Source organism: Nocardiopsis sp. FIRDI 009, from assembly GCF_003386285.1.
In the GTDB taxonomy this organism is placed as follows: Bacteria; Actinomycetota; Actinomycetes; order Streptosporangiales; family Streptosporangiaceae; genus Nocardiopsis.
Genome location: NZ_QPNC01000008.1, coordinates 171,198 through 377,471 on the forward strand (window position 1 = coordinate 171,198; position 206,274 = coordinate 377,471).

Genomic DNA, 206,274 nt, shown 5'->3' on the forward strand with positions numbered 1-206,274 from the left:
GGGACACGGGCGCGACCCGATTATTCGCCCGCGGCGGCGCCGTCGGCGTCCGCCCCGGCTCCGTCGGCGGGCTCGGCGTCGGATCGGATGTCGATGCGCCACCCGGTGAGTCGGGCCGCCAACCGGGCGTTCTGCCCCTCCTTGCCGATCGCCAGGGACTGCTGGTAGTCGGGCACCACGACACGCGCGACCCGGGCCGCCATGTCGAGGATCTCCACCGAGTTCACCCGGGCGGGCGACAGGGCGTTGGCCACGAAGACGGCCGGATCGTCGGAGTAGTCGACGATGTCGATCTTCTCTCCGTGCAGCTCGGCCATGACGTTGCGGACGCGGCTGCCGAGCGGGCCGATGCAGGCGCCCTTGGCGTTGACGCCGCCGCGGTTGGAGCGCACGGCCATCTTGGTCCGGTGTCCGGCCTCACGGGCGATCGAGGCGATCTCCACGGTGCCGTCGGCGATCTCGGGCACCTCCAGCTCGAAGAGCTTGCGGACCAGGTTCGGGTGGGTCCGCGAGAGGGTGACCGAGGGACCGCGGTGGCCCTTGCGGACCTGCACCACATAGGCGCGCAGGCGCTCGCCGTGGGTGTAGGTCTCCGTCGGCACCTGCTCCTGCGGAGGCAGGATGGCCTCGATCTTGCCGAGGTCCACCAGCACGTTCCTGGGGTCCTTGCCCTGCTGGATGATGCCGGAGACGATGTCGTGCTCGCGCCCGGCGAACTCGCCCAGGGTGAGCTCGTCCTCGGCGTCGCGCAGGCGCTGGAGGATGACCTGCTTGGCGGTGGAGGTCGCGATCCGACCGAACCCGGTGGGGGTGCCGTCGTACTCGCCGACGACCTCGCCCTCCTCGTCGAGCTCGGCCACCCACACGGTCACGTGACCGGTGGAGCGGTTCAGCTCGACCCGGGCGCGCTTGTCGGCGCCCTCCTCGCGGTGGTAGGCGATCAGCAGGGCGTCCTCGATGGCCTTGGCGACCAGCTCGACCGCGATGTCCTTCTCGCGCTCCAGGCTGCGCAGGACACTCATGTCAATATCCACGGGGCTCCCCCTCTAGTCCGCCGCGTCGGCGTCGGCGTCGCGACGGAATTCCACCTGCACCTTGCCCTTGGCCAGTTCGGCGTGGGCGAAGGTCCGGGGCTGACCCTTGACGTCCAGGGTGACCCCCCGGTCGTCGGCGTCGGTGACACGGCCGGTGACCTGGCCGCCCTCGGCGAGGGTGGCCTTCACCAGCCGGCCGCGGGAGCGGCGCCAGTGGCGGGGCTGTGTCAGGGGCCGGTCCACGCCGGGAGAGGTGACCTCCAGGACGTAGGGAAGCTCACCCATGACGTCGGAGGCGTCCAGGGCGTCGTTGACGTCCTGCGAGACCTCGCCCACCGTGTCCAGGTCGACCCCGTCGTCGGAGTCCACGACCACGCGCAGCACCCGGCGCTTTCCCGCCGGTGTCAGATCGACGGCCTCCAGGTCCAGTCCGGCCTTGGCCAGTACCGGCTCCAGCAGCTCGGCGATGCGCTCCAGACGCGCCTGCGCTCCCATGTGGTGTCTGCCCCTCCAACAACGGCGAAATCCCGCCCGCTCGGCCCGTGGCCGTTGTACCGGGGCGGTCCAGCTCTGTACGTAGTCTGCGACATATCCCGCGCGTCGCGACGCGACGGCGGTCGTGCTGCAAGGGTATCCACTCCCGGGCACGTTCCAGGTCGCCGATGGTGGACGGGGCGCGTCGAAACGCGCGTGGACCGTGGAAAGATGGGGCGCGATGAGAGGAGGGCGCGTGGGCCCGAGCAGCGTCAGCCGCCGTACGGCGCTGGGTGTGGCGTTGGCCGTGGGGGTGGCCGGATGCGGCCGTACCGAGTGGTACCCGTCCGACGTGACCCCGGAGGAGTACGTGCTGCGCGCGATGATCCGGGAGAAGGAACGGACGGTGGCGCGCTACGAGGCGGCGCTGGCCGACGGCGCCGGCCCGGAGGAGCTGCTCACACGCATCCTGGAGCACCACCTGTCCCACATCGACGCGCTCACCGAGGCCCTGCCGGAGAGCCCAGCGGCCGGGGACCCGCAGACCCCCCTCGCGGAGATCCCCGCCCCGGACGCGGTGCTGGACACGGCCGAGCTGAGCGCCCTGGAGTCGGCGGCGGCCAGCGCGCGCGTCGACCGGGCCCTGGCCGTCGCCGATCCGGGGCTGGCGCAGCTGATCAGCGGGATCGGCGCGTGCGAGGCCGGGCACGCGCACCTTCTGGACCGGGCGGACGGAGAGGACGGGCGCGGGTGAGCGAGACGACGGACGTCGCCGGGGCGCTGGCCGAGGCGCTCGGCGCCGAGCACGCCGCCGTGTACGGGTACGAGTACCTGCGCGGGGTCGCCGGGGACCAGGGGCGTCGCGACGCCGCCGGAGAGTACTCCCACCTGCACAAGGCGCTGCGCGACACACTGCACGAGGCCGCCGTGGAGCGGGGCGTGGGGCCCGAGCCCGCCCGGGCGTCGTACCCCCTGCCGGCCGGGCGGGACGCCGCGGACCTCGACGCGTACGCGGTGGGGTTGGAGGAGACCACGGCCCGGGCGTACGTCTGGCTGACCGCCGCCGAGGACCCCGCGCTGCGCTCGACCGCGGCCCGCGCGCTCCAGGAGGCCACCGTGCGCGCCCTGGTGTGGGGCGGCGGACTCGACCCCCTGCCGGGCTTCGAGGAGGCCTGACGCCGCGGGGCGTCAGGCCCCGCAGGTCGGCGTCGCGCGGTCGAGGGCGCCCCGGGCGTCGGAACGTCCGGGGCGCCCTCGGGGTCGCTCGGATGCGGGCTCAGGCCCCGCAGGCCGCCGTCGCGCGGTCGACGATCTCGGCCAGGGCGACCTCCTCGCGGTCACCGGTCGCGCGGTCGCGCAGCTCGACCAGCCCGTCCTTGAGGCCGCGGCCGACGATGACGGCGGTCGGGACGCCCAGCAGCTCGGCGTCGGTGAACTTCACGCCCGGCGAGACACCCCTGCGGTCGTCGACCAGGACGCGCAGGCCCCGGGCCTGGAGCTCCGCGCCGATCCGCAGCGCCTCCTCGATCTGCTCGCCCTTGCCGGTGCCGACCACGTGCACGTCGGCCGGGGCGACCTCGCGCGGCCACACGATGCCCTTGTCGTCGTGGGACTGCTCCACGATCGAGGCGACCGCGCGGGAGACGCCGATGCCGTAGGAGCCCATGGTGACCCGCTTGGGCTTGCCGTCCGCGCCCAGCGCGTCCACGCCGAAGGCGTCGGTGTACTTGCGGCCGAGCTGGAAGATGTGGCCGATCTCGATGCCGCGCGCCGTGTAGAGCGTGCCCTGACCGTCGGGCGAGGGGTCGCCGTCGCGCACCTCGGCGACGTCGATCGTGCCGTCCGGGGTGAAGTCGCGTCCGGCGACCAGGTCCACCACGTGGTGGTCGGCCTTGTCCGCTCCGGTCACCCAGGAGGTGCCGGTCACCACGCGCGGGTCGACCAGGTAGCGGATCTTGTTGTCGAGCAGCGCGCGCGGACCGATGTAGCCCTTGACGAGGAACGGGTTGGCGGCGAAGTCGGCCTCGTCGAGGAGGGCGACCTCGGCGGGCTCCAGGGCCGCCTCCAGGCGCTTGAGGTCGACCTCGCGGTCGCCGGGCAGGCCGATGCCGAGCAGCTCCCACTCGTCGGCGCCGGGGGCGCGCGTCTTGACCAGGACGTTCTTCAGGGTGTCGGCCTCGGTGAAGTCCCGCCCCAGGTCGGCGGCGTTGAGGAAGTCCACCAGCGTCTGGATCGTCGCGGTGTCCGGGGTGTGGTGGACGCGGGCCTCGGGCAGCCCCTCGACCGGCCGCGCGGGCGGCGCGGGGGTGGTGACGGCCTCGACGTTGGCGGCGTAGGAGGAGTCCGTGCTGCGCACGAAGGTGTCCTCACCGGTCGGTGCGACGGCCAGGAACTCCTCGGAGGCCGAGCCGCCCATCGCGCCGGAGGTGGCCGAGACGATCACGTAGTCGAGGCCGAGGCGGTCGAAGATCCGGATGTAGGCGGCGCGGTGGGCGTCGTAGGAGGTCTGGAGCCCCTCGTCGTCGATGTCGAAGGAGTAGGAGTCCTTCATGTGGAACTCGCGGCCGCGCAGGACGCCCGCGCGGGGCCGGGCCTCGTCGCGGAACTTCTCCTGGATCTGGTACAGGATGACCGGGAAGTCCTTGTAGGAGGAGTACTCGCCCTTCACCAGGAGCGTGAACAGCTCCTCGTGGGTGGGGCCGAGCAGGTAGTCGGCGCCCTTGCGGTCCCGGAGGCGGAAGAGGGTGTCGCCGTACTCGGTCCAGCGTCCGGTCGCCTCGTAGTACTCCTTGGGGAGCAGGGCCGGGAGGAGGACCTCCTGGGCGCCGATGGCGTCCATCTCCTCCCGCACGATCCGGGACACGTTCTCCAGGACCATCTTGCCCAGGGGCAGCCACGAGTAGACGCCGGGCGCGGCGCGGCGCACGAAACCGCCGCGCACGAGCAGCTTGTGGCTCGGCACCTCGGCGTCCGCCGGGTCCTCACGCAGGGTGCGCAGGAACAGGTTCGACATCCGCAGTAGCACGGCCACTCCTCGTTGCTGGCGCCCGACGGCGCACGGTGGGGATTCCTGGAAACCCAGGCTAACGCCAGTGCCGACACGTTCGTGCGCCCTCACCGGGGGTAGGGCATCCGGCGCGGGAACGCGGCGGGCGGCCCGCGGCGGGAGAGCGAGGAGAGGCCCATGCGCACCAGGACGATCGGCGACCGGACCGTGAGCGCGGTCGGGCTCGGCGCGATGCCGCTGTCCCTGGGCGACCGTCCGGCCAGGAAGCAGGCGGTCGCGACCGTCCACGCGGCGCTGGACGCGGGGATCACGCTGATCGACACCGCCGACGCCTACCACCGCGACGCCACCGACCCCGGCCACAACGAACTGCTCGTCGCCGAGGCGCTGCGCGCCTACGGCCGGGACACCTCCGACGTCCTGGTGGCCACCAAGGGCGGCCACACCCGCGACGCGGAGGGCGGCTGGGGGCTCGACGGCCGCCCGGAGCACCTGCGGCGCGCCTGCGAGGAGTCGCTGCGGCGGCTCGGGGTGGAGCGCGTCGGCCTGTACCAGTTCCACCGGCCGGACCCGGCCGTCCCCTACGCCGAGTCCGTCGGCGCCCTGGCCGAACTCCTCGACGAGGGCAAGGTCGAGATGGTGGGGATCTCCAACGCCGACTCGGAGCAGATCCGCCTCGCGCAGGAGGTCCTGGGCGGACGGCTGGCGGCCGTGCGGAACGAGTTCTCCCTCGACTTCCGCTCCAGCGAGCCCGAACTGGAGCTGTGCGCCAAGTTGGGGATCGCCTTCCTGCCCTGGAGTCCCTTCGGCGGCGGTCCCCGGTACGGCGGGCTGGCGGACCGGCACCCGGTCCTGGAGGAGATCGGGGCGGTCCGGGGCGCCACCCCCTTCCAGGTGTGCCTGGCCTGGATGCTGGCGAAGTCGCCCGCGGTGATCCCGATCCCCGGCGCCTCCCGCCCGGAGAGCATCCGCAGGAGCGCGTTCGCCGCCGACCTGGAGCTGACCCCCGAGGAGTTCACGCGGATCGACGCCTCCTGACGCCTCCGGCGATGGCCTAGCCTTGGGGCATCGGCGAACGGGGGCGGGGCGACATGGGCAGACGGAGCGCGCGCGAGGCGGACACGGCGCCGGAGGCGCCCGAGGCGTCCGGCGTCGAACTGCTCGCCGACGCCGACCGCCCCGACTCCTGGTTCCTGGTGGTCGAGGGCACCCCGCAGTCCCACGTGGACCTGACCGACCCCACCCACCTCGACTTCTCCTACGTCCGGCGGATCGCGCACGCCGTCGACCTGGTGGCGCCCGAGGGGGAGCCGATCGACGCGCTGCACCTGGGGGCCGGCGCGCTCACGCTGGCCCGCTACGTCGCGCACACCCGGCCGGGGTCGCGCCAGCGTGCGGTCGACGTGGACGCCCCGCTGGTGGAGATGGTGCGCCGACGGCTGCCGTGGGACCGGCGCGCCCAGCTGCGCGTGGGCATCGGCGACGCGCGCGAGTGGATCGCCGCCCGGCACGACGCCAGCGCGGACCTGATCGTCAGCGACGTCTTCGCGGGCGCGCGGACCCCGGCCCGGCTGACGTCGGTGGAGTTCTACACCGAGGCGGCGCGGGTGCTGCGGCCCGGCGGCCTGCTCGTGGTGAACATCGGCGACGGCCACCGGCTCGACCACGCGCGCGCCCAGGTCGCCACGGCCCGCGCGGTCCTGCCGCACGTGGTGCTGACCGCCGAGCCGGGCGTCCTGCGCGGGCGCAGGTTCGGCAACCTCGTCCTGGTGGCGGGGCACCGGCCGCCGCCCGCCGACGACCTGGGCCGCCGCGCGCACCGCGACCCCGAGATGGCGCGTCTGCTGGCGGGCGGGGACCTCGACCGGTTCGCGTCGGGTCGGGCGCCGGTGCGCGACGCCGACGCGGTGGACTCCCCCGCTCCCCCCGACGGGGTCTTCTGACCGGCGGCGTACTCCCCCGGGAGTAGGCGCGGCGCGCGGGAGCCCTCCCCGGGACGACGCGCGCCCCCGAGGAACGTCCCGTACCGTCGGTGACGTGGCAGCACTACTCCCGCGCCCCACGCGCGCCGACGCCTGGATCGCCCTGGCCCTGCTGTTCCTGTCGCTCGGCAGCACCCTCGTGCTGGAACGGGACGCACCGGTGGCGACCGAGGCCTCGCGCGACGCCTGGCCGTGGGGGTACGCGCTCATCGTGGCCGGGTGCGCGCCCGTGTTCTGGCGGACCTCCCGCACCTGCGTCGGAACGGTCGTGTCGATCGTCGCCGCGAGCCTGTACTACCCGTTGGGCTTCCCCGACGGGATGGTGATGTTCGCCGCGGCGGTGATGCTGTACTCCGCGGTCCGGCTCGGGTACCGGATCTTCGGGTGGACTCTCGGGATCGGCCAGTTCGCCTCGATGAGCCTGTACGAGACGGCGGTGACCGGGACGGTGCGGCCGGAGGCGATCGGCCTGGTGGCGTGGGTCCTGGTCGTGCTGTGCTCGGCCGAGGTGACGCGTTGGCGGGCGGAGTACCAGCGCGCCGACGCCGAGCGCGCCGCCGAGGCCACGCGCACCCGGGAGGAGGAGCTGCTGCGGCGGGCCGCCGACGAACGGCTGCGGCTGGCGCGTGACGTCCACGACACCGTCGCCCACAACATCTCCCTGATCAACGTGCAGGCCGGAACGGCGCTGTACCTCATGGAGAGCGAACCGGAGCGGGCCGCCGAGGCCCTGGCCACGATCAAGGCGACCAGCAAGGACACGCTCACCGAGCTGCGCGCCATGCTCGGCGTGCTGCGGTCGGCCGACGAGGCCGCGCCCCGCTCCCCCGTCCGGGGGCTGGACCGCCTCGGGGAGCTGGTGGAGGGAGCCCGGCGGGCGGGGGTGAAGGTGCGGGTGGAGACGACGGGGCGACCCCGGCGCCTGCCCGTGGGGACCGACACCGCCGCCTACCGCACCGTCCAGGAGGCCCTGACCAACGTGGTCCGCCACTCGGGCGCCGCCACCGCGACGGTGCGGATCGCCCACCGCGGCACGGCCCTGGACATCGAGGTCGCCGACGACGGGCACGGCACCGTCGGTCCCCCCGTCCCGGGCAACGGCATCACCGGTATGGCGGAGCGGGCCGCCCTGCTCGGCGGCACGGTGGACGCGCGCCCCCTGGAGGGGGGAGGATTCCGGGTACGGGCGCACCTGCCGCTGGACGGCGGTGAGCGCCCCTCCGCCCCGGCCCCGGAGGAGGCCGCGACCGCCGACGGAACGGAGCGACCGTGATCCGGGTGCTGCTCGCCGACGACCAGGCGTTGGTGCGTGCGGGGTTCCGCGCGCTCCTGGACAGCACGCCGGACATCCGGGTGGTCGCCGAGGCGGGCGACGGCGCGGAGGCGGTGCGGCTGACCCGTGCGGAACGTCCCGACGTCGTCCTGATGGACATCCGCATGCCGGGCGTCGACGGGTTGGAGGCGGCTGGACGCATCCTGTCGGACCGGGCCCTGGACCGCACCCGGGTCGTCATCCTCACCACGTTCGACCTGGACGAGTACGTCTTCGAGGCGCTGCGGGCGGGGGCGAGCGGGTTCCTGGTCAAGGACACCGAACCGGCGGATCTGCTCCAGGCGGTGCGGGTCGTGCACGGGGGCGAGGCCCTGCTGTCGCCGGGGGTCACGCGGCGGCTCATCGCCGACTACGCCCGCCGCCCCAGGAGCGCGCCCCAGTCGTCGGCGCGGCTGAACGGGCTCACCGAGCGGGAGCGCGAGGTGGTCGCGCTGGTGGGTGCGGGTCTGTCCAACGAGGAGATCGCCGCCCGCCTGGTGGTCAGCCCCGCCACGGCCAAGACCCACGTGAGCAGAGCGATGGTGAAGCTGGGCGCACGCGACCGGGCGCAGTTGGTCGTCATCGCCTACGAGACCGCCCTGGTCACCCCCGGGTGGAGCCGGGAGGGCTGACGGGCGCCCGCGGTCCGGGGCGCGCGGCGGTCGAAAGGCCCCGGGTTCCCCGAGCCTCCCCGGGGGATCCCCCGTACACGCCTCGGAGTAGCCGGGGCGGCGCGTGTACGTCGAGGAGCGGTGGCCGGGTGACGCCGAGGGGACGACGCGCGGCGCCGGGGCGGCGGCGGATGCTGGGACCCGTCCACGGCACCCGACCCCGAGGCCCACGATGTTCGACGATCCGCTCCTGCTCGCGCGGCTCCAGTTCGCGCTGACGGCCGCCACGCACTACATGTTCGTGGCCCTGACCCTGGGGCTGGCCCCCTACATCCTGGTCACCCAGGCGGTCGCCGCCGTCCGGCGTGACCGCGCGCGGATGACGGCGGTCCGGTTCTGGGGCGGCCCGTACCTGGTCAACTACGGCATGGGGGTGTTGTCGGGCCTGGTCATGGAGCTTCAGCTCGGGCTGAACTGGAGCGGTCTGCAGGAGGTGTTCGGCTACTCCTTCGCCGCGCCGCTCGCCCTGGAGACGATGACCGCGTTCTTCGTCGAGTCCACCTTCCTCGGACTGTGGATCTTCGGCTGGGACCGGATGGGGCGGTGGGCGCACCTGGCCTGCTTCGCCGTGGTCACCGCGACCGCCTACCTGTCCGCGTGGTGGGTCCTGGTCTCCAACGGGTTCCTGCGCCACCCGGTCGGGTTCGAGATGGTCGACGGGACGGCGCACCTGACCGACCCGGTCGCGTTGATGACCAACCCCGCGGCGACGCTGGCCTTCGGACACGTCGTGACCGGGTCCCTGCTGGTCGGCGCGTTGGTGGTCGCGGCGGTGAGCGCCCACCACCTGATGCGGCGCGGGGATTCGCACCGGATCTTCCGCCGGGGGATGCGCTACGCCGCGATCACGGTGACGGTCCTGGCCCTGCCCGTGGCGGCCTTCGGCGGAACGCAGTTCGAGATCTTCGGCGAGAGCCCGCCGACCAGCGGTCTCACCTACACCGCCGGGGAGATCCAGGCGATCGAGGCCGCCCACGAGGGCGGTGCGGCCTCGGCGATCGGGACGGCCGGGGGACTGACGATGTTCATCGCGTGGTCGCTCATGTCCCTCATCGGCCCGGCCATGCTGCTCGGGTGGCTGGTCAGCCGCTTCGTCGAGGTGTCGCGCCGCTGGACCCGGGTTCTGGTCCCGCTGCTGTTCACCCCCCTGCTGCCGTACGCGGCGAGCGTCGGCGGCTGGGTGTTCCGGGAGACCAACCGCCAGCCGTGGGTCGTCGTCCACCACCTGACCACGGCGGACGCGGTGACACCCCTGTCCCCGGGGAGGGCCGTGCTCTCCTTCTCGCTGTTCACTGCGGCGTTCGCGATCCTGGCCGCGGTCACCGCCTGGCTCCTGGTGCGCTACGCCCGGCGCGGCCCCGAGGGCGGCCCCCTCGCCGAGCGCCCGGGGGCCGACCCCGAGGAGCCCGCCGCCCCCGTCCACTCGTTCTGACCCCTGGGAGCAACCATGGACGTCCTGTCCTGCGCACTCCTCGCCCTCCTGTTCACGGGCTACCTCGTCCTGGCGGGTTCCGACGTCGGTCTGGGGATGCTCATGCCCGCCGTGGCGCGCACGCCCGACCAGCGCCGCCGGGTGGTCGCCGCGATCGCCCCCTACTTCCTCGCCTCGGAGGTGTGGCTGGTCGCCACCGTGGGCGTGCTGGCCGGGCTGTTCCCCGTCACGGAACACCACGTGGTCGCGGAGCTGTGGCCGGTGCTCGTCGCCCTCCTGGCCGGATGGCTGGTCCGTGACGCCGGACTGTGGCTCCGCGCGCGGATCGACCGTCCGGGGTGGCGGACGGCCTGCGACGGCGCGATCGTGGCGGGCTGCTGGGCGGTCGCGGTCGCGTGGGGCCTGACGGTGTCGGGGCTGCTCACCGGCGGCCTGGTCGCGGGCCTGTTCACCGCGGCGTGCGCGGCCGCGGTGGTCTGCCTGTTCGCGCTCCGGGGCGCGGCCTTCGGGGCCGAGCGCCTGGTCGGCGCGGACGATGGCGACAGCGCGGACGCCGCCGCCCGCGCGACGCGCCCGCTGGCCCGGGTCGGGCTGGTCCTCGGTGTGCTCGCGGTGGCCACGGCGTTCCTCCCCGCGGGGCCGGTGGGCGGTGCGCCGGTCGTGGCGGCGGCCCTGGCGGTGGTGCTGCTCGGCGCGCTGGTGCTGACGAGCGGGCTGCGGGGGCCGATGCTGTCGCGGCACACGTCGGCGGCGGCGATCGCGGTCCCGGGCGCGCTGGTGGCGTTGACGGCCGACCTCCCGACGGCTCCGGTTCCGGACACGACCGCCGTGTTCGTGTGGGTCTGGCTGGCGCCCGCGGTTCCGGTCATGGTCTTGGGGCAGGTTTGGCTGTACCGAATGACGCGTCGGCCGGCGGCGGAGCCGACCTTCTTCGCCTGACCGACTCTCCGGTGAAGAGCCAGGTCAAACCGGGTTCGCTCGGGAAACGCAGGGAGACACCGCCGGTCGGGTACGGCCCGTCGGGGGCGTTCGGCGGGTTGGCTGGACCGGACAGGGGGCACCTCTGTCGTCGGGATACGTGCCCGTGGCGTCCCCGCGAATCGGGGGCTTGCGAACGTGACCGGCCACGGGCGCCGTCGAGCCCGGAGGAGGGACCGTGACTCACCCCCTGACCACACCCCCGACACTGAGCGGATGCAACTGCGGTTCCGGTTGCGGCTGCGGCTGTCAGAGCGGTGGCTCCTGCAACTGCGGCGGAAGCTGCGGGTAGGGCGCGCCGACACGGCGACACGCGGTGTCGGAGCACCGTGGGCGGGCCGTCCCTTCCCCCGGAGGGCGGCCCGTGCCTCGAACCCCTCCGCGTGTCGCGACATTCCGCAATGATAGTTATACTCTGTGTGACATCGTGAGGCCGCGCAGCCACCCGGCGGGGGGAGATCAGCGATGTCACCGTTCACCACGCCAGCGCCGCGTGGAGGGATCACCTCCGAACACGCGCGACTGCTCCGCTGCGTCCAGGGCATCCGGGAGCGCTCGGCCCGAGCCGTCCCGTGGGAGCCCGACACGGTCGGCCTTCCGCCCGCGGACGACTCCGACAGCGCCCTGGCCCGGATCAACGACGTCGCCTTCTACGCGAACGCGCGGGACGAGGTGACCGCGCTGGCCGGGGTCTGCGTGGACCTGCTGTTCCTGCACAGACCCGACGAGGGGACCGAGGACGGGGGCCACCGGTGCCTGGGCTGCGACATGCCGTGGCCGTGCCTGACCTTCGGCGAACTCACCCGGCTGCTGCGCTGACCGCGCGGCCGGAACGCGGCCCGCGACACCCCGGCGACAGGGCGCCGCCCGGTGAGGTCGGGGCGCGATCCGACCGCACCGGGCGGCGTTCCTTGCACTCGCCGTCCGTTGGCGCCCGATGACCGAACAACCGGGCGCCCCCACCGGGCGAGGTATGCTCAGAGGCTAAACTGAAACTCGTTCTACCGCAAGGCCCCGGCACCACTGGACATGACGAAGGCCCGGTGAACCAGGTCCACCGGGCCCGTGGAACGTGATCTACCCGCCGCTCTCGACCGGGAACTGGATCGCCGCGCGGTCCGCCAGCATCGGGCGGATGACGGCCAGGGCCGCCTGGTGCGCGGGGTGGTCCCGGTAGGCGAGGAAACCCGCCTCGTCGTCGACGTCGGCGACCACGGCGAAGTCGTAGGCCCCCTCACTGATCCCCGCGTCCGGCCCGAAGGCGTAGGAGCGCAGCTCGGGGATGGCGCCGGGCAGTTCACCGAGGAGCTTCCCGACCTGGGCGACCCCGGCCGGTGTGACGTCGTCCCGCCAGCGGAACAGTGCGATGTGTCGGATACCCATACGGGAGAACCTACTCCCCCGCCTCGGCACGGGGGCGGTCAGGCCCAGGGGCGGGGGACAGCCCCTGGGACCGACCGGGGGCGCGGAGCGCAGCGACCCGTGGACTCTCCGAGAGCAGGACCCCCCAAACGCGACGGGGCGCGCCTCGCACCACTGACGTTAACGAGACGGCGGTAACGCGAACACCCTCCAACAGGTAACCGGAATGTCTCGATTCACTCGGCGGACATCTCAGGCGCACCCTGCTGACCTGCGACGACACAACGTCACGCGGGTGTCACGGCCCAACTCCTCCGCCCGCCGCACACGCAACCCGGTACCCGTGGGCCCCGGGAACACCGGGAGCGAACCCGCCGGAGCGTCGCCGCGCAATCCCGGAATCGACAAAGGTTGCACCGGGTTGCAATTCCCATCGGAAGGGGGACAGAAAACGCCCCGGGTTTCCCCGGGGCGTCTGGTCAACTGATCCTCGTCGCCAGGAGATAGGCGGAGGGTGAATCCGCGTCGACGATATCCGTGACCCTCCAAGCCTGCCCGCCGACGGTGAAGACGTCACCGACGCGGACGTCGATCATCGGCGTGGGGCGCCACTCCTTCGGGCCGCCGATCTTCGCCACCGGCTGGCCGTCCTCCGCGATCCAGAACTGACCGCCGCCGACCGGGCCGCCGGCGAAACGATCGTTCCGTCCGTAACTGATCTTCTCCTGCGCACCGACCTCGTGGACCACCGTGGATTCAGTCCCAACCGTCTCGGATTCCATGGAAAAACAGCATGCCGACCCGGTCGAGCCAAAGGCACAGGGCACTTTCCCGCCGGTCCGGTAATTCAGCAGACTAGTGCACGAAAATAATGCGCGGGCGGGACCTTGGTCCCGACCCGCGCACGGAAATACGGTGTGTGACGCGGTTCTCAGCCGCGCCCCGCGGCGCCCCTTCCGCCCTTCAGGCGGCCCACCAGGGTCTCCAGCGCCGAGCTGAAGGGGTGGTCGTGCACCATGTACGTCCAGGTCATCGACGGGCGCTTGACACCGACCTCGCTGACGTCGAGCTCGCCGTCGCGCACCTCCAGCTCCTCGAAGCTCTTCGCGGCACGCGCGCGCGCCTCGTCGAGGAAGCCCTTGAAGACCGGCACGGCCTCCCGGTTGAACTCGTCGAGGGGGTCGCGGCGGCCGAGGAAGCGCAGATGGATGCCCTCCCGCAGCTCCGCCAGGAAGGCGTTGTGGTCGGTCCAGCCCCGGTCCAGGTGGTAGAGCGTGATCAGCCGCGCCGCCCGCGCCACCGTCTCCTCGTCGAGCTCTTCGACCAGCTCCTCGTACCGTTCCGGGCTGTCCGCCGCCACGTGCCGGACGCCCTCGTCACCGGTCAGCACCTTCTCGCGGTGCTCCAGCACCACGTCGCGCTGGACGTCGATGAGCTGGTTGTACCGCCACGTGTTGCGGTGCACCTCCAGCAGCTGGCCCTCGGCCACCCGCTGGGCGTGGTCGACCATGGCCAGCCACCCCTCGTCGGTGATCTCACCGTCGCCGGTGGTCTGGTAGCCGGTGGTCTCCGACGCGTGGTTGACCAGCAGGTCGTCGTCCATGCTGACGAAGAAGATGGAGTCGCCGGGGTCGCCCTGACGGCCCGCGCGGCCCCGGAGCTGTCCGTCCAGGCGGCTGGAGGGGTAGCGGCCGAAGCCCATGACGTACAGACCGCCCGCCTCCACCACGCGGTCGCGGTCGGACATGTCGCTGCCGCCCAGGCGGATGTCGGTGCCCCGACCGGCCATCTGGGTCGACACCGTGATCGCGCCGTGGGTACCGGCCTCGGCGATGATCGCCGCCTCGTCGGCGTCGTTCTTGGCGTTGAGGACCACGCACTCCAGCCCGGCCCCGCGCAGCCGCCCGGCCAGCAGTTCGGACTCGGCCACGTCCTGCGTACCGATGAGGATCGGGCGGCCCGACGCGTGGACCTCCTCGACCTTGGCGACGAGCGCGTCCTCCTTCTCCTCGCGCGTGGCGTACAGGCGCGTGCCGTGGTCCCGGCGCACGCACGGCTTGTTGTCGGGGATGACCGCGACCTCGAGCTCGTAGAACTCGCGCAGCTGCTCGGCCACGGACATGGCGGTACCGGTCATCCCCGCGCGCACGGGGTAGCGCAGGACCAGGGACTGGACGGTGATCGAGTCGAGGACCTCGCCGGTCTCGCTCAGCGCGACCTTCTCCTTGGCCTCGACGGCGGCCTGGAGCCCGTCCGGCCAGCGCTGGAGCAGGGCGATCCGGCCGCGCGACTCGTTGATCAGGCGCACCTCGCCGTCGCGCACGACGTAGTGGACGTCGCGCTGGAGCAGGACGTGGGCGTGCAGGGCCAGGTTGACCTGCGGCAGGACGGAGGTGTCGTCCTCGGAGTACAGGTCGACGCCGCCCAGGGCCTTCTCCACCGCGTCGATGCCCGCGTCGGTGAGCTGGACGTTGCGTCCCTCGCCGTCGACCTCGTAGTGCAGGCGCGGGGTGAGGGTGCGCACGACGTCGGCCATCTCCACGTCGGCGGAGAGGCTCTCGGCGGCGCCGGCCAGGACGAGGGGCACGCGCGCCTCGTCGACGAGGACGGAGTCGGCCTCGTCGATGATGGCGACGCTGGGCTCGGGCACGACGCGGTCGTCGACGTCGGTGACCATGCGGTCGCGCAGGACGTCGAAGCCCAGCTCGCTGACGGCCACGTAGGTGACGTCGCAGGCGTAGGCGGCCCGGCGTTCCCGCGGGGTCGACTCCTCGTTGATCCAGCCGACGGTCACGCCGAGCAGGTCGTAGAGGGGACGCATCCACTCGGCGTCACGCCTGGCGAGGTAGTCGTTGACGCTCAGGACGTGCACCCGCTTGCCGCGCAGCGAGAAGCCGGCCGCGGCGAGGGCCCCGGCGAGGGTCTTGCCCTCACCGGTGGCCATCTCGGCGACGTGTCCGTCGAGCAGGGCCATGACGCCCAGCAGCTGCGAGTCGAAGGGCCGTTCGTCCAGCGCGCGCCTGGCCGCCTCACGGCCGACGGCGCACAACGACACCAGGTCGCCGCGTTCGTAGGGGAGCTCGGCGTTGCCGAGGTCGATGGCGCGGTCCGTCAGCTCGGTGTCGCTGAGCTCACGCAGACCGTCCTCCTCGGCCTCGATCGCCGGCAGGAGCTTGGTATAGGGCCGCAGATCCACCGCGCCTGGCTTGCCCAGGAGGCGGCGGACGCTTTCCGCCATTCGTCCGAACACCACGCCAGGGTAACGCTGGACACAACCCCCCGGTTCCCGCCGAGGCCCCCTCAGGCGAGTTGGCGGCGCGGTCGCTGCCGGGCCTCCAGGGCCATCGCGTGCTTGACGAGGGTGACCAGGACGCCCACGACGGACTGCCGGTCGCGCGCGTCGCAGTGGACGATCGGCACGTCCGGCGTCAGGTCCAGCGCGTCGCGCAGCTCCTCGACGGTGTAGGCGGCCTCGGGGTCGAAGTCGTTGACGGCCACGACGAAGGGGAGCCGGTACTGGCGCTCGAAGTAGTCCAGCGCCTGGAAGGTGTCGGCCAGGCGACGGGTGTCGGCCAGGACCACGGCGCCCAGGGCGCCCCGGACCAGGTCGTCCCACATGAACCAGAACCGCTGCTGCCCGGGTGTGCCGAACAGGAACAGGGTCAGCTCGGTCTCCAGGGAGATCCGCCCGAAGTCCATCGCGACCGTGGTGCTGGTCTTGTCCGGCGTGTGGGAGAGGTCGTCGACCCCGGCGCTGGCCTCGGTCACGGCGGCCTCGGTGCGCACGGGAGGGATCTCCGAGACCGCTCCCACGAACGTGGTCTTGCCGACGCCGAAGCCACCGGCCACGATGATCTTCGTGGAGAGCCCGGTCGCCGCCTGCGCGTGCTGGGAACTGTTGGTTTGATGGATCACAGTAAGTCCTAGCGGAGAGTGCCGGACGCGCGCACGGACGGTGGGTTGGCGCGTCCCGGGCTTGAGGGGCGCGGTCTCCCCCCGGGTCCGAACCACCGCGAGGGTCGCCGCCCCTGGAACCTAACACCGGAACGCCGTCGGTGAAGGCGATTTGGCGCAGTGTGACGCGGCTCCCGCCCACCGCGCTCCCGGTCCCCGGGCACGGCGGTGCGCCACGGGGCCGACCGAGGAACCTCGTGGCGGGCGGTCCGCGGATGCGGACACACGGTAACCAGCAAAGCACGGAACCGTACCCCGGGGAACCGACTTTACGACTTTGTGAGCGGCCGTTTCCGGCCGCTTTCGGCCGCATCGATCCCTGTCCGGGACCGGCGGCGGAGTCTACGGTGGAGGACGGGGCACTCGCCAAGGATCGGTCGCCGGGACTCCTGGCACGAGCGGGCGACCGAGGGGGGCGCCTCGGCGGCGCACCCGGGGCGACGCGCCCGCGAACCGACGCCTCGCTCTTCGGTGTCGGGGGCGGGTGGCGACCCGAGTCCGACGCCCACGGAGCCCGTCGGCCCACATCCGTCCACGTGGGTCGGCGGGCCCGTTCCGCGCAAGGCGCCCGCCCGTCACCCGCAGCCTGTGGACGACCCGGACGGCGGCGCCGGTTGCCCGTAGGATGGACGCAGCCCCTTCCCACGTCGGAGCCGCACGTCGGCGGGCGCGGGAGCCGGGGGCGCGCCCGAGCACCGATTCTCCCGAGGGAGCCGAGAACCCCACATGTCCGAGCAGCGCGTCGTCCGCCCCACTCCCATCAGCGGTTTCCCCGAGTGGACCCCACAGGTCCGGGCCGTGGAGCAGCGTTGGCTGGACCATATCCGCGCCGGGTTCGAGTCCTACGGCTTCGCGTCCGTGGAGACGCCCTCGGTGGAGAACCTGGACGTGCTGATGGCCAAGGGCGAGACCTCCCAGGAGGTCTACACCCTGCACCGGCTCCAGGCGGACGCCAAGGACGACTCCGACGCCAGGCTCGGGCTGCACTTCGACCTCACCGTGCCCTTCGCGCGGTACGTCGCCCAGCACTTCAACGAGCTGACCTTCCCGTTCAAGCGCTACCAGATGCAGCGCGTCTGGCGCGGGGAGCGCCCCCAGGAGGGCCGGTACCGCGAGTTCACCCAGTGCGACATCGACGTCATCAACGTCGACTCCGTCCCGCTGCACTTCGACGCCGAGCTGCCGCGGATCGTCCACCAGGTGCTCAGCGGCCTGGACCTGCCCTCCTGGACGCTCAACGTCAACAACCGCAAGGTCCTCCAGGGCTTCTACGAGGGCCTGGAGGTCAAGGACCCGATCGCGGTCATCCGCGCCGTGGACAAGCTGCACAAGATCGGCGACGACGGCGTGCGCGACATCCTCCTCGGCGAGGGCCTGAGCGACGAACAGGCCGACGCGTGCCTGGCCCTGGCCCGGGTGCGCGGCACCGGCGAGGACGTCGCCGGGAAGGTCGAGGCGCTGGGGGTCGCCTCGGACCTCCTCTCCGAGGGGCTGGAGGAACTCACCTTCGTCCTGGACGAGCTGGCCGACCTGCCCGAGGGGAGCGTGGTCGCGGACCTGTCCATCGCGCGCGGGCTGGACTACTACACCGGCACCGTCTACGAGGCCTCCTTCGACGACGACCCCGCCTACGGCAGCATCTGCGCGGGCGGCCGCTACGAGGACCTGGCGGGCCAGTTCATCCGCCGCCGCCTGCCCGGGGTGGGCATCTCCATCGGCCTGACCCGCATCTTCGCCAAGCTCGTGGCGGAGGGTCGGATCCAGGAGGGACGCGTGTGCCCCACCGACGTCATGGTGGTGGTGCCGAACGCCGAGCGCCGCAAGGAGGCCCTGCGCACCGGGGCGCTCCTGCGCGAGCGCGGTTTCAACACCGAGGTGTTCCACTCCACCGCCAAGGTCGGCAAGCAGATCCAGTACGCGTCGAAGAAGGGCATCCCCTTCGTCTGGTTCCCGCCCTTCGGCGAGGACGGCGACCACGAGGTCAAGGACATGGCCTCCGGCGAGCAGGGTCCGGCCGACCCGGCGACCTGGCGTCCCGCCGACGACGGCGCCACCGGTTAGCACCAACGGTCCCGGCATGGGCGGTTTCTGGCCGCTCATGCCGGAACCGGCCATTCACGAGACAGCTCCGGCCGGTCGGTGGGAGACTGGAGGCAGGCTGTTCCCGTGCCGTGGCGCCACCCGGGTGCGCGCCGCGGGCCGATTCGGTGTCCAAGTAATCGAGGCCATGTCTCATCCCCGCCACAACCTGCCCCTGTCCGCTGGCGAGTTCATCCGGTTCGTCGGTCGTGAGCGCGACATCGTCGACCTGGGCCGCCTTCTCGGAACCGCCAGGATGGTCACGCTCACCGGGACCGGCGGCATCGGGAAGACGCGGCTCGCCCTCCACCTCGCCGAACGCGTGCTCCGCCGGTTCCCCGACGGCGTGCGCTTCATCGACCTGAGCGAGGCCTCCACCCACGACCAGGCCCTGCGCACGGTCGCCAACGGCCTCCAGGCGGTGGAGGACGACGCCCGTACGGTGATGGAGGCGATCATCACCGCGCTGCGCACCCAGAACCTGCTGCTCCTGCTGGACACCTGCGAACACGCCGTCGGTCCGATGGCCGAACTGTGCCAGGCGGTCCTGCGCGACTGCCCCCGGGTGCGCATCCTCGCCACCAGCCGCCAGCCCCTGCACGTGCCCCAGGAGAACATCTGGCGCGTGCCCCCGCTCTCCCTCCCCGCCCGGCCGACCCCCACCGACCCCTACGCCGCCGACCCGGCGCCCATCCCCCGCCGCGACACCCAGCGCTACGAGTCGGTGCGCCTGTTCGTCACCCGGGCCCACGCGGCCCGCTCCGGGTTCGAGATGACCCGCGAGAACTCCGGCTACATCGCCGAGATCTGCCGGATGCTCGACGGCATGCCGCTGGCCATCGAACTGGCCGCCGCCCGGGTGCGCGTGCTCTCCGTCCAGCAGATCCTGCGCCGCCTGGACGACCGCTTCCGGCTGCTCACCAGTGACGGCTCCGACGACCTGCCCGCCCGCCAGCGCACCCTGCGCGCGGTCCTGGAGTGGAGCCACGACCTGCTGTCGGAGTCCGAACGCCGGCTGCTGCACCGGTTGTCGGTGTTCACCACGTGGTACCTGGAGGTCGCCGAGGAGGTGTGCTCCGGCGACGGCGTCGACCCCGCCGACATCCTCCCGCTGCACTTCTCCCTCGTCGACAAGTCGCTCGTGGTGATGGACGCCGAGGTCGACGGCACCACGCACTACCGGCTCACCGAGACCGTCCGCGCCTACGCCGCCGAGCACCTGGCCGAAAGCGGCGACGAGGACGAGCGCTGGGAACGCTACCTGGACTTCAGCGTCCGTCGGCTGGAGGAGATGGCCGCGAACGTCGGCAAGCCGATGGCCTGGGAGGACCGGCTGGGCCAGCTCCGCTTCCTCGACCACCACCGCGACAACCACGCCCGGGTGACGCAGTGGGCGGTCTCCCACGGCCGGGTGGACGAGGCCCTGCGCGTGTGCGTGGCGCTGCGGCCGTACTGGATGATCCGCGACCTGGCCGCCGAGGGGAGCCGCGCCCTGGAGACCGTCCTGGCCACCGACCCCGACCACCAGTCCCCCACCCTGCGCACGCGTGCCCTGGCGCTCCACGCCGAACTCCGGCTCGACCTGGACCCCGCCCCGCGCGTCACCGCCCTGGCCCAGTGCGCTCTGGAGGCCGCACGGGCCTGCCGGGAAGCCGGGGCGGCCGCCTCCGCGCTGACCACCCTGGCGGCGCTGGCCCTGCGCACGGGTTCGCTGGAGGAGGGGCAGCGGTGCGCCGAGCGGGCCCGGTCGTGGGCACGGGACGCCGGGGACCCCATCACCGAGGGGAGCCTGCTCGGTGTGCTCGCCCAGCTGGCCCGCCGCCGGAACGAGACCGACGAGGCGGTCCGCCACCTGGAGTACAGCATGGAGGTGGCCGAGGGGCTGGGCGACCGGTGGAGTGTCGCCCGCAGCCTGCACGGCCTGGGCACCATCGCCGCCGAGGAGCGCGACCACGAGCGCGCCCGGGGGTTGCTCTCGGAGGCGCTGGAGGTCTTCCGCGAGTTGGAGGCGGCCCCGGCCGCGGCCCGCTGCGCCCGCGCCCTGGGGCGGCTGTTGTTGAACGAGGGCGAGGTTCTGGAGGCCCGAGAGCCGCTGTCGACCTGTCTGCGGGTGAGTTTCACCTCCGGGCAGCGGATCGCCGTGGCCCGTGCCCTGGAGGCGCTGGCCGAGCTCGCGTTGGCGGAGCGGGAGGCCGAACGGGCGGCGGCCCTGGCCGGTGTGGCCTCGGACCTGAGGACGTCGCTGGGCCGCCCCTCGGCCGAGACCGTCCGCCTGCGCTCGGCGGTGGAGCGGTGCGTGGGAGCGGCCCGGGCCACCGAGGCGTGGAACGCCTGGCGCGCCCTTCCCCTGGAGCAGGTCCGGGACCGTGCCCTGGCCTTTCCCCGGGCCAGCGGCCGCGCCACCGGCCCCGAGTCGCTGACCCCCCGGGAACGGGAGATCGCCGAACTCGTGGAGGAGGGCCTGTCGAATCGTGAAATAGCAGAACGATTGACCATCAGTCAGGCGACCGCCGCGCGACACGTCGCGAACATCTTCAGAAAACTCTCGATTTCGTCGAGAACGCAGTTGACCGGCTGGACCTCCGCCACGGATTCCGGATGAGAGGCGGCGTGTTGTCCGGAAGCACTTGCACAGTGCGCGTGCACACGCTAAACCAGAAACTCGAAGTACCACGTCCCACCTCCCTACGTGTTCGTCCCTGCCCCCTTTCCTCCGCACTGGTGAAGACCTTCCCCGACCGCCCCTACATGTGAAGGCCATGGCACCTCTGACCGCGCCCGCGCGGCACAACCTCCCTCGGCCGGGTACCGGCTTCGTGGGCCGCGAACGGGATCTGAGCGACCTGCTCCGGCTCCTCGGTTCCAGCCGTTCCGTCACCCTGTGCGGGCCCGACGGCCTCGGAAAGACCCGGTTGGCGCTGCGGGTCGCGGAGCAGTCCACCGTCTCCTTCCCCGACGGGGTGTGGATCGCCGACCTCACCGACGCGAGCACGACGCTGGAGGTCTACGCCCGTGTGGCGAACGCGGTCGGCGTGGTCGAGGAGCCCGGCCAGCCGTTGTCGGTGACGGTGACCGAGGCGCTGCGCTCGCGTCGCCTCCTGCTCGTCCTCGATCCGTGCGACCACCTCACCGACGCGGTGACGGAGGTGGGCGAGACCCTGCTGACCTCGTGCCCCGCCGTGACGGTGCTGCTCACCAGCCGGGACCCGATCCGCCTGTGCGGCGGGACCGTGTGGCGGGTCCCTCCGATGGCCCTGCCGGTGGCCGCGCGCAACGCGCCGCCGCCGGACCCCGCCAACGCCGAGGCGGTCCGGCTGTTCCTGGACCGGGCCCGTGCCCGCGACCCCCGCTTCACGGTCTCGGGCCGGGAGCTGGAGTCGGTGGCGGTGCTGTGCGACCTGGCCGGCGGGGTGCCGCTGGGCATCGAGGTGCTCGGCGCGAGCGCCCCGGGGACGGGTGCGGAGGCCCTCGCCGAGGCGCTGCGCTCGCACCTGTCCTCACCGGACGTGCGCCCCGGCCCGGGGCAGGCCGTGGCACGCAACGAGGTGCTGCCGCTGGTGCTGGACTTCGTCTACGGGAACCTCACCGAACAGCAGCGGCTGCTGCTGTGCCGGCTGTCGGTGTTCCGCGGGTGGGACCTGGAGCTGGCCGAGCAGGTGTGCGCCGATGAGGACCTGCCGGAGACGGACATCCTCGACCTGCTCACCTCCCTGCTCAACCGGTCGCTGATCACGGTGACCGGTGAGTTCGAGGGCCGGGTGCGCTACCGGCTCCCCGGAGCCGTACGCGACTTCGCCCGGGAGCGGCTGGCCGAACGGGGCGAGGCCGAGCGGTTCCAGGAACGGCTCCTGGCGCGGATGCTGCGGTTGGTGGAGGACCTGGGGCGACGGCTGGAGTCGAGTCAGTCGATGCCCTGGACGGAGCGGGACTCCGGCCGCCAGCGGGTCATCGCCGAGTTCTCCACGCTGCGCGCGGTCCTGCGGTGGGCCTACGAGCACGGCGCCGCCGAACCGGGGCTGCGGCTGTGCGTGAGCCTGGTCGCCCACTGGGTCAGCCACCAGTCCTACGCCGAGGGCGCGCACTGGATGGACCTGCTGCTCGGGCTGGAGGGCGCGGCCAAGGCCCCGTCGCGCGCCCGTGCCCTGGTCGGCCGGGCCCAGCTCGCCCGGGTGCGGCGCGACCACGAACGCGCCCTGGCCCTGGGCGAGGAGGGGCTGCGGCTGTGCCGGGAGGCGGGGGACGACGCGTTCGTCCGCACCTGCCTCAACCTGCTCGCGCTCGTGGAGGTGCGCACCCGCCACCTGGACCGGGCGGCGGTACGGGTCGAGGAGGCCCTGCGGCTGTGCCGCGAGGCCGGGGACCTGTGGGGTGAGGCGATCGCCCTCGGGACGCGGGCCGCGCTGGTCGCGCGGCAGGGCGACTACCCCAGCGCCGACCACCACTACAACGCGGCGCTGACCCTGCTGCGCGGGATCGACCACCGCTGGGGCGTCGGCGTCATCCTCATCGGGCAGGCCGGGGCGGCGGAGGCCAGCGGCGACCTGATGACCGCAGACCGCTGCTACCGCGAGGCCCTGGACACCCAGCGGCTGATCGGGGCGGCCGCGGAGGAGGCCCGCTGCCTGTCGGGCATCGGGCGGGTCGCCCACGCCCAGGGGCACACCGAGCAGGCCCTCGACTACCTGAGCGAGGGGCTCGTCCTCAGCCACACGACCGGGCAGCGTGCGGAGGCGGCGCGTACCCTGACCGCGGTCGCGCGGGTGGCGTTCGACCTGGGTCGGCGCGAGTCCGCGTGCCGCCTGGCCGGCGCGGCCGCACGGGTCCGGGACCGTCTGGGGCTGCCCACGCACCCCGCGCCCTGGCCGTTCACGGACCGGGAGCGGGTCCGGCGGCGCAGGCGGCAGTTGGTCGGCTGGTGGAAACAGGGCCGCGCGCTGGAGCTCACCGAGGCGGTCAGGGAGGCCGAGCGGCTGTCCGAGGAGGGGCGACGGCCGCCGTCACGGCGGTCGTCGGGCGGACGGCGCAACGGGACGCGGCCGGGGCGCGCGGAGGCGTCCGCCGCTCCCCCGCCGGAGTCGACCAGTCCGCAGCAGCGGCTGACCCGGCGGGAGCTGGAGATCGCGCGCCTGGTGAGCACCGGTAAGAGCAACCCGGAGATCGCTCGGGCGCTGTTCATCACGCCGTCGACGGCGGCCCGGCACGTCGCCAACATCAACCGGAAGATGGGGTTCCACTCGCGCACCCAGATCACGGCCTGGATCGAGCGGCACAGCGCCTCCGGGTGAACTGACACAGACCACCGGGTGGTCGCCCGGTATCCGCGCGGCATGAATCTACATATGCATCTGCACCGCAACATGCATGTGCATCTGGCCGTGAAGGCGTTAGGCTTCCAGCTATGGGACTTCGGGCCCGCGGCACCCCGCGGTGACGCGCCCACCGGGGTCCCTGAAGCGGCCGTCGGCCCCGGACCGAACACGGGGAGTCGGCGGACCGTCAACCCCGGGCCCGCCCCGGGGTCGGTGGAGAACCGTGCCGGGCCCTGGCGCCCCCAGGGGAGGGGACAGGCGTCGAACGCCCGGCACGGCGCGCCGGGCTCGCCACGTGGAGGGGGCGTGACGAGCCCGGATAGCCGAACCGCCGCCTGGGAGAGCTGGGGGTACGCATGGGGGTAGGACTGACTTCGGGAACCGGACGGCCGGGACACCATCTGCCGCGCAGGGACGACCCGATCGGCTCCCTGACCGGGGGCCTGTGCGAGCGCCTGCGGCTGCGCCCCGCGCGGGGCGGCACCATCCGGGGGCGCAGCGGCCGGGTGGACGCGCTGACCTTCGCCGCGACCGTGGAGCAGGCGGCCGCGGGGCTGAGCCGCCGGGGGATGTGCTTCGGCGACGTGGTAGGCGTGCTGGCCCCCGTGTGCCCCGAGCGTTTCCTGGCCACGTACACGGTGATGTCCGTCGGCGGACGCGCCCTCCCCCTGTCGACCGCCTCCGACCCGGACACCCAGAGCGCCATCCTCGCCGAGACCGACACGCGGCTGCTGCTGGTCACCGAGGACCTGGCCCAGACCGCGCTGGAGCTGGCGGAGCGCTCCCGGGTGCGCCAGGTGATCGCCTTCGGGGACGCCCTGGGGACGACCTCGTTCGACGAACTGCTCCAGCCCAGCCCGGACGGGAGCGGGTACAGCCCCACCCGCGGGCTCTTCGACAACGGCATCCTCGGCTACGAGAGCACCGGCGACGGCGTGCTGGCGACCCTCTACCCGCACAGCGACCTCATGTCGCGCTTCTGCGACCTGCGGGAACGCCTGGAGCTGACGTCAGACGACGTGGTCGCGGTGGACGAGCGCGGCGACGAGCCCACGAGGGTGGCCCTGGTGGCACTCGCGCTGTGGACGGGGGCCTGCGTGGTGGCCGGGGACGACTCCCCGGTGCCCGAGGGTCGGAGGGTGACGGTGCGCTGCGCCCCGGCCCCGGTCCGGGTGTCCCACCCGCACGCCGACTCGATGTTCTGAGGACTTCATCCACCCCCGGGGGGGGTGTGGCGTTCGGGCGCTGCCGGGGTTCCTCAGGCGGGTACCGCGCCGCGGACGTCGGTTGAGGGGCGGTGGCGGGCGCCCGAACACACTGTCAGTCGACCGCGGGCGCGGTGTCCGGGTCGTCGATCTCGAACCAGGCCACGTGGGTGGAGCCGCTCCAGTACTCGCCGCTGCGGGTGGCGCAGCTGTCGACGATGAGCCGCCCGCGCCCGTAGTCCTCGCCGTCCTCACGCGAGTGTCCACCGGATCCGTCGCGTTCACCCTGGTCGGCGATGGCGACCCGCAGCCGCCCCGGCCCCGAGCGCAGGAAGAGCGTCATCACTCCGCCGGTCTGCCCCGACCGCGAGTGCAGGAGCGCGTTGGTGGCGAGTTCGCTGACGGCGAGTTCGGCGTCGTCCAGGGCCGCGTCACCGTGCCCCCTCCCGGAGAGGAATCCGCGCACGCGCGCCCGGATGGAGCGGACGGCGGTCAGGTTGCCCGCGCAGCTCCAGACGGTGTTGTCGGTGGCGTCGCCCGGGAGGTCCGTGACCTCGATCGTCGGCGTGACCGGCGGCGTCGGCGCGGTGTCCTCCGGGACCTCCGCGGGCACGTGTTCCCGGAGTTGCCTCGCCTCAGCCATCCGGTCACTCCAATCACCCGCGACGGGCGCGCGGGTCGCGCAGCCTGCACTCACCTTAGACAAGGGTGGGCTGGGTCCAGAACAGCACACCCGGCGTCCCGCCGTCGCGGATTGGCCACAAAACGCCGTCATGTGTCCTCCCCCGTGAGGACAAAGGAAACAGTTCTGACCCCAGAACCACCCATGTGACGTGTAACACGTTGGCAATACCACGCCGGAATCGGCCGTTCGCCTGACACGCGACCATGATTGGAACGATAATCGTTCTCATTCCCGAGGGTCGCCGTGCGGCCCTGAGACCGTGCGGGCGGGGCCGTCTGCCGACCCGCACCCGAGACGGAGGACCACATGAAGATCGCGTTCGCGGGCAAGGGCGGCAGCGGCAAGACCACCCTCGCCGCGCTCTTCACCCGCTATCTCGCCGCCCAGCGGGCGCCCGTGGTGGCCATCGACGCCGACATCAACCAGCACCTGGGCGCCGCGCTCGGCGTGGCCGAGTCCCGCCTGGCGCGGCTCCCGGCGCTGGGCGCGCACCTGACCGAGATCAAGGAGATCCTGCGCGGCGACAACCCGCGGATCCCGTCGGCGGAGGCGATGGTCAAGACCACGCCGCCGGGCCGGGGGTCGCGCCTGTTGACCGTGACCGGACAGAACCCGGTGCACGCGCGGTTCGGCGCCGACGCCCGCGGGGCGACGCTCATGGTCACCGGCCCCTACTCCGAGGAGGACCTCGGCGTGTCCTGCTACCACTCCAAGGTGGGGGCGGCCGAGATGTACCTCAACCACCTGGTCGACGGGCCGGGCGAGTACGTGGTGACGGACATGACGGCGGGCGCCGACTCCTTCTCCTCCGGGCTGTTCACCCGTTTCGACGTCACCTTCCTGGTCGCCGAACCGACCCTGCGCGGCGTGGGCGTGTACCGGCAGTACGCCGACTACGCGCGCGACCACGACGTCGAGATCCGCGTGATCGGCAACAAGGTGCGCGACGGCCAGGACGTCGACTTCCTGCGCGAACACGTCGGCGACGCCCTGGCCGCGTGGCTGACGCACTCGGGGTTCGTGCGGTCGATGGAGAAGGGCCGCCACCCGGAGTTGGCCGAGCTGGAGGAGGACAACGTCAAGACGCTCGGCCGGATGCGGGACATGGTCGACGCCCACCCCAAGGACTGGGCGAAGTTCACCCGCCAGTCAGCCGAGTTCCACCTACGCTACGCCCGCGCCCGGGCGGGCGCCGCGGACCTGGCGGCGCAACTCGACCCGGACTTCCTCATGGGGCCGGCGGCCCTGGGAGGTGAGTCGGCCTAACCAGAAACCGACAAAACAGACAAAAAGGACATCAAACACCACGGTTTCACTTCCCCCCGACATCGATTCGGGCACAACCCTGGAGTGGGCCACACCACAAACACCCCGTGGGCGTCATGCGCGCACGACCGCGTGCGTCGCCCGCGGGGACTCCCCCAAACGGCAGGCCACAACGGCTTTGCGCCCGTATCACAACTACACCGCCGGTATACCCGTCGGAGTGCGATCCGTGCCTTGGACACCGTCTCGACCTGGTTTGACGCTTCCCAGGGGTCACACAAGTATCGACAGGTGGACTGATACCCGCCAGTAAGCCCAGGCCCGGCCCCTGTCCGGGACCTCCCGGGCCGCGGTGTCGTCCCGCCGAAGATCCCGTACCCCACATGAGGTGTCCCGTGTCGTCCCTGCCCGAAGAGCCCATGACCGCTCATCCGCGCACCCCCAGCCGCCGCTCCCTCCTCAAGGCCTCCGCGGCCGGCGCGGCCATCGCCCCGGTCCTGGCCGCCTGCGGCGGGGAGTCGGACACCGGCGGCTCCGCCTCCGGCGAGCCCCAGCGGGGCGGCCGTCTGCGGGTCGGTATCGCCGGCGGGGGCGCCAGCGACACCCTGGACGCCCACGACCCGACCGACAACGTCGACATCGCGCGCAACCACGCGCTCTACGCCACCCTGGTGTCCTACACCAAGGACGGCGCCATCGAGATGGACCTGGCCGAGTCCCTGGAGCCCAACGACGACGCCACCGAGTGGACCGTCGTGCTCAAGGAGGGGCTGACCTTCCACGACGGCTCCCCGGTCACCGCCGACGACGTGCTCTTCTCCCTCCGCCGCATCATGGACGAGGAGAACCCCATGCGCGGCGCGGGCGACCTGGCCAGCGTCGACATCGACGCGGTGGAGGCCACCGACGAGCGCACCGTCGTCATCCCCTGCACCGAGCCGTTCGTGACCCTGCCCGAGGCGCTCGCCGAGTACTACAACTGCGTCGTCCCCCAGGGCTACGACCCTGAGAACCCGGTCGGCTGCGGCCCGTTCAAGTACTCCGAGTTCACCGCCGGCCAGTACAGCCTCTTCGAGCGGCACGAGGGCTACCACGTCGAGGGCCTGCCCTACGTCGACGAGCTGGAGATCATCGACTTCCCCGAGGACGACGCCCGGGTCAACGCCCTCACCAGCCTCAGCGTCGACGTCATCAGCCAGGTCCCGCACGCCCAGGTCGCCATCATCGAGGGCAACATCGACGTGGAGGTCATGGAGTCCGAGACCGGCATGTGGCTGCCGTTCACCATGCGCGTGGACCGGGCGCCCTTCGACGACGTGCGGGTCCGCCAGGCGTTCCGCCTCATCGTCGACCGCCAGCAGATGGTCGACCAGGCCCTGGCCGGGTACGGGCAGATCGGCAACGACATGTACGCCCGGATGGACCCGTCCTACCCCGAGGACTTCCCGCAGCGCGAGCAGGACCTGGAGGAGGCCCGCCGCCTGCTCGCCGAGGCCGGCTACGAGGACGGCCTGGAGGTCGAGCTGGTCACCGGTGACATCAACGCCGGCATCGTCGCCGCCGCCGAGGTGTTCCAGGAGCAGGCGCGCGAGGCCGGGGTCACCGTCAACCTGCGCCGGGTCAACGCCAGTGACTACTGGAACGAGGAGGAGGGCTTCCCCTACACCTTCGGCCAGGACTACTGGAGCGCGCGCAACTACCTCACGCAGACCTCGCAGGGCTCGATCGTGGGCGCCCCCTACAACGAGACCATGTGGGGCGAGGACGAGGAGTGGGTCGAACTCGTCGACCAGGCCCGCCGCACCCCCGACGACGACGAGCGGGGCGAACTCATCCGGCAGGCCCAGAAGATCGAGTACGAGGAGGGCGGCTACATCGTGTGGGGCTTCGTGAACCTGCTCGACGCCCACTCCCGGAGGATCCATGGTCTGGAGCCGTCCGTCTCCGGCCACCCGCTCGGTTCGTACTCGTTCCACACGATGTGGAAGGAGCAGTAGCGGCTCCGCGGGAACGCACGACAGGAATCGCTACCGAAAGCTCACCATGACTCGACTCATCGCCGTCCGCCTCCTGTTCGGCGTGCTGACGCTCTGGGCGGTGTCCGTCGTGGTCTTCGCGGCCACACAGGCACTGCCGGGCGACGCCGCCCAGCTGATCCTGGGCCGGGACGCCACTCCGGAGCGCATGGAGGCACTGCGCGACCAGCTCAACCTGCACCAGCCCGTGGCCGTGCAGTACGCGCAGTGGCTCCAGGACCTCCTCCGGGGGGACCTGGGCACGTCCTTCTCCAACCGCCAGCCCGTCACCGAGTACCTGGAGTCCCCGTTGGGGAACTCGCTGGTCCTCATGGGTCTGGCGGCCCTGGTCGCGACACCGGTCTCGCTGCTCGTCGGCGCGTTCAGCGCACTGCGCCGCGACCGGGGGTTCGACCACACCGCGTCCCTGGGGACGCTGGTTCTGGCCTCCGTCCCCGAGTTCGTGGTCGGCATCCTGCTGATCCTCCTCCTGGGGCCGGGCGGGCTCGACCTGTTCCCGTCGGTGTACTCACGGGAGGGCGGACCCGACCAGTGGGTCCTGCCCAGCCTCACCCTGGCGCTGGCGGTGGCGCCGCCGATCGTCCGGATGATGCGGGCGACGATGATCGAGGTCCTGGAGAGCGAGTACGTGCAGCAGGCGCGGCTCAAGGGTCTGGACGAGCGGGTCGTGCTGTGGCGGCACGCGGCCCCCAACGCGATCGGGCCGGTGGCCCAGGTGATCGCGCTCCAGCTGGCGTGGCTGGCCGGCGGCGTCGTGGCCGTGGAGTTCCTGTTCAACATCCCGGGCATCGGCAAGGTCCTCATGGACGGCATCGCCAACCGCGACGTTCCGCTGATCCAGGCCGTGGTCCTGCTCATCGCCGGCATCTACATCCTGGTCAACCTGCTCGCCGACGTGATCGGCCTGGCGGCCAACCCCAAGGTGCGGGTCTCGGGCAACCGGCCCTCCGCACCGAGGACCGCCGCGGCGAAGGAACAGGACGAGGACGGCGCCGCCGGAACCCCGGCGGGCGACCCGAAGGCGAAGGGCGTGCGGCGATGAGCGGACCGACGACGGAACCCGAGGTCGGGAAGGCCGCCAAGGCGTCCAGGCGCAGGCCCGGACTGCTGCGGACCGCGTGGGGCTTCGGGCGGACCAAGGTGGGGGTGGCCCTGGCCGGGATCATCGTCCTGATCGCGGTGGCCGGCCCGTTCGTGGCGCCCTACGAGCCCACCGAGTTCGTGGCCATGCCCTACGAGACGGGCGTCGAGGGCGTCGTGTTCGGCGGTGACAACCTCGGACGCGACGTGCTGACCCGGTTCCTGTGGGGCGGGTGGACGCTGCTGCTGCTCGCCGTCTCGGCGGCGGGGCTCGGTGTGGCCGTGGGCACGGTGGTCGGCATCGTGGCCGGGTACCGGCGCGGATGGCTGGACGACGTGCTCATGCGCTTCAACGACGTCCTGCTGGCCTTCCCGCAGCTGATCGCCGCTCTGCTGGTGATGTCGATCATCGGTCCGAAGGTGTGGCTGATCGTCGCGGTCATCGCGGTGTCCCACGTGCCCCGGGTGGCGCGCGTGATCCGCGAGGCGACCCGCAAGGTGATCGAGCAGGACTTCGTCAAGGCCGCCGAGGCGATCGGGCTGCCGCGCTGGCGGATCATGGCGGTGGAGATCCTGCCCAACGTCACCAGCCCCCTGCTGGTGGAGCTGGGGCTGCGGCTGACCTACTCGATCGGCGTGGTCGCGGTCCTGGGCTTCCTGGGCATGGGCCTCCAACCGCCGACGGCCGACTGGGGTCTGATGATCAACGAGACGCGACAGGGCATGGCCGTGCAGCCGTGGCCCGTGGTCCTGCCGGTGACGGCGATCGCGGTCCTGACCATCGGCGCCAACCTCATCACCGACGGGCTGTCGCGCGCGGCCATCGGTATCGACCGGGGGGTCGAGAAGTGACGCGAAACGAGCACACCGTTCTGCGGGTCGACGACCTGACGGTGATCGGCCGCCCGTCGGACGTGGAGATCATCTCCGACGTGTCGATCACCGTCCGGCGGGGCGAGATCCTCGGCCTGGTCGGCGAGTCCGGGTCCGGCAAGACCACACTCGGACTGTCCCTGCTGGCGCACTGCAAGCGGGCCACACAGATCGCCCGCGGCCGCGTGGAGGTGGGAGGCGAGGACCTGGCCCGCCTGTCGGAGCGGCAGGTCCGGAACCTGCGCGGGCGGGCGGTCGCCTACATCCCGCAGTCCCCCGCCTCGGCGCTCAACCCGGCGCTGCGGCTGCGGACGCAGCTGAGCGAGGCCCTGCACGACGCCGCGCTGTCCCGGGCCGCGGTCGCCGAGCGGGTCCGCGAGGTGCTGCGCGAGGTGGCGCTGCCCGACGACGACCGGTTCCTCGACCGGTACCCGCACCAGCTCTCCGGAGGGCAGCAGCAGCGGGTGGCCATCGCGATGGCGTTCGTCGGCCGTCCGGAGCTGATCGTCCTCGACGAGCCCACCACGGGGCTGGACGTCACGACGCAGGCGCACGTGCTGGCGACCATCCGGCGGATGACCCGCGAGTACGGGACCGCCGGGGTCTACATCAGCCACGACATGGCCGTGGTCGCCGACCTGGCCGACGAGATCGCGGTGATGTACCGGGGCGACCTGGTCGAACGCGGCCGCACCGACGAGGTCCTGGCCGGTCCCGAGCACGAGTACACGCGCCGGCTGCTGTCCGCGGTCCCGCTGCTGCGCACCGATGGGCACGGGGAGGCCGAGGAGCCGGAGGAGGAACCGCTGCTGCGGGTCTCCGGGCTGGCGGCCGGGTACGGGCGCACCCGGGTGCTGGAGGGGATCGACGTGTCGGTCTCCCGCGGTGAGTGCGTGGCGCTGCTGGGCGAGTCCGGTTCCGGCAAGACCACGCTGTCTCGGTCGGTGGCCGGACTGCACCACCAGTTCACCGGCGAGGTGCTCTTCGACGGTGAGCCGCTGGCGCGCAGCAGCTACCGGCGCACCGCCGAGCAGCGGCGCCGCGTGCAGTACGTGTTCCAGAACCCGTACGAGGCGCTGAACCCGCGCAAGCGGGTGCGGGACCAGATCCTGGGCCCCTACCGGCACCTGGTGGGCCGGCCGGCGGACCCGGACGCGGTGGTGGCCGAGGCGCTGGAGCGCGCGGCCCTGCCCGCCTCCTACGCCGACCGCTTCCCAGAGCAGCTCAGCGGCGGTGAGCGCCAGCGCGTGTGCATCGCGCGCGCCGTGGCGACCAAGCCGGACCTGATGGTGTGCGACGAGATCACCTCGGCGCTGGACGTATCGGTGCAGGCGGAGATCGTGACGCTGCTGCGCAACCTCCAGGACGAGGGGATGGCGCTGCTGTTCGTCACGCACAACATCGCGCTGGTGTCCAACATCGCCCAGCGGGTGGCCGTGCTGAACAAGGGGCGGATCGTCGAGTACGGTCCGGTGGGCCGGGTGATGTCCGAGCCCGGGCACGAGTACACGCGCGCGCTCATCGCCGACACCCCGGACTTCCGGCCGTCCTTCGCGGCGGCGGAGTAGGGCCCACATCACTGGGGGCGCGGGCGTTCGGGCGTCCGCGCCCCTCCCCTCAGAACAGCACCGACATGACCTCGCCCACCTGGCGGAAGCCGACCCGGCGGTAGGCGGCGCGGGCCGGGGTGTTGAAGTCGTTGACGTACAGGGTCACGCGGGGCGCGATCTCCGCCAGCGCGTACTGGACCACCGCCGCCATGCCCGCCGTGGAGTGTCCCCGCCCGCGCAGGTCGGGGTGGACCCACACGCCCTGGACCTGGCAGGCGTGCGGTGTGACCGCGCCGATCTCGGCCTTGAAGACGACGCGGCCGTCCTCGATCCGGGCGAACGCGCGCCCGGTGCGCACGAGTTCCTCGATCCGCGCCCGGTACAGGGCCCCGCCGTCGCCGGAGTCCGGCGGGACGCCGACCTCCTCGGTGAACATCGCCACGCAGGCCGGGACCAGCGTGTTGAGCTCGGAGAGCCGGACCCGGCGCACCTTGGGGTCGGCGGGCACGGCGGGCGGCGTGTCGATCTCCAGGACCGGTTGGCTGGCGCGGATGACGCGGGCCGGTCCCCAGGCGGGCGTGACCTGTTCCCAGAAGTCCCGGACGGCCTCGACCGGGCCGACGATCGAGGAGCAGCGGCGGCCGCGCCAGCGGGCGTGGTCCGCGAAGCTGCGGATCGCCGCCGGTCCCGCGTTGACCGGGACCAGGTTGGCGCCGGAGTAGCACAGGGCCGTCAGACGCCCGTCCTCGACGAACCCCCACACCTCCGTGCCGCTGAAGCGCGCGGAGATCCCCGTCGTCATCAGACGCGAGGCCACGAAGACGTTGCCCACGGGGTCGGCGTCCAGGAGCGCGCGCACCGCCGCCCGGTCACGCTCTCCGAGGATCCGCACCGGCGAGGTCCGAAGCATCGCGTTCTCCCCCATCGTCCAGTCCGTCCCCCGGGGGGAGCCCCGGAGGCGACGACCCGATCCAGTTCGCGCCGGTTCCAGACTATTCGACGGGTTACCCCGGCTCACCGGGAAGCTCCGGAATGACCGCTCCGGCGCCCTCCGTCACGGCCCTCAGGTCCTCGCGCGGGGTGCCCGGACGCGGTTCGGGGCGGGCCCCGCAGACGAGGTCCGGTCCGGCCGTCCGGCGGTCGGGCAGGGCGCCGCGGAGCAGGTAGTCGGTGACGACCTCGTCGACGCACTCGTTGCCGGTGAAGGCGACGCCGTGGGTGTACCCGCCGTCCTCGATGACCAGGACCGCCCCGGGCAGGCGGTCGCGCAGGGCGTGGGCGCCCTCGACCGGGGTGGCGCCGTCCTCGGTCGCGTGCACGATCAGGGCCGGACCGGCGTAGGGGCGGTGTTCGTGGGGCGCGTCACCGACCTGGAACCAGTCCCCGGACCCCGCGGCCCAGTCCAGGCAAGGAGCGTTGTACCAAGCGTTGTGCCAGCCGATGAAAGGTGCCTCCTCGTACGCCAGGAGGGCGTCGGAGCGCCAGGAGGACCAGTCGGTCGGCCAGTGCGCGTCGGTGCACTGGACGGCGAGGTAGCCGCCGTAGCCCTGGTCGCTGTCGGCGTGGTCGCCGTAGGCCCGGTGCAGGCTGAGCACCCCGGTGGAGTCGCCGTCGTTGATCCGGGCGGACAGCGCGCGGGCGACGCCGGGCCAGGTGGCGCTGGAGTAGGCGACCACGATGACGGCGGTCTCCAGTTCGGTGGGGCCGACGGTGTCCTCGATCGGGGTCCGCCGCACCGCGGAGCGCAGGTCGTAGTAGGCACCGGCGACCTCGTCCCCGGTCCGGCCGAGGCGGTAGGTGTCGTGGTGGCGGGCCACCCAGTCGAAGAAGTTCTGCGCCGCGCGCTGGATGGAGCGGCTCTGGACGTGGTTGCTCTCGTACCAGGGGTTGTCCGGGTTGACGACGCTGTCGAGGACGAGCCCGCGGACGTGGTCGGGGTAGAGGGAGGAGTAGACCGTGCCGAGGTAGCTGCCGTAGGAGTAGCCGAGGTAGTCGATGCGGTCCTCGCCCAGAGCGCGGCGGACGGCGTCCATGTCGTGGGCGGTGTCCTCGGTCCGGGTGTGCTCCAGGAGGGCTCCGGTGTTCTCTGCGCAGGCCCGGGCGTAGGCCCGCGCGTCGGCCCGCAGGACGGCCTCCTCGGCCCCGTCCGCGGGCACGGTGTCCGGGCGGACCGGGGTGAAGTAGTGGGGGTCGCAGGTGATGGCGGGGGTGGAGGCGCCGACGCCGCGCGGGTCGAAGGCGACGACGTCGTAGATCTCGCGCAGCTCCTCGGGCATGCGCTGGTGGGTGATGGAGGCCCAGCGGCGGGCCCCGCTGCCGGGTCCGCCGGGGTTGACGAGCATGGTGCGTCGGGTGGTGCCGGTGGCGCGGACCCGGGAGAGGGCGAGTTCGACAGTCTCGTCGGCGCCGGGGACCCGGTCGCCTCCGGCGGTGCGGACGAGGGGGACGGTCAGGGTGGCGCACTCCAGGATCTCGTCGCCCCGGGGTTCGAGGTCCTTGCAGGGGGCCCAGTCGAGCCCGGTGCGGTCGATCCGGGTGGCCGGTTGGGCGGTCTCGGCCAGGGTGGGGACGGGGATGAGCGCGAGCGAGGCCAGAAGGACCCCGGCGGTGGCGGTGGCCCGGATTCGTCGTCGCACTCGTGCTCTCCCCCTGCGCGTCGTGATGTCCATACGCATTGTCTCAATTACCTACTGTGACATGCGGAAGCGACACGAACCCCAGGAGGTACCGCCCCGGTAGCATGTGCCCTGGTGAGGTCAGACAGGGACATAAGGGGCACAATGCGTCTGGATCGTGTCGACGAGCGGATCATCGCGATACTCGGCGCGGACGCGCGGATGAGCTTCGCCGAGATCGGCGGCGAGGTCGGACTCAGCCCCTCGGCGGTCAAACGCCGCGTCGACCGGTTGGTCGAGTCCGGCGCCGTACGCGGGTTCACCGTGGTCGTGGAGCCCCAGGCGGTCGGCTGGACCACCGAGGCCTACATCGAGCTGTACTGCCGCGCGCGCACCTCGCCCAGCGAGATCCGCAGCGGGCTGGCGGGGTACGCGGAGGTCACCTCGGCGTGCACGGTGACCGGCGAGGCCGACGCCTTCGTCCAGGTCCGCGCCCGCGACACCCACCACCTGGAGGAGGTCATCGAGCGCATCGGCGCCGAGCCCTTCGTGGTGCGCACCAAGAGCACCCTGGTGCTGTCGCGGCTGGTCGACCAGCCGATCCTGGCGGGGACCGCCGGACTGCCGTAGCCGTGTTCCTGTGGGCCTCCGCTTCGCTTCGGCCCGTGTTCGGTCGCCCCGAAGGCAGGGATTCTTCATCCTCGCCTTCGCCCGCCCGTCGCCCTCCACCACCCCCGACCGACGCCTGCGGCGCAGCCCGATTCATGCTCGTTCCTCGCTCGCGGCCCAGCCCGTCTTGCGGAACCCTGCCGGCGCCCGAACGGAAACCCCCATGGTGACCGTTCCGGAGGACGAACAGGGACGGCCCCCGGCCGCGCGCGGTTCGGTGGACGCGCGGCCGGGGGCCGTCGAGGCGAGGCCGGTCGGACCTCAGTCCTCGGGAAGGCGCACGGGCGCCAGGTCGTCGAAGAGGTCGCCCGGACCCGGGTTGGTCGGGTCCGTCTGACCTCCGAAGTGGTGCACCACGCCCCACACGGCGTTGAGCGCGGTCTGCACGGCGCCCTCGGCCCAGCCCGCCGTCCAGGACACGTCGTCCCCGGCCAGGAACAGGCCGCGGTGGCGCTCCTCCAGCTCGTCCTGCTTGAAGTGGGTGAACAGGCGGCGCTGGTAGCGGTAGTGCCCCGGCAGGTTCGCCTTGAACGCGCCCATGAAGTAGGGCTCGTCCTCCCAGGAGATCGTCACCGGGTCACCCGTGATGTGCGCGCGGATGTCCACGTTCGGGTAGATCTTGCCGAGCGAGTTCAGCATGACCTCCATCCGCTCGTTGGCGGACAGCGGCAGCCACTTGAGCGAGTCGTCGCACCAGGTGTACGACATGCAGATCGCGGCGGGGCCGTCCGGGTCCTCACCCTCCAGCAGGTAGGTGCCCCGGGTCATGCGGTCGGTGAGCGTCATGCTCATGACGTCGCGGCCCGTCTCGGGGTCCTTGTCCCGCCAGAACGCGCGGTCCACCGGAACGAACAGCTTCGAGGACTCCATGTAGTGGGTCCGCTCGATCGCCGTCCAGTGGTCGATCGGCAGCAGGCTCTCGTCGCAGTCGATCTTGGAGAGCATCATCCAGCTCTGCGCGGTGAACACCGCCGCCGCGTAGGTGCGGGTGGAGCCGGAGGCGTCGGTGACCGTGATGTTCCCGGACGGGGAGCCCTTGGCCGCCGTGCGGCGCAGCGCCGTGACCGCCGGGCGCGGTCCGTCGCCGTGCAGGGAGGCCAGGGACGTGCCCTGCGCCCAGTACGTGATCTTGTCCGGGGCGTGCTCCCACATGCGCAGCGGCAGCTGCTGGACGCCGCCGACGATCCCCATGTGGTCGTCGTCCGCACCCGTGTAGGTGACGCGCAGGATCTCCAGGATGGAGTTGGGGAAGTCGGTGTCCCAACCGCCCGTTCCGAAGCCCACCTGGCCGAAGATCTCACGGTGGCGGAAGGAGGCGAAGGCGGGCGACTCGCACAGGAAGCCGTAGAAGGTCTGGTTGTCGAGCCTGTCGACCAGCTCGTTCCAGATCTCCTTCTGGGTGGCGACGTCGCGCTCGCGGATCGCCTTCTGCATGCGGGTGTGCTGGGCGCCCTCCTCCAGGGTGCGGTCCCAGGCGCGCGCCACCTCGCGGTAGACCTCGGGCAGGTCGTCGAGGGTGGTCGCGTAGTGCGACTCGCCCTTGAGGTCGACGACGGTGCTCGGGGTGACCGGCGCGAGCGGGTTCGGGAAGGGGACCGTCTCCAGGCCCATCTTCTCGACGTAGTGCAGGAACGCGGTCGACGACGGCGGGAAGCGCATGGCGCCCATCTCCGCGACGACGTCGTCGGGGCAGTTCGGCAGCTTCTCCGTGCGCAGGCGTCCGCCGATCTGGTCGGCCTCGTAGACGACCGGCTTCAGGCCCATCTTCATGAGCTCGTAGGCGGTGACGATGCCCGACAGGCCACCGCCGATCACGGCGACCTCGGTCCCGTGGCTCTCGGCCGGGACCTGTCCGAGCCCGGCGGGGCTCTCCAGGTAGGCGTCGTAGGCGAACGGGAAGTCCGGTCCGCACATGTTCAACGGTGTGTCCTGCGCGGGCGCGGAACCTGCGGCCGTGGGCACGGCGGACGTCATGGGCCCCTCCTTACACAAGGGTCTCGTCGAGCGGGGTGTACCGCGTGGCTGGTGTGACTGGTATCGGGTGGTGGTTCAGGGGACGAGCGACCCGTACAGATCGGGTCGGCGGTCGTCCAGGTAGGACTGCTCGGCCAGCAGCTCGGCGGTCACGGCCGGGTCCACGTCGGCGACCAGCAGCTCCTCGTCGGGCCCGGCGCGCAGCAGTTCGGCGCCGTCGGGGCCGACCAGGGTGCTCAGCCCCATGTAGTCGAGGTCGCCCTCGACGTCGCAGCGGTTGACGTAGGCCAGGTGGAGCTGGTTCTCCAGGGCCCGGGCCGGGACCAGCAGGGTGGGCACCCGGACGTTGGGGTGCATGAGCGCGGTGGGTACGACGAGCAGTTCGGTCCCGGCCAGGGCGTGCGCGCGCACGGTCTCGGGGAACTCGACGTCGTAGCAGATGAGGAGGCCGAGCCGGACGCCGTTCAGGTCGGCCTGCACGACCGGGGTGTCCCCGGGGGCGTACATGTCCCGGTCCAGGTCGCCGAAGAGGTGGCTCTTGCGGTACAGGGCCAGGGGCGCTCCGTCGCCGCCCACCAGGCGCACCGCGTTGTACACGCGCCCGTCCGCGCGCTCGGGGAAACCGTAGACGATCGCGACACCGGTGTCGGCGGCCACCCGCGCGACGGCCTCGGCGAGGGGGCCGTCGGCGGGCTCGGCCAGGCGGGCGACCTCGGCGCCCAGGGCGTAGCCGGTCATCGACATCTCGGGGCCGACCAGCAGATCGGCGCCCTCGTCGGCGGCGGCCCGGGCCCGGTCGGCGAGCCTGGCGAGGGAGGACGCGGTGTCCCCGCTGCGCCCGGCGCCCTGGTCCAGGGCGACGCGCAGGCGTCGGCGTGTCATCGCTCCCCCTCCCGGTCGGTCGTCGTGTGCGGCCGCGTCCACTCTAGGTGGACGATCGCGCCACAAACGTGCCTCAAAGCATCCACTTCGTTGCGTATTTCGCGTGGTCGCCGGTGGTTCGTTGCACCGCCTGCGGAACTCTCACCCAGCCGTTCCACGCGGGCACCCCCAGCAACGCGGGGGCGGGGCCGGAAGATTCCCGGCCCCGCCCCCGTGCCGAGCCCGGTCAGACCCCGGCCTCGACGGTGCCCTCCGCCTCCAGCGCGGAGCGGCGCATGCTGTAGGCGAAGTAGACGGCCAGGCCGACGACGAGCCAGGCGACGAAGGCCGTCCACACGCTCAGGTCCATGCTGACCATCAGGTAGGCGCAGGCGAGCACGCCCAGGACCGGCGTGACCGGGGCGCCCGGCATCCGGAAGGCGCGCTCCAGGTCCGGGCGGCGCCTGCGCAGCACCAGGACGGCCACGTTGACCAGGGCGAAGGCGAAGAGGGTGCCGATGGCGGTGGCGTCGGCGAGCGGCCCCAGCGGGATGAGCGCGGCCAGGACGGCGATGAGCACGGAGGTGATGACCGTGTTGGCGCGCGGGGTGCCCTTGGCGTCGACCTTGGAGAACGCCTTGGGGATGAGGCCGTCGCGGGACATCGCGAAGAGGATGCGGGTCTGGCTGTACAGGACGACCAGGACGACGCTGGCCAGCGCGAGCACGGCGCCCGCGGCGAAGATGACCGCCCAGACCGTGGTGCCGGTGACGCTGGTCAGGATCCCGGCCAGGGAGGTCTCGCCGTCGGCGAAGTCGGTCCAGTTGAGCGCTCCGACGGCGGTGAAGGCGACCAGGCAGTACAGGGCCGTCACCAGGATCATCGAGAACATGATGGCGCGGGGCAGGTCGCGCTGCGGGTCCTTGGCCTCCTCACTGGCGGTGGAGGCGGAGTCGAACCCGATGTAGGAGAAGAACAGCGTGGCGCCCGCGGCGCTGACACCGGCCATGCCCATCGGCATGAAGGGGGCGAAGTTGCCGTCCTGGACGGCGGTGACGGCGATGACCACGAACATGACCAGGATCGCGATCTTGATGGCGACCATGACCGCGTTGACGCGGCTGCTCTCGCGCACCCCGGCGAGCAGGGCGAACATCGACAGCAGGACGACGATGGCGGCGGGCAGGTTGATCAGACCGCCCTCCATCGGCCCGGCGAGCAGCTCGGCGGGCATCGACATTCCGGTGGTCAGGTGCAGGAGCTCGTCGATGTACTGGCCCCAGCCCACTCCGACGGCCGCGACGGACACGCCGTAGGTGAGCATCAGGCACCAGCCGCAGATCCAGGCCATGAACTCGCCCATGGTGGCGTAGGCGTAGGAGTACGCGGAGCCGGAGGCGGGGATCATCCCGGCCATCTCGGCGTAGGCGAGGGCGGAGAACAGCGCGGTGACCCCGGCCAGCACGAACGCGATGATGACGGCGGGCCCGGCGACCGGCACGGCCTCACCGAGAACGACGAAGATGCCGGTGCCCAGGGTGGCGCCGATGCCGATCATGGACAGCTGCCAGAAGCCCATGTGGCGGCGCAGCCCCGCGCCTTCGGCGGCCTGGGTCTCGGCCACGAGCTTCTCGACAGGCTTGCGGCGGGTGAGGCGGTCCCTCAGCGAGGGCACACCGCCCCGGCCGACGGGCACGCGGGTGCCCGCCGTGGTCTTCTGGTCCACCACGTGAATAACTCCTCGACGCTTTCGTGCATGGGCGCACCACACCCCTGGGAGGGCGTGTGATGAGGGGGTGGCCACCGCTCGCCGGAGGACGCACGGCGAGGGGGTGGCTGGCCGTTCCCGCCGCTCACGGCTGGGATGTGCCTCCAGCAACGTTATCCGCGTTACCTAGGTAACATGACCCACGAACGTTGCGTATGTCCGGGTTTCACACCATGATCAATGCGTAATGACGCAATAAAACGCACACAAAAGTGATTCATGTCATATGTTGTCACCCACAGTAGCGGTAAACCTTTGACCTGCGAGGGGGTCGGCGGACACCGGTCGTTTGCCCGAGGTTCACCCTCGTCCGCCCCTCCCGCCGGAACGACGGGAGCCCGGTCCACACGCGTGGACCGGGCTCGTGTTCGTTCGGGCCTCCGCGCCGGGGGAGGCTCCCAGGGGGCGGGGTCAGCCCGCGACGGCCACCGTGGGCTCGCCCGGCTCGACGGACTCGCCCATCTCCTCGGCGATCCGCATGGCCTCCTCGATGAGGGTCTCCACGATCTGCGACTCCGGCACGGTCTTGATGACCTCGCCCTTGACGAAGATCTGGCCCTTGCCGTTGCCCGAGGCCACCCCCAGGTCGGCGTCGCGCGCCTCGCCGGGGCCGTTGACGACGCAGCCCATGACGGCCACGCGCAGCGGCACCTCCATGCCCTCCAGGCCCGCGGTGACCTCCTCCGCGAGCCTGTAGACGTCGACCTGGGCGCGGCCGCAGCTCGGGCAGGAGACGATCTCCAGGCCGCGCTCACGCAGGCCCAGCGACTCCAGGATCTGGGTGCCGACCTTGACCTCCTCGGCGGGCGGGGCGGACAGCGAGACGCGGATGGTGTCGCCGATCCCCTCCGACAGCAGGGCGCCGAAGGCCACCGCAGACTTGATGGTGCCCTGGAAGGCCGGACCGGCCTCGGTCACGCCGAGGTGCAGCGGGTAGTCGCAGGACTCCGCCAGCTGCCGGTAGGCGTTGACCATCACGACGGGGTCGTTGTGCTTGACCGAGATCTTGATGTCGCGGAAGCCGTGCTCCTCGAACAGGGAGCACTCCCACAGCGCCGACTCCACGAGCGCCTCGGGCGTGGCCTTGCCGTACTTGGCGAGCAGCCGCTTGTCGAGGGAACCGGCGTTGACGCCGATCCGGATCGGCACGCCCGCGTCACCGGCGGCCTTGGCGATCTCGGCGACCTTGTCGTCGAACTTCTTGATGTTGCCCGGGTTCACGCGCACGGCCGCGCATCCGGCGTCGATCGCGGCGAACACGTACTTGGGCTGGAAGTGGATGTCGGCGATCACCGGGATCTGCGACTTCTTCGCGATGATCGGGAGCGCCTCGGCGTCGTCGTTGGTCGGGACGGCCACCCGGACGATCTGGCAGCCGGTCGCGGTGAGCTCCGCGATCTGCTGGAGGGTCGCGTTGATGTCGGAGGTGCGGGTGGTCGTCATGGACTGGACGGACACCGGTGCGTCCCCGCCCACGGGAACGTTTCCGACCATGATCTGCCGCGACTTGCGCCGGGTCGCCAGCGGGCGCGGCGGAGTGGCGGGGATACCGAGATCGACGGTCACGCTTGATTCACCTCGTCTGCCACCGGAGGGGGTGGCACTTGATTCGTCCGGATGCGGAAAAGAAGGAGCGCCCTGAGCGGCGCGCGGTGCCGCGACCGGGGAGTCGATTCACCTGCGGCGCCAGTCTGCGCCGTCGTTCCCGGATCGCGCTGCCCAGGTTACCGTTGCTTTGAGTCTCAGCGACTCTCAACATCCCGAACGTTTCCGCCCGGAAGGTCCGTCACAGGGTCACCAGAGTCTGAGCTGTTCGGTGCCTTGAGGACGGTGTCCCGCACATCGGCCACCGGGGTGATTCCTAGTGAGGGAACAGACGTGTTTGACGGATCACAGAACAGTTGACAACCCCTACCGGTAGGGACGGGGAGGCGGATGTGGCCCACCCGTCACCCTCCACCGTCCGAGGGCCGCTTCGCGAGGAGGCGGACACCCTCAGCCGAACAGCCGCACCGGGTTGAACAGGTCGGCCACGAGCAGGACCACGCTGAACACCAGGAAGCACGCGACCACCACGTAGGCCACCGGGGTCAGCATCGCCACGTCCACGGGGCCCGGGTCGGGCCGCCGGGTCAGCCTGGCCCACCCGCGCTTGACCCACTCCCACAGCGCGCCCGCCATGTGACCGCCGTCCAGCGGCAGGATCGGCAGCATGTTGAAGGCGAACAGGAAGAGGTTCACCCCGGCCAGGATCTGGATCATGAGCGCGGCGGTGTCGGCCAGGGGCAGACCCTGGGACATGATCTCGCCGCCGATGCGGGAGATCCCGACGATGCCCACCGGGGAGTCCTGGGTGCGCTGCTCGCCGAGGAAGGCCGCGGCGAACACGTCGGGCACCTTGCCGGGCAGGGCGACGAGCGCCTCGCCGACGCCGACGAGCATGGTCCCCATCTCGGCGGCGGACTCGCCCAGGGTCAGGGTGGAGCGTTCGGAGGCGAACACGATGCCGAGGAAGCCCACGGTCTCGGTCTGGTAGACGCGGTACCCCCGGTCGTCGTAGACGTAGTCGCCGTCGGCGTCGGTCTCGTAGCGGATCTCGCCGTCGGCGTCGCGCGCGGGCAGCTCGTTCTCGATGATGTCGACGTCGAACGGGACCCGCTCGCCGTCGCGCTCCACGACGATCTCGGTGCTGCCCAGGGAGCCGCGGATCGCCTGGTTGGCGGCGTTCCAGTCGGGAGTGGGCGTCCCGTCCACCTCCACGATGACGTCACCGGCCTCCAGACCGGCCGCCGCGGCGGGGGTGGGCGGTTCGTCGGTGCACTCGGTGACCGACTTCCCGGCGGGCACGACGCACTCGGTGACCATGCCGATCGTGGTGGTGCTCTGCGGGACGCCGATACCCATGAACAGCACGCCGAGCAGGATCGCGGCCAGCACCACGTTCATGCCGGGACCGGCGAACATGACGATCAGCCGCTTCCACGGCGCGCGCTGGTAGAACTGCCGGTCCTGGTCCTCGGGCCCGATCTCGACGTAGGAGGCCTCGCGCGCGTCCTCGGCCATCGCGCGCCAGCGGGAGAGCTTGCGCGAGCCCTCGTCGGCGGTCCTGCGCGCGGGCGGCAGCATGCCGACCATCCGCACGAAGCCGCCCAGCGGCACGGCCTTGATCCCGTACTCGGTCTCGCCCCTGCGCACCGACCACAGGGTCCTGCCGAAGCCGACCATGTACTCGGTGCACTTGATCCCGAACATCTTGGCCGTGGAGAGATGGCCGAGCTCATGCCATGCGATCGAGAACAGCAGCCCGAAGACGAACAGGACGATCCCGATCACGGTCATCAACGCGACCATGCACTCTCCTCAAGCCGGTGTCAGGCCCGGCCCGTCAGCAGTTCACGCGCGCGCGCACGGGCCCAGGCGTCAGCGGCGTACACGTCGTCAAGGGTCAGGTCAGCCGAGGAGGCGCCGAGGGGGCGCTCCGACCGCTGATGCTCCGAGACTACCCGGGACACGGTGTCCATGATGGCCGGGAAAGCGAGGTTTCCCCGCAGGAAGGCGTCGACCGCCTCCTCGTTGGCCGCGTTGTAGACCGCGGGCGCCGTGCCGCCCGCCGCGCCGACCTCGGCGGCCAACCGCACCGCGGGGAAGGCCGCGTGGTCGAGCGGCTCGAAGGTCCACTCCTGGGGTCGGGTGAAGTCCAGACCGGGCGCGGCGTCGGGAACCCGGTCGGGGGAACCGATCCCGTGGGCGATCGGGATCATCATGCTCGGCGGGCTGGCCTTGGCGATGGTCGACCCGTCCACGTACTCGACCATCGAGTGGACGACGGACTGCGGGTGCACCACGACGTCGATGCGGTCGAAGGGGACGTCGAACAGCAGGTTGGCCTCGATCACCTCCAGCCCCTTGTTGACCAGGGTGGCGGAGTTGACGGTGATGACCGGGCCCATGCTCCACGTGGGGTGGTCGAGCGCGTCCCCGGGGGTGACGTCCTCCAGCTCGTGGCGGTCGCGACCGCGGAAGGGGCCGCCGCTGGCGGTGACCACGAGGCGGCGCACCTCGTCGCGGCGGGCGTGGACGTGCCCCTGCGCGAGGCTGGTCAGCTCCCCCTCGGGCACGCGGGGGAAGCACTGTGCGATGGCGTAGTGCTCGGAGTCGACCGGGATGATCTGGCCGGGCGCGGCCGCCTCGCGGACCAGCGGACCGCCGATGATGAGGGACTCCTTGTTGGCCAGGGCCAGGGTGCGACCGGCGCGCAGGGCGGCCAGCGTCGATTCCAGGCCGAGCGCGCCGGTGATGCCGTTGAGGACGACGTCGCACTCGGCGCCCGCCAGTTCGGCAACCCCCTCGGGTCCGGCCAGGACGGTGGCGGCGCTGCCGTGCTCGGCGAGGGCGCGCGCGAGTTCGGCGGCCCGGTCGGGGTCGGCGACGGCCACCATCCGGGCGCCGAGGTCGGCGGCCTGCTTCGCGAGCAGGTCGGTCCGGCCGCCGCCCGCGGCCAGGCCCACCACCCGGAAGCGGTCGGGGTTGCGCTGGACGATGTCGACGGCCTGGGTGCCGATCGAGCCGGTCGAGCCGAGGACCACTACGGTTCGCTGCTGTTGTTGTCGCACGTCCTCATTGTTCCGCACCGCGCGTACCGGCACGTGCTTCGGCGGGGTTTCGGGGGCTTTACAAGGACGTGTCGGTGGCTTACCTTACTCGTTAGTAAGTTACCTCACAGTACCCCATGCCCCCCGTCACACCCGGCCGGACCGGACGGCCGCGTCCCCCGATGGCGAAGGCGCGACCCATCGGGAACCTCCCGCTCCCCCGACGACCCCCGAGGTTCCCCCTCATGCGTCACACAGACACACCCGCACCCGCTCGCCGCGGCGGGCGCGCGACCCCCGGCGTCCCGCGCGCACTCGCCCGGCTGTTGTCCTGCGTCCTGGCGGCGGTGCTCGCCGCCGCGCTCCTGCCCGCCGCCCCCGCCGCCGCCTCGGTCGGGGCCACCGTCAGCTACGAGACCATCGTCAGCCACGACGGCACCGAACTCGGCGCCAAGGTGATCACCCCGACCGGGGTCGAGGGACCGCACCCGCTGCTGGTCATGCCCTCGGCCTGGGGGACGAACAACCTCCTCTACGTGGGCGCCGCCTACCGGCTCGCCTACGAGTCCGGGTACCAGGTGGTCTCCTACACCTCCCGCGGTTTCTGGGACTCCGGGGGCGAGGTCCAGATCGCCGGCCCCGAGGACCGGGCCGACGCCAGCGCCGTCATCGACTGGGCCCTGGCGAACACCGACGCCGACCCCGAGCGGATCGGCATGGCGGGGATCTCCTACGGCGGCGGCATCAGCATGCTGACGGCCGCCGAGGACGACCGCGTGCGCGCCGTGGCCGCGATGAGCGGCTGGACCGACCTGGTCCCGTCGCTGTACCCGAACGAGACCATCGACATGCAGTCCGTGGAGGTGCTGCTCGCGCTCGGCAACCTCACCGGCCGACCCGGCGAGGTCATGCGCGAGGTGGAGCGCGAGTACCGGCGCGGGAACGTCGGCCCCGCGCTGGAGATGGCGCCCGACCGGTCGGTGGCCACCAAGGTCGACCGGATCAACGCCAACGGCACCGCGGTCATGCTGGCCAACGCCTGGAACGACGGCTTCTTCCCGCCGGGGCAGATCACGGACTTCTACGAACGGCTGGAGGGCCCCAAGCGGCTCATGCTCACCCCCGGCGACCACGCCACCGCCGAGGCGTTCGGCGCGGCGGGCCTGCCGAACGAGATCTGGGAGTCGGTGGGCGACTGGTTCGACCACCACCTCAAGGGCGAGGACAACGGAATCGCCGACGAGGACCCGGTCCACGTCAAGCCGAACAACGGCCGCGGCGGGTGGACGACGCACGCCGACTGGCCGTCGGTGACCGGCGACACGGACCGGTACTACCTGGACCGCCCCAGCACCGGCTGGTTCCGCTGGCAGAGCAGGGGGGCGATGGAGCCGGAGCCGTCGACGGGCTGGGACTACGACTTCCGGACCGGGATCGGCACCACCGCGACGAGCGGGACGGTGCTGCTGTCCGGCGCCCTCCAACAGTTCCTCGACCTGCCGACCGGCGTCCTGCTCCCGACCGTGGACCGCTACCGCTCGGCCGTGTGGACGAGCCCCGCCTACCCGGACGGCGCCCGGGTGGCCGGCGCGCCGGAGGTGACGCTCACCCTGGAGCCCACCGCCGAGGACCAGTCGGTGTTCGTGTACCTGTACGACATCGACGCCTACGGAACGGGCTCACTGGTCTCCCACGCCCCCTACACGCTGCGGGGCTCCGCCGACGAACCGGTGACGGTGACCACCGAACTCCAGCCGGTCGTGTGGGACGTTCCGGCGGGCCACCGGCTGGCCGTGGTCGTGGACAGCGCGGACCCGCGGTACACGAGCGAGAGCCCGTACTTCAACCGGGTCGAGGTGACCTCCCCCGAGGACGCCCCCTCCCAGATCACCATCCCGCTCGCCTGAGGACCCGCCGGGCCGGGACCCCCGCCCGGCCCGGCGGCCCCGCGCGGCGACCCCGGCGGTGGAGGAGGGGAGTTCTCTTCCCCCCGAACGCAAGACACAAACACAAAGTAGCAACCGAGTTACTGAAAGTGTGCGAAGATCGGTCCATGACCTCGTCCACCGCACACAGGATCCTCGCCCCCGTCGCCGCAGTGGCGCTCACCCTCGGGGGAATCGCCCTCCTCGAACTCCCGTCCGGCCCGGCCTCCGCCGTCACCCGGGCCGTCCACGCGTCCCAGTCCGCCGAGCCGGAGCGGGAGCGGATCGCGCTCTCGCGCATGGAGGGGGTGTCCCACCAGAGCGCCGCCGTGACCAACGCCCAGCGCAGGGCCGTGCTCGACTACTGGACGCAGGAGCGGATGGCCGCCGCGCGGCCGATCACCGGCCTGGTCGGCGACGCGCTCGCGATCACCGGCCCGGGGGACGCCGACGGATCCGACACCGACCACCAGGCGGCGCCCCGCGCCGACAGCACCGGCGAGGTCTGGAGCGCCGGCGGGCTGGTGACCCGCACGACCGGCAAGGTGTACCTGACCATGAACGGCCGCGACTTCACGTGTTCGGCGTCGGTCGTCGAGGCGGAGAACCGGAGCACCGTGGTCACCGCCGGGCACTGCGCCAAGGACGGGACCGGCTCCTGGGCGCGCAACTGGACCTTCGTGCCCGGGTACCGGGACGGGAAGAGCCCCTACGGCCGCTACACCGCCCGCGACATGCTGGTCTCCCCCCGGTGGTCGCGTGAGGCCGACGACAGCTACGACATCGCGATGGTCGTGCTCAACACCGACTCCGGCCAGACCGTGCAGGACCGGGTGGGGGCGCAGCGGATCTCGTTCTCGGCCTGGTCCGATCAGCAGGCGCGCGAGGGCAGGCAGGTGTACACGTTCGGGTACCCGGCGGCCTCGCCCTTCGACGGGCGACTGCTGCACTACTGCTCGGGGCGGACCTCGCCCGACACGGGGGGCACCACCGCCAACGGGGTGCGGTGCCGGATGACCCAGGGCTCCAGCGGCGGCCCGTGGTTCACCGCGTTCGACCCGAAGACCGGCCGGGGCACGGTCTCGTCCGTCGTCAGCTTCAAGTACGCCGACGACCGGGGCACCCAGTACGGTCCCCGCCTGGGCGAGGAGGCGCGGCGCCTCTACGAGGGGGCCGAACGCCTCTGATCCGTCCCCGCGCATGAACGCGGCGGCCCCGGCGCCGGGGCCGCCGCGTTCGCGTTCGGACCGCTACACCTCGATGCCGGTGAGCACGAGGACGCGCTCGTAGGTGAGGTCCTCCATCGCGGAGCGCACGCCCTCCTTGCCCACACCCGACTTGCGGATGCCGCCGTAGGGCATCTGGTCGGCGCGGAAGGTCGGGACGTCGCCGATGACCACGCCGCCGACCTCCAGCTCCCGGTGGGCGCGGAAGGCGGTGGGCAGGTCACGGGTGAAGACGCCCGCCTGGAGCCCGAAGTCGCTGTCGTTGACGGCGGCGAACGCGGCGTCGGTGTCGGCCACGCGCTGGATCACCAGGACGGGGCCGAAGACCTCCTCGCGGACGACCTTGGCGTCGGCCGGGGCGTCGGCGATGACCGTCGGCGCCACGGTCACGCCGTCGCGGGTACCGCCGGTGAGGATCGTGGCGCCCGCCTCGGCGGCCTCGTTGATCCAGGACTCGACGCGTTCGGCGGCCGCCTCGTCGACCAGCGGGCCGACGTCGGTGGCCGGGTCGGCGGGGTCGCCCGTGCCGAGCGCCTCCACCCGGTCGACCAGCTTGGCGACGAACGCGTCGTGGACCGGGTCCTCCACGATCACGCGCTGGACGCCGATGCAGACCTGGCCCGCCTGGTTGTTGCCGAACAGGGCGACGCGCTGGGCGGCCCAGTCCAGGTCGGCGTCGGCCAGGACGACGGCGGCGGCGTTGCCGCCGAGCTCCAGGGTGACGTGCTTGTGCGGGGCGCGGCGCTGGAGCTCCCAGCCGAACTGGCCGCCGGTGAAGGAGATGACCGGGAGGCGCTCGTCGGTGATCAGCGACGCGGCGCGCTCGTTGGGCATCGGCAGCACGGACAGGACGCCGCCGGGCAGGTCGGTCTCGGCGATGATCTCACCGAGGACGAGCGCCGTCATCGGCGTGGCCGGGGCGGGCTTGAGGATGATCGGGGCGCCGACGGCCAGGGCCGGGGCGATCTTGTGCGCGACCAGGTTGAGCGGGAAGTTGAACGGGGAGATGCCCAGGACCGGGCCCTTGGGGACGCGGCGGATGAGCGCCATGCGGCCCGTGCCGCCGGGGTCGGTGTCCAGGCGCTGGAGTTCTCCGCTGTCCCGGCGGGCCTCCTCGGCCGCCAGGCGGAAGACGGACACCGCGCGCCCGACCTCGCCGCGCGCCCACTTGATCGGCTTGCCGCTCTCGGCGGTGATCGTCTGGGCGATCTCCTCGGCGCGCTCCCCGAGCCTGCGGGAGACGTGCGCCAGGGCGTCGGCGCGCACGTGCGCGGGCAGGGCGGCGGCCTCACCGGAGACCGCGTGCGCGGCGGCCACGGCCTCCTCGATCTGGGAAACGGTGGGCACGGCGACGGTGCCCGCGGGTCGACCCGTGTAGGGGTTGACGACGGTGATCTCGGTGTCGCCGGTCGCGGCGGTGCCGGCCAGCCAGAACGGACGCGTAGACATGCCAGGAACGCTAGCCCGCGCCGCACCCCCGCGCCTTGTCCACCATTGCCAACCGGCCCGTCCGACTTGGCCACACTGGCGCACCCGGTCGGGTCCGCGCCCGTCCGCCCCTCGGCCGAGGCACCGCCCGAAGGGTCCGGAGCGTGTCCCGCGGACGCCGTCCGCCGCGCGAGGGGGGGTGGGCGCCCGCCCCACACGCCCTAAGCTGGTCAGTCTGAGAAGGATCCTTGACCGCCCGACTGGCGTCGGCGGACGCCTTCGTTCACAGTGGTTGGTGAGGGTTTCGCCCACTGGTTCGGGCCGGCCCTCGGGTCCACCGCAGCCGACGGGAAGCCCGGGAGTGCTCATTGCCACTTGTCTACCGCACGCTCGCCTCGGTCCCGGAAACCGGCAGTGACCTGGTCACCCTCACGTCGACGGTCCTGTCCCGGTGGCTGAGCAAGAGGGGCAACTCGGGCGCGCGCGTGGACTTCTCCGCCTCCGGCCGTTTCGAACTGAGCAACCGCTCCCGGGCGCTCGTGGTCCGGCACGACAACCCCGACGAGGGGCTCGTGTTCCTCCGCCTGACCACGGAGTCCGAGAAGCCCGACGGCGTGTGGCGCACCGTGGTGACGTCCGTGGTGGACCCCGAGCTCTCCCCCCGCGATCACGTGTGGATCGACATGAGCGTGGAGCCCCTCGACCACGCCGCCCCTCCGTCGGACCAGCCCCGACCGGACGTCATGCCGCCCGAGGCCGCGCGGATGCTCCTGGAGGAGCTCGACGCCCACGACGGCCGCTGTCCCCTGCCGTCGACGCCGAACATCGTGCGCGGCCGCGACGACACCCTGGTGGCGGCGCTGGTGTCGGCGATCAGGGACCCGGACCGCCGGATGGCGATCGTGGCGACGGGCGCCCCCCGTGACGTCACCGTGGCCGCCTGGCGCACCGCCGTGGCCGGCGCCCTGGCCCGGTGCACCGGGATGTGCGCCGGATACGTCCTGGACGCCGCCGCGCTCGACCGGGTCGGCGGCTTGCTGCCGGAGACGCTGGACATACCCGCGGGCGGGGTGCGCACCTTCTTACCGGGCGTCGATCCGGCGGACGAGGCCGACCCGGGACGCCACCCCCGGATGAGCCCGGCCACGCTGGACACCGCGCGCGACGGCGACCGCATCCGCAACTGGGTCGGCGCGGCGCTCGCCCGCAGGGTGCGGGAGAACGCCGTGAACACGCCACTGCCCGCCCCGCTGCGGGCCATCGACGCCCTCCTGGCGGAGGAGACGGAGGACCTGCGCTCCCGGGCCGGGGCGCCCCCTCCCGCGGCGGCGCCGCCCCACCGCCCCCATCCGGCGGCCCCGCCGCCGGCCGTGGCGGCCGAACTCGCCGCCGCCCAGGAACGGGAGGCCCAGGAACAGCTGACCCAGCGGCTGCGCGACGAGGTCAAGCGGCTCAGCGCGCGGATCAGTGAGCTCGCCGACGAACGCCAGGAACTGCTCGCCGAGACGGCCGACCTGACCGATGAACTCGACACCGCCCGCGAGCAGCTCCGCGCCGCCCGCCACGAGGCCCGGTGGCTGCGCGCCCGGGCCCGTGAGGAGGGGCTCTACCGCCTGGCCGCCGCCCCGGCCCCGCGCGACACCCGACGACCGCCCCCCACCTGCGTGAGTGAACTCCTGGAGCAGATCACCGACGGCTCCGCCCTGCCCCACCTGTTCTTCACCATCGAGGACCACGACACGGTCTACGAGCTCTCCGACAGCCGCAAGGAGGGGCTGTGGGTCACCCGGGCCTGGGAGGCCCTGTTGGCCCTGAACGACTACGCCCGCTACCAGTTCGACAACCCCGGGAGCGGTCTGGGCTTCCACTCCTACCTGCGCGAGACCCCGGACGGCTACCAGGTGATCCCGGTCAAGCGGTTGGCGTCGCAGGAGTCGGACTACGTGCGCAACCGGGGCAAACTCAACGAGAAACGCCTCTTCCGGGTCCCCACGGAGGTGGACCCGAGCGGGCGGGTGCCCATGTACGCCCACATCAAGCTCGACACGGAGTACGGGATCTGCCCGAGGCTGTACTTCTACCCCCACCTGGGGCCCGGCACCACCAACCGCGTCTACGTGGGCTACCTGGGCCGCCACCTGCCGGTGCAGCAGTCGAACTGAACGGCGCCACCGGGGTCCCGCGTACCCTGGGGGCCGTGATGGGAACGACGACCGGGGCGGTGACCGCCCTCGCCGAACGGGAGTGGCGCGAGCGCGCCCGACGGCACGAACGACGCGTGGACGCGCTCGTCGCCGACCACCTGCGGCGCCGCCGGGAGGGCGAACGCCACCCGGTGGAGGACTTCCTGTTCACCTACTACAACCTCAAACCCTCCCAACTGCGGCGCTGGCACCCGGGCGTGGGCACCGTCCTGCTCGGCGAGGGCGCCGGGGACCGCCTCGGCGAGCGGTTCTACACCGAACTCCCCGACGGCGGCGTCGGCCTGGACACCGCCGCCTTCCTCGCGGCGCGCCGGGTGGTGGACTTCGTCGAACGCCTGCTGTCGGCGGTCGCCGACCGCCCCGCCCACCTCGGCTGTTTCGGGCTGCACGAGTGGGCGATGGTCTACCGGACGGACGAGGTGCGCCACGGACAGGTGCCGCTGCGGCTCGGCCGCGAGGGCACCGACCGGGTCGTGGAGTCGCACCGGATCCGGTGCTCCCACTTCGACGCCTTCCGGTTCTTCACCGAACCGGCCCGTCCGCTCAACACCCTCCAGCCGACCCGCGAGGCCCAGGCGGACCTCGACCAGCCGGGCTGCCTGCACGCCAACATGGACCTGTACAAGTGGGCGTACAAGCTCGCCCCGGCCGTCCCGTCGGAGCTGGTCGTGGACTGCTTCGAGCTGTCGAGGGAGATCCGGGTCCTGGACATGCGCGCCTCCCCCTACGACCTGGCCGCGTGGGGGTACGAGCCGGTACGGATCGAGACCGCCGAGGGCAAGGCCGAGTACATGGCGGCCCAGCGGGGGTTCGCCGAGCGCGGCGCCGTGCTGCGGCAGCGTCTGCTCGACGTGTGCGCGGCGCTGCGCGCGGGCTGAGCCGGCCCGGGAGCGCGGAGAAGGGGCGGCGCCCGCGGCACCGCCCCAGGACCGCGTGGCGCGCTACTCCGTGGCGGAGCCCTTGCCCCGGCGGCTGAGATAGACGGCCGCTCCACCGCCCACGACGGCCACCGCGCCGACCGCGACCAGGCCCGCGAGGGCCGATCCGGTCACGGGCAGGCTCGGGGAGTCCTCGTCCGGGGCCGGGGCGTCGTCACCCTCGGTCGGCGCCGGGGTCGGGGTCTGGTCCGGGGTCGGCGTGGAACCCGGGTCGGTCGGCTCCGTGGAGGGGTCCGTCGTCGGAGTCGGCTCCGGGGTCGGCTCGGCCGAGGGCTCCTCGCTGGGCTCGGCGGAGGGCTCCTCGGTCGGCTCGGGGCTCGGCGACGGGCTCGGCTCCTCGTCGTCACAGGTCACCTTGAAGACCTTGTGCTTGGCGTCACCGTTCTCGCCCTCGAATGTCCAGTTCAGGCGGTAGTGGCCGTCGGGGAGGTCCAGGAGGTCGGTGCTGCCCTCGCCCTCCTCGTCCAGGACGAGGGTGTCCTCCAGGACGGTCTCGCGGGAGTCCGGCGCGCCACCCTGGGTGACGATCTCCCATGCGACCTCCTGACCCGCGTCGAAGTGGAAGGCCCTGATGTAGAAGCCGCAGACCTTGGGGACGTTGCGGTTGTCCTCCTCGGGGCGCTCGGGGTCGTGGATCTTCACGGTGCCGTTGTCGCCGGGGGCGCCGTTTCCGCCGCCGTTGCCGGGGTCGGCCGACGCGACGGCGGTGCCGCCGAGGACGAGACCGGCCACGAGGGCCGTGCTTGTGAGCAGGCACGCCCGGTCCGGGGTTGGGGGACACGGGGGACTCCTGCGGTGTGCGAGCCCGGGGAGCGGGGACCCAGGACAAAAGGGAAAAGGACGACACAAATCTAACGCGTGCACCACCCGGAACAGGAAACACACGCCCCATGGATACCGAACGGAAACCGTCGCGCTCCGGACGGCCGACCCGTGACGGCGCCGGTCACGCGCGGGCGGCCACCAGGTCCCACAGCATCAGCGAGCCGAGGGTGAGCGCGAAGACCGCCGACAGCGCGAACACCGGCACGTGCAGCCACCGCCCGTCCCTGGTGGACGTCCCGCGGAGGAACCGCGCTCCGACCGCCGCCCCGGCCGCCACGGCGCCCGCGGCCAGCGCCCACAACAGCATGGGGGTCGAGCTCCAGCCCCCGGCGAGCTGACCGGTGGCCGGCCAGGCCGCCGATCCCAGCAACAGCGACACGACGCGCAGTCGGTGCAGCGGACGCTGGGTCGCGAGCGCGCGCAGACGCGGCAGGAACGAGAGCAGGAGCACCGGGGAATCACCGCCATCATCACGGTCGGAACGGTCGTGGGCCGGACCGGGGCGCCTCCGGTCGGCGGCTCCGGGTCGTCCTTCGGGAGTGCGCGGCTCGGGTCCAGGGAGTCGACGCGCATCGGGTCGGCCGTCACGGCCGACCCGTGGGTGTCGTCGAGGGCCGCCTCGTGCTGGTACCGAACGTACCGGGGCGCCGGGCCCCTCCCACCCGGGCGCGGCGGCCGGGGGCGGCGTGTCCTCGTCCTCGGCGAGGATCGGGGGCGGCGACGACCACGCCCCCAGCGTTCCGGAGCCGACGACCCGTCGGAAGTCGCGGCTGTCACCGTCCGGCCGTGACGATTCGCCGGTTCGGGGATGACATCTGTCATGTGCCCGGGCGCCGCCCGGCTCGCTCACCCGCGAACGGGCCACCCGCACCCGCCCAGGCGGCCCTCAGCCCCCGCGCACGACGCGCTCGGCGCGCTCCTCGTCCGGCTGGATCTGGCCGGACAGGATCCGCTCGGCGTGGTGGCACGCCACCCGGTGGGTGCTCGTCTCCGGCGCCCCCGCCAACCGCCGCAGCTCCGGCCGCTCGGTGGCGCACCGGTCGTCCTGCCGCCACGGGCAGCGGGTGTGGAACCGGCAGCCCGACGGGGGATCGGCGGGCGAGGGCAGGTCCCCGGAGAGCAGGATCCGCTCCCGGGCGTCCTCCACCCCGGGGTCGGGCACCGGCACCGCCGACATCAGCGACCGCGTGTACGGGTGCAGCGGGGACTCGTACAGGTCGTCGCTGTCGGCCTCCTCGACCAGGCCGCCCAGGTACATCACCCCGACGACGTCGCTGACGTGCCGGACGACCGCCAGGTCGTGCGCGATCACCAGATAGGTCAGGCCCAGCTCGTCCTGGAGCTCCTCCAGCAGGTTGAGCACCTGCGCCTGGATCGACACGTCCAGTGCCGAGACCGGCTCGTCGCAGATGATCAGGTCCGGCTCCAGAACCAGTGCGCGGGCGATCCCGATGCGCTGGCGCTGGCCGCCGGAGAACTCGTGCGGGTAGCGGGTGAGCGCCTTCGACGACAGCCCCACCCGTTCCAGGGCGTCGACCACGCGCCTGCGCTGGTCCTGGAGTACGAGGCGGTCGCGCCCGCGACCACGCGGGGCGCCCTCGCCCTCGTCCGGTCCGCCGATCCCGTGGACGCGCAGCCCCTCCATGAGGATCGACCCGACGTTCTGCCGAGGGTTGAGGCTGCCCAGCGGGTCCTGGAAGACCATCTGGAGTCTGCGGCGCTCGCGGCGCATCGACCGCCCGTCCAGCCCGGCCAGGTTCCGGCCGTCGAACCACACCGAGCCGCCGGTGATGTCCACCAGGCGCAGCACGGCGCGGCCCAGGGTGGTCTTGCCGCAGCCCGACTCGCCTACGAGCCCGTAGGTCCGGCCCCGCTCGACCGCCAGGCTCACGCCGTCGACCGCCCGCACGTGGCCGATGGTCCGGTCGACCACCACCCCCCGCCTGATCGGGAAGTGCACCCTGAGGTCCTCGATCCGCAGCAGACTCATGCCCGCCCCTCCTCGTCCTCGCCCACCGCCGCCGTGTGCTCCGCCCCGTCGTCCGCGCCGGTCTCCGCGTCGGAAGCCCCCTCCGGCCCGGTGTCCGCTCCGGCGGCCCCGGCGGCCTCCTCCGGTTCGGCCCGCGCGGCCCCGCCGGGGTTCACGCAGCGGTGCACGTGGGCGCCACCGCCCGCCGCCCCGACCAGCTCCGGCGGGCCCTGGAGGCAGTCCATCGCGTAGTGGTCGCAGCGGGGGGCGAACGCGCACCCGTCGGACCAGGCGATGTTGTCGTTCACCGAACCCCGGACGGGGGTGAGCGGGTCTCCGCGCGGCGCGTCCAGCCGGGGGATGGAGCCGAGCAGCCCGATCGTGTAGGGGTGGGTGGGGTCGGAGAACAGCTCGGAGCGGGGCGCCCGTTCCACCGCCCGCCCCGCGTACAGGACGTTGATGTCGTCGCACAGTCCGGCGACCACCCCCAGGTCGTGGGTGATCATCAGCAGTGCGGTGCCCTCCTCGGTGACCAGGTCCCGCAGCAGCTCCAGGATCTGCGCCTGGATGGTGACGTCCAGCGCCGTGGTCGGTTCGTCGGCGATCATCAGCCGGGGGCGGCACGCGACCGCCATGGCGATCAGGGCCCGCTGACGCATGCCGCCGGACAGCTGGTGCGGGTACTCGCGCAGCCGCCGGGTCGGGTCCGGGATGCCCACCCGGTACAGCAGGTCGGCGGCCTCCCGGCGGGCCCGCTCCCCGCCCAGGCCCCGGTGGCGCCGGAGGATCTCGGTGACCTGGCGGCCGATGGGCACGACCGGGTTGAGCGAGCTCAACGGGTCCTGGAAGATCATCGCCATCTGGGACCCGCGCAGGTCGCGCATCCGCCGCCGAGGGAGGGAGAGCAGGTCGACGTCGCCGTCGGGCAGCCGCAGCACCGCGGAGCCGCCGACCGTGACCCCCCGCTCCGGCAGCAGCCCCATCAGGGCGAGGGAGGTGACGCTCTTGCCGCAACCGGACTCGCCGACCAGACCGGTGACCCGGCCCTCCTCCAGGGTGAAGGACACCCCGTCCACGGCCCGCGTCGCCTCCGCCCCGCGCCGGCGGAACACCACGGACAGCTCGTCCACGGACAGCAGCGGCGTGCTGGAACTCATGGTCACTTCCTCAGCTTGGGGTCGAGGGCCTCCCGCATCGCCTCACCGAGCAGGGTGAAACCGAGCGCGGTGACGATGATGCCCAGGGCGGGGTAGACCGCCAGGGAGGGCGCGCTGGACAGGAAGCGCTGGGCGTCGGCGAGCATCGTCCCCCACTCGGGGAAGGACGGGTCGGGGTTGCCCAGACCCAGGTAGGACAGGGCGGCGGCGTCGATGATCGCGGTCGCCAGGGTGAGCGTGGCCTGCACGATCACCGGGCCCATCGAGTTGGGCAGGATGTGCGTGAGCGCGATCCTGCGTTCGCTCACCCCCAGCGCCCGCGCCGCGAGCACGTAGTCGCGGCCGCCCTGGGAGATCATCGCGCCGCGCAGCAGCCGGGCGAAGATCGGCACCTGGGCCACGCCCACGGCGAGCATGACGGTGAGCAGGCTGGGGCCGATGAGCGCGGCGACGGTGACGGCGAGCAGCAGGGTGGGCAGGGCGAGCATCATGTCGATGAAGCGCATGACGGCGTTGTCCAGCTGTCGGCCCCAGCGCCCGCCCAGGACGGCGGCGGCGCCGGCCGTTCCGCCGAGCAGGGCGCCGACGCCGAAGCCGACAAGCGTGGCGACGACCCCGACCAGCAGGGTCTGCTGGGCGCCGATCACCATGCGGGAGAACTGGTCGCGGCCGAGGTTGTCCAGACCGAACCAGTTCTCGGCGCGCGGCCCCACGAACACGTTCCGGTTGGGGAAGACCTCGTCGCCCCAGGTCTGTTCGACGGGGCTGTGGGGCGCGATCACCGGGGCGAACAGTGCGATGAGCAGGAAGACGACGACGATGGCGGCGCCGGTGATCGCCATGGGGCTCCGGCGCATCCGGGAGAGGGCCTCCCGCCAGATGCCCGCGCCGTGGCCGCCGTCGGTGCGCTCGCCCATGAGTTCGGCGAGCCGGTCGGCCTTCGCCGCCTTGCGGCCGAGGAGCCCGGGGCTGGGTGTCGTTGGCATCACTGGGCCCGCACTCTCGGGTCGAGGAGGCTGTAGGAGATGTCCACCAGGAGGTTGATGAAGACGTACATCGTCGCGATGAGCAGGATGAAGCCGGTGAGCGCGGGGTAGTCGCGCTCCTGGGTGGAGGAGTAGACGAAGGATCCGATCCCGGGGAAGGCGAAGACGCTCTCGGTCAGGACCGCCCCGGCGAACAGGCTGCCGGTGAGCAGGCCGACGGCGGTGACCACGGGGAGCATGGCGTTGCGCATCACGTGGCGGGTGCGCACGGTGCGGCGGTGCAGTCCCTTGGCGTCGGCCGTGCGCACGTAGTCCTCGCCGAGGACCTCCAGAACGCTGGCCCGGGTCATGCGCACGATGACCGCCAGCGGGATGGAGGCCAGCGCCAGGCCGGGCAGGACCAGGTGCACGAGCCCGTCCCAGACCACGTCCCACTCCCGGGTCATGACGGCGTCCAGCAGGACGAAGCCGGTGATGTCGGTGCGGGTCAGCCCGGGCGAGAGGCGGAACGCGGAGGGCAGCCAGCCCAGGGTCTCGGCGAAGATCACCTTGAGGATGAACGCCAGGAAGAAGACCGGCGTGCAGATGCCGAGCAGGGACCCGCCGATCGCGGCGAAGTCCAGGGCCGAGCCGCGGCGGCGGGCGGCCAGGTACCCGAGCGGGACCCCCACGGACACGGCGATGAGCATCGCCGTCACGGACAGCTCGAACGTGGCGGGGAAGCGCGTCCAGAACTCGGTGAGCACGGGTCTGCCGGTCTGGAGGGAGGCGCCCAGGTCACCCTGGGCGATCCGGCGGAGGAAGGCCAGGTACTGGACGGTGAACGGTTCGTCCAGGCCGAGCGCGCGCCGCAGCGCCTCGCGCTGCTCCTCCGTGGCGTCGTCGGGGAGGAGGGCGTACTCCGGTCCGCCGGGCAGCCGTTGCAGCCAGACGAACAGCAGGATCGACAGGCCGCCCAGGGTGGGGATCAGCTGGAGGGCACGCCTGACGATGAATCGCAGCACCTTTGCCGCCTTTCGCCAGATGGGCACGGACCGGTGGTCGACGCGGTCCGGTGCTCGGGAACGGTGTGCGCGGGGCGCCCCTCCCCCGGTGGGGGGAGGGGGCCTCGGGTCACTTCCAGGAGGCCTCGGCGAACTCCTCCTGGGTCAGCGGGCTGACGTTGGGCGGGTTGACGTTCGGCGCGAAGGCGATGGAGGGCGGGGAGCTGGAGATGGGCAGCCCCGGCAGGATCTCCATGATCCGCTCGTTGAGGTCCTCGTAGGCGGCGACGCGCTCCTCGGTGTCGGGGTTGGAGCTGGCCTCGGCCATGGCCTCGAACAGTTCCTCGTCGCGCAGCCCGAACTCGTCGGTGGGGCCGCTGAACCAGGTGCCGATGAAGTTGTAGGCGTCGTTGTAGTCGCCGGTCCAGCCGAGCAGGTACATGTCGCACTCGCCCGCGTTGGTCCGCGGGATGTACTCGGTCCACTCGTAGGTCGTCGGCTCCACGGTGACGCCGACGGCCTCCAGGTCGGCGGCGATGATGTCGAAGATGTCGCGCGGTGCGGGCATGTAGGGCCGGGTGACGTCCGTGGGGTAGCAGAACTCGACCGTCAGGTCCTCCTGCCCGGCGTCCGCCAGCATCTGCTGGGCGAGGTCGGGGTCGTAGTCGTAGGTCCGGACGTCGGACGACCAGCCGTCGAGGGTGCCGGGCATGAACTGGGTGGCCACCTCACCGCCCTCGGGGAGGATGGTGTCGACGATCCGCTGCCGGTTCACGGCGTGCGCGAGGGCCCGGCGGACCTCGACGTCGGCGAGGGCCTCGTTGGTCTCCTGCTGGTAGGCCATGTAGAGGATGTTGAACACGCCGCGGGTGGGCACCTGGAACCCGGCGGCCTCCAGGGGTTCGACGTCGGCGGGGGCGACCAGGTCGTAGCCGTGGATGTCGCCCGCCTCCAGGGCCTGGCGGCGCGCGTTCTCGTCGGGGATGGCGCGCAGGATCATCGTCTCGAAGCCCGCGGGGTCGCCCCAGTAGTCGTCGTTGCGCTCCAGGGTGACCTCGGCCTGGTCCTGGTTCCACTCGGTGACGCGGAACGGTCCCGTTCCGGCGACCGTCCCGGCCTCCTGGGTGTAGGCGGGCAGGGTGAAGTTGCCGGGTTCGCCGGTGATCTCCTCATCCTCGATCTGCTCGATCACGGCGGGGCTCATGATGCCGAAGGCGGCGAGGGAGAAGCCTCCGGGGAAGACCGAGGAGTACTCGGAGACGGTGATGACCGCGGTGAGCTCGTCGGGCGCCTCGCAGGACTCGAAGCGGGGCTCGTCGAGGTCCTCGCTCTCGTTCTCCGCGAACCCGCCGAAGATCGCCTGCCAGTAGTAGGAGTTGTTCCCGTCCTGGTAGGGGCCGGTCATGTTGAACCAGCGGTCGAAGTTGGCGCACACGGCCTCGGCGTTGAATTCCTCGCCGTCGTGGAAAGTGACGCCGTCACGCAGGTGGAAGGTCCATTCGGTACCGTCCGCGGACTGTTCCCAGTCCTCGGCCAGACCACCGACGATCTCCGTGCCGCCGGATTCGTGTTCCAGCAGGGTTTCGAAGACCTGTCTGCTGTAACGGAACGTCTCTCCGTCGGTGGCGAAGAAGGGGTCGAGGGAGCTGATGTCGCCGGCGCTCGCGAAGACGAACGGGTCGGATTCACCGCCTCCCGGACTCTCGCGGTCGCTCTCCGCGCAGGCTGTGGCCACCAGCGCGAGTGCGCTGGCCGCGGCCAGCGCGGCCGACGGCTTTCGGGAAGACTTCGTGAACATGGTCCACCTCGGTGTGGGCGGGGGGTCGAGGCCCTGGTCGATGGTGTGGACCCTAAACCGCGTGAAGTCCGCCGGGGAAGATGGACGGCTCGGTATTAATACAACCGTTTCAGTACTGTGCCGTGATCCATAGCTGCGATTTTCTGGACACGATGTCCAATCGAACCTTTTTACCCTCCCGACCCCCGAAAGAAACCCGAGGGAGGATTATGTGGATCTTGATGTCATTGTGGGCGAAATAAAAGGGATCATGTGATGTTCAACGTTTGTCCTATTTGTCCGACAAAAGGAAGTTGGGGACCAGAGACCGAACCAGACATCAATCCTTAGAACCTACCCCAGTGTTCCTCAAACTACCCTGTTGCTCAGGAAGATGCGGAAGGTTACGGTAGTCCCGTGAATGATCGCCTCTACTCCGTGGACCAGGTCGCCGAACGCTTGGGCCTGCACGTGCGCACCATCCGCAACTACGTGCGCGACGGCCGACTCAACGCCGTGCGCATCGGCAAGCAGTACCGGATCTCCCAGTCCGACCTGGAGGCGTTCACCGGCTGTCCGGTGCCCGACCCGCCGGGTGGCACACCCGGACCGCGGCACGGCGAGGTGTCGGCCGTCGTGGACGTCGAGGGGGTGGACCGGGCCACGGCCGACCGCCTGACCACACTCCTGACCGGCATGGCGGCCGGTCCGCGCCCCGACGGTCGGCGGCTGCGCGTCGAGACGGTGTTCGACCCCGACCGGTCGCGGATGAAGGTCGTCGTCCTGGGCGGCCTGACGGACACGGCCCGGCTGCTGGAGTACATGGAGGGGGTGCTCGACCGATGAGCGCGATCTACCGGACCCCGGCCGCGGAGCGCGGGATCCGGGAGCGGTACCGCCGGGACCTGGCCGCGTGGCCGGTGCCCGTCGAGCACGTGCGGGTGCCCACCCGGGCGGGTGGGACCTTCGTCGTCTCCTGCGGACCCGAGGACGCTCCCCCGGTCGTCCTCCTGCACGGGTCGGGCGCCAACACGACGGCCTGGCGGGACGACTCGGCCGTCCTGGCGCGGCGCTTCCGGGTGCACTGCGTCGACCTCGTCGGCGAACCGGGCCTGAGCGCCCCCACTCGCCCGCCCCTGGACTCCGACGCCCTGGCGTCCTGGCTGGACGAGGTCCTGGACGGGCTGGGGATCACCTCCACCGCGCTCGTGGGCACCTCACTGGGCGGCTGGGTGGCCCTGGACTACACCGACCGGCGCCCCGAGCGGGTGCGCCGCCTGGGACTGCTGTGCCCAGGCGGCGTGGGCCGACAGCGGACGGGGCGGATCCTGGGGGCCATGCTGCTGGGGCTGCTGGTTCCGGGAGGAAGGCGCCGGTCGGTGCGGGCGATGACGGGCCTGGGGGATCCGGAGCACCGGGAGCTCCTGGACGCCGTACACCTGACCTTCTCCGGCTTCCGGCCCCGTACCGAACGGCTGCCCGTGTTCTCCGACGACGCGCTGCGCCGCCTGACCGTGCCCGTGCGGCTGATCGTGGGCGACCGCGACGCGATGTTCGACTCGCGCCAGACCGCCCGGCGCGTGCGCGCGTGCGTCCCGCACGCGGAGGTCACCGTGCTCCCGGGGACCGGTCACGCGATCCTCGGGCAGGGCGAGGCGCTCGCGGCTTTCCTGGACGGCTGACCGGCCCACGGGAGGGACCGGTCTCAGGCAGCCCGCCGGACGTCGCACCAGCGGCGGACGGCGGTGGTCCACAGGGCGATGTTCACGACGATCGCGAGGAGTGCCGCCAGCGCCGCGGCGACCATGACGAGGGTGCTGGAGAGCTGGGCCGCCCGGTGCAGGCCCGACAGGGCCACCCCCATCCCCGCGAGCGCGCCGAACTGGGCCGCCCGCCACAGCAGGGGCACGGCCCGGAGCACGGGGACCGCCAACCCGACCGCCACCGCCCCCGCCAGGACGGAGAGGACGAGCAGAGTCCACAGGTCGGTGACGGCCTGACCGGGCGCCCCGGCGTCCAGCCGGTCCCACGCGGCGTAGGCCAGGAAGCCGAAGAACGGCCCGGCGACGAACATCAGGGCGCAGGTCTGCCGCACGTCCGACGGCGGCCGTTCGCCGGGGCGGCGGCCGGAGAGGAGTCCCGCGCGGGGGCGGGGGGTCGGCGGGGCGGTCACGGACCGCCGCTCGGGGACGGAGGGGGAGGAAACCGTCTCATACATGACGAACAGGGTTGCGTGCGGCGGGGGCGCCGCGCAACAGCGGGGCGGTCCGTTTCCTCCCCCGGGCCCGGACCCCAACCCGGGCCGGGGTTCGGCCACCCGGCCCGTCCACCCAGGTCAAAGCCGCCTCAGGTGCGGGCGCCACCGTGATTCGGGCCCCGGCCGGCCCAGGCGAGACGGCCGACATAGGCCAGGGCCAGCTCGGTCAGGGCGTCCACGTCCTCGCGCACGTCGAACACCCCTCCGCGTTCGTCCGGACCGAGGTCCTCCAGGGTCGCCAACTGCGATTCGAGCAGGGCGGGGGGCATGAAGTGGCCCTCCCGGGCGCCCATCCGCGCGCTGATGACCTCGAAGGTCCCGCTCATGTGCAGGAAGTGGACGTCGCGGGCGCCCTCGCGCAGCACGTCGCGGTAGGAGCGCCGCAGCGCCGAGCAGGCCATGACCGTGGACTCGCCGCGGGCGTCGTGCCCGGTGATCCATCCGGCCAGGTCGCGCAGCCAGGGCCACCGGTCCTCGTCGGTCAGCGGCACGCCCGCGGCCATCTTGGCGATGTTGGCGTCCGGGTGGAAGGCGTCGGCCTCCGCGAAGGGGAGGTCGAGCCGTCCCGCCACGCGCGCGGCGACCGTGGTCTTGCCGCTGCCCGAGACGCCCATGAAAACGAGGTGCATGTCTCTCCCGCTCTCGTGTGTACCCGCGCGTGGGCGCGGCCACCACCTTGAATAGTGATATCAATCAGTCCGGCTAGGCTTCGGGCTGGCCGCGCCGATCACGGCCGGGCCCTGGAATCCGGAGCGCTGGGAGCACGATGGGCACTGACAACCGCACCCTGCACAACCGCGTGCTGGCGGTCCTGGGCCCCGCGATCGCCGCCGACGAGTACGAGCCCGGCCACACGTTCACCCTCCAGGGGCTGGAGGCGGACTTCGGGGTCTCCCGCACCGTCGCCCGGGAGGCCGTCCGCGTCCTGGAGTCGATGCGCCTGGTCGTCAGTCGGCCCCGGACCGGGATCCGGGTGCTGCCCCGCTCGGACTGGAGCGTCTTCGACCCCCAGCTGATCCGGTGGCGGCTGGCCGGTTCGGGCCGGATGGACCAGCTGCGTTCGCTCAACGAACTGCGCGCCTCCGTGGAACCGGCCGCCGCCGCCCTGGCCGCCGTGCGCGGCGCGCCCGAGGAGCGCGCCCAGCTCACGGTGGTCGCCGACCAGATGTCCCGCACCGGCCGCGCCGGGGACCTGGACGCCTTCCTCGACCTGGACATCGCCTTCCACCGTCGCGTCCTGGAGCTGTCGGGCAACGAGATGTTCGTCGGCCTCTCCCAGGTGGTGGCCGAGGTGCTGGTCGGACGCACCTCCTACCACCTCATGCCGCGGCGGCCCCGCCCGGAGGCGCTGCGCCTGCACACGGCGGTGGCGCGGGCGGTCGCCGACGGCCTGCCCGACGTGGCCGAGGCGGCGATGCGCTCCATCGTCAGCGAGGTCGCCGTCGCCCTGGAGTCGGACGACGGCGCCCACGCCTGAGGAGGCCGGCCGGGCCCCGGTCACACCACCAGGCTCAGGCCGAAGGCGAGGCCGAACCCGACGAAGCCGATGAGCGTCTCCATGACCGTCCACGTCCTGAGCGTCGTCTTGACGTCCATGCCGAGGAAGCGGCCGACCAGCCAGAAGCCGGAGTCGTTGACGTGTGAGAACGCGGTGGCGCCGCACGCGATCGCGATGACGGTCAGGGCCAGGTCGATCGAGGAGAGCCCGCTGGCGGCGTGCACCGCCGGGGCGATCAGACCCGCCGCCGTGGTGAGGGCCACGGTCGCCGACCCCTGAGCGACGCGCAGGGCCAGCGCGATGACGAAGGCCGCGACGATGACCGGCAGGCCGGTGGACTCCAGGGTTGCGGCGAGCGCCTCGCCGATGCCGCTGGTGCGCAGGACGCCGCCGAACATGCCGCCCGCGCCGGTGATGAGGATGATGCCGCAGACCGGGCCGAGCGCGCCGCCGACGATCTCCTCGACCCTCGCGCGGGAGAACCGGCCGCGGCCGAGGACGACCATCGCGACCAGCACGGTGAGCAGGAGCGCGATCGGGGTCTGGCCGAGCAGCTGCAGGACCCGTACCCACCCGGCGTCCTCGGCGACGGCGCCGGTCGCCACGAGCGTGGCGGTGCCGGTGTTGCCGAAGATCAGCGCCATGGGGAGCAGCAGGATGCCCAGGACGGTGGCCAGGCGCGGCGGGTCGTCGTGCTTGACGGTGCCGTCGGCCAGGATGTCGTCGGGGACGGGGAGCTCGAAGCGCCCGCCCGCCCAGAGGCCGTAGAGGTAGCTGGACAGGTACCAGGTCGGAACGGCCAGGAGGAGGCCGACCAGGAGGGCCAGGCCCATGTCGGCGCCGACCTCGACCGCGGCGGTGACCGGGCCGGGGTGCGGCGGGACGAAGGCGTGCATCACCGCGAACGCGCCGGCCGTCGGCAGGGCGTAGGTGAGCACCGAGCCGCCGAGGCGCCGGGCGACGCTGAAGACGATCGGCAGCATGACGATGAGGCCGACGTCGAAGAAGATCGGGAAGCCGAAGAGCAGCGAGGCGACGCCGAGGGCCAGCGGGGCGCGCTCCTGACCGAACGCCTTGATCAGGGCCCCGGCGAGGACGGCGGCGCCGCCGGTGATCTCCAGCAGGCGGCCGATCATGACGCCGAGGCCGACCAGGAGTGCAACGTTGGCGAGCGTGCCGCCGAAGCCGTCGAGGAGGGTCGGCACCACGCCGGAGGCGGGGATGCCGGTGGCGAGCGCGGTCAGGACGCTGACCAGGACGAGCGCGACGAACGCGTGCAGTCGGAAACGGATGATCAGGAGCAGCAGGAGGGCGATGGCGCCGGCCGCGATCCCGAGGAGGGGTCCCGTGCCGTAGACGGGTTCGAAGTTCTCCACGACGGAGCCTTCCGGTGGGCGGTTGAGGGTTCTGGGCCGCCGATGACACGGCCTTGACCTGCCCTTGGAACAGGTGACGGCAATGGTAATACCATTTGTGAGACCGTGTGAACCACGGCGTTCGTTTCTGTTACGACCGCGAGACCCGGGTCACCGGAAACCCGTGCGCCGACACGCGTTCGGGGCCGCGATGACGTGCACCACGACCCCGAACCGGTGGGTGGGGTGTCGCCTCAGTCGCCCCACTCGACGTCCTCGAACGGGTCCGGCACCCGTTCGCCCCGGGCGCGGAGCTCCTCCTCCCAGGCGATCCGCAGGGCCACCCAACGGCCCTGGATCTCCACGGCACGCTCTTCCCCGGGCGTCAGCGGGGCGTTCTCGGGATCGGCGTCGTTCATGACTGCCCGCCCGTCTGCTCGCCGAAGAGGCGGCGGATCTCGTCGGCGTCGAACCGCTGGCCGCCGCTGGGCGTGCGCACGCACCGCACCCGGCCCTGGCGGGCCCACCGGTTGACCGTGGCGTCGGCGACCCGGAACACCGCCGCCACCTCACCGGCCGTCAGCAGCCTCGGGGCGTTCTCCAGATGCTCGCTCACCGCACGCCTCCGTCCCGGGGCGGCGGGACGCGGCGCAGCCTACGGCGGGCGATGACCGAGAACAACTCCTTGTACGAAGGAGCCTCCAGCCGCTCGAACGGGTTGCCGTCGCCGGTCCAGCCGACCGGTCGCCGGGCGGTGTAGGTGCGCACCCCGGCGTCGTCGATCTCGTAGGAGACCACCCACCGACCGGCGATCAGTTCGTCCAGGGCACGGCGCGCTTCGCGTCGGTCCATTCGGTCCATCACCGCCACCCCGCCCTCAACCAGCTCAGACCGGTCGCGGCCAGTCGCGGCCCGGGGATCAGGCGCACCAGGTCGGCCGGGCCGGACACCACGAACGGCAGCGCCGGACCGGGACGGGCGTAGCGGCGGGCACGCGCCGCACGACGGGGACGGACGGTGTCGCGTACGAGCCGACGCACGGCGCTGGGGACGCGGTCGGCTGCCGGGGGACGGTAGATGGCGTGGGCAGGGGGCCACAGCGCCAGCAGGAACAGGAGCAGGTAGCGCACAGGCGCACCTCCACGACTCGGATGCCGCCGATGAGGCGGCCGGGGCGAATGCGCTTCTATGATGAACTTAGGAATCTAATCTTTGCAAGGCAATCAAGAGAATCCGATCACAGGATTCCGAAAGATGCCCTGATGAGAAGTTCGCCATACGATCGGCACGACCACCCTCACGGGGAGAGGCAGATGAGCAGGAAATACAGCCCCACCGTTCGTCGACGCCGTCTGTCTGCGGTGCTCCGCCACCTCAGGCACGAGCACGGGAAGACGCTGGAGGAGGTCACCGCAGCCCTGGAATGGTCACGCGGTCGTTTGGCCCACATGGAGGGCAACAAGTGGACGCGTCCTGACCTCGGCAACATCCGCCAACTCCTGGACTACTTCGAGGTCAGGGATGACGCCACTCGGGAGGCGATCCTGGAGTTGGCTCGCCAGTCCCGAACGAAGGGCTGGTGGGCCAAGTTCAAGGATGTGTTCGGCGGATCCTCGTTCGTGGGATTCGAGTCCGAAGCGTCCGTCATCTCGACCTACCAGCCCATCGTGATCCCTGGTCTGCTCCAGACTGAGCGCTACGCTGCCGCATCGGCACGAGCAGCCCTTGCACGGCCTGCCGACGAGGTAGACCGCATTGTCGAAGCGCGGCTGGCCCGCCAAGAAATACTGCATGGTGAGCACCCGCCGACGATCTGGGCTGTGATCGACGAGTCAACTCTCCATCGGCTCCCCGCAGCAGAGGGCATCGCCCAGGACCAGCTTCGGCATCTCATCACCCAAGCCGAGGATCCTGACAACGCCATCACCATCCAGGTGCTCCCGTTCTCCGCAGGACTGCACCCTGGCCTCAGCGGGCCGTTCGTGCTGCTCGATTTCCCAGACGAGATGGACGCTCCACTGGTCTATCTGGAGACCCGTACTGAGGGCCTGTTCCTGGAGGAGGAGGCCGAGGTGGCGGAGTATCGCCATGTGTTCGACCACCTCCAGGTGACAGCCAGATCGCAGCTGGAGTCCATCCGAATGATGAAGAAGATGCTTGCCGACCTCTAGGAAGACCACCTATGCACTCATCCGCAGACGACCTGCACTTCCGCAAGTCCAGCTACAGCAGCACCGCACAAGAGTGTGTGGAGGTCGCAGACATGCCTAGTGGGATGGCCATGCGCGACACCAAGCATCGTGAGCTTGGCCATCTGGAGCTGCCCTCAGCCGAGTGGCACGCTTTCCTGACCTCCGCCTGCTACGACAGGACTTAGGTCCCCTGGAAGCAAGAAGGCCCCGACCGCGACGGTCGGGGCCTCCTCTGCATTCATCCGTGACCCACGGTACCCGCCAACATAAGGGCGTGCCAGTAGACCGGCGGTTCTCTCCGGATAAGGACAGTTGATCTCAGCACGCCATTGTGAAGGTCCAAGCGGGGCAGGAAGGCGACCATGCACCTCTCCATGAACCCGACCTTCCGTAAGTCCAGCTACAGCGGCAGGGGTGATAACTGCGTCGAGGTCGCTGACCTGCCCGCTGGAGCTGCTGTCCGCGACACCCAGAACCGGCAGCTGGGACACATCTCGTTCGGCGACTCGTCCGAGTGGCGCGCCTTCCTCGCCGCCGTTCGACAGAAGACGAAGTAGTTCCCTCGAGTAGGAGCCAGGGGCTCCACGGCCCCTGGCATACCACTGCGTACCACCGGGCACGCGGGCCATGTCCTCCGTGGCCAACGCCGTGACGGCCCGGTTCTCGACCCCTCACCTTTTTATTCGTGAGGGTTATGCGTTTGCGGACTGCCCGAAAAGGAACATCAGACCTTTTCTGCGCCATTTCACCCACACGCCCGACACGAGTTCCCTACCGTGTCATCACGGCGTGGATGGCCGGACACACCACCCCGCCACTCCTCTCGGACAGCCTCCCGTGCTTCATTGACAACATGTTGTCATGATGACAGGATGCTGTCATGAACGCACCACTCAATCGCACCGTCCACCTCGCCGTCTACGACCAGATGGCGGACTGGGAGATCGGGCACGCCATCGCACACATCCGCAACGGCCACGCGCAGCGCCGCCCCGGCCGGTACGACGTGGTCACGGTCGGCCTCACCGGCGCGCCCGTCACCACGATGGGCGGGCTCAGCGTCCTGCCCGACGTCGCGCTCCACCAGCTCAAACCGTCCGAGAGCTCGATGCTGGTCCTCCCCGGAGCGGACGGCTGGGACGCCGACCCCGAGTCGCTGTCCCCCTTCGCCTCCGCCGCCGGGATCTTCCTCGACGCCGGGGTCCCGGTCGCCGCGATCTGCGGGGCCACGGCCGGGCTGGCCCGCGAGGGGCTGCTCGACGACCGCGCCCACACCAGCGCGGCCCCCGAGTACCTGCTGGCCACCGGTTACGCGGGGATCTCCCACTACCGGTCCGAGCTGGCCGTGACCGACGGGGACCTCATCACCGCCGGTCCGACCGCTCCGATCGAGTTCGCGCGCGAGATCTTCGCCGCGCTCGACCTGTACTCCCCGCGTGTGCTGGACGCCTGGTACCGGCTCTTCGCCCGGCACGACCCGGAGGCCTTCGCCGTCCTGGCCGAGGCGTCCCGCCCATGACCCCGTCCGCGCCCGACGAACGCCCCTCCGACCTGCTGTCGGGGACCGCGCTCACCGTGTTCCGCCTCAACGGGCAGCTCATGTCGGTGGCCGAGGAGCTGGCCCGGCCGGCGGGGCTGACGGCCGCCCGGTGGCAGGTGCTGGGCGCGGTGGCCGACGAGCCCCGGACGGTGTCCGCGGTCGCCCGCAGGTTCGGCGTCTCGCGGCAGAGCGTGCAGCGCATGGCGGACCTGCTGGTGGACCAGGGGCTGGCCGAGTACCGGCCGAACCCGGAGCACAGCCGGGCCAAGCTGCTGGCCCTCACCGAGGAGGGCCGGACGGCGATGCGCCGCATCCGCCCGGACCACGCCCGGGTCGCCGCGGCGCTGGTGGACGAACTGGGAGAGGAGGAGACCAGACGCGCCCTGGAGTCACTCCGGCTGCTCTCCCGGGCGCTGGAGCGGCTCGGGGAGGACTGACGCGGCCCGGAGCCGTCCGGGGCGCGGGCAGTATCGTCGGTTCCGCGTCCAGCGGAAGGAACCTTCGATGATCGACCTGCGCTCCGACACGGTGACCCGCCCCACGGCGGCCATGCGCCGCGCCATCGCCGAGGCCGAGGTCGGTGACGACGTGTACGGCGAGGACCCGACCGTGCGGGCCCTGGAGGAGGAGACCGCCGCCCTGCTGGGGAAGGAGGCCGCGGTCTACGTGCCCTCCGGGCACATGGCGAACCAGATCGCGCTGTACGTGTCCACGCGCAGCGGCGAGGAGGTGTGGGCGCACGAGCACCACCACCTCATCGGCTCCGAGCAGGGCGCCGCGGCGGTCCTGTCCCGGGTGCAGCCGCGCCTGTACTCCGGCGCCCCCTTCCCGGCCGACGACGTCCTGGCCGACTGGGCGCGGGGGGCGCGGGAGGACGACGCGCACCGCGCCGAACCGGCGCTGCTGTGGCTGGAGAACACCTTCACCGGCCAGGTCGTGCCGCTGGCCGAGCAGCGGCGGGTGGTCGCGTTCGCCCACGGCCACGGCATGCGCGCGCACCTGGACGGGGCCCGGCTGTGGAACGCGGCGGCCGCCCTGGACGTGGCGCCCGCCGAGGTCGCGGCGGGCTTCGACACGGTGTCGGTGTGCTTCTCCAAGGGGTTGGGCGCACCGGTGGGTTCGGCGATGGCCGGCGACACCGCGACCGTCCGCCGCGCCCGGCGGGCCCGCAAACTCCTGGGCGCCGGGATGCGGCAGGCCGGGATCATCGCGGCGGGCGCCCTGCACGCGCTGCGCCACCACCGGGAGCGGATCCCGCAGGACCATACGCGCGCCGAGCTGCTCGCCGAACGGATCGGGTCGGTCCCGGGGCTGTCGGCCCAGGCCAGGACCAACGTGGTGCTGTTGGGGACGCCGGAGGGGGCCGCCGCCCGCCTGGTCGGGCTGGTGGCCGGGCACGGTGTGGCCGCCCTGGCGATCGGCCCCTCGCTCATCCGGCTCGTCGTGCACCTGGACATCACCGACGGCGACGTCGACGAGGCCGCGGAGGCGATCGCCAAGGCCGCCCGGGAGCTGTGATCCTTCCCTCCCCCGCAGGTCAGAGAAGGGGTCCAGGGCTACACTTGCCCGACCGCACGCGGAGCCGAGCCGAGACGAGGTGTGACGCGTCACATCGCGTAGTAGCATTTCGCGTATGACATTGTCGTACTAGAGAGTGGTTGCACCCCCATGCCGGGAAGAATCCAGTCGATCGAACGCGCCGCCGCCATCCTCCGGCTCCTGGCCAGCGGCGCCCGGGGGCTGAGCCTGGCGGAGATCTCGCGGTCGCTCGAACTGCCCAAGGGGACCGCGCTGGGCATCCTGCGCACGCTCCAGCACGTCGGCTTCGTCGAGCAGGACCCCGAGTCGGGGCGCTACCGCCTGGGCGGCGGCATGCTGAGCCTGGGCACTCGCTACCTGGACGGCAACGAACTACGCACCCGGGCGCTGAACTGGGCGGACACCCTCGCCTCCCGCAGCGGCGAGAGCGTGCGCATCGGCACCCTGCACAAGAGCCAGGTTCTGGTGGTGCACCACGTCTTCCGCCCGGACTCGACCCGGCAGACGCTCGACGTGGGCGACCTGCTGCCCCTGCACGCGACCGCGATCGGCAAGGTCCTGATGGCCTTCGACCCCCTGGCCATCCCCGAGGAGGACACCCCCGCCTCCGAGAGCGAGGGCGCCGTGTCGCTGCCCGCCTTCACCCGGCACACCGTGGTCTCCCCCGTGGCGCTGGAGGAGCAGCTCGTGGAGGTGCGCGACAACGGCTGGGCCTGGGAGGCCGAGGAACTGGTCGAGGGCGAGGTGTCGATCGCGGCCCCGATCCGGGACCGCCGCGGCGTCACCGTGGGCGGGATCGGGGTACGCGGCGCCGTGGAGCGCCTGGCCTCGGACGACGGCAAGCCGGACATGGAGCAGGTCTCCTACGTCCGCGACGCCGCCCGCGCCATCTCCCGCGACCTGGGCGCCTCCCCCTACTAGGCGGCGCCCTCTCCGCTCCGGCCGCGCCAGGCCCCCGTCGCCCGCGGGGCGGCCGGTCGTCCACAGGTCGGCGGTCGGGGGTACCGCGGGCACCCTCCGCCAGGTTGACTGGAAACCGGGGGCTCCCACCCCGCCCGCGCCGCCCCGCCCAGGTTTCCCCGGCCCCCGAAACCGCTGGTCGGAGTGGTGCGTTCCACCCGGGTAGCGCTCCTGGCACAGTTCACGTGAACCCATCGACGATCACTCTCCGCAACATGTGATCCACGCGACACGATTGCGTCACACCGTCTTGACATGGGAAGGAAAGACGGATGAAACTGACGCGTACTTCATACGTCAATGTCGTACGCCGTTCGGTCCATACCGACTTCACCCGTTCGACACCCATCCCGGCTTCCCACCCGCAGCCGTCCACCGGAAGGCGAACAACCCGATGAGTCAGCAGTACGTCGCCGCGATCGACCAGGGCACCACGTCGAGCCGCTGCATCCTCTTCGACCGGGACGGGCGGATCGTCTCGGTCGACCAGCGCGAGCACCGACAGATCTTCCCCCAGCCGGGCTGGGTCGAGCACGACGCCGAGGAGATCTGGACCAACGTCGAGGTCGTCGTCCAGCAGGCCCTCCAGAAGAGCGACATCACCCCGGACCAGGTCGCCGCGATCGGCATCACCAACCAGCGTGAGACCACCGTCGTGTGGGACCGCGAGACCGGAAAACCGGTCCACAACGCCATCGTCTGGCAGGACACCCGCACCAACGACATCGTCCGCGAACTGGGCAACGCGGGCGGCCAGGACCGCTTCCGCGAGAAGTGCGGCCTGCCCCTGGCCACCTACTTCTCCGGCCCCAAGCTCCGCTGGCTGCTCGACAACGTCGAGGGCCTGCGCGAGCGCGCCGAGCGCGGCGAGGTGCTGTTCGGCACCATGGACACCTGGCTGATCTGGAAGCTGACCGGCCACCACGTCACCGACGTGACCAACGCCAGCCGCACCATGCTGATGAACCTCCACACGCTGGAGTGGGACCCCGAGATCCTGGACGCGATGGGCATCCCCGCCGCCATCCTCCCCGAGATCCGCTCCTCCTCCGAGGTCTACGGCACCGCCCGCGGCTACCTCGCCGGGACGCCGGTCGCCTCCTCCCTCGGCGACCAGCACGCCGCCCTGTTCGGCCAGACCTGCTTCGACCCGGGCGACGTCAAGGGCACCTACGGCACCGGGACCTTCCTGGTCATGAACACCGGCACCGAGCCGGTCACCTCCAACAACGGGCTGCTCACCACGCTCGGCTACAAGCTGGGCGACGAGCCCGCGGTGTACGCCCTGGAGGGCTCGATCGCGGTCACCGGTTCGCTCGTGCAGTGGCTGCGCGACAACCTGGGCCTCATCTCCACCGCACCGGAGATCGAGACGCTCGCGCGCACGGTCGAGGACAACGGCGGCTGCTACATCGTGCCCGCCTTCTCCGGCCTGTTCGCCCCGCACTGGCGCAGCGACGCCCGCGGTGTCGTCGCCGGTCTGACCGGATACGTCAACAAGGGCCACATCGCCCGCGCCGTCCTGGAGGCGTCCGCCTGGCAGACGCGCGAGGTCGTCGACGCGATGAACGCCGACTCCCAGATCGACCTGACCACGCTCAAGGTCGACGGCGGGATGACCGCCGACAACCTGCTCATGCAGATCCTGTCGGACGTCCTCGACGCCGAGGTCGTGCGCCCGATGGTCGCCGAGACCACGTGCCTGGGCGCGGCCTACGCCGCCGGTCTGGCCGTCGGCTACTGGCCGGACGTGGAGACCCTGCGCGCGAACTGGCACAAGGCGGCCGAGTGGACCCCGAAGATGGACTCCGAGGTCCGCGAGCGCGAGTACCGCAACTGGAACAAGGCCGTGGAGCGCACGCTCGGCTGGGTCGAGCACCCGGACGGGCAGTAGCGCACCACCCCTCTGACGACCGCTCCGGGGGTCCGCGGCGACCGCCGAGGACCCCCTGGGAGCGGCACCGGGGGCACCTCGTGTGCCCCGCGCATCCCCATCACGTGACGGGTGTGTCCAACGTCGCCCCGCTCCCGCGCCCCCCGACGCGGAGCGACGGACCTCCCGCACCCCGCATGCCCCTTTCGGGGCGGAGGTCCTCATGGTTTATCTGGCAGAGTTCGTCGGCACGGCGATCCTGATCCTTCTCGGTGGCGGTGTCGTCGCCGGTGTGGTGTTGGCCAAGTCCAAGTCCAACAACGCCGGCTGGATCGTCATCACGTTCGGCTGGGGCATGGCGGTCGCGATGGCCGTCTACGTCACGGGCACCACGAGCGGCGCCCACATCAACCCGGCGGTCACCATCGCGCTGGCGAGTATCGGGGACTTCTCGTGGTCCCTGGTGCCCGGGTACATCGCCGCCCAGATGGCGGGCGCCTTCACCGGTGCGGTGCTGGTGTACCTCGTCTACCACGCGCACTGGGCGCCGACCGACGACCCCGACGCCAAGCTCGCGGTCTTCAGCACGGCCCCGGCCGTGCGCAAGCCGGTCGCCAACTTCGTCACCGAGGTCGTCGGCACCGCGATGCTGGTCCTGGGCATCCTCGGCATCGGCGCCAACTCCGGGCACGTCTCCACGGGCGGGGTGGACCTGTCCGCCCTGTTCTCCACGGGTCTGGCCCCGCTGCTGGTCGGTCTGCTCGTGTTCGCGATCGGTCTGTCCCTGGGCGGCCCGACCGGGTACGCGATCAACCCCGCCCGTGACCTGGGCCCGCGCATCGCGCACGCGCTGCTGCCGATCCCGGGCAAGGGCTCCTCGGACTGGGGCTACGCCTGGATCCCGGTCGTCGCCCCGATCGTCGGCGGCGTCATCGGCGGCTGGATCTGGAAGCTGACCGGGTTCGGCGGCTGACGCCCGTCCCGGACGCGAGGGGAGCCGGGTACCGCCACGGGGGCGGTACCCGGCTCCTCGCGTCGTGGGGGCGCCCTTCCCGGCGGAGACACCGCCACGACCCGTCGGTCGGGACGCACGACCCCGACGGAACCCGGCGCCTCTACGTCGTTCGACAATACCGAACGCTTGTGACTCTATGAACATGCCTGATTATTGAGGGAGACGATCTTTCGCGATTCCTCCCGCAGCGACGCCCGATCTCATCCGTACTCGCTGGTAAGAAGCAGGGGTATCTTCACCATCGTTCGGCATTGTCGTATTATGCACAGGACACCTGCCTGAAACGTCAGAGCCCGTTCAGGTACAGGCGCGGCACCCGCCATCCCTCCCGAACGGACGGAGCACCAGCCATGACCGCCAGAACCCAGCAACACGACATCGCCTCCTCCCGCGCCCACACGCGCGAGGAACTCGCCCGGGGCACGTTCGACCTCCTCGTGATCGGCGGCGGCATCCTGGGCACGTCCGCCGCCTGGACCGCCACCCAGGCCGGTCTGCGCGTCGCGATGGTCGACGCGGGCGACTTCGCCGGAGCCACCTCCAGCGCCTCCTCCAAGCTCGTGCACGGCGGTCTCCGGTACCTGCAGACCGGCAACGTGCGGCTGGTCGCGGAGAACCACAAGGAGCGCCGCTCCCTCGCCTCCGACGTGGCCCCGCACCTGGTCAACCACATGCCGTTCCTCGTGCCCATCTACTCCGGCGGCCCCCACGGGGCCGCGAAGATGGGCGCGGGCGTGTTCCTGTACTCGGCGCTGTCGGCGTTCGGCGACGGCATGGGCCGCCTGCTGTCCCCCAGCCAGGCCAAGCGGGTGGCCCCCGGCCTGCGCACCCGGGGCCTGAAGTCGGTGGCCGCCTACAGCGACCACCAGATGAACGACAGCCGCATGGCGATCATGACCGTCCGCGCCGCCGTGGACGCGGGCGCGGTCGTGCTCAACCACGCCGAGGTGGTGGGACTGCGCACCACGCGCGGCCGGGTGACCGGCGCCGACCTGCGCGACCGGGTCGGCGGCGAGGAGTTCGGCATCGACGCGCGGCTGGTGCTCAACGCCACCGGTCCGTGGGTCGACCACCTGCGCCGGATGGAGCAGCCCGGCGTCGCGCCCAGCGTGCGGCTGTCCAAGGGCGCCCACCTGGTCCTGAAGACGCCGGAGCCGTGGCGCGCCGCGCTGACCATCCCCGTCGACAAGTACCGCGTCTCCTTCGCCATCCCGTGGGAGGGCCGCCTGCTGCTGGGCACCACGGACGAGGAGTTCACCGGCGACCCCGCCGAGGTGGGCGTGGTCCCCGGTGACGTCGACCAGATCCTCAGCGAGGCCGCGCTGGGCATCGACGCCCCCTACCTCAACCCGGACAACATCACCTACTCGTTCGCGGGCCTGCGGGTCCTGCCCGGCGGCCCCGGGGACACGAGCGCCGCCAAGCGGGAGACCGTGGTCACCCAGGGCCGCGGCGGGATGCTGTCGGTGGCGGGCGGCAAGTGGACCACCTACCGGCACATCGGCCGCACGATCCTGGACGAGCTGCGCAAGGTCTCGGCCGTGCCGCTGGCCGAGGACATGGCCGACCCGCTCAAGACGGTGCCGCTGCCCGGCCTGGCCAGCCCCGAGGCGGTCACGCACCGGATCATCATCGACCGCGATCCGGGCGCGCGCCTGGACCCGTTGGTCGCGCGGCATCTGGCCTCGCACTACGGGAGCCTGGCGATGGACATCGCCGGCCTGGTGCGCGACCAGCCCGAGCTGGGCGAGCGCATCCACCCCGACGGCCCCGACATCTGGGCCCAGGTGGTCTTCGCCCGCGACCGCGAGTGGGCGGTCACCGTCGACGACGTGCTGCGCCGCCGCACCACCGTCACCGTGCGCGGACTGGACACCCCCGAGGTGCGCCAGCGCGCCGAGTCCCTGCTCCGGCAGGGCTGACCCCGCCTCCGGCCGTCCCGCACTCCCTGGAGGGGCGGCCGGTTCCCCAGCGGCCCGGTGGCCGGGTCCACGCCCCGGCCGCCGGGCCGCGCCGCTCCCACCGCCGCCCGGCGAAGGCGCCGCCGACGCCGACGGGCGTCTGGGCGAACCCCCCGGTCCACCGGCGCCCGGCGCTGCCCGAGGACCGGTCGGCCGTTCGGTCCGGGCACACGAGAACGCCCCCGGAGGGCGGAACCTCCGGGGGCGTACTGTGGCGCTGTTGCTTAGATCGCGACAACGTTCTCGGCCTGCGGGCCGCGGGTGCCGGCGACGATCTCGAACTCTACGCGCTGGTTCTCCTCGAGGTTACGGAAGCCCGAACCCACGATCGCGCTGTAGTGGACGAACGCGTCCGGCCCACCGTTGTCGGGGGAGATGAAGCCGAAGCCCTTCTCGCCGTTGAACCACTTCACAGTACCCTGAACAGCAGTGCCCTGAGCCATGTTCTCTCCTTCAGCTCGCTGTGCACGGACGCTTACACACACGTCCGAGCAATTGCCGCGAGCCGATCCACGAGAAACCGCCCGCCGGTCACAAACTCCGCGGGCATACACCAACTGCGAAATTCAACGACTAACAATCACTACGAACGTATCACAGCCGGACCAGCTCGTGGGGGATTTCGGTGTGGCGACTCGCACGGAGCCCGGGGGAATAACCGCTCCCCAGCAGCTCAGGGCGCACGGCCGCCGCTCCGGTCACCGAAACGTCACCCCCCGCTCACCCCGAGGCCGCTAGAACGTCGTTGACGCACCTCAGGACGGGTGCGGTGAGCACCGCGTCCGGGTCCAGGCGGGCACCGCCCGTGATCACGAACGTGTGCTCCTCCCCCGGCAGCAGGGTCACCGGGGCGCTGTCCGCCGCGGCCGACGGATCGAGGCGGTCGGTCTCGACGACCAGGTCCCGCAACAGCGCGCGAGCCCGTATCCATACCCGCAGATCCCCACCGTCCACACGTGTTCGGGCGTCGAATTCCGGTTTTTCGTAGTCGAGATCCCGGTCCCGGGCGAAGAACCACCACGCGCGCTCCCCCGCTCCGTCGACGGTGAGCACCTCCCCCTCGGCCCGCCCCGGCACGGCCACGTGGTCGGGGACGGGCACCCGCAGGGAGCCGCGCGGGGCCACCCGCACGGGGTGCGCGGACGAGGCGAGGACCCCGCCCTCCGCCCCGATGCCGCGCCGTGCCACGGTCACCTCCGCCGTCCACTCCTCGTCGGTGTCGTTGCCCAGCACGACGCACAGTCCCTCCCCGGCCGGCTGTACCGTGGCCACCCGGTCGGCGTAGGCCCCGCGGACCGCGTACCACGCGGGCTTGCGCCGTCCCGCGCCGTCGACCAGCGCCCACGAGGTCACCGGCCAGCAGTCGTTGAGCTGCCACACCACCGTCCCCGTGCAGTGCGGCCACAGCGAGCGGAAGTGCCCGATCCCCAGCTCCAGCGCACGGGCCTGGAGCACCCGGGTCAGGTAGTGCCAGTCGTCGTAGTCCGGGTCCCGCACGCCGAAGTGCTCGACCAGGCCCCGGGTGAGCTTGGCGTCGCCGTCCTCGGCCTTCTGGTGGTGGGCCACGCCCGGGGAGGCGGGGGTCAGCGGGTCGTCGGAGACCGCCGCGCGCAGTGTGGCGTGGTTCGGCGGCGCCTGGTAGCCGAACTCGGCGACGAACCGCGGCCGGTGGTCGCGGTAGCGGGTGTGGTCGAGCTGGTTCCACACGTCCCAGACGTGCATGACGCCGTGGGCGGGGTCGTTGGGGTGGCGCCCCTCCCCCGGCGAGTAGGGGCTGCCCGGGAGGTAGGGCCGGGTCGGGTCGAGTTCGGCCACCACGCGCGGCAGCACGTCGAGGTAGTACCCCGCACCCCAGGGCCGCCCGTCCAGGACCGGTTTCCAGTCCCAGTCCTCGTGTCCCCACAGGTTCTCGTTGTTGCCGCACCAGACCGCGAGGCTGGCGTGCGGGGACAGCCTCACGACCGCGTCGCGCGCCTCGGCCGCCACCTCGGCCGCGATCGGCTCGTCCTCCGGGTAGGCCGCGCAGGCGAAGAGGAAGTCCTGCCAGACCAGGACCCCCAGCTCCGAGCACGCCTGGTAGAAGTCGTCCGACTCGTAGATCCCGCCGCCCCACACGCGCAGCAGGTTGACGCCGGCCGCGCACGCCTGCTCGATCCGCTCCCGGTACCGGGCGCCGTCGACGCGGGAGGGGAAGGTGTCGTCGGGGATCCAGTTGGCGCCCCTGACCAGGATCCGCCGCCCGTTCACCGCGATCGCGAACCCGGTGCCGCGGTCGTCGGGCTCGTCGGCCACCGCGACCGTGCGGAAGCCGACGCGACGGCGCCACGTGTCGCACACCCTCCCGTCGGCACGCGCCTCCACGGCCAGCTCGTACAGCGGCTGGTCGCCGTGGCCGCGCGGCCACCACAGGTCGGGGTCGGCCACCTCCAGCTCCAGGACGGCGGTGTCCTCGCCGGGGGCGGCGGTCACCGTGGCGGCGGCGCCCGCGACGCGGGCGGTGAGCTGCACCGCGCTCCGCCGACCGGCGGCGGTGCGCTCCAGGTCGACGTGCACCCGCACCCGGCCGCGGACGGGACCGCCCCCGTCCGCGCCCGCCACGCTCACCAGCGGGCGGACGGCGGCCAGGCGCGCGGTCGACCAGGCGTGCAGCCGGATCGGGCGCCAGATCCCGGAGGTGACCAGGGTGGGCCCCCAGTCCCAGCCGAAGTTGCAGGCCATCTTCCGGATGTACTGGTAGGGCTCGTCATAAGCTGCTGGGAGCGCTCCCATTCGTTCCCGGTTCGCCTCCGCGTACCGGTACGGGGAGGCGAACTCCACGGCCAGCTCCGGTTCGCCGCCCCCGGCGGCCAGGGCCTCGGTGACGTCGAACCGGTGGGGGCGGTGCATGTTCTCCGACCGCCCCACCTCGTGCCCGGCCACCCGCACGGTGGCGACGGTGTCCAGGCCCTCGCACACCAGGTCCACGCGCTCGGCCGGTCCGCCGCCGTCGCCGCCGGACCGGCCGAGCGCCGCCGCCTCCCGCGCCAGGGAGCGCGTGTAGCGCCAGTCCGTACGGCCGATCCACCCGAGTCGGGTCTCGTTGTCGTCCGTGTGGGGGTCGTCGATCACCCCGTGGTCGAGGAGGTCGGTGTGGACGCAGCCCGGCACGGTCGCGGGCAGCGCGTCGACCGTGGCGGCCGGGGCTCCTCCCCCGGCCGGGACACAGGTCAGGGTCCACCCGTCGTGCAGGTCGAACCAGGCGGTCATGGGGACTCCGATTCCGTTCGTGGGATGGTGAATGCGAGGGGCGTGCGGGGTTCCGCAGGAGAAGCCGAGCCGTCGGCGAGGAACGAGCCGGGCGAGAGCGACGACGAAGAACACCGTTCTCCACGCCCCGAGCCGCGGCCGAGCCCGCGAGGCCGCATCAGCACGGCTACTTCTGGTCGATCCCGACGAAGTGCCCCTCCTCCGCCTCCAGGAGAGGCGCCGAGGTGTCGCCGTCGGCCACGGTCGGCAGGGTGACGTCCTCCGGCGGGTTGGCCGCCAGGTCGGCGTCGACCTCCGCCCACGTGCGGTGCAGCTGGGGCACGCAGGAGAGCAGGTGGCGGCTGTAGGGGTGCAGCGGGTTGTCGAAGACGCGCGTGGTCGGCCCCATCTCGGCGATCGCACCCTTGCGCAGGATCACCGAGGTGTCGCTGACGTAGTTGCCCAGGGACAGGTCGTGGGTGACGAACAGGATGCCGAGGCCGCGCTCCTTGAGGTCGGCCAGGAGGTTGAGCACGTCGATCCGGGTGGAGGCGTCCAGCATGCTGATGATCTCGTCGGCCACCAGGAGCCGGATGTCCAGCAGCAGGGCGCGGGCGATGAGCATGCGCTGCAACTGCCCGCCGCTGAGCTGGTGGGGGTACTTGTTCAGCACGTTGCCCGGGTCCAGGCGCACGGTGCCGAGCGCCGACAGCACCCGGTCCCGCCAGTCGGCGTCCGACACCTCGGGGAAGTAGGAGCCGCGGACCATCTCGAAGACCCGGTCGGCCTTGAAGATCGGGTTGAAGCAGCTGAACGGGTCCTGGAAGACCCCCTGCACCCGGCGGTAGTACTCCTTGCGCGCGGCGAACCCGCGGATGCCGGCGACGTCGGTGCCCTCCACCAGGATCCGGCCCTCGGTCGGCCGCGACAGGCCGAGCACCATCTTGCCGAGGGTGCTCTTGCCGCTGCCGCTCTCACCGATCAGCGACACGACCTCGCCCGCCCGCACGGTCAGGCTGACGTCGCGGACCGCGCGCTTGCGCCCGCCGCCGAAGGCCCCGGTCCGGTACACCTTGTGCACGTGTTCGAGTTCCAGCAGGGTCTCGCTCACCGTCACTCCCCCGTCTTCCAGCAGGCGGCCCAGTGGCCGGGTTCGATCTCCACCAGCGGCGGCTGCTCGGCGCACCGGTCGAAGGCCATGGGACAGCGGTCCCTGAACCGACACCCCTGCGGCGGGTTCAGGAGTCCGGGCGGGGTGCCGGGGATGCCCTCCAGCCGCCCGCCGCTGACCGTGCTGCCCACCTCGGGCAGCGCCGAGACGAGCATCCGGGTGTAGGGGTGGCGCGGGTCCTCGATCACCGCCCGGGCCGGCGCCTTCTCGGCCACCCGCCCGGCGTACATCACCATGATCGTGTCCGCCATCTGGTACACCAGCGAGATGTCGTGGGTCACGAACACCATGCTGCGGACGTACTCGCGGTCGCGGAACTCCACCAGTGACTCGGCCACCGAGCGCTGCGTGGACACGTCCAGGGCCGAGGTGACCTCGTCGGCGATGAGCAGCGAGGGGTTGAGCAGGGTGGAGATGACCATGACCACGCGCTGCTTCATGCCGCCGGACAGCTCGATGGGGAAGCGGTCGAGCACCTCGGGGTCGAGCCCGACCAGCTCCAGGCGGCGGCGCAGCTCGTCGGCGACGTCACCGGGGCGCACGCCCCGGGAGCGCAGCAGTTCGTTGATCATCCGCCCGATCTTGCGGGTCGGGTTGAGCGCGCTCATCGCGTACTGCGGGATGAGGGAGATCTCGTGGTACCGGAGCGGGACCATCGCCTCGTCGTCGGCGATGGGCACGTTCTCGCCGTCCAGTTCGACCGTGCCGCCGACGTGGCGCATCCGCGAGTCGAGCCGGATCAGGCTCTTGCTCAGGGTGCTCTTGCCGCACCCCGACTCCCCGGCCAGGCCCATGATCTCGCCGTCCGCGAGGTCGAAGGAGACCCCGTCGAGGGCGTGGACGTCCCCGCGCAGCGTCTGGTAGTAGACCTTCAGGTCCTTCACGCGCAGAGTCATCACAGCTCCCGCAGTTTGGGGTTGAACACTTCGTCCAACCCGACGTTGAGGATGTACAGCGACCCGACGATCACGGTGATGCCGAGCCCCGGCGGGATGAACCACCACCACAGCCCGAGCTGGAGGGCGCTCCAGGCGACCGCGTTCTCCAGCATCAGGCCCAGGGACACGCCGTTGGTCGGCCCGAGGCCGATGAAGTCCAGGCCCGCGGCGATGAGGATGGAGCCGCCGAAGAGCAGGATGAAGGTCATCACCAGGTAGGAGCTCATGTTCGGGGCGACCTCGGCGGTGATGATCCGCCAGGTGCGCCGTCCGCTGAGCCGGGCCAGGTCCACGAAGTCGCGGGTGGCCAGGGACAGGGTCTGGGAGCGGACCGCGCGCGCCGCCCAGGGCCAGGAGGTCAGGCCGATGAACACGCCCTGGACCAGCACGCCGCGCGCGTCGAGGTAGGCGACGGCCACGATGAGCACGACCAGCGCCGGGAGGACCAGCACCACGTTCGTGATCATGTTGAGGACCTCGTCCACCCAGCCGCCCTTGTACCCGGCGAGGAAGCCGACGGCGGTGCCGATGACGAACGCCACCCCGCCGCCGAAGACCCCGATGAGGAAGGTCGAGCGCAGGCCGTGGACGAACTGGGCCCAGATGTCCTGGCCGAAGCTGGTGGTGCCCAGCCAGTACTCGCCGTTGGGCGGCTGGCTCTGCGGACCGACGTACTCGTTCGGGTCGTGGTCGATGAAGAAGGGGCCGATGAGGCCGATGAGCAGCAGGGTCAGCACGATGCCCGACCCGATGAGCAACTTGGGGTTGCGCCGGGCGAAGTGCAGGGTCTCGGAGCGTCGGCGTTCGGCTGCCGGTTCGGGCGCCGGGGCCGCGCTGTCGGCGCCCGGGGCGCCAGCGACGTCGGTCATGCCGCACCTCCCGTCATCTGGACCCGGGTGCGGGGGTCGATCAGGACGTAGACGATGTCGATGACGAAGTTGGCGATCAGCACGCCGACCACCACGAAGAGGAAGATTCCTTGCAGGAGGAAGAAGTCACGGTTGTTCAGGGAGTCGAGGATGAGGGTGCCCAGGCCGGGGTAGTTGAAGACGATCTCGGTGAGCAGGGCTCCGGCGATGATCGTGCCGAGCTGGACCGCCAGGCCGGTGATCTGCGGCAGCATCGCGTTGCGGAACGCGTAGCGGCGGATGAGGCGGCGCGGCGCGCCCAGGGCCTGGAGGTAGTTGGAGTAGTCCGCCTCCAGCTCGTAGATGATCATGTTGCGCATCCCGATCGCCCACCCGCCGAGCGCCACGACGAACATGGACAGGAACGGCAGGAACCAGTGGCTGATCAGGTCGGAGACGAACACCCAGGAGAACTCCGGCCGCAGCGCGTAGCTGTATCCGCCCGCGACCGGGAAGACCCCGGCGACGACGCCGAGCGCCCAGGCCAGGAGCAGGGCCAGCCACATGTACGGCGTCGCGGTGAGGACGTAGCCCACCGGGAGGATGGTGTTGTCCAGCACCTTGCTGCGGGCCGCGAAGGCGCCGAAGCGGTTGCCGACGACCCAGCTGATCAGGATGGCCGGGAGCAGGACCGCCAGGGTGTAGGGGACGGACCGCATGATGACGTCGGTGACCGGCTCCGGGTACAGCATGATGCTGACGCCCAGGTCGCCCCGGAGGAGTCCGCCCCAGAAGCTGAGGTACTGCTGGTGGAGCGGGGTGTCGAAGCCGAAGACCTCGTTGTAGTAGGCGTTCATGCGCTCCAGGGCCTGGGGGTCGCTGACCGAGGCGCGGGAGAGCATGCTGCGTACGGGGTCACCCGGCATGAACCGGGGGATCATCCAGTTGATGGTGACCGCGATGACGAACGTCAACAGGTAGATGACGAGTTTGCGGCCGATGTAGCGCCACACGCGCTTGACCTTTCGGGAGTGGACGGCGGACGTGGGTCCCGGCGGCGCCCGCACCACGCTGGTGGGGACACCGCCGGGACCGCCCGGTCGGCCGTGTGCGCCGGGGCCGACCGGGCCGGGGAGGGGCGGGAAGGGGAGCGCTCCCACCCCGTGGGGGTTCGGGCGCCCGCTAGCCGACCGGCTCGATCTCGGCGAGCGTGAGCACACCGCCCAGTTCCAGCCAGCCGTTCCAGAGGCTGGCGGCGGAGTTCGGGGTGTCCTCGTGCTCGCTCGGCCAGTTGGTCCAGTACACGTTGCTCGTCTGCGACCAGAGGCCGTTGTACCAGAGCGGGATGGCGGGCATCTCGGCCAGCTGGATCTCCTGGATCCGCGAGCTGATCTCGGCGGCGGTCTCCACGTCGTCGGTCGGGACGGCGGCGAACTCCTCGACCAGCTCCCAGACCTCCTCGTTCTCGTACCGGCCGAAGTTGACGGTGGTCTGCTGCTCCTGGACCGGCAGCTGGAAGAGGTAGTCGTAGTAGGTCCAGGGCGTGTTGCTCTGCTGGCGCTCGTTGTTGATGAGCATGTCGAACTCACCGGAGTTGCGGTTGTCCACCAGCAGGTCGAACTCGGGGAACTCCGCCTCGACGTTGATGCCGACCGCCTGGGCGTTCTCCGCGATGAGGCGCGCGGCCTCCATCCAGTCGGTCCAGCCGGAGGGGACGATGAGGGTCAGTTCGATGGGGTCGCCGTCGGGCGTCTCGACGAAGCCGTCGCCGTCCTCGTCCAGGTACCCGGCCTCCTCCAGCATGCCGACGACCTCGTCGGGGTCGTAGCCGATCTCGGCCTCGGCGACCAGTTCGTGGTCGATGTACCGGTCCCAGCTCGGGAGCAGGCCGGTGGGGTTGGCCGCCTCCACCAGGTTGGAGTAGGGGCCCCCGATGATCTGGTCGATGTCGATGGCCCGCGCGAGCGCCTGGCGGAAGACCACGTCGTTCATCGGCTCGCGGTCGTGGTTGAGCACCAGCCAGGCGGTGTTGGCGCTCTTCATGTAGGGCGGGCCGTCGTAGAAGCTGGTGAGGGTCTCGTCGCTGCGGAGCTGCTGGTCGATGCCGGGCAGGAAGTTGTTCGACAGGTCCAGCTCGTCCTGGGCGAGCATGTTCATCGTCACCTCGTTGGAGGCGTTGACGATGTCGACGATGTAGCGGGCGTCCATGTCCAGGTCGAGCTGCTCGATCGCCCACCAGTCGTCGTTGCGCTCCCAGACCATGCGGTCGTCGGCGTGGTCGGAGTAGACGTAGGGTCCGGTGCCGACCGGGTCCTCGTTGGGGCTGTCGACGAGGTCGTCCTCACCGCTGTCGGCCCAGATGTGGTCGGGGACGATCGGGTTCGCGTAGGCCCAGTTCATCCACTCCTGCGGGCGGGGCTCCGAGAAGGTGACGGTGACCGTCCGGTCGTCGGTCGCCTCGACGCTCTCGACGTAGTCCCACACGTTGCTGTAGGGGACCGCGTCCATCTGGCCGAGTTCGAGGGTGGTGACGACGTCCTGAGCGTCCAGGGTCTCGCCGTCGGTCCACTGGATCCCCTCGCGGAGGGTGATCACGTGGACGTCCTCGGCGGCCCACTCGTCGCTCTCGGCGAGCCAGGGGATGTACTCGTTCTCCATCGGGTCGAACAGGAAGAGCGGTTCGTAGACCAGGCCGATGGTGCCGACCGCGTACTGGCCCCGCATGAACGGGTTCCAGCTGACCGGCGGCCCCCAGGCGGTGCCGGAGGTGTACAGGGTCTCGTTCCGGGGATAGGCACCCGAGCCTCCCTCTTCTCCGCCGCTGCCCGAACACGCCGTGGCCGCCAGGGCCAACGCCGTGAGAGCGGCCGGAACCCGCAGAGCTCTCATCACGACTCCTCCTTCGACCCCGGTCGGCCTTCGGGTGGGGGTGGTCCCTCCGTCGCACGGCAGGGTGGGAGCGCTCCCAATCTGGGGCGCGGAAGGCCGTTGCTGAACCGGGTAAGTGACGTCCACAACAGCATGTCCGCGTCATACCCGTCAATCCCCAGCAGCACGGGCGTTATCCGCTTGTAACGGGAGGACCTGCGCATCCGCCCCGGAGACGGCGCCCCGGAACACCCCTCAGGGGGCGAGCGGACCGGTGCTCGCGCGCGGGTGCAGCTCCCCGGGCGGGGCCTGGCGGCTCGCGACCGCCTCGCCCTCGACCCTCCCGAGCAGCATCCGCGCCGCCTCGCGCCCGCACGCGACGGTGTCCCGGACGACGGCGGTCAGCGAGGGGCGCACCAGGCCGCACAGGACGGAGTCGTCCCAGGCCACGATGGACAGCCGGGAGGGGACGTCCACGCCCATCTCCCGGGCCACGCCGAGACCCGCGACGGCCATCAGGTCGTTGTCGTAGACCAGCGCGGTGGGCCGCTCCGCCAGGGCCAGGAGCCTGCGCGTGGCCCGGGTGGCCGCCTCGCCGGTGTAGTCGGCGTACACCGTGCGCGTCTCCGCCAGCCCGGCCTCGCCCGCCGCCTCTCGGAAGGCCCGGGTCCGGTCCCGGGTGTGCCGGAAACCCTCCGGACCGGCGATCCGCGCGATCCTGCGGTGACCGAGAGCGGCCAGGTAGCGCACCACCTCACGCATCGCGGCGGTCTCGTCGGAGTGCAGACAGGGCAGCCCGCCCACGCCCTCCGGGCCGCCGAGGACGACCGCGGGCAGCGGCAGCTCCTCCAGGGCCGCGACCCGGGGGTCGTCCGTGCGCAGGTCGACCATGATCACCCCGTCCACGCGCCGCTCGGCGGCCCACCGCCGGTAGGCGGCCAACTCCTCCGCCTGGTCCTCGGTGACGTGGAGCAGCAGGTCCACCCCGGCCGCGGTCAGCTCCGTCTCGATCCCCGACACCAGCTGCATGAAGAACGGCTCGACGCCCAGGGCGGGCGCGGGGCGGTCGACGACCAGCCCCACCGCGCCGACCCGGCCCCCGGGCGACAGGGCGCGCGCGGGGCCGCTCGGGGCCCAGCCCAGGTCGCGGGCGATGTCCAGGATGCGCTGACGCGTCCGATCGGACACCCCCGGCTTGCCGTTGAGCGCGTAGGACACCGCCCCCTTGGACACCCCGGCCACCCGGGCGATGTCCACGATGGTCGGCCGTCGCATCTGAGACCCCAACGCACCCCCATGCACACGTGAAAGCTGAACCGGTTAAGAACGCGGCTGGGAGTCTACGCCACCGGGGCCGAGAAGTGTGCGGTTCCGGGTCAGCGCTGGCAGCCGGGGCACCAGTACAGGGTGCGTCCGGCCAGGTCGGAGGCGGCGATCGGGGACCCGCACACGCGGCACGGCTCACCCGTGCGGTAGCACACGTACAGCGTGTCCGGCCGGGGCACCGGGCGGGCGTCGGGGTCGGGGCGGTGCTCGGGACGGGTGGTGATGATGTAGCCGTCGCGCACACCGTCGCGGAGCAGGGACACCAGGTCGGCCCAGAGCGCGGACCACTGCTCCCGGGTGAGGTCGCGGCCCGGGGTGAGCGGGTCGATCCCCGCCCGGAACAGGGACTCGGCCCGGTAGATGTTGCCGATGCCCGCGATGACGTCCTGCCGCATGAGCAGCACCGCGACGCTGCTCCGGGAGCGGCTCACCGTCCGCCACGCCCGCTCGGGGTCGGCGTCGGCGCGCAGGGGGTCGGGTCCCAGCCTGTCCTGGACCGCGCGTTTGTCGTCCTCGGTGATCACCTCGCACGCCGAGGGTCCGCGCAGGTCGGCCCAGCCGGAGGTGTTCACGAGCCGGGCGCGCACGGTGCCCGTGGGAGCGGGCGGCACGACGAAGCCCTCGGCGTCCCGTTCCAGGGCGCGGCGGCCCGCGCCCTCGGTGCGGGGCGCGCCCAGGTGGCGTTCGCCGTCGGCGTCGCCGAAGGTCCACGCCCCGTACAGGCCCAGGTGCACGCGCAGCCACTCCCCCGAGTCGAAGCCGAGGAACAGCTGCTTGCCGTGTGCCTCGCTCTCGGTGAGCACCCGGCCGTCCACCCGCGCGGCTCCGTCGGCGAACCGGCCCTGCGGGCTGGAGGCGCGCACCGCGCCGCCGCCGAAGGTCTTGTCGAAGTGCGCCGCCAACCGGTGCAGCGTGTGGCCCTCAGGCACCCGTGTTCTCCCCTCCGCGCCCCGGGGCGCGGACGAACCACCGCGACCCGGACATCGTGCTCCGATCAGCGTAGTCCGCCGCTCCCGCCCCCGGGACGGGTTCCGCGCGGCCGAGCGGCGGGGGCGGCCCCGCGGTCAGTAGGCGGCGAGGATCTCCTCGACCAGGGCGCGGGGGTCGGCCAGGCACCGCCAGGCGGGGACGAGGACCACGGGGTCCCCGGTGACCCGGTTGAGCGCCTCACCCCGGACGACCAGATGGCGCAGGGCGCGCCCGTCGGGCTCCCGGTCGAGCAGGATGATCAGGCGCCGGGCGGCGAAGCGCACGACCAGGTCCGCCGTCCAGCCCTGCACGGTCTGGAGCAGGGTCACCGAGGTGCCCGCGCCCCGCAGCTCGTCCACCAGGGCGTCCCTGGCGGCGTCGGTCCCGGCCACCGTCCGCGCGCCGGACACCAGGGTGTCCAGCTCGGCCAGCGGCCCGTCACCGCCGACCCAGTACCCGCGGTCGCCGACCACCACCAGCCGGCGGCGCGTGCGTGTGAGCACCGACGACCACAGGTGGATCATCCGTAGCACCCTGCGTTCGGCGATGGCGGGGGCCGCGGCCGCCAGCATCGGCGACAGGACGGTGACGTCGGCGGCGTCCCGGTCGCAGTCGAGCAGGTCGGGGCCGCCGACCCGCACGTCGTGGCGGGGGTCGCGGTGGCGGAGTTGGCGGCGGATGAGCGCCACCTGCGGCTGGGTCGGGGCGACCACGGCGATCACCTGGCCGGGGGGCAGTTCGGCGTCGAGCTCGTCGACCACCACCGCCACGCGGTAGGCCTCGTCCCGGTTGACGTAGGAGGCGCCGGGCGCCGCCTCGCACGTGCCGGGGACGTCGTGCCACTCGAAGACGGGGCCGCCCGCCGGGTCGGGGACCGTCCGGACGGAGATCCGCCCCCCGTAGCAGTGCCGGGAGGCGGCCTCGGCGAGCGGCGGGGCCGCCCCCGTGTGCTCGTCCAGCCACAGCAGCGGCGGCGCGGCCTTGTAGGCGGCCCGCAGCGCCGACCCCGACCCGTGCCGCAGCCCCCGGTCGTCGAGCTGGTCGGCGGTCATCCCCGCGGCGGCCAGGGCCCGGCGCTCCTCGGCGGGCTCCAGCACGCTCATCGGGCCCGGGTGGGCGGGGTCGCCGAGCACGACGGCCCGGCTCGCGCGGTAGAGGGCGGGCAGCACCTCGGCGGCCCGGGTGCGCTCGGCCCCCACCACGATCACCAGATCGTAGAGTGCGGCCTGCGGCGGCAGGGCGCGGACCTGGTCGGTGCGGCACATCCACGTGGGCAGTGTGTCCAACAGGTTGGACACACCCGGCCAGCCGGTGCCGTGGTGCCAGTTGAGGGTCTCCAGGCGGTTCTCGATCGCCGCCCGGCCGCGCCAGAGCCTCGGTTCGGTGGCCGCCCTCAGACAGGCGGAGCTGGACCTGCGGTGTCCGGCCAGGGCGTCGGCCAGGGCGCTGGTGAGCTCGCCGAGCGGGGCGCAGCGGGTTCGCTGGTCGACCGCCGACCGCCACTCGCTCTCCATGCGGGCGACCGCGCACAGCCGGGCCAGGCTGTCGGGGTCGGTGCTCACCCCCAGTTCCCGACGGATGGCGGCCCGGTGCTGGAGGCCGACGAACCCGCCCGCCCCCGCCCGTTCGGCCCGGTGCAGCCAGTACTCGGGGCCGCCGCGCTCGGGGGTGAACAGGGCGTCGGGGTCCCAGCCGCACGCGATGCTGCGGCCGCGTTCCTCGGCGAGCCGGGCGAGCGCGTGCCCGCCGGAGGCCATGACGTCCATGGCCCGCCACGCCTGGCGGACGCGCGCCCAGTCGTGGGCCAGGTCTTCCCGGTGCGAGGCGGGTTCGCCGTCGGGGGTGTCGGGCACGGGCGGGGGCGAGGCCCCGGCGTGGTCGATCAGCAGCCGGTTGAGCTGGCGGATCTCGGCCGCGCGGTGTTCGGGGCCGCCGACGCGGACGACGGGGTGGCCCGGCGCGACGGCGGCGCGACGGGTGATCTCTGCGAGGTCGCCCTCGGTGCGCGCGCAGAGCAGGACACGCTGGCCGTTGCTGACGGCGGTGCGGACGAGGGCGTCGACCAGGTCGTGGGCGCCGCTGCCGGGCGGGGTGGCCGCCACGGTGAGCTGGTCGCGCATGGCGGCGCTCAGCACCGCGTACTGGGACTGGTTGAGCGGCGCGGCTGAGACGGGGACCACCGCGGCGGTGTCCTGCGGCTCCCGGGTGACGGGGGCGGGCGGCCTGCGGGCGGTCCGCCCGGTCGGGGGGCGGCCCTGGTCCGGGTGGAGGGGGCGGGCGTTGGCGGACCGGCCGAGGAAGGGTTCCAGGGCGGTGCTGACGGCAGCCTCGGGGTCGAGCCCGTCCCGGTCGGAGGGGTCGAGGTCGGCGAGGACGCCCTCGACGGAGCCGGGTGCGTGGTCGTCCCCGTCGGGCTGTCCGCCGGGGCCCGCGCGGAAGAGCACGGCGACGTTGTGGGCCCCGTTGGCCGGGGCGGTCGGCCGCCCCCGGGCGCCGAGGGGGTCGATGTCGTCGATCCGTTCGACCTCCAGCCGGGAGAGCAGGGTGCGCACCTTCACGGCGAGGTCGGCGACGGCCGCCGGGCGGTGCACCGTGTCGGGGGCTCCGGTGCGCAGGCGGGTGCGCAGCTCGAACAGGTCGTCGGGGTCGGTGATGCCGAGCCGGGCGAGGAGGGCGGCGTTGACGTCGGGCGGGCCGACGGCGCGGACCGCGGCCCCGGTCTCGGGGCGCGGGCCGAGCTCGCGCGGGAGCCCGTCGAGCTCGTCCACGGCGCGCACGTCCGTGGTGAGCAGCGGGAGTGCGACGCGGTCGTCCCCCTGCCCCAGGACCACCAACGGGTAGCCGTACCGGAGGGCCTGACCGCGCGTCTGGGCCAGATGCAGGACCCGGGCCGCCGCCGGTTGCAGGGGCACGGTGTCCCGGGCGCCGCTGAACAGGAGTTCGGGGCCGGGCGGGAGGCAGGCGCAGGAGTCGGAGTCGAGGTCGTGGGGTCGCACGACGTGGGCGTGCACGGCCTCGCGGCTCAGGCAGGCGCGCAGGTAGGCGAGGACGGAACGGACCTCGTCGTGGTCGATCGGGGGCTTCCAGCGCAGCGAGGCCGCCCCCACCCCGGACCGGCCGACCTGGGTGGTGACGGGGCCCGGCGCCCCGGCGACCCCTCCGGGCCCGTCCGGCCCGCCGATCTGCTGTTCGTCGTCGCGCAGTGACCTCACGTCGCCCCCCGGTCCGCCACCCCGTGATCGGGTGATTACCGCCCGCTAGCAACGCCCATTGTCGTGGAAGGAGAGGGGTTGGACCGGCCGAACGGGGAAACCGCCCCCGACTTTCACGCTGGGTGACGAACGCCTGTGCGGTTCGTGTCCGCCGCGCGGGCCAGGGCGCCCCGGGCGGGGAGGAACCGCGCCGCAGGCGTCCGTTGAGGGTGGTGGAGGGCGACGGGCGGGCCGAAGAGCAGCGCAGGCCCGAGGTGCCCGAACCCGGGCCAAAGCTCAGGCCCGGGGCGAACACGGCTCACCCGACCCCGAGCACGCGCAGGGCGATCCACAGCTCCGCCCGGTAGTCGGGGTCGTCGAGGTCCCCGGGGAGCAGGTCCCGGATGCGGGTCATCCGGTAGCGGAGGGTGTGCCGGTGGATGCCCAGGGACTCGGCCGCGGCGTCCCACCGGCCCGAACTGGCCAGGTAGGCGCGGAGCGAGGACAGGAGTTCGGCCCCCGTGCGCTGGCCGGTGAGCGGCGCGAGGAGGTCCTCGGCCATGCGCACCCCCACCGGGGTCTCCGCCAGGCCGAGCAGCCCGCCGGGCAGATCGCCCGCGCGCACCACACCGCCGTCCCCCTCCCGGGCGACGCTGCGCGCGTGTTCGGCCGCGGCCAGGCCGGTGTCCAGGTCGGCGTAGAGCACGGGCTCGCTCACCCCGATCGGGCCCTCCAGCACCTCGCGGATCACGCCGCCCGGGGCCGGGGCCCCGGCCAGCAGCAGGGCGCGCCCCTCGTGCTCGGCGACGAGGACGCCCTCGGGCGGGTGGGTCGCCCCGGCGGCGTCGCCCACGCCCACCACCACCGGCTCGTCCGGGAGCATCGCGCGCAGCGGGGCCGCACCGTCGTGGCCCGGGTCCAGCGCACCGGTCAGCAAGGCCACGAGGACGCCCTCCCCCACCTGGGCGGAGGCGCCCCGACCACCGCGTTCCAGTTCGAGCGAGAGCAGGGAGACCGCGGCGTTGACCAGGGTGCGCTCGTCCGATCCCAGGGGTCCGGCGGTCCCCACGGCGAGGTAACCGCGCACGCGCCGCCCCGTGGCCAGGGGCTGGACGGACACCCGTTCGCCCGACGACTCCACGGAGGCGCTGGCGCGCACGCCCGCCTCGCGGAGTCGGGGCAGTTCGCCCGCGACCACGGCCGCGTGCCGTCGCGCGCCCGGGGGCGCCGCGTGTCTGACGGCTCCGTCCTCGCCGAGCAGGAGCACCCGGCCGCCGAGGTCGCGGGCGAGGCGGTCGACGATCTCCGGAGCCCCGGACAGCGCCGCCCGCGTGAGTTCGCGCTGCGCCGCGAAGGCGCGGGTGAGCCCCTCGTACTCCTCCTTGGCCAGCAGCCGGGAGACCTCCTTGCCCACCGCGATGAACGGCGTCTCCCGCGCGACCTCGACCAGGGGGACCCCGAACTCGGCGGCGGCCTCGCGCAGGGGGCGGGGGGTCTCGTCCAGGACGACGCCCACCCCGAACCCGAGCCCGGCCACCCGCCGCTCGGCCAGTCGGCGCACGTAGTCGCGGTGGTCGGGGTCGCTGTCCGCCCAGCGGACCCCGGTGGTCAGGACGAGTTCGCCCCCGGCCAGGTAGGGGGTGGGGTCGGTGAGTTCGCTGACCGCGACCCACGCGACCCGCCGGTCCAGCTGGTCCTCGCCGTTGAGCAGGCGCAGCCGCAGACGCGGCGTCCGTAGCAGGGCGCCCAGGGTCGGGGGCATCCGTTCTCCCTCCGTCCACGTGTCGCGCGCCGCATTGGCGCAGGTCCCTGGATCAATTATCCACCGTGTCCATGTATGACCCGTTCCGTGCCGCCTAAGGTCATGGCAGTCGGATCGACTCCCTCACCCGAGCCCGTTCACAGGAGGCAGCCGCATGGCCACGTCCGAGGTCGTCCAGTCACGTCGGATCGTCACGGAGATCCCCGGCCCGAAGAGCCGCGCGATCCAGGAGCGCCGGTCGGCGGCGGTCGCCCAGGGCGTCGGCAGCGTGCTGCCGGTCTACGTCGAGCGCGCGGGCGGCGGGATCGTCGAGGACATCGACGGCAACGCCCTGATCGACTTCGGTTCCGGCATCGCGGTGACCAACGTCGGCAACGCCGACCCGCGCGTCGTCGAGCGCGCCGCCGAGCAGCTCGGCCGGTTCACCCACACGTGTTTCATGGTCAACCCGTACGAGGCGTACGTGGACGTGTGCGAGGCCCTGAACCGCGTCACCCCGGGCGACCACGAGAAGCGTTCGATCCTGCTCAACTCCGGCGCCGAGGCGGTGGAGAACGCGGTCAAGATCGCCCGCAGCGCCACCGGCCGCCAGGCCGTCGTCGTCTTCGACCACGCCTACCACGGCCGCACCAACCTCACCATGGGCCTCACCGCCAAGAACATGCCCTACAAGCAGGGCTTCGGGCCGTTCGCGAGCGAGATCTACCGCGTGCCGATGGCCTACCCCTACCGCTGGGCGACCGGCGCCGAGAACTGCGGCCCCGAGGCCGCCAAGGCCGCCATCGACCAGATCACCAAGCAGATCGGCCCGGAGAACGTCGCCGCCGTGGTGATCGAGCCGATCCAGGGTGAGGGCGGCTTCATCGAGCCGGGCGCCGGGTTCCTGCCCGCGATCGTGGACTTCTGCCGCGCCAACGGCATCGTGTTCGTCGCCGACGAGGTCCAGACCGGTTTCGCCCGCACCGGCGACATGTTCGCCTGCGACCACGAGGGGATCGTCCCCGACCTCATCACCACCGCCAAGGGCATCGCGGGCGGTCTGCCGCTGGCCGCCGTGACCGGCCGCGCCGAGCTGATGGACGCCGTCCACGGCGGCGGTCTGGGCGGCACCTACGGAGGCAACCCGGCCGCGTGCGCCGCCGCGCTGGCCGCCCTGGAGGCCATCGAGTCCGACGGCCTGGTCGAGCGCGCCCGCCGGATCGGCGAGCTGATGCTGGGCCGCCTGCGTGAGCTGGCCGCCAAGTACGACATCATCGGCGACGTGCGCGGCCGCGGCGCGATGGTCGCGATCGAGCTGGTCAAGGACGGGGACAAGACGCCCAACCCGGAGGCGCTGGGCAAGGTGCTGTCCCACGCCCACCAGCAGGGTCTGATCCTGCTGAGCGCGGGCACCTACGGCAACGTCATCCGGATGCTGCCGCCGCTGGTCATCTCCGACGAGCTCCTGAACGAGGGGCTGGACATCCTCGACGAGGCCTTCGCCCAGCTCTGACCGGTGCGGGGCGCTCCCCGACGACGTGGAGCGCCCCGCCCGAACGGACCACCTTGGCGGACATCGCCCGATCACGGCCGCACGCAACAGGCTCTGGTATGCCGCGTCCTCCGTGATCTCGCCAAGGCACGGCCCCGTCCGCGCGTCTCGTTGGGCGCGGACGGGGCCACTCCGGGCTCCGTCTAGCGCGTGCCCCAGGCGTAGGTCTGCTTGCGGAGCTTGAGGTAGAGGAAGGTCTCCGTGGTGTCCACCGTGTCGATGGCGCGGATGTCGGCCAGGATCTCCAGCAGCCGGGGGTCGTCCTCGGCGACGACCTCCACCAGCAGGTCGAACGAGCCCGCGGTGATCACCACGTACTCCACGCCCGGGATGTCGGAGATGGCGTCGGCCGCCGTGTTGAGGTCGCCGTTGGTGCGGACGCCGATCATCGCCTGGCGGCTGAAGCCCAGCATCATCGGGTCGGTCACGCCCACCACCTGGACGACCCCGGCCTCCAGGAGGCGCTGGACGCGCTGGCGCACCGCCGCCTCGGACAGGCCCACGAGTTTGCCGATGGAGGCGTAGGACCGGCGCCCGTCCTCCTGGAGGAGCTCGATGATGCGCTTGGCCGTGTCGTCGAGGACGACGCCGTTGTTCCTGCGTGCGGGACCGGAGTCCGCCTGGTGGGTCACATGATCCTCCGCTTGCGTCCGCAAGAATCCGATGAATTCTGGCCTGGGGACTTGTGGAATTCGCCGATGCGTCAGCCGCCAACGACGGATTCCACGTTACTGCACGGGTGTTTCCCGGGTGGGGACCGAACCGGGAAACCCGGCGTCTCCCCAGGTCAGCGGTCGTCTCGCACCGAGTCCAGGGACAACAGGGCCACGTGCAGCGACAGGCAGGTCTCCACGGATTCCAGGTCGGCGTCGAGGATGTTGGAGATACGCCGCAGCCGTTCGTAGAAGGCGGGTCTGGACAGGTGGGCCCGGCTGGCGGCGAGCGCCTTGTTGCGTCCCGCGCCCAGGTAGCGGCGGAGCATGTCGGTGAGGTCGTCACCGTGCCGGGCGTCGTGGTCGAGCAGCGGACCGAGTTCGCGCTCGACGTAGGTCTGGAGGCGCTCGTCGTCGCGGAACAGGTGCAGCAGCCCGCGCAGGTGCAGGTCGGGGAGCCGGTAGAAGGGGCGCTGGTCGTTCTGGCGGACGGCCACGTCGCCGACCTGCCGCGCCTCCAGGAAGGACCGGCGCACCTCGCGGATGCCGTCCGCCGACGAACCCACGGCCAGCACGGCGGCGTCCCCGATCGCGTTGCGCACCCGGTCGGCGAGCATGTGCAGGGTCGGCTCCAGCCGCTGCTTGCCGGACAGCGGCAGCAGGATGCCCACGCGCAGGTCGTCGAGCGAACCCACCAGCGCGGGCAGGCGCAGCTCGCGGCAGGCGCGCGCGGCGCCCTCGGCGGTGTCGGACAGCCGGGCCTGCCCCGCCAGCCCGGTCCCGCTCTCGCGCAGTCGCAGGACCAGCCCGACCAGTTCGCGCCCCTTGAGCGGCACACCGACCGCGCGCGCCCTGACCAGCGCCTCCTCCGGATCGGAGTAGGCGCGGTCGATGATGCCGGAGATGATCGTGCGGTGCGTCTGGCGCTCCAGGCTCTCCTGGTGGCGCTCCAGCAGCCGACCGAGCGCCAGCGTGGTGGCGGCGCGTTCGATGAGCATGCTCTGGCGCCGGGTGGGGCTCGCGCCGACGATGAGGATCAGGCGCCCCCAGTCCTGGCCGCGCGCGCCGACGGTGGTGACCAGCCAGCCGGTGCTGGGCGCGTGGACGGTGTGGCTGCCCGAGCGGATCGCGCGTGAGCGGCTCTCCCACGAGGTGAGCAGCGTGCCGGGGTCCTCTCCGTTGAGGTCGCAGGCCAGGACCTGGTGGGTGAGGTTCTCCAGCACCACGGGGCAGCCGGACAGCTGGGCGACCTCGTGCAGGATCTGGGCGCTGTCGGCGCCCTCCACCGACAGCTGGGTGAAGACCGAGTGCAGTTTCTCCGACTCGCGCAACTCCTCCAGCTGCTCGTTGACGACGCGGATGTGCACGGCCTCGGTGATCTCGACGAACCGCGCCTCGCGGTCGAGCAGGACGACGGGCACCCCGGCGTCGCGCGCGGCGTCCAGGAAGGCGGGCGGGAGTTCGGCGTGGTACTTGCGGCCGAGCTCGACCGCGATACCGCTGACCCCCGCGTTGGCGAGGTCGTCGATGTAGCGGCGCAGGGCGTCGGGGTCGTCGGGCATGGCGATGCCCGTGCTGAGCACCAGCTCGCCGCCGCGCAGCAGGTGGGCCAGGTCGGTGACCTCGGCGATGTGGACCCAGCGCACGGGGACGTCCAGCCGGTCGGAGCCGACCACGACGCGCGGGCGGGCGCGTTGGAGGGCGGGCAGCTGGAGGACCTCGGCGAGAGTGGGAAGCACCCTCCCATACTAGGACGCACTGTCAGGTTCCGAACCCTGGATCCTTACATCCTGCACCGGCGGCCGACCATCTGACCACGGCAACTGCGTCTTCCGTCGCGGCTTACACACCGTAAAACCAGCCACCATGTTGTCAACATGGTGATCCTGGTCATCCGGTGGGGGCGCGGCGAGACTGGGGTCATGTCGGAACTTCTCTCGCGCCACCGCGCGGTCATGCCCTCCTGGCTGCCCCTGTACTACGAGACCCCGCTGGAGATCGTCAGCGGCAAGGGGTCACGCGTCACGGACGCCGAGGGCCGCACCTACCTCGACTTCTTCACGGGCATCGTGACCAACATGATCGGCTACGACGTGGCCGAGGTCCGCGAGGCCGTGGAGCGTCAGATCGCCAAGGGTGTCGTGCACACCTCCACCCTCTACCTCATCCGCGGCCAGGTCGAGCTGGCCGAGAAGATCGCCCGGCTGTCCGGGATCCCCGACGCCAAGGTCTTCTTCACCAACTCCGGCACCGAGGCCAACGAGACCGCCCTGCTCCTGGCGACCTACGCGCGCGGCAGCGACGAGGTGCTGGCCATGCGCGGCAGCTACCACGGCCGCTCGTTCGGCACCGTGGCCGTGACCGGCAACCGGGGCTGGAAGAACTCCTCCCTGTCGCCGCTCAACGTCCACTACCTGCACGGCACCGACCGCGGCGCCCCGGCCTTCCGGGGCATGTCGGAGCAGGAGTACATCACCGCCTGCGTCGCCGACCTGCGCGACGTCCTGGACACCACCGCGCCCAACGTCGCGTGTCTGATCGCCGAGCCGATCCAGGGCGTGGGCGGCTTCGCGATGCCGCCGGACGGCCTGTACGCCGCCTACAAGGAGGTCCTCGACGAGCACGGCATCCTGTTCGTCGCCGACGAGGTCCAGACCGGGTGGGGCCGCACCGGGACGAGCTTCTTCGGGATCGGCAACCACGGTGTCACCCCGGACGCGATGACCTTCGCCAAGGGCCTGGGCAACGGTTTCGCGGTCGGCGGCGTCGTGGCGCGCGGGGACCTGATGGACCGCCTGCACGCGCTGGGTGTGGCCACGTTCGGCGGCAACCCGGTGTCGATGGCGGCGGCCGGGGCGACCCTCGACTACGTGCTGGAGCACGACCTGCAGGGCAACGCGCTGCGCCAGGGCGGGCTGATCATCGACGGTCTGCGCCCGCTGACCGACCTGCCCAGCGTCAGCGACGTGCGCGGCAAGGGTCTGATGTTCGCGGTGGAGATGGTCGACCCGGACACCGGCGCCCCGTCCTCGGAGCTGGCCGGCCGGGTCCTGGAGGCCACGCGTGAGCGCGGGCTGCTGGTCGGCAAGGGCGGCGTGCACGGCAACGTGCTGCGGATGGCCCCGCCGCTGACCCTGTCCGCCGAGGAGGCGGCCGAGGGCCGCGACCTGCTCCTGGACGCGGTGCGCGCGGTCGACGCCGAGGCCTGAGGGTTCTGAGGGGCGGCACGGGGTCGGCGGCCGCTGTGCCCCCTTGTCAACAAGCAAACACGGTGCGCCGCGGGCGCGCCAGTCCCGGGCTGGCCGCCTGTGGACGACCGGTACTCGATGGAGAAGGAACGCATGAGCGAGAACGTCACCCACTGGATCGGCGGAGCCCGCCACCAGGGTCCCGCGGAGCGCCGCGCGGACGTGTACAACCCGGCGACCGGCAAGGTGTCCGGCACGGTCGACCTGGCCGGACCGGCCGAGATCGACGCCGCCGTGCGCTCGGCGAGGGAGGCCTTCCCCGGCTGGCGCGACACGTCGCTGTCCAAGCGGGTCCAGGTCCTGTTCCGCTTCCGTGAGCTGGTGCGCGCCAACAGCGACCGCCTCGCCGAGGCGATCAGCGCCGAGCACGGCAAGGTCGTCTCCGACGCCGCGGGCGAGGTGGCGCGCGGCCTGGAGGTCGTCGACTTCGCCTGCGGCATCCCGCACCTGCTCAAGGGCGGCTACTCCGAGAACGTGTCCACGGGCGTGGACTCCTACTCCATCCTCCAGCCGCTGGGCGTGGTCGCCGGGATCACCCCGTTCAACTTCCCGGCGATGGTCCCGATGTGGATGTTCCCGGTCGCGATCGCCTGCGGCAACACCTTCGTGCTCAAGCCCAGTGAGAAGGACCCGTCGGCGTCCCTGCTGCTCGCCGAGCTGTGGGCCGAGGCCGGGCTGCCCGACGGGGTGTTCAACGTGCTCCAGGGCGACAAGGTCGCGGTGGACGGCCTGCTGGAGCACCCGGACGTGGCGGCGGTCAGCTTCGTGGGTTCGACCCCGATCGCCCAGTACATCTACTCCCGCGCCGCCGCGAACGGCAAGCGCGTGCAGGCGCTGGGCGGCGCGAAGAACCACATGGTCGTGCTGCCCGACGCCGACCTGGACCTGGCCGCCGACTCGGCGGTCTCGGCCGGGTTCGGCTCGGCCGGTGAGCGCTGCATGGCCATCTCCGCGATCGCGGTCGTGGACTCGGTAGCCGACGAGCTGATCGCGCGGATCCGCGAGCGGGTCGAGCGGCTGCGCGTGGGTCCGGGCGACGACGACCGCAGCGAGATGGGGCCGCTGGTCACCCGGGAGCACCGGGACAAGGTGGCCTCCTACCTGGAGTCGGGCGTCGAGCAGGGCGCGACGCTGGCCATCGACGGCCGCGTGCACCCGGTTCTGGGCGGGGAGTCCGACGGGTTCTGGCTCGGCCCGTCGCTGCTGGACCACGTCACCCCGGAGATGGACTGCTACCGCGACGAGATCTTCGGTCCGGTGCTGAGCGTGGTGCGGGTGTCGGACTACGACGAGGCCGTCCGGCTGATCAACGACAACCGGTACGGCAACGGCACCGCGATCTTCACCAACGACGGCGGCGCGGCACGGAGGTTCCAGAACGAGATCCAGGTCGGCATGGTCGGCATCAACGTGCCGATCCCGGTGCCGATGGCCTACTACTCGTTCGGCGGGTGGAAGCAGTCGCTGTTCGGCGACTCGCACGCGCACGGCACCGAGGGTGTGCACTTCTACACCCGGACCAAGGCGGTCACCGCCCGCTGGACGGACCCGGGCAAGCGTCCGGAGGGCGGCGTCAACCTGGGCTTCCCCACGAACGGTTAGGGCCGCCTAACAGGAAATCGGGACGGATCTCTCTTACTGACGGTCGATCGCGGACAACACGGAGTATCGTTGGTGGCGACCGCTCCTCACCGGGAGTGGTCGCGGAGGAGGACGCGGAGACCATCCTGGAAGGACGCGCTCAATTCCCCTCCTCCCCATGGAAGCGGGCGCGTCGGCGGAAGCGCTCCGGGTCCGACTCTCCCCCTGGACCCGGAGCGCGACCGCGTCGGCTAACGGGCGGCGTACACCGGCCGGTCGGGGGCCGCTCCGGGCCCCGCGCCGACGAGGTCCGCGCACTCCTGGCATCCGAACACGTGGCATCCGTCCGGCGTCCGCCCCAGGAACCGGCGGGGCCGGGGCCACTGGGTGTGGCAGACGGCGCAGGCGTCCCCCATGCGCTGGGCCCCCGTCAGCGCCTCCGGGTCGTAGACGTAGGTTTCCGACGTGTCGTCAGGCCGTGCACTCGTCGCACACACCGTGCTCGTTCCGCGCAATGTCCTTGCTCCCCCCGTGGTTTAGGACAGTCTGGCGGGCCGATAGTTACCGGCTCTTTAGCGAATCAGAGGCTCCCGGCACTGGGAAGTGTCCGGACCGATCCAAATCACTCCGTGCACGTAAATCATAACCCTAAGTAACGAACCCTGGGAAGACCCCCGTTGAGAGATGTGGATTCATCTGGTTTGCCCGATGCCTACTGAGTAGTAGGGGTACGGGACCTCAGCTCAGCTCGCGCGGCGTAACCGCGAACCGGCGCAGCGACAGGGCCGGATTGACGGTCCGAACCTCCTCAACCCGGGCGGCCGAAACCTCCGCGGAGGCGACCGCGAAGCGCTGCTCCCCCAGCGCGGCGACCGGCGTGCCCATCGGGTCGACCACCATGCTCCCGCCCGACCCCGACGGCGCCGCCTGCCCCGCCGCCGCGACGTAGACGGTGTTCTCGATCGCCCGCGCCCGCGCCAGCGTGCGCCAGTGGTCCTCCTTCAACGGACCCGGAACCCACTGGGCGGCCAGCAGCACCACGTGCGCCCCCGCGTCGGCGATGCGCCGCGTCACCTCCGGGAACCGCAGGTCGTAGCAGGTCTGGAGACCGAGGACGACGCCGTCGACGGTGAAGGTCTCCGGCTCCTCGATCGGCCCGGGGCGGACCACGTCCGACTCGCGGACGCCGAACGCGTCGTAGAGGTGGATCTTGCGGTAGAGCGCGCGTCGCCCCCCGTCCGGGCCGAGGGCGACGAGCGTGTTGACGAAGTGGGTGGCCTCGCCCGCCTCGTCCTCGGCGACGGTCTCCTCGTTGACCCCCAGCACCAGGTGCACGCCCTCCGCGCGGGCCGTGTCCGCGGCGGCGGAGAGGAAGGGACCGTCCAGGGGCTCGGCGGACTTCACGTACCGGTGGTCGGTCCGCGGCGCGGTGAACATCGTGTACTCGGGCAGCAGCACGACGTCGGCGCCCTCGGCCGCGCCCCGCGCCGCCAGTTCGGCGACCGAGCGCGCGTTCTCCGCCTTGTCCTGGCCCGGCGCGAACTGGGCGACCGCGATCCGCACCATGGGTGCCTCCCTCCTCGACGCCGGAGCGTCTGGGGCGCCCCGGACCGTGCCCCGCAGTCTACGGGGACCGGGGCGGGACGGTTCCCCCACTTCGGCGAACCCGGACGGCTGAACGCATTGCCAGCATACTGAACATGCGTTTAGTCTGGTGAACATGGATTCACCTTCCCGGAGGCCGCCGGACCGCGCGGAGGACCTCACCGCACGCGCGCGCATCCGCGACGCCGCCATCGACTGCTTCGGACAGCGGGGGTTCGACGTCCCGGTCCGCGAGATCGCCGAACGCGCCGGGGTCTCCCCCGCGCTCGTCATGCACCACTTCGGCAGCAAAGCCAAACTGCGCGCCGCCTGCGAGGAGCACGTCACGCGCGTCGTCCGCGAGGTCAAGACCGCCTCCGTCACCGACACCGACGCCGACCACAGAACCGTCCTGAACCACCTCGCCGAGGCCGAGGAGTTCGCCCCGTACCTGGGCTTCCTCTTCCGGTGCCTGCAGACCGGAGGGGACCTGGCCCGCACCCTGTACGAGCACATGGCCGCCGACGTCCAGACCTACCTCGACGCCGGGGTGAGGGCGGGCACCGTCCGTCCGAGCCGGGACCCCGAGGCCAGGGCCCGGTGGCTCGCCGCGACCGGCGGCGGGTCGCTGCTGTTGCTCATCACCCTGCGCCACCCCGGCCCCGACGTCGACTTCCGCAGGGTCATCCGCGAATGGTCGGAGGAGTTCACCCTCCCGGCCCTGGAGCTGTACACCGAGGGCCTGTTCACCGACCGTTCGATGCTCGACGCCTACCTCCTGTACGTGAGCGACCCGCCGGAGGAACCGTCCTGAACCGGCCACGCCCACGACCACGTCCACCGCCCACGCGTCATCCCCCCAGGAGACACCCATGCCCTCACCCGCGATCGACGTGCGCGGACTGCAGAAGTCCTTCGGAAGCGTCAGGGCCCTCGACGGCCTCGACCTCACCGTCCAGCCCGGCCAGGTGGCCGGGTTCCTCGGCCCCAACGGCGCCGGGAAGTCCACCACCATCCGCGTCCTGCTCGGCCTGCTCCGGGCCGACGGCGGCACCGCCCGACTGCTCGGCGGCGACCCCTGGCGGGACGCCGTCGACCTGCACCGCCGCCTGGCCTACGTGCCCGGCGACGTGGCGCTGTGGCCGAACCTCACCGGCGGCCAGGCCATCGACCTGCTCGGGCGGCTGCGCGGATCGGTCGACCCGGTCCGCAGACGGGACCTGCTCGACCGGTTCGAGCTCGACCCCACCAAGAAGGCGCGCACCTACTCCAAGGGCAACCGGCAGAAGGTCGCCCTCGTCGCCGCCCTGGCCTCCGACGCCGAACTGCTCATCCTCGACGAGCCCACCTCCGGGCTCGACCCGCTCATGGAGTCGGTCTTCACCGACTGCGTCCGCGAGGCCAGCGCCCAGGGCCGGTCGGTCCTGCTGTCCAGCCACATCCTGGCCGAGGTCGAGAAGCTCTGCGACACCGTGACCATCATCCGCAGGGGGCGGACTGTCGAGTCCGGCACCCTCGACGAGATGCGCCACCTGACCCGCTGCACGGTCCGCGCCACCACCGACCGCGACGCCGGCGTGCTCGCCGGACTGCCCGGCGTGCACGACCTGTCCGTGGACGGCGGCAGCGTCACCTTCGACGTCGACAACGACCGGATGGATCAGGCCCTGCGCGCCCTGACCGAACTCGGCGTCCGCTCGCTGGTCAGCAACCCGCCCTCCCTGGAGGAGCTGTTCCTGCGCCACTACGGCGACGAGCTGGCCGCCCGGAACGGTGCGGGGAGGGGCGCGGCGTGAACACCCTCACCGGGACCGGACACCTGATCCGGTTCGTCCTGCGCCGCGACCGGCTGCGGATGGCGGTCTGGACGGCCTCCCTGGTCGGCCTGCTCGCCATGACCGTGCCGACCCTGGCGGAGATGTTCGCCGAGCCCGCGCAGCGGATGGCCCGCGCCGCCGTCATGGCGACGCCCACCGGCATCGTCTTCGGCGGGCCCGGATACGGGCTGGAGGAGTACCGGCTCGGCGCGATGGTCGCCAACGAGATGACCCAGACCCTGCTGGTCGCGCTGGCGGTCATGAGCGTCCTGCACGTGGTCCGCCACACCCGGGCCGAGGAGGAGAGCGGGCGCGCCGAGCTGCTACGCGCCAACGTGCTCGGCCCCAGCGCCCAGATGACCGCCGCGCTCGCCACCAACGCCCTGGTCTGCGCCGTCATCGGGGGGCTCCTGACCCTGGTCCTGGTGGGCAACGGGCTGGCCGCGGCCGACTCGGCGGCCTTCGGCGGGGGCGTCGCGCTGGCCGGGATCACCTTCGGGGCGCTCGCCGCCGTGTGCGCCCAGGTGTCCGAGCACGCGCGCGGCGCCGGCGGGCTGTCCTTCCTCGCCGTGGGCGTGCTGTTCATGTTCCGCGTCGTCGGCGACATCGCCGAGCGCGGCGGCAGCGCCCCGTCGTGGTTCTCGCCCTTCGCCTGGGCCCAGCAGACCCGGATGTTCGACGACCTGCGCTGGTGGCCGCTGGCACTGTACGCACCGGTCATCGCCGTTCTGTTCGCACTCGCCTACTCCCTGGCGGGCCGCCGCGACCTGGGGGCCGGGCTGGTCTCCGCACGACCGGGACCTGCCGGGGCGGGTCCCCTGCTCACCGGGGTGTTCGCCCTGCACCTGCGGCAGCAGCGCGTGTCGATCGCGGTGTGGACGGCGGCCGTGGCGCTGTTCGCGCTGTCCTTCGGCACCCTCGTCTCCGAGATCGACGTGATGGCCGGGCAGAACCCCGAACTCATGGCTCGCATGGGCCTGGACGCGACCAACATGACCGAGGGGTTCCTCGGCATGCTCGTCCTCTACGTGGTGATGGCCACGGTCGCCTTCGCCGTCCTGTCCGTCCTGCGCACCCGCGCCGAGGAGAGCTCCGGACGCGCCGAGCTGACCCTGGCCGCCGCCGTGGGCCGGATCCGCTGGATGGGGTCGGCGGTCCTGGTCAGCGTGCTGGCCGCGACCCTGATGCTGCTCCTGGGCGGGCTGGCGATGGGGGTCGGCGCGGGTCTGGTCACCGAGGACGCCGGCTGGATCCGCACGGTGGCCGAGGCGAGCGCCGCCCAACTGCCCGTGGTGCTGCTGTTCGTCGGCCTGACCACCCTGCTGCTCGGGGTCGCGCCGCGCCTGGTCGGCCTGGTGTGGGCCTGGTACGGCTACGGGCTGGTCGTGGCGGTCTTCGGCCTGATCATGGACCTGCCCGAGTGGCTGCTGGACGCCGGTCCGTTCCAGCTCCTGGCGCAGCCTCCGACGGAGGAGTTCGACGCGGTGCCCTTCCTCGCCGTCCTGGCCGTGGCCGGAGCCGCCGCCGCGGCGGGCCTGGGCGGTTTCCGCCGCCGCGACCTGGTCGGCGCCTGAGCGGCCCGCGGTCGCTGTCGCTCGCCCCCGGGTGCGGCCCCGTCCGCCCCGGGTGCGAGCACCGGGTACTCCCTACGACAGGGACCCGTGGAAGGGGGCACCGTGTCCGGGACGGACGGCGCGAGCCGACACCGGGGCGCGCCGCGCCGCGCCGTCACCGTGGCGGTCGCCGCCGCCACCGTCCTCATCCTGCTCGGAGGTCTCATGTGGGGTATGCAGCGCTGGCTCGTCTACCTGCCCACGGGCGGCGCGCCGCCACCCGCCGCCGAGGTCGTCTCCGGTGCGCGGGACCTACGCCTGCGCACCGGCGACGGGCTCGAACTGGGCGCGTGGCTGGTCCCCCCGCGCGGCGCCGACCGCGGCACGGCGGTGCTGGTGGCCAACGGCAACTCCGGTAACCGGGAGACCCGGGCTCCGCTGGCGCGCGCTCTGGCCGACGAGGGGTTCACCGTCCTCCTCTTCGACTACCGGGGCTACGGCGGCAACCCGGGCAGGCCCTCCGAGGGCGGCCTGGCCTCGGACGCCCGGGCCGCCTCCGATGCCCTCGTCGCGCTCGGGCACACCCCGGACAGGACCGTCTACCTCGGGGAGAGCCTCGGCGCCGCCGTGCTCAGCGGGCTCGCCGCGGAGCGTCCGCCCGCGGCCCTCCTGCTGCGCTCCCCGTTCACCTCGCTCGCCGACGTCGCCGCCCACCACTACCCGTTCCTGCCGGTCCGGGCCCTGCTCCGGGACCGGTACCCGGTGCGCGCGACCGTGGCGCGGATCGACCGCCCCACGACCGTCGTCCTCGGCGGACAGGACCGGATCGTCCCGCCCGAGCAGAGCCGCGCGGTGGCCGCCGCCAGTCCGCGGTTGGTCGAGGAGGTCGTGGTGGCGGGCGCCGACCACAACGACGCCGCGCTCGTGCACGGCCCGGAGCTGGTCGCGGCCCTGGTCCGCCTGGCCGACCGGGCGCCCGGTCCGCGGTGAGCGGGGGCGCCCCGGGTCACCCCGGCAGGAACGACATCGCCCAGGCGGGCGCGAACACCACCACGAGGAAACGGGCGGTCCGGGTGACCCACGTGACCAGGAAGAACACCACGACGCTCTGCCTCACCACACCCGCGAGCACCGAGACCACCACGAACGGCGGAACACTCGCGAACGAGCTGAGCGCGACCAGCCCGGCGCCCCACACCGGCTGTTCCTCGGCCCTGCGCCGCCAGCGCGCCACCCGCTCCGTCCAGCGTCCGGGGGTCTGGGCCTTCCGGCGCAGCCACGGCGTGGAGATCGTGCCCCGGCCCACGTAGTAGTAGGGCAGCTTGCCCAGGGTCTGCCCCAGACCGGCGGCGACCGCCATCGCGGTGAGGGCGCCGTCGTCGGTCAGGGCGACGGCGCCCACCAGGTACACCTCGATGTTGATGACCGGGACCAGGCCGGAGACGGCGGCGACCACGAAGGCCAGCAGGGTCTCGGTCACGGGGCCGTCCCGGCGGTCGCGCCGCTCAGCGCTCGGCCGCGGCGAGCTGCCCGCACGCCCCGTCGATCTCCTGGCCGCGCGTGTCGCGGACGGTGACCGACACCCCGTGCGACTGGAGCCGCCGGACGAACTCGCGCTCGTCCTCAGGGCGCGAGGCCGTCCACTTGGAGCCCGGCGTGGGGTTGAGCGGGATGAGGTTGACGTGCACCAGGTGGCCCTTGAGCAGCTCGCCGAGCAGGTCGGCCCGCCACGCCTGGTCGTTGATGTCCTTGATCAGCGCGTACTCGATCGACACCCGGCGGCCGGTGGTCCCGGCGTACCGCCACGCGGCGTCCAGGACCTCGGCGACCTTCCAGCGGGTGTTGATCGGCACCAGCTCGTCACGCAGCTCGTCGTCGGGGGCGTGCAGGGAGATCGCCAGGCGCACCTGCATCCTCTCCGCGGTGAGCTTCTCGATCGCGGGCACCAGCCCGACCGTGGACACCGTGACGCCGCGCTGGGAGATGCCCAGGCCGTTGGGGACCGGGTCGGTGATCCGGCGGACCGTCTGGAGCACCCGCTTGTAGTTGGCCATGGGCTCGCCCATGCCCATGAAGACGATGTTGCTGATCCGGCCCGGCCCCCCGGCGACCTCGCCGCGCGCCAGGTCGCGGGCGCTGGCCACCACCTGGTCGACGATCTCGCCGGTGGACAGGTTGCGGGTGAGCCCCGCCTGCCCGGTGGCGCAGAACGGGCAGTTCATGCCGCATCCGGCCTGGGAGGAGATGCACAGGGTGACGCGGTCCGGGTAGCGCATGAGCACCGACTCGAACATCACCCCGTCGAAGGCCCTCCACAGGGTCTTGCGGGTCATCCCGTTGTCGCAGGTGATGTGCCGGACCGGTGTGAGCAGGGTCGGCAGCAGCGCCTCCCCCAGCCTCTCCCTGGACGCCTCGGGCAGGTCGGTCATCGCCGAGGTGTCCGACTCCAGGTGGCCGAAGTAGTGCTTGGCGAGCTGCTTGGCACGGAAGGGCTTCTCCCCCAGGCCCGCGACGACCTCGGCCCGCTCCTCGGGGCTGAGGTCGGCGAGGTGCCGCGGCGGCTGGGCGCGGCGAGGGGCGACGAAGGTGAGCTCGGCGGGCATAGGTATCCGTAAGGGAGTGGCGTCGGTGGTCTGGGCCCGGTGCGGGACGGCGCGCTCGCCGGTGGTCAGGCGCGCGTGCCGGTCGTTATACGACCTATACGCGGCTTGCGGTGCGGCTCCGCCGGTCAGGGCACTACCGTCGATTCTACGCACTGTCCGGACGGACCGGGCTGGTTCGGCGCCGGACGCGGGCGACAACACGGGTACGGCGCGTGGGAGGGCCGGTGACAGGGATCGACGTCCTGCTCGACGAGGTCAGCCCCTACCAGAGCCGCCGGGTCGTCGTCGAGTGCGACTCCCGCACCACGGCCGCCTACCTGCTCGACGCGCGCGGCCGAATCCGCGTCCCCGTCTGGCTGGCCAACCACGACGTCGCCCCGGTGGCGGGCGAGGAGGGCGGCCTGTTCGAGGGCCGCGCCCCGCTGATGCCCGAGTCCTACACCAAGCACCCGCAGGGACGTCCGCGCTTCGACCCCGCGCGCCTGCGCGCCGTGTGGTTCGAGGAGGGGGACGGGGTCGCCCTGCTCGACGAGGAGGGGCTGCTCGCGGTGATCCCCGGCTGGGCCGAGGCCGACAGCGGGCTCCCCGGGTACGCCCGGGAGGCGATCGGACGCAGCGCCTTCGCCTGGGACCTGGACTCGGTGCGCGACCAGCTGTGGCCGCGGGTGGTGCACGCCGAGGCCTACTGGGACTGGCGGCGGGCGGCGGGTGCGTGGCGGAGTGTGCAGCGCACGGTGCTCAGCCACCTGAACCGCCGCCTCGGCGCGCCCGGGCACTACTGGGACGTGTCCGACGGCCACCCGCCGCTGCTGCGGCTCTCGGAGCGGCCGCCGACCGCCGAGCGCCCGTTCACGGTGTTGTCCACCGTGGGCATGTGCGGGCAGCGCATGCCCACGCTGGACCGGTACATGGCCAACACCTCCCAGCACGCCCGGGTGGAACTGGCACTGGCCACGACGATGCCCGCGCACCGGGCCGCACGGATCTTCCGGTGGATCGGCGCGTTCCCCTGGCGTGCGGTGACGTGGTTCGGAACCGGTCACACGGTCAAGTGGCTGGACAACCCCGAGGACCGTGCGATGCGCGGGGACGCGGGGGCGGTGCTGCTGTTGGAGGACCCGTCCGCGCTGGTGACGCGGCCCGACCACCGGCCGCCGGACACCTCGGGGCTCACCTTCCAGGGCGATCCGGTGCGGTGGCTGTGGATCGTGCCGATCACCCGGCCGGAACACCTGTTCGCCAAGGAGCACGACAGCGCCACGCTCGTGGAGAAGCTCGCCGCCGAGGGGCGCAGCTGGGTGTTGGGTCCCGGTTCGTCCCGCCCGTGACACGAGCCGCGCGCGACTCTGGGTAGGCTGCCCAGGTCACCCCTTCCAGATACCGCCGCGGCCCCTTCGCCGTGCGCGCCCCGGCTGCCTCCGGCCGAGGGCTTCCATCACGGAGCGACCACCGACATGTCCCTGTTCGAAGCGATCGTCCTTGGCCTGGTCCAAGGGCTGACGGAATTCCTACCGATCTCCTCCAGCGGTCACCTGCGCGTGGTGTCGGCGCTGTTCGGCTGGCCCGACCCCGGCGCGGCCTTCACCGCCGTCAGCCAGCTCGGCACGGAACTGGCCGTGCTGATCTACTTCCGGCAACGTATCTGGGCGATCCTGTCGACGTGGACGAGGTCGCTGTTCGTCCGAGAGCTGCGCGGTGACGTCAACGCCCGCATGGGCTGGTACGTCATCCTGGGCTCGATCCCCATCGTGGTCCTGGGCCTGCTGCTGGAGGAGCAGATCGACAGCGTGTTCCGCGACCTGCGCCTGGTCGCGCTGAACCTGATCGTCTTCGGCGTCATCCTCGGCCTCGCCGACAAGTACACGCGCAAGCACCGGACCCTGGAGGACCTCACCATCTCCCGGGGCCTGACCTTCGGTCTCTTCCAGTCGCTGGCGCTGATCCCTGGCGTCTCCCGCTCGGGCGGCACGCTCACCGGCGGGATGCTGCTCGGCTTCACCCGCAAGGACGCCGCCGAGTACTCCTTCCTGCTGGCGCTGCCCGCGGTCTTCGGCGCGGGCCTGTACAAGCTCACCGACATCGGCGGCGACGAGTACGCCGGGTGGGGGGCGACCATCGTGGGCACGGTCATCGCGGGCGTCGTCGGCTTCGTCGTCATCGCCTGGCTGATGAGGTTCATCTCCACCCACAGCTTCATGCCGTTCGTCTACTACCGCGTGGGCCTGGGCATCCTCATCCTGGCCCTGGTGAGCTGGGGCCAGCTCGACCCGGAGGGCGGCGCGGAGTCCCAGCTCGGCCGCAGCGAGGTCATCGCCGAGGAGCAGGAGATCCAGGAGGAGTCCGAGCCCGAGGCGGACCCGACGCCCGAGACCGGCGCCGAGCCGGGGGCCACCCCCGAACCCTCCGCCGCCCCCTCCACGGAGCCGCCGGCCGCCCCGGAGATCGACCCGGTGACCGGCTGGGAGATCGACCCCGTCTCGGGTCTGCTCCGCAACCCCGAGACCGGCCTGCTGCACGACCCCGACCTGGGGATGGACGTGGACTACGACGTCACCACCGGTCTGGCCACCAACCCGATCACCGGGGAGACCTACGACCCCCGGGCGACCGACGCCCCCGGCTGAGCCGACGGCCGCCCCGGCCGGACCGGTCTTCGCCGAAGGCAGAAAACGGTGGACTCCCCTCCCCGCGCTCTGACATCGTGCTCCGGTCGGGAGTTCGGTCGGGAGGGGGACACGGCGCGTGACGGGAGGAGACGGCACCGCCCCGCGGGCGTCCGCGGGGCGGTCGGCGGACGGCGGGGGAGGCGGGCGGTCGGGAACGGGTGTCCTCTCCCCGTTGCGGCATCCGGCGTTTCGTGCCCTGGCCCTCGGCCGCTCCCTGATGTACCTGGGCAACGGGATGGCCTCGGTGGCGCTGGCCTTCGCCGTGCTGGACACGACCGGTTCCCTGGTGAACGTGGGGCTGGTGGTGGGCGCCCGGTCGCTGGCCAACGTGTGCCTGCTGCTCCTGGGCGGGGTGATCGCCGACCGGCTCCCCCGGTCACTGGTGCTGCGCGGCGGCTGCGCGCTCGCCGCCGGCAGCCAGGGCCTGCTGGCCCTGACCCTGCTCACCGGGGCCTCGTCCCTGCCCCTCATGGTCGGCCTGAGCCTGCTCAACGGCGCGGCGGGCGCCGCCAACCTCCCCGCCGCGGCGGCGCTGACCCCGCAGACCGTCCCTCCCTGGCTGCTGCGCCCGGCCAACGCGATGCTGCGGGTCGGCACGCACACGGGCATGTTCGCCGGGGCGGCCCTGGGCGGCGTGGTCGTGGGCGCGGCGGGTGCCGGGTGGGCGATCGCCGCGGACGCGGCGCTGTTCACCGCGGCGGGAGTGGCCTTCGTCTTCCTCCGGGTTCCGGACGGTACGGGCCCGCAGGGCACGGAGGGCGCGGAGGGCGCCGGTGTCCTGCGCGACCTGGCGGAGGGGTGGAGCGAGTTCACCGCCCGCCGCTGGGTGTGGATCGTCGTGGCGCAGTTCATGGTGGTCAACGCCTCGTGGACGGCGTCGGTGTCCGTCCTGGGCCCGGCGATCGCCGACACGGCCTTCGGCCGGACGGAGTGGGGCCTGCTCATGGCGGTCAACGCCGTGGGGCTCCTGGTCGGCGGCGCCCTGGCCGCCCGGTGGCAGCCCAACCGGGCGCTGCTGTTCGGCGTCGCGCTGATCCTGGTGCAGACCGTGCCGCTGTACGCGTTGTCGCTCCAGGCCCCGCTGCTCCCGCTCCTGGCCGCGATGTTCGTGGCGGGCGTGGCCGTGGAGCAGTTCGGTGTGGCCTGGGAGGTGTCCGTCCAGGAGAACGTGCCCCCGGACCGGCTGTCGCGGGTGTACTCCTACGACGCGCTGGGATCGTTCGTGGCGATGCCCGCGGGGTCGTTCGTGGCGGGGCCGTTGGCGGAGCGGATCGGCGCGCAGGCGTCGGTCGCGCTGCTGGCCAGCCTGACGGTGGCCGCGACCCTGGCGGCGATCGCCTCTCCGAGCGTGCGGAACCTGCGCCGCCGCTGACCGGGGACACGGGGCGGCGACGCGGTTCAGCTGGCGATGCCGCGGCGGCCCCGGGCCTGGTCGAGCAGCCGGTGGAAGCGGGCCATGTCCTCGTCGCTGAACCGCTCCACGAAGCTGAGCAGGGTCGCGCCCGGGTCCGGCCCCTCGTTGAGCACCTCGTCCATGACGCGCGCGGTGTACTCGGCGTGCGTCTCACGCGGCCAGTACACCCAGGCGCGCCCCGCCTTCTCCCGGTCCAGCAGCCCCTTGTGGAAGAGGATGTTGGCGACGGTCATGACGGTCGTGTAGGCGACCTCCCGGTCGTAGACCATGGTCTCGCGGACACGGCGCACGGACAGCGGCTCCTCGGCCCGCCACAGCGCGTCCATGATGGCCGCTTCGAGTTCCCCGAGCCCCCTCACGGTGCCCACCCCCTGCGTATGTCCCCGGTTCGTACCGAGATCGTAGGCATGAGAAGGGCTCTCGCGTGGGAAAACGCCGGAGAGCGCACAGATCCGTACACCCGTGGCGGCGATGACCGGCGTTTCGCGACCCCGGACGGCCCCGGGGGCGCGGAAGGAGCCGCCCGACGCCTCCGGACCGTGGTCGTCGTGGGACGCGTGTGACACACCACATCCGGTATGGCCGGACTCGGTCACTCCACCCCCGCCAGAAAATCCCCACAAATCAGCACATTCACGACAGAGCAACCACGCTCCGCCCACGATTCACCACGCAGAGACAACGGGACTGTGAAAGATTGTTAGCTATCTCCTAGTTTCAACAACGCCCGCGTTCCCCGCTTGGAGGGCGGTACAAGTAGCCTGGGACCAGGACGAGTGCTGGCCAGGTCAGATACTCCCCGGACCACGGGGACCACCCATGCGTTCATTGAGCCCGCCTTGCCAGCAGCCACCCGTCTCCATACACATTCACTAGCGAGCTGCGGAAGTGGGCGATCTCCGCCGTGTCGTCTGAGGCGTCTCAACCCCTGACAGATTTCGGCCCCAACGAGTGGTTGGTCGAGGACCTTTATCAGAAGTACTTGACCGACCCCAACTCCGTTGACAAGGCCTGGTGGAACTTCTTCGCGGACTACAAGCCCGCGGACTCCGGTGCGAAGGGCGGAGGAGCCACCAAGCCCGCCAAGGCCCAGAGCAAGGCCCCCGCGGCCCCCGAGGCCCCCGCGCCGAAGAAGGCCGCCAAGGCCGCCGAACCCAAGAGCGACGATGCGCTCCAGGTCAAGCAGGAGCGTCTGCGCGGCGCACCCGCGCGGACCGCGACCAACATGGAGTCGAGTCTGGCGCTGCCGACCGCGACCAGCGTGCGCGCGGTCCCGGTCAAGCTCCTGTTCGACAACCGCATCGTCATCAACAACCATCTCCGCCGCGGGCGCGGTGGGAAGGTCTCCTTCACCCACCTCATCGGCTTCGCCATGGTCAAGGCGCTCAAGTCGATGCCGGAGATGAACTACTCCTACGTCGAGGTCGACGGCAAGCCGGGTGTGGCCAAGCCCGAGCACGTCAACTTCGGTCTGGCCATCGACCTCCCCAAGCCCGACGGCTCCCGCCAGCTCGTCGTGCCCTCCATCAAGGGCGCCGACGAGATGGACTTCACCGAGTTCTGGAGCGGCTACGAGGACCTGGTCCGCAAGGCCCGCAACAACAAGCTGGGCGTGGCCGACTTCCAGGGCACCACGATCAGCCTGACCAACCCGGGCGGCATCGGCACCGTGCACTCCGTGCCGCGCCTGATGCCCGGCCAGGGCACCATCCTCGGCGTGGGCGCCATGGAGTACCCGGCCGAGTTCCAGGGTGCCTCCCAGGACACCCTGAGCGAGCTGGGCATCAGCAAGGTCATGACGCTGACGTCCACCTACGACCACCGCATCATCCAGGGCGCCCAGTCCGGTGAGTTCCTCAAGCGGATCCACCAGCTGCTGCTGGGCGAGGACGGTTTCTACGACGAGATCTTCCGCTCCCTGCGCATCCCCTACGAGCCGGTGCGCTGGGTCCAGGACATCCACGTCAACACGGCCACCCAGCTCGACAAGACCACCCGGGTCCAGGAGCTGATCCACGCCTACCGCGTGCGCGGCCACCTGATGGCGGACACCAACCCGCTCGACCACGACGTGCGCCGCCACCCCGATCTGGACGTCCTCCAGCACGGGCTGACCCTGTGGGACCTGGACCGCTCCTTCCCCACCGGGGGTTTCGGCGGCAAGCAGGTCATGAAGCTCCGCGACGTGCTGGGCGTGCTGCGCGACACCTACTGCCGCACGGTGGGTATCGAGTACATGCACATCCAGAGCCCGGAGGAGCGGGAGTGGATCCAGGCGCACGTCGAGCGTGAGCACGAGAAGCTCGACCGCGACGAGCAGCTGCGCATCCTGCACCGGCTCAACAGCGCCGAGGCCTTCGAGACCTTCCTCCAGACCAAGTACGTCGGCCAGAAGCGCTTCTCCCTGGAGGGCGGCGAGTCGCTGATCCCGCTGCTGGACGGCGTGATCTCCAAGGCCGCCAAGGCCGAGCTCGACGAGGCCGTCATCGGCATGGCCCACCGCGGCCGGCTCAACGTCCTGGCCAACATCTGCGGCAAGTCCTACGCCCAGATCTTCGGCGAGTTCGAGGGCAACCTGGACCCGCGCAGCGCGCACGGTTCGGGTGACGTCAAGTACCACCTGGGCACCGAGGGCGTCTTCGAGACCCCCGACGGCGACAAGATCCGCATCTCGCTGGCGGCCAACCCCTCCCACCTGGAGACGGTCGACCCGGTCGCCGAGGGCATCGTCCGTGCCAAGCAGGACCTGCTCAACAAGGGTCCGCACGGGTTCACGGTGCTGCCGATCCTCATCCACGGCGACGCGGCGTTCGCCGGTCAGGGCGTGGTCGCCGAGACCCTGAACCTGTCCCAGCTGCGCGGCTACCGCACCGGCGGCACGGTGCACGTCATCGTGAACAACCAGGTGGGCTTCACCACCTCGCCGAAGGACAGCCGTTCCAGCGTGTACGCCACCGACGTGGCGCGGATGGTGCAGGCGCCGATCTTCCACGTCAACGGGGACGACCCCGAGGCCGTGGTCCGGGTCGCGCACCTGGCCTTCGCCTACCGGCAGGCGTTCAACAAGGACGTCGTCATCGACCTGGTCTGCTACCGGCGCCGCGGGCACAACGAGGGCGACAACCCCGCGTTCACCCAGCCGCTGATGTACGACGTCATCGACTCCAAGCGCTCCACCCGCAAGCTGTACACCGAGGCCCTCATCGGCCGCGGCGACATCACGGTGGAGGAGGCCGAGTCGGCCCTGCGCGACTACCAGAACGAGCTGGAGCGGGCCTTCACCGAGACCCGCGAGGTCGAGAAGAACCCGATCGAGCCCGGCTCGGTGGTCAAGCCCGAGGTGTTCACCGAGGGTCGGCTGGACCACTCCGCGGTGGAGACCGCGATCAGCTCCGAGACCATCAAGCGGGTCATCGACACGCAGGTCAACCTGCCCGAGGGCTTCACGCCGCACCCGCGGCTGGCGCCGCAGATCGCCCGCCGCGCGCAGGCGGTCGAGACCGACGCGATCGACTGGGCGACCGGTGAGCTGCTGGCCTTCGGGTCGCTGCTGCTGGACGACCACACCGTCCGCCTCATCGGCCAGGACAGCCGCCGTGGCACCTTCGGCCAGCGGCACGCCACGCTGATGGACCGCGACACCGGTGAGTCGTACACGCCGCTGAAGCAGTTCGACAACGGCACCACCCGCTTCCACGTGCACGACTCGCTGCTGAGCGAGTACGCGGCGCTGGGCTTCGAGTACGGCTACTCGCTGACCCGCCCGGACGCGCTGGTCATGTGGGAGGCGCAGTTCGGCGACTTCGTCAACGGCGCCCAGACCGTCATCGACGAGTACATCAGCGCGGGCGAGCAGAAGTGGGGGCAGCGCTCCAGCGTCACCATGCTGCTGCCGCACGGCTACGAGGGCCAGGGGCCTGACCACTCCTCCGCCCGCATCGAGCGCTTCCTCCAGCTGTGCGCGCAGGAGAACATGACGGTCGCCATGCCGACCACGCCGGCGAGCTACTTCCACCTGCTGCGTTGGCAGGCCAAGTCGCCGCTGGAGCGCCCGCTGGTGATCTTCACCCCGAAGTCGCTGCTGCGCCTGAAGGCCGCCACCTCGGCCGCCGCCGACTTCACCTCGGGCCACTTCCGGCCGCTGATCGGGGACGAGACCATCGCCCCGGAGAAGGTGCGGCGCGTGGTGATCTGCTCCGGCAAGATCTACTACGACCTGGACGCGGCGCGTCGCAAGAGCGGCGACAAGCACACCGCGATCATCCGCGCGGAGCGGCTCTACCCGCTGCCGATCGAGGAGATCCGGGAGCAGCTCAAGTCCTTCCCGAACGCGGGCGAGGTCCTGTGGGTCCAGGAGGAGCCCGCGAACATGGGCCCGTGGCCGTTCGTGGCGCTGGTCTTCTCCGAGCAGCTCGACCGTCCGTTCACCCGGATCTCGCGCCCGGCCTCCTCCGCCCCGGCGGCGGGTTCGGCCAAGCGGCACGAGGCCGAGCAGCGCGCCCTGGTGGACACGGTGTTCCCGCCGGCCGACTAGGACGGGTGAGGCGTCGTGTACTACACCGATCGCGGAATCGAGGAGTTGGAGAACCGCCGCGGCGACGAGGAGGTCAGCTTCGCCTGGCTCGCCGAGCAGCTGAGGGCGTTCACCGACATCAACCCCGAGTTCGAGACGCCCGTCGACCGCCTGGCCACCTGGCTGGCCCGGTTGGACGACGAGGACGACGAGTAGGGCCGTAGCGGCGGAGAACGCGGAAGGGGCCCGGGTCATCGCGACCCGGGCCCCTTCGCGTGTTCGGACCTCAGGACAGGGTGTCGGTCGCGCGGAGCCAGTCCCGGCTGGACTGCAGGACCCACAGCAGCACGAGGAGGAAGGCGGGCACGATCAGGTTGACCACGAGGCCGACGGTCCAGGCGACCACCGCGGTCACCCAGTCCTCCACGAGCGGGTCGGTCGCGGTCAGCACCGTGGTGTCGGCCACCGCCAGGGCCGCGTCCAGGGCCAGGGCGGTGAGCACGGTGTCGCGGGCGGTCCGGCCGCCCCGGCCGAGCCGCGCCGCGGCCACGCAGTAGAGGACGGCCAGGGGGGCCGATCCCAGCGCCCAGAGCCAGAGGCGGGGGGCCGAGATGCCCCACTCGACGGCCCAGGTCCCGGACGCGTAGGCGGGGTCGTTCAACACCAGCAGCAGGATGAGACGTAGGGGACCAACAACAGGGTGAAGGTCGCGTTCAGGACGCACAGCACGCGCAGGAACCTCAGGGGGAGGGGCATCCGGTCGGTGCGCACCGGCGGCGCCTGGTGCGGTCCTCCCCCGGGCCGGGGCTGCGGCGGCGGTGGGAGGAGGTAGGGCTCCTGCCTGAGCGGGACGGGGTCGGGGTTCGGGGGATGGTTCATTCTCGGGGACTTCCTGGGTGGATCGTCGTCCGCACCGGCCGGATCACCGGGCGACCCTCCAAGGAAACCCCTGAAAGATGACAAAAAGGACGCCAGTGAGCCTCAGGGTCCCCCCGACGCTCCCCTGAACCTCCCCCGAGATCCGCGACATATCTTGAGTTCGCCCCACTCGCGACATATCGTGAAGCCATCGAGCGAGCGAAAGGGTGCACGATGGCACGTTGGACCATCGACAGGCCGATGACCCACACACTCGACGGCATCGTCGCGCTGAAGGTCAGGATCATCGGCGGTCACGTCAACATCCTCCCCACCGACGACCCGGTCACCTTCGAGGTGACCGACATCGTCGGCGAGCCCGTCCTGGTGACCCAGGAGGCGGGGATCCTCACCATCCACTACGAGGACCTCACCAGCCAGGGTCTCCTCGACCGGCTGCGGCCGATCCAGCTCAACAGCTACAAGGGCATGGGCGGCCGCAAGGCCACCGTGAACCTGCGCATCCCCGCGGACTGCCCGGTGGAGGTGAACACGGTCAGCGCCCCCGTCGTCGGCGCCGGGCTGGGCGCCCGCACCAGCATCCGGACCGCCTCCGGTGAGATCACCCTCGACGACTCCTCCGGCGCGACCGACATCACCACCGCCAACAGCCAGGCCGCGATCCGCAACCCGTCCGGATCGCTGACCTTCAACAGCGTCAGCGGCCAGCTCGCCGTCGCGGGCGGACGGCTCTCGGACTTCAACGCCAAGACCGCCTCCGGCCAGATCCTCGCCGACACCGACCTCGCCCCCTCCGGGCGGGTCCGCCTCAACTCGGTGTCCGGCGAGATCGCCCTGCGCGTCCCCGCCGAGACCTCGGCGGCCGTCGAGATGCGTTCCATCACCGGAAAGCTCGACACGGACTTCTCCCTGGACCGGCGCAGCGCCCCGGCCCGCAACGTCCTCAGCGGGAAGATCGGCCCCGGCGTCGACCCCGCGTCCATCACCACCAACACGGTGTCGGCGCGCACCGCGCTGCTGCGCCGCGCCCCCGCGACACCCGCGGCGATCCCCGAGGGGGCCTGAATGAGCACCATCTTCGGCCACGGCAGACTACGGCTCTACCTGCTCAAACTGCTGGACGAGAGCCCGCGTCACGGCTACGAGATCATCAGCCTGCTCCGCGACCGCTTCCTGGGGGTGTACTCCCCCTCCCCCGGCACCATCTACCCGCGCCTGGCGCGGTTGGAGGAGGAGGGGCTGGTCACCCACACCGAGGAGGGCGGACGCAAGGTCTACCGGCTCACCGACAAGGGGCGCCAGGAGCTGCGTGAGCGCAGCGGCGACCTGGACGACCTGGAGCGGGAGATCACCGACTCGGTGCGCGACATCGCCCGGGCGGTCAAGCAGGACGTCCGCGCGACCATCAGCTCGCTGCGCGAGGAGCTGAAATACGCCTCCGGCGGCGCCCGCCGTCCGGCGCCCGAACCCACCGCCGCCCCCGGCCCCGAGTCCGCCGGGCCCCGGGAGGGCGGGGAGCCCCGACAGGAGCGCGAGCAGGCCGGACCGGCGGACGGGGGCGCCCGGGAGGCACCGCGCTCCGGCGCCGCCGCGGAGGGAACCGAGGAGGCGTCCGGCCAAGGGCGCCGCGAGGAGGAGCGGCGGGAGCGCTGCCGCGACGGCGGCCCGTGGGCCCGCGAGTGGGAGCGCTTCGCCCAGGGGTTCAGCGGCGCGTTCGGCGCCGCCTGGGGACGCGGTTCCGACCGCTCGCACACCCCGGAGTTCGACCAGGCCCTGCGCGACTTCTCCGAGCGCGTCCGCGACGTGGTCCGGGAGGCGGGCCACGTCGGTGAGGCCGCCGCCACCGACCTGCGGCGCATCCTGGACGACACCGTCGAGGTGATCCGCCGGGACATGCGCCGGTGGGGTCCGCCCGCCGACCGCTCCGAGGAGAGCGAGGGGGACGGGCCGAAGGCCGGCCCGGACACCGCGACCGGCGACACGACCGGCACCGGAACGTCCACCGGCGCCACGACGGACTCCGCCGCCGGTGAGCGCGCCGGGGAAGCCCGTCCCGGGGAACCCCGCGCCGAGGAGCCGCAGGCCCGACCGATGCCGCCCGTCGACGGGGGCTCGGCCGCCGACCCCTGGGGCACCGCCGTCAGCGAGCAGGACGACGCCGGGACCGACCCGGACGGGAACCGGAAGGACGGCAAGGACGGGGACGGGGGCGCGTAGAGCCCCGGGAACGCACGAGGGGCCCGGAGCCGCCGCGGGGGCGTGTCTCCGGGCCCCACCCGTGTGGGGTGCCCGCGCGTCACCTACCGGCGACGCCGTCCTCGCGCGCCTGGGCGGCGACGGCGGCCGCGACGGCGGGGGCCACCCGCTCGTCGAACGGGCCGGGGATGATGTAGTCGGCGGACAGGTCGTCACCGACCAGGTCGGCCAGCGCGGTGGCGGCGGCCTGCTTCATGTTCTCGGTGATGTCGCTGGCACCCGCGTCGAACGCGCCCCGGAACACGCCGGGGAAGGCCAGGACGTTGTTGATCTGGTTGGGGAAGTCGCTGCGCCCGGTGGCCACGACGCTCGCGTACTTGCGGGCGACGTCCGGGTGGACCTCCGGGTTCGGGTTGGCCATCGCGAAGACGATCGCGTTCTCCGCCATCGTGGCGACGACCGACTCGGGCACCTCACCGGCCGACAGGCCGATGAAGACGTCGGCGCCCTCCAGAGCGCTCTCGATCGAGCCCTCCAGGCCCGCCTTGTTGGTGAGGGCGGCCAGCTCCCGCTTGACCGGGGTCAGCCCCTCGCGGCCCTCGTGGATCATGCCCTTGGAGTCGGCCACGGCGATGTCGCCGATACCGCCGTCCAGGAGCATCTTGGTGACCGCGACACCGGCCGCACCGGCGCCGGAGACCACCGCGCGCAGGTCGCCGAGGGTCCGGCCGGTCAGGCGGGCGGCGTTGCGCAGCGCGGCGACGGCGACGATGGCGGTGCCGTGCTGGTCGTCGTGGAAGACCGGGATGTCCAGGCGCTCACGCAGCCTGCGCTCGATCTCGAAGCAGCGCGGCGCGGAGATGTCCTCCAGGTTGATGCCGCCGAAGGACGGGGCCATGCGCACGACCGTCTCGACGATCTCGTCGACGTCGGTGCAGGACAGCGCGATCGGCACGGAGTCGACCCCGCTGAACTGCTTGAACAGCAGCGACTTGCCCTCCATGACCGGCAGGGACGCCTCGGGGCCGATGTTGCCGAGCCCCAGCACGGCGGTGCCGTCGGTGACGACGGCGACCAGGTTGCTCTTCCAGGTGTAGGTCTCGACGAGTTCCGGTGTCTCGGCGATGGCGTCGCACACGCGGGCGACACCGGGCGTGTAGGCGAGGGACAGGCTCGCCTGGTCGTTGACGTCGACGGAGGAGGTCACGTGCAGCTTGCCGCCGCGGTGCAGGGCGAAGGCCGGATCCTGGTCCAGGCCGGTGGACGTGCCGTGGGTATGCGCATCAGTGGACAACTTCTCAAACCCCTCAGGTTTCGCGTGTACGCCGACGTCGGCCATGACGAGGGCGGACTTGATAGCGGCGGGGGCCACGCGCGAAGACGTCTTGAGTGCTAGGGGAGCCTCCACGGCACCGGTCCCGTCGGACCGGAGGTGCGTTCCGGGAGGGTCGTTCTTCGCCGGACTCCTATGCGAGTACTGCGCGGCCGCCTCTCACGGGGTTGACCCGTTACGCAATCCTCTCACAACGGTGACCGGAGGAACATCGCGGGTGGCCACCATTGACGACACCCCAGTAGCCCTTTTTTGTACAAAATGTCGTGGATGTTGCCTGGAAATGGGCGATCGGGCCTCTTTCCCCAGTCCTGACCAGGTGCGACGTGCGCTCGAAGGAGACCCCATCATGGCCACGCACACACCCCGGTCCGCGCGATGGACCCTTCTCGGTGCCCTCACCCTCACCGGTGTCCTGACGCTGACCGCCTGCGGTGGCGGCAGCGGGGACGGAGGCTCCGACGCGGGATCCGAGGACACGGACACCACGGTGACCATCGGTGTCGAGGCCGCCTACCCTCCCGGTGAGTTCCTGGAGGACGACGGCGAGACCGTCCAGGGTTTCAACGTCGACCTCGTCGAGGCCGCCCTGGCCGAGATGGGCCTGGAGGCCAAGTGGGTCCCCACCACGTTCGACTCCATCATCATCGGTGTCCAGAGCGGTGAGTACGACCTCGGCTCCTCCTCCTTCACCGTGACCGAGGAGCGAATGCAGGCCGTCAACATGGTCAGCTACTTCTCCTCCGGCACCCAGTGGTTCGCCCAGGCGGGCAACCCGCAGGGCGTCGATCCGGAGAACCCGTGCGGCATGCGGATCGCCGTGCAGTCCAACACCGTCCACGACGAGGACATCGAGGCCCGCAGCCAGGCGTGCGTCGACGCGGGCGAGGAGCCCGTCACCATCGAGAAGTTCCAGAGCCAGCCGCAGGCCACCGAGACGGTCGTCTCCGGTCTCAACGACGCCTCGCTCGCCGACATGCCCACCTCGGCCTACGCCCTGGAGCAGACCGGCGACGGCGTCCTGGAGTTCATCGGCGAGCAGTACGACGCCGCCCCCTACGGCATCGTCGTGCACCAGGACGACGCCGAGTTCGCCGACGACCTCGCGGCGGCCTTCAACACCCTCATGGAGGACGGGACCTACGACGACATCCTCGCGGAGTGGGGCATCGAGGCCGGTGCGATCGAGACCGCCGAGGTCAACCCCTCCCTGTAGGTAGCGGCCGCGCCCCGGCGACCGCGCCAGACCGCTCCACCGAGTGAAAGACCCAGACGTGTCCTCACCCAACCAACCGGCGGACGGTCCGAGGAAGGTCCAGACCCCGGACCCGGACCGCTCCGCCGCCCCCATCACCGCCGTCCCCGTCCGCTACCCGGAACGGTGGGTGGCCGCGGGCTTCATCCTGCTCCTCGCCGCCATGTTCGTGCACATGCTCTTCACGAACGACGCCTTCGACTGGCCGTTCATGTTCGAGAACATGTTCTCCGAGCCGGTCGTGCGCGGTGTGTGGGTCACCCTGAGCGCCACGCTGCTGTCGATGGCGATCGGCGTGGTCCTGGGGATCGTGCTGGCGGTCATGCGGCTGTCCGGAAACCCCGTCCTGGTGTCGGTCTCCTGGCTGTACACCTGGTTCTTCCGCGGCGTGCCCCGCCTCGTGCTGGCCGTCCTCTTCGGCAACCTGGCCATCCTGTACTCGACCATCGAGCTGGGCGTCCCCTTCGACACCTACCTCATGGCCGCGTTCGGCCTGGAGGGCGATCTGCGGTTCTTCGAGATCGACGCCCGCACCCTCCTGAGCGGCTACACGGCGGGCCTGCTCGCCCTGTCGCTGTCCGAGGGCGCCTACATGGCCGAGATCATCCGGGCCGGGCTCCAGTCCGTGGACAGGGGCCAGACCGAGGCCGCCCAGGCGCTCGGGATGAGCCGCGCCAAGGTGCTCTGGCGGATCACCCTGCCGCAGGCCATGCGGGTGGTCATCCCGCCCACCGGCAACGAGACCATCGCGATGCTCAAGGACACCGCGCTGCTCGCCTACGTGCCGGTGACGATCGAGCTGTTCTACCAGCTCCAGGCGATCGGCACCCGCAGCTACCAGATCTTCCCGATGCTGGTCGCCGCGTGCCTGTGGTACCTGGCGATCACCAGTGTCCTCATGGTCGGCCAGTACTTCGTCGAGCGCAGGTTCAACCCGGGCCAGAACAGCGTTCGCAACCGCGTCGTCGGAGGTGCGCACTGATGGCCGAGATTCCTGAGAGCCCCGTGACCCCGGGCGCCCCCGACGCCCTGGTGGTCGCGGACAACGTCCACAAGCGGTTCGGGCGGCTGGAGGTCCTGCGCGGGATCGACCTCACCGTGAAGCGCGGCGAGGTCATGTGCGTCGTCGGCCCGTCCGGTTCGGGCAAGTCCACCTTCCTGCGGTGCGTCAACCACCTGGAGAAGCTGTCCGCCGGGCGGCTCTGGGTGAACGGCGAGCTGATGGGCTACCGGCAGAAGGGCGGGCGGCTGCATGAGCTGCGCGACCACGAGATCGCGGCCCAGCGCCGCGACATCGGAATGGTGTTCCAGCGGTTCAACCTGTTCCCGCACCTGAGCGTGCTGGGCAACATCATCGAGGCGCCCGTCCAGGTCAAGCGGGTGCCCCGGGCGGTGGCGACCGAGAGGGCGATGGAGCTGCTGGAGAAGGTCGGGTTGCCGGACAAGGCCGGGGCCTACCCCGAGCAGCTCTCCGGTGGTCAGCAGCAGCGGGTGGCGATCGCCCGGGCACTGGCGATGGAGCCGTCGCTCATGCTGTTCGACGAGCCCACCAGCGCCCTGGACCCGGAGCTGGTCGGCGAGGTCCTCGACGTCATGCGGGACCTGGCCGAGGGCGGCATGACCATGATCGTGGTCACGCACGAGATGGGGTTCGCCCGGGAGGTGGGCGACTCCCTGGTCTTCATGGACGGGGGAGTCGTGGTCGAGTCGGGGACTCCGACGGACGTGCTGACCGATCCCCAGCAGGAGCGGACCCAGGCGTTCCTCTCCAAGGTGCTCTGAGACCCGTCCACACGGGGGTGCCCCGCGTGCCGTTCGGCGCGCGGGGCACTTCACTTTCCTCAGTCGCCCCACTCGACGCCCTCGAACGGGTCCGGCACCCGTTCGCCCCGGGCGCGGAGCCTGTCCTCCCAGGCGATCCGCAGGGCCACCCAACGGCCCTGGACCTCGACCGCGCGCTCCTCCTCCGGCGTCAGCGGAGAGTCCTTTGGGTGTTCGTTCACCGCGTGCCTCCGTCCCGGGGCGGCGGAACCACCCTCAACGTCCGGCGGGCGATGACCGAGAACAGCTCCGTGTAGGAGGGAGCCTCCAGCCGCTCGAACGGGTTGCCGTCGCCGGTCCAGCCGACCGGCCGCCGCGCGGTGTAGGTCTTCACGCCCGCGTCGTCGACCTCGAAGGAGACGACCCACCGACCGGCGATGAGCTCGTCCAAGGCGCGGTGCGCCTGGCGTCGGTCCCTGCGGTCCATCACCGCCACCCCGCCCTGAGCCAGCTCAGCCCGGCGACTACCGCACGGGGGGCGGGGAGCAGGCGCAGCAGGTCGGCCGGGCCGGAGACCACGAACGGCAGCGCGGGGCCGGGGCGGGCGTAGCGGCGCACACGCGCCGCACGGCGGGGGCGGACGGCCCCGCGCACGAGCCGACGCACAGCACCGGGAACGCGGTCGGTCCCCGGGGGACGGGCGACGGCGCGGGCAGGGGGCCACAGCGCCAACAGGGTCAGGAGCAGGTAGCGCAAAGCGCACCTCCAGGTTGGGATGCCGCTGGATGAGGGCGACGTGGATGAGTACGATTCCATCTTCTACTCGAAACTTTTAAATCGCAACCCCCTAGTCGCGATACGGTGTTTCGCATCATCACACTGAGGAGTTGCGAAATGTCCGTTTCTAGCTCATTGGCGATAGCATCAAACACGTCCCCTGAGGAGGTCGATGTGAGCAGCCCGTCCGTGGCACGACGCCAGCTATCAGCACAGATGCGGGCAAAACGACTCAACGCGGGCATGACCATCGAGCAGGTCGCTGACGAACTCGAATGGTCGAGCACGAAAATCTCGAACATCGAGACGGGTCGGTCAAAGAAACCCGCTGTAACCGACATCCGCATCCTGCTCGACCTGTACAAGGTGACGGACGAGCGTGAGCGTGACTCGATCCTCGCCCTGACACGACAGTCACGCGAACGCGGATGGTGGAACCGCTACGACGACGTTCTCGGCGGCGCCTACGCCTCCCTGGAGGCCGGAGCGAGGAGCCTCCGGCTCTTCGAACCGCAGTACATCCCCGGGCTGTTCCAAACTCCGGAGTACGCGGAGGCGATCGCCCAAGCGACGCTCATCCGCGACCCCAACGACATCCAGCGGACCGTCGAAGCCCGCATGCGACGGCAGGAGATCCTGACCCAGGACGACCCGCCGGACGTGTGGGCGATCATCCATGAGGGCGCTCTCCTGATGCTCAAGGCATCACCAGACCTGTTCGAACCTCAGGTGGCACGGCTCATCGACCTCGCGGAGTCACCCAACTCCGTCACCCTCCAGGTACTTCCCACGTCAGCAGGGCTGCATGCTGGGATGGGAGGGCCGTTCTCCATCCTCGACTACGACGCCGCTCAGTCGCTCGTCTTCCTGGAGACGAACACGGATGGGCTGTACCTGGAGAAGCCGTCGGAGATCACCCGATATCGCAGGTGCTTCGACCGCCTGCTGGCCAAGGCCCTTGACCCGGACGCGATCCCTGACTACTTGCGATCGCTAACCGCCTAGAAAGTCACGACCATGTACTCATCCACCGACGAACTGAAGTTCCGCAAGTCCTCGTACAGCAACCCGTCGAACTGCGTCGAGGTGGCGGACACGCCCAGCGGAGACACAGCCGTGCGCGATTCGATGAACCCCGGCTACGGGCACTTCCTGTTCCCCGGCACGGAGTGGACGGCGCTCCTGTCCGCCGTGCGACGCGATCACGCGTAGCTGAACAGCAGACAGGCCCCGGCAGGGAATTCTGCCGGGGCCTTCTGCGTACTCATCCGGTGCTGATTCTAATGCCCGGACCGGCCCGACAGCCAGGCTCCGGAACACCCGACCAGAACGGGTGAACTGATCTCGGCGTGCCATGAAGAGGCACGGAGGCGGGAGAGCACACACGGGAAGGCACCCATGCGCCCCTCCCCGAACTTGAAGTTCCGCAAGTCCAGTCACAGCGCTGGCGCTTCCGAGTGCGTCGAGGTCGCGGACGTCGACGGCGGCTCCGCCGTCCGGGACTCCACCCGACCGGAGCACGGCCGCCTCACCTTCCCCTCCCGAGAGCGGGCGACGGCCGTCAGGACCGTCCGCAGCACCCTCTGACCCCGGCCGAGCAGAAGACGGACGAAGAGCGCGCGGCGCGTTCGGGCTCGGTGCCCGACGTCCGCTGTGGTACGCGCGGGAGGGTGACGTCGTCGTCCTCCCCGGCCCGGTGGACCGCCGGGAGTACGCCGCCCAGACGACCGGAACCGCCCCCGCCCCCTGACGCGATGGCCGTCCCTCCCGCCGGTGCGCTGGGCTCCGACACGCTGACGACCGTCGACACGGCGACCCTGGGCCGGGTGGCCTGCCGCGCCCTCCCCGAGAACCACGCGAACGCCCCGGGACCAGGAGCGGGTACTCCTGTCGCAAGCGGCATGAAGAGGAGAATCGCGTGACGACGAACACACCGACCCCCACGCCACCCCCGGCCACACGACCGGGGTCCGCCGCGGTCAACAGCTGGGACGAGTTCACCACGCTGCGGGAGGTGGTCGTCGGGGACGCCACCGGCGCCCGGGTCCCCGCCCAGACGGACGTCTCGGCCTGGCTCAACTGCTATCCCGACCTGACCCCGGCGGAGCTGGCCCGCATCGGGGAGGGCGCCTATCCCCGCCACGTGATCGACGAGACCAACGAGGACCTGGCGACCCTGGCAGACGTGCTGCGCAGCTTGGGCGTCACCGTCCACCGGCCGCCCGCCGTCGACTCCACCACCGAGTACGGGGCCCCGGGGTGGCGCTCCCGCGGGCGCAGCTCCTACTGCCCGCGGGACCTGGCCCTGGTGGTGGGATCGGCGATCATCGAGACTCCGAGCCCGATGCGGGCGCGCTACAACGAGCTGTTCGGCCTGCGTCCGCTGTTCCAGGAGTACATGCTCGCGGGCGCCCACTGGATCTCGGCTCCCAAGCCCCAGCTGCGCGACGAACTCTACGGCCTGGACGCGGACGGATTCCCGGCGCTGGGCGAGGCCGAACCCGTGTTCGAGGCGGCCAACTGCCTACGGCTGGGGCGGGACGTGCTCTACCAGGTGTCACGGAGCGGCAACGAGCTGGGACGGCACTGGCTGGAGTCGACGTTGGACCTGATCAGCGGGGTCCGGCTGCACCCGCTGCGCGGCCTCTACCAGGGCACCCACATCGACACCACGATCGCCCCGCTCCGCCCCGGTCTGGTGCTGCTCAACCCCGAGCGCGTCACACCGGCGACCGTCCCCGAACCGCTGCGCGGCTGGGATGTCGTCTGGTGTCCCCCGATGCGCGAACGGCCCACAGCGGTTCCGCACACCCTGAGCAGCCCGTGGATCGGCATGAACCTGTTGATGGTGGACCCCGACACCGCGATCGTCGACGCCGATCAGACGGAGCTGATCGCCGCCCTGGAACGGCACGGTGTCGGTGTCCTGCCGCTGCGGCTCCGACACGCGCGCGTCCTGGGCGGCGGCTTCCACTGCGTCACCCTCGACACCGTCCGGGACGGGGGGCCGGAGGACTACCGCTGACGGTCAGCCCCGGCCGAGCAGAAGCCGGACGAGGCGCACGGTGCGTGCGCGGCGTCCCCAGGCGACCACGCCCATCGGCACGAGGTAGGCCACCGGGACCAGCGCGGTGACCGGCTCGGCCACCAGCAGCTGGGTCACGGTGGCCCCGACCAGCAGCGCGGCCAGACCCAGCGCGGCCGGGCCGCTGAGCGCCGGGGCGAGCAGCGCGACCGCGCCCGCCAGCTCCACGGCACCGACGGCGTACATCAACCACAGGCCCAGGCCGATCTGCTCGAAGCCCTCGACCGCCTGGGGCATGGCGGCGAGCTTGACGCAGGCCGCCATCAGGAAGGCCCCGGCCAGCAGGACCTGGAGACCCCACAGCCCGGCGTCGGCCGCGCGACCGGGGGCGTTCGTCTTCACGGTGCGGATGCTCGTCATGTCCCCGTCCTTCGTTCGTGTGACCCTCGTGGCGGACTCTCACCCCCAGGTCGAACGGGCCCGGCCCGGATCGACGCCTCCAGCGGGATTCCTCGAACCGGTTCCGGATCCTGGCCGGATCGGGACAGTTAGCTCCCGAACGCCTTGGGCGGCCCCAGGACGGGTAGTGAGGCAGGGGAGCACACGATCCGCTGAGGAAGGCGACCATGAACCCGCGCACAGCCCCGGGCCCGCACGAGCCCGACTACGGAGCCGTCTGAGGTGCGCCCCGGAACGGACGGGGAAACACCCTCCGCCGCGCTTGACCTGGCCGAGGCGGGCCACGAGAGTCGTGGCGCAGGGGCAGCAGCACGGCCTTCGGGGGAGGACATGGACCCGCGCACCGAGCGCGCACGCACGCTCTGGAACCGCAGAGCCGCCCGGTACGATCTCGGCGAGGCCCTGGAGGGCCCCGCCCTCCGCCGCACCCGGGAGATCCTGTGCGCGGGCGCGCGCGGCCGGACCCTGGAGGTCGCCGTCGGCACCGGCCGCAACCTCCGCCACTATCCGCCGCAGATCGAACTGACCGGCATCGACCTGAGCCCGCAGATGCTGGAGAGGGCACGGGAGCGGGCCGAGGGCCTGGGCCGCCCGGTCCGGCTCGTCGAGGGCGACGCCCAACGGATGGAGTTCCCCGACCGCTCCTTCGACACCGTGGTGTCCACCCTGTCCCTGTGCGCGGTGCCCGACCAGCGCCGCGCGCTGGAGGAGATGTACCGCGTCCTGGTCCCGGGCGGCCGCCTCCTGCTGGTCGACCACATCGAGTACACCCGCTTCCCCGCCACGCTGCTGGAACGGCGCCGCGAGCACCCGCGTCGGCTCCCCCGGGAGGTCGCCTCGGAGGTCGGCTTCGAGGTCGGCCACCACGACCGCCTCCTGCTCGGCCTGGTGGAACGGATGGTCGCCCACCGCCCAACGTGAGCGGCAGCGGGAACGCCCCGGTCACGGCATAGGCTGGAGGGGTTCGTTCCCTCCCCCGACCGAGGTGATCCGATGATCCGGCCAGCCCGCCCCGACGACGTTCCCCTCATCCACCGGATGATCCGGGAACTCGCCGAGTACGAGAAGGAGCCGGAGTCGGCCACCGCCACGGAGGAGGACATCCACACCGCCCTCTTCGGCGAGGACGCCGCCGTGTACGGCCACATCGCCGAGCACGTCGGGCAGGACGGGGAGACGGAACCGGCGGGCATGGCCCTGTGGTTCCTCAATTTCTCCACCTGGACCGGTAAACACGGCATCTACCTGGAGGACCTCTACGTCCGCCCGCACCTGCGCGGACACGGGTACGGCCTCGCCCTGCTCCAGAACCTCGCGCGGATCTGCGTGGAGCGCGGCTACACCCGGCTGGAGTGGTCGGTCCTGGACTGGAACACGCCCGCGATCGACTTCTACGCCGCCCTCGGATCCAAGCCGATGGACGGGTGGACGGTCCGCCGTCTGGACGGCGATGCGCTGCGCGAACTGGGCTCCCGAAACTCCTGAGAAGGACCGTTCGTCTCACGTTCGTACCAGATCGGGCGGACACGATCTCACTTCCCTGCGGCGGTGGCAGGGTGAAACGAGATACATTGCAGTCAAGCGGCAACCTCGCCCCCCGAAGGAGGGACGTGACCGAAGAAACCGCTGTGCCCACGGCCGACGCCATCGGCGTCCGGGACGCCGTCACCGTCAACATGCCCGCGGACAGCGCCTATCTGTCCGTCTTGCGGACGGCGACGGCGGGCCTGGCCGCACGCCTCGACTTCACCCTCGACGAGATCGAGGACCTGAGGATCGGGGTCGACGAGGCCTGCGCGATGCTGCTGGCCCAGGCTCTGCCCGGCACGGAACTGACCACGGAGTTCGAACTCACCCCCGAGGGGATGCGGATCTGCGTCTCGGTGCTGACCGCCGACGGCCGCCTCCCCGAGCGGGACACCTTCGCCTGGACCGTCCTGTCCGCCCTGGCGGGCGAGGTCGACGCGGGCGTCGGACCGGACGACCGAGTCCACATCGTCCTGTACAAGCGTCGCGGCACGCTGGAGTCCGCGTGAGCGAGAGGGGGCCCGCTCTGACAGCCAAGACCGAGCACGCGGTGCCCGACCGGGCCCGCGCGAGAGAGTTGTTCGAGCGCCTGAACGAACTCGACGCGGACTCCGAGGAGCGGCGGCGCATCCGCGACGAGCTCGTGGAGCTCCACCTGCCGCTGGTCGAGTACCTGGCGCGCAGGTTCCGCAACCGCGGGGAGTGGCTCGACGACCTGACGCAGGTGGCCACGATCGGGCTGATCAAGTCCATCGACCGGTTCGACCTGGAGCGCGGGGTGGAGTTCTCCACCTACGCCACCCCGACGATCGTCGGCGAGATCAAGCGCCACTTCCGCGACAAGGGCTGGGCGGTCCGGGTTCCCCGACGCCTCCAGGAGCTCAAGCTCTCGCTCACGAAGGCGGTGAGCGACCTGTCGCAGCGGGAGGGGCGCTCGCCGACCGTCGCCGAACTGGCGGCGCACCTGCAGATGACCGAGGAGGAGGTACTGGAGGGCTTGGAGTCCGCCAACGCCTACTCGACGGTGTCGCTGGACGCGCCCGACAGCGGGGACGAGGACGCCCCGGCGGTGGCCGACTCCCTGGGGATCGTCGACGAGTCGCTGGAGGGTGTGGAGTACCGCGAGTCGCTCAAACCGCTGCTCGAACAACTGCCCCCGCGGGAGAAGCGCATCCTGCTGCTGCGCTTCTTCGGCAACATGACCCAGTCGCAGATCGCCCAGGAGCTGGGGATCTCCCAGATGCACGTGTCGCGCCTGCTGGCGCGCACCCTGGCCCAGCTTCGCCAGGCCCTGACCACGGACGACTGACCGGCCGACCACCCGCGGCCGCGGGCCTACCTCCCCTTCTCGGGAGGGAAGAGCACCGCGGTCGTCGGTGGCGCCAGGACCGCCCCGGCGGCGCACAGGGCCACCGCCAGCAGGACACCGCCGATGAGGAACTGCCCGCTGGTGAACATGTAGTACGCCACCACCGCGAGGAACATCTGGGTGACCACCACCGGCGTGCGGGCCCACTCGCGCAGCAGCAGCAGGCCGCGCGCGACGAACACCAGCAGGGCACCGGCTCCCACGCCCAGGACGGCCAGCGGGATCGCCGAGGTGACCGAGGCGGCCCGGCCGGTGGCCGCGGTGACGAGGCTGTAGAGGCCGCCCACGCCCGCGGCGAGCCCGATCAGGGCCTCCAGCGCGGCGGCGACGACGAGGGTGACGGGACGCGTAGACACGCGACGAGCCTATACGCGCGCGCCGGCCGCCCTCACCCGCCTCCCCACCCAGGTCACACCCGTTTCCCCGGCCCGGAGCGGGGACCCGGCGGCTCCGGCGCGCCGGGGCGGCCGGAACGCCGGGAGGGCACCGCCTACACTTGGGGCCGTGCGCGCCCTTTTCATCGTGAACCCCCAGGCGACCACGACGACCACTCGCACCCGAGAGGTGATCGTGGGCGCCCTGGCCGCGGAGCTGGACGTCACCGTCGTCGAGACCGCCTACCGGGACCACGCCAGCGAGCTGGCCCGCAAGGCCGCCGCGGACGGTTTCGAACTGGTCCTGAGCCTGGGCGGTGACGGCACCGTCAACGAGGTGGTCAACGGCCTCCTGGCCACCCCCGACGATCTGCCGCGCCCCCGCTACGCCGTGATCCCCGGCGGCAGCGCCAACGTGTTCATCCGCTCCCTGGGCGTGCCCGGGGACCCGGTCGAGGCGACCGGCACGGTGCTGGAGGCGATCCGCGCGGGCCGCGAGCGCGAGATCAACCTCGGCCGGATCAGCAGCGACCAGGACGACCGGTACTTCACGTTCTGCGCCGGGTTCGGGTGGGACGCCGACGTCGTGCAGCAGGTCGAGCACGAGCGCGCCCAGGGCCGCAGGGCCACCCCCGCCCTGTACGCGGAAGTGGCGGTGAAGCTGTTCTTCCGCGGGGATATCCGTGATCCCTCACTGCGCGTCTCCGCGGGCGGTCCGCCCCGGGACGGGGTCTATTTCGCGCTCGTCACCAACACCACGCCGTGGACCTACGCGGGCGCGCTGCCGCTCCAGCCGACGCCCGCGTCCCGTTTCGAACTGGGCCTGGACGCTTTCGCCCTGACCAACTCCTCGCACGCGCTCACCGGCTGGGTCCTTTCGCAGATGCTCTTCCCCAAGGGGCTCCCGGCGATCGGGGAGGGGTACCTCACCTGGCACGACCTGGACTCACTGGAGATCTCGTCATCCCATCCCAGGGCCTTCCAAATCGACGGTGAATACCTGGGAGACCGCGAACAGGTCAACTTCCACTCGATACCGAAGGCATTACGAATCATCTGTTAATTGGCTCGAAAGGGTCCATTCACGGCCACTGTGACGCACCCGACACGCCGATCGGGACCTTTGACCCCGAGAGCTCTTGCACCGACCCTGCGAGCCTGTCACGCTCAAGTTATCGCCATGAGTTACGGGCGAGTTAATTGGGGCGTTTCCCACATGGCCGTGGGGTGAAACCTGACCGCTTCGGCCCTGCACCCTCCGGTGGGAACCATCCACCGGGCGCCCTGCGCACCGACCGATCGTGAAAATGTTCACAACCCCCGATCGCCTCACTGTGAGGAGTGGACCGCATGGACTGGCGCCACGACGCAGCCTGCCGTGACGAAGACCCCGAGCTTTTCTTCCCCATCGGCAATTTCGGCCCCGCACTGATCCAGATCGAGGAGGCCAAGGCGGTCTGCCAGCGCTGCCCCGTCAGCTCGGCCTGCCTGAAGTGGGCGCTGGAGAGCGGCCAGGACGGCGGCGTCTGGGGCGGCATGAGCGAGGACGAGCGGCGCCTGCTGCGCAAGCGCGGCACCACGCGTCGCTCGGTCGTACGCGTCTAGGCTGTGCTTTCCCGGTCCTCCGCTCCGCTTCGGACCGTGTTCGGGCGCCCGTGCCGCCAGGGATTCCTCGTCTGAGGCTCGTTCCTCGCCAGCGGCCCGCCCCGTCTCGCGGAACCCTGGCGGCGCCCGGACGGCGCACCCCCTCAGGTGACCGCTCCGGCGAACACGACCGCGCGCCCCCGGAGCCTCCGCTCCGCCCGGAGCGCGGGGGGGCGCGAAGAGCCCCGGGAGCCGCCTCAGGGCAGTTCCCCCTCCTCGTGCTCCAGAGGAAGGCTGATCGCCACCTCGGTCCCCCCGTCATCCCGCGGCTTGATCGCCAGGGTCCCGCCCAGCTCGCCCACGATGAGCGTCCGCACGATCTGGAGTCCCAGACTCGTCGTCCCCTCCAGGTCGAAGTCCTCCGGCAGTCCCCCGCCGCTGTCGCAGACCGCCAGCTCCAGGCTGCTCCTACCCGGGTAGCCGGGCACGGCGTCGAACCGGCGGACCCGCACCGTGATCTCCCCGGGGCCCTGCCCCAGGCCGTGCTCCACCGCGTTCTGCACCAGTTCCGCCAGGACCATCGACAGCGGTGTGGCCACCAGCGCCGACAGCAGCCCGAAACCGCCCTCCCGGCGCGGTACCACCGCGCTGCCGGTCGAGGAGACCTCGGCGGCCATCTGCATGACGCGGTCGGCGATGTCGTCGAAGTCGACCACCTCGTCGGGCGTGTGCGAGAGCATCTCGTGCACGATCGCGATCGACCCCACCCGGCCGACCGCCTCGTCCAGGGCCGCGCGCGCCTCCGGCACGTCCAGCCGCCGCGCCTGCAACCGCAGCAGCGCCGCGACCGTCTGGAGGTTGTTCTTCACCCGGTGGTGGATCTCCCGGATGGTCGCGTCCTTGGTCAGCAGCTCGCGCTCGCGCCGCCGCAGTTCGGTGACGTCGCGGACCATGACCAGCGCTCCGATCCGCACACCGTCGATCACCAGTGGTATGGCGCGCAGCTGGACGGTGACCCCCCGCGCGTCCACCTCGGCCTCCTGCGGCGCGCGGCCGCTCGCGGTGTAGGTGAGCGCCTCGTCGCGGGCCTCCCCCTGCGCCGCCAGCTCCAGCGTGGTGCGGTCCAGCCGCGCCCCGACGAGGTCGGCGGCCAGCCCCAGGCGCCGGTAGGCCGACAGCGCGTTGGGGCTCGCGTAGACCACCTCGCCGTTCTGGTCGAGCCGCAGCAGCCCGTCGCCGACCCGGGGCGAGCGCACCATGAGCGGCCCCTGGTCGCTGAACGGGAACGCGCCCTCGGCGATCATCTGGGCCAGGTCCCCGGCGCTCTGGAGGTAGGTGAGCTCCAGTCGGCTCGGGGTGCGCGCGGAGCTGAGGTTGGTGCTGCGCTGGATCACCCCGATGAGCCTGCCCTCGCGGCGCACGGGGATGGTCTCCTCCCGCACCGGGACGCCGCCCGACCAGTCGGGGTCGCCGTCCCGGCAGATCCGCCCCTCGTTCCAGGCGCGGTCGATGAGGGCGCGGCGCCCGATCACCCGGGGCGCCGACCTGGACGTGACGTCGGTCATGTCGTCCAGCAGGACGGTCTCCACCAGGTCGTCCTGGAAGGCCGTCGGCCCCGTCGTCGGCCGCATCTGGGCGACGGCGACCCAGCCGTCGTCGCCGCGCAGCCGCACCCACAGGATGAGATCGGCGAACGACAGGTCCGCGAGCAGCTGCCAGTCGGAGACCAGGGAGTGGATCCACTCCAGGTCCGCCTGTTTGAGCGACGTGTGGCGTCGGATGAGATCACTGAGGTGAGGCACTCACAAATCATCCCATGAAGGCGTGCATACTCAAGAGATACGCACTCGACCAGTGGTCCACACCAGTCGGCGGCCGCACGGCCCGCCGCGCCGACCACACCGGAGGGGTGTGTGGACGGAGTCGGGACGCGTGGGAGGACACCGATGACAGGCCAGCGCACACTGGACGGCAACCCCAGGGTGCCCAAGTACTACCAGGTGAAGAAGCAACTCCTGGAGCTCATCGAGGCGATGCCCGCGGGCAACCCCGTGCCCCCCGAGCGCGCCCTGGCCACCCAGTTCGAGACGTCGCGCACGACGGTGCGCCAGGCGCTGACGGAGATGGTGGTCGAGGGGCGCCTGCTGCGGATCCAGGGCAAGGGCACGTTCGTGGCCAAGCCGAAGGTCGCGCAGGTCCTCCAGCTGACCAGCTACACGCAGGAGATGCGGTCGCACGGCCTGCACCCGGCCACGCGCATCCTCGACGTCAGCTACATCAACGCCGACGACCAGCTCGCCGAACTGCTCGCGATCCGCTCGGGCGGGCGCGTGCTGCGGATCGAGCGGCTGCGGTTGGCCAACGGCGAGCCGATGGCCGTGGAGACGGCGCACCTGGCCGCGCGGCGCTTCCCCGGGCTCCGCAGACAGCTCGACCGCTACGCGTCGCTCTACGAGGCTCTCGCGAGCGCCTACGACGTGTCGCTGGCGGAGGCGGAGGCGTCGATCGAGACGGTTCTGGCCACCCCCAACGAGGCACGGCTGCTGGGGGTGGACGTCGGCCTGCCGCTGGTGCTGCACTGCCAGCACAGTTTCGACGCCGACGGCCACCCGGTCGAGTGGGTGCGTTCGCTCTACCGGGGCGACCGGTACAAGTTCGTCACCCGCCTGCGCCCCCCGACGGACTGAGCCGGGGAGGCGCCTTCTCGGGCCTCCGCTTCGCTTCGGCCCGTGTTCGGGCGCCCCGAAGGCGGGGACGCCCCGTCCTGGCCCGCCCGTCGCCCCCGCCACCCTCAACCGACGCCTGCGGCGCGGCCCTGCCCGTGGCTCGTTCCCCGCTCGCGGCCCGGCCCGTCTCGCAGCACCCTGCCGGCGCCCTCAGGCGCGGGCCAGCACGGTGGCCAGGGCGTCGACCACCTTCGGGTCGTACTCGCTGTCGGTGTCCATCCGCAGGCGCTCCAGGACGGCGGCCCGGCGCTCGTCGTCGCCGTTCTCCCCCACCAGGTCGTCGAAGGCGTTGGCCACCTTGATGATCCGGCTGCCGAGCGGCGGCACCCCCTCGTCGCCGTCCCCGGCCAGCGGCTCGCACTGACGGCGGACGATCTCGGCGACGCTGTCCAGGACGCCGGTCTCCCGGATGATGGCCGACCCCAGTTCGGCGATCCGCCGCTGCTCCCGGGGTGAGGCGAGCACGGTCGCGCCGCCCGCGATGGGCTCGCGCAGGGACAGCTGCCCGATGTCGTGCATGAGGGCCGCGTACTCCAACTCCAGCAGTTGGGCCTCGGAGAAGCCCAGCTCGCAGGCGATGGCGTGCGCCAGGTGGCTGACCCGGCGCGAGTGTCCGTTCTCCACGTACCCGCCGACCTCGGTGACCCGCGACAGCGCCCGAACCGTCTCCAGGTAGGTGCGCCGCACCTCCGCGTGGCGGCGGAAGGCGACCTGGGAGACCAGGAGCGGGGCGCTGAACACCAGCAGCCCCACCAGACCGGTGACCGTGCAGGCCAGCGCGATCAGCACGCCGCTGGCCCCGATCGCCGCGCCCGTCGCGAACTGGGCGCGCACCTCGTCGCGCACCGCGACCAGCAGGTTCGTGCGCAGGCGTTCGGCGCGCAGCACGCCGGCCATCGCGGCGTCCACCAGCCAGGCCAGCAGCACCAGCGAGGCCATGATCAGCGTGACCCGCACCGAGGGCTCGGTCAGCGACAGCTGCGTGACCAGCGGGCGGAAGGCCGCCGCGATGAGCATCACCGCCAGCACCCGCCGGGCCAGGTCCTCCAGGCGCGGGCTCCGGCCCACCGCCACGTGCGGCAGCTCCCCCAGCGCCAGACCGAGTCCGACCACGGCGATCACCTGCGCGGCGGAGTGCTCCACGGGCGCGTCGCCGAGGCTGACCAAGAACGCGTAGCTGATCGCCCCGGCCGAGGCGATCGGCGCGACCTCCCGGTGTCCGGGCAGCGTGATCCGCGCGAGCTCCCCGACCGCGATGACGAGGCAGAAGGTGAGCGCGACGTAGGGCTCGACGGCCCCGTGCGCGGCGGTCCACACGACCGCGGCCATCGTGCCCGCTCCCGCCGCCGCGACGGACACGGCGCGGACGGGACGGGCGGTGCGCCAGATCGGCTCCCGCGACCTCTGGAGCCCGAGCGCCCCGCCCTCGGGGCCGGTGAGCGGTGGGCGGGGCGACGGGGCCTCGCCGGACTGGCTCTGGGTCATCATCGGTCACGCCCGCCCGGAACGGCCTCGGCGGGGGCGGGCGCCGAGCCCTCGGCGGCCGGTGGGCCGGTCCGCCCGACCGCCTTCTCGGCGGCCTCGTAGCAGCCCCCGGGCGGCTCGACGACGTCCGGGGTCTTCCAGCCCTCGCGCTCGACCGCCCGGACCAGCGCCTCGACCATGCGCCCGTCGAACTGGGTCCCCACGCAGGCCCGCAGTTCGGCGATGGCGTCCTCCACGGACCACGCCTTGCGGTAGGAGCGCGTGGAGGTCAGGCAGTCGAACACGTCGGCCACGCTGATGATGCGCGCGGACTCGGGGATCTCCATCCCCACCAGCCCCATCGGGTAGCCGCGTCCGTCCAGCCGCTCGTGGTGGTGGCGGATCCCGGCCAGGGCCTCGTCGAGGAAACTGATCTCGCGCACGATCTCGTAGCCCCGCGTCGGGTGCAGCTTGATCGCCGCGTACTCCTCGTCGGTGAGTTTCCCGGTCTTCTGCAACACCTTGGTGGGCACCCCGAGTTTGCCGATGTCGTGCAGCATCCCGGCGTAGCGGATCTTCTGCACCCGTTCGGCGGGCATACCCAGTTCGCGCGCGATCATGGCGGCGCCCTCGGCGACGCGCATGCAGTGGCCGCGCGTGTAGTAGTCCTTGGTCTCGACCGCCTGGCACAGCGTGGCGAGCGTGGCCTCGTGGGCCCGCGCCTCGTCGGCCTGCTGCGCGAAGGTCCAGCGCGCGATGAACAGAGGCAGCAGGACCAGCAGGGGCGCGACGACCCCGACGCCGCCCCACACCGCGGCGATGGCCAGGCCGAGCATCTGGTAGCCGATCGAGGAGAGCTCGACCGCCACCAGCGGACGCCAGTGGATCGGGCTCCTGCGCCGGGTCCTGACCGCGCCGAGCGTCCACATCAGGACGCCGACGAGCGCGGAGTTGACCGCGGTGTGGGTGACCACGGCGGCCACGTACGGCAGCAGGATCATCGGAAAGTCCGCGCGCGCCGGTTCGCCGACCGCGCCTCCGCACAGGAGGTAGACGTGTCCGGCCGCGTAGGCGGCCAGAGCGAACTGCGCGCCGTTGAACGCCCGCTTGACGAGGATCTGCTTGCGGATGGTCAGGCAGGAGGCGAAGCCGACGACAGCCGCCCCGACCGGCCCCACCAGAACGACCGCGGCCAGTGACACCGCCGAGCTCGGCGACATCCCCATCTTGCCGTTGGAGACGACGATGGTGCTGATGGACTCGGCGACCACGAAAAGGACGGCCACGAGGACCAGGGTCTTCAGGTCGATACCCGAATACGGACCGACCAGCACGATGGTGACAGCACTGACAACGATGATTCCGACGTAGACACGCGCGCCCCCAGGAAGAGCCCGCACCCCCGTTCACCCCCCGCCGACGACGACCGGACTGTCATGATTTCACCGGTTCCGTTCTACCACCAGGACCATCCGGCGAAGGCGGATACCGTCCAAAGAACCATCATCGCCACGTACAGCATGCTGATGAACACGGTTGTCCCCTCTCCCCCGACGCCGCGCACCCCATTCCCCTGGACACGCGGCGTAAATTACCCCATTCGTTGGATATGGCGTCCAGTTTAACGGGCCGACGCGGGTCCCCGATTACCCCCAACCCGAACCGCAGCCCCGGCGCACAACCCAACCGACCAGTAGTTCCGGAATATGGAATTACTAATTCAATTCGTAATCACGAGCGATAACACTGAGTTACCGAATGCCACCGGGCGACGGTGTCGAAAAGTCCACAGCGAGGCCCATCGCACCGCACTTCCTCGCCCACCCTCACCTGCATTGACTACTCTCAGTAATCAATTGGACGAAGGAGATCGGCCGACGGGAAAAATCATTCCGAGTCGATCACGACGCGAAAGAGGTCGGAGGCCCCGGGCGTGTCGGTCGGCCTCCGCCCGCCCCACCCGGGCGGACACGTGTCCAAAACCCCCGCAGACACGGGGAATCCGACCCGACATACTCACAAACAACCACAGACCACGCATGATCTGACATCGTGCGACAATTCAAGACACCAGATCATAAGACATAAAAAAGGAGCGGTGACCGGAAATCCAGTCACCGCCGCCGTGTCCCGCCGCCGGGTCCGTCCCGAAGCGGAACGAAGGTTACTCCGAACTTGCCTCGCGCACGAGGTTTTCTCCGCCCGCGTTCGCCTCGCGCTCCAGCGATTCCTGACGCGCTCGTGCCAACCGCCCGAGAACCTTGTCACGCAGATCCAGGGGAACCGGGTCGCACCCGCAGTGCTTGGCGACCAGCTTCTTCACCGCCTCCTCGAGCCCGTACTCGTCGAGGCAGGGCGCACAGTCGTCCAGGTGCTCCCTGATCTGCTCGCAGTTGCCCTCCTCCAGCTCCCCGTCGATGTAGGTGTAGAGCTTGTCGAGCACCTCGCTACAGGGGGTCTCGCTGTCCTTGCCGTGGCCGCCGCTCATTGCCGATCTCCTCGATCCGACCCGTTCGCCTGTCCCCGACCGCCCGCGGACGTACCCGACGCGACGGCGCCGGCGGAGGCCGCCGCCCGCACCGTCGGCAGGAAGCCGCGGTCCACCGCGTACTCCTCCAACAGGGACCGGAGCTGACGACGTCCCCGGTGCAACCGGGACATGACCGTCCCGATCGGCGTGCCCATGATCTCGGCGACCTCCTTGTAGGCGAAGCCCTCGACGTCGGCGAGGTACACCGCGATCCGGAAGTCCTCGGGCAGCTCCTGGAGCGCCCGCTTCACGTCGGTGTCGGGCAGGTGTTCGAGCGCCTCGGCCTCGGCCGACTTGAGCCCCACGGCCGTGTGCGAGGCGGCCTGCGCGAGCTGCCAGTCCTCGACGTCCTCGGTTCCCGCCTGCTTCGGTTCCCGCTGCTTCTTGCGGTAGGAGTTGATGAAGGTGTTGGTGAGGATGCGGTACAGCCACGCCTTGAGGTTCGTCCCCTGCTTGAACTGGTGGAACGAACCGAACGCCTTGGCGAACGTCTCCTGAACGAGGTCCTCCGCGTCGGCGGGGTTACGGGTCATCCGCAGCGCCGCGGAGTAGAGCTGGTCGAGGAAGGGCAGCACGTCCCTCTCGAAGCGCTCCTCCCGCTCACGTGCTGTCTCCTGGCCCTCTTCCAAGCCCGTCGGCCTCCCTGCGCTGGTCCCGGCTGGAGCATCCATATCCCCAAGATACGGCTCCGCGCCCCGGTCCCGCGCACCGACGCCGCGTGGCGCGGACACGGCCTCCTCGCGCTCCAGGCACGCGCTGGCGGTCGACATAGCCGAAGATTCCTCCCCAACGTCCGTTGCCGCGCACCGGACCCTGCGTCCTGCGCGGTGTCGGTGACAACAACGCCCTCCGCGAGCTGATTCCGGCCCGGCGGGAATGAACGGGCCGCCGCGCGGTGAACTTTGTCGTTTGGCGTCATCGGCGGAGGTAGGGCATGGGAGAGTGCGGGTAGGACCACACAAGGATGGGAGAGGAGTGCACGTGCGACCGTCCTCGACCCCGGCGTCGGACCGACCACGGTCCCCGGCCGCCCAGTTCGCCACACCCGACCGGTTGTCGGACTACTGGCGCTTCTACTGGGCCGTCGCCGAGACACAGATCGCGCGGTGGCTCCCACCCGCGCCCGCCCGACTGCTCGACCTGTCCAGCCCGGACTTCCAGGGCACCCACCGCGCCGTCGCCGCCGGGCACGACGTGGTGACCCTGCTTCCGTCGGAGGACGTGGCGGTGCGTCGGCCGCTGACCCTCGTCAACGGACACGCGGGTGTGCCGCGCCCGGCCCGCCGCGGACGGCTGCGGCACGTGGTGGGCGACTCCGCGCTGCTGCGCACGTTCGCCTCCGAGGTCTTCGACGGGGTGATCGCCGACAACCGCGTGCTGTCGCGGCACCTGGCCACGGAGTCTTCGATGGCGGAGATCGCGCGGGTCCTGCGCCCGGGGGGACGGACGCTCGTGTGCGTCGACTCCGTGGTGCTCGGCATGGCGCTGCTGGCCGAACAGGACTGCTGGCCCGAGCTCAGCCACGCGCCCAGCGCCGACGTGTTGCTGGTGCCCTGGCCGGACGGCTCCATCACCCGCTGCTTCACCTCCGAACAGCTCACCGAGACCCTGGCCGACGCGGGGCTCGAACTGGAGTGGATCAAGCCGCGCACGGTGCTGTCGCCGTCCACGGTGGAGGGGATGCTCGCCCGCGACCCCCGGTCGATGGGCCGCCTGGTGGAGATGGAGACGCGCGCCACCGAGACCGACGACTACGTGGGCGTGCACCTGGTGGCCAGCGCGCGCAAGCCGGGCTGATCCCGCTTCCCGAGCGGCGGAGCGGCCCCGGCCGGGAGGGACCGGCGCCCCGTGCGGAGCGCCGACCCCTCCCGCGGTTCCCGGGGCCGCCGGACGGGTCAGTCGGCCAGCGGCAGGTACACGCGGTTGCCCGAGGCCGCGAACTCCTCGGACTTGTCCGCCATGCCCTTCTCGATCGCCTCCACCGTGTCCAGGCCGTTCTCCTCGGCGTACCTGCGCACGTCCTGGGAGATCTTCATGGAGCAGAACTTCGGCCCGCACATGGAGCAGAAGTGCGCGGTCTTGGCCGGTTCGGCGGGCAGCGTCTCGTCGTGGAAGGACTGCGCCGTCTCCGGGTCGAGCGACAGGTTGAACTGGTCCTGCCAGCGGAACTCGAACCGCGCCTTGGACAGCTCGTCGTCCCACTCCTGCGCCCGGGGGTGGCCCTTGGCCAGGTCGGCGGCGTGCGCGGCGAGCTTGTAGGTGACCACGCCGGTCTTGACGTCGTCCCGGTTGGGCAGGCCCAGGTGCTCCTTGGGGGTGACGTAGCACAGCATCGCCGTGCCGTGCCAGCCGATCTGGGCGGCGCCGATGGCGGAGGTGATGTGGTCGTAGCCCGGGGCGATGTCGGTGGCCAGGGGGCCGAGCGTGTAGAACGGCGCCTCGCCGCACAGCTCCTCCTCCAGGCGCACGTTCTCCGCGATCTTGTGCATCGGCACGTGCCCCGGCCCCTCGATCATCACCTGCACGTCGTGCGCGCGGGCGATGTGGGTGAGCTCGCCCAGGGTGCGCAGCTCGGCGAACTGGGCCTCGTCGTTGGCGTCGGCGATCGAGCCGGGCCGCAGACCGTCGCCGAGGGAGAAGGTGATGTCGTAGGCGCGCAGGATCTCGCAGAGTTCCTCGTAGTGGGTGTAGAGGAAGCTCTCCTTGTGGTGGGCCAGGCACCACGCGGCCATGATCGAACCGCCCCGGGAGACGATCCCGGTGACGCGCCTGGCCGCCAGCGGCACGTAGCGCAGCAGCACGCCGGCGTGGACGGTCATGTAGTCGACGCCCTGCTCGGCCTGCTCGATGATGGTCTCGCGGTAGATCTCCCAGCTCAGCTTGGTGGGGTCCCCGTTGACCTTCTCCAGGGCCTGGTAGATGGGCACGGTGCCGATCGGGACCGGCGAGTTGCGCAGGATCCGCTCACGGGTCTCGTGGATGCGCCTGCCGGTGGACAGGTCCATCACGGTGTCGGCTCCCCAACGGGTGGCCCACACCATCTTCTCGACCTCCTCGGGCACCGACGAGGTGACCGCGGAGTTGCCGATGTTGGCGTTGATCTTCACCAGGAAGTTCTTGCCGATGATGGTCGGCTCGGACTCCGGGTGCCTGCGGTTGACCGGGATGACCGCGCGGCCGATGGCGATCTCCTGGCGCACGAACTCGGGGTCCATGCCCTCGCGCGCGGCCACGAAACGCATCTCGGGGGTGATGATCCCGGCCTTGGCGTAGGCCAGCTGGGTGACCGCGCCGTCGATCGGTTCGCGGGCGTCGATCCACTCCTGCCGCGTGCCGGGCAGGCCCCGGTGGACGTCGATGTCGGCGGTGGAGTCGGTGTACGGACCTGACGTGTCGTACAGGTCGAAGTGGCTGCCGTTGCTGAGTTCCACCCGGCGCTGCGGGACGCGGAGCGTGAAACCGGCGGGGTCGTCGATCTCGCGGTAGACCTTCCGTGATCCCATGATGGGACCGGTGGTCACCTGGTGCTCGTCGGCGGTGGTACTCGCGGCGCGGCTGTCCATAGCCGTCATGGCATGCCTCCCTACGTCGGAATTACCCGAACAGGTTCTGCGGTCGGCGACACCGTTGAGCCGCCCTCTCAGCCCGCCATGGCGCGAGCTCCCGCGTTGCGTATTCACGTGTGCGCACGTCGGGGATGGGATGGACGACGTGCGTGCGCCCGGAGGGGCGCGTTGGCCGTGTGGCCTCGCACACCATACACACAGCTCCCCGGGCCGTGTCCAGCGACCCCCGGGTCAGAAAAGTGTGTCCGATCCGCCGTCCCCGGCCGCCGCCACGGGGGTGAGCAGCTCGGGACCGTTGTTCCTGATGCTGTTGACGTCGGTGGAGACCTCGTCGGACACCAGGCGCTCGGCCGGTGTGGCGGCCATGACGTGGGCCAGCTCGTCCGCGCCGGAGTCGGGGTCCAGCCAGGTCGCCCAGTCGTCCCGGGACAGGATGACGGGCATGCGCTCGTGGATGTGGGCGAGTTCGGGCGCGGCCTCGGTGGTGATGACCGCGCAGGTCCACAGCCAGGCGGCGGGGTCGTCCTCGTCGACCTCCGGATCGCGCCAGCGTTCGAAGATCCCGGCCATCGCCAGCGGTTCGTCGTCGCCGTAGCGCACGGCGAACGGCCTCTTGGCGGCCTTGGCCTTGCGCCTGCGGTGGTGGGGGTCGGTCGCGGGCGAGGTGCTCGGCTCGGCGCGGCCGTCGGCCCCGACGAGCTGCCACTCGTAGTAGGCGTCGGCGGGCAGCAGGCACCGGCGGCGGCGGAAGGCCGCGCGGAAGGCGGGCTTGTCGGCGACGGTCTCACCGCGCGCGTTGATCATCCGGTAGCCGATGTTGCGGTCCTTGGCCCAGGAGGGGACGAGCCCCCAGCGCAGGGTGCGCAGGTGGCGCGGCCCGGCGGGTTCGTCCGCCTCGCCGGACCCGCGCGGCGGCGGTCCGAGCACGGCGTAGACGGACCTGCCGGGGGAGACGTTGTAGTCCGGCGGCAGGTCCTCCAGCGGGGGCCACGCCCGGGGGTCGGCCTCCTCCGGGATGGTCTCCTCGGGGAGGTCGAAGGCGAGCCGGAGCTGGTTCCGGTTCCGGGACTGGGCATAGCGACCGCACATGTGTCCGATCCTAGGGCGTCTTCGGCCGCTCCCCGAGCCCGTCCACCCAGTCGATGTGTTCGCGCGCCTCACGCCGTCGCAGCGACGCCGTCTCCCGGGTCCGCCAGGCCCGGGCGAGACCGGCCAGGACGGCCAGCCCGCCCAGCGGGCCGAGGGTCCAGGGCGCCCAGGTGTCGAGGGCGGTGAGCAGGAACGCGCGGACACGGGCCTGTTCGGCGAGAGCGATCACCTGCCCCTCGGACAGGGTCAGCTCGGCCGTCAGCAGCCCGACCTCGCCGCCTCCGCCGCGCGGGCGCAGGGTCTCGGCCCGGGCCTCCTGGGCGTTGACGACCAGACCGCTGACGGGTTCGACCCAGTACACGCGGGTGACCTCCACCCACCGCGCGGCGGTGACCGTGCCCCGCGCACCGGGGGTGAACAGGGCCGCGGGCACCGACCGGGCCGATCCGGGGACCTGGGTCGACTCGATGGTCTGGGTGTAGCGCCGGGCCGTCACCCCGGCCACCTGCCCCTCGCCCTCGAACTCCAGGCGCGGCGCCGAGCGCACCTCGGCGTCGTAGTGGGTGACGTCCTCGGCGGGGGCGCCCGCGGGCCAGTGGAACACGAGCCCGGCCTGCCGGACCGCCCGGTCGCCGTTGACGTGCTCGCCGCAGCAGTTGACGGCGCGGCCGCTCACCCGGTCGACGATGACGCGGCGGCTCCAGTGGTCGATCATCCGCTCCGGGGTGGACACGTCCACGGACATCTCCCACGCCGACCAGTGGCCGCCGTGCGGGGTGGCGTCCACCCTGACGATCCGCCGGAGTTCGACGCCCCGGCGCAGGGACCACGCGGCCGTGTCGAGGTAGGCGGCGTCCTCGTCGACCATCCTGAGTTCGAACTCGGCCGAGGCGGGCAGGAGCGCCACCCGGTCGTGGACGTAGAGGGGCAGCAGGGCGGCCAGGGTCAGCAGGAAGGCGCCGGCGGCCACCAGGAGGGTGCCCCGGCGGGGCGGGAGGTCGTCGGTGGGTGCGCTCATGTGCGGGCCCCCTCCACGTCGGACTCGGGTGCGGGCTCGGCCCCGTGCCCGTTCCCGTTGACCGCCGTCCCGGCCGGGCGGACGGGTTCCTCGAACGGCACGGTGCTGAGCCGCTCCGGGGACCGGGCCCGGGCGGCCGCACCGGGGGGCGGGGCGTCCTCCCCGGGCTGGCCGAGGGCGAGGACGAGCCTGACCAGGGCGGGCAGGCACAGCGCCTGGGCGACCCAGCCGCGCAGCGCTCCCCCGAACATCTCGGTGACGTCGTGGAAGGGCATGTACAGGGCGAGGTGGGTGCCGACGGCCATCGCCAGGCCCGCCAGCGCCAGCGAGGCCGTGACCGGCCACGGTCCGGCCAGGTGGGGCAGCGTCCGCCCGCCCAGGGAGGGTCGGCCCGGTCGGGCGTGGCGCAGCCCCCTGGGGGCCTGGCGGCCGAGCCACCAGACGCACGACAGGATCACGGCGACGACGGCGGCTCCGGCCGCGCCCGCGACCCACACCCCGTAGGCCAGGCCGAGGGGCAGGACCGTCCACCGGCTCAGCCATCCGGGTCCGGCGGCGGGCAGCGCGCGTCCGCCCCGGCCACGCGCCCCGGTCAGGCGGGCGACCGTGGGGGCGAGCGCGGCGGGGACGAGCCGTCGCGGCCACAGCGCCAGGACCACCAGGAGCCCGGCCAGCCCGGCGCCCACCGCGAGCGCGGCCCGGTAGGGGGTGTCGGGCGCGTAGGTGAGCGTGACGGTGCCCTCGCTCCCGGTGGGGAGCACCCACGCCTGCTTCCAGCCCTCCAGTCGGACCGGTTCCAGCGTCCCCTCGGCGCCGGACAGGGTGGCCGTCCAACCCTCGTTGAAGTTCTCGTTCACGACGAGCAGGCTCTCCTCGTCGACGGCGACGTCGAGGCTGCGCTCGCCCGGCCCCCACGTGTGGACCTGGTCGACCTCGGCCGTCTCCACCGGGGCGCGGTCGGCGAGGGAGGTGTCGGTCTCGACGAGGGCGGAGCGGACGTCGTACCGGTTGCCGGGGTCGACGATGATCCGGTTCTCGCCCTCGGTCAGGTCGAGGTCGGTGCAGCTCTCGTAGCGCAGCGGGCGCCCGGTGAGCTGGTCGGCGAGGGTGCCCTCGAAGATCCGGGTCTCCACGCGCCGACCGTTGACCCGCAGGGTGGGACCCAGCCCGCAGGCGGTCGCGGCGTCGCCCTCCGGGAGCGGCTCCACCGGGTCGACGCCGGGCAGGGTGATGGTGCCGATCTCCAGGTCCTGGCCCTCGGGGCGCTCGAAGGTGATCCGGACGGACTCGGCCGTCAGCTCCGCGAAGTCCAGGCGGCCGCTGCCGTCGAGCCACCCCTCGCGGACGGTGTCGCCGCCCTCGACGGTGACCCGGATGGGCCGGAGCACGCTGTCGGCCCGGGGGAAGGCGACCTCCAGGTGGTCCAGTGCGGTCGGTGCGCCGAGGTCGATGTCGAGCCAGGGGCGCTTCTCCTCCGGGTCGGGGTACCAGACGGTGGACTCGTCGTCGTCGAGCGTTCCCCGGCCCATCGCGGCGGGGTGCTCGACGGCGGTGGAGGAGGCGGTCACGTGCGGGTACGGGCTCGCCCGGTTGGCGGCGTTCTCCGCCTCGCGGGGATCGGTGAGGACGACCTCGCCGGACACCCGGTGCGCGCTCTCCGCCGACGCGGCGGAGAGCTCGAAGGTGCGGTCCAGCCGGTTGGCGTCCTCGCCCTGGACCTCCAGGCGGGAGTTGCACACCCACACGTGGGAGCCCTCCATGCACCCCGGCGCGGTGCCGGTGGAGCCGGTGAACAGCAGGGTGCCGGCGTCGGCGGGGCCGGGGACCCGCAGGGTGCGGGCGGCCTCCAGCCCCGGCAGGGACAGGGAGGCGATGCCCACGCGGGTGCCGAAGCGGTACTCGGGTTCCCAGGCCAGTTCGTCGACGCGCACCCGCAGGGTCGAGGTCGGTCCGGGCGGGGCCATGAGCTCCTGCGGCTCGCCGGTCCCGGCGACCGGTACCTCGGTCTCGCCGTTGTCGGTGATCACGGTGACGCGGGAGGGCGGCGGCTCGCCGGGCAGCCGGTCGAAGGCGATGGTGAGGCCGTCGACGTCGCGGGGTTCGGTGAACTCCACCTCCAGCCACTGGCCGAGCGCGCCGGTGAAGGCGCTGGAGCGCCAGGCGGTGGTGAGGTCGTCGTCGAGGGCGGCGTGCGGCGCGTGGCCGGGGTCGCGGTCGGAGCCGCGCGCCCCGGCGCCGCTCTCGGAGGAGGAGGCGGTGACCGAGGCGACGCCCAGGTCCTCGGCGTGGGCGACGTAGGGCTCCCAGGCGGGGTCCAGGACGTCGGGTGCGGGCACGTCGCGTTCGAGCTCGGCGTCCTCGGTCAGGGTGGCCGAGACGTTGCGCCGCACGTCCGGGTAGACGACCTCGCGGCGGCGCGCGGAGTCGGTGACGACCGTGTCCCGGGGGGCGATCGCGTCCGCGCCCGGGTCGTCGCCGAGCAGGACGGGGCGGTCGTCGTTGATCAGCCCCTGTTCGGCCAGGTGGAGCAGGGACTCGGGTCCGCCGGTGACGCGGACGGCCTCGTCCGCGGGGACGGTGCCGACGGTGGGCGCGGCGTCGGCGACCTCGTAGACGGTCAGCGCCGGGTAGGGCTGGTCGAACCAGCGCGCCGCGGGCTGGTGGTCGAGGGAGCCGATGACCGGGCCGAACTCGGCGACCTGGGTGATCCCGGGCGAGTCGCCCAGGGCCTGGTGGACCCTGGCGGGCCAGCCGCCGTTGTTGCCCGCGCGCTGGAGGTCGTTGCGGACGATGAGGTGGGTGACGCCCATGCGGGCGAGGGTGTCGGCGAGTCCGGCCGAGCCGCGCCCGGAGGAGACGCGCTGGTCGATCTCGTGGGTGAGCCGGGAGACGCCCGCCGAGCCCCACGGGATGATCTGGTGGTTGGTCCAGGCTCCGGTGAGCAGCGGCTGCATGGGCTCGTCGAGGGGGCGGCCCCACTCGTACTCGCCGCGGGCGGAGCCGGGCAGGGCCATGGTCATGCCGCGTTCGTCGGCGCGTTCGTTCAGCCAGGCGGCGGCCTCGCGCCAGTGTTCGGGGAGTGACTCGTAGCCGCCGTGGGGGGCGATGCCGACGGTGCCGATCGGCAGGAGGGTGGCCAGGAGGGCTGCGGCGCTCCCGCCCGCCACGGCCCGGTACACGCGGGGCGCGGCGGGGGCGCCCCGGCGTTCGGCGCGGTCGCGGGCCACGACCACGGGCAGGTGGGCCAGGCCGAGCACGACCGGCAGACGGATCAGGGCGTCGAACTTGTGCACGTTGCGGAAGGGCGCGAGGGCGCCGTCGAGCAGGTCGCGCATGAGGGGGGCGAGGGGGCCGGTGAGGTCCCCGGTGAAGCCCGCGACGATGATCGCCGTGCCGGTGAGGACGCAGGCGATGAGGAAGAGGCGCTCGGGGGTGCGCCGGTTGACCAGCCCGGCCAGGCCGAGCCCGGCGACCAGGGCGGTGAGGGCGATGAGCCACGGGGTGAGGGACAGCGCCGCACCCGAGGGCAGCGCGGTGTTGCCCTGGTCGGGCAGGAAACCCATCCAGTTGGAGGTGCCGCGCACCGCGTTGAGCAGGGAGGTCACACCGGTGGTGACGGCCGCGTCCTCGGTGTAGGGCATGAACGAGAACACGTACCGCGACATGAGCAGGAGCGGCACGACGTACCAGAACGAGGCGAGGACGAGCGCGACCGTCCACCAGGCCATGAGCCGCCACTTGCGGGGGCCGTTCGCCCGGGTGAGCAGGTAGAGGCCGGGCACCACGAGGACGGCCAGCTCCGAGGCGGCGTTGGTGCCGCCGCACATCAGGAAGGCGAGCCCGGACAGCAGGGCGGCGCGGGCCGGGGAGAGCCCGCCCCGGGCGCCGAGCACCAGCGGCAGCAGGATCCACGGCATGAGCAGCATGGGCTGGAGCTCGGCCGAGTTGTAGGAGAGCAGGGTCAGCACGCGCGGGGCCAGGGCGTAGCCGACCCCGGCGAGGATGCGTGTGTCGACCGTGCCCAGGCCGAGGGCCCCGGCGACCTTGTACACGCCGGTGAAGGCGGCGATCAGCAGGAGGGCCATCCACAGCCGCTGGGTGATCCAGTCGGGTGTGCCCAGGGCGTCGAAGAGCAGGTGGAAGGGGCCGTTGGGGAACAGGTACCCGTAGGCCTGGTTCTGGATCTGCCCGAAGTAGGAGGCGTCCCACAGGTGCAGGGCGCGCTCCAGGAACCCCCCTGGGTTGGCCGTCAGGTCGAGCTTGGTGTCGCTGACGATCCTGCCCGGGTCGATACTGGCCGCCAACGCGCCCAAGAGCAGACACACCGTGAGGACCTTGAGCCGTGCGAGCAGCGTGTGGTCCAACGATCCGCCTGGGGCGGACGGTGTTCTGGAATCCTCCGGTTCGCGCCTGGCGGTGGATTCCGCCGAAGTCAATTCCCCGCCTTCTCCCCCGTCGCGCTGTCGGTCCCGTCCTCCGCCCCGGCCAGGCCGAGTTCGGCGGCGACGAGACGGGTCATCCGTGCGCCGCTGGCCGCCCAGGTGAACCTGGCGGCCCAGGCGCGGCAGGCCCGGCGTACCTCCTCGGCGCGGTGGGGGTCGGACAGCTCCTTGAGCGCCCGGGACACCACGTCGGTCAACTCCTCGCCCTCGCGTACCAGCCAGCCGGTCTCACCGTCGCGGACCGAGTCGCGGAGTCCGTCCACATCGTAGGCCACGGTGGGAATCCCGAGCCGGGCCGCCTCGATGACGGTCAGGCCCCAGCCCTCGAACCGGGAGGCGGTGACGTGCAGGTCGCAGGCGGCCAGGACGGCGTTCTTGTCGGCCTCGGGGAGGAACCCGTGCAGGTGGACGCGGTCGTGGAGGCCGTCGCGCTCGACCTGCTCGGCGAGGTGTTCGCCCTCGGGGCCGCGGCCGATGATGTGCACGCTCAGGCCCGGGTACCGGTCGTGGAGGGCGGTGGCCAGGTCGACCACGCGGGAGACGCGCTTTTGGACCACGAGGCGGCCCAGGCTCACGACGGCGGGGCGGGAGAGGTCGCGCGCGGGCGTCCGCGCGGGGTCGCGCGGGTCCTCGGGGGCGGGGAGGCCGCCGTTGTGGATGACCTCGATCGGCGCGCGCCAGCCGAGTTTGTCGCGCAGGGCGGCGCGGGAGGACTCGGAGACGGTCACGGTGGTGCAGTTCCGGTAGACGCGGGAGGCCACGGCGGACTCCACGAAGCGTCCGAACCAGGCGAGCGGCGCCGGGAAGTAGGCGTTGAACTGGAGGTCGTGGACGTGGTGGACCACGCTGACCACCCTGGTGCGGCGGCGCAGGACGAGGCGGGAGAGGAAGGGGATGCCGTTCATGCAGTCGAAGGCGAGGTGGTACTCGCGCCGCCACAGGGCGAGCCAGGCCATGACGCGCGGGTAGACGGTGAAGCGTCCGCCCATCCGGCGGATGACGATGCCGTCGCGGGTCTCCACCCGCGCCTGGTGGGGTTCGCGGCTGGTGAGGAAGGTGACGATGGCGCCGCGTTCGGCCAGATGGCGGCTGATCCGCCAGGCGTACTCCTCCGCGCCGCCCGCGGTGGACTGCCACGGGTCGCGCCAGTTGATCATCACCAGGCGCACACCGTCCAGACGCGGGCCGAGGTCGGTCTCCGCGGCGGTCTCCGCCGGGGCGGGGTCGGCCGGGGGGCGGGCGGCGTTCCCCGACGGCACGTCGGCCGCCGGGTCAGGGGCGGGGAGGATCGGCCTGGGCACGCCGGGTCCGGCCCTGTGCTGGACCTTCTCGATGACCACACGCTCTCCTTCCGCGCGGTGTCCGACCGGAACCCGCGTCTGTCACGCTCCGCGTCGACACCGCTCCGGGGGGCGATCACGGGAGGAAAGCGTGGAGCGCACGCCGAGCGGACCCGTCGACCGGACGTCTGTGGGGCGGCCGGGCGCATCCCGGCCGTGGAGGGTGGAGGGTGGGACACCCCGCGTCGGACGGGGCGTCCCGGTCCTCTCCGACGGCGACGACCTAGCGGTCGCCGTAGTTGTAGAGGGTTTCGTTCACCGGTTCCGCGGTCGCGGTCGACTCGGTGGCGAGCTGGGTGGCCACCACGGTGAACCCTCCCGCCAGAGCCGCGCCGATCACGCAGGCGGCGATTACCTTGATCACTTGGGGATCTCCTTCCGCGCGCCCGGCCTCGCTCTGAAACCGGAACGCTGGAGAACGAGACTAGAACCTGATCTAGCTACAGACCAGACGATTGCCCCAACTGTAACTAACCCCCCGGTAACTTCCAACCCCGTTCCGCGACCTTTATCTGCCTTCACGTGCTGATCGTTCACCCGGAAAAGGGACATCCCCGGGCCTTCGACCACGGCCGAAACCCCGGGGGCACGCAACAAGAACTCGTTATCAATCGGCGCGGAGACCATCACGTACCGCACGCCGAGCCCGCCGAGGAGCCCGGCCAAGTCCTCCGGATCGCCGGTGTCGGGCAGCCCCGTGGCCGGATCCGTCTCCAGAGCCCGGGCGACCTCGCGGGCGCGGGCGTCCTCCCCCGCCACCACGACCGTCCCGCCGTCCGGGACGCCGACCCGCAGGTCGTCGTTCCACAGGGTGCGCCGGTCGAAGAGCTTGGTCGCCGGGTCGAGCACGACCACCGGTTCCCCCGACCAGTCCAGCCCCCGGTAGGCGCTCCAGGGCAGGACGAGGACGGCTCCGGGGCGGTCGTCGGCGGCCACCGCGTCCCGGGCCCGGAGCCACTCCCGGGGGTAGTCCACGGGGACCAGCCGGCCCCCCGCACCCCACACCAGCCCCGGCAGCACCATGAGTGGCAGAAACACCGCGAATACCGTCACCCCCAGCCACCACGCGGACCGGCCCCGCACCCCGGCGGAACCGCGCGACGCGGTGTCACCACCCGCCTCGAAGCGCCCCGGACGACCGCCCCGGGCCACCCACCGGACGGCGGCCCCGAAGCCCAGGGCCTGGACCAGCGCGAGGGGGGCGACGTAGAGCTGACCGTCCCGCAGCGGCCCGAAACCGGGCCAGAGCCCGACCAGCCAGGCCAGGACGGCCCGCCCCGGCTCCGTGGTCCCCAGCAGCGCGATCCCGAAGCCCGCCCCGGCCGCCACCGACAGCCCGAACCCGAACCCCGGCCGGTCCCGCCGCAGCCACCACACCCACCCGGCGAGCGCCACCAGGCACAACGCCAGCCGCAAGGTCGCCGTCACCGGCTCTCCGTAACCCGCCGGAACGGCTCCGGAGTTCCACACACCGCCCAGGAGGAACAGGGAACCCACCGCGCCGAACGGGGTGTCCGGGCGCGCGGCGAAGGCCGCCACCCCCGCCGGGTCGGTCCCCGCCCCGCTGGCCAGGGACGGCAGCAGCCACGGCAGCGACACCAGGAGCAGGGCGAGCAGTAGGAGACCGGTCACGGCGACGCGCCCCCGCGGCCCCCCGGCGACCCACGACGGCACGGACTTCCCCGAACGCCCGTCCGCCACGGGCGGGTCCGACGTCTCCGGCGGCTCCCCGCCCTCACCGGCCTCGGGCGCCCCCGCCCTCGGCGACCGCGGGGAGCCGCCCCCGGCTCCGGCCGCGCGGGCGCGCGGGAACAGCGCCACGGGACCGGCGGTGAGCGCGGTCAGCACCACGGAGGAGAAGCCGCCCACGGCGGCGGGGATCAGGGCGCGCAGGAGTCCCGCGAACCCCGCGACCCCTCCGGTCGAACCCAGCCGAACCACGGCGCCCACCACCCACGGCAGCCCCGCGTATCCCAGGAGCATCGCCCACTGGCCGAGCAGGAGCCGTTCGGCGACGAACGGGTTCCACACGTAGGCGACACCGGCCGCCGCCGACGCCGCGTGCCCGGCCCCGCCGACCGGGCGCGACAGCAGCCGGGCCGCGCCCGCGCCGCCCACGGTGAACACGCACAGCAGCGCCGCCGCCTGCACCACGTCCCCGGGGACGAGCGCGGACAGTGCCGCCACCACGGCGTCGCTGGGGATCGCGCGGGGGAAGCCGTCGGCTCCGCGCAGGACCGTCGTCAGGGACGGCTCCGGAACGAACACCATGTCGTACCGGAGCACGTAGCCGCGTCCCAGCGCCGGCCCCAGGGCCAGGACACCGGCGAGGAGGCCCACCGCCCACGGCAGCATCCGGTCGGGCCGTCGCACCGGCCTCACCCGTCCCCCAGGAGGACCGGCGCTGAGTACCCGCCCTCCACGTAGTCGCGGTGGGCGCGGACCACGGCCTCGTACGGACCGCTCACCGTCGCCGTCCAGCGGGGCTCCGGCCCCGTCGGGCCCTGGGAGTGCCATCCCTCGCCGTCGTCCGGCCCCCTGTCGTCGACCGGCGCGCACTCCGTGCCCCGGGGTGGGGGCGGCGTGGTCGGCCCCGGCGTCGGACGGGGGGACGGCTGGGGGGAGGGCGCGGGGGTGGGTGTGGCGTCCGGTTCGGGGTCCGGTCCCCCCGGCGGCGGATCGTCGTCCGGCGAGCGCCGGGGCTCGTCCTCCCCGTGGCCGGGGTCGGTGGACGGCTCCCCGTCACGCGCGTCCGCGGGCGCCCGGGAGTCGTCACTCGGCGAGCACGCCAGCGCGCGCAGCCACACCTCGTAGTGGGTGGCCTCCCCGACCGCCTCCCACACCACCGTCGCGCCGTCGTCGACGACGCGCACGCCGGCGGGCGCCGGCGGCGGTTCGGGGTTCCACACCAGGCTCAGCGGCTCGGAGCGCTCACCCTCGTCCCGGCCCTTGTACTGGCGCACGACGAACTCGTACCGGGCCCCGCTCAGCAGAGCCCCGACCAGTACCGACCGGCGATCGCCGTCCGCCGACACCTCGGCCGGCAGCACCACCGCCTCGTCGGGGTCCGGCCCCAGTCTGCGTTGGACCACCCGGTAGTCGGTCGCTCCGGGCACAGCGTCCCAGCTCAGGACCAGTCCGTCCGCCGACTCCTCGACGGCGGGCTCGGGGGCGGTGCGCGGCCCGGTGGCGACGGTCGGCAGGGGGCGCGGGAAGCCCCGGCCCACCCCGAGCGGTTCGGCGAGCGCGTCGGCGAAGGCCGCGGCGATCCGCAGCTCGCCGCGGGCGTTGGGGTGCACCTCGTCCCAGCTGTCACGGGAGGGCACGTAGTCGGCGGCGACCCGGGCCACGACCACGGGGGAGGTCTGTGAGGTCAGCCGCTGGGCGAGGTCGACCACGCCCATGTTGAACCGGCGGATCTCCGCGTTGATCCGCGCGTCGTCGCCGGTGCCCTCGACCGCGGGGAGCTCCCCGATGACGAACCGCACCCCCGAGAGCGCCACACGGACGGTCGAGACCGTCTCGCCGACGCCCGCCAGGGCGTGGTCGGCCCCACCCCCGGCCAGGATGTCCTCCACACCGGCCAGGAGCAGCAGGTACTGGGGTTCGTGTTCGGCCGCCACACGGGCGACGTCGTCGGCGAGGTCGCGGGCGGTGGTCCCCCAGCGGGCCGCGTGGTCGGTGTCGAAGTCGGGGTCGGCGTAGGCGTGGTCGGACCCGCCCTCCGTGAGCCCGTACACGCCGTCGTAGGGGCCGACGAAGTCCGCGTCGACACCGGACTCGCCCAGATGGCGCCACAGGCGGTAGCGCCACGTGTAGTCGCCGCTGCTGCCCTGGGTCAGGGAGTCGCCCACCACCATGATCCGGAGTCGGCCGTCCGGTGGGCCGGGGACGTCCACGGTCCCCTCCCGGCCGCCCTGGACGGCGCCGGCCCCTCCGGAACCGGTCTGGACGAGCAGGAGGGTGACCGCCATCGCGGAGAGCATGACGCCGAGCAGGCCGAGGGGACCGGGTTCGAAGCGCGCGGGGGCGGTACGCCGCCGCGCGGAGAGGAAACGGTCGAAACGGTACAGGGCGGCGACGGCGTGGTCGGCCAGGGCCCGCCACCGTTCCGCGGCGCCGTTCCGGGGCGGGTGGGGGTCGGCGTCGTCGGCCGCGGCGGCGTCGGCGCCGCGGCCGGTCTCGGCGGCGTCCTTCTCGGGCTCGTCTGGGTCCTGCACCGTGCCCCATTCTTCGGCGTGGCGTCGCACGGGCGGCCCAGAAACCGGTTCTCACCCGTCACGGACGGTTCCCCCGTTCACGGCCGATCACACGAGGACAGGGGCTAATGACAGGGTAGTACGCCGAGCCCGACCGGCGTCCTCCGGCCGGTGCGCGGCGACGAGCAGAGTAGAACTTGTTATACATTGCAGACCGGTCCGCACCCCCGTCCCGACCGAAGGGATCCACCGTGATCGGACTCCTGGTCGCGCTGACCTCCGCCGCGGTCTACACCGTCGGCCTCACCGTCGAACAGCGCGCCCTGCACGGGTCGGAGTCGATCTCCGTCCACCGGCCGCTCCACCTGGCCCGGGTCCTGCTGGGCAATCCGCGCTGGGTGTTCGGCTGCGCGTTCGCCGCTCTGGGCAGCGTCGGCCTCATCGTCTCCCTGGGCCTGGCTCCGGTGTCGGTCGCCCAGCCCGCCTTCGCCGCGGGTGTGGCGGCCACGCTCCTGGTCGCGACCCTGCTCATGGGCGAACGCGTCACCCGGGGCGAGTACGTGGCGCTCGGCCTCATGCCGATCGCCCTCGGGCTGCTCACGCTCTCCACCGCCGACGGCGGCGAGACGGGGACCTCCGCGCACGCACCGGCCCTGGTCGCCGTCAGCCTGGTGACGGTGGTCGCCTGCGTGGCGGTGATGGGCGCCGCCGGGCGCGGGGGCCGGTACGTGTCGGCCGCCGCGATGGGCGCGGCGGCGGGGCTGGCCCAGGGCAGCGCCGGACTCCAGGGCAAGGGGTTGGGCGGACTGCTGGCGGAACACGGGGCGGCGGCGGCCGTCCTGCCCGCGCTGACCTCTCCCTACCCGTACCTGTACGCACTGGGCTGGGCCGTGGGGATCGTGCTGTTCCAGACCTCGTTGCAGCGTTCGCGCGCCTCGATCACCGCTCCGGTGGCGAACGTGGTGGGCAACGTGTTCATGGTCGTGGCCGGGACCGTCCTGTTCGGCGAGAGCCTGCCCGAGGATCCGGTCCTGTTCGCCCTGCGCGTCGGCGGGTTCGCGCTGACCCTGGTCGTGGTGGTGCTGGTGCGCGGGAACGTGGCCAGCGCCGAGGCCGACACCAGCCGCCGCCGTGCCGCCACCGCCGCCGGGCGCTGAGCCCGAACCGGGGCGGGCGCCGAGCCGCGCGGGGCCGAGCCGCGCGGGCGCCCGTCAGAGGGGGAACCGCGCCTAAGGCGGCGTTCGGGGGCGGTGACAGGGACGGCGACCCCTCCGCACGCGCGGCCCCGGGCGAGGGGCGGGCGAGAGCCCCGGACCGTCGGTCGACCGAACACCGGCCGAAGCGGAACCCGGGCCCGGGACGACCACCGCCCGGGCCGCGCCCCCGCGCGGCCCGGGGTCCGGGGTCAGGCCGCGACGGCCACGGCCTCGCGCAGGCCGGGGGCGGCGACGTCGGCCCACGCGCGCACCACGTCGCCGGGCCGGTCGGTCTCGTCCGTGGACAGGACCAGGCCGGGCTCGGCCACCCAGGCTCCCAGGTCGGCGAGGAGGATGCGCAGGTCCTCCTCGATGCCGCGGCTGTTGCGCAGGTCCTCCACGACCGCCAGCGGCACCGCGACGGTGTGGCCCAGACCCAGCTCGGGCAGCCGGTCCAGGAAGACCTTGAGCAGGCCGGTGTAGGTGCCGTGCACCTGCGGGGAGGCGACGAGCAGCACGTCGCTCTCACCCACCCGCTCCAGGGCGGCGTCGACCGACGGCGCGGACTCGGTGAGCAGGTCGGGCCCGATCTCCGCCAGGTCGACGACGGAGGGCTGGGCGTCGACACCCACACGGGCGGCGATCTCGGCCGCCGCGTCCAGGGCGGCGGCGCGGACGGAGGAACGGGTCTGCGGGGAGGCGACGAGCACGGTGAAGCGGGTCATGCGGAACTCCTGGGTTCGGTCAGAGCCAGCCGGGATCGACCGGAGGAAGCGTCAGAGGCGGTGTTCTTGGGCGACACCGGAGGAGACGTCGTTCCCCTGCCGGCACCGGGCGCGGACGCCGTCGTCCGGGGCTCGGTGTGCGGACCTGGCAGGGGTGCTCGTCGGGCCGGGGAGCGGCCCGGAACCCAGTGGCTGGGAGAGCTGAGTGTCCGGTGTCTGCGAGGGCACGGAGGGCACGGGGTACACCCGTGGCGCGGGGCGCGCGGGCCCCGCAAGGCGCTAGCTACGACAGAGCGCGCTCGCCTGCTGTCGGAGATCGACGTGCAGGCGCTGGACAAGCAGCTCACCGGCGGACATGCCCCCATGATGCGGCTCACCGACCGCTATCGTCAATGCGTGTCGCCCCTCCGGTCACGGCCGGACCACCCCGGAGGCGGACGTCCACTTCGTGGACAGACCGTCCCACGAGGCAGGATTTCCCAGCTCCGCAGGGGGTTCCGACGCTCGAACGCGGGACCCCACCCCGACGCCCGAGCCCGCGGGGGCGCCGGTGTAATTTGCGACACACAGGACGCACCCCATCCTTCCCCGAGACCCAGAGAGAGCCCGAGACATGGTGCACACTCCCGTCACGCTCACCCACGCCCGGGTCGTCACGCCCGACGGCGTCCACGACGGCTGGCTGCGGGTCGAGGACGGCCGCGTCGCCGGACTCGGCACCGGCGCGCCGCCCCCCGGCCCGACCCACGACGTCGGCGGGGGCTGGGTGGCCCCGGGCCTGGTCGACACCCACATCCACGGCGGGGCCGGGCACGCCTTCCCCGACGCCGATCCGAAGGGGGCGGCCGAGATCGTCGCGTTCAACCGGGCGCGCGGCGTGACGTCGCTGGTGGGCGGGTTGGTCGCGGCCTCGCCGGAGGACACCGTCCGCCAGGTGGCGGCACTGGCCGAGCTGTGCGACGAGGGCGAGCTGGCGGGGATCTACCTGGAGGGGCCGTTCATCGCCCGCTCCAAGTGCGGGGCGCACGACCCCGAACTGCTGCGCGACCCGGACACCGCCGAGTTCGAGCGCTGGCTCCGGGCCGGACGGGGCCACGTCCGCATGATCACGGTCGCCCCCGAACTGCCGGGCGCGCTGGACCTGATCCGCGCCGCCGCGTCCTGCGGGGTGGTGGCCGCCGTGGGGCACACCGAGGCCTCCTACGAGCAGACCCTCGCCGCCTTCGACGCGGGCGCCACCGTCGCCACCCACCTGTACAACGCGATGCGCCCGCTGAACCACCGCGACCCGGGGCCGATCGCCGCGGCCCTGCGCGACGAGCGGGTGACGGTCGAACTCATCACGGACAACGTGCACGTCCATCCGGGCGCGGCCCGGCTGGTGTTCGCCGCGGCCGGCGCCGACCGGGTGTCGCTGGTGACCGACGCGATGTCGGCGACCGGTCTGGGCGACGGCGAGTACACCCTGGGCGAGTTGCGGGTCCGGGTCAGCGGGGGCGAGGCCCGGCTGGTGGAGACCGGCGCGATCGCCTCCAGCACGATCGTGCTCCCCCAGGCGGTGCGCAACACGGTGTCCGACGTCGGGGTGGGTGTGCCCGAGGCGGTGCGGTCGGCCTCCTCGGTGCCGGCCACGGCGCTGGGGTTGGCGGACGCGGGCCGGATCACCGTCGGGGCCCTCGCCGACCTCGTGCTCCTGTCCGAGAACCTCTCCGTGGAGCGGGTCATGTACCAGGGCGAGTGGATGACCGGCGGCGTGTCGTAGGCACGTTACGTACCAAAAACTTTACTCTGCGTGACAATGGGTCGGGGCATCGAGGAGCAGCGCTCGACACGAAAGGATCCGCCATGGCCCAGTCAAGACGGGCACACGACCGCGAAGCGTCCCACGTGCCCGCCGAGGAACGCGAGCACCTGGAGAAACTCGCCGCCGAGCTGTCGCGCTACGACGTCACCACCGACGTGGCCGACGACCCCTCGCCCCGGCTGAGGGTCGGCAACCCCGCCTCAGCCCACGCGGTGGAGGACGTGGTCTGCGAGCGCCGGGAACACGGGCACGCGTTCCTGGCGTCGTTCGGGGTGTACCTGGGCAGCAGCGGGAGTCTGGGCGTCACGGCGCACAAGGTCGCCTGGCTGGTGGGGGCCACCGAGGCCTGAACCACCGGACGGACGGGGGGCGGTACCGGCCGGTACCGCCCCCCGTCCGTCTCCCCGCGGTGCGCTGAGGAACCCTCACGTGGTCAGGGACCGCCCCCGGGGCGCCTGTGCTCCGCAGCGGGAACAGGTGTCCCCCTCCCAGTCGTGCCGGGGCGCCCAACCGAGCATCTGCCCGCACGCCCAGGTACCGCCGCACTTACGGCACACGTTGCCGTTCCAGTCGTGGGGGCCTCCCTCGGGGCACACACCCTGGTCAGCGGTGGGGGTGGTCGTCATCGCTCCTCCTCGGGGTGGGTTATCAGTCTGCTTCCGGGGACGGAACGCTGTCCAGTCTCATCCGGATCGGACATCACCACCGCGACGACCGGTGCGCCGACAGGCGAGGATCGCCCCGAGGAGATCTCCACGACACCGGACCAGTCGCCACCGGCCTCCGGCGAAGGCCCGACCCGCGTCCATCCCGCCCGCATGGACTGGGTGCTGTCCCGCCTGATCGTCTTGGACGTGCCCCGGGGCATCGCCCGGTCAGCCCAGAGTCCGCTGACAGACGCGGGAATCACGGGCGGCCGCACCCACGCCCTGGACGCCGTGGTGGTGGCGACCGCGCTGTCCGTAACCGGACCGGCCGCCGTGGTGACCTCCGGCCCCGACGGCATCACGAAGCTGGCGAACGGTCGAGTGGGAGTCGTCCGCGTCTGAACGAGAACGCCAAAAGCCCCTGATCTACGGGGGTTCCCGCTGGTCAGAGGCTTTCCTTGAGAGGGCCTGGGGGTCGCCCCCCAGAAGAGACGACGAGACGGCCCCACGAGCAAGCGCAGCTTGCGAGCAGGGCCGTCCCGTCGACGAGTGGAGGTGGCGGGAATCGAACCCGCGTCCTTCAGTACCGAGCCAGGGCTTCTCCGGGTGCAGTCTGTGCTGCCGTTCTACTCGGCCCCAGCGCTTACACAGACACATCGCTGACGGGCCCAGCCACGAAGGTGTCCCGTCCGGGCCCCGTGGCCTGATCCGGACGGTGAGTCATCTAGCTGATGCCGGTACCTGGGCCGATGACGAGCTCAGACCGACAGAGTCGCTATCGCTTAGGCAGCGAGAGCGAACTCGGAGTGCTTCTTATTGGCACTTGAATTTAAGCGAATGCAGGATTTACGAGGTCACAAACGCAACCCTCGACCCGCTTCCCCTGGAACGACTACCGAAGTCGAAACCGATCACCCCCTGTGGAATTGTCAAAGCCCCCGTACCCGGGTGGCTGACACGCGAGCGACGCGCGCTCGACGTGCATCACTCTACCTGTACAACGGTGCGGGTACCAAGCGGATTCCCGAGGCCGCCCGGACAGGGAGAAACCCCCGCGGGTGCGGACGCCAGACGGGTCGACGCTGCCCGCGGGGGCGGTCGGCAGGGTCGGGCCGACCTTGGGAACCGACAGAGCCTCCCCCGAGATGAGGTCCTGTCTCCTACTGGGCCGCTACCCCCTGTCGCGGCCCCAGTCATAGGGGAAGACGCGAACGACCCTCCGGGGGGTTGCCCGGAGGGTCGTTCGGATGTCCGGCTCGGTCCGGTCCGCTCAGAGACCCGACTGGCCCGTGGTGCTCCCGGCCGTTCCCGGGGCGTTCCCGGTGGTACCGGGCGCGCCCGGCGTACCGGTGGTACCGGCCGTGCCGGTGACGCCGGTCCCGTCGCCCGTGGCGGCGGCAGCGTCCGTGCCCTGCGTGGGGAGCGTCGGTGCCACCGGCTCGGGCGCGCCGTTGGCCAGGTAGTTGAGGAAGGACTCCGCCGCGTTCAGCGCGTAGTGTCCGGTCAGGGTCAGCTGCGGGTTCACCTCGGCCAGCACCGCGAAGGCCACGTCCCCCCGGTAGCCGACGAACCAGTGCAGCGCCGTCCCGTCCTGTTCGGTCCGGGTGGCCTGCCCGTAAACCTCCTCGCCGTACAGGTTCAGGCTCGGCATCCGGGTGGCGACCGCCTGGCGCATCCCCTCCCGGACCACCTCCAGGTCGGCCTCGTCCAGGTCCGTGGGCGCCACCGCCGGGGGCTCCTCCTCCTGGACCAGGGTCGGCGCGTGCCACGTCCCGTCGGCGACGGCCGCGGCGACGAGCGCCATCGACAGCGGGCTCACCTGAACCCCCTGCTCGCCGTTCATCGCCCGCGCGAACTCGGCGTCGCCGCGGCCGATGCTGAGTTCACCGGTGTTGACCGGCAGGGGGAGCTGCCACTCGGTACCCAGGCCCAGCCGCTCGGAGGTGTCCAGGAGGGCGTCCGGGCCGACCCGGCCGGCCAGGTCCGCGAACCCCACGGTGCAGTGCGCCGCCAGGTTGGCGGTCAGGGTCGGGTTCGCCAGCACGGCGCCCCCGCCCGGGTTGGTGAAGGTCTCCCCGCCGACCTCGGTCTGGTACCCGCACGGCATCTCCGCGTCCGGGGCGATCGCGCCCGACTCCAGCGCCGCCAGCGACGAGACGATGGTGAACACGCCACCGGGGGTGTAGGAACCGGTGAGGGCCCCGTCGTCGGTGGTGCCGCCGGTCGCGCTCGCCGCGGCCAGCACCTCACCGCTGGCGACGTCGACGGCGACCAGGTACCCGTTCCCCGGCATGGCGGACGTCGCGGCCTCGGCGGAGCGCTGCACGTCCGCGTCCAGCGTGGTTCCGATGCCGCCGCTGCGGTCCCCCTCCCAGGACTCCAGGACGTCGGTGATCTCGCCGTCGGCGTCCAGGGAGACCACCTGCGTGGTGGCCGAGCCCGCCAGCTCGTTCTGGAAGATGTTCTGCAGGCCGCTCAGCCCGACGGTGTCGCCCGCCTGGTAGGGGCCCGGGACACGGGACGAGACCCGGTGCTCCGAGGTCCCGGCGACCTCGCCCAGCACGGCCGGGGCCACGGAGGGCGTCAGATTGATCTCGACCGCCTCGGCGCCCGCGCCGGGGATGGCCGTGACCTGGTCGAGCAGCGCCTGGTCCACGTTGGCGTCGCGCATCAGCACGAGCGGCTGGAACTGCTCGGGCGGCGCGGAGCGCACCCGGTCGAGCAGCGGCCCCGGGTTCTCGCCGAGGAGTTCGGCGAGCGCGGTGACGCCCGCCTCAGCGTCGTCCATCCGCCCCGGGTACACCCCGAAGGCGGTCACGCTCTCGCCGCTGACCAGGGGTCGGCCCTGGCGGTCCAGGATCTGGCCGCGTTCCTGGATCTCGTAGCTGACCGCGAGCCGCTCGCCCTCCTCCAGCTCGGGGTGGACCACGCTGGGCGACCAGCTGATCCGCCACCCGTCCGGACCCCACTCCAGCGGCATCCGGCCGGTGTAGTTCCAGGTCGGGTCGCCGATACCGAGGTCGGCGGTCACGTCGAACTCGGCGGTCGCCGAGTCGCCGTCGCGGTCGATCGGTCCCAGTCCGAACCGCAGGTTCGCCAGGTCCAGCTGGTCGTGGACGTCGGCCAGGGCGCTGGCCACCTCACCGGTGTCACCGGTGGTGAACGCGGCGGCCTGCTCGTGGTCCCCGTTCTGCCAGGCCAGCAGGAAGGAGCGGACGGCCACCTCGGGGCTGGGGTTGGGCGTGCACGCGGCCAGGGTGACGGCCATGACCACGCCGCTTCCGGCGGCCGCGAAGCGGCCGAGGAGACGGGGGGACACCGTGTGTGTTCCTTTCGGGCGCCTCATCGACGGCGGCGAAGCGCGCGTTCCATGTCCCGCTTGGCTTCGCGCTCGGCGATGGCGTGGCGCTTGTCGTACTGACGCTTACCGCGCGCCAGGGCGATCTCGACCTTGGCCCGCCCGTCGCTGAAGTACAGGGACAGCGGGACCAGGGTGTATCCGGGCTCCCGGGTCTTTCCGATGAGCCGGGAGATCTGCGCGCGGTGCAGGAGTAGCTTACGGGATCTGCGGGCTGCGTGGTTGGTCCAGGTCCCCTGGGAGTACTCGGGGATGTGGACGTTCTCCAACCACACCTCTCCGTCGTGGATGTGCGCGAAGCCGTCGACGAGCGACGCCCGCCCCTCCCGGAGCGACTTGACCTCGGTCCCGGTCAGGACCAGGCCCGCCTCGTAGGTCTCGTCGATGTGGTAGTCGTGCCGGGCACGCCGATTCTGCGCGATGGGCTTGCGACCGGTCTCCCGTGCCACAGTGGTTTCCCTTCATACGGTCAGGGGGCACGCGGCCCCCTGCACCCCGCGCGCCCCCTCCGACGACCGTCGGATCAGATCTTCAGGTAGCGGCGCAGGGTGAGGAACGAGGTGATGGTGCACAGCAGCACACCGAGGATGATCGACACGCCGATGATGGCGAGCAGCGCGCTCGTGTCCACCGCCACGTCGAACTGGAACCACTCCTCGATCCGGCTGAGCAGCGTGAACCGGGTGGCCACGATGAACCCGGAGGCGATCACACCGCCGATGAAACCGGCGATCGCGCCCTCCAGGAGGAACGGGAGCTGGATGTAGAAGTTCGACGCGCCGACCAGGCGCATGATGCCGGTCTCCCGGCGGCGGCTGTAGGCCGACAGGCGGATGGTGTTGCCGATCAGCAGCGCCGCCGCGGCCAGCTGCACGCCCGCGACCACCAGGGCCGCCCACTTGAGGCCGTCGAGCAGCCCGAAGAAGTCCTCCAGCACGCTCTGGTCGTTGGAGACGCTGTCGACGCCCGGGGTCCCGGAGACCGCGTCACGCACCGTGTTGTAGTGCGACGGGTCGGTGAGCTGCACCCGGAAGTTGTCCGGGATGTCGCCCTCCTGCGCCGCGTTGGCGAGCGCCTCGTTCGTGGAGCCGATCCGGTCCTGGAAGTCCTGGTAGGCCTCGGCGGCGGACATGTACTCGACGTTCTCGACCTGCGGCATGTCGTTGAGCTTGGCCTCGACGGCGTCGCGCTCGTCCTGGGTTGCCGCGCCGTTCTCCTGGCATGCCTCGGCCGGGGAGATGTCGTTGCACATGTAGACGGTCAGCGTGATCCGGCTGTCCCAGAAGTTGCGCATCTCCGACACCTGCTGGTTGACCAGCAGACCGCCACCGAACAGGGCGAGGGAGATGGCCACCGTGGTGATGACGGCGACCGTCATCGTCAGGTTTCGGCGCAGGCCGATCCAGGTCTCGGAGAGAACGAATTGTGCTCGCATGATCTGTTACAGGTCCATCCTTGGAAGCTTCGCCGCGCCGGTGTCCTCGCAGCGGTGATCGGCGACCCGGCGCCGCGGGCGCGCCAGAGGTCAGTACGCCTGGCCGTAGACGCCGCGTGTCTGGTCGCGCACCACGAGGCCCTCTTCCAGCTCGATCACGCGCTTGCGCATCGAGTCGACGATGGCGGCGTCGTGCGTCGCCATGACGACGGTGGTGCCCGTGCGGTTGATTCGGTCGAGCACCTTCATGATGCCGATCGAGGTCGCGGGGTCGATGTTTCCGGTGGGCTCGTCGGCCAGCAGGATCTGGGGGCGGTTGACGAACGCGCGCGCGATCGCGACGCGCTGCTGCTCACCACCGGAGAGTTCACCGGGCATGCGGCCGGCCTTGCCCTCCAGGCCGACGAGCTCGACGACCTCGGGCACGACCTTGCGGATGAACCGCCGGGGCTTACCGATGACCTCCAGTGCGAAGGCGACGTTCTCGAAGACGTTCTTGTTCGGCAGCAGGCGGAAGTCCTGGAAGACGCAGCCGATGCGTCGGCGCAGGTGCGGCACCTTCCAGTTGGACAGGCGCGCGAGGTCCTTGCCGGCGACGTGGACGCGCCCCTTGTCGGGCTTCTCCTCCTTCAGCACCAGCCGGAGGAAGGTCGACTTACCCGAGCCCGAGGGGCCGACGAGGAAGACGAACTCGCCCTTGTCTACGTCAATGGAAACGCCGTCGAGCGCGGGGCGCTTCTGGGTCGGGTAGACCTTGGTGACGTTGTCGAAGTGGATCACAGGCGCATCACAAGGGTCTCGAAGGTATGGGCACCCGCGTCGAAGCACGGCTTGCCGCGGGATCGTACCGGCCGCATGGCCAATCGACAGTGTATGGGGGCACGCCACCCGGATTGTCCCGATCGTGGCACACCATCCAGATCATGGCACCGTCGAGCGATGGCCACGAGCATATCGGAGGCGTCAACCGATGATAACGTTCATATATAGCCGTTTCGGTAAAAGTGCGGAGTCGCCCTCATCACCATTGGGACACGAATCACTCTGACCCCACGGTCACCCGCACCCTGCCGGCGCCACGGTGGTACCCGCGCTCCGAACGGCCGAACCCCGCCCCATGCCCCGCCCGGAGGCGGGGGTACCCGGAGGGGGTCAGCCCTGACCGTCGTTCCGTTCCCGGCTGCGCATCCAGCGGATCTCCGCGTCGATGAAGTCGTCGATGTCGCCGTCCAGGACGCCCGAGGTGTTGCCGGTCTCCGCGCCGGTCCGCACGTCCTTCACGCTCTGGTAGGGGTGCAGGACGTAATTGCGCATCTGGGTGCCCCAGCTGCTCGTCGACTCACCGCGGATCTCGTCCAGGGCGGCCTGCTCCTCCTCCCGCTTGCGGGCCAGCAGCTTGGCCTGGAGCATCGACATCGCGGTCGCCTTGTTCTGCAGCTGCGAACGCTCGTTCTGGCAGGACACGACGATGCCGGTCGGCATGTGGGTGATCCGCACCGCGGAGTCGGTGGTGTTGACCCCCTGGCCGCCGGGACCGCTGGAGCGGTACACATCCACGCGCAGGTCGGACTCGTCGATCTCGATGTGGTCGCTCTGCTCCACGACCGGGACGACGTCCACACCGGCGAACGAGGTCTGCCGCCGGTTCTGGTTGTCGAACGGCGAGATCCGCACGAGGCGGTGCGTGCCGTGCTCCCCCCGCAGGGTGCCGTAGGCGAACGGCGCCCGGACCGCGAAGGACGTGGACTTGATGCCCGCCTCCTCCGCGTAGGAGGTCTCGTAGATCTCCGTGGGGTAGCCGTGCCGCTCGGCCCACCGCAGGTACATGCGCTGGAGCATCTGCGCCCAGTCGGCGGCGTCCACGCCTCCGGCCTGGGAGTTGATCGTGACGATCGCCTCGCGCTCGTCGTGCGGGCCGTTGAGGAGGGTGCGCACCTCCAGCTCGCCGATCTCCTTGCGCAGCTGTTCCAGCTCGGCGTCGGCCTCGGCCCGGGTGTCGTCGTCCTCCTCGGCCGCGGCGAGTTCGTAGAGCACGCCGAGGTCGTCGAGGCGCTGCTCGACCGCACCGAGCTTGTTGACCGTGGACTCCAGACTGGAGAGCCGCCGCGTCACCTTCTGCGCGTTCTCCTGGTCGGCCCACAGCTCGGGGTCGGCGGACTGTTCACGCAGTTCGGCGATCTCGGTCCGCATCGCGTCGACGTCCACCACGGCGGTGACGCTCGCGAGGGTCGCCGCGAGCTCCTTGATTTTCTCTGCTGGGTCCAGTTCTGCCACGCCCCCAGTCTAGGGCGTACACGGCGGACACATACCCCGCTGCCCGACGGGCGCCCTCCGCCGCCCACATGCGGGGCGCAGGCGGCGGGCCCCGCGTTCGTCACCGAACGCGGGGCCCGCACGAGGCTCAGCAGGCCCTCACCCGGGCCGCGCGGACCCTAGTCGACCAGGGAGCGGATCGAGCGCAGGGCCACCGACAGCGTCGGCAGGTCGAAGCGCTCGCTCTCCTGGATCTCCGAGAGGGTGATCCCCGACCGCTCCAGCTGGTCGCGGTTCTGCTCGGACCAGGAGTCGAGCAGCTCGGCCGTCGAGTCCGTGTCGGCCGCCTCCAGCACCCGCCCGGTGAGGTCGGCGTGCGCGGAGTACAGGTCGTCGCGGAGCGCGGCGCGCGCCATCGTCGCCCACCGGTCGTCACGCGGCAGGTCGATGATCCGCTCGCGCCACCAGCTGATGTCGAGCCGGTCGGCGAGCTCGAAGTACAGCTCGGCGACCTTCTCCACCGGGCGGCCGGTGCGGTGCGCGATCTCCACCAGGTCGAGGGTGGAGTAGGCGGGCACCATCACGGCGACCTGCTCGGCCAGCCCGGTGGGCACGCCCATCGACACGTACCGGTCGCGGCGTTCGGCGTAGGCCTCCCGGTCGCGCCCCCTGAGCAGGTCGACCAGGCGCGGCAGGACCTCGCCCACCCCGTCGGCGAAGTAGCCGATCTCGCTGCGGATGTCGAACGGGAAGCTGCGGTGGCGCAGCAGCCACCGGGCGGAGCGCTCGGCGAGCTTGCGGGTCTCCAGCAGCAGGGACAGCTGGCTGTCCACGGTGATGCGGTGGTCCAGCTTCTCGACCTCGTCCCAGTACTTGCGCAGCTGGAGCACCTCCTGGACGACCAGGTAGGCGCGGGCGATGTCGGCGGCGCTGGAGCCGAGCTCCTCGTTGAGCCGGAAGGCGAAGGTCACCCCGGACCGGTTGACCATCTGGTTGACCACCTGGTTGACGATGATCTCCCGGCGCAGCGGGTGCGAGGCCACGCCCGAGGCGAAGCGCTCCGAGCGCAGCGGCGTCGGGAAGTACTCGGTCAGGGTGTCGGCCAGGTAGGGGTCGTCGGCCAGGTCCGACCGGCCGATCTGCTCCTTGAGGTCGATCTTGGTGTAGGACAGCAGCGTCGCGAACTCGGGGCTGGTCAGCCCCTTGCCCGCCGTGCGCCGCTCGGCGATCGCCTTGTCGGAGGGCAGGTCCTCCAGCTTGCGCTTGAGCAGCTTGGTGCGCTCCATGTGGCGCATGTAGCGGCCGTGGACGTGCAGCATCTCCCTGGTCTGCTTGCGCGCGGCGGCCAGCACGGTGTTCTGGGCGTAGTTGTTGTCCAGGACCAGCGACGCGACCTCGTCGGTCATGTCGATGAACAGCTGGTCGCGCTCGGCCTTGGACATCTTGCCCGCCCGCACCTCGCGGTCGAGCATGATCTTGATGTTCACCTCGTGGTCGGAGGTGTCCACGCCCGCCGAGTTGTCGATGGAGTCGGTGTTGATCCGGCCGCCCCCGCGCGCGTACTCGATCCGGGCGGGCTGGGTCAGGCCGAGGTTGCCGCCCTCGCCGACCACCTTCACGCGCAACTGGTCGGCGTCGACGCGCACCTGGTCGTTGGCCTTGTCCCCCGCGTCGGCGTGCGTCTCGGTGCTCGCCTTGACGTAGGTGCCGATACCGCCGTTCCACAGCAGGTCGACGGGGGCGGTGAGCACGTACCGGATCAGCTCGTCCGGGGTGACCGCCTCGACCTCCGGGTCGATGCCCAGGACCTCCTTGACCTGCGGTGTGAGCGGCACCGACTTGGCCGTGCGCGGGAACACGCCGCCGCCCTCGGAGATGAGGTCGGCGCTGTACTCCGCCCAGGTGCTGCGCGGCAGCTCGAACAGGCGCCTGCGCTCGGCCCAGGAGGCGGCCGGGTCGGGGTCGGGGTCCAGGAAGACGTGCCGGTGGTCGAAGGCGGCCACCAGCTTGATCTGCTTGGACAGCAGCATCCCGTTGCCGAACACGTCACCGGACATGTCGCCGATGCCGACGACGGTGAACGGCTCTTCTTGGACGTTCACGCCCATCTCGCGGAAGTGGTAGGCCACCGACTCCCAGGCGCCGCGGGCGGTGATGCCCATCGCCTTGTGGTCGTAGCCGACCGAGCCTCCGGAGGCGAAGGCGTCGCCGAGCCAGAAGTCCCGCTCCAGGGAGATCTCGTTGGCGATGTCGGAGAAGGTCGCGGTGCCCTTGTCGGCGGCGACCACCAGGTAGGAGTCGTCTCCGTCGTGCAGGACGGTGCGCTCGGGGTGGACCACCTCGCCGTCGACGAGGTTGTCGGTGACGTCGAGCAGGCCGCTGATGAACTGCTTGTAGCAGGAGACGACCTCGGCCGTCACCTGGTCGCGGGTGCCGTCCTTGGGCAGGCGCTTGCAGACGAACCCGCCCTTGGCGCCGCTGGGGACGATCACCGAGTTCTTCACCATCTGGGCCTTGACCAGGCCGAGGATCTCGGTGCGGAAGTCCTCGAAGCGGTCCGACCAGCGCAGACCGCCGCGGGCGACCGAGCCGAAGCGCAGGTGCACGCCCTCCACGCGCGGCGAGTACACGTACATCTCGAACCGGGGCCGCGGGTGCGGCAGGTCCGGGATCTGCTGCGGGTTGAGCTTGAGCACCAGGTACGGGTGGCCCTGGTAGTGGTTGGTGCGCAGGGTGGCGCGGATCGCCGCCGTGAACGACCGCAGGATCCGGTCGTGGTCCAGGCTGGCGACCGCCTCCAGCTCGCCCTCGATCTTGCGGACCAGGGCGTCGGCGCGCTCGTCGCGTCCGGCGTCGGGCTGGTCGGGGTCGAAGCGGGCCTCGAACAGCTCCACCAGCAGGTTGGTGATGGGGACGTTGGCGGAGAGCACGTCGGCGATGAAGTCCGGCGTGAACGTGGCGCCCGTCTGGCGCAGGTACTTGGCGTAGGCGCGCAGCACGGTGAGCTGGCGCCAGTCGAGCCCGGCCCGCACCACGAGGGCGTTGAACCGGTCGGACTCGTTGACGTCGCGCCAGGAGGCGTCGAAGGCGTCCTCGAACAGCTCCTTGAGCCGCTCGGGTGCCAGGTCGGAGGAGGGGATGGGGCCGAGGCCGAAGTCGTAGATCCACACCCGGCCGACGTCCTTGACCGTGATGTCGTAGGGCCACTCGTCGACGACCTCGACGCCCAGGTTCTCCAGGACCGGCAGGACGCGGCTGAGCGAGATCGGCTCACCGATCCGGTAGAGGCGGAACCGCCAGGCGTCGGCGTCCGGGTCGGGCCGGTAGAGGTCGACGCTGAACTCGCCCTCGCGCCGGTCGGGGTCGGTCCGGCCGAGCAGCTCCTCCAGCTCGCCGACGTCGGCCGCGGCGACCTCCGGAGCGTTGTCGACCCGGTAGGCCTCGTTCATGCCGCTGGCGTAGCGGTCCTTGAACTCGGTGGCCCGGGTGGGGCCGAACCGCTCGGTGAGGACGGTGTCGAAGTCGGTCTCCCAGGAGCGGGCGGCCTGGCGGACGCGCTCCTCCAGGGCGACCTGGTCGATGTCGGCGAGGGTCTGCCCGTGCTGGGCGCGCGCCACCAGGTACAGCCGGGCGAGCGGGGCGGCGCCGATGAGCACGTTGTGGTCCATCGTCGCGCCCTGGAAGGCGTCGGCGAGGGTCTTCTGGATGTCCAGGCGCACCCGGGTGCTGTACTCGTCGCGCGGCATGTACACGAAGCAGGACATGTACCGCCCGCCGTAGGGGTCGCGGCGCATGAACAGCTTGGTGCCGCGCCGGTCGCGCAGGCGCAGGACCCCGCGGACGATGTTGTACAGCTCGTTGACGGGGATCTGGAGGAGTTCCTCGCGCGGGAAGGTCTCCAGCAGCTCGATGAGGTCCTTGCCGTCGTAGCTGTCGGCCTCGAACCCGGCCAGCGAGAGCACCTCGGCCTGCTTGCGGCGCATGATCGGGATCTGGGTGATGCTCATGGTGTTGGCCTGCGGGGTGAACAGGCCGAGGAAGCGCCGCTCGCCGACGATGTTGCCCTGGGCGTCGAACTTCTTGACGCCGATGTAGTCGAGGTACTTGGGGCGGTAGACGGTGGCGCGGGAGTTGGCCTTGGTCAGGACCAGGATGTAGGGCTCGCGGGCCTTGGCGCGGATCTCCGGGGGCAGGGCGGCGAAGCTGGTCGAGGCCGGGGAGTCCATGCGCAGGATGCCGAGCCCGGAGCCGGGTTCGGGGCGCAGGGCGTCGTCGCCGTTCTCGTCGGTGACCAGCGCGTACTCGCGGTAGCCCATGAAGGTGAAGTGGCGGCTGGCCACCCACCGCAGGAAGTCGACGCTCTCACCGATCTCGCGGGGGTCCACGCCGCCGGCGACGAGGCGGTCGGGGTAGGCGGCGAGTTCGTCGGCGATCCGGATCGCCCGGTCGCTCATCTTGGCGGCGTCCTCGTCCACGTACCGGACGTCGGCCAGGACGCTCTCGACCCGGTCGGTGATCTCCTTGACGCGCTCGGGGTCGGTCTGCCGGTCGATCTCGATGTGCATCCACGACTCGTCCGTGGGCAGCAGGCCCTCGCCGCCGATCTCCGGGTCGACCTCGCGCAGGACGCCCTCCAGGTCGCGGCCGACGGTCATCTGGGGGTGGATGATCAGGCGGGCGCCGGCGCCGAGCTCGTTGAGCGCCATGGTGACGGAGGAGACGAGGAAGGGGGCGTTGTCGGTGACGATCTCCAGGACGCTGGTCTGCTGCTCCCAGCCGTCGTGTTCGGCGGTGGGGGTGAACACGCGCACCTTGGCGCGGCCGGGCACCCGCTCGGCGCCGAACGCGCGGTGGGAACCGGCGATACCGCAGATCTGTTCGGGGGTGCGTCCGGCGAGCTCCTCGGGGTCCGCGTGACGGTAGTAGAGGGGGAGGAAGCGGCGGACGGCTTCGGCGTCCTCGGGACTCAACCGGGGCCCTGGGGACCACCGGGCGGCCGCGTCACTGAGCAGCTTCTGGAGGTAAGCGTCGGATTGCCCGGACATATGACTCTCTCACTCCTTTGTGAGCAACGTCGTGGGGTGACGGAGGAACAGCCGGTCATGTGACCTGTGAACTTCCGTGCCGTGTTGTGAGAATCCGTGAACCCCTCCGACCGGAAGGAGAGCACGGGGACGGTGATTGGGTGTGTACCTGTGCGCACAGGCGAAGGTCGGTGGGGCTTCGGGACGCCGTTGTCCCGTCCCCACCCGCAGACCAGGCTACTGGTTTTCGCCGCTGAGGACAGGACCAACACCGTTACGCGGTGATTACGCCGTGTTAGAACCGGGTTGCGGGGATCCGTCCCATCGGCGGACGCCCCTGTCCGGCGGCCGTGTGTGAGGGTGTGTGAGGGCGGCTCAGGGCGTGGTCGCCCGGTGGACGGCGGTCATCACCGCGCGCGGATCGGTCAGGTCCTCCAGCACCTCCGTCGCTCCGGCCTCGCGCAGCTGGCCCTCGGTGGCGGAGCCGGTGAGGACGGCGACCGGGGTGGCACCGCCGATGACCGCCGCCCGCACGTCGGGCACGGAGCTGGTGAACAGGACCGTTTCGCCCTCGGCGTAGGTGTGTCCGCCCTCGCCCGCCGCGTGCAGCCGGATCGACTGGATGAGGCTGGACTTGGGGTAGTTGACCGACCCGAACCCGCCCACGGACAGGTCCAGGTAGGAGTCCAGGCCGAACGCCCTGAGCTTGGCCGTGGCGGTCGCTCGGGTGCTGCCGCTGACCACGGTCTGGACGGTGTCGGGCATACCGGCCACAGCCGCGAGCGAGGCCTCCGCGCCGGGCATGACTCGGCCCTTGGCGGGGAGTTCGTCCGCACGCCGGACGAAGGCCGCCTCCAGGGCGGACAGGAACCGTTCGAGGGTGGCGTTGTCGGGCTCGACGTCGGTGTCGTTGCGGGCACAGAACTCGAAGAACATCTCCGAGTCCGTGCGCCCCTCGGCGGAGGTCAGGTAGACGAGGGGGTCACCGGTGACCTCCTCGAAGGCCTCCGCGTGGGCGGCCCGCATCACACGACCCACGTCGAGGAGGGTGAGGTCGACGTTCCATAGCACCAGGCGGCTGATGGCGGACTCCTCGGGGATCGGGGACGAGGGACGCACCCATATTGCCGTATGGGCGGAACGCGGCGTCAACGGGTCCGAGACCGGCCCGTGGCCCGGCCGTGTCCGGGATCGGTCACGTCCGCGCCCGGGGTCGGTACGCGCTGTTGTCTTGTCGGGCACGAATCCGGCGTTCCATCCTTTTCCGGGCACGGGCGTCCCTGGAGGCGGTCGGCTGGACCGGCCTGGGACTGATCTCGGCGGCACCCCGGTGAGAGTGGCCGTCGAGGAAGAGGTCGACACCTGCCTCGACGGCGGCGCCGCCGACATCGAGGCGCACATCGCGCCCCGCGGCATCGTGATCACCGGATTCGGCACGGGCAGGGGGTCACGCGCACGTCACAGGGCTGGGAGCGCGGGGGATGGAGGAGGTGGTGACCCGCGAGGCCCGATCACCTCGCGGGGGCTCAGCCTCCGATGTGCTTCTTCCAGGGGCCGTCAGCGACGAGCCAGTGCGGGACGATCCGCACCGGGAAGGGCAGCTCGGTCTCGAAGACGTCCTCTCCGTAGACCTGGGTGATGTCCCGGTACTGGCCGTTCTCCAGGCGCATCTCACTGATGCCGACCTTGTCCGGGTGCGGGTTGACGATCCAGTAGGACTCGATCCCGAAGGCGGCGTACTCGGCGCGCTTGGTGTTGCTGTCACGGAGCACGCTCTCGGGGGAGAGGATCTCCACGGCCAGCAGCGGCGGTTTGGTCAGGTAGGGGCGTTCGGCGGCGTCGGCCCTGATGACCGCCAGGTCCGGGATGCGGTGATGGGTCCGCTCCGCGTTGAAGTTGATGCCGGGACCGGTCAGCACGGTGAACTCGTCGGGGGCCACATCGCCCAGATGTATGGTCAGGCGAGAGTCCACGGACGTGTGGTCGAAGACGGGGGCCGGGGACACGTCAAGCCTCCCGTCGACCAACTCGTAGCGCCGTCCGTCGTCCGGCATGCGTGCCAGGTCGTCGACGGTCAGCGGCCGGTCGGGTGCTTCCGTGTCCCGGATACTCATGACAGACATACTGCCTCCTCGACTCCATGAGAGCCAGTATCCAGCGCGATCCTCCGGTTACCGACAGGTTTCCCGAAGAACCCGCGGCGGGGAGGCCAACGGAGGGGCCGAAACGGAACGCGGCGTCAGCGGGGCCGAGATCGTCCCGTGCCCGGGTTCGGTAGGCGCTGTTATCTTGTCGGGCACGAATCCGGCGTTCCATCCCTTTCCGGGCACGGCCGCCAGGGCACGAGTGCGGCGAGGAACAGGAGACCACGGGTGGGGAACAGGACGGGGACCGGCGGCCGGGCTCAGGCGTTCTGGGAGGCGGTCGGCTGGACCGGCCTGGGACTGATCGGCGGCGGGATCCTGCTCGCGATCGTCGACGGTGCGACGGCGAGCGCTGGGAAAACGGCTGACCCGTGCCGCGACGAACTTCGCGTATCGCGCGGAACTCCGGTTGGTGCTCGACGTCATGGCCAAGGACCGGGCCGCCATCCGCCTGTACGAGCGTCTCGGGTGGCAGCACATCGGCACGACGACCCATGTCTTCGACGGCTCCGAGGAAACTCCGGCGCACTGCTACGTCGAGATGGAATCAAGGAGTCGGATCCTGGACCAGATGGCAGCCGAAGCCGAGGAGACGGATCTGTACGACGCGACCGCCGCCCCCGAGGACACCAGGTAGGAGTCGTCACCGCCGCCCGTCGCCGTGACACGGGCGGGCGATCGCTCTCCTCCGGGCGTTTCGTCTCCGGACGGTTGTACGGTGCCAACGGTCGCGGTGCGCGACCGGAAACCCCCGGAAGGAGGACGGCATGCCACAGCTGTTGAGGGTGCACTGTTTCAGTGTGTCGCGGGACGGGTTCGGCGCCGGTGAGGGACAGAGCCTGGAACGTCCCTTCGGCCACGCCGACCCCGCCGACCTGGTCTCGTGGGCGAGCGCCACCGCCAGCTGGCCGGGACGCACCGACCCCGGCGGCACGCGCGGCCTGGACGACTACATGACGCGCGAGTTCCACCGCGACATCGGCGCGGAGATCATGGGGCGCAACAAGTTCGGCCCCCAGCGCGGCCCCTGGCAGGACCACGAGTGGAAGGGGTGGTGGGGCGACAACCCGCCGTTCCACACGCCGGTCTTCGTGCTCACCCACCACGAGCGCCCGTCCTTCACCCTGTCCGACACCACCTTCCACTTCCTCGACGCGACACCGGCCGAGGCACTGGAACGCGCGAAGGAGGCCGCTGGGGGCAAGGACGTGCGGTTGGGCGGCGGGGTCACCACCATCCGCGAGTTCCTGGCGGCCGACCTGGTCGACACGGCGCACGTCGCCGTCGCCCCCGTCGACCTCGGCCGGGGCGAGCGGCTGTGGGAGAGCCCCGACGAGCTGGACGACCGCTTCCACCATGAGACGGTGCCGAGCCCCAGCGGGGTCACCCACCACCTGTTCTGGCGGCGGTGAGCACGGCCCTCCCCGGGCGCCGACCGCTCCAGGCTCCGGACGGAACCTACGCGCCGCTCTCCTCCACGAGGTAGCGCAGCTCCTGGACGGCGAACCACATCAACTCGTGGTCCGCGGCGGCGTCGGAGGCCGGGTCGGCCACCGCCCTGGCGACGTCCTCCGCCGCGCCCGCGTCGTCCACGTGCGCCGAGGCCAGCCTCTTGTAGGGCACGGAGCCGGTGATCCGCACGCGGAGCACCCCCGGCCCCGCCGTACCCGTGCGCTCGACCACGTGGTCGGGCATGGTCGCGGCCAGCACCACCCGGCGGCGGGGGGCGGCGGGGTCGGCGGCCAGCAGGGCCAGCGACTCGTCGGCGGCCGCGTACATGGCGTCGTACTCGGCCTCCTCCGCGTCGACCCCGGAGTCGGGGTCGGCCGCGAAGGCGGTCAGCGGGTCGCCCTCCACCCGCCCCTGGTCGAGGACCTTGGCGAGGGCGGGGACGGTGCTGGGCAGGAAGACGTACATCGGCTCTCCGGGGTGGTGTGCGGTCCCCTCGAGTCTGCCAAGGACCGGTGGTGGGCGCGCCACCGCCCCGCCGGTCGGGTGACCGGTCAGGCCGCGCGGGGGTCCTCGTCGTGGACGTCCACGGACAGGATTCGGGACAGTTCCCGACGGGTCGTGGCCGCGTCGGTGTGCAGGACCCCGGTCATACCGAGCTCCTCGGCGGTACGGACGTTGTGCGCCAGGTCGTCGATGAACACGCAGTCCTGGGGCCGCAGCCCGAGGCGTTCACAGGTGTGCAGGTAGATCCGGGGTTCGGGCTTGCGCATCCCCACCTCACCGGAGATGACGACCTCGTCGAAGGTGGAGTCGAAGTGCTCGCGGGGGTAGCCGTTGCCCCAGGAGTTGGACAGCAGCGCGGTGCCCACGCCGGAGCGGCGGACGGCGCGCAGCGTCTCGTACATCTCGTGCACCGGGTGGAAGCGGGAGAACATCCGGTGGATGAGGCCCTCGGCCGCCACCGGGCCGCCGTCGGTGAGCCTGAGGAGGGCGGCCAGGTCGCGCTCGAAGCGGGCGGTGTCGATCTCACCGCGCTCCAACGCGTGGACCGGGTTGTTCCCGTCCAGGCTGCCGTCGAAGTAGGGTCGCATGACCCGCTGGTAGTGGGCGTGGTCGATGCGCTCGTCGCGCAGCCAGGCGCTGATCGAGTCGAACAGTGGCGTGGTGAGCACTCCGGCCCAGTCCGAGATGACGCCTCGGCGGGTGCCGTCCATCCGATCCCCTCCATCCGTGTCGCGGATCCGGCCCGACCGGTCCTCGGAGGGGGCCCGAGTGTCCGGGCGGGGAACGGTTCTTCCCGTTCCGGACACGTTTCAACCACTTCCGACGATCGGGAGGGGCGCGGAGGGGTCAGAAGGTGAGCCCGGTCCCCGCCGCCACACCGGCACCGGGGATGTCCACGGGCAGGCTCCCCGAGGGGGCCATCTCCCCCGCGATGACCCGCGCGGCGGCGTCCCGGGACACGTCCACCGACGAGTAGACCGCCAGGTAGGCCCCGGCCCCGGGGAACACCTCCAGGTCGTAGGGTCCGCCCTGGGCGACCACGACCACGGGCGTCCCCTGGGCGAGCGCGGACTCGACCGGCACGCGCTGGGCCGCCGACCCCCGGGCGCCGTTGGTGCCCACGACGGCCACGTCGGCGCCGGAGTCGACCACCTCCAGCCCGGCCTCGGCGAGCGCGGCGGCGATACGGTCGGCGCCCTCGCCGCGCACGCTCACGCGCGTCCCCTCCGCCAGGGGCAGCAGGCCGTCCTCGTTCCGGACCAGCGTCACCGACGCTTCGGCCACCCGCCGGGCGGCCTCGGCGTGCGCGGGGTCGGTCACGGCCGCCTCGGCGGCGGCGGTGTCGGCGGGCGCGGGCGGGGCCTCGGTCAGGATGCCGCGCTTCTCCTTGAGGGTGAGCACGCGCAGGACGGACGCGTCGATCCGCTCCTCGGTGAGCCGCCCCTCGTCGACGGCCCCGCGCAGGGCGGCGATCGCCGCGTCGGGGTCGGGCGGCATGAGCAGCTGGTCGACCCCGGCCTCGATGGCGCGGACGGCCACCTCGCCGTCGGAGTGGGTCTGGCGCACACCCTCCATGTTGAGCGCGTCGGTGGTCACCACCCCGTCGAAGCCCAGCTCGTCGCGGAGGACGCCGTCGATGAGCGCGGGCGAGAGCGTGGCCGGTTCGGGGTCGTGCGAGCCGTCCAGCTGGGGCATGAGGACGTGGGCGGTCATGATGGCGTCCACCCCGGCCTGGACCGCGGCGCGGAACGGCGGCAGGTGTTCGGCCTCCCACGTCTGGCGCGGCAGGTCGATGACGGGCAGGCCGGTGTGGCTGTCCACGTCGGTGTCGCCGTGGCCGGGGAAGTGCTTGACGACCGGGACGACCCCCGCCCCGGCGTAGGTCTCGGCCTCGGCGACGGCCATCTCGGCGACCAGGTCGGGGTCGGAGCCGAAGGAGCGGATGCCGATCACCGGGTTGTCGGGGTTGGTGTTGACGTCGGCGACCGGCGCGTAGTCGAGGTTGATCCCGAGCGCCGTGAGCTCGGCGGCGGTGGTGCTGGCGAGCAGCTCGGCCATCGCGGGGTCCCCGGTGGCGCCGACGGCCATGGCGTCGGGGAAGCGGGTGCCCACGGGCAGCCGGGCGACGAGGCCCTGTTCCTGGTCGACGCCGACGAACAGGGGGACGCCCGCGCCCTGGTTCGCCGCCAGGTCCTGGAGCCCGGCGGACATCCGCGCGATCTGGGCGGCGTCGGTCAGGTTGGCGTCGAAGTAGATGAGACCGCCGGGGCGGTACGCCTCGATCTGGGCGGCGTTCTCCTCGGCGGTGGTGCCCTGGGCGGTCAGGACGAGGAGCTGCCCGATCTTGGCGTCCAGATCCATCTCCGCCAGCACGCGCGGGGCCAGGACCGGCTCGAACGGCTCGGGACTCGTACTGGGCCGCGGCTCGTCGGTCCGGGGCGGGGACCCCGCCTCCCCGGTGGTGCAGGCGGACGCGGTCAGGGCCAGCCCCACGCAGACCGGGGCCAGCAGGTGCGTTACGGACAGTCTCATGGCGGGTCTCGATCTTCGGCGGAAGGTGGGTTCGCCGGAGACTACCGCTTCGACGGGCGCGGGCGGATCCGGCCCCGCCGAACGGGGCCGGATCCGCCCGCGCACCTGGGGCCTCACCCCCAGGTGAAGAGCGGGGCGCCGTGGTCCACCGCGCCGTCGGCGGACCCGGTGAGCGCGTCGGCGGTGGCGTCCAGGGCGACCACGGGCACCACCGGGGACTTGCCCAGCGCCGCGACCCGGCCCGGGGACCACCGCACCACCGGGGTGCCCGCGGCCACCTCGTCACCCTGCTCGACGAGGAGGGAGAACCCCTCCCCGGCCAGGTCGACGGTGTCGATGCCCAGGTGCACCAGGACCCCGCGGGTCTGGTCCGCCGACATCACGACGAACGCGTGGGGGTGGAGCTTGGCCACCGTCCCGGCGATGGGCGAGCGCACCTCCTGGGGGTCGTCCGCGCCGTCCGTGGCGGGGTCGGGATGCACGGCCACGCCGGGGCCGACCATGCTCTGGGAGAAGACCGGGTCGGGCACCGTGTCGAGGGGGCGCGCCGTGCCCGGCAGGGGGGCCAGGACGTGGAGTGCGTGGTCCGGCATGTGGGGGGAACCTTCCTCGTGGGCGGTGGTCAGTCGAGCAGGTCCTGGATGTCGTCGGTGAGGGTGTCGGCCTCGGGCCCCACGACCACCTGGACGACGGTGCCCGAGCTCATGACCCCGTGGGCGCCCGCGGCCTTCAGCGCGGCCTCGTTCACCAGGGCTGGGTCCCTGACCTCGGTGCGCAACCGGGTGATGCAGGCCTCGATGTCCTCGATGTTGTCCGCGCCGCCGAGCCCGGCCACGATCGCGGTCGCCTTGTCCGCCATGAATCCTCCGTAACGTGTGTGCCCGCGGGGTCCCGTTGCCCTTGACGGGTTGACGCGAGCTTAGAGCGCCGGGCTCCCCCGCACCAGGGTTTCGGGGAAGGCGGTCTGGACCGGCGGGCGCGGATCGGGGTCAGGAGGTCTGGGTGACCTTGTTCAGGCCGCGCGGGACGTCGGGGTTGTAGCCCAGACGGCGGGCGAGGCGCTCGGTGAGCAGCTGCGCCGGGACGATGAGGTTCATCGGGGCGACCCACTCGGGCACGTCCGGGACGGGGACGGACAGGTCGCTGGCCGACGCGAGGGCGTCACCGCCGCCGAAGCCGAAGACCGGCGCTCCCGCGGAGCGGACGCGGTCGGCCAGGGCGACCGTGCCCTGGAGGGTGGGGCCGGAGGGGGCGGCGACCAGCAGCGCGGGGGTGCGCGGGTCGACGACGGCGATGGGGCCGTGCTGAAGATCGGCGTAGGACAGGCCCATGGCGTGCAGGTAGCAGGCCTCCTTGAGCTTGAGCGCGGCCTCCAGCGCGGTGGAGAAGGCCATGCCGCGGCCGGAGATGACGGCGCCCTGGACGGCGACCATGCGCTCGACGATCTCCTCCAGCGCGTCGGTGGGCGCGGCGAGGGTCTCCTCGATGCCGTCGGAGACGCGCTCCAGGTCACCCGCGTCCAGGTTGGCTCCCAGCCCCAGGGCGAGGACGGCGAGGGCGGCCAGCTGGGTGTTGTAGGTCTTCGTGGCGGGCACGGCGACCTCGCTGCCCGCCTGGGTGACCAGGGCGACGTCGGCCTCGGTCGCGAGCGGGGAGTCGGCCCCGTTGGTGACGCCGACGGTCCGGGCCCCGCAGTCGGCGGCCCAGCGCATGGTGTCGACGATCTCCTCGGTCTTGCCGGACTGGGAGATGGCGACTGCGAGGACGTCGGAGAGGTCGATCTTGGCGCCGTAGGCGGTGGCGATGGAGGGCGAGCCCAGGGTGGCCAGGCGGCCGGTGTGGGCCTGGAGCAGGTAGCTGCCGTAGACCGCGGCGTTGTCGGAGGAGCCGCGCGCGATGAAGAGCACGTGCTTGGTGGAGCGGCCCAGGGCCTCGATCTCCGGGCGCAGCGGGAGCAGCTCCGCGAACGTGCGGCGGAGGGCCTCGGGCTGTTCGGCGATCTCGGAGCGCATGACGCTCGTCGTGGTGGTCATCAGGAACCTTCCCTGGGGTGCGGGGCGCCGTGCGCGGAATGTATTGACACGCGCGCGGAGCTGTGGTCTAGTCCGGACTATACCAGTCTTGTCCCGATTCTCCCGGGGACGGGTCGGTCACACCGACCGGGGTGCCCGGGGGTGTCTCGCGCTAGGGTCGTACGCCGACCTCACCCGCCGAACGAGAAGGCCGTCCGCCCATGTCGATCGACCCCAGCAACCCGCTCCCCAAGTACAGCCAGCTCCGTGACCTGCTCCTGGACTGGATCACGGAGTCCGGTCTGGGTGTGGACGACATGATCCCGTCCGAGCGCGAACTGAGCGCCACCTACCAGCTCTCGCGCATGACCGTGCGCCAGACCATCGACCTGCTCGTGTCCGAGGGCCGCCTGTACCGGGTCCCGGGCAAGGGCACCTTCATCGCCCGACCCAAGATCGAGATGTCCCTGGTCCTGGCCTCCTTCAGCGAGGACATGCGCGCCCGGGGGTACGAGCCCGGCGCCCGGGAGCTGATCCGCCAGGTCATCCCGGCCAGCGGCCACACCGCGCGCATGCTCGACATCGCGCCCGGCACCCTGGTCCACCACATCGAGCGGATGCGCACCGCCGACGACGAGCCCATGGCGGTCGAGCGCTCCAACATCCCGGCGGCGATGGTGCCGGGGCTGGAGGACTTCGACCTGGCCGAACGCTCCCTGTACGAGGTGCTGGAGAACGAGTACGACATCCTCCTGGACTCCGGCGAGCAGACGATCGAGGCGGGAATCTGCGACTCCGCGGACTCCCGGCTGCTCGGTCTGCCCGCCGGCAGCCCGGTGCTGGTCATGCAGCGCCGGAGCTTCGCCAAGGGACAGTGCGTGGAGTTGGCGCTGTCCACCTACCGCGCCGACCGCTACCAGCTGCACTCGCGGCTGGACCCCCGTCGGCACGGCGACTGAGCCGGAGGTGTGCGGTGGCCGGATGTCCGCCGCGCGCCCCCACCATCGCGCCCGCGAGGCGCAGTCCGAGAAAGGCCCCCCATGAGTCCGGACCAATCCCCCGCCGCATCCGAACGCGCGACGGCCAAACGGTCGTCCACCTCCCTGGCGGTGCTGCAACGCCTGGGCCGCAGCATGATGATGCCCATCGCGGTCCTGCCCGCCGCCGCCCTCCTCCTGCGTCTGGGGCAACCCGACCTCCTGGGCGCCGAGGGCGTCGCCAGCTGGCCCGGAATGAGCTGGATGGAGACGGTCGCCGGTGTCGTCGGACAGGCGGGCAACGCCCTGTTCGAGGCGATGCCGCTGCTGTTCGCGGTCGGTGTGGCGATCGGGTTCGCCAAGCGCGCGGACGGCTCGACCGCGCTGGCCGCCCTGGTCGGCTACCTGGTGTTCGACCGCGTCACCAAACTCCTCTTCTTCGAGCGGGGCGGTGAGATCGGTGAGCGGGTCACGCTCGTCGTGGACTCCGGTTCCATCGTCAACTGGGGGGTGAAGAACCCCAGCGACGTCCTCGGCGGGATCGTCATCGGCATCGTCACGGCGTTGCTCTGGCAGCGCTACCACCGGATCAAACTGCCCACGTGGCTGGGCTTCTTCGGCGGTCGCCGCTTCGTGCCGATCCTCATGGCGGCCGTCGCCACCCTGATCGCCGTGTTCTTCGGACTCGTCTGGCCGACGGTCGGCGGATGGATCAACGACCTGGGGGCGTGGATCATCGGCGCGGGGTCGGTCGGCGCCGGTATCTACGGCGTGATCAACCGCCTGCTGCTGCCCCTGGGCCTGCACCACATCGTCAACTCGATCGTGTGGTTCGTGTTCGGCGAGTACACCGACCCGGAGACGGGCACCGTGTACCTGGGCGAGATCAACCGCTACCTGGCGGGCGACCCGACCGCGGGCGGCTTCCTGTCGGGCTTCTTCCCCGTCCTGATGTTCGGCCTGCCCGGCGCGGCCCTGGCGATCTGGCGCTGCGCCCACCCGTCCCAGCGCGCGAACATCGGCAGTCTCATGGTCGCCGCCGCGCTGACCGCGTTCGTCACGGGCATCACCGAGCCGATCGAGTACGCGTTCATCTTCGCCGCCCCGGTGCTGTTCGCGGTGCACATCGTGTTGACCGGTGTCGCGATGGCCGTGCTCAACGCGATCGACGCCCACCTGGGCTTCGGCTTCTCGGCGGGGGCGATCGACCTGCTCATCAACGCGACGAAGTCGAACACGACGGGGCTCGTGTGGATCCTGGCGATGGGCGTCGCCTACTTCTTCCTGTACTACTTCGTGTTCATGTTCCTCATCAGGAAGATGAACCTGCCCACGCCGGGCCGTGAGCCCGCCGAGGACGACGGAACGGCCGCGGGCGCCTCCGGGAGCGGTGGGACCGACGGAGGCGATCCGGCGAGGGGCGGTGACCGCACCGGCTGAGCCGTCCGCGACGGGGAACGGCGGTGAGGAATGCGGCGGAGCCGGGTCGCCTCACCACCGTTCGCTCCGAATGAGGGGAAAGACGAACCCTCGCGAAAGGCGGAGCGATGAACCTGCGGACTCCGAAGGCGGCGCGGTGGCGCCGCCCCCTGGTGCTGTGGCCGGTGGCCGGTCTCGTCCTGGTCCTGGTGGCCGTGGGGCTGTGGGCCTTCCAGCCCTGGCGGCTGTTCACCACCCGCACGGTCGAGGAGGCGCCACCGGTCGCGGCCTCGGCCCCGACCGCCCCTGACGAGGAGAGCCGGGGGGACGGCGGAAGCGGGGACGAGGCCGGCGCGGCGGACGGCGGGCAGGCCGCGGACGCCGGGCCGGTGGTCCTGGCCGAGGGTGAGTTCGTCAGCCAGGAGCACGACACCTCCGGCACGGTCACCGTCCTGGAGCTGGCCGACGGATCACGGCACGTCCGCCTGACGGATCTGGCCACCAGTGACGGCCCCGACCTGCACGTCTGGATCACCGACCAGGAGGCGGGCGGCGACTGGTTCAAGTACCGCGACGGCCGCCACGTCGCCCTCGGCGAGCTGAAGGGGACCCACGGGTCGGCCAACTACGCGATCCCGGCCGACGCCGACCTCTCCGGTATGACGAGCGTGGTCATCTGGTGTGACCGCTTCTCCGTCGCCTTCGGCTCGGCCCCGGTCGAACTGTAGACGACCGGACCCCCGAACGTCAGAACGCGTGTGGGCGCGACCTGGTCGCGCCCACACGCGTTCGGCGGCTACCTACCGGCGTGTCTACTTGGCGGCCGGAGCCCCGTGGCACTTCTTGAACTTCTTGCCCGAGCCGCAGGGGCAGGGAGAGTTGCGGGCGGTACCGGCGTACTCGTCGTTCGACTCGCTGTGCTGTTCGACGGAGCCGTCCTCGCTCGGAGCGGAGTACTGGAGCCGGTCGGGCCGGTCCCCGTCGAAGCCGGGAACCACGACGCCCTCCGCCGACTCGGCCTCCTCGCCGGGGGCCTCGGCCTCGGCGGCCTCCTCGTCCTCGTCGACGACGGTCGCGACGGCCGTCGCCCCGGAGGCCCCGCCGACGGTCGCGGCGGTCGTGGCCGCGGCGGAGGCGGTGAGGGTCGGCTCCTCCTTCTTGCGGACCTGGACCTCCACGTTGAACATGTAGCCGACGGACTCCTCCTTGATGGCCTCCAGCATCTGCTGGAACATGTCGAAGCCCTCGCGCTGGAACTCGATCAGCGGGTTGCGCTGAGCCATCGCGCGCAGGCCGATGCCCTCCTGGAGGTAGTCCATCTCGTAGAGGTGCTCACGCCACTTGCGGTCCATCACCTGGAGGATGACCCGGCGCTCGACCTCGCGCATGGTCTCCTCGCCCAGCTCGGCCTCACGGGCGTCGTAGGCCGCCTTGGCGTCCTCCACGATCCGGTCGGCGATGAGCTCGCCGGTCAGGGTCGAGACGTCGCCGTGCTCGTCGAGGAACTCGTCCACGGTGAAGCTGACCGGGTAGATCTGCCGGAACGCGCGCCAGAGGCGGTCGAGGTCCCAGTCGCTCGCGTCGCCGTCGGAGGTCTCGGCGGTGACGTAGCCGCGGAGCACGTCCTCCAGCATCTCGACGACCTGGTCGCGCAGGTCCTGGCCCTCCAGCACCTTGCGGCGCTCGGCGTAGATGACCTTGCGCTGCCGGTTGAGGACCTCGTCGTACTTGAGGACGTTCTTGCGGATCTCGAAGTTCTGCGTCTCGACCTGCCCCTGGGCGGAGGCGATCGCCTTGCTGACCATCCCCGACTCGATCGGCTGGTCGTCGGGGATGTTCAGCTGGTTCATGAAGGCCTCCAGGCGGCTGCTGTTGAACAGCCGCAGGAGGTCGTCCTGGAGGGAGAGGTAGAAGCGGGAGATGCCCGGATCGCCCTGACGGCCCGAACGGCCGCGCAGCTGGTTGTCGATACGCCGGGACTCGTGCCGCTCGGTGCCGAGCACGTACAGGCCGCCCGCCTCGACGACCTTCTCGTGCTCCTCCTCGTACTCCTTCTTGGCCTTCTCCAGCGCCTCCGGCCAGGCCGCCTCGTACTCCTCCGGGGTCTCCAGCGGGCTCAGGCCGCGGCTCTGGAGCTCCTCGTCGGCGAGGAAGTCGGGGTTGCCGCCGAGCATGATGTCGGTACCGCGACCGGCCATGTTGGTGGCGACCGTGACCGCGCCGAGCTTGCCCGCCCGGGCGATGATCGCGGCCTCACGGGCGTGGTTCTTGGCGTTGAGGACCTCGTGCGGCACGCCTTCGCGCTTGAGCATGCGGGACAGCCGCTCGGACTTCTCGACGCTGGTGGTACCGACGAGCACCGGCTGCCCGGCCTCGTGGCGCTCGGCGATGTCCTCGGCGACCGCCTGGAACTTGGCGTCCTCGTGCTTGTAGACGACGTCCTTGACGTCCTCGCGGATCATCGGCTTGTTGGTGGGGATCGGCACCACGCCGACGCCGTAGGTCTGGTGGAACTCCGCCGCCTCGGTCTGGGCGGTACCGGTCATGCCGGACAGCTTCTCGTAGAGGCGGAAGTAGTTCTGGAGGGTGACCTTGGCCAGGGTCTGGTTCTCGTCCTTGATCTTGACGCGTTCCTTGGCCTCGATGGCCTGGTGCATACCCTCGTTGTAGCGGCGACCCGCCAGGACGCGGCCGGTGAACTCGTCGACGATGAGGACCTCACCGTCCTTGACGATGTACTCCTTGTCCTTGCGGTAGAGCTCCTTGGCCTTGAGGGAGTTGTTGAGGAAGCTGATGAGGGGCGTGTTGACGGCCTCGTAGAGGTTGTCGATGCCCAGCCAGTCCTCGACCTTGGCCACACCGGACTCGGTGATGCCGACCGTGCGCTTCTTCTCGTCGACCTCGTAGTCCTCGTCGCGCTTGAGTCGGGGGGCGATCTTGGCGAACTCGCCGTACCAGCGGGAGTTCTGCTCGGAGGGGCCGCTGATGATCAGCGGGGTGCGCGCCTCGTCGATGAGGATGGAGTCGACCTCGTCGACGATGGCGAAGTAGTGCTCACGCTGGACGGTGTCGTCCAGGGACAGCGCCATGTTGTCGCGCAGGTAGTCGAAGCCGAACTCGTTGTTGGTTCCGTAGGTGATGTCGGCCTGGTAGGCCCTGCGCCGCTCGGAGGGGCGCATCTGCGGGCTGACCACACCGACTTCCATGCCCAGGAAGTGGTAGATACGGCCCATGTTCTGGGCGTCGCGACGGGCGAGGTAGTCGTTGGTCGTGATGACGTGGACGCCCCGGCCCGCGAGGGCGTTGAGGTAGACCGCGAGGGTACTGGTCAGGGTCTTGCCCTCACCGGTCTTCATCTCGGCGATGTTGCCGAAGTGCAGCGCGGCGCCGCCCATGATCTGCACGTCGTAGGGCCGCTGGCCGAGGGTGCGCTTGGCTGCCTCACGGACGGTGGCGAAGGCCTCCGGGAGGAGGTCGTCCAGCGACTCGCCCTCCTCGTACCGCTCCTTGTACTCCTTGGTGAGTTCCCGCAGCTCGTCGTCGGACAGGTCGACGTAGTCCTCCTCCAGGGAGTTGACCTGGTCCTTGAGCTTGGTGAGCCGGCGCAGGGTCTTTCCCTCACCCGCGCGCAGGAGCTTACTGAGTATCCCTGGCACTTCCTATGCGCTCCTCGCAGATCGCGGTTGGCTCCACACGTGTGGAGAGTCAGACCTGGGCCCGCGGACCGCTGCCGCGCGACCGCAGTGGACGCCGGAGGTTCCTGGGCCCTCGGAGCTCCATCCTAGAGGACCGCGGCCGCGAGGCCCGCACCCTCGAAGCGGCTACACTCCGCCCATACCCGAACACCAACCGAAACCGGTCCGGTACGTCCTTTTTCCTTCCCTCCTACGAACGTGTGTAACGGGTTCTGATGTTCCCCGGCTTTTCGTGGTGTTTGCGCAGCTCCTGGCACGGCAGTGGGTAATGGATCCATATGAGGTCGCGCTGACGGTCGGCTCCCGCGGCGCCGTTGGGCGCGACACGTGCCGGAAGGGGTTGGCGATGCGAGAGAGCCGAAGGAAGACGGAGACGGAGACGGAGACCGTCGAGGGCGCCCCGGCCCCGCGCACCCCGTTCGAGTTCATCGAGCGTGCGCTGTGGCAGCCGGGCGCACGAACGCCGGGGCCCTCCCTGGACTCCGACCCGGGCACGCGGTGGGAGCGCCACCGGCCCAGTGACGAGGAGGGGTTCGGACACATCCGGGGGTTCCAGAGGCAGGGGGGCAACCTCGCGCCGACCCCCCGCCACCGGGGGAGCGCGGCCTCGTGGGTCGCGGTCGGCCTGGCGTCCGTCGGCTTCGCCCTGGGCGGGCTCGCCGTGGTGCTCGGCGGGACGACGTGGCTCCTGGTCGTGGGCGGTCTGTTGATGGTGGCCGCCGTGGTGGTGGCCGTCGCGTGCGACATCCTGTCCGACGTGGTGCTCGACCCGCCAAGGTACGAGTCGGAGGAGCCGCACACCACTCCGCTGCACCAGATCAAGCGCGAGCAGGCCCGTCGGGGCGACTGATCCGCGCGGCGTCGGGCCGTGCGGGCCGCGCACGGCCCGACGCGCGTCCGGGGCACGGCACCGGAGGCGGAGGGGAACGACGAAGACCCGCCCCGAGCCTCGGGGCGGGTCCTCACGGGGTCCGCGGGTCGGTCCTCCGCCTGAGGTGGACCGGCCCCTGGAGAGCGGCCCGTCCGCGGACGGGCGGAACGGGACGACCCCCTCAGTCCACGAGCCGGAGGACTCCGTAGTTGAAGCCCTTGCGGCGGTAGACGACGCTCGGCGCGTCCTTCACCTCGTCGTGGAAGAGGAAGAAGTCGTGGCCGACGAGTTCCATTTCCATCAGCGCCTGGTCGATGCTCATCGGCTTGGCCCGGTGGAACTTCTCCCGCACGATGACGGGGGCGTCCCCCTGGGTGTCGAGTTCGACGAACTCGTCGGTGAACCGGTCGTTGACCGTGGCCCCGTCGATCTCCTCCTCACCGCTGCGCTGGGCGGGGGGCGCCTGTTCCGCGGTGGTGGTCTCGGTGACCAGGTCTCCGGCGAGATCCGCCGTGGCCGCGGCGACGGAGACCGGGGTGTGGTTGCCGCGGTGGACCTTGCGGCGGTCCGCGGCCTTGCGGAGACGGGCCTCGATCTTGTCGATGGCGAGATCGAGAGCCCCGTGCCGGTCGGGGGCGGCGGCCTCGCTGCGGATGACCGGGCCGTTGGAGTGGATGGTCAGTTCAACCCGCTCACGAACGTCCGCGAGCTTGGGGTTGCGCTCCGTGGACACCTCCACGTCGACGCTCATGCCCTTCCGCTCCCACTTGGAGAGCCGTTCGAGCTTGTCCTCGACGTGCTGTCGGAACTTCTCGCTCACACCGGTGCGTCGACCCTTGACGATGATGTCCATAGGACCCCCTTCATCGCGTGGCCGCCGTGAAGGCGACGGCCAGGCTGGCTCTGCTCCCTTCCGCCGTGGGGGGCGGAAGAGTGTCGCGCTAGCCCCCTTCCGCTGGTGGCTCCTCTCATCGGAGCCACGGCTCGGTTGGCAATGCGTATACCCACCAAAAGCACGGTCATCACGCGCACCAGGGTGCGAATAACAGAGATCTCTGGGTGGGAGGAACGGACAACCGTCGGATTCGTGGCGCATCGGCCACCGCCGAGGGGACCGACGGTCCGGAGAGGGGCGGGCGCGTGGGACACGCCCTCGGGGCACGTGGGACCGGGCCCCGGGACGACGTACTCCCGCGGGGTTCACCACCGACGGCGAACCCCCGCGCAAGGGCATGCCACCCGTCCGGCCGACCTGGTCTTCGTCCCCACATCCGCCTGCTGAGAGTGTCGCCGCTCTTGTCCGCGACTACTGCTCTTCTCCCTGTCATGAGGGACATCGGGACCCTCCGCGGGGCAGGGCTTACCTCTAAGGCGCACCGTGATCGGTCGACGAAAAGTCGCCTTACGTGGGCCGTTTCGCCTGCGCCTGGCATCGGCTTGCCGGAACCGCTCCCCGGTCTCCCCAGGAGCTCGGTCATTCCGGCGCAACCACGGACCCGGACGGGTGCCATACCTGGACCGTAACCTGTCCGGGCGCGTCTGTCAGGTAGCCGGGGCCTCCCCAGGCCCGCCACGGACCCCCCAAACCCCTGCACAGACGGGCTTTTCACCCGTTCACGAGAGCTTCGTAAAACCTTCACCGCTGGTCGGCCCACCAGCGGCCCTCACCGCCCGGAGGAGGGACACGTTCAGCCAGGACCACGGCTCCCACCACCGGCACGTCCGCGCGTCGCAGCGCACGCGTGGCCTCGGCGACCGTCGCCCCCGTGGTGAGCACGTCGTCCACCACCACCGCCCGGAGCCCCGCCATCCCCTCGGACCCGACGTCACGCGGGCCGGCGGAACCGGGATCCGCGACGAAGACGCCCACCCGGTTGACCAGGCGCTCGGCACGCCCCAGGCCGACCTGGGGACGGGACCGGCACCGGTACCGCAGGAGCGGGGCCAGTCGCCCCGAACGGCCGGAGCGGTCCAGGCACGCCTCCGCCAGGCGGGCGACCGGGCCGCCCCGGTGCCACGGCGGCCCCCGTCCGGGGACCGGGACCAGCAGGGTGTCCGGACCGGCCCAGCCCGTCGCCGCGTAGACGGCCGCCAGCCGACCGCCGAGCGGCCCGGCCAGGACGTCGGCCCCGCCCTCCTTGTAGGCGAGCAGGACGCGCCGGTCGTACCCGGCGTAGGGGCCCGCAGCCCAGATCGGGGGGCACCCGGGGCGGGGCGCGCACCGCCGAGGACGCCGGTCGAGCAGGGCGAGACAGTCACCGCACAGAGGTCCGGGCTCCACCGCACAGGCGACGCAGGGCTGGGGCAGCAGCAGGTCCAGCAACGCGGCGAACAGGCGCGTCCACCCGAGCCGGACCCGGCGGATGAGGTCGTCCATACCTCCAGGATCCGCGGGCCGGAGCACGCCCGCCAGACCGCATCCGAACCTGTGGACAACCCGGGACGGGCCGTGTCAGCCGGGGTAGACCGGCGAGGCGCCCTCCACCACGTTCTCCCAGTTCACTCGGTCGTTGGAGAGCCACACGTTGCCGTCCTCGCCGCCCGCGACCAGCGGCTGCCCCGGGGCGCCCGACACGCTCGTCATCCCCGCGACGGGGGCGCCCGCGCTCGCCGGGGGCGTACCGCCGTCCAGGGAGACCAGGAAGGCCTGGTTGGTGCCGCCCTCCCGGCTGCCCAGGACGACCAGCTGGTCCCCCGAGCGCCACGCGAGGTCCGTGACGTCGGCGAGCTCCCCGGCCAGCGTGATGAAGTCGCCGACGGACACGCGTCCGTCCTCGTCCACCACGACGCGGCCGACCTCCAACGCGCGCTCACCGTCGGTCTCGGTCACCACCGCCGCGCGGGTCCCGTCCCGGGAGATACGGAACTCCACCACCGAGCGGTCGTCCAGCTCGGAGACGTCGACCCCCACGACCTCGTCGCCGTCGCGCAGCATCCACAGGGCCGTCGCGCCCGGCTCGGGCGGCGCCTCGGCGGTCAGGCCGTCGGCGGGAGGCTCCGCATCGGGGTCCTCCGGCTCGGCCGGGGCCTGGTCGGCCTCCCCGTCCGTGCCGTCGTCCTCGTCCCCGGCGGGCTTCTCCACCTCCTCGACCACCCACAGGTTCCGGTCCACGTCCCAGGACACCCCGGTGAAGACCCCGTCCGACAGGACCTCCTGGATCTCGGCGTCCGCGCTGGCCAGGCTGGTGACGACCGAGTCACCGCCCACGGTGATCCCGGCGATCGTGCTCTCCTGCATCGACACCGCGAACCGCTCCAGCGCGACGTCACCGGCGCCGAGGGGGCCGGGGACCCGTTCGGCGTCGCTGGGCGCGTCCGGAGCCAGCTCGGACGCCGACCACAGCTGCCCCTCCTGCATGTAGTAGGCGCGCAGCCCGCTCGTGGCGGCACCGGGGCTCACTCTGGCCCAGTGGTCGCTGCCCGGCCGCGGCCGTTCGGCCCGCTCGCCGTCGGCTCCCGGGAAGGCGACCTCGGAACCGTTCACCACCAGGGTGAACTCCTCGACCCCGGGAACCTGGCGCAGCGTCCATGCGATCTGGGCGCCCAGGAGGTACTCGGTCTCCCCCGTCTCCGGCACCCCGCTGACGCGGATCTCGGCGTGCTCCTCGTCCACCTCGGTGACCGTGTTCTCGGGCAGGACCGAGTCCACGGCGGGCGCCAGCCAGTCGGTGGGGCCGCGGACGAGCCTGCGCAGCAGACGGTCGGCCATCTCGTCCGTGGGGCGTACCGGGAGGTAGACCGGGTCCGGCACCAGGGCGGTGTCCTCCCGGTTGTAGTAGTACAGGTTGAACGGGCGGTGGGTGCGCTCCACGTCGAGCTGGCTGAGGATCAGTTCGTCGGGCAGTTCGCTCACGCGCCACTCGCCGTCGGGGTCGCCGTTCTCCCGGACGAGGGTGAAGTGGAAGTCCTCGAGCCTGCCCGAGTCGCTGGGGATGTACTTGCCGTCCTCGTCGATGGTGGCCACCAGGGTGGTGCTCATCCGCACGTTGGTGGTGAGTCCGTCGGAGCCGGGCTCCGAGACCAGGGCCACCGACTCGGAGCCCCCGACCACCTGGACGCTGCCGCTGGGCGACCAGCTCCGGGCGGTCTCCTCGACCATGTAGCTGCGGGCGGCCTCGTGGTCCTCCTCGAAGCTGCCCATGTCCCTGAGGAACCCCCGGACCAGGGCCTCCGGGCTCATGCCCGGTTGGGGTCCGGCGGGCAGGAGACGCACGTAGGCACCGCCTCCGCCGGAGGGGCCGCCACCGTCGCCGGGGATGACGGGGCCGGTCACGGGAACCGTCGCACAGGCGGTCAGCGCCGCGCAGGTCAGGGCGGCGGCCATCGCGGCCCGCGCCCCCCGACAGATCCGGTCCGGTCCGATCACCGCGTCTCCTCCTCAGCCCGGTCGGTGTCCTCCTCCGGTCGGTCACCCCGGTCCGTCTCCGGTCGTTCGCCCCGGTCCGCGCGGTCGGCCCGCTCGGTCGCGCCCCCGACGTCCCTGTCCCCGTAGGCGGAGAAGTTACGGCCCAGCGCGATCTCCGGAGGCACCAGGGGCAGCGGGGACCCGCGCAGCTCGGTACCGGACTTGCGCGGCAGCGACAGGCGGAACTGCGACCCCTGGCCCGGCATGCCCCACGCCTGGAGCCAGCCGCCGTGCAGCTGGGCGTCCTCCTTGGCGATGGACAGACCGAGCCCGGTGCCTCCGGTGGTGCGCACCCGCGCCGGGTCGGCCCGCCAGAAGCGGTCGAAGCACAGGTGCTCCTCCCCCTCCTTGAGCCCGACCCCGTAGTCGCGGACGGCCACGGCCACCGAGTCGCGGTCGCCCGCCGCGGCCACCACGACGTCGCGTCCCTCGCTGTGTTCGATCGCGTTGACCACGAGGTTGCGCAGGATGCGGTTGATCCGGCGGGTGTCGAACTCGGCGACGCAGGGTTCGGCGGGAAGGCGCAGGATGACCTTGATCCCCCGCCGCTCGGCGATCTGCTCAGCGTCGCCGACGGCCTTCATCACGGCGTCGCGGATGTCCGCCGACTCGATTCCGAGGGTCGCCGCCCCGGCGTCGTGGCGGCTGATCTCCAGCAGGTCGCCCAGGAGCTCCTCGAACCGCTCCACCTGGCTCTGGAGCAGCTCCACGGACCGCCGCTGGGTGGGTTCGAACTCCTCGCGGTCGTCGTACAGCAGGTCGCCCGCCATCTTGATGGTGGTCAACGGGGTGCGCAGCTCGTGGGAGACGTCGGAGACGAACTGGCGCTGGAGCTTGGACAGCTCCTCCAGCTCCTGGATCTTCTCCTGAAGGTTGCCCGCCATGTCGTTGAAGGACACGGCCAGCCGCGCCAGGTCGTCCTCGCCCTGCACGGTCATGCGCTCGGCGAGGTCGCCCGAGGCCAGCCGCTCGGCCGAGCGCGCGGCGGAGCGGACCGGGCTCACCACCTGGCGGGTGACGACGAAGGCGATCAGTCCGAGCAGGACCACCAACAGCACGCCCACCAGGGCGACGGTGCGCTGGACCAGGTCGAGGATCTCCTGCTCGTGCTGGAGCGGGAACACGTAGTAGAGCTCGTAGGCGTAGGTCAGCTGACCTCCGACCACGAGTGCGGGCTCGGTGATGCCGTCGTGGGTGATGCTCGTGTACGTGTGGTACTGCTGGTCGGAGTTCTCGGACTGGCGGACCTCGTTGACCAGTCGCTGCGGGACGGCCTCCTCCAGCCGCTCCGGGAACGTGTCGTCGTCGACGGTGGCGTAGCCGTTCTCGCCGCCCACCGAGGGCAGGATGAGCACGCCGTAGAGGCCGGTGTCGCCCCTGCGGTTGGTCAGCTCGCTGGTGATGTCGGTCAGGAGCCGGTCGCGGTCGGCGACGGCGACCTCGTTCTCCCGCAGTTCCTCGATCGCGAAGGTGAGCCCCGCCCGGTGATCGTTGACCGAGGTCTCGATCTTGGCCTCCAGGAGCCCGTTGCGCACCTGGCTGACCAGGATGTACCCCAGCCCGATCATCACGACCAGGGACAGCACCAGGGTCGTGGAGATGACGCGCAGGTGCAGGGAGCGGCGCCAGTTGGTCTGCACACCGCGCACCAGCGCCCGCGCGGCCCGCTGGGCGAAGGTGTAGGCCCTGGTCAGGCCGCTGCTCGTATCGCGTTCCTCGTCTGCGGGCGTCCCTGGAACCGGGGCTGACCTGCCCTCACCGGGGTCGGCCCCCCGGTCCTCCTCGGGTGCGGCTGGCGTCATGGGTGATGGGTCCGGATCAGGCGGTACCGGCCTTGTAACCGACACCGCGGACGGTCACGACGACCTCGGGGTGCTCGGGGTCCTTCTCGATCTTGGCGCGCAGGCGCTGCACGTGGACGTTGACCAGGCGGGTGTCCGCGGCGTGGCGGTAACCCCAGACCTGCTCCAGCAGGACCTCGCGGGTGAACACCTGACGCGGCTTGCGGGCGAGGGCGACCAGCAGGTCGAACTCCAGCGGGGTGAGGCTGATCTGCTCGCCGTCGCGGCGCACGGCGTGCCCGGCGACGTCGATGGTGATGTCCCCGATCTGGAGGACCTCGGGCGCGGGCTCCTCGGTCCGGCGCAGGCGCACACGGACGCGGGCCACGAGCTCCTTGGGCTTGAAGGGCTTGACGATGTAGTCGTCGGCGCCGGACTCCAGACCGAGCACGACGTCGATGGTGTCGCTCTTGGCCGTGAGCATCACGATCGGAACGTTGGACTCGGCGCGGATCTGGCGGCACACGTCGATACCGTCGGCCCCGGGCAGCATCAGGTCCAGGAGCACCAGGTCGGGCTTGGTCTCGCGGAAGGCCTCCAGGGCCTTGTCCCCGTCATGGACGAACGACGGCTCGAACCCCTCACCCCGCAGCACGATGCCGAGCATCTCGGCGAGGGCGAGGTCGTCGTCGACAACCAGTACACGTCCCTTCATAGGTGCGTCCGGCGCCGGGCTCGGACACTCCCTCGCGGGCGGTCCTCGCGGCGCCTACTCCTCTCTCCTGGAACACTCGAGCGGCGGATGTGGGCGGTGCCCGTGTTCCCCGCGCACGGGGAAGGGTGTCCCCTACGCGGGGACCGCGGTCGTCCCCCCAACCTTGCCACCTTCGGACAACGTTGGGAGAGTGGTCGGCGTTTTTCGACCCCTCGGGGCCGGTTTCGGCCAGCGGCGGCGACGACCCGGCTGAGCTGCGCCGGGAACGCTCCCCTCTGAACCGGTTGGTAACAGAAAGCATACAAAAGGAATGAAGTGCCTAGGTTGGGCTCCGAACTGCCACGGGGCCGCCTGAGTGCGGTGCGACCGGCCGGTAGGTTGGGGAGGGGAGCGCGGATCGACAGGGATCCCACTCACGCAGAGTAATCGAACTTCACGGAGGGCGGGGGCAGATGAGCCAGGAGGACGAGCACCGCGACTCTCCGGGGACCGCCCCGGAGGGATCGGAGCGCGAACAGCCCTCCGGCTCCGGAGCGCCCCAGGTCCCCGGAGCGCCCGCGGAGTCCGAAGCGCCCGGAACGTCCGGCGAGGCCGGCGGCTGGTCGGCGCCCGGCCACGGCCCCCGGGGAGCACCCCCCGGCTACGGCCCCCCGGCTGCGGCTCCGGGTTACGCGCCACCGGGTCACACCGCGCCGGGGGCGCCCCCCGGCTACATGCCCCAGGGAGCGCCCCCCGGCCACGTGCCCCAGGGCCACGGGTACCCCGGGCGCCCGGCCGCGCCCAAGCCCGGGGTCGTGCCCCTGCGTCCGATGACCGCGGGCGACCTGCTCAACGGTTCGTTCGCCCTCATCCGGAACAACCCGAAGACCACCGCCGGGCTGGCCATGATCGTCGTCGCGGTCACCAGCGTCATCAGCGCCGTCGGCTTCGGCGGCACCATGCGCGACTACGGCGTCTTCTTCGACCAGGCGCTCAACGACCCGGCCTCCCTCGACCCCGGGGAACCCATCCCGGTGTCCACGTGGTCGATCATCACCACCTACGGCGGAGCCCTCCTCTCCCAGGCCGGATACGTCCTGGTCACCGGCCTGCTCACCGCCGTCGTGGGCCTCGCGGTCCTGGGCCGCAGGCTCACCCCCGGTGAGGCGTGGGCGGCCATCCGCGACCGCGTCTGGACCATCGTGGGTCTGGCCCTGACCCAGCTGCTCATCTACCTCGGCCTGACCCTCGCCACGGCCCTGGTGGGGATCGCCGGTGTGGGGGTCGGAGCCGCCCTGCTCGTGTCCGGGGCCGTCGAGGCCGGGATCGCCGTGATCGTCCTGGCGGTGGCGGCCGTGGTCGCGTGCGTCTGCGTGTTCCTGTGGATCGCGGTCCGCATCCACTTCGCCATGCCGGTCGTCGTCCTGGAGCGGATCGGCGTGTTCGCCTCCCTGGCCCGGTCCTGGCGGCTGACCCGGGGCAGCTGGTGGCGCGTCTTCGGGATCATCCTCCTGACGATGGTCCTCGTCGGCTTCGTCGGCGGACTGCTCACCACCCCGTTCACCGTGGGCTCCCTGGCACTCGTGTTCCTCTTCCCGGTCGCGTCGTGGATGCCGGTCGCCTCGGGCGTGATCATCTACGTCGGCGAGGTCGTGATCAACGCGTTCACCACCCCGTTCGCCGTGGGCGTGGCCACTTTGCTCTACATCGACCTGCGGATGCGGCGCGAGGGCCTGGACCTGCGGCTGCACGAGGCCGCGCGCGCGGGGTACCAGTCCGGCCCGGAGGTCTACCTGCCGGAGTGGCGCGGGTGAGTGCCGTGGTCCCGGCGGAGGTGACGCGGGAGGAGGGGCGCCGACGCGCGGTCGAGGAACTGTCCGACCCGCTGTACGGAGAACAGGCGCCCACGCTCCTCGACCGGATCCGGGAGTGGCTCCTCGACCTCCTGGGCGGGGTGGCCTCGGCGGGCTCGGGCTTCCTCGGCGGATGGGTCGTGCTCGGCCCCCTGCTGGTCCTCCTCGCCGGCCTCCTGGTGTGGCTGATCGTCTACCTGCGGCCGTCGGCGGGCCGCCGCCGCGGCGCCGCCGTCCACGAGGAGGCCCCGCTGTCCGCCGCCGACCACCGCGCCGCCGCCGAACGGCACGAGGCCGCCGGTGAGTTCGCCGCCGCGGTGACCGAGCGGATGCGCGCCATCAGCGTCGCGCTGGAGGACCGGGCCCTGATCACGCCCCGCGTCGGACGGACCGCCACCGAGTTGGCCGAGGAGGCCTCGGCTGTCCTGCCGGGTGAGGCGGGCGGTCTGGCCGAGGGGGCGCGGATCTTCAACGACGTGGCCTACGGTGACCGCCCCGCCACCGCCGAGGCCGCCCGGGCCCTGCGCGAACTGGACGCGCGGCTGGAGTCCGCCCGTCCGGTCCAGGCCGGGGAGGGGGCTCGGTGACCGCCCCCGCCCCGACCGTGTCCCCCGCGCCCGCCGCCCCCCGCCCGGGGTCCGCCGACCCGCGCGGCGGCGGGCCCGCCCGCCTGTGGCGGTCGGTCCGCGTCCCGCTCCTGCTGTTCACCGTGTTCGTCGTGGTGGTGGTCCTGCTCTCGCTCGGCGCCGAGCGGTTCCCCGAGGGGTACCTGGAGCCGGAGAGCGTCTCCCCCGACGGGACGCGGGCCCTGGTGCGCCTGCTGGAGGAGGACGGCGAGGTCGAGATCGCGCGCTCCTCGTCCGACGCGGCCGACGCCGTGTCCGACGCCGGGGACGACGTCGTCCTGCTGGTCTCGCTGGACCACCGGCTGCTGCCCGAGGAGGTGGAGCGGCTCGCGGACCTGGACGTGGACACGGTACTGGTCCAGCCGTCGCTGACCACGCTGTCGGCGTTCGCTCCGGGGGTGGACGTCACGGGCCGGATCGACGAGGGCGCGGCGCTGGTCCCGTCGTGCGACCTGCCCGGGGCCGCCGCGGCGGGCGAGGCCGGTGTCGGCGGCGAGCTGTACACCGCCGCCGGAGACGCCGACGCCATGGGCTGCTACCCCTCGGCCACCGGCGACGCGCTGCTCCGGGTGACCGGTGACGGGGCGACGACCACCGTTCTGGGGACGGGCCACCCCCTGACCAACGGAGCGCTCGCCGGCCACGGGAACGCGGCCCTGGCACTCAACCTGCTGGCCGCGGACGAGGTCGTGTGGCTGCGTCCGGACACCCCCCAGGTGGGCGGCGGCTCCAGCCTGTGGGAGCTGCTCCCGTCGGGGGTGCGGTGGTCGGTGGTGCCGCTGGTCGCGACGCTGGGGCTGCTCGCCGTGTGGCGCGGGCGCCGGATGGGGGCGCTCGTGCCCGAGGCGCTGCCGGTCGTCGTCCGCGCCGCGGAGACCACCGAGGGCCGTGCCGGGCTGTACCAGTCCCACCGCGCCCGGGACCGTGCGGCCGACGCGCTGCGGCGGGGGTTCCGGGAGCGGGCGGCGCCCAAACTCGGACTCGACCCGGACGCCTCCCCCGAGGCCGTCGTGGCCGCCGTGGCCGCGCGGACCGGTGACGACGCCGTGCGGCTGCGGGGCGTGATCTACGGCGATCGGCCCGACCCGTTCACCGCCGACGACCGGTCGCTGGTCCGGCTCGCCGACGAACTGGACGAACGCACCCGGAAACTGCGGTGACCCGGGCGGAACCGGACCCGCGACAGACCATCGAGGAACCGAGAGAGGTAGACGGCGTGAGCGCCTTCACATCCGAGGGACTGCCCTCCGCCGACGAGGCGAGAGCGGCCCTGACCGCCCTGCGCCAGGAGGTCGGCAAGGCGGTCGTGGGCCAGGACGAGACGGTGACCGCTCTGGTCGTGGCGCTGCTGTGCCGTGGCCACGTCCTGATGGAGGGGGTTCCGGGCGTCGCCAAGACGCTGCTGGTGCGCGCCGTGTCGGCGGCCCTGTCCCTGGACCACAAGCGGGTGCAGTTCACCCCGGACCTGATGCCGGGGGACGTGACGGGTTCGCTCGTCTACGACCAGCACACGGCGAAGTTCGAGTTCATGAGGGGGCCGGTCTTCACCAACCTGCTGCTGGCCGACGAGATCAACCGGACCCCGCCCAAGACGCAGGCGTCGCTGCTGGAGGCGATGGAGGAGCGGCAGGTGACGGTCGAGGGCGACCCGGTGGCGCTGCCGGAGCCGTTCATGGTCGCCGCGACGCAGAACCCGGTGGAGTACGAGGGCACCTACCCGCTGCCCGAGGCCCAGCTGGACCGGTTCCTGCTCAAGGTGACGATCCCGCTGCCGGAGCGCACGGCCGAGGTCGAGATGCTGGGCCGCCACGCGGCCGGTTTCGACCCGGCTGACCTGGCCGCCGCCGGGGTGGCCCCGGTCGCCGGGACCGCCGAGCTGCGCGCCGCCCGGTCGGCCGTGGAGGGGGTCCGGGTCGCGCCCGAGGTGTTGGGCTACATCGTGGACCTGTGCCGGGCGACCCGCCAGTCACCCTCGCTCCAGCTCGGGGCGTCCCCGCGCGGCGCGACGGCGCTGCTGCGGACCAGCCGCGCGTGGGCGTGGCTGACGGGGCGCGACTACGTGACCCCGGACGACGTGAAGGCGCTGGCCAAGGGCACGCTGCGGCACCGGGTGTCGCTGCGTCCGGAGGCCGAGCTGGAGGGCGCGACGACCGACGGAATCCTGGACGGTGTGCTCGCCTCCGTCCCGGTGCCGCGCTGATGGCGGTCACCGGACGGGCGGTCGTCGTCGCGGTGCTCGCGGTGGTGGCGGTGGCGATCTCCGGGGTCATGGGCGCCTGGGTGACCGCGATCGCGCTGGGGGCGCTGGTCGCGCTGCTCGCGGCGGACGTGGCCCTGGCGGCGAGCCCGAGGGCGATGCGGCTGTCCCGGGAGGGGGACACGACCCTGCGCCTGGGCGACTCGGCGACGGTGCACCTGGTGCTGGCCAACCCGACCCGGCGCACGCTGCGAGGGTGGGTACGCGACGCCTGGCCGCCGAGTGCGAACGCGGCTCCGCGGACGGCGCCGGTGCGGGTGGACACGGGTGAGCGGCGGCGGCTGACGACCACGCTGACCCCGACGCGTCGCGGCGACGCGCGCGCGGCGGGGGTGACCGTGCGCAGCATCGGTCCGATGGGGCTGGCGGGACGGCAGCGGACGCTGTCGGCGGAGTGGACGGTGCGGACGCTGCCGCCGTTCCACAGCCGCCGCCACCTGCCGGGAAAGCTGTCGCGGCTGCGAGAGCTGGAGGGCCAGCACACCGCGATGGTGCGGGGCCAGGGCAGCGAGTTCGACTCGCTGCGCGACTACGTCCCCGGTGACGACGTCCGGTCGATCGACTGGCGGGCGACCGCGCGGGGCGACGGCGTGGTGGTGCGCACGTGGCGGCCCGAACGGGACCGGCGCATCCTCATCGTGCTCGACACCGGGCGGACGTCGGCGGGGCGGGTCGGCGACACCCCGCGACTGGACCACTCGATGGACGCGGCGCTGCTGCTGGCGGCGCTGGCGGGCAAGGCCGGTGACCGGGTGGACTTCCTGGCCTACGACCGGAGGATCCGCGCGCAGGTGCGCTCGTCGGGCAAGGGCAGCCAGGTGGCGCGGATCGTGGAGGCGATGGCGCCGCTGGAGGCGGAGCTGCTGGAGTCGGACCCGGCGGGGATGGTGTCGACCGTCCTGGGCACGCAGGGGAAGGCGCGGCGCCTGGTGGTGCTGTTGACGGACCTGAACGCGACGGCCCTGGAGGAGGGTCTGCTGCCGAAGCTGGGCGCGTTGACGTCGCGCCACCTGGTGATGGTCGCGGCGGTGACCGACCCGGCCGTGGGGGCGATGGCGGCCGAGCGCGGCGGCGCGGACGCGCTGTACCGGGCGGCCGCCGCCGAGCGGACGCTGAGCGGGCGGCGGAGGGTCACGGCGGAGCTGCGCCGGATGGGTGTGGAGGTGGTCGACGCCGACCCGGAGCACATCGCTCCGGCGCTCGCGGACGCCTACATCAACCTCAAGGCCCAGGGGCGGTTGTAGGGCGGGGGCGTTCCCGACGCGGAACGGGTCACCACGCGTCCGGGCCGCCGGGTTCGCGTGCGATCCGGGCGAGTTCGGCCCGATCCGCGCTGTCGCGCCTCAGGCGATCGGCGTCCGCCTGTGTCCGGGCGTACCGCCGCGCAATCTCCGTGCGTTCGTGTTCTGCGCGTCCGTCCGGACGAAAGCCGACCATCGCCGTACGGGCATGGTGACACAGCGTGTCACACGACGTTCGTGGGTTGGGGAGCCGCGGAGTCCGGGCATCGGGCGTCAGGGGCGGTGAGCAGGCGTCCGTGTGGACCCTGTCTGGTGGAGACGCGGGTTCCGGCGGCCACGCGGGAGACCGCCCCCGCGAACGCCTCGGCCATACGGGTCGGGGTGTGGGCGCGTAGGGAACGTTGGAGCGTGCGCGTGTGCTCGACCGTGCGGTCGTGGTCGGCGATGAGCTCGGCGATCGCCCGGGCGAGGACGCGGTGCCGGGGTCCGGTGTCCGGCCGGTCCGACCCCATGCGGTTGCCGTTGGCGGAGAGGGAGCCGCCGTCCTCGGTCACGAACCGGTGGCCGGTGTTCCCGGCGATTCCTCCGGGCTCCGAGAGCAGTTCGGCGAACCCGTTCCCGTTGCCTCGGGCGACGACGAGGAACGGTGTGCCGTGTGCGGCGCACTCCCCACAAGTGGTTTCGGCAGCACTGTAGGACGACTTCCGCCACTGCCGTCTGGTGGAGTCCGTTCCTCTTCCCACTGATGCTCGGGCAATCCGAAGCGAACCCAGTCCCAGTTCCCGGTTCATAACAGTGCTAATGGTCCGTATCCAGCCATACTGCACATCAGTATCAAATCGACTCCCACTCCGAACGGCATCGCGGGCAGTATGGGGGCATGGTTCCTCCCCCCGACGCCCACGAGAACTCCTCCCGCGGGACCGTGTACGGTCAACTGGTGCAGGCCAAGGACATCCACGGCGGCGTGACGATCAACATGCCATCCGCCCCGACCCCGCCGTCATCGGACGTGTCCCTGGACCCGCCCCGGCTCGCGACCGCCATACGCGGGCGCGACGATCTGCTGAACACACTCGGCGAAGCCATGCAAGCCGGGGCGCCCGTCCCCCACATCCTCACGGGTCCCGGCGGCTTCGGTAAGACCACCGTGGCCGCCGCCCTCGCCGAGCGTGCGCGCACCGACGGATGGACGGTGTTCTGGGTCCGGCCCGGCAACATCACGGCAAGCATGCTGGAGGCCGCCGTGGAGTTGGGCGGCTCCCGGGAGGAGGCCGAGCGGGTACGGCCGACCCGGCGCCAGGCGGCGCGGTGGGTGTGGCGTCACCTCGATGAAGCGCCCCGGCCGTGGCTACTGGTCATCGACAACGCGGACCGGCCCGAGGAACTGGACCCGGACAACAGGGTCGGGGACCAGTTGGGATGGATGAGGGCGAGTCCGGGCGGGTTCGTCCTCGTGACGAGTCGGGTCGACGATCCCGCCCTCTGGTCCCCGGCCGAGGTGCACCGCGTCGGTGAGCTGGATACCCGCTCCGCCACCACGGCCCTCGCCGACCACGCGGGCCTTCCCGACCTTCCCGGAGCCGACGTGTTGGCCGAACGTCTTGGCGGCGTACCGCTGGCTCTCCACCTCGCCGGACGCATCCTGGCCACCCACCGAGTGGTGTTCCCCGACGCGCACGCGCTGCTGGACCGGCTCTCCTCGGACATCGGGTCCCTGGACGACCTGGCCGCGCCCTTCATAGTGGGAACCGACGTGGATAGAAGACTACTGTCCGGTGTCTGGGAGCTGTCCCTCCGCCTGGTCGCGGAGAAGGACGTGTACGCGGCCCCGTTGCTGCGTCTGCTCGCCGTCCTGGGCCCCGAGGCCGCAGAGGTTCCGCTCAGGAGGCTCCCATTGTCGGAGCTGGGCAACGGCTCCTTCAGCGGGCTCGACGAGGCAGCGTTCGCCCGAACCATCAACGCACTCGTCATCCATGGACTGGTCACCGTGACCACGCGCCAGAACGAGACGTCACTCCGGCTCCACCCGCTCGTCTCCGAGACCCTCCGCGCCGGGTTCACGAGGGACAACGTCCCCCTCCTGAGAAAGGCGGAGCAACTCCTGGACTGGTGGCGCGGCAGAAACCTCCGCATGGAGTCCATGAGCTACTGGGCGCTCAGCCGACTGTACGCGCGGCTGACTCCGGACCAGCCCCAGGCGGCCGTGGTCATGTCCATCGCGGCCGTCCGCGCCCTTATCCACCTCGGGGAATTCGACGAGTCAGCGAGGATCTTCGCGCGACTCGTCTCGACAGCGGAGAACAGCCTCGGGGGCACACATCCGGTCACGCTCACGGCCCGGCACCACCTGGCCGAGGCGCTCCAGAAGGCCGACAGACTGGACGAGGCCGAGGCGATCCACCTCGACGTGCTCGCGATCCGCGAGGAGACCCTCGGGGAGGACCACCCCGCCGTTCTCGACAGCCGCCACCAGTTGGCCATGATCCACGGCATGCGTGGCGACTGGGAGGCGGCGGAGGCCGAGTCACGTGCGGTGCTCGAGGCTCGCATGCGCCAGGACGGTCCTGAGCACCGCGCGACGCAAGCGGCCATGGAGAACCTGGCCTTCGTCATCATGAGTCTCGGCGACCTGACATCGGCCGAGTCGATGTTCCGCGAGGTGTGGAAGATTCGCACCCGTGTGTGGGGCGAACAGCACCCCCTGACCGCGCAAACGGAGTTCTACGTCGGCTGGAACCTCCTCGAACAGGGCAACGCCCGCCTAGCCCGGGACGCGTTTGAGCACGCCCTCCTCGTGTGGACGCGAACCCTCGGGTCGGACCACCCCGACACCCGACTGGCTCGCGAGAAACGTGACGAGGCGTCCCGGCGGCTCGGCGAGACATGAACCAGCCTCAGCCCGCCTGTGCCGTCACCCGCCGCACGAAGCCCATCCACTCGACCGCACCGAAGCTCAGCACGGCTCCGTCCGGATGCATCGAGTCCCTGAGGAGCAGGACAGTCCTGTCGGCGAGGGAGGTCTCAACGCAGTTGGCCGTCCTGTAGCTACTGTGCGTGCTCTTGAACCAGACTGGTGCCCTCTTGGCCAGGCGGGCTTCCAGACATTCACCCACGTACGAACTGTGCCTGCTCTTGCGCCAACCCGCCGCCGAGGCCAGCGAGGCCTCCACGCACGCGCCCACGTACGAACTGTGTCTGCTCTTGAACCAGCGGGGAGTCTGTTCGTCCATACGGCCGATGCTGGCACAGGAACCCCGGTGCCGCCGGGGTTTTCCGGTCTCCAGCCGGATCACGCCACCGGCACGGCCTGTGGCGCGTTCTCCAGTTCCCCCGTCTCGCCCTTCTCGTGCGCCCACTTCCCCAGCGTGTACACGTAGACCAGGAACAGCGCCTCGGCGACCACTCCGATGCCGATCCGCAGCCACACGGTCTCCACCCACCCGGTCACGAAGCCCTCGATGAGCCCGGAGACGAACAGCACCACCACGAGTCCCAGCACCACCGCGACGGCCGCCCGACCCTCCTCGCCCAGCGCGCGCAACCTGGTCCGGTCGCCCGGGGCGATGATCGTCCAGCCCAGTTTGAGGCCGACACCGCCCGCCACGAACACCGCCGTCAGCTCCAGCAGCCCGTGCGGCAGGATCAGTCCGAAGAACACGTCCCCCCGGCCGTTGGCGATCATCATCCCGGCGACCTGTCCCACGCTCACCGCGTTGACCGCCAACACGTACAGGGTCGGCAACCCCAGGAACGCCCCGTAGACGATCGCCTGCGCCGCGACCCACGCGTTGTTGGTCCACACCCGCGCCGCGAACGACCCGGCGGGGTTCTCCACGTAGTAGTTGGCGAACTCGTGGTCGACGTACCGCGCCATGTCCTCCGGGGTGCCCACCGCGTACAGCGCCTCCGGGCTGGTGACCAGCCACGTCGCCGTCGCCGCGGACACCGTCACCGTGCCCACCGTCACCGCGATCCACCACCACCGCAGCCGGTACAGCACGGCGGGGAACACCCGGGTGAAGAACCCGGCCACGTCCCGCCAGGCGGAGGCGTGCGAACCGGTCACCGCCGAACGCGCTCGGGCCACCAGCGCCGACAGCCGACCCACCAACGCCGGATCCTGCCCGGCGGAACGCACCACCGACAGGTGTGTGGAGACCCTCTGGTAGAGGTCGACCAACTCGTCGATCTCCTCACCGGACAGCCGTCGGCGGCGGCTCACCAGACGCTCCAGCCGTTCCCACTCCGGGGCGTGCGTCGCCGCGAACACGTCGATATCCACGCATGAGACCCTACTCGGTCGGCGCACCGGCCCCGCTCCCGCGGCGACCGTGCCCGTGATGTCCGGGAACCGCAGGTGGCGGTAGTGTCGGAGGACAAGGTTCGCAGTTCGAGGGAGCGTGTGCAGGTGTCCCATCCCGGCGGCGAGGCCCGCGAGGACGTGTTCGGCACGACTCCGCTGGTCACGGGCGACGCGGTGGTGCTCGACCTGCGTCCGGCGGGGTTCGCGACCCGCGCCGCGGCGCTGGCTCTGGACGTCGTCCTCCAGCTCTTCCTCCTGGCCGCCGTGGCCGTGGCCGTGACCTGGATCGGCACGGGCCTCGACCCCGCCGCCACGGCGGCGTTCTCCACCGCGGCGGTCGTCCTCATCATCGTCGGCTACCCCACGGCCTTCGAGACCATCTCCCGCGGCCGTTCCCTCGGCAAGCTGGCGATGGGGCTGCGCGTGGTCGGCACCGACGGCTCCCCCGTCCGGTTCCGCCAGGCCCTGGCCCGCGCGTTGGCCGGGTTCCTGGAGATCTGGCTGACGACCGGCGTCATCGCCCTGTTCACGTCGATGGTCAACCGCGACGGCCGCCGCGTGGGCGACTTCGTCGCGGGGACGATGGTCGTCGAGGAACGCACCGGAGGCAGCCGCCAGGAGTTCATCCCGATGCCCCCGTACCTGGCCGCCTGGGCCGCGAGCGCCGAACTGTCCCGGCTCTCACCGGAGACCGCCGCCTCCGCCCGCCAGTACGTCCTGCGCTACGGGGAGCTGGCCGAGCACACCCGCCACGAGATGGGTGTCCGCCTGGCGGACGCGGTGGCCGCGCAGATCAGCCCGCCACCGCCGCCGGGGACCGCCCCGCCGCACTTCCTGGCCGCGGTGCTCGCCGAACGCCGCCGCAGGCACGAGGAGGCCGCCTGGCGCGACGGCGCCACCGGGCGCCGCGCCACCGGCTGACCCGGTCAGGGATGCCAGGAGCGCAGGTAGGCGTCCTGTTCGGGGGTGAGCGCGTCGATGCGGACCCCCAGCTCCGCCAGTTCGAGCCTGGCCACCTCGGTGTCGGTCTCCTGGGGCACCTCCACCACGCCGGGTTCCAGGTCCGCGTGGTTGCGGGCCAGCCACTCCGTGGTCAGCGCCTGCACGGCGAAGGACATGTCCATGACGGCGGCCGGGTGCCCCTCCGCGGCGCCGAGGTTGACCAGCCGCCCCTCGGAGAGCAGCAGCACGCGGCGGCCGTCGGCGAAAACGTACTCGTCCGCCTGCTCACGCACCCCGCGGTTCACCTCGACCGCCAACCGCTCCAGCGCCACCAGGTCGATCTCCAGGTCGAAGTGGCCGGAGTTGGCCAGGATCGCCCCGTCGCGCATCCGCTCCAGGTGCTCGGCGCGGACGACGTCGCGGTTGCCGGTCACGGTGACGAACACGTCCCCGAGCGGCGCCGCCTCGTTCATGGTGGTGACCGTGTACCCCTGCATGACGGCGTCCAGGGCCTTGACCGGGTCGACCTCGGTGACCACGACGCGGGCGCCCATGCCCCGGGCGCGCTCGGCGAGGCCGCGACCGCAGTAGCCGAACCCGGCCACGACGACGGTCCGCCCGGCGAGCATCGCGTTCGTGGCCCGCAGGATGCCGTCTATCGTCGACTGCCCCGTGCCGTACCGGTTGTCGAACATGCGCTTGGTGGCCGTGTCGTTGACCGCGACCATCGGCAGCCGCAGCTCTCCCGCCGCGCTCATGCGACGCAGCCGGATCACCCCGGTCGTGGTCTGCTCGCACCCGCCCAGCACCCCCTCCATGAGGTCCGGGCGGGCCGCGTGCACCGTGTTCACGAGGTCGCAGCCGTCGTCGAGGAGCAGGTGGGGCCGTGCCTCCAGGACGGTGACCAGGTTGCGGTCGTAGGCCTCCGGGTCCATCCCCGCCCACGCGTGGACCGCCACACCGTACTCGGTGACCAGGGCGGCGGCCGTGTCGTCCTGGGTGGACAGGGGGTTGGAGGCGGCCAGCCAGACCTCGGCGCCGCCCGCGCGCAGCACACGCAGCAGGTTCGCCGTCTCGGCGGTCACGTGCAGGCACGCGGCGACGCGCAGGCCGTCGAGGGGCCGGTCCCGGGCGAACCGCTCACGCACGCTGCGCAGCACGGGCATCGAGCGTTCCGCCCAGTCCACCCTGCGCACCCCGGCGGCGGAGAGGCCGAGGTCCGCCACCTCGTGCGAGGGAACAGTGCTCACAGCTTCACTCTCTCGTGGGCCGGGCCGGGGAGCGCGCTCCCCGGCCCGGCGCGCACCGCTAGTACCGGTAGTGGTCGGGCTTGTAGGGGCCCTCGACGTCCACGCCGATGTAGGCGGCCTG

Annotated in this window: 180 protein-coding genes, 1 other RNA gene and 1 riboswitch (1 of these 182 cut by a window edge); of the genes, 82 read left to right on the forward strand and 99 right to left on the reverse strand. The window is 71.8% G+C overall.

Features of this window, described 5'->3' with window-relative positions; all coding sequences use genetic code 11:
• The 3 genes in view from DVR05_RS05850 to rimP are tightly spaced (at most 24 nt apart) and all read right to left on the reverse strand, a layout consistent with a single transcriptional unit that may run on beyond the window.
• Positions 1–7: the beginning of a YlxR family protein gene (locus DVR05_RS05850; protein WP_369974500.1), read on the reverse strand. 323 nt of this gene lie to the left of the window's left edge; only the first 7 of its 330 coding nucleotides appear in the window; its start codon is at positions 5–7; its stop codon lies beyond the left edge, outside the window.
• A 13-nt stretch (positions 8–20) separates the two neighbouring features.
• Positions 21–1,022 carry a transcription termination factor NusA gene (gene nusA / locus DVR05_RS05855; protein WP_017599454.1) on the reverse strand — a complete coding sequence of 334 codons (1,002 nt, stop codon included), beginning with the start codon at positions 1,020–1,022 and terminating at the stop codon, positions 21–23.
• 24 nt (positions 1,023–1,046) lie between these two features.
• The gene (rimP, locus tag DVR05_RS05860) at positions 1,047–1,529 is read right to left on the reverse strand and encodes a ribosome maturation factor RimP (protein ID WP_116244774.1); all 483 of its coding nucleotides are present in this window, start codon (positions 1,527–1,529) and stop codon (positions 1,047–1,049) included.
• A gap of 235 nt (positions 1,530–1,764) precedes the next feature.
• Here rimP and DVR05_RS05865 point away from each other — a divergent pair, with 235 nt between their 5' ends.
• On the forward strand, positions 1,765–2,262 hold the full coding sequence (locus DVR05_RS05865) for a ferritin-like domain-containing protein (RefSeq protein WP_116244775.1): 498 nt from the start codon (positions 1,765–1,767) through the stop codon (positions 2,260–2,262).
• Entirely contained in the window at positions 2,259–2,684 is a 426-nt protein-coding gene (locus DVR05_RS05870; protein WP_116244776.1) for a ferritin-like domain-containing protein, read from the forward strand. Before DVR05_RS05865 ends, DVR05_RS05870 begins: the two co-directional genes overlap by 4 nt.
• Positions 2,685–2,784: 100 nt before the next feature.
• Here DVR05_RS05870 and DVR05_RS05875 read toward each other — a convergent pair whose 3' ends face one another.
• Positions 2,785–4,533, reverse strand: coding sequence for a proline--tRNA ligase (locus tag DVR05_RS05875; protein ID WP_198659058.1), 1,749 nt, complete (start codon positions 4,531–4,533; stop codon positions 2,785–2,787).
• 159 nt (positions 4,534–4,692) lie between these two features.
• Between DVR05_RS05875 and DVR05_RS05880 the strand changes: the two genes are divergently transcribed.
• The 7 genes from DVR05_RS05880 to DVR05_RS05910 all read left to right on the forward strand — a co-directional run bounded on the left by DVR05_RS05880 (position 4,693) and on the right by DVR05_RS05910 (position 11,709).
• Positions 4,693–5,553, forward strand: a complete 861-nt coding sequence (locus tag DVR05_RS05880) for an aldo/keto reductase (protein ID WP_116244778.1) — start codon at positions 4,693–4,695, stop codon at positions 5,551–5,553.
• Positions 5,554–5,606: 53 nt separating this feature from the next.
• The gene (locus tag DVR05_RS05885) at positions 5,607–6,458 is read left to right on the forward strand and encodes a spermidine synthase (RefSeq protein ID WP_116244779.1); all 852 of its coding nucleotides are present in this window, start codon (positions 5,607–5,609) and stop codon (positions 6,456–6,458) included.
• 94 nt (positions 6,459–6,552) lie between these two features.
• Positions 6,553–7,770: a sensor histidine kinase gene (locus DVR05_RS05890; RefSeq protein ID WP_116244780.1), complete on the forward strand. Its 1,218-nt coding sequence runs from the start codon at positions 6,553–6,555 to the stop codon at positions 7,768–7,770.
• On the forward strand, positions 7,767–8,441 hold the full coding sequence (locus DVR05_RS05895; RefSeq protein ID WP_116244781.1) for a response regulator transcription factor: 675 nt from the start codon (positions 7,767–7,769) through the stop codon (positions 8,439–8,441). Before DVR05_RS05890 ends, DVR05_RS05895 begins: the two co-directional genes overlap by 4 nt.
• 211 nt (positions 8,442–8,652) lie before the next feature.
• Complete coding sequence (locus DVR05_RS05900) at positions 8,653–9,912, forward strand: cytochrome ubiquinol oxidase subunit I (protein ID WP_116244782.1); 1,260 nt, start codon at positions 8,653–8,655, stop codon at positions 9,910–9,912.
• Between the two features lie 15 nt (positions 9,913–9,927).
• Positions 9,928–10,851, forward strand: a complete 924-nt coding sequence (locus tag DVR05_RS05905; RefSeq protein ID WP_116244783.1) for a cytochrome d ubiquinol oxidase subunit II — start codon at positions 9,928–9,930, stop codon at positions 10,849–10,851.
• A 504-nt stretch (positions 10,852–11,355) separates the two neighbouring features.
• The gene (locus tag DVR05_RS05910; protein WP_116244784.1) at positions 11,356–11,709 is read left to right on the forward strand and encodes a hypothetical protein; all 354 of its coding nucleotides are present in this window, start codon (positions 11,356–11,358) and stop codon (positions 11,707–11,709) included.
• Between the two features lie 258 nt (positions 11,710–11,967).
• Here the strand turns inward: DVR05_RS05910 and DVR05_RS05915 are convergent, their stop codons facing one another.
• The 4 genes from DVR05_RS05915 to DVR05_RS05930 form a co-directional block, all read right to left on the reverse strand.
• Entirely contained in the window at positions 11,968–12,273 is a 306-nt protein-coding gene (locus DVR05_RS05915; protein ID WP_116244785.1) for a Dabb family protein, read from the reverse strand.
• Positions 12,274–12,731: 458 nt separating this feature from the next.
• Positions 12,732–13,001 carry a DUF6406 domain-containing protein gene (locus DVR05_RS05920; RefSeq protein ID WP_116244786.1) on the reverse strand — a complete coding sequence of 90 codons (270 nt, stop codon included), beginning with the start codon at positions 12,999–13,001 and terminating at the stop codon, positions 12,732–12,734.
• Positions 13,002–13,183: 182 nt separating this feature from the next.
• A complete protein-coding gene (gene secA2, locus DVR05_RS05925) occupies positions 13,184–15,490 on the reverse strand; it encodes an accessory Sec system translocase SecA2 (protein WP_116244787.1) in 2,307 nt (768 codons plus the stop codon).
• A gap of 62 nt (positions 15,491–15,552) precedes the next feature.
• Positions 15,553–16,167: an ATP/GTP-binding protein gene (locus tag DVR05_RS05930; RefSeq protein ID WP_116244788.1), complete on the reverse strand. Its 615-nt coding sequence runs from the start codon at positions 16,165–16,167 to the stop codon at positions 15,553–15,555.
• Between the two features lie 765 nt (positions 16,168–16,932).
• Here DVR05_RS05930 and hisS point away from each other — a divergent pair.
• The 4 genes from hisS to DVR05_RS05950 all read left to right on the forward strand — a co-directional run bounded on the left by hisS (position 16,933) and on the right by DVR05_RS05950 (position 24,799).
• The gene (gene hisS, locus DVR05_RS05935) at positions 16,933–18,267 is read left to right on the forward strand and encodes a histidine--tRNA ligase (protein ID WP_116244789.1); all 1,335 of its coding nucleotides are present in this window, start codon (positions 16,933–16,935) and stop codon (positions 18,265–18,267) included.
• 166 nt (positions 18,268–18,433) lie between these two features.
• Positions 18,434–20,887, forward strand: a complete 2,454-nt coding sequence (locus DVR05_RS05940; protein WP_116244790.1) for a LuxR C-terminal-related transcriptional regulator — start codon at positions 18,434–18,436, stop codon at positions 20,885–20,887.
• Between the two features lie 166 nt (positions 20,888–21,053).
• Positions 21,054–23,570, forward strand: a complete 2,517-nt coding sequence (locus tag DVR05_RS05945; RefSeq protein ID WP_116244938.1) for a tetratricopeptide repeat protein — start codon at positions 21,054–21,056, stop codon at positions 23,568–23,570.
• 380 nt (positions 23,571–23,950) lie between these two features.
• A complete protein-coding gene (locus DVR05_RS05950) occupies positions 23,951–24,799 on the forward strand; it encodes an AMP-binding protein (RefSeq protein WP_116244791.1) in 849 nt (282 codons plus the stop codon).
• 115 nt (positions 24,800–24,914) lie between these two features.
• On the opposite strand, the gene DVR05_RS05955 is transcribed toward DVR05_RS05950, so the two are convergent.
• Positions 24,915–25,442: an ATP-binding protein gene (locus DVR05_RS05955; RefSeq protein WP_116244792.1), complete on the reverse strand. Its 528-nt coding sequence runs from the start codon at positions 25,440–25,442 to the stop codon at positions 24,915–24,917.
• A 348-nt stretch (positions 25,443–25,790) separates the two neighbouring features.
• Between DVR05_RS05955 and DVR05_RS05960 the strand changes: the two genes are divergently transcribed.
• From DVR05_RS05960 to DVR05_RS05980, 5 genes are all read left to right on the forward strand, one after another.
• Complete coding sequence (locus tag DVR05_RS05960; RefSeq protein WP_116244793.1) at positions 25,791–26,750, forward strand: ATP-binding protein; 960 nt, start codon at positions 25,791–25,793, stop codon at positions 26,748–26,750.
• 395 nt (positions 26,751–27,145) lie between these two features.
• Positions 27,146–28,747: an ABC transporter substrate-binding protein gene (locus DVR05_RS05965; protein ID WP_369974501.1), complete on the forward strand. Its 1,602-nt coding sequence runs from the start codon at positions 27,146–27,148 to the stop codon at positions 28,745–28,747.
• A gap of 46 nt (positions 28,748–28,793) precedes the next feature.
• Positions 28,794–29,828 (forward strand): ABC transporter permease, encoded by a 1,035-nt coding sequence (locus DVR05_RS05970; protein ID WP_116244795.1) that lies wholly within the window; start codon positions 28,794–28,796, stop codon positions 29,826–29,828.
• Positions 29,825–30,718, forward strand: a complete 894-nt coding sequence (locus DVR05_RS05975) for an ABC transporter permease (RefSeq protein ID WP_116244796.1) — start codon at positions 29,825–29,827, stop codon at positions 30,716–30,718. The genes DVR05_RS05970 and DVR05_RS05975 overlap by 4 nt, the downstream gene beginning before the upstream one ends.
• A complete protein-coding gene (locus DVR05_RS05980; RefSeq protein ID WP_116244797.1) occupies positions 30,715–32,307 on the forward strand; it encodes an ABC transporter ATP-binding protein in 1,593 nt (530 codons plus the stop codon). The genes DVR05_RS05975 and DVR05_RS05980 overlap by 4 nt, the downstream gene beginning before the upstream one ends.
• A 49-nt stretch (positions 32,308–32,356) precedes the next feature.
• On the opposite strand, the gene DVR05_RS05985 is transcribed toward DVR05_RS05980, so the two are convergent.
• Both DVR05_RS05985 and DVR05_RS05990 read right to left on the reverse strand, forming a co-directional pair.
• Complete coding sequence (locus tag DVR05_RS05985; RefSeq protein WP_116244939.1) at positions 32,357–33,199, reverse strand: GNAT family N-acetyltransferase; 843 nt, start codon at positions 33,197–33,199, stop codon at positions 32,357–32,359.
• A 94-nt stretch (positions 33,200–33,293) separates the two neighbouring features.
• Positions 33,294–34,925 carry an alpha/beta fold hydrolase gene (locus tag DVR05_RS05990; protein ID WP_232832006.1) on the reverse strand — a complete coding sequence of 544 codons (1,632 nt, stop codon included), beginning with the start codon at positions 34,923–34,925 and terminating at the stop codon, positions 33,294–33,296.
• Positions 34,926–35,069: 144 nt separating this feature from the next.
• On the opposite strand from DVR05_RS05990, the gene DVR05_RS05995 reads away from it, so the two are divergent.
• Positions 35,070–35,534 carry an Lrp/AsnC family transcriptional regulator gene (locus DVR05_RS05995; protein WP_116244799.1) on the forward strand — a complete coding sequence of 155 codons (465 nt, stop codon included), beginning with the start codon at positions 35,070–35,072 and terminating at the stop codon, positions 35,532–35,534.
• 300 nt (positions 35,535–35,834) lie between these two features.
• On the opposite strand, the gene DVR05_RS06000 is transcribed toward DVR05_RS05995, so the two are convergent.
• From DVR05_RS06000 to dxr, 6 genes are all read right to left on the reverse strand, one after another.
• Complete coding sequence (locus DVR05_RS06000) at positions 35,835–37,547, reverse strand: NAD(P)/FAD-dependent oxidoreductase (RefSeq protein WP_116244800.1); 1,713 nt, start codon at positions 37,545–37,547, stop codon at positions 35,835–35,837.
• Positions 37,548–37,622: 75 nt separating this feature from the next.
• Positions 37,623–38,429 (reverse strand): carbon-nitrogen hydrolase family protein, encoded by an 807-nt coding sequence (locus DVR05_RS06005; protein ID WP_116244801.1) that lies wholly within the window; start codon positions 38,427–38,429, stop codon positions 37,623–37,625.
• A 226-nt stretch (positions 38,430–38,655) separates the two neighbouring features.
• Positions 38,656–40,137 carry an amino acid permease gene (locus DVR05_RS06010; protein WP_116244802.1) on the reverse strand — a complete coding sequence of 494 codons (1,482 nt, stop codon included), beginning with the start codon at positions 40,135–40,137 and terminating at the stop codon, positions 38,656–38,658.
• A 450-nt stretch (positions 40,138–40,587) separates the two neighbouring features.
• Positions 40,588–41,742: a flavodoxin-dependent (E)-4-hydroxy-3-methylbut-2-enyl-diphosphate synthase gene (ispG, locus tag DVR05_RS06015; RefSeq protein WP_116244803.1), complete on the reverse strand. Its 1,155-nt coding sequence runs from the start codon at positions 41,740–41,742 to the stop codon at positions 40,588–40,590.
• 429 nt (positions 41,743–42,171) lie between these two features.
• Positions 42,172–43,527: an RIP metalloprotease gene (locus DVR05_RS06020; protein ID WP_116244804.1), complete on the reverse strand. Its 1,356-nt coding sequence runs from the start codon at positions 43,525–43,527 to the stop codon at positions 42,172–42,174.
• 20 nt (positions 43,528–43,547) lie between these two features.
• Positions 43,548–44,762, reverse strand: coding sequence for a 1-deoxy-D-xylulose-5-phosphate reductoisomerase (dxr, locus tag DVR05_RS06025; RefSeq protein ID WP_232832019.1), 1,215 nt, complete (start codon positions 44,760–44,762; stop codon positions 43,548–43,550).
• A gap of 251 nt (positions 44,763–45,013) precedes the next feature.
• On the opposite strand from dxr, the gene DVR05_RS06030 reads away from it, so the two are divergent.
• Both DVR05_RS06030 and DVR05_RS06035 read left to right on the forward strand, forming a co-directional pair.
• Positions 45,014–46,675, forward strand: coding sequence for a CocE/NonD family hydrolase (locus DVR05_RS06030; protein ID WP_232832007.1), 1,662 nt, complete (start codon positions 45,014–45,016; stop codon positions 46,673–46,675).
• Between the two features lie 146 nt (positions 46,676–46,821).
• Entirely contained in the window at positions 46,822–47,880 is a 1,059-nt protein-coding gene (locus DVR05_RS06035) for a serine protease (protein ID WP_116244806.1), read from the forward strand.
• Between the two features lie 63 nt (positions 47,881–47,943).
• On the opposite strand, the gene DVR05_RS06040 is transcribed toward DVR05_RS06035, so the two are convergent.
• On the reverse strand, positions 47,944–49,368 hold the full coding sequence (locus DVR05_RS06040) for an aldehyde dehydrogenase family protein (protein WP_116244807.1): 1,425 nt from the start codon (positions 49,366–49,368) through the stop codon (positions 47,944–47,946).
• 347 nt (positions 49,369–49,715) lie between these two features.
• Here DVR05_RS06040 and DVR05_RS26935 point away from each other — a divergent pair, with 347 nt between their 5' ends.
• Both DVR05_RS26935 and DVR05_RS06050 read left to right on the forward strand, forming a co-directional pair.
• Positions 49,716–51,509 (forward strand): hypothetical protein, encoded by a 1,794-nt coding sequence (locus DVR05_RS26935; RefSeq protein WP_198659059.1) that lies wholly within the window; start codon positions 49,716–49,718, stop codon positions 51,507–51,509.
• Between the two features lie 38 nt (positions 51,510–51,547).
• Complete coding sequence (locus tag DVR05_RS06050) at positions 51,548–52,429, forward strand: 3-methyladenine DNA glycosylase (protein WP_116244941.1); 882 nt, start codon at positions 51,548–51,550, stop codon at positions 52,427–52,429.
• 63 nt (positions 52,430–52,492) lie between these two features.
• Here DVR05_RS06050 and DVR05_RS06055 read toward each other — a convergent pair whose 3' ends face one another.
• The 7 genes from DVR05_RS06055 to DVR05_RS06085 form a co-directional block, all read right to left on the reverse strand.
• Positions 52,493–53,221, reverse strand: a complete 729-nt coding sequence (locus DVR05_RS06055; RefSeq protein WP_116244809.1) for a hypothetical protein — start codon at positions 53,219–53,221, stop codon at positions 52,493–52,495.
• 214 nt (positions 53,222–53,435) lie between these two features.
• Entirely contained in the window at positions 53,436–53,765 is a 330-nt protein-coding gene (locus DVR05_RS26515; protein WP_157982392.1) for a hypothetical protein, read from the reverse strand.
• A gap of 435 nt (positions 53,766–54,200) precedes the next feature.
• Complete coding sequence (locus DVR05_RS06065) at positions 54,201–55,304, reverse strand: ABC transporter ATP-binding protein (RefSeq protein ID WP_116244811.1); 1,104 nt, start codon at positions 55,302–55,304, stop codon at positions 54,201–54,203.
• Positions 55,301–56,440, reverse strand: coding sequence for an ABC transporter ATP-binding protein (locus DVR05_RS06070; protein ID WP_232832008.1), 1,140 nt, complete (start codon positions 56,438–56,440; stop codon positions 55,301–55,303). The genes DVR05_RS06065 and DVR05_RS06070 overlap by 4 nt, the downstream gene beginning before the upstream one ends.
• 2 nt (positions 56,441–56,442) lie before the next feature.
• Entirely contained in the window at positions 56,443–57,426 is a 984-nt protein-coding gene (locus DVR05_RS06075; protein ID WP_116244813.1) for an ABC transporter permease, read from the reverse strand.
• Entirely contained in the window at positions 57,426–58,430 is a 1,005-nt protein-coding gene (locus DVR05_RS06080; RefSeq protein ID WP_116244814.1) for an ABC transporter permease, read from the reverse strand. Before DVR05_RS06080 ends, DVR05_RS06075 begins: the two co-directional genes overlap by 1 nt.
• Positions 58,431–58,539: 109 nt before the next feature.
• Positions 58,540–60,207, reverse strand: coding sequence for an ABC transporter substrate-binding protein (locus tag DVR05_RS06085; RefSeq protein WP_116244815.1), 1,668 nt, complete (start codon positions 60,205–60,207; stop codon positions 58,540–58,542).
• 396 nt (positions 60,208–60,603) lie between these two features.
• Here DVR05_RS06085 and DVR05_RS06090 point away from each other — a divergent pair, with 396 nt between their 5' ends.
• Positions 60,604–61,032, forward strand: coding sequence for a helix-turn-helix domain-containing protein (locus DVR05_RS06090; RefSeq protein WP_116244816.1), 429 nt, complete (start codon positions 60,604–60,606; stop codon positions 61,030–61,032).
• On the forward strand, positions 61,029–61,868 hold the full coding sequence (locus DVR05_RS06095) for an alpha/beta fold hydrolase (protein ID WP_116244817.1): 840 nt from the start codon (positions 61,029–61,031) through the stop codon (positions 61,866–61,868). Before DVR05_RS06090 ends, DVR05_RS06095 begins: the two co-directional genes overlap by 4 nt.
• Before the next feature lie 23 nt (positions 61,869–61,891).
• Here DVR05_RS06095 and DVR05_RS06100 read toward each other — a convergent pair whose 3' ends face one another.
• Both DVR05_RS06100 and DVR05_RS06105 read right to left on the reverse strand, forming a co-directional pair.
• Entirely contained in the window at positions 61,892–62,404 is a 513-nt protein-coding gene (locus DVR05_RS06100; RefSeq protein WP_116244818.1) for a hypothetical protein, read from the reverse strand.
• A gap of 128 nt (positions 62,405–62,532) precedes the next feature.
• On the reverse strand, positions 62,533–63,072 hold the full coding sequence (locus DVR05_RS06105; protein ID WP_116244819.1) for a gluconokinase: 540 nt from the start codon (positions 63,070–63,072) through the stop codon (positions 62,533–62,535).
• A 137-nt stretch (positions 63,073–63,209) separates the two neighbouring features.
• Between DVR05_RS06105 and DVR05_RS06110 the strand changes: the two genes are divergently transcribed.
• Entirely contained in the window at positions 63,210–63,920 is a 711-nt protein-coding gene (locus DVR05_RS06110; protein WP_116244820.1) for a FadR/GntR family transcriptional regulator, read from the forward strand.
• Positions 63,921–63,940: 20 nt separating this feature from the next.
• Here DVR05_RS06110 and DVR05_RS06115 read toward each other — a convergent pair whose 3' ends face one another.
• From DVR05_RS06115 to DVR05_RS06130, 5 genes are all read right to left on the reverse strand, one after another.
• On the reverse strand, positions 63,941–65,317 hold the full coding sequence (locus tag DVR05_RS06115) for a GntP family permease (protein WP_116244821.1): 1,377 nt from the start codon (positions 65,315–65,317) through the stop codon (positions 63,941–63,943).
• Positions 65,318–65,550: 233 nt separating this feature from the next.
• The gene (locus DVR05_RS26940) at positions 65,551–65,715 is read right to left on the reverse strand and encodes a hypothetical protein (RefSeq protein ID WP_198659060.1); all 165 of its coding nucleotides are present in this window, start codon (positions 65,713–65,715) and stop codon (positions 65,551–65,553) included.
• Positions 65,712–65,912 (reverse strand): helix-turn-helix domain-containing protein, encoded by a 201-nt coding sequence (locus DVR05_RS06120; protein WP_232832009.1) that lies wholly within the window; start codon positions 65,910–65,912, stop codon positions 65,712–65,714. Before DVR05_RS06120 ends, DVR05_RS26940 begins: the two co-directional genes overlap by 4 nt.
• Complete coding sequence (locus DVR05_RS06125; protein ID WP_198659061.1) at positions 65,909–66,148, reverse strand: hypothetical protein; 240 nt, start codon at positions 66,146–66,148, stop codon at positions 65,909–65,911. Before DVR05_RS06125 ends, DVR05_RS06120 begins: the two co-directional genes overlap by 4 nt.
• 8 nt (positions 66,149–66,156) lie before the next feature.
• Positions 66,157–66,426 carry a hypothetical protein gene (locus tag DVR05_RS06130; RefSeq protein WP_116244823.1) on the reverse strand — a complete coding sequence of 90 codons (270 nt, stop codon included), beginning with the start codon at positions 66,424–66,426 and terminating at the stop codon, positions 66,157–66,159.
• Between the two features lie 183 nt (positions 66,427–66,609).
• Here DVR05_RS06130 and DVR05_RS06135 point away from each other — a divergent pair, with 183 nt between their 5' ends.
• The 10 genes from DVR05_RS06135 (at position 66,610) to DVR05_RS06180 (ending at position 76,337) form a co-directional block, all read left to right on the forward strand.
• Positions 66,610–67,467: a helix-turn-helix transcriptional regulator gene (locus DVR05_RS06135; RefSeq protein WP_116244824.1), complete on the forward strand. Its 858-nt coding sequence runs from the start codon at positions 66,610–66,612 to the stop codon at positions 67,465–67,467.
• An 11-nt stretch (positions 67,468–67,478) separates the two neighbouring features.
• A complete protein-coding gene (locus DVR05_RS06140) occupies positions 67,479–67,673 on the forward strand; it encodes a DUF397 domain-containing protein (protein WP_116244825.1) in 195 nt (64 codons plus the stop codon).
• Positions 67,674–67,850: 177 nt separating this feature from the next.
• Positions 67,851–68,045, forward strand: a complete 195-nt coding sequence (locus tag DVR05_RS06145) for a DUF397 domain-containing protein (RefSeq protein WP_232832010.1) — start codon at positions 67,851–67,853, stop codon at positions 68,043–68,045.
• 323 nt (positions 68,046–68,368) lie between these two features.
• On the forward strand, positions 68,369–69,007 hold the full coding sequence (locus DVR05_RS06150) for a type 1 glutamine amidotransferase family protein (RefSeq protein WP_116244826.1): 639 nt from the start codon (positions 68,369–68,371) through the stop codon (positions 69,005–69,007).
• A complete protein-coding gene (locus DVR05_RS06155) occupies positions 69,004–69,465 on the forward strand; it encodes a MarR family winged helix-turn-helix transcriptional regulator (RefSeq protein WP_116244827.1) in 462 nt (153 codons plus the stop codon). Before DVR05_RS06150 ends, DVR05_RS06155 begins: the two co-directional genes overlap by 4 nt.
• Before the next feature lie 67 nt (positions 69,466–69,532).
• Positions 69,533–70,546: a low specificity L-threonine aldolase gene (locus tag DVR05_RS06160; protein ID WP_116244828.1), complete on the forward strand. Its 1,014-nt coding sequence runs from the start codon at positions 69,533–69,535 to the stop codon at positions 70,544–70,546.
• 150 nt (positions 70,547–70,696) lie between these two features.
• Entirely contained in the window at positions 70,697–71,488 is a 792-nt protein-coding gene (locus DVR05_RS06165; protein ID WP_116244829.1) for an IclR family transcriptional regulator, read from the forward strand.
• Positions 71,489–71,921: 433 nt separating this feature from the next.
• Positions 71,922–73,421, forward strand: coding sequence for a glycerol kinase GlpK (gene glpK / locus DVR05_RS06170; RefSeq protein ID WP_116244830.1), 1,500 nt, complete (start codon positions 71,922–71,924; stop codon positions 73,419–73,421).
• 202 nt (positions 73,422–73,623) lie between these two features.
• Positions 73,624–74,373, forward strand: a complete 750-nt coding sequence (locus DVR05_RS06175; protein ID WP_116244831.1) for an MIP/aquaporin family protein — start codon at positions 73,624–73,626, stop codon at positions 74,371–74,373.
• Between the two features lie 392 nt (positions 74,374–74,765).
• A complete protein-coding gene (locus DVR05_RS06180; RefSeq protein ID WP_116244832.1) occupies positions 74,766–76,337 on the forward strand; it encodes a glycerol-3-phosphate dehydrogenase/oxidase in 1,572 nt (523 codons plus the stop codon).
• A 263-nt stretch (positions 76,338–76,600) separates the two neighbouring features.
• Here DVR05_RS06180 and DVR05_RS06185 read toward each other — a convergent pair whose 3' ends face one another.
• The 11 genes from DVR05_RS06185 to DVR05_RS06235 all read right to left on the reverse strand — a co-directional run bounded on the left by DVR05_RS06185 (position 76,601) and on the right by DVR05_RS06235 (position 92,674).
• Positions 76,601–76,819 carry a cold-shock protein gene (locus DVR05_RS06185; protein WP_116244833.1) on the reverse strand — a complete coding sequence of 73 codons (219 nt, stop codon included), beginning with the start codon at positions 76,817–76,819 and terminating at the stop codon, positions 76,601–76,603.
• Positions 76,820–77,096: 277 nt separating this feature from the next.
• Positions 77,097–79,622, reverse strand: coding sequence for a glycoside hydrolase family 2 protein (locus DVR05_RS06190; protein WP_116244834.1), 2,526 nt, complete (start codon positions 79,620–79,622; stop codon positions 77,097–77,099).
• Between the two features lie 166 nt (positions 79,623–79,788).
• Positions 79,789–80,700 carry an ABC transporter ATP-binding protein gene (locus DVR05_RS06195; protein WP_116244944.1) on the reverse strand — a complete coding sequence of 304 codons (912 nt, stop codon included), beginning with the start codon at positions 80,698–80,700 and terminating at the stop codon, positions 79,789–79,791.
• A gap of 14 nt (positions 80,701–80,714) precedes the next feature.
• Positions 80,715–81,668 (reverse strand): ABC transporter ATP-binding protein, encoded by a 954-nt coding sequence (locus DVR05_RS06200; RefSeq protein WP_116244835.1) that lies wholly within the window; start codon positions 81,666–81,668, stop codon positions 80,715–80,717.
• Positions 81,668–82,579 carry an ABC transporter permease gene (locus DVR05_RS06205; protein ID WP_116244836.1) on the reverse strand — a complete coding sequence of 304 codons (912 nt, stop codon included), beginning with the start codon at positions 82,577–82,579 and terminating at the stop codon, positions 81,668–81,670. Before DVR05_RS06205 ends, DVR05_RS06200 begins: the two co-directional genes overlap by 1 nt.
• Positions 82,576–83,571 (reverse strand): ABC transporter permease, encoded by a 996-nt coding sequence (locus DVR05_RS06210; RefSeq protein WP_116244945.1) that lies wholly within the window; start codon positions 83,569–83,571, stop codon positions 82,576–82,578. Before DVR05_RS06210 ends, DVR05_RS06205 begins: the two co-directional genes overlap by 4 nt.
• A 169-nt stretch (positions 83,572–83,740) precedes the next feature.
• On the reverse strand, positions 83,741–85,447 hold the full coding sequence (locus DVR05_RS06215) for an ABC transporter substrate-binding protein (protein ID WP_116244837.1): 1,707 nt from the start codon (positions 85,445–85,447) through the stop codon (positions 83,741–83,743).
• Between the two features lie 234 nt (positions 85,448–85,681).
• Positions 85,682–86,701, reverse strand: coding sequence for a LacI family DNA-binding transcriptional regulator (locus tag DVR05_RS06220; RefSeq protein WP_116244838.1), 1,020 nt, complete (start codon positions 86,699–86,701; stop codon positions 85,682–85,684).
• Between the two features lie 101 nt (positions 86,702–86,802).
• Positions 86,803–87,681, reverse strand: a complete 879-nt coding sequence (locus DVR05_RS06225) for an Fpg/Nei family DNA glycosylase (protein WP_116244839.1) — start codon at positions 87,679–87,681, stop codon at positions 86,803–86,805.
• A 135-nt stretch (positions 87,682–87,816) separates the two neighbouring features.
• Positions 87,817–90,933 carry a DEAD/DEAH box helicase gene (locus tag DVR05_RS06230; protein WP_116244840.1) on the reverse strand — a complete coding sequence of 1,039 codons (3,117 nt, stop codon included), beginning with the start codon at positions 90,931–90,933 and terminating at the stop codon, positions 87,817–87,819.
• A 298-nt stretch (positions 90,934–91,231) separates the two neighbouring features.
• Positions 91,232–92,674 (reverse strand): PucR family transcriptional regulator, encoded by a 1,443-nt coding sequence (locus tag DVR05_RS06235; protein WP_116244841.1) that lies wholly within the window; start codon positions 92,672–92,674, stop codon positions 91,232–91,234.
• Positions 92,675–92,828: 154 nt separating this feature from the next.
• Here DVR05_RS06235 and gabT point away from each other — a divergent pair, with 154 nt between their 5' ends.
• Positions 92,829–94,166 carry a 4-aminobutyrate--2-oxoglutarate transaminase gene (gene gabT / locus DVR05_RS06240; protein ID WP_116244842.1) on the forward strand — a complete coding sequence of 446 codons (1,338 nt, stop codon included), beginning with the start codon at positions 92,829–92,831 and terminating at the stop codon, positions 94,164–94,166.
• A 182-nt stretch (positions 94,167–94,348) separates the two neighbouring features.
• Here gabT and DVR05_RS06245 read toward each other — a convergent pair whose 3' ends face one another.
• Together DVR05_RS06245 and DVR05_RS06250 are read right to left on the reverse strand one after the other, a co-directional pair.
• Positions 94,349–94,837, reverse strand: a complete 489-nt coding sequence (locus DVR05_RS06245; RefSeq protein ID WP_116244843.1) for an Lrp/AsnC family transcriptional regulator — start codon at positions 94,835–94,837, stop codon at positions 94,349–94,351.
• 155 nt (positions 94,838–94,992) lie between these two features.
• Positions 94,993–96,597, reverse strand: a complete 1,605-nt coding sequence (locus tag DVR05_RS06250) for a PucR family transcriptional regulator (RefSeq protein ID WP_116244844.1) — start codon at positions 96,595–96,597, stop codon at positions 94,993–94,995.
• A 183-nt stretch (positions 96,598–96,780) separates the two neighbouring features.
• Between DVR05_RS06250 and DVR05_RS06255 the strand changes: the two genes are divergently transcribed.
• Both DVR05_RS06255 and DVR05_RS06260 read left to right on the forward strand, forming a co-directional pair.
• A complete protein-coding gene (locus DVR05_RS06255; protein WP_116244946.1) occupies positions 96,781–98,067 on the forward strand; it encodes an aspartate aminotransferase family protein in 1,287 nt (428 codons plus the stop codon).
• Positions 98,068–98,199: 132 nt separating this feature from the next.
• The gene (locus tag DVR05_RS06260) at positions 98,200–99,708 is read left to right on the forward strand and encodes a CoA-acylating methylmalonate-semialdehyde dehydrogenase (protein WP_116244947.1); all 1,509 of its coding nucleotides are present in this window, start codon (positions 98,200–98,202) and stop codon (positions 99,706–99,708) included.
• Between the two features lie 230 nt (positions 99,709–99,938).
• Here DVR05_RS06260 and DVR05_RS06265 read toward each other — a convergent pair whose 3' ends face one another.
• Together DVR05_RS06265 and DVR05_RS06270 are read right to left on the reverse strand one after the other, a co-directional pair.
• On the reverse strand, positions 99,939–100,184 hold the full coding sequence (locus DVR05_RS06265) for a hypothetical protein (RefSeq protein WP_116244845.1): 246 nt from the start codon (positions 100,182–100,184) through the stop codon (positions 99,939–99,941).
• 241 nt (positions 100,185–100,425) lie between these two features.
• Positions 100,426–101,253: a carbon-nitrogen hydrolase family protein gene (locus DVR05_RS06270; RefSeq protein ID WP_116244846.1), complete on the reverse strand. Its 828-nt coding sequence runs from the start codon at positions 101,251–101,253 to the stop codon at positions 100,426–100,428.
• 154 nt (positions 101,254–101,407) lie between these two features.
• Here DVR05_RS06270 and DVR05_RS06275 point away from each other — a divergent pair, with 154 nt between their 5' ends.
• The 4 genes from DVR05_RS06275 to DVR05_RS06290 all read left to right on the forward strand — a co-directional run bounded on the left by DVR05_RS06275 (position 101,408) and on the right by DVR05_RS06290 (position 105,631).
• Complete coding sequence (locus DVR05_RS06275; RefSeq protein ID WP_198659062.1) at positions 101,408–102,085, forward strand: TetR/AcrR family transcriptional regulator; 678 nt, start codon at positions 101,408–101,410, stop codon at positions 102,083–102,085.
• A gap of 58 nt (positions 102,086–102,143) precedes the next feature.
• Entirely contained in the window at positions 102,144–103,067 is a 924-nt protein-coding gene (locus DVR05_RS06280) for an ABC transporter ATP-binding protein (protein WP_116244848.1), read from the forward strand.
• Complete coding sequence (locus DVR05_RS06285; RefSeq protein ID WP_116244849.1) at positions 103,064–104,662, forward strand: ABC transporter permease; 1,599 nt, start codon at positions 103,064–103,066, stop codon at positions 104,660–104,662. The genes DVR05_RS06280 and DVR05_RS06285 overlap by 4 nt, the downstream gene beginning before the upstream one ends.
• Before the next feature lie 102 nt (positions 104,663–104,764).
• A complete protein-coding gene (locus DVR05_RS06290) occupies positions 104,765–105,631 on the forward strand; it encodes an alpha/beta hydrolase (RefSeq protein ID WP_232832011.1) in 867 nt (288 codons plus the stop codon).
• Between the two features lie 16 nt (positions 105,632–105,647).
• Here the strand turns inward: DVR05_RS06290 and DVR05_RS06295 are convergent, their stop codons facing one another.
• Both DVR05_RS06295 and rlmN read right to left on the reverse strand, forming a co-directional pair.
• Positions 105,648–106,121, reverse strand: a complete 474-nt coding sequence (locus DVR05_RS06295; RefSeq protein ID WP_116244850.1) for a VTT domain-containing protein — start codon at positions 106,119–106,121, stop codon at positions 105,648–105,650.
• Between the two features lie 25 nt (positions 106,122–106,146).
• Positions 106,147–107,244 carry a 23S rRNA (adenine(2503)-C(2))-methyltransferase RlmN gene (gene rlmN / locus DVR05_RS06300; protein WP_116244851.1) on the reverse strand — a complete coding sequence of 366 codons (1,098 nt, stop codon included), beginning with the start codon at positions 107,242–107,244 and terminating at the stop codon, positions 106,147–106,149.
• Positions 107,245–107,468: 224 nt separating this feature from the next.
• Between rlmN and DVR05_RS06305 the strand changes: the two genes are divergently transcribed.
• The 3 genes from DVR05_RS06305 to DVR05_RS06315 all read left to right on the forward strand — a co-directional run bounded on the left by DVR05_RS06305 (position 107,469) and on the right by DVR05_RS06315 (position 111,282).
• Positions 107,469–108,572 (forward strand): suppressor of fused domain protein, encoded by a 1,104-nt coding sequence (locus tag DVR05_RS06305; RefSeq protein ID WP_116244852.1) that lies wholly within the window; start codon positions 107,469–107,471, stop codon positions 108,570–108,572.
• Positions 108,573–108,698: 126 nt separating this feature from the next.
• Positions 108,699–109,868: an undecaprenyl-diphosphate phosphatase gene (locus DVR05_RS06310; protein WP_116244853.1), complete on the forward strand. Its 1,170-nt coding sequence runs from the start codon at positions 108,699–108,701 to the stop codon at positions 109,866–109,868.
• A gap of 118 nt (positions 109,869–109,986) precedes the next feature.
• Positions 109,987–111,282: an MFS transporter gene (locus tag DVR05_RS06315; protein ID WP_116244854.1), complete on the forward strand. Its 1,296-nt coding sequence runs from the start codon at positions 109,987–109,989 to the stop codon at positions 111,280–111,282.
• 26 nt (positions 111,283–111,308) lie between these two features.
• On the opposite strand, the gene DVR05_RS06320 is transcribed toward DVR05_RS06315, so the two are convergent.
• Entirely contained in the window at positions 111,309–111,683 is a 375-nt protein-coding gene (locus tag DVR05_RS06320) for a BlaI/MecI/CopY family transcriptional regulator (RefSeq protein ID WP_116244949.1), read from the reverse strand.
• A 545-nt stretch (positions 111,684–112,228) separates the two neighbouring features.
• Here DVR05_RS06320 and DVR05_RS06325 point away from each other — a divergent pair.
• Both DVR05_RS06325 and DVR05_RS06330 read left to right on the forward strand, forming a co-directional pair.
• The gene (locus tag DVR05_RS06325; RefSeq protein WP_116244855.1) at positions 112,229–115,858 is read left to right on the forward strand and encodes a multifunctional oxoglutarate decarboxylase/oxoglutarate dehydrogenase thiamine pyrophosphate-binding subunit/dihydrolipoyllysine-residue succinyltransferase subunit; all 3,630 of its coding nucleotides are present in this window, start codon (positions 112,229–112,231) and stop codon (positions 115,856–115,858) included.
• A gap of 15 nt (positions 115,859–115,873) precedes the next feature.
• The gene (locus tag DVR05_RS06330; protein WP_073704231.1) at positions 115,874–116,053 is read left to right on the forward strand and encodes a DUF6104 family protein; all 180 of its coding nucleotides are present in this window, start codon (positions 115,874–115,876) and stop codon (positions 116,051–116,053) included.
• 70 nt (positions 116,054–116,123) lie between these two features.
• On the opposite strand, the gene DVR05_RS06335 is transcribed toward DVR05_RS06330, so the two are convergent.
• Together DVR05_RS06335 and DVR05_RS06340 are read right to left on the reverse strand one after the other, a co-directional pair.
• Positions 116,124–116,501, reverse strand: a complete 378-nt coding sequence (locus tag DVR05_RS06335) for a hypothetical protein (RefSeq protein ID WP_157982393.1) — start codon at positions 116,499–116,501, stop codon at positions 116,124–116,126.
• Positions 116,495–116,716, reverse strand: coding sequence for a hypothetical protein (locus DVR05_RS06340; RefSeq protein WP_116244857.1), 222 nt, complete (start codon positions 116,714–116,716; stop codon positions 116,495–116,497). Before DVR05_RS06340 ends, DVR05_RS06335 begins: the two co-directional genes overlap by 7 nt.
• Before the next feature lie 213 nt (positions 116,717–116,929).
• Between DVR05_RS06340 and DVR05_RS06345 the strand changes: the two genes are divergently transcribed.
• Both DVR05_RS06345 and DVR05_RS06350 read left to right on the forward strand, forming a co-directional pair.
• Complete coding sequence (locus DVR05_RS06345; protein ID WP_116244858.1) at positions 116,930–117,781, forward strand: DUF4097 family beta strand repeat-containing protein; 852 nt, start codon at positions 116,930–116,932, stop codon at positions 117,779–117,781.
• Entirely contained in the window at positions 117,782–118,933 is a 1,152-nt protein-coding gene (locus DVR05_RS06350; RefSeq protein ID WP_116244859.1) for a helix-turn-helix transcriptional regulator, read from the forward strand. It begins immediately after the preceding gene.
• Between the two features lie 79 nt (positions 118,934–119,012).
• Here the strand turns inward: DVR05_RS06350 and DVR05_RS06355 are convergent, their stop codons facing one another.
• On the reverse strand, positions 119,013–120,251 hold the full coding sequence (locus DVR05_RS06355; RefSeq protein ID WP_369974506.1) for an NADP-dependent malic enzyme: 1,239 nt from the start codon (positions 120,249–120,251) through the stop codon (positions 119,013–119,015).
• A 343-nt stretch (positions 120,252–120,594) separates the two neighbouring features.
• Here DVR05_RS06355 and DVR05_RS06360 point away from each other — a divergent pair, with 343 nt between their 5' ends.
• Genes DVR05_RS06360 through DVR05_RS06370 form a run of 3 tightly spaced genes read left to right on the forward strand, consistent with a single transcriptional unit; the run spans position 120,595 to position 123,282 of the window.
• Positions 120,595–121,461, forward strand: a complete 867-nt coding sequence (locus DVR05_RS06360; RefSeq protein WP_116244860.1) for an ABC transporter substrate-binding protein — start codon at positions 120,595–120,597, stop codon at positions 121,459–121,461.
• A 58-nt stretch (positions 121,462–121,519) separates the two neighbouring features.
• On the forward strand, positions 121,520–122,482 hold the full coding sequence (locus DVR05_RS06365; RefSeq protein ID WP_116244861.1) for an amino acid ABC transporter permease: 963 nt from the start codon (positions 121,520–121,522) through the stop codon (positions 122,480–122,482).
• Entirely contained in the window at positions 122,482–123,282 is an 801-nt protein-coding gene (locus tag DVR05_RS06370) for an amino acid ABC transporter ATP-binding protein (protein ID WP_116244862.1), read from the forward strand. Before DVR05_RS06365 ends, DVR05_RS06370 begins: the two co-directional genes overlap by 1 nt.
• Before the next feature lie 59 nt (positions 123,283–123,341).
• Here the strand turns inward: DVR05_RS06370 and DVR05_RS26945 are convergent, their stop codons facing one another.
• From DVR05_RS26945 to DVR05_RS06380, 3 genes are read right to left on the reverse strand one after another with little or no spacing between them, the layout of a single operon-like run.
• On the reverse strand, positions 123,342–123,503 hold the full coding sequence (locus tag DVR05_RS26945; RefSeq protein ID WP_198659063.1) for a hypothetical protein: 162 nt from the start codon (positions 123,501–123,503) through the stop codon (positions 123,342–123,344).
• Positions 123,500–123,748 (reverse strand): hypothetical protein, encoded by a 249-nt coding sequence (locus DVR05_RS06375; protein WP_232832012.1) that lies wholly within the window; start codon positions 123,746–123,748, stop codon positions 123,500–123,502. The genes DVR05_RS26945 and DVR05_RS06375 overlap by 4 nt, the downstream gene beginning before the upstream one ends.
• The gene (locus tag DVR05_RS06380; RefSeq protein ID WP_116244864.1) at positions 123,748–124,017 is read right to left on the reverse strand and encodes a hypothetical protein; all 270 of its coding nucleotides are present in this window, start codon (positions 124,015–124,017) and stop codon (positions 123,748–123,750) included. Before DVR05_RS06380 ends, DVR05_RS06375 begins: the two co-directional genes overlap by 1 nt.
• A gap of 138 nt (positions 124,018–124,155) precedes the next feature.
• Between DVR05_RS06380 and DVR05_RS06385 the strand changes: the two genes are divergently transcribed.
• The 4 genes from DVR05_RS06385 (at position 124,156) to DVR05_RS06400 (ending at position 127,063) form a co-directional block, all read left to right on the forward strand.
• Complete coding sequence (locus DVR05_RS06385; RefSeq protein WP_369974502.1) at positions 124,156–125,043, forward strand: helix-turn-helix domain-containing protein; 888 nt, start codon at positions 124,156–124,158, stop codon at positions 125,041–125,043.
• A gap of 12 nt (positions 125,044–125,055) precedes the next feature.
• Entirely contained in the window at positions 125,056–125,250 is a 195-nt protein-coding gene (locus DVR05_RS06390) for a DUF397 domain-containing protein (RefSeq protein WP_116244866.1), read from the forward strand.
• A 186-nt stretch (positions 125,251–125,436) separates the two neighbouring features.
• The gene (locus tag DVR05_RS06395; RefSeq protein WP_116244867.1) at positions 125,437–125,625 is read left to right on the forward strand and encodes a DUF397 domain-containing protein; all 189 of its coding nucleotides are present in this window, start codon (positions 125,437–125,439) and stop codon (positions 125,623–125,625) included.
• A 331-nt stretch (positions 125,626–125,956) separates the two neighbouring features.
• Entirely contained in the window at positions 125,957–127,063 is a 1,107-nt protein-coding gene (locus DVR05_RS06400) for a glycine amidinotransferase (protein ID WP_198659064.1), read from the forward strand.
• Positions 127,064–127,066: 3 nt separating this feature from the next.
• Here the strand turns inward: DVR05_RS06400 and DVR05_RS06405 are convergent, their stop codons facing one another.
• Positions 127,067–127,483 carry a DoxX family protein gene (locus tag DVR05_RS06405; protein ID WP_116244868.1) on the reverse strand — a complete coding sequence of 139 codons (417 nt, stop codon included), beginning with the start codon at positions 127,481–127,483 and terminating at the stop codon, positions 127,067–127,069.
• 369 nt (positions 127,484–127,852) lie between these two features.
• On the opposite strand from DVR05_RS06405, the gene DVR05_RS06410 reads away from it, so the two are divergent.
• From DVR05_RS06410 to DVR05_RS06425, 4 genes are all read left to right on the forward strand, one after another.
• Positions 127,853–128,443 (forward strand): class I SAM-dependent methyltransferase, encoded by a 591-nt coding sequence (locus tag DVR05_RS06410; protein WP_116244869.1) that lies wholly within the window; start codon positions 127,853–127,855, stop codon positions 128,441–128,443.
• A 72-nt stretch (positions 128,444–128,515) separates the two neighbouring features.
• On the forward strand, positions 128,516–129,007 hold the full coding sequence (locus DVR05_RS06415) for a GNAT family N-acetyltransferase (protein ID WP_116244870.1): 492 nt from the start codon (positions 128,516–128,518) through the stop codon (positions 129,005–129,007).
• A 125-nt stretch (positions 129,008–129,132) separates the two neighbouring features.
• Positions 129,133–129,558: an anti-sigma factor gene (locus tag DVR05_RS06420; RefSeq protein WP_026127264.1), complete on the forward strand. Its 426-nt coding sequence runs from the start codon at positions 129,133–129,135 to the stop codon at positions 129,556–129,558.
• Between the two features lie 41 nt (positions 129,559–129,599).
• Positions 129,600–130,358 carry an RNA polymerase sigma factor SigF gene (locus DVR05_RS06425; RefSeq protein ID WP_051059085.1) on the forward strand — a complete coding sequence of 253 codons (759 nt, stop codon included), beginning with the start codon at positions 129,600–129,602 and terminating at the stop codon, positions 130,356–130,358.
• 26 nt (positions 130,359–130,384) lie between these two features.
• On the opposite strand, the gene DVR05_RS06430 is transcribed toward DVR05_RS06425, so the two are convergent.
• Positions 130,385–130,774 (reverse strand): hypothetical protein, encoded by a 390-nt coding sequence (locus tag DVR05_RS06430; protein ID WP_116244871.1) that lies wholly within the window; start codon positions 130,772–130,774, stop codon positions 130,385–130,387.
• 148 nt (positions 130,775–130,922) lie between these two features.
• Between DVR05_RS06430 and DVR05_RS06435 the strand changes: the two genes are divergently transcribed.
• Complete coding sequence (locus DVR05_RS06435) at positions 130,923–131,855, forward strand: diacylglycerol kinase family protein (protein WP_116244872.1); 933 nt, start codon at positions 130,923–130,925, stop codon at positions 131,853–131,855.
• A 287-nt stretch (positions 131,856–132,142) separates the two neighbouring features.
• Positions 132,143–132,397: a WhiB family transcriptional regulator gene (locus DVR05_RS06440; protein ID WP_116244873.1), complete on the forward strand. Its 255-nt coding sequence runs from the start codon at positions 132,143–132,145 to the stop codon at positions 132,395–132,397.
• A 236-nt stretch (positions 132,398–132,633) separates the two neighbouring features.
• Here DVR05_RS06440 and DVR05_RS06445 read toward each other — a convergent pair whose 3' ends face one another.
• A complete protein-coding gene (locus DVR05_RS06445) occupies positions 132,634–134,178 on the reverse strand; it encodes a PAS domain-containing sensor histidine kinase (protein WP_116244874.1) in 1,545 nt (514 codons plus the stop codon).
• Between the two features lie 144 nt (positions 134,179–134,322).
• On the opposite strand from DVR05_RS06445, the gene DVR05_RS06450 reads away from it, so the two are divergent.
• Positions 134,323–135,063, forward strand: a complete 741-nt coding sequence (locus DVR05_RS06450) for a GntR family transcriptional regulator (RefSeq protein WP_116244875.1) — start codon at positions 134,323–134,325, stop codon at positions 135,061–135,063.
• 189 nt (positions 135,064–135,252) lie between these two features.
• Here the strand turns inward: DVR05_RS06450 and DVR05_RS06455 are convergent, their stop codons facing one another.
• From DVR05_RS06455 to DVR05_RS06470, 4 genes are all read right to left on the reverse strand, one after another.
• Positions 135,253–136,587, reverse strand: coding sequence for an HD-GYP domain-containing protein (locus DVR05_RS06455; RefSeq protein WP_116244876.1), 1,335 nt, complete (start codon positions 136,585–136,587; stop codon positions 135,253–135,255).
• On the reverse strand, positions 136,587–137,900 hold the full coding sequence (locus tag DVR05_RS06460; RefSeq protein ID WP_116244877.1) for an HD-GYP domain-containing protein: 1,314 nt from the start codon (positions 137,898–137,900) through the stop codon (positions 136,587–136,589). The genes DVR05_RS06455 and DVR05_RS06460 overlap by 1 nt, the downstream gene beginning before the upstream one ends.
• Before the next feature lie 830 nt (positions 137,901–138,730).
• Positions 138,731–139,054, reverse strand: a complete 324-nt coding sequence (rsrA, locus tag DVR05_RS06465) for a mycothiol system anti-sigma-R factor (RefSeq protein WP_116244878.1) — start codon at positions 139,052–139,054, stop codon at positions 138,731–138,733.
• The gene (locus tag DVR05_RS06470; RefSeq protein ID WP_116244879.1) at positions 139,051–139,725 is read right to left on the reverse strand and encodes a sigma-70 family RNA polymerase sigma factor; all 675 of its coding nucleotides are present in this window, start codon (positions 139,723–139,725) and stop codon (positions 139,051–139,053) included. Before DVR05_RS06470 ends, rsrA begins: the two co-directional genes overlap by 4 nt.
• Before the next feature lie 346 nt (positions 139,726–140,071).
• Here DVR05_RS06470 and DVR05_RS06475 point away from each other — a divergent pair, with 346 nt between their 5' ends.
• Positions 140,072–140,893, forward strand: coding sequence for a class I SAM-dependent methyltransferase (locus tag DVR05_RS06475; protein WP_116244880.1), 822 nt, complete (start codon positions 140,072–140,074; stop codon positions 140,891–140,893).
• Between the two features lie 98 nt (positions 140,894–140,991).
• Here DVR05_RS06475 and thiC read toward each other — a convergent pair whose 3' ends face one another.
• The 8 genes from thiC to DVR05_RS06510 form a co-directional block, all read right to left on the reverse strand.
• On the reverse strand, positions 140,992–142,668 hold the full coding sequence (gene thiC, locus DVR05_RS06480; RefSeq protein WP_116244881.1) for a phosphomethylpyrimidine synthase ThiC: 1,677 nt from the start codon (positions 142,666–142,668) through the stop codon (positions 140,992–140,994).
• Positions 142,658–142,773: riboswitch (TPP riboswitch) on the reverse strand. (Overlaps the previous gene by 11 nt.)
• Before the next feature lie 120 nt (positions 142,774–142,893).
• Positions 142,894–143,751, reverse strand: a complete 858-nt coding sequence (locus DVR05_RS06485) for an SOS response-associated peptidase (protein ID WP_116244882.1) — start codon at positions 143,749–143,751, stop codon at positions 142,894–142,896.
• 10 nt (positions 143,752–143,761) lie between these two features.
• Complete coding sequence (locus DVR05_RS06490) at positions 143,762–144,769, reverse strand: DUF3068 domain-containing protein (RefSeq protein ID WP_116244883.1); 1,008 nt, start codon at positions 144,767–144,769, stop codon at positions 143,762–143,764.
• Positions 144,766–149,133 carry an alpha-(1->3)-arabinofuranosyltransferase gene (locus DVR05_RS06495; RefSeq protein ID WP_369974503.1) on the reverse strand — a complete coding sequence of 1,456 codons (4,368 nt, stop codon included), beginning with the start codon at positions 149,131–149,133 and terminating at the stop codon, positions 144,766–144,768. The genes DVR05_RS06490 and DVR05_RS06495 overlap by 4 nt, the downstream gene beginning before the upstream one ends.
• A 68-nt stretch (positions 149,134–149,201) precedes the next feature.
• Positions 149,202–150,551, reverse strand: coding sequence for a glycosyltransferase family 4 protein (locus DVR05_RS06500; protein ID WP_116244885.1), 1,350 nt, complete (start codon positions 150,549–150,551; stop codon positions 149,202–149,204).
• A gap of 223 nt (positions 150,552–150,774) precedes the next feature.
• A complete protein-coding gene (locus DVR05_RS26950) occupies positions 150,775–150,915 on the reverse strand; it encodes a hypothetical protein (protein ID WP_198659065.1) in 141 nt (46 codons plus the stop codon).
• Positions 150,912–152,906: a hypothetical protein gene (locus DVR05_RS06505; RefSeq protein WP_116244886.1), complete on the reverse strand. Its 1,995-nt coding sequence runs from the start codon at positions 152,904–152,906 to the stop codon at positions 150,912–150,914. The genes DVR05_RS26950 and DVR05_RS06505 overlap by 4 nt, the downstream gene beginning before the upstream one ends.
• A gap of 23 nt (positions 152,907–152,929) precedes the next feature.
• Entirely contained in the window at positions 152,930–154,537 is a 1,608-nt protein-coding gene (locus DVR05_RS06510; protein WP_198659075.1) for a GDSL-type esterase/lipase family protein, read from the reverse strand.
• A 464-nt stretch (positions 154,538–155,001) separates the two neighbouring features.
• On the opposite strand from DVR05_RS06510, the gene DVR05_RS06515 reads away from it, so the two are divergent.
• On the forward strand, positions 155,002–155,907 hold the full coding sequence (locus DVR05_RS06515) for a hypothetical protein (protein WP_116244888.1): 906 nt from the start codon (positions 155,002–155,004) through the stop codon (positions 155,905–155,907).
• A gap of 248 nt (positions 155,908–156,155) precedes the next feature.
• On the opposite strand, the gene DVR05_RS06520 is transcribed toward DVR05_RS06515, so the two are convergent.
• On the reverse strand, positions 156,156–156,671 hold the full coding sequence (locus DVR05_RS06520; RefSeq protein ID WP_116244889.1) for an NADPH-dependent FMN reductase: 516 nt from the start codon (positions 156,669–156,671) through the stop codon (positions 156,156–156,158).
• A gap of 613 nt (positions 156,672–157,284) precedes the next feature.
• Between DVR05_RS06520 and nagA the strand changes: the two genes are divergently transcribed.
• Complete coding sequence (gene nagA / locus DVR05_RS06530; protein WP_116244890.1) at positions 157,285–158,433, forward strand: N-acetylglucosamine-6-phosphate deacetylase; 1,149 nt, start codon at positions 157,285–157,287, stop codon at positions 158,431–158,433.
• An 83-nt stretch (positions 158,434–158,516) separates the two neighbouring features.
• Entirely contained in the window at positions 158,517–158,825 is a 309-nt protein-coding gene (locus tag DVR05_RS06535; RefSeq protein WP_116244891.1) for a hypothetical protein, read from the forward strand.
• A gap of 75 nt (positions 158,826–158,900) precedes the next feature.
• Here the strand turns inward: DVR05_RS06535 and DVR05_RS26525 are convergent, their stop codons facing one another.
• Complete coding sequence (locus DVR05_RS26525) at positions 158,901–159,101, reverse strand: hypothetical protein (protein ID WP_157982394.1); 201 nt, start codon at positions 159,099–159,101, stop codon at positions 158,901–158,903.
• A gap of 192 nt (positions 159,102–159,293) precedes the next feature.
• Between DVR05_RS26525 and DVR05_RS06540 the strand changes: the two genes are divergently transcribed.
• Positions 159,294–159,524, forward strand: a complete 231-nt coding sequence (locus DVR05_RS06540; protein WP_116244892.1) for a PIN domain-containing protein — start codon at positions 159,294–159,296, stop codon at positions 159,522–159,524.
• 145 nt (positions 159,525–159,669) lie between these two features.
• Here DVR05_RS06540 and ssrA read toward each other — a convergent pair.
• The 9 genes from ssrA to DVR05_RS06585 form a co-directional block, all read right to left on the reverse strand.
• Positions 159,670–160,041: a transfer-messenger RNA gene (gene ssrA, locus DVR05_RS06545) on the reverse strand.
• 351 nt (positions 160,042–160,392) lie between these two features.
• The gene (locus DVR05_RS06550; protein ID WP_116244893.1) at positions 160,393–162,441 is read right to left on the reverse strand and encodes a penicillin-binding transpeptidase domain-containing protein; all 2,049 of its coding nucleotides are present in this window, start codon (positions 162,439–162,441) and stop codon (positions 160,393–160,395) included.
• 23 nt (positions 162,442–162,464) lie between these two features.
• Complete coding sequence (gene smpB, locus DVR05_RS06555) at positions 162,465–162,929, reverse strand: SsrA-binding protein SmpB (RefSeq protein ID WP_116244894.1); 465 nt, start codon at positions 162,927–162,929, stop codon at positions 162,465–162,467.
• A gap of 74 nt (positions 162,930–163,003) precedes the next feature.
• Entirely contained in the window at positions 163,004–163,915 is a 912-nt protein-coding gene (ftsX, locus tag DVR05_RS06560) for a permease-like cell division protein FtsX (RefSeq protein ID WP_198659066.1), read from the reverse strand.
• A gap of 90 nt (positions 163,916–164,005) precedes the next feature.
• A complete protein-coding gene (ftsE, locus tag DVR05_RS06565; protein WP_017596794.1) occupies positions 164,006–164,695 on the reverse strand; it encodes a cell division ATP-binding protein FtsE in 690 nt (229 codons plus the stop codon).
• A 372-nt stretch (positions 164,696–165,067) separates the two neighbouring features.
• Positions 165,068–166,189, reverse strand: a complete 1,122-nt coding sequence (prfB, locus tag DVR05_RS06570; RefSeq protein ID WP_116244895.1) for a peptide chain release factor 2 — start codon at positions 166,187–166,189, stop codon at positions 165,068–165,070.
• 158 nt (positions 166,190–166,347) lie between these two features.
• The gene (locus tag DVR05_RS06575) at positions 166,348–171,213 is read right to left on the reverse strand and encodes an NAD-glutamate dehydrogenase (RefSeq protein ID WP_116244896.1); all 4,866 of its coding nucleotides are present in this window, start codon (positions 171,211–171,213) and stop codon (positions 166,348–166,350) included.
• A gap of 354 nt (positions 171,214–171,567) precedes the next feature.
• A complete protein-coding gene (locus DVR05_RS06580) occupies positions 171,568–172,263 on the reverse strand; it encodes an HAD family hydrolase (protein ID WP_116244953.1) in 696 nt (231 codons plus the stop codon).
• Between the two features lie 455 nt (positions 172,264–172,718).
• Positions 172,719–173,306 carry a Uma2 family endonuclease gene (locus DVR05_RS06585; protein ID WP_116244897.1) on the reverse strand — a complete coding sequence of 196 codons (588 nt, stop codon included), beginning with the start codon at positions 173,304–173,306 and terminating at the stop codon, positions 172,719–172,721.
• A gap of 367 nt (positions 173,307–173,673) precedes the next feature.
• On the opposite strand from DVR05_RS06585, the gene DVR05_RS06590 reads away from it, so the two are divergent.
• Positions 173,674–173,973, forward strand: a complete 300-nt coding sequence (locus tag DVR05_RS06590; protein ID WP_116244898.1) for a GNAT family N-acetyltransferase — start codon at positions 173,674–173,676, stop codon at positions 173,971–173,973.
• A 130-nt stretch (positions 173,974–174,103) separates the two neighbouring features.
• On the forward strand, positions 174,104–174,748 hold the full coding sequence (locus DVR05_RS06595; protein WP_116244899.1) for a dihydrofolate reductase family protein: 645 nt from the start codon (positions 174,104–174,106) through the stop codon (positions 174,746–174,748).
• A gap of 46 nt (positions 174,749–174,794) precedes the next feature.
• Here the strand turns inward: DVR05_RS06595 and DVR05_RS06600 are convergent, their stop codons facing one another.
• The 6 genes from DVR05_RS06600 to DVR05_RS06625 all read right to left on the reverse strand — a co-directional run bounded on the left by DVR05_RS06600 (position 174,795) and on the right by DVR05_RS06625 (position 179,857).
• Positions 174,795–175,253, reverse strand: a complete 459-nt coding sequence (locus DVR05_RS06600; RefSeq protein WP_116244900.1) for a DUF6912 family protein — start codon at positions 175,251–175,253, stop codon at positions 174,795–174,797.
• 86 nt (positions 175,254–175,339) lie between these two features.
• Positions 175,340–176,002 (reverse strand): HAD family phosphatase, encoded by a 663-nt coding sequence (locus DVR05_RS06605; RefSeq protein ID WP_116244901.1) that lies wholly within the window; start codon positions 176,000–176,002, stop codon positions 175,340–175,342.
• A 136-nt stretch (positions 176,003–176,138) separates the two neighbouring features.
• Positions 176,139–177,824, reverse strand: a complete 1,686-nt coding sequence (locus DVR05_RS06610) for a glycoside hydrolase family 3 protein (protein WP_116244902.1) — start codon at positions 177,822–177,824, stop codon at positions 176,139–176,141.
• A 113-nt stretch (positions 177,825–177,937) separates the two neighbouring features.
• A complete protein-coding gene (locus DVR05_RS06615; RefSeq protein ID WP_116244903.1) occupies positions 177,938–178,417 on the reverse strand; it encodes a PTS glucose transporter subunit IIA in 480 nt (159 codons plus the stop codon).
• Positions 178,418–178,446: 29 nt separating this feature from the next.
• Positions 178,447–178,683, reverse strand: coding sequence for a glucose PTS transporter subunit EIIB (locus tag DVR05_RS06620; protein ID WP_116244904.1), 237 nt, complete (start codon positions 178,681–178,683; stop codon positions 178,447–178,449).
• A gap of 130 nt (positions 178,684–178,813) precedes the next feature.
• On the reverse strand, positions 178,814–179,857 hold the full coding sequence (locus DVR05_RS06625) for an SIS domain-containing protein (RefSeq protein ID WP_116244905.1): 1,044 nt from the start codon (positions 179,855–179,857) through the stop codon (positions 178,814–178,816).
• A 200-nt stretch (positions 179,858–180,057) separates the two neighbouring features.
• On the opposite strand from DVR05_RS06625, the gene DVR05_RS06630 reads away from it, so the two are divergent.
• The 3 genes from DVR05_RS06630 (at position 180,058) to DVR05_RS06640 (ending at position 182,960) form a co-directional block, all read left to right on the forward strand.
• Entirely contained in the window at positions 180,058–180,795 is a 738-nt protein-coding gene (locus DVR05_RS06630; protein ID WP_116244906.1) for a GntR family transcriptional regulator, read from the forward strand.
• Positions 180,796–180,876: 81 nt separating this feature from the next.
• Positions 180,877–182,253 carry a PTS transporter subunit EIIC gene (locus tag DVR05_RS06635; protein WP_116244907.1) on the forward strand — a complete coding sequence of 459 codons (1,377 nt, stop codon included), beginning with the start codon at positions 180,877–180,879 and terminating at the stop codon, positions 182,251–182,253.
• A gap of 107 nt (positions 182,254–182,360) precedes the next feature.
• A complete protein-coding gene (locus DVR05_RS06640; RefSeq protein ID WP_198659067.1) occupies positions 182,361–182,960 on the forward strand; it encodes a DM13 domain-containing protein in 600 nt (199 codons plus the stop codon).
• 84 nt (positions 182,961–183,044) lie between these two features.
• Here DVR05_RS06640 and secA read toward each other — a convergent pair whose 3' ends face one another.
• Positions 183,045–185,888 (reverse strand): preprotein translocase subunit SecA, encoded by a 2,844-nt coding sequence (gene secA / locus DVR05_RS06645; protein ID WP_116244908.1) that lies wholly within the window; start codon positions 185,886–185,888, stop codon positions 183,045–183,047.
• A gap of 385 nt (positions 185,889–186,273) precedes the next feature.
• On the opposite strand from secA, the gene DVR05_RS06650 reads away from it, so the two are divergent.
• Entirely contained in the window at positions 186,274–186,777 is a 504-nt protein-coding gene (locus DVR05_RS06650) for a hypothetical protein (RefSeq protein ID WP_369974504.1), read from the forward strand.
• 202 nt (positions 186,778–186,979) lie between these two features.
• On the opposite strand, the gene hpf is transcribed toward DVR05_RS06650, so the two are convergent.
• From hpf to mtrA, 5 genes are all read right to left on the reverse strand, one after another.
• The gene (hpf, locus tag DVR05_RS06655) at positions 186,980–187,651 is read right to left on the reverse strand and encodes a ribosome hibernation-promoting factor, HPF/YfiA family (RefSeq protein ID WP_116244909.1); all 672 of its coding nucleotides are present in this window, start codon (positions 187,649–187,651) and stop codon (positions 186,980–186,982) included.
• A 783-nt stretch (positions 187,652–188,434) separates the two neighbouring features.
• Positions 188,435–189,175: a ComF family protein gene (locus tag DVR05_RS06660; protein WP_116244910.1), complete on the reverse strand. Its 741-nt coding sequence runs from the start codon at positions 189,173–189,175 to the stop codon at positions 188,435–188,437.
• Between the two features lie 75 nt (positions 189,176–189,250).
• Positions 189,251–191,122, reverse strand: a complete 1,872-nt coding sequence (locus tag DVR05_RS06665; RefSeq protein WP_116244956.1) for an LpqB family beta-propeller domain-containing protein — start codon at positions 191,120–191,122, stop codon at positions 189,251–189,253.
• 38 nt (positions 191,123–191,160) lie between these two features.
• Positions 191,161–193,005, reverse strand: a complete 1,845-nt coding sequence (gene mtrB, locus DVR05_RS06670) for an MtrAB system histidine kinase MtrB (RefSeq protein WP_116244911.1) — start codon at positions 193,003–193,005, stop codon at positions 191,161–191,163.
• Between the two features lie 16 nt (positions 193,006–193,021).
• Positions 193,022–193,699: an MtrAB system response regulator MtrA gene (gene mtrA / locus DVR05_RS06675; RefSeq protein ID WP_116244912.1), complete on the reverse strand. Its 678-nt coding sequence runs from the start codon at positions 193,697–193,699 to the stop codon at positions 193,022–193,024.
• Positions 193,700–194,151: 452 nt separating this feature from the next.
• Here mtrA and DVR05_RS06680 point away from each other — a divergent pair, with 452 nt between their 5' ends.
• From DVR05_RS06680 to DVR05_RS06700, 5 genes are read left to right on the forward strand one after another with little or no spacing between them, the layout of a single operon-like run.
• Entirely contained in the window at positions 194,152–195,492 is a 1,341-nt protein-coding gene (locus DVR05_RS06680; RefSeq protein ID WP_116244913.1) for a glycerophosphoryl diester phosphodiesterase membrane domain-containing protein, read from the forward strand.
• Positions 195,489–196,118, forward strand: a complete 630-nt coding sequence (locus tag DVR05_RS06685) for a DUF4129 domain-containing protein (protein ID WP_116244957.1) — start codon at positions 195,489–195,491, stop codon at positions 196,116–196,118. The genes DVR05_RS06680 and DVR05_RS06685 overlap by 4 nt, the downstream gene beginning before the upstream one ends.
• Positions 196,115–197,317, forward strand: a complete 1,203-nt coding sequence (locus DVR05_RS06690; protein WP_116244914.1) for a DUF4350 domain-containing protein — start codon at positions 196,115–196,117, stop codon at positions 197,315–197,317. The genes DVR05_RS06685 and DVR05_RS06690 overlap by 4 nt, the downstream gene beginning before the upstream one ends.
• A gap of 56 nt (positions 197,318–197,373) precedes the next feature.
• Complete coding sequence (locus DVR05_RS06695) at positions 197,374–198,357, forward strand: MoxR family ATPase (RefSeq protein ID WP_116244958.1); 984 nt, start codon at positions 197,374–197,376, stop codon at positions 198,355–198,357.
• Positions 198,357–199,658, forward strand: a complete 1,302-nt coding sequence (locus tag DVR05_RS06700) for a DUF58 domain-containing protein (protein WP_116244915.1) — start codon at positions 198,357–198,359, stop codon at positions 199,656–199,658. The genes DVR05_RS06695 and DVR05_RS06700 overlap by 1 nt, the downstream gene beginning before the upstream one ends.
• Positions 199,659–199,879: 221 nt before the next feature.
• On the opposite strand, the gene DVR05_RS06705 is transcribed toward DVR05_RS06700, so the two are convergent.
• Complete coding sequence (locus DVR05_RS06705; protein ID WP_116244916.1) at positions 199,880–200,209, reverse strand: hypothetical protein; 330 nt, start codon at positions 200,207–200,209, stop codon at positions 199,880–199,882.
• Between the two features lie 326 nt (positions 200,210–200,535).
• Here DVR05_RS06705 and DVR05_RS06710 point away from each other — a divergent pair, with 326 nt between their 5' ends.
• The gene (locus tag DVR05_RS06710) at positions 200,536–202,545 is read left to right on the forward strand and encodes a tetratricopeptide repeat protein (RefSeq protein ID WP_116244917.1); all 2,010 of its coding nucleotides are present in this window, start codon (positions 200,536–200,538) and stop codon (positions 202,543–202,545) included.
• 7 nt (positions 202,546–202,552) lie between these two features.
• On the opposite strand, the gene DVR05_RS06715 is transcribed toward DVR05_RS06710, so the two are convergent.
• Both DVR05_RS06715 and DVR05_RS06720 read right to left on the reverse strand, forming a co-directional pair.
• Positions 202,553–202,888, reverse strand: coding sequence for a DUF397 domain-containing protein (locus tag DVR05_RS06715; RefSeq protein WP_157982395.1), 336 nt, complete (start codon positions 202,886–202,888; stop codon positions 202,553–202,555).
• Positions 202,889–202,947: 59 nt separating this feature from the next.
• Positions 202,948–203,940 carry a stage II sporulation protein M gene (locus DVR05_RS06720; RefSeq protein WP_116244919.1) on the reverse strand — a complete coding sequence of 331 codons (993 nt, stop codon included), beginning with the start codon at positions 203,938–203,940 and terminating at the stop codon, positions 202,948–202,950.
• 120 nt (positions 203,941–204,060) lie between these two features.
• Between DVR05_RS06720 and DVR05_RS06725 the strand changes: the two genes are divergently transcribed.
• Entirely contained in the window at positions 204,061–204,882 is an 822-nt protein-coding gene (locus DVR05_RS06725) for an RDD family protein (protein ID WP_116244920.1), read from the forward strand.
• Between the two features lie 5 nt (positions 204,883–204,887).
• On the opposite strand, the gene ahcY is transcribed toward DVR05_RS06725, so the two are convergent.
• Both ahcY and DVR05_RS27880 read right to left on the reverse strand, forming a co-directional pair.
• Entirely contained in the window at positions 204,888–206,153 is a 1,266-nt protein-coding gene (gene ahcY / locus DVR05_RS06730) for an adenosylhomocysteinase (protein ID WP_116244921.1), read from the reverse strand.
• Between the two features lie 58 nt (positions 206,154–206,211).
• The coding region (locus DVR05_RS27880; protein WP_157982398.1) for an adenosylhomocysteinase at positions 206,212–206,274 on the reverse strand (63 nt) is incomplete at its 5' end.

What these genes read in the sequence shown, in the direction of transcription:
- nusA (WP_017599454.1), bottom strand. Translation starts at nt 1,022, where the DNA reads ATGAGTGTCCTGCGCAGCCTGGAGCGCGAGAAGGACATCGCGGTCGAG.
- rimP (WP_116244774.1), bottom strand. Translation starts at nt 1,529, where the DNA reads ATGGGAGCGCAGGCGCGTCTGGAGCGCATCGCCGAGCTGCTGGAGCCG.
- DVR05_RS05880 (WP_116244778.1), top strand. Translation starts at nt 4,693, where the DNA reads ATGCGCACCAGGACGATCGGCGACCGGACCGTGAGCGCGGTCGGGCTC.
- DVR05_RS05885 (WP_116244779.1), top strand. Translation starts at nt 5,607, where the DNA reads ATGGGCAGACGGAGCGCGCGCGAGGCGGACACGGCGCCGGAGGCGCCC.
- DVR05_RS05900 (WP_116244782.1), top strand. Translation starts at nt 8,653, where the DNA reads ATGTTCGACGATCCGCTCCTGCTCGCGCGGCTCCAGTTCGCGCTGACG.
- DVR05_RS05905 (WP_116244783.1), top strand. Translation starts at nt 9,928, where the DNA reads ATGGACGTCCTGTCCTGCGCACTCCTCGCCCTCCTGTTCACGGGCTAC.
- DVR05_RS05910 (WP_116244784.1), top strand. Translation starts at nt 11,356, where the DNA reads ATGTCACCGTTCACCACGCCAGCGCCGCGTGGAGGGATCACCTCCGAA.
- DVR05_RS05915 (WP_116244785.1), bottom strand. Translation starts at nt 12,273, where the DNA reads ATGGGTATCCGACACATCGCACTGTTCCGCTGGCGGGACGACGTCACA.
- secA2 (WP_116244787.1), bottom strand. Translation starts at nt 15,490, where the DNA reads ATGGCGGAAAGCGTCCGCCGCCTCCTGGGCAAGCCAGGCGCGGTGGAT.
- hisS (WP_116244789.1), top strand. Translation starts at nt 16,933, where the DNA reads ATGTCCGAGCAGCGCGTCGTCCGCCCCACTCCCATCAGCGGTTTCCCC.
- DVR05_RS05940 (WP_116244790.1), top strand. Translation starts at nt 18,434, where the DNA reads ATGTCTCATCCCCGCCACAACCTGCCCCTGTCCGCTGGCGAGTTCATC.
- DVR05_RS05950 (WP_116244791.1), top strand. Translation starts at nt 23,951, where the DNA reads ATGGGGGTAGGACTGACTTCGGGAACCGGACGGCCGGGACACCATCTG.
- DVR05_RS05955 (WP_116244792.1), bottom strand. Translation starts at nt 25,442, where the DNA reads ATGGCTGAGGCGAGGCAACTCCGGGAACACGTGCCCGCGGAGGTCCCG.
- DVR05_RS05960 (WP_116244793.1), top strand. Translation starts at nt 25,791, where the DNA reads ATGAAGATCGCGTTCGCGGGCAAGGGCGGCAGCGGCAAGACCACCCTC.
- DVR05_RS05970 (WP_116244795.1), top strand. Translation starts at nt 28,794, where the DNA reads ATGACTCGACTCATCGCCGTCCGCCTCCTGTTCGGCGTGCTGACGCTC.
- DVR05_RS05975 (WP_116244796.1), top strand. Translation starts at nt 29,825, where the DNA reads ATGAGCGGACCGACGACGGAACCCGAGGTCGGGAAGGCCGCCAAGGCG.
- DVR05_RS05985 (WP_116244939.1), bottom strand. Translation starts at nt 33,199, where the DNA reads ATGCTTCGGACCTCGCCGGTGCGGATCCTCGGAGAGCGTGACCGGGCG.
- DVR05_RS05995 (WP_116244799.1), top strand. Translation starts at nt 35,070, where the DNA reads ATGCGTCTGGATCGTGTCGACGAGCGGATCATCGCGATACTCGGCGCG.
- DVR05_RS06000 (WP_116244800.1), bottom strand. Translation starts at nt 37,547, where the DNA reads ATGACGTCCGCCGTGCCCACGGCCGCAGGTTCCGCGCCCGCGCAGGAC.
- DVR05_RS06005 (WP_116244801.1), bottom strand. Translation starts at nt 38,429, where the DNA reads ATGACACGCCGACGCCTGCGCGTCGCCCTGGACCAGGGCGCCGGGCGC.
- DVR05_RS06020 (WP_116244804.1), bottom strand. Translation starts at nt 43,527, where the DNA reads ATGGTCGCGTTGATGACCGTGATCGGGATCGTCCTGTTCGTCTTCGGG.
- DVR05_RS06030 (WP_232832007.1), top strand. Translation starts at nt 45,014, where the DNA reads ATGCGTCACACAGACACACCCGCACCCGCTCGCCGCGGCGGGCGCGCG.
- DVR05_RS06035 (WP_116244806.1), top strand. Translation starts at nt 46,822, where the DNA reads ATGACCTCGTCCACCGCACACAGGATCCTCGCCCCCGTCGCCGCAGTG.
- DVR05_RS06040 (WP_116244807.1), bottom strand. Translation starts at nt 49,368, where the DNA reads ATGTCTACGCGTCCGTTCTGGCTGGCCGGCACCGCCGCGACCGGCGAC.
- DVR05_RS06050 (WP_116244941.1), top strand. Translation starts at nt 51,548, where the DNA reads ATGGGAACGACGACCGGGGCGGTGACCGCCCTCGCCGAACGGGAGTGG.
- DVR05_RS06065 (WP_116244811.1), bottom strand. Translation starts at nt 55,304, where the DNA reads ATGAGTCTGCTGCGGATCGAGGACCTCAGGGTGCACTTCCCGATCAGG.
- DVR05_RS06070 (WP_232832008.1), bottom strand. Translation starts at nt 56,440, where the DNA reads ATGAGTTCCAGCACGCCGCTGCTGTCCGTGGACGAGCTGTCCGTGGTG.
- DVR05_RS06075 (WP_116244813.1), bottom strand. Translation starts at nt 57,426, where the DNA reads ATGCCAACGACACCCAGCCCCGGGCTCCTCGGCCGCAAGGCGGCGAAG.
- DVR05_RS06085 (WP_116244815.1), bottom strand. Translation starts at nt 60,207, where the DNA reads ATGTTCACGAAGTCTTCCCGAAAGCCGTCGGCCGCGCTGGCCGCGGCC.
- DVR05_RS06095 (WP_116244817.1), top strand. Translation starts at nt 61,029, where the DNA reads ATGAGCGCGATCTACCGGACCCCGGCCGCGGAGCGCGGGATCCGGGAG.
- DVR05_RS06100 (WP_116244818.1), bottom strand. Translation starts at nt 62,404, where the DNA reads ATGTATGAGACGGTTTCCTCCCCCTCCGTCCCCGAGCGGCGGTCCGTG.
- DVR05_RS06105 (WP_116244819.1), bottom strand. Translation starts at nt 63,072, where the DNA reads ATGCACCTCGTTTTCATGGGCGTCTCGGGCAGCGGCAAGACCACGGTC.
- DVR05_RS06110 (WP_116244820.1), top strand. Translation starts at nt 63,210, where the DNA reads ATGGGCACTGACAACCGCACCCTGCACAACCGCGTGCTGGCGGTCCTG.
- DVR05_RS26940 (WP_198659060.1), bottom strand. Translation starts at nt 65,715, where the DNA reads ATGAACGACGCCGATCCCGAGAACGCCCCGCTGACGCCCGGGGAAGAG.
- DVR05_RS06125 (WP_198659061.1), bottom strand. Translation starts at nt 66,148, where the DNA reads ATGGACCGACGCGAAGCGCGCCGTGCCCTGGACGAACTGATCGCCGGT.
- DVR05_RS06135 (WP_116244824.1), top strand. Translation starts at nt 66,610, where the DNA reads ATGAGCAGGAAATACAGCCCCACCGTTCGTCGACGCCGTCTGTCTGCG.
- DVR05_RS06140 (WP_116244825.1), top strand. Translation starts at nt 67,479, where the DNA reads ATGCACTCATCCGCAGACGACCTGCACTTCCGCAAGTCCAGCTACAGC.
- DVR05_RS06145 (WP_232832010.1), top strand. Translation starts at nt 67,851, where the DNA reads ATGCACCTCTCCATGAACCCGACCTTCCGTAAGTCCAGCTACAGCGGC.
- DVR05_RS06150 (WP_116244826.1), top strand. Translation starts at nt 68,369, where the DNA reads ATGAACGCACCACTCAATCGCACCGTCCACCTCGCCGTCTACGACCAG.
- DVR05_RS06155 (WP_116244827.1), top strand. Translation starts at nt 69,004, where the DNA reads ATGACCCCGTCCGCGCCCGACGAACGCCCCTCCGACCTGCTGTCGGGG.
- DVR05_RS06160 (WP_116244828.1), top strand. Translation starts at nt 69,533, where the DNA reads ATGATCGACCTGCGCTCCGACACGGTGACCCGCCCCACGGCGGCCATG.
- DVR05_RS06165 (WP_116244829.1), top strand. Translation starts at nt 70,697, where the DNA reads ATGCCGGGAAGAATCCAGTCGATCGAACGCGCCGCCGCCATCCTCCGG.
- glpK (WP_116244830.1), top strand. Translation starts at nt 71,922, where the DNA reads ATGAGTCAGCAGTACGTCGCCGCGATCGACCAGGGCACCACGTCGAGC.
- DVR05_RS06175 (WP_116244831.1), top strand. Translation starts at nt 73,624, where the DNA reads ATGGTTTATCTGGCAGAGTTCGTCGGCACGGCGATCCTGATCCTTCTC.
- DVR05_RS06180 (WP_116244832.1), top strand. Translation starts at nt 74,766, where the DNA reads ATGACCGCCAGAACCCAGCAACACGACATCGCCTCCTCCCGCGCCCAC.
- DVR05_RS06185 (WP_116244833.1), bottom strand. Translation starts at nt 76,819, where the DNA reads ATGGCTCAGGGCACTGCTGTTCAGGGTACTGTGAAGTGGTTCAACGGC.
- DVR05_RS06190 (WP_116244834.1), bottom strand. Translation starts at nt 79,622, where the DNA reads ATGACCGCCTGGTTCGACCTGCACGACGGGTGGACCCTGACCTGTGTC.
- DVR05_RS06200 (WP_116244835.1), bottom strand. Translation starts at nt 81,668, where the DNA reads ATGACTCTGCGCGTGAAGGACCTGAAGGTCTACTACCAGACGCTGCGC.
- DVR05_RS06205 (WP_116244836.1), bottom strand. Translation starts at nt 82,579, where the DNA reads ATGACCGACGTCGCTGGCGCCCCGGGCGCCGACAGCGCGGCCCCGGCG.
- DVR05_RS06215 (WP_116244837.1), bottom strand. Translation starts at nt 85,447, where the DNA reads ATGAGAGCTCTGCGGGTTCCGGCCGCTCTCACGGCGTTGGCCCTGGCG.
- DVR05_RS06220 (WP_116244838.1), bottom strand. Translation starts at nt 86,701, where the DNA reads ATGCGACGGCCGACCATCGTGGACATCGCCCGGGTGGCCGGGGTGTCC.
- DVR05_RS06235 (WP_116244841.1), bottom strand. Translation starts at nt 92,674, where the DNA reads ATGCCCCCGACCCTGGGCGCCCTGCTACGGACGCCGCGTCTGCGGCTG.
- gabT (WP_116244842.1), top strand. Translation starts at nt 92,829, where the DNA reads ATGGCCACGTCCGAGGTCGTCCAGTCACGTCGGATCGTCACGGAGATC.
- DVR05_RS06255 (WP_116244946.1), top strand. Translation starts at nt 96,781, where the DNA reads ATGTCGGAACTTCTCTCGCGCCACCGCGCGGTCATGCCCTCCTGGCTG.
- DVR05_RS06260 (WP_116244947.1), top strand. Translation starts at nt 98,200, where the DNA reads ATGAGCGAGAACGTCACCCACTGGATCGGCGGAGCCCGCCACCAGGGT.
- DVR05_RS06270 (WP_116244846.1), bottom strand. Translation starts at nt 101,253, where the DNA reads ATGGTGCGGATCGCGGTCGCCCAGTTCGCGCCGGGCCAGGACAAGGCG.
- DVR05_RS06275 (WP_198659062.1), top strand. Translation starts at nt 101,408, where the DNA reads ATGGATTCACCTTCCCGGAGGCCGCCGGACCGCGCGGAGGACCTCACC.
- DVR05_RS06280 (WP_116244848.1), top strand. Translation starts at nt 102,144, where the DNA reads ATGCCCTCACCCGCGATCGACGTGCGCGGACTGCAGAAGTCCTTCGGA.
- rlmN (WP_116244851.1), bottom strand. Translation starts at nt 107,244, where the DNA reads ATGCCCGCCGAGCTCACCTTCGTCGCCCCTCGCCGCGCCCAGCCGCCG.
- DVR05_RS06310 (WP_116244853.1), top strand. Translation starts at nt 108,699, where the DNA reads ATGTCCCTGTTCGAAGCGATCGTCCTTGGCCTGGTCCAAGGGCTGACG.
- DVR05_RS06340 (WP_116244857.1), bottom strand. Translation starts at nt 116,716, where the DNA reads ATGAACCATCCCCCGAACCCCGACCCCGTCCCGCTCAGGCAGGAGCCC.
- DVR05_RS06345 (WP_116244858.1), top strand. Translation starts at nt 116,930, where the DNA reads ATGGCACGTTGGACCATCGACAGGCCGATGACCCACACACTCGACGGC.
- DVR05_RS06350 (WP_116244859.1), top strand. Translation starts at nt 117,782, where the DNA reads ATGAGCACCATCTTCGGCCACGGCAGACTACGGCTCTACCTGCTCAAA.
- DVR05_RS06355 (WP_369974506.1), bottom strand. Translation starts at nt 120,251, where the DNA reads ATGGCCGACGTCGGCGTACACGCGAAACCTGAGGGGTTTGAGAAGTTG.
- DVR05_RS06360 (WP_116244860.1), top strand. Translation starts at nt 120,595, where the DNA reads ATGGCCACGCACACACCCCGGTCCGCGCGATGGACCCTTCTCGGTGCC.
- DVR05_RS06370 (WP_116244862.1), top strand. Translation starts at nt 122,482, where the DNA reads ATGGCCGAGATTCCTGAGAGCCCCGTGACCCCGGGCGCCCCCGACGCC.
- DVR05_RS06375 (WP_232832012.1), bottom strand. Translation starts at nt 123,748, where the DNA reads ATGGACCGCAGGGACCGACGCCAGGCGCACCGCGCCTTGGACGAGCTC.
- DVR05_RS06385 (WP_369974502.1), top strand. Translation starts at nt 124,156, where the DNA reads ATGTCCGTTTCTAGCTCATTGGCGATAGCATCAAACACGTCCCCTGAG.
- DVR05_RS06390 (WP_116244866.1), top strand. Translation starts at nt 125,056, where the DNA reads ATGTACTCATCCACCGACGAACTGAAGTTCCGCAAGTCCTCGTACAGC.
- DVR05_RS06395 (WP_116244867.1), top strand. Translation starts at nt 125,437, where the DNA reads ATGCGCCCCTCCCCGAACTTGAAGTTCCGCAAGTCCAGTCACAGCGCT.
- DVR05_RS06405 (WP_116244868.1), bottom strand. Translation starts at nt 127,483, where the DNA reads ATGACGAGCATCCGCACCGTGAAGACGAACGCCCCCGGTCGCGCGGCC.
- DVR05_RS06410 (WP_116244869.1), top strand. Translation starts at nt 127,853, where the DNA reads ATGGACCCGCGCACCGAGCGCGCACGCACGCTCTGGAACCGCAGAGCC.
- DVR05_RS06415 (WP_116244870.1), top strand. Translation starts at nt 128,516, where the DNA reads ATGATCCGGCCAGCCCGCCCCGACGACGTTCCCCTCATCCACCGGATG.
- DVR05_RS06440 (WP_116244873.1), top strand. Translation starts at nt 132,143, where the DNA reads ATGGACTGGCGCCACGACGCAGCCTGCCGTGACGAAGACCCCGAGCTT.
- DVR05_RS06450 (WP_116244875.1), top strand. Translation starts at nt 134,323, where the DNA reads ATGACAGGCCAGCGCACACTGGACGGCAACCCCAGGGTGCCCAAGTAC.
- DVR05_RS06455 (WP_116244876.1), bottom strand. Translation starts at nt 136,587, where the DNA reads ATGACCCAGAGCCAGTCCGGCGAGGCCCCGTCGCCCCGCCCACCGCTC.
- rsrA (WP_116244878.1), bottom strand. Translation starts at nt 139,054, where the DNA reads ATGAGCGGCGGCCACGGCAAGGACAGCGAGACCCCCTGTAGCGAGGTG.
- thiC (WP_116244881.1), bottom strand. Translation starts at nt 142,668, where the DNA reads ATGACGGCTATGGACAGCCGCGCCGCGAGTACCACCGCCGACGAGCAC.
- DVR05_RS06485 (WP_116244882.1), bottom strand. Translation starts at nt 143,751, where the DNA reads ATGTGCGGTCGCTATGCCCAGTCCCGGAACCGGAACCAGCTCCGGCTC.
- DVR05_RS06490 (WP_116244883.1), bottom strand. Translation starts at nt 144,769, where the DNA reads ATGAGCGCACCCACCGACGACCTCCCGCCCCGCCGGGGCACCCTCCTG.
- DVR05_RS06505 (WP_116244886.1), bottom strand. Translation starts at nt 152,906, where the DNA reads ATGCTGCCGTGGGCGGTGGGCCTCCTCGCCGGTGTCCTGGCCCTGGGG.
- DVR05_RS06510 (WP_198659075.1), bottom strand. Translation starts at nt 154,537, where the DNA reads ATGCTCTCCGCGATGGCGGTCACCCTCCTGCTCGTCCAGACCGGTTCC.
- DVR05_RS06520 (WP_116244889.1), bottom strand. Translation starts at nt 156,671, where the DNA reads ATGACCCGCTTCACCGTGCTCGTCGCCTCCCCGCAGACCCGTTCCTCC.
- nagA (WP_116244890.1), top strand. Translation starts at nt 157,285, where the DNA reads ATGGTGCACACTCCCGTCACGCTCACCCACGCCCGGGTCGTCACGCCC.
- DVR05_RS06535 (WP_116244891.1), top strand. Translation starts at nt 158,517, where the DNA reads ATGGCCCAGTCAAGACGGGCACACGACCGCGAAGCGTCCCACGTGCCC.
- DVR05_RS26525 (WP_157982394.1), bottom strand. Translation starts at nt 159,101, where the DNA reads ATGACGACCACCCCCACCGCTGACCAGGGTGTGTGCCCCGAGGGAGGC.
- DVR05_RS06540 (WP_116244892.1), top strand. Translation starts at nt 159,294, where the DNA reads ATGGACTGGGTGCTGTCCCGCCTGATCGTCTTGGACGTGCCCCGGGGC.
- ftsX (WP_198659066.1), bottom strand. Translation starts at nt 163,915, where the DNA reads ATGCGAGCACAATTCGTTCTCTCCGAGACCTGGATCGGCCTGCGCCGA.
- DVR05_RS06575 (WP_116244896.1), bottom strand. Translation starts at nt 171,213, where the DNA reads ATGTCCGGGCAATCCGACGCTTACCTCCAGAAGCTGCTCAGTGACGCG.
- DVR05_RS06585 (WP_116244897.1), bottom strand. Translation starts at nt 173,306, where the DNA reads ATGAGTATCCGGGACACGGAAGCACCCGACCGGCCGCTGACCGTCGAC.
- DVR05_RS06595 (WP_116244899.1), top strand. Translation starts at nt 174,104, where the DNA reads ATGCCACAGCTGTTGAGGGTGCACTGTTTCAGTGTGTCGCGGGACGGG.
- DVR05_RS06600 (WP_116244900.1), bottom strand. Translation starts at nt 175,253, where the DNA reads ATGTACGTCTTCCTGCCCAGCACCGTCCCCGCCCTCGCCAAGGTCCTC.
- DVR05_RS06605 (WP_116244901.1), bottom strand. Translation starts at nt 176,002, where the DNA reads ATGGACGGCACCCGCCGAGGCGTCATCTCGGACTGGGCCGGAGTGCTC.
- DVR05_RS06610 (WP_116244902.1), bottom strand. Translation starts at nt 177,824, where the DNA reads ATGAGACTGTCCGTAACGCACCTGCTGGCCCCGGTCTGCGTGGGGCTG.
- DVR05_RS06615 (WP_116244903.1), bottom strand. Translation starts at nt 178,417, where the DNA reads ATGCCGGACCACGCACTCCACGTCCTGGCCCCCCTGCCGGGCACGGCG.
- DVR05_RS06620 (WP_116244904.1), bottom strand. Translation starts at nt 178,683, where the DNA reads ATGGCGGACAAGGCGACCGCGATCGTGGCCGGGCTCGGCGGCGCGGAC.
- DVR05_RS06625 (WP_116244905.1), bottom strand. Translation starts at nt 179,857, where the DNA reads ATGACCACCACGACGAGCGTCATGCGCTCCGAGATCGCCGAACAGCCC.
- DVR05_RS06630 (WP_116244906.1), top strand. Translation starts at nt 180,058, where the DNA reads ATGTCGATCGACCCCAGCAACCCGCTCCCCAAGTACAGCCAGCTCCGT.
- DVR05_RS06635 (WP_116244907.1), top strand. Translation starts at nt 180,877, where the DNA reads ATGAGTCCGGACCAATCCCCCGCCGCATCCGAACGCGCGACGGCCAAA.
- DVR05_RS06640 (WP_198659067.1), top strand. Translation starts at nt 182,361, where the DNA reads ATGAACCTGCGGACTCCGAAGGCGGCGCGGTGGCGCCGCCCCCTGGTG.
- DVR05_RS06650 (WP_369974504.1), top strand. Translation starts at nt 186,274, where the DNA reads ATGCGAGAGAGCCGAAGGAAGACGGAGACGGAGACGGAGACCGTCGAG.
- hpf (WP_116244909.1), bottom strand. Translation starts at nt 187,651, where the DNA reads ATGGACATCATCGTCAAGGGTCGACGCACCGGTGTGAGCGAGAAGTTC.
- DVR05_RS06660 (WP_116244910.1), bottom strand. Translation starts at nt 189,175, where the DNA reads ATGGACGACCTCATCCGCCGGGTCCGGCTCGGGTGGACGCGCCTGTTC.
- DVR05_RS06665 (WP_116244956.1), bottom strand. Translation starts at nt 191,122, where the DNA reads ATGGCCGCCGCCCTGACCTGCGCGGCGCTGACCGCCTGTGCGACGGTT.
- mtrB (WP_116244911.1), bottom strand. Translation starts at nt 193,005, where the DNA reads ATGACGCCAGCCGCACCCGAGGAGGACCGGGGGGCCGACCCCGGTGAG.
- mtrA (WP_116244912.1), bottom strand. Translation starts at nt 193,699, where the DNA reads ATGAAGGGACGTGTACTGGTTGTCGACGACGACCTCGCCCTCGCCGAG.
- DVR05_RS06680 (WP_116244913.1), top strand. Translation starts at nt 194,152, where the DNA reads ATGAGCCAGGAGGACGAGCACCGCGACTCTCCGGGGACCGCCCCGGAG.
- DVR05_RS06700 (WP_116244915.1), top strand. Translation starts at nt 198,357, where the DNA reads ATGGCGGTCACCGGACGGGCGGTCGTCGTCGCGGTGCTCGCGGTGGTG.
- DVR05_RS06710 (WP_116244917.1), top strand. Translation starts at nt 200,536, where the DNA reads ATGGTTCCTCCCCCCGACGCCCACGAGAACTCCTCCCGCGGGACCGTG.
- DVR05_RS06715 (WP_157982395.1), bottom strand. Translation starts at nt 202,888, where the DNA reads ATGGACGAACAGACTCCCCGCTGGTTCAAGAGCAGACACAGTTCGTAC.